Source organism: Streptomyces sp. NBC_00210, from assembly GCF_045160975.1.
GTDB lineage: Bacteria > Actinomycetota > Actinomycetes > Streptomycetales > Streptomycetaceae > Streptomyces.
In genome coordinates this window covers 112,385-338,233 of the sequence record NZ_CP108120.1, presented here as the reverse complement: position 1 = coordinate 338,233, position 225,849 = coordinate 112,385, and the positions used below count along the sequence as shown (strand labels likewise).

Sequence of the window (225,849 nt, the reverse complement as noted above, 5' to 3'; positions counted from 1 at the left end):
CAAGCGCGTCTGTCCGGGAGCGTCGTCTCGGAGGTGTGCTTGCTGACCGACCTCGCCCGACTGGGCGCTCCCCAAGCCGTCAGAGGTCGGCTCGACGAGCTGGCCAGCGTCTGCGACGGGGCGTTCACAACCGTTCGGGCATCCTTGGCGGCTGCCCTGGCCGACGGCGCCCCCGAGCCGCTGATGGCCGCCGCGACCGCTTTGGAAGCCGTCGGCGCCCATATGCTGGCCGCGGAGGCGGCGAGCACCGCCGCTGTTGCCTGGCGGCGCCTTCAGCAACCACGACGTGCTGCATCCGCGACAGCGGCCGCCGCGGCTCTTGCCACTGCCTGTGAGAACGCGTCCACTCCCATTCTCGCGACAATCGACGACGGCATAGCCCCCCTCACCGGACGTGAATGGGAGATCGCGCTGATGGCCGGCACGGGGGCCAGCAGCCGCGCCATTGCCGAGCAGCTGGGTGTCTCGGTACGCACTGTCGACAATCACCTCCACCGGATCTACACCAAACTCGGAATCACCACCCGCAGTGAACTCGGCCGTGTCCTTCGACAACTGCCATAAGCGTCGCCGCCGTCCGGGCGGCGGCGCGGTGCTCCTTCGCATGGGGATCAGATCCGTCATGGCCGGGTTCCGGTCAGCCAGAGATTTTCCAGGCGAATGCCAGACCATCGAGGGCGCTCAGCATCCCGACCGGGACGCCCAGTTCGGTTACATCAACGACCAGGCCAAGGACCACATGGGCGCCGGGGATCCGGTCATCAGTGTGGACACCAAGAAGAAGAAACTGAGTAGTCGATACTCTGCCGGTCCGCAGGCGGGACGGGGAAACTCGGGGGTCCAGGCAAACGGCGCGTGGCCGCAGGTCCAACAGTGTGCCCGTCCCGGTGGCCGGGCCATCGCCGTGACCTGCAGCCTTCCGCGGACGGCGATGGTCACGCACGCGGCTTTCGGAATCCGGTTCACCGCTGACAGGCCGTGCCTGCGCTTCCGTTCCGCGGACTCTTCGTGATTCGTCGGGGGCGCAGCACCGGGCCGGCCGTCACGGACGGACCGGCCACCCCACCGCCCTCGACGGCACAGACAAGGATTCATCCACCGATGCACTTCTTCAGCAGTTTCCGGCGCTCGTCGGCGCACATCGCCGTCGCGGCGGGCGTCGCGGCGAGCACGCTCGTGTCTCTTCCCGCTCCGGCCGCCGCGGCGGGATCGGCGCCCCCTCCGCGCGTGTCGGTCTTCGCCGTCGTGGCGGGCAACGAGCCCGCGGGCGTGTACACCGACCTGTCCCTGCTGGCCTTCCACAGCAGCGTCTCCCTCGACCTGCCGGCGCATGTGCGCCACGACGCCACGGGGCGGTACGCCGTCTACTTCTCCGGCCCCGACCTCGGCACCGTGCCGACCGCCGGCCTTCATGTGCGGGCTATGACCGATGGCAACTGCATGCCCTTCGACGGCATCACCCCGAGCCGTCATCCGGGTCTGCAGATCGACGTGGCCTGCTTCGACAGCGCAGGGCGTCCCGCCGACCGCCGCTTCACCATCGCCTACAACGCCCGCGGCGCGGCACACGGAGCGCTGGTGACCGCCGCGACCGCGCCGGGTGCCATGTCCTCCGACTGGCGGGTCGCCGAACCGCAGGACACGGGCGGTGCCGCGCGTGTCGCCTACACCCACCCCTCGCCGGGCCTGTACACCTTCGACCTGCCCTATTTGCCGGGCACGGCGCCCGAGTCGTTCGCCACTACCGCCCTTGCCCCCATCGCCGAGGCCGGTACCGGCCGCATCCCGAACGTGGTGTGCGGAACGACGGGGCGGGCGCTGATCCCCGGGGACGCGGGGCCCGTCCGGCAGATCTCGGTGACCTGCCGGGACGCGGTCACGGGGCAGATGGCTCCGGGCGGCACCCGAATCCATGTCGGATACACCCGTGGCGTCAACCTGACGGGAGCGTCCGGGGTCAGCGAGGCGTATTTCACCGCGCCCTGGATCTCCACCAACTCCCGTGTGGTGCTGCCCGACAGCGCCGTCCACGACCCGGGCCCGGTCACGACCGGGGCCGTTGCCGTACAGCGCCATGCCGTCGGCCAGTACACCGTCGACATCGCCAATCAGGAAGGCACCATCGGCTACGCGAGCATCGTCGCCACGGCCAACGGCTCCACCGCCCTCTGCCGTGCGTCGGTGCCCGACCCGGACCGGCCGGGCCATCTCTCCGTCGTCTGCCGGAGCGATGCGGGTCAGATGGACACCGGCTTCCACCTGCACTTCGTCTCCAGGAAGCTGCGCCTGCGGTTGAGCCCCCTCGCGGGGCTGTAGGCCACGAGCTTGGGTCTTGTCGGTTGTTGCAACACCCCAGTTCAAGGGGTGCGATGGAGTTCGAGATCCGCGACAACCGAGAAGCAGCCCAGGGGCGAAGAAGCTGCGCGCTGAGCGGGAGGAATACTTCCAGCTCCCCTCCCGCTCCACGGGCAGCCGCCGCTCTTCGGAATGTTCGTGGGAGTGAGGTGGGACCGGTGGCGGAACCCGAAGAGATCGGCCGAGCCGAAGACCTGGTGGAACGAGTGGCGGCGATCGACATCGCCAAGGTGTCGCGCATTGGTTCCGGAGAGCACTGTGCCCGGGGGTTGAGTGCGACGGGCAGTGGTCAGTCCTGGGCCAGCCACAGGTCGGGGCCGAAGATTTCGTAGTGGATGGCGGAGGCCGGCACGCCTCGCTCGAGGAGTTGGGTGCGCACTTCCCGCATGTACGGCAGCGGCCCGCAGAGGTAGGCGCGGACGCCGTCGGGAAGTTCGATGCCGGACAGGTCCACCAAACCGGTGCGGTCGGCGGGCCAGTCGCCCTCCGGCTGCTCGTACCAGGTGTGCGCGGAGCCGTCGGCGAGCTTGGTGATGAGCCGCTCCTGATCGGCGCGCAGGGCGTGGTCGGCGGTTGAGCGGTCGGCGTGGACGGCGATGACCGGAGCGTGGTGCCCGCGGTTTACGAGGTCCTCCAGCATGGCGACCATCGGCGTGCAGCCGATGCCGGCCGAGGCGAGCAGCAGCGGCGCGGTCGTGTCATCGAGGACGACGTCACCGTAGGCAGCGGACACGGCGATCAGGTCGCCTTCGTGGACGTGGTCGTGGAGATGGTTGGAGACTTCGCCGAGCGGGGCGGGGCCGCCGTGCAGCCGCTTGACCGTGATGGAGCGTTCTGGGCAGCCAGGGCCGTTCGTCAGGCTGTACTGGCGGATCTGGCGTGCCCCGTCAGGCAGTTCGATCTGGACCGAGACGTACTGGCCGGCCTTGAAGGCTGATGCGGGGCGGCCGTCGGCGGGCCGCAACCGGAAGGTGGCCACGTCCGCGGTCTCCTGGTCCCGGGCGACCACCTCCCATTGCCGCCAGGTCGCTCCGACCAGCACGCCCTGCTCCGCGTACAGGCGACGCTCGATCTCGATCAGGGAGTTGGCCATCAACCAGTAGACCTCGTCCCAGGCTGCGGCGACCTCCTCGGTGACGGCGTCGCCGAGGACCTCCGCGACGGCGGCGAGCAGGTGAGTGTGCACGATGCGGTACTGCGCGGGGCTGACGCCGAGTGAGGCGTGCTTGTGAGCGATCCGGTTGAGGATGGCATCCGGGCGGCTGTCCGGCTGCTCCACCAGGACGGTGGCGAAGGCGGCGATGGCACCGGCCAGAGCCTGCCGCTGGGCACCGGCAGCCTGGTTGGCGCGGTTGAACAGATCGTGCAGGAGCTCGGGGTGTGCGGCGAAAAGCTTCCGGTAGAACAGCTCGGTGAGGGTGCCAAGGGCTCCGCCGACCGCGGGCAGGGTGGCGCGGACTCTCTCGGCGGACTTCTGCGACAGCATGTACGCTCCAAACTGGTATATGAAATTCGCATTTACGGGCGCGTGAAAACCCCGCCTCTGCAGGGCGGGGCAAGGTGGACGTGGAAGCGGAAATCCTATCCGGGCAGGCCGGAGCCGCGCCCGATGAGCCCCACCAGCACGGGGCCGGTGGGCGACTCGACCAGGTCCGCAAGGGTCAGCGGATCAAGTGAGGCATAGAACGCCTCTTGGGCCTGACGCAAGGCCATCCGCAGCCGACAGGCTTGCCGCAGCGGACAGGGCGCATCGCCCTCGCACTCGACGACCTCGCCGACCCCCTCGAACTCCCGGACCAGGTGCCCGACCGAGACGGTACGCCCGTACGGGGTGAGCGTCAGCCCTCCTCCGCGCCCCCGCCGCGTCTCGACCACGCCGAGGTGCTGCAACTGGGCGACCACCTTTGCGAGGTGGGTGTAGGGCACCCGCATCTCCTCGGCGATCTGCCGTGCGGTGCCCAGCTCCGCCCCGGAGACCGCCAGCCGCATGACCGTGCGAAGCGCCAGGTCCGTTGCCTTCGTCAGCCGCATGACGTCAACGCTAGATAATGCGAATCCCAAATGCAACTTTGAGTGGCGTGTCCGTCGCCACACCGTGGCGGGGTGATGCACGGGCATGCAGGGCGGCGCGGCGATCACGACGCCTGGCCGCGCAGCGGCCAACCCGGTGCGCGTCGTCGGCCAACAGCCCGGCCGGGAAGTCGAACGGGACCAGCGCGGTGCAAGAATGGATCGCCTGCTGCGGATACGTACGCGCCTGCCGTGATCGAGGAGTTGGACTGATCTCCCGGTGCGGACGGGCCATCCGATGCTCGCAGGGTCGCGCTGCAGAGTCCTGTGCCCCGCGTTCATCTCACGGCGAGCTGAGCAGAGCAGTGGCGTTCTTCAATCGTGCGTTGAGGTTGTCACGGACTTCTTGCAGTTCGGCGGTGTTCTGCTTGATCATCTTCTCTTCCTCGTGGGCTTGCAGCGCGGCCGCCTGGCGCAGAAAGTCCGTTGCCACGAGGCACTTCGCGTCAGCCACGGCCGTCCTGATCTCGGTGGTCGAGGGGGCGGTGTTGGGGTTCCAGCGGGGTTCCTCCCGGGCGCTCTCGGGGTCAGGGGAGTCGAAGCCCGAACGCTTCATGCAGGAGGACCACTTGGCGGCCAGGTCCCGGTAGGGCAGCCCACGTCGTGTCTGGTAGGCGGCGTCGGCAGCCAGTTCGCTCAGCCTGAGCGAAGCGATCGTCTCGCTGCCCCCCCGCTGCATGTCCGCGACCACGCCCGATGCCGGATTGAGCTGGTGCGTGCCGTGCTCCAGGAGTTGAACGGCCTCGCCGAGACAGCCGTACGGAAGCACCGCCTTGTCTCGGTAGGCCGTGATCGGCGCTGCCCCGTCAGTGCCGCGCGGTTTCATGCCCTTCCAGCCCTCGACGACCGCCCGTTCCTCCGCCGACAGCTTGTTGAGTTGCAGCGCCAGGGCCAGGTCACCGTCGTCGTCCTGCTGCTCCGGCGCAGGGTGGAAACCGTATCTGACTGCGTCTTGCTCATCTATGACACCGAACTGGAAATACGGGTCCTCGAAGCGAAGCCCCGCACGCTTCGGCACTGCCCAGTGCAGGCCGTACCTGCTCGTGCACTTGCCGATCAGCGTGTGCTGTGCAGTTGCCAGTTGCAGGCGTTGTTGTTCTGAAGGCCGGTAGCGGTCCAGCGGGAGAGGGACCACGTGCTTGCCGCGGGTTGTGTCGTGGGACGGGCGAGAAGAGGCCGGGCTGGTGTCGGTGCATCCCGTGGTCACGCTGATGAGAGCCACCACCATGCTGAGCAGCAGTGCGCTGCGAGGGACAGCCCGCCGGGCACCCGCACCGGGCGATCGCGGGGCATCACGGTGGCTGTCCTGGGCAGACTGTCCGGTCCTCGTCACCGCCGTAACGCGACTGGGGGAAGCCTTCATGGCGAAGTGCTGAATGGCCATCAAATGGGATCTCGCTGTGGTCGGGGCGCAGAGTGCCGGGGGATTTTCCGAACGGCGCCCACCGCTGGGTCCTGCGTGCCGTGTGCGCTTTCGCGCCGACACGCCGGACCCACCGGCCGGCGGAGCTACCAAGACCCGGGTTCACCCACACCGGATGCTGAAGACATTCAGATGCCCCCAGTCGTAGACCTTGACCCACATGCTGCTCTTGCCCCGCCGGTCGAGCGTGTTTCCACTGCCCCAACCGCTCCACATGGTGACGCAGCCCTTGTAGGCCCGGACCGAGTCGGTGTCGTAGTAGTAATAGTGGTTACGGGACTTGTCGCCCGGAGGTAGCTCCACATCGGCGCGGTAAGACCCCCAGCTACCCGGATTGTCGACGCACGGCAGCTTGTCGCCGTAGTAGGTGTCGCTGTGCCAGACGCCCCAGCACCAGTTGTTGGCGATCCGCACGTCCATGCCGGACGAGTTGTCGATCTCGCCGCCGCATCCAGGTGTCGTACAGGTGCCCGCAGAGGCGGTGCCCGGTACGCCCACGACGACCGACGCCCCGACGACCGCCGCGACCGCGAGCTTTGCCAGGCGCGTTCGAAGATTCCTCATTCTTGTCCGACCCCCTACGAATTGGCTCCTTCCCTCTCCGGAAAGGGGCCCGAATCACTGTTACCGCTGCCTTGCGTGTGGCGATTGGTCGTCGTCCCGAGTAGGAAGTGCAGTCGATGGCCCACATGCAGGGACAGCTGTCGGCGTTCCCGCACCGGGAGGTGATCCTGGCCGACCCACACCCTGACAGCCGCTCTCGGCCCGTAACAGCATTGCGGCGTTTCCTGGGACGCTGGGACGTCGATGCTGCATCCACCTGCGCGGATGCGTGTCCCTGGGACGCCACCAGGGGCCGCCAGTAGCATGCCCACGACACCATCGGGGGACCTTGGAGGACGGATGGCCCGGAGGTCGGATGCAGCGACGCTGGGGGAGCTCCTCACGCGGCTCAAGGACGAGAGCGGCCAGAGCTACGCGTCGATCGGCCGACGATGTCATCTCGGCAAGTCAACGGTGCACCGCTTCTGTTCCGGCCTTTCCGTCCCATCGGATTTCGGAACAGTCGAGCGAATAGCGAAGGGCTGCGGCGCAACCCGCGAGGATGTGGCCAGGCTCTATCGGCTGTGGGAGGGAGCCACGTCCGCAGCCCATGCCGCTGACGCGGGCACCATCCGTCAGGGTCGATCCGAGAGCGTCGTCCCACCACGCAACCAGCCGGATGCCGTCGGATCTCCCGAGGAGAACCCTCCGGTGGGGCACGTCGCCGGCACGCCCCCACAATCCACTGAGGCGGCCGATTCACTGCTCGGCACAGGCCGACGGCGTGTCGGGAGGATGCGGGAAACGCTGAAACTGCTGGCCACGATCAGCTGCATCGTCGCGGTCCTGACACTCGGCCTGTCCGGAGCCGGCGCGCCGCGCCAGGCTGCCAAGCCGAGTCCCGCGCGCATCGCCGGTCCAGCCTGGACACTTCCCGAGGCTCCGGTGCCGCGCACCTTGTTCGGAGTCACGCTCAACAGCGCCACCGGCACCATGCCCGCCTTCCGAATCGGGGCAGTCAGGCTCTGGGACAGTGAGACCCGCTGGTCGCAGATCCAGCCTCAACGCGGCGAGTTCGATTGGTCGACGCTTGACCGGGAGGTCGCCGGAGCCGAGCGAGCCGGTCTGCCCGTGCTCTTCGTGCTTGGTGGCACGCCACGATGGGCCAGTCCTGACGGTCCCCGGTCGCCCTATCCCGACGGTACACGCGCGGCGCCGCCCGACAGCCTTGCCGATTGGGACGACTTCGTCCGTGCCGTCGCCCAGCGCTACCGCGGGCGGATCGCGGACTACGAGCTGTGGGTCCTTGGGAACGACCGCAGATTCTTCGCCGGCAGTGTCGAGATCCTCGTCGAGATGACCAAGAGGGCGAGCCGGATCGTGCGCGCCGCGGATCCGAGAGCCACGATCGTCTGTCCGGGCATGGGGCAACTCTGGGCGCCGAAAGGACGCGAATTCCTGCAACGCTTCGCCGTGCTCGGCGGATATGACGCATGTGACGTGGCGGGCATCAAACTGCATCAGCGCTCCGCGGTCGACCCGCCCGAGTCGATGCTCGAACTGGTCACCGAGGTAGACCGGCTGCTGCACAGGGCAGGCGTCCAGCCGAGACTGTGGAACACGGGCACGACCTACTCAATCGCTCTGGAGAGTCCGCTCGACGAGGCCAGAGCCCGGGCATACGCTGTGCGGTTCTTCCTGGTGGGTCTTTACGCCCGCCATCTCAACCTGGAACGAATGTACTTCTACAGCTGGGGAGGCACCCGGATCCCCATCGTGCTTCAGGCCGAGGGTGGACCACCCACATCGGCAGCACTCGCCGTCGAGCAACTGCAGCGCTGGCTGGCGCACGCGCGCAGTTACTCCTGCGGCCACGGACTCGCGATCGGTCAGCCTGCCAACGTCTGGGAATGTGCCTTCGTCATCGAGGGGCAAGCCAGTCGGCACCACGCCGTCATCCGCTGGACCGACTCCGGTACGGCCCAAACCGCTGCGGGGCCCCAAATGCGGCAGGTGCAACGGCTTGACGGCTCGTCGGTGGATTTGGAACCCGGGGACACGGTGGCAGTGTCCGAGGAGCCTGTCCTCCTTGCGGAGGAGCGCCCTTGAGCGAGGCGGTGCTCAATCATCGGATTGAGGCGCTCGTCGCGCGGAGTGAGACTGGCGATCCCAGCCTTCGGCCTCCGTGCTGGGCGGTGTTGTCGCCGCCTACGGTCTGGAAGACCGGTACGCCGTTGGCTTCGTTCAGCTTTACGGTTTCGGCAAGCACCTACGCATCGGCCTGCTGTGCCTGGCGGCGGCCGCGGCGATGCTGGTTCCGAGCGGGGCAGTTTACGTCGGCTTCGGCGGAACCTCGCTTGCCGGGCTGTCGGGGGAGTCGCTTCAACGGGCGGCGGGGGAGGCGGGTCTCACAGCGCGGAGTCCGGTCAGGTCCCTGCGTGACGCGCAGGCCGTGCTCAATGCCAGGACTTCTCGTAGGCGTTGGTCGGCGGCGTGTTTGTTCCGCCAGATGATGTAGCGGCGGATCATGCGGCCCTGTTCCATGTGGCTGCTGTGGTCGGTGCCGTCGAGTGCGAAGTAGCGCAGGGCGGTGAACTGGGCCTCGATCCGGTTGAGCCAGGAGCTGTTGGTCGAGGTGTAGGCGATCAGGACGTGCAGGCCGCACGATCATGTTTTGCCAGGAGGAGTGGGAAACGTATTGGGAACCCTTCTGGGTTATGCCCTCTTGCCCAGGTCGAGAGAAGTAGCATGATTTGTCAAGGACTCACTGCCAAGGGACGGGGAAAGTCGAGCGGCCGGCGCCCAGTTGGTGGTGCCATCCAGCTTTTCTGTGGTCGAGATCTTGTTCGGCTTATCCGATCGGGGGGTCGACGGCAACAGATTCAGGCCGGTCGTGCTTTTGCCGAGCGGAATGGCGCCGGATGCAGGGGAAGCGCAAGGGGGAGCATGTATAAATCTCAGGTACCGATCGTTGAATTCTTTGAGCAGATGCTTCCTGGGTCTCGTGCGGTCGGCTACAAACTTGTGTTGACTATGCTCGCTCGTGAGGCCGACTCGCCATCCCTGTACGAAGACGTAGGTCGCTATTGGGCGTCGCTGCACGACGCGACCGGACCGGACATCCTCTTCGTGTTCGCCGGGGCGAACGCGGCGACGCGGCTTGGCGCGCACGGCATACCGGATCGGCTTGAGCCGGTGATGTATCTGGCGGAGGACGCAGCCGTGGGCTGGGGTGCTCGCGGTAGACCCACAATCTACTGGAGTGGGTCCTCGTATCGACGGGATATGACATGGGGGCCCGGGCGGAAGGGGCAATCTGAGATCGAGTCGTCCAGGCGACTGCTGCATAGAGGTACTCCACGCCTATACGGACAGGACTTCGCGGAAGACCACACGAGCGAGATTGGCGCTCTCCGCCGGTATCTCGGACTGCGGGAGTCGCAGATACCGTGCCTCGTTTTCACGGTACTTGGGCCATCGGCAGGGCTTGAGGAACGCATTATCGTCCCTCTCTCCGTTATCCGGTCGACCGTCTATCAGTACGTCAAAGAGCTGTCCGAGTTCTTGGAGGATGCGCTTGAAACCATCGATAAAGCCCGTGAGCCGCTCAAACGTTTCAAGCTGATTCGGCAAGTAAGACAGTCTGTGCGTGAAGAAGCTGGTCAACTGGAATCCGAAGAGTCCCGGGAGGCTGTACTTCGAATCCTTGAACTTACCGATGGCGCGGGGCGATCAACAGCCACACGAACCGAGTGTTACCAGCAGCTCAGGATCGTCCGGGACTCTTCAGGTGGCGGGGCTGGGATTTGTTGGCCACCTGCTCGTCTGATCAGCCGGCTACAGAAGGCAATCGATCTCTCGTTCCATGAGAGCGTCATGTCGTTGTCCTGTGACAGCCATGGGATGAACCTGGAGAACCAAGTCTGGTCTCGACTCGTCGCCGATCTGCGACAGTTCAACGCCTCTCGCCCGGCCGACGTCGATCATGGTCACTGGGACTTCTTTGTTGCGTATTCTTCCGCTGACCGGCACATCGCCGAAAGGATCCATTCAGAGCTGTCGAAGATCGGCCGCACCTTTTTGGACACGCGATGCGTGCGGCCTGGGGATCGATGGGCAGGGCTGATCCATACCGCCCAAGGGGACTCTCGAAGTACCGTCCTGGTGATTACGGCGAACACTCCCAGCTCCTGGTTCTTTGAGTCAGAATATCTTCGTGCAATCCAGCTTGCGCGAACCAAGGGTCACATTGTCGTGCCCGTGCTGTACGGTAAGGGTGCCTTATTGCCCTATGGGCTCGAACAAGTGCAATCCGCTGCCATCAGGGACTGGCGGGAGTTGGCCACTCTTCCCGAAATGGTGCAACATATTGTTGCGGCTCCGTGAGGGCTGTTGGGGGCTGGTCCTCCCGTGGCGGGGCTGACTGACGGGAGAACGGGCGCCTGCGTTTGTCGACTTCAGCTGCTGTCCGTCGTCGCGCGGTTCGCCGACTGGAGTCATCCCATCAACCTGAACAAGGACTTCCAGCCGGCCGTCCGGTGCAGGTGCGGCAGTGCGGAGCCCAGTTGGCGCGCAGTCACTGCGAGGGTGAGCCGATCCCCGAAGTTGACGACGCGTGGCCTGGGTGCGGCGGGCCTCCGGGTTGTGATGGCGTTTCTTGAAACCGGCTCTGTCCGCAGTTCCGTGAATCGCCAGGTCAGCGGCGGGAACGGGGGATCGTTTCGGCAGTGTGTTTCCTGCCGTGGCGAGCAAGACGGTTGAGGATGTGCTGTTTCCCGGAATCGGTGTGCGAGTGGAGCGTGTCAGCGACTCCTGCGGCGCCCTGGTGGTGGAGGCGGTGTCCACCGGTCGGCCGGGCCGGTGCCCGGACTGCCGGAAGCAGGCGAGACGCGTGCAGAGCACCTACCAACGAACCTTGGATGAAAGACCGTTGGGCTCACGTCGCGTCGTGGTACGGCTGCGGGTGCGCCGGTACTTCTGCGACCGGAAGAGGTGTTCCCGGAAGACGTTCGTGGAGCAGGTGCCGGGCCTGACCGAGCGGCACCGCCGGTCGAGCACCGGACTGACGGGGTGGCTACGGTCGATCGCGGTGGAGCTGGGCGGCCGTCCGGCGGCACGCCTGTGCCGGAGCCTGCGGCTGGCCGCGGGCCGGACACGGCTGCTCAGGCTGCTGACGGCGCCGCCGGTTCAAAGCCGCGCCCCGCGGGTGCTGGGGGTCGACGAGTTCGCCTTCCGCAAGGGCTGCACCTACGGCACCGTCCTGGTCGACGTCGAGGCCGGCCGGGTCGTGGACGTGCTGCCCAACCGCACCTCGGAGACGTTCGCGGTCTGGTTCAAGGACCATCCCGGCGCGGAGATCATCTGCCGTGACCGGGCCACCGCCTACACGAAGGCGGTCAAGGAAGCCGCCCCCAACGCCCTCGAAGTCGCAGACCGCTGGCACCTGCTGCAGAACCTGTCCGCCGCAGTGGAGAAGACCTGCCACCAGCACCGCAACTGCCTGCGCAAACACGCAGGGCAGGAGACGGAGCCGACCGTGCCGGAACCGGTCCCGATGGAACTGCCGGTGCCGGAACTGCCCCGCACCCAGATCATCGAGCGCACACGGCACCGCTTCGAGGACGTCCACCGCCTGGTGGAGAAGGGCTGGACGATCAGTGCCATCGGCCGCCGTCTGAACCTCGACCGCAAGACCGTACGCCGCTTCCGCGACACCGACCTCGACGAGCTGCTGGCCTCTGCCAGCGACCGCCGCCCCAACGGCGTGCTGGAGCCGTTCAAGGCATACCTCAACGCCCGCTTCACCGAGACCCAGGGCCAGGTCAGCGGCACCCGCCTGTTCCTGGAGATCCACGAGCGCGGTTACCGAGACAGTCGCCAGGTTGTCCGCAAGCACCTCGCCGCCCTGCGGGCAGGCACCGCCGAGCCGGTCCGGGCCGACATCCCCAGTCCGCGCAAGATCACTTCATGGATCATGCGGCCCCGTGACACCCTCACAGAGAGCCAGGACAAGCGACTTCTGGAGGTCCGGCTCGCCTGCCCGGACATTACCCGGGCCTGCGACCTCGCCCGCGCGTTCGCCGATCTCGTCCGTCACCGGCGCGGATTCCTGCTTCTGGAGTGGATCCGCCAAGCCGAGCGGGGTGCCCCGAAGCCGATGCAGGGCTTCGCCGGCTCCCTCCGCCAGGACCTCGACGCCGTCACCGCCGGCCTCACCCTCCCTTGGAGTTCCGGAGTTGTCGAAGGGCACGTGAACCGGGTGAAGACGCTCAAGCGAGCCGTGTATGGCCGGGCCTCGTTCGAACTCCTCCGCACTCGCATCCTCACTCAGCCGTCGATGCCCCTTCAGTGGGCCTCTGATGGTGAGGAAGGTTGAGTTGTTCATGCAGGAGAGCCGCAACTTGGAGGTCATTGGTGACCATCACCTGAGCCAACCTGCCCGCTACTGCGATCACGTGGCTCCATGCTGGAGCATCTAGATAGACCTCGTCCGGGGCACCGCGACCTACCTCCTCCTGCACGGTCGAGTAGACCTCGCCCAGCTTTTTCATGAGTGCGACTTCCTCCTCGGTCCGCAGGCTCTTGCCCAGCCACGGCGCGGGATCGTCTGCGTTGCAGAAGTCGTCGAACAGAACGGTGACCACGTAGTCCAGGTCCTCGAACTCCTCCGGCCGCAGCCAGACATCGCGCTGCCACGAGGGACTCGCAAGGGCGAGAACCGCTGGCACAACATGAAGTCGGAAGACCGGGAACTCAATGCCGTGATCCGTCACGTCGTGAGCCTACTGACAGGGTGAGGGACAGCACCCACTTGCCAGTGCGCCTGTTCACGAAAAACGCGGTCAGAGCCATTTTCGGTGCTCTGATCGCAGTTCCGTGAATGATCTTTATGGAGGGGTCTGGAGCCGTACAAGATCGACGATGCCTGTCGACGTGGCGCCTTGATCACTGCCACGATGTCCCGATGTCCTCCCCCGTTCTTCCAGAACTGTGGTTGCGCGGCGTCGCAGCCAACCCGGGTGCGCCGTCCGAGGTTCTGCTGCGTCTACTGACCGCGCAGGCACGCGCCGTCTGGACGATCCTCTGCGAGGATCGCCACCTTCCCGCAGACGTTGTCGAGGCAGTGGTCACGCACCCTGAGCGGGAAGTCCGCCGCGGCTTCGCCCGCAACCGACGCGCGGCTCCCGAGCAGCGTGGCCGACTGGTCAACGACTCTGACGCTCTCGTCCGTGCGGACCTTGCCTCAGGCCCTCGCGCCCGCCTGGGCATGGCCGAGGCGCTGCCCGACGACGTCCTGGAAACCCTTCTGACCGCGCAGGACGACAACAGCCAGGGCCAGGTGCTCACCGCAGACGAGATCAGGCAGGAACTGGAATTCTCCGGGCAGATCTCGCGGTCGTTCCGCCGCAGGATGCTCGATCACCCGAACCCCGAACTGCGTGCCCAGGCCGCGGGCTTGTGGCTGTGGCTCACCCCCAGGCAGCGCGATGCGCTCCTGGCCGACCCGGCTCCCGCGGTGCGCGAGGCCGCGCGCGGTCACAGCCGGATTCTGGACTCGGCGGCGATGGAAGCGGACCTGCCGGAGCGTGACTGCCACCACCGGGGCCTCCTGCTCGTCAACTATGCAGTTTCCCGCACCGTGGCTGAGCGGTGCCTCGCGGACCGGCGCGACCTGTGGGCGCTGGCCCATAACCCCCACACGCCCAGCGATGTCGTCACCCGCCTCGCGCGCGACCCCGATCCCCACGTGCGTGAACGAGTCGCCGCCAGAGCTGATCTGGATCCGGCGCTGCTGGCAGAACTGGCCCAGGACCCGGACGACACCGTGCGGACCCGAGCCCTGCTGCAACCACTCCCGCGTGCCTGGCCGGAGTGTGGTGCCATCGATCGGATCATCGGCCACTCAGCCGAGAGCATCGGCCCTGTCGGCGAGATGCTCATCGAGCCGGAGACGAGCTGGTACGAATCGTGCGCCGCATCCACGCATCCCCTGCTGCGCCAAGTTGCCGCGACCTGCCCCCGGCTGCCCGAGGAGCTGGTGCACCGCCTGGCTGACGACCACGACGCCGACGTACGCCACCTGCTGGCCTACAACCACCCGCTCGCGCCGCCCAAGATCATCCTCGACGCCTTCATCGCCACGCCACGCCAACGCCCCTACCTGCTCACGCTTCCCCGCCTGCCCCGCACCGGGCTGCACCACCTCCTCGACCACGACGACCCCGACATCCGTGCCCTGGCCGCCGCCGACACCAGCCTGGCCCAGCCGCCCGTCCACCTGCTTGCCGACCCCGAGCCGCGCGTTCGTCGAGCCGCGGCTGCCAACCCACTCCTTCCCCTCGACCTGATCTCATCGCTCCTCGACGCTCCGGAGCATGCCGAAGGAGCCGCAGCCAACCCGAACCTGCCCGCTGAACGCCTACACGAGCTGCTCGACCTCAGCGGGCTGCTCCCAGCGGCAACACAGTGAGTCTGAGGCTCCCTCGAGATCATTCACGGAATTCCGGTCAGAGCCTTGAAACCGACCATCCGTACTCCTCGCGTCACTTGATCCGGCTCTCAAGCGAGTGGGGAAGTTCGGCGGCGGCGAGTAGGGGTGCCGGCAGGAACGCTGTCACCAGCGGCAAACGACGGTGGCTGCCCGGGAATTGGAGCGGGAGATCGAGGAGGGCGTGAACGTGATGGAGGCGTCCTACGGCGTCGGCGCCGTCATCGCCTGCGGCCAGGGCGGCGAGGTCGCTTCCAACCGCCGCGACGAGTAGGGAGTTGCTTGCCTGTTCGGGTTGTTGATGCATACGAAAGCGTGCGGTGGGGCGATGGCTGCGCCTGCGCCGGCAGCGACGCGCATGTGGTGCTGTCGGTTGTGTTCGTTTTCGAGGGGGCCCCGAGCTCAGCGGCGCAGGGCGGTCTCCCGCTGCATGTGCGACAGTTTCTCGGGATTGCGCACGGCGTAGAGCCCGGTGATGAGGCCGTCGTCGATGCGCACCGCCACGACGGTGTCGATCGCGCCGTTGAGCTGGAGAATCAGCGCCGGGTAGGCATTGACCTGTGCTGGCCGCAGCGACCCTGGGGAGATCCTGCCCAGCCCGGCGGCCAGCAGGCGGGCCACCTTGTCGGCCCCCACGATGGGCCGCAGGACGGCCTGCTTGATTCCGCCACCGTCGCCCAGGAAGACGACATCCGGCGCGAGGATGTCGAGCAGGCTCTGCAGATCGCCCGTTTCGGCCGCCCGTTGGAACGCATCGAGCGCGTCCCGGGTCTCGGTCGGGGAAACGATCCCGCGCGGCCGGCGCGCCGCGACGTGTGCCCGTGCCCGGTGCGCGATCTGGCGGACCGCGGCCGGGCTCTTGTCGACGGCTTCGGCGATCTCGTCGTACCCGAGGTCGAACACCTCGCGCAGCACGAACACCGCCCGCTCGGTCGGCGTGAGCGTCTCCATCACCAGGAGCATCGCCATCGAGACGCTGTCGGCCAGCTCGACGTCCTCGGCCACGTCCGGGGCGGTGAGCAGCGGCTCGGGAAGCCAGGGGCCGACGTAGGACTCCCTGCGGCGGCCGAGCGTACGCAGCCGGCTCAGCGCCTGGCGCGTGGTGATCCGGACCAGGTACGCACGCTGATCCCGCACCGTGCCGAGATCGACACCAGCCCACCGCAGCCAGGTCTCCTGCAGGACGTCCTCCGCGTCGGCGGCCGAGCCGAGCATCTCGTAGGCGACGGTGAACAGCAGGTTGCGATGGGCGACGAACGCCTCGGTGGCGGGGTCCGCGCGTCCGCTGCCGGCGAGCTGCCCGGCCGTGTCCTGTGTGCGCTCGCTGTGCTCTCTCTTCACCGGCTGCTCCTGCCTGTTCGCTCTCGACGTTGCCACGCGCACAAGACGCCGGACCCCGCAGCTTTGTGACACCCGCGAGCGGTGGCGCACGTCACACGACCGCCTCGTCACAAGGAGCGGGTCGCAGGCATCTCGTGTTCGTCCAGTGCAACACCACGAGTGGGGACGAAGTCATGGACGCCCGATTCAACCTGTTCGACAACGAGATCGCCGCCAAATTCGCCAAGCGGTTCGCAGGCGCCAGCCTGGTGATCCACCAGTCGCCGCTGCCGAAGTCCACGCAGGAGCTGGTGTCGCTGCGCGCCAGCCAGATCAACGGCTGCGGTTGGTGCATCGACATGCACACCAAGGAGGCCGCAGCCGCCGGTGAAACCGCGGTCCGGCTCAACCTGGTCGCCGCCTGGCGCGAGTCCACCGTGTTCACCGAGGCCGAGCGGGCCGCGCTGGCGCTCGCCGAAGAGGGCACCCGGCTCGCCGACGCCCACCACGGCGTGTCCGACGAGACCTGGGCCCAGGTACGCAAGCACTACGACGACGACCAGATCGCCGCGCTGGTCTCCTTGGTCGCCCTGATCAACGCGGCCAACCGGCTCGCCGTGATCGTGCACCAGCAGTGAGGTTCCTACGAGCCCGCCATGTTCGCCGCCACGTTCAACTGATCGGCAGACGAATCCGGCCCGGCCCAGGATCATTCGATCCGGGCCGGGCCCGCGCATGTCCGGGCGCCGCTACGGCGACTCTGAACACATGGCTGAAACCGGCCGACCTGGCTGGCCAAGCAATAAGCCGCGTCAGGGCTTCCAGACCATCCCATGGCGCCTTTAGGCCTTACCTCGTACGGGGTCCGCACGCACTCCCGGATCCGCCCCTGCAGGACGAGATATTCTTGCCAGTCGGCAGGTTCGGTCCTACCCCGCGAGACGGGACTTGGGGTGCCGCCGGCTTCCCCCGCCAGAGCTAGTGGGAACCCTCCAAGCCCGGCTAGACATCGTTGTGCCGGTCAAGATCACCGTGTTCATCCGCACGGCCGCAGACTTGCAAGACGGGGTGGCCGAGGCGGCCGCCGCGTCCTTGTCCGTGACGACACCTGGGACACCACACCGTGAGCGAACGCGTGATTGCGCCCAAGAGCCGGGGCTTCCTGTTCCTCGACTCCCATCCTGGCGGCTGCCGACAGCTGGTGGACGAGATGTGGCAGGCCGTTCCCGCCCCGGTCACCGCCGGGGGCGAAGGGCCGGTGGCTCTGGTCATCGGCTCGTCCGCCGGGTATGGCCTGGCCGCTACGATCGCGGGCCTGGCCCGTGTCGGTATCCGTGGCATCGGCGTGTGCTTCGAGAAGGCGCCCGCGCGGCGCACCGGCACGGCCGGCTGGTATCGCACCGCCGCCACCGCCCGGCTCGCCCAACAGCACGGGCGGGACATGGTCTTCCTCAATGGCGATGCGTTCAGCGACACGGTGAAGGAGCAGGTTGCCGACCTCCTCGCCGAGCGGTTTGGGGGGCGACTCGACTTCCTGATCTACTCGGTGGCCGCGCCTCGCCGCACGGACCCGGACACCGGCAACGTATATGCCTCGGTCCTCAAGCCGATCGGCTCGCCGTACACCACCAAGACCCTCGTCTTCGACGAGTACGGTGCCCCGGAGGTGAAGGAGGTCACCAGCGCGCCGGCCGAGGGCGACGACATCGAGCAGACCGTGGCGGTGATGGGCGGTACCGACTGGGAACGGTGGATCACGTTCCTGGACGACCGGTCCCTGCTGGCCGACGGCTTCGCCACCGCCGCCCTGTCCTACATCGGCTCGCCGCTCACCGCGGCGATCTACCGGCAGGGCACCATCGGAGCCGCAAAGTCCCACCTGGAAGCCACCGCACGCACGTTGGACGAGCGCCTCGGCAAGACCCTGGGCGGCCGGGCCGTGACGTCGGTCAACGCAGCTGCCGTCACCCAGTCCTCCACCGCCATCCCCGGCATCGCCCTGTACGTCGGGTTGCTGCGCGGCGTCCTCGGCGACGCGATGGTGGCCCCGATCGGTCAACTGGTGGAGCTGTGGGACCAGCTGACCGGCGCCCGCCCCCTCGACCTTGACGACGAGGGCCGGGTCCGCCTCGACACCTGGGAACTCGACCCCGCCGTGCAGAACGCCGTCGCCGAACGCTGGAGCACCGCCACCAGCGACAGCATCACCGAACTCGCCGACCTCGACTGGTTCAGCGACGAAGTCCGCCGCCTCTACGGCTTCTCTGTCCCCGGCGTCGACTACACCGCCGCCGTCGAAACCGACATCCCCTGGCCCGCTCTCACCGTCTGACCCGCGCCACGACGCCCCCGATCGCGTCGTAAGACGAGGTCGCGGCGCCGGCCCTAGTCACCTGGCCCGTTGATGCGTAGGCAATAGCTGGCGAGGTCTGTTGAGGATCTGATTGGCGGGTCTTGTGCCCGTGTCCGCGCCCGCCCCGGCCGCGCCCTTCCCGCCGCTCGGCGGCCCGCCGCCGGGCCCCGGCACCGGCGCTGAGCCGCTTCGCGTCAGCGTAGTCCGTGCGTGACGCAGCCCGTCCGTGACGCCGGACTCGGCGGACATGCGGACGCTCTTCCCGGGTGACGAAACCGCTGAGCCGGGTGGTGGTGCGGGGGCAAGCACACCCGCACCACCCGGCGTGACTGCCCGGCCGACCGTCCTGAGCGGCGCGCCGGCCCGATCCGCGGGCCCGATCCGTCGGCCGTTCAGGATCCCCCATCGGCGGCCGACGGCTGGGTGTCAGTGGCTTTCGTTCATGTGGGCAAGTGCCTGCTGCGCGGAGTCGGGCGCGAAGGCGCTGTCGAGCCCTTCGGCTGCTCCTCGAGCCGCCTCGACCGAGCGCGGCAGCATGATCTCTTCGTACGTGCGGACGGCGCCGTCGACGGTCGGTGTGCCGTTGATCGCGTGGGCGAGGTCGGCGGCGTCGAGCATGGCGAGATTGGCGCCCATGCCGGAGAACGGGGACATGAGGTGGGCGGCGTCGCCGAGGATGGTGACGCCCGGTGCGTGGGACCAGGTGTGGGGGACGGGGAGGGCGTACAGGGGCCGGTTGATGTATCCGGTGTCGGTGGCGGTGATCAGTCCGAGCAACTGCTCGTTCCAGCCGGTGAAGCGTTCCAGGAGGTGGGCGCGCATCGTATCGGTGTCGGCCAGGTCGACCCCCGCCCGCCGGTGCCAGTCCTCGTGGGTCCGCATGCCGATGTAGATGCGGATGTGCTGGTCGCTGTTGCGCTGGGCGATCAGGCCGTGGTTGTCGTCCAGGGCCATCATGGTGCCGTCGCCTGTCAGGGCGGCCAGGGCCGGGTGGCGGGTGCCGGCGTCGTTGAGGCCGGCCTCGACGAACGTGACACCCGTGTAGCCGGGTTGGGCCGCGGACAGGAGGCGCCGCACGCGGGACCAGGCGCCGTCGGCGCCGATGACGAGGCCGGTCTCGGCGGTCGCGCCGTGGGCGAAGTGCAGGCGGTGGGCGCCGTCGCCCAGCGGTTCGGCGTGCGTGAGTCGGTGTCCCCAGTGCACGGTGCCCGGGGCGAGGGAGTCCAGGAGCAGATCGCGCAACTGGCCCCGGTCTATCTCGGGGTTGCCCTCGCCCTCGGCGGCCTCCGAGGGAAGCGCGTCGAAGCGGACGGCGGCGTCACGGCCCAGCAGACGCATCTGCTGTCCTTCGGGGCGGGAGTGCTTGGCGAATTCGTCCATGAGACCGGCGGCGCGCAGGGCGACCTGGCCGGAGCCGGGCTGCATGTCGAGGGTCCCGCCCTGATTGCGGGAGGTGCGGTCGGCATCGAGGTCGTACACGGTCACGGTGGCCCCGTGGCGCTGGAGGATGCGGGCACAGGTCAGGCCGCCCGGGCCGGCGCCGATGATGGCGATGCGGGGTGTGGTGGGCGCGGTCATGAGGCGCTCCGTTCTTGGAGGAGTAGGCGGGCGGAGTCAGGAGGACAGGGGGTCAGCCGGCTGCCGGGGCCGTATCCGGCTCGGGGCGGTGGGCCGACTCGTCGGCAGCATCGCGAGCAGGACGCCGGCCGTGGTTGCAGGGGACGAGCAGAGACGGGACTCCGGCGGGCAGATCAGGACAGCGCCTCACCGGTGACAGCATCAAAAAAAGCACACTCAATAAAAAAGTGCAACGAGGCAATCTTTTGTATCGGACAACCTAGTGGAGCACCCGCGAGCGCACGAAGGCCACTCGGTTGCGCGCGCACCACGACTCCGACTGAACCGACGGCGGCTCGGCGCCTGCGGCGCGACTGGCTCCGGGTGTGGAACGGCGACTACGCATCCGCCGAACGCGCCTTCTCCACCTGGACCTGAGCGGGCAGGGCGTCCAACTCCTTGCCCAACTCGGCGTGCGCAACGGGGGATGAGCAACGTCAGGTGCCTCGATCGGCAGCCTCGCTCAGGACGTGGCGGCTGACGGGGTGATCAGCTTCGGGGCCGCTGTGGTCGCCCTTGGCGGCGGGCCGCAGCGGCCCGTTGCGCTTCGTCCCTTGTACGGTGCGAAGGATGGGGGCCCCGGCCGTGCGCGCCGGTGTGCGGTGCGGGACGAGGTATGACGGTTCGGGCGTCGGGCCCCGGTCAGCCGGCCCCGGAGGCGCTCGTCCCAGCCGTGGCTCGATGCGAGAAGGCGTTCCTGGCGTGCAACGGCCAAGGCCCACCAGGCCGCGGTGCGTAGGACCGCGGCCTGCTGTTCACGGTGCGCAAGCGGCTCTCGCACGCGGCCAGGACGGATGACGATAGATTTGCCTACCATGGACGTGAGTACGGATTTCGGGATGATCGCTGTCCCGCCAGGGCAGTTGACACTGTCGGACCGGCGGACGCAGCGCAGCTGGTCGGTCGAGCTCGCGCCCTACCGGCTCGCGGCGTCCCCGGTCACCCAGGCGCTGTACGCAGAGATCACCGGCCTGCGGCCGAGCACCGCCGACGGGGACCGGTTGCCCGTCGAAGGCGTTTCCTGGTGGGACGCGGTCCGGTTCTGCAACGTCCTGTCCCAACGCGACGGGTTCACTCCCGCCTACCACGTCCATGCCGACGGCGAAGGCATCGAGTGGGACGCATCCGCCGACGGATACCGGCTGCCGACCGAAGCCGAGTGGGAGCACGCCTGCCGTGCCGGTACGACCGGACCGCATTACGGACCGCTCGACGAGATCGCTTGGTACCGGGGCAACTCGCACGAGCGAATCCACGAGGTGGGTGGCAAGCGGCCCAATGCGTGGGGCTTTTACGACATGCTCGGCAACGTCTGGGACTGGTGCTGGGACATCTACGACGCCGAGGTCTACGGCATCTACCGGGTGCTCCGTGGCGGTGGCTGGTTCGACGAGCACTGGAGCTGCCGGGCGTCCGCGCGGCGCCGCAGTCACCCGACCTTCCAGGTCGACGACGTGGGGTTCCGCATCGCACGTTCCCTCGTGAGCTGACCCGCGTCGTGTGCGGTGACCGCTCTGTGTAGTTCCGCGAGGATCCGGTCTGCCCCTGGGGGCGGTCCCGGTCAAGCCTCCTTGCGCCTGAGCCGCATTCGTCTCACCGCATCTCCTTCTCGGCATACGCGCGGATGCTCCGGGCCGGGTGACCGGTCATCCGCTCGACGGTGTCGGTGGTGCGGTCTTCCGCTCCGCACGCGATGTCGCGGTCCATTCCGGCGAGCAGTGCGGCGAACTCCTCGGGGATGACGGCGGCCAGGCGGTCGCGCAGTTGCTCGTACGTGAGCTTCTGATGGGTCACTTTCCTGCCCGTGACGTGAGTGATGACGTCGGCGACGTCGTCGTAGCTCAGCGCCTGGGGCCCGGTGATCACCAGATCGGTGTTGGGTGCGCGCTCGCCGGTGAGAGCCTGAGCGGCGACCGCCGCGATGTCGTCGGCGTCGACGAACCCTACGCGGCCTTCCTCGGCTGCAGTCATGATGACGCTGGGGCAGATCCCGGGCAGCACTGACAGCGACTTCACTGCCCACGCACTGCTGGCCGCCACCCGCGCCGACCTTGTCGAACACCTCGTCATCGACTGCCACATGACCGAACGTCGGATTCGGGCCCGCCTTGCGACCTTCGTAGGCAGAATCGTGAACCACCCGTAGACACTTCTGTCAGTGTGAGCCGGCCGCAGCTCCTACCGTCCCGCGTCCCGGCCCCGATCGCCGGCCTCACCTTGGGCGGCAGGCAGGACTGGGCGGAAGCACGGACGGCCACCGTCATGACGGCGACCAGCGGCTGACGTCACAACAGACAATCGCTGCGTCAAGGCGGTGGGCTGTCAGGGCGAGTGTCCAGTACGTGTCAGGGCGGGGCGGTGTGTCAGTGGGAGCGGATACGGTTCGGGTCAAATCTGATGAGCTGCGGGACGGCGGCCCGGGTGGTGAATCCGCCGCGGCGGATGACTGGGATTCGGATCCCGGGCTTCTGGTCTCGGCCGAACCGGGGCAAGTGTTCAGGGTGTTGGATCGGGCGGGTGACTCGCGAGCTCGGTTCGCCGCGGCGGTGTACAGGGCTTCTGCTGGCATGCATCGGACAATGGGGGCAGCCCAGCGCCGGCAGCTGTTGGCGTTGGACGCGGCCCGGCTGGGGGACGGCGATCTGGCCGCGTGGTGACGACTGCGGATGTGCCTGGGGAGCCGCACTCCGAGTGGGTCGTGGACTGGGCGAGCGGCTCGCTGGTGGACCATCGGCTGCTGCGTTCCCTCACCGGCCATGGCGGCCCGGTGATGGCGGTGGCGACGGTCGACGGCAGGCGCTAGTCGTCCGAGCCGGTAACCGACGGCGGTACCTCGACGACGAAGAACAGGAAGGTGGTTTTGGTCGAGAGGTCATGGAAGTCGTCGGGGAACAGCTCACGGGCGGCCGGGTCGGGCTGTGGCTCGCTGATGACGGCAAGGCGGAAACCGGCAGTGGTGAAGGCATCGGTCATCGCGTGCAATGGCTTGCGCCAGAACCTCATCGGGACGGACTGCCCGTTGAACGTCCAGTCGAAGGTATAGCTGGTGGTCGCAAAGTAGTCGGGCCGAGGATCCTGGATCGTGTAGGCCACGAAAGGGTGGTCCACCGACGCGATCAGCCGGCCGCCGGGCCTGAGCACTCGCCGCAACTCGGCCAGCGTCGGCCCCCAGTCCTCCAGGTAGTGCAGCACCAGCGACGCGACCACGTCGTCGAACGCACCGTCGGCGAACGGCAGGCGGTCGCTCAGGTCGACCACGTGCAGGGCTACGTCGTCACCGAGCCGCTGCCTGGCCAACGCCAGCATCCCGGCGCTGGCGTCGATGCCGGTGACGACTGCACCGCGGTCGCGTAGTGCAGCGGACAGGGGGCCCGAGCCGCAGCCGGCGTCCAGGATCCTACGGCCGGCGACGTCTCCGGCGAGGGCCAACATCGCGGGCCGCTCGTAGTGCGCGTTCACGAGGTTGTTCTCGTTCTCCGCCGAGTACGCCTCGGCGAAACTGTCGTAGTCATTCACCTGGTCCCAATCTGCAGACTGGGCAAAGCACTCGGGCACGTCGGCTACGCGTTCCATCGTCGCAGCCTAGTAGTCACATGATCCGCCGGACAGGCCCTAAGCTAGGCGGATGACTTTGGAATGGGAACAGGTAATTGTTCACTCGGTAGATCCGGTGGCCTTGGGGCAGTGGTGGGCCGAGGCTCTTGGTTGGGTTGTGGTCCACTCCTCTGATGAGGAGTTCGAGATCCGCCCGGAGCCGGATCGCCTGCCGGGGTTGGATTTCGTCCGGCTTGATGAGAGCAAGAAGGTTAAGAGCCGACTGCATCTCGACTTCAGGCCTGATGACCGGGACGCCGAGGTGGCTCGTCTGGTGGCTCATGGCGCGCAGCGTGTTGACATTGGCCAGGGTGATCAATCGTGGGTTGTATTGGCAGATCCCGAAGGCAACGAGTTCTGTGTCCTTGGCCAGCGGCGTCAGTAAGGCTCACGCCTGGGTGGGGTCGATGGTGAAGCATTCGGGGTGGGCGGCGCGGAGGTAGTGGATCGCGGTGTGCGACGTGATGCCGTACAAGCGCATCAGTCGGACCGGGTCAGCGGTCTCTCGTGCCTCGTCGAGGAATCGGTTGTCGGCTCGACGATGCCGCCGCCGTTGGGAGGCATCGTCGAGCGCGCGTTCCTCGGGCGGGCGGGTGCCCCGATGGGCCGGGGGTCGCTCAGCGGGGAACAGCCGGCGGGGCAGCCGGTCAGTCCCGGATCTGCACCCAGAACTCATCCTGGCCGTACAGGATGCGATCGCTGAAGTAGTACCAGGTCAGCAGTGCTCCTGCCGCCCTGTTCTCGCTGTAGGGGACGGCGCGTACGGAGAAGGCCCAGTCCCAGCTCGCCGCACCTTCCGCGGTGGATGCGAAGGGATACTCGTCGCAGTCGTGCGTTTTGGTGTTGAACGGGGGCAGGCCGCGCCAGCCCTCGTAAGGGGCCTTACGCTCGCACGCGGTTTTCTTGATGTCTTCGTTGGCCTTTGATTCCACACCGTTGTCCGGTACACGGCGCAGACCTCGGTCATCTCGGGTACCGGTGAACTTCCCCGGGATGACCTTGGGGTCGAACTCGATGGGGTAAGTCTTCGTCGGCTCGTTCTGCGCAGTTCGTATGTGACGGGCCACGCCACGGACTCGGGCGTCGCTGATCCGGTAGGTCAGGCGCGGCACAACGTCGTAGTTCACGCAGGCCTTCGGGTACCGAACACCGAAGCTCTGGAAGTAGTTTGCCGAGTCGCAGCGGATCGTACGTTCTGCTGTCGTGCCGTCCGGGCCGTGGTAGCCGTTGCCGCCCCCCTTCCAGCGCAGGTGCCACTGGTGGAAGAGGACCTTGTCCTTCGCGGTGCTGGCTTCCTCGTGCGAGTAGGTGTCCCAGTACTTCCACTCTTTGTGGACATCCCAGTCTTCCCAGGTGTGCTCAGCTGCACCGCGGACGGTCTGGCAGTACTTGGCGTCCTGGATGCACTCGGCGATGACGGAGAAGTTCAGGTAGGGAGCCGTGGCGTAACGGTCCACCAGGTTCCAGTCGTCGTACGCCACCGACCCCTGCCGGGCCTGGAAGTAGGTCCGGGCGGTGCGGGTCTTGCCGTGCCCCACGGTGACCATGTTGTAGGCCAGGCTGACGCTGCCCTTGTACACGTCCCGGTTGTTGACCTTCAGGTAGTACTTGAAGCCGATCCGGTACTTCTGGCACCACATCCAGCGATCGTAGGTTTCCCCCCATACGGTGTTCGACGTCTGCTTCGCCAGACACTGCTTTGTTTTCTTGGACGGCGGCTTCTGCCCCAGCTGGCTCGGCGGTGCCAGAGCCTCTGCCTTGGCGCCCTCCTGTGTCAAGTCCACCTTTGAAGTGTCGGCGTAGGCATGGTCGCTACGCTCCCTGGCCTCCTGGACGAGCTGTTGAGGACCACTCGCGCCCTTGCCCTGCGGAACGGATCGCAGGTTCTCCACATTTTCCACCGCGCCCATGACGGGTTCGATCCGCCAAGTCCCATCTTCGCGGGCGGAGGTGACGGTTGCCTGCGATCGCGTGGTTGGAGGGCCGGTCTCGTCCGCCAGTACGCCAGGAGCTGTCATCCCGGTCAGCAGGGGAAGTAACCCTGCTAAGACGGCACCCGTCCACCATCGTCGTCTCACTGCACTCTTCATCGTCTGTCCCCTTTGCCGTCGTTTGAGCTAGGAGCCAGTTGGCTGTGCCGACGAAACCTCGTCAAGGCCTGGGCTCTGTCCGGGACGGCGGCCCTCTGTCCGGCCCGCTCACCGCCTGTCCGGAGCTTGTCCCGGACAGGCGGCAGCCAAGGGCAGAACGGACATGAGGCCAGCAGCGGCGACGGTCACGCAGGCGGGCACAGCCTCGCCTTGGAGGGGACCGGAGGGGGCCGCCAGCCTTGGCGGTGGGCCCCGCCGCCAGTTGGCCTCCCTTGAGCGGGCACATCGCGAACTGCTGGGCCGTCGCACGGCCGATCCCGGTGCCTCCCCCGGTGATGAGCACTGCCCGGCCGCGAAGGGTGTTCGTCTCTTCCATGGTCGGGAGGCTAAGCCTCGACCCTGGCGTCAAGGTCAAGCTCAAGGACCGTAATGGCTTTCATCGCGGGTGAGGTGAGGGCTGCGAACGCCCAAGCGCAGCCGGCTTCACCGAACTCGGCGGGTCGGCCACGTGTCACCAGACCCGGCAAACGTATGTGGTCACCACACTAGTCGGGGGTGTAGTTCAGCGCGCCGCAGTTCCAGCAGTCCATTCATCAGGGACTTCGACCAGGTCGCAACAGTCACACTGGTGAGGTTCTTGATGGTATCCAGCGCCTGGCGGGGCGAGGACACTGTCACGGCGCTGCTCGCCGCGGCCGCGCGCCGGCACGGAGGTGCGTGACGCGGCGGCAGCACCAAGGCGGATCAGCGGGCAGGGTCGAGAAGGACCTTGCGGACACCGTCGGCGCGACTGTCGAACAGCTTGTACGCCGCAGGGCCTTCGGAGAGGGCGAAGCGGTGGGAGACCACGACCTCCGGCGTGATCCGTCCGGCATGGGTGAGGGCGATCAGGGCAGGGAGTTCGTAGTGGACCGAGCACATCCCGATGGCGAACTCCAGCTCCTTGACCTGGGCCAGTCCCATGTGGATGGGAAACGCCTTGTTCTGGCTGACCCCAATGACGCTGACCCGTCCAGCCTGCCGGACTGCTTTGAGGGCGAGCTGGATGGTGGCGTCCGAGCCCACAGCCTCCACTACAGCGTCCGGCCCGCGGCCCGCGGTCATCTCCCGTACGGCCGCCCGGGTGTCCTCGCCCTCGACCGGCTCGACGCCCAGGGTGGCGGCGAAGGCCCGGCGCTCCGCGACCAGGTCCGCGCCCAGCACCCGGGCGGCACCCATGGCGAAGGCGGATTGTGCGGCCATGAGGCCGACCGGCCCCAGGCCGATGACCAGGACCGTTTCGCCGGGCTGGATGCGGGCGCGGCGGCAGCCGTACCAGGCCGTGGGGGCGTTGTCCGTGAGGACGACGGCGGCCTCGTCGGAGATGCCTTCGGGCAGGTGGACCAGGTTGACCTCCGCATGGGGCACCGCCAGAGCCTGGGCCTGACTGCCCTGAAGCTGCGGGCTCACTCCATAGCAGAGGTCCGTCGAGGACCGGGCGCGCTCGCACCTGGCGGTGAGCCCGGTCGCGCAGGCTCTGCACAGGGTGCAGCCGGCCGAGGCAGGAACCAGGACCCGGTCGCCTGGCTTGAAGCGGGTGACCTGGTTGCCGGTGTCCACGACCACGCCGACGCACTCGTGTCCCGGGGTGTAGCCCAGCTCCGGGCTGAAGGGGTTGCCGCCGTAGATGTGCAGGTCGCTGCCGCAGATACCGGCCGTGGTGATCTGGACGACCGCGTCGGTGGGGCTGGTTACGGCCGGGTCGGGAACGTCTCCGTAGCGAATGTCGTGGCGGCCGTGGAACGTCAGTGCCTTCACTGGATTCCTCCATCCAAGCGCAGGGTGGCACCGGTGGCGTCGATCCGGTCGAGTGGCCGCTGGAAGTCGGGGTCGGTCTCGAAGGCCAAAGACATGGATGGGCTCCCACGCGCATCAAGGTGCTTGAATTAACATTTAATGCGACCGTATCACTCTGGCGTGATGGCGCTACGATGGGCATCCGTGACAGCACATGAGACGCCCGAACCGGCAACGCCGCCCGGGAGCCGGAAGCCCCGCGACACCCGCGGCACACTCATCCGCGCCGCCGAGCAGCTGTTCGCGGCGAAGGGCGTCGACGGCGTCTCGCTCAGCGAGATCAAACGGGCCGCCGGCCAGCGCAACGCAATGGCCTTGCAGTACCACTTCGGTGACCGGGCGGGTCTGCTGCGGGCCGTACTCGACAAACACACCCCTTCGGTGGACGCCCGCCGGGAGGTGCTGCTGCAGCAGTACGAGGACAGCGGCACCGTCGATCTTCGGTCCCTCGCCGCCGCCCTGGTACTGCCGGCCGCCGCGAAACTCGCCGATCCCGGCGGCGGCCGCGAGTTCCTGCAGATCGTGGCCGAACTGCTCAACCGGCCCGAGCCCCTGGTAGAGCTCGTCGTGCCGAACGAGGGGTCAAGCATCTACGCCTGGCGGCGCCTGGTGGAGCCTCTGCTGCGTCCCGAGTCGACCACGATGCTCCACACCCGCTTCACCGCCCTGCGCTTCTGCCACGCCGAACTCGCCGCCCGTGCCGCCGCCCACCCTCGCAGGGACGACCGGCTGTTCACGAGTCGACTGGTCGACCTGGTCACCGCATTGCTGGCCGCACCCGTGTCCGAGCAGACCGCACGACTGCTGCAAGAGCGAAACCTGAAGGACCGGACCGGTCAGCAGACCTCGGCTTGAGGACGGGCTCGGTCAGGACCTGCGTCCCAGGTCAGTCGCCGCCTACTGCCAAAGAATCCCCGGCTCAGGTCACTAGCAGCAGGACGCGTTCGCCGAAATCCGGGCAGGCTACCGGCCGCTGACGGGCGCCTTACGGGCGCCAGTCAGCCTCCAGGTCATGGGAGTCGGTCTTGGTGAGCTTGGTCAGTCCGGTCCCGTCGGCCCGTACCAGGTAGAGGTGTTCGGGGTCCGCGTCGTCGGCACCGCCTCTGGTAAAGACCAGGCGGCTGCCGTCCGGGGACCACGAGGGGTACTTGTCGTTGAGGCGGGCCGCGGTGATGCGGTGCAGTCCGGTGCCGTCGGGGCGGATGAGGTAAAGGTGGGCGAAGCCCGAGGAGTCCACGCGGCTGAAGGCGATCCGGTTGCTGTGCGACCAGTCGGGCGTCCAGTCGTGGGAGCTGGACCCGGTGACCGCCGTCTGGGCCAGGGTGGACAGCCGGATCCGCATCACCCGGCTGTGTCCGCCAGCGTCCGCGCGGTTGAACGCCAGGTACTTGCCGTCCGGGGACCACGTCGGATGGAGGTCGTCCGCCGCGGTGTGGGTGAGCCGGGTGGCGGGGGTGCCGTCGATGTCGGCCACATAGATCTCGCGCTGGGTGCCGACCGGCTTGGCGTAGGCGATCCGCTTGCCGTCCGGGGACCATGCCGGGTCGGAGGCGTCCTTGGTGCCGGGGACGGCCTTCAGGTCGCCGCCTTTGGTCTTCATCGTCCAGATGCCGTCGATGGCGCCAGCGGATCCATAGCGGACGAAGGCCACCCGCTTGCCGTCCGGGGACCAGCTGGGCATCACGTCGCTGACGGTGGAGGTGTGGGTGAGTTTGACGGGCTTGCCGCCACTGGGGGAGATCGCGTAGAGGTCTTCGACGGGTGCTGCCGCGGTGTATCGGGCGAAGACGATCGGGTGGTCTCCCGCCGCCCCCGCGTCTCCTGCGGCGCCCAGGGTCATTGGTACGGCCAAGGCGAGCGCCATGGCGGTCACCGCCGCCGGGTGGCTCCGCGTTGTGCCGTTTCCGCCGGTCCTGCCGATTCTCCGAGCCCCTCCGGCGGTTCTGCCGTTGCCAGTGCGGTGTTGTTGACGCGTCAAGGTGTCCACCCCGATCCCCCTGCAGCCCGCTGCGGGCTGCTCCGGCCGGTAAACATCCCACCCGGCGGGGCCTGGGGGAAGCGGCGGCACCTGGCGGTACCAGCCCTGTGACAGGTTCCGTACATCGCTGTCGCATGACCAGGCGCGGTTCGGTGAACTCGCCTTCGAGCGTGTACTCCAGCAGCCCTTGGTCAGCTGCTGCAGCAGTCCGCCCTCGCTGGTCAGCTGCAGGCCCTCGGCCTGGGCCCGTGTAACCAGCTCGTCGATCAGTCGGTCGTCCACTGACTGCGACGACATCGGATCAACTGCCTTCGCAGTCTTCGGCTTGGTCACGTCATCACTGGTCATCGATGCATCCGCCATGATCGCGGGAGTTACACCGAACGACTTGCAGTCCAGCCGAGTTCAAATCACCACTTACCGGGACTCTCGCAGAAAGCCCCGGCGTTCACGCCGGGGATGAATGCATCTCAGGACTGCTCTGACCTGCACCTAGAGCGGGCGATTTTGCTGTTCGATAGCGGCTGTGGCTGGCGCGGTAGCCGTGCCGTGGTGCACGACCTGGTGCGCCCGCCGTCAGGAACCCGTAGCGGTCCGGTGAATCGGGGCTGGCCCGGATGCCGGGCGGTGGACAGGTGGTTTCAGGCGGTCAACCGATGAAAGCCGGTGCCAAGGCCGCGCTCGCCAGCTGTATTGGTGCCCCGCTGCCATCGGCGGGCACGGTCCATAGGTCCGTCTCGAATTTCCCGGGCCTGGCATAGACGAGGGTTGTGTCGGCGGCCCACACCGCCTGGTCGTCGATGTTGCTGTGTTCGGCCGTTGCGGTCTCGGTCATGGTCCGCAGGTCCAGCACGTACAGCCGCCAGGGTGAGTCGGCCGGGAGGCCGGGCACCCGCTTCTTGTAGGCGATCCGGGTGCCGTCCGGAGAGAGCGAGGGGCATTCCACATTCCTGTGCACAGTAGTCAGCGTGTCCGACGCGATGTCGCCTGCCGCCAGATAGGTCTGCCCGCGGGTGGACACCGTGGCGTAGAAGTGGTCATCGTCGGCGAAGGTCACGCCCCAGACGTTCACATCGAGGGATCGGTACCCATGACCGTCCACCTCCAGGTCGTACTCCTCCAGGGTGTCCTGCAGCTTCCACGTGCGGGTGTCCAGGATGGATGTGCGCGTGGAGAAGGCGGTGCCGCCGTAGGAGTCCCCCTTGACGAAGACCGTCCATGCGACGAGGTGCCCTGACGGCGAGACCCGGGCCCGGCTGGGGATCCCTGCCAGTGGGTAGCTGCGCCGTTCGCTCAGCCGCTCGTCGAGGACCACCGCTCGGTAGCTGTTCCGCAGTGGCCCTTGCACGCTTTGCAGGCAGATCCCGATGCCGCCCGCGGCGAAGAAGCGCAGGCACTTCACCCCTGACGTGGCGCGCTGTGCGTCGGGCCGTTCGGCAGGCACCGAGGCGAGTTCGTCGCGGTGTGGGCCGTAGGCCGTATTGCGGAAGATCATGCGCCGTCCCGCGCCCGCAGGCGCGGCCAGCGACACCCGGCCGTCCGCGACTGCCGGTCCGCCCGGCTGCGGACGACCGCGGCGGTCGGCCCGTTCGGCGGCATGGTGCACGGCGAAGGCGGCGATCGAACCCAGCACGAGAACGGCGGTGAGCAAAGTGAGAAAGCGGCTCTTGCGGGTCATCAGGCACTGCCTTTCCGATGGGGCCGAACCGGCCATTCGCAGGGTTGGCTCACCCAGGGGCGTCGGGTGCGCGAGAAGCCAGGGCGGCTCGGAAACGGCGTCACGAAGCGCTCTCCGTCGTCACCCGGCTGCCGGTGAGGCGCAGTACGACCATCGCGGCCGCCGTGCACACAGCGAGCGCACCCGTGGCGATGGCAAGTGCGATGCCGGTGCCCCAGGCGGACCAGAGGGCACCGAAAACGAGTGAGCCGGTGAAGCGGGCCAGTGCCTGGCCCGTACCGACCAGGGCGAGTCCCGTGCCGCGCTGGGCCGGAGGGAGGGTGTCGGCCGCGGCCGCGGCCAGCACCCCGTCCGTGGCGGCATAAAACGCCCCGTGCAACACGAGCACCGGCAGGACCCCAGTCCAACCGTCTGAGAGCGGCACCAGCAGCAATCCGTACCCGACGAGCAGCAGGAGATGGCCAATGGGAAAGAGCCGACGTCGGCCGATCCGGTCGGCGGCCGCGCCCAGCGGCACGGCGAGCACCAGAAATGCTGCGGCAGTGCCCAGCGGCAGCAGGGGCAGGAGATGCCCGGGAAGACCGAGTCGGCGCTGGATCAGCAAGTACAGGAAGGAGTCACTGACTGTGGTCAGCCCCAGCAGTACCGCGCAGCCGGTCAGGCGCCGCAGTCCACGCAAGCGCAGCAGCCCCAACGCGGCCCGCCATCCGCGCTCTTGCCCCGACGGCCGGGCAGTACCGGGCTCTGTCCCCCGGTGCCCGGGGACGAAGAGCAGCAGGATCAGCACACCCAGTGCGGCAATGCACCCGCTCACCGCGAACACCGCGTCGTAGCCGTCAACCGCCAGGCGCAGCAGGGCGAAGGCGATCAGGGGTCCGAGCAGCGCCCCGGTGGTGTCCATGGCCCTGTGCACACCGAAGGCCCTGCCCCGCTGCGCGGGCTCGGTGGCCAGCGAGATCATGGCGTCCCGGGGGGCGGTGCGCAGCCCTTTACCGGTGCGGTCCACCGCCAGCACGGCACCGATGAGCGGCCCGGTATGGACGAGCAGGAGCAGTGGCTTGCACAAGGCGGACAGCCCGTATCCCGCGGCGGCTACGGCCTTGTGGCGGTTTCCGCCCCGGTCGCCGAGGTGTCCGCCGAGCAGCCGTACCAGCGCGCCGGCCCCGTTGTAGATCCCGTCCAGGAAGCCGAAGCCGAGCGGGGACAGGCCGAGCCCGGTCACCAGATACAGCGGCATGATGGCGGTGACCATCTCCGACGACACATCGGTGACCAGGCTGACGGCCCCGAGCGCCAGCACGGTGCCGGGCACGGCAGACCGCCGTCCAACGCCGGTGCCGGTGGGCGGTGGAGGAGAACTCCGACTGTCAGAGAGGTACAACGGCATCACTTTCTGGCGCGGGCCGTCCGTTGGTCAATCAGCGTGATGTGCGGGAACCGCTGTGTCGAGCCCCTGGAGTCAGAGACTGCCGCGGTTCCGACCAGCTGGGCCGGAGCGAAGACGATGGCATCACCTCTCCTGCAGCACGCCCGGAAAGCCTCATGGGTGGAGTAGGCGTGTGCAATGGAAGGCCCGGACGCAGGGTGCCTCTCTGCGACGCCGTTGAATGGAACGGAAATTGAACGGGAGAGAAAATGGATGGAACGGAACGCGTGGAGCGAGCCGGCGGATTCGGAGGAAGGATCCCATCCTGAGCCTCGCAGCGTCCGACGAACGGGCGTTGTCCGACCAAGCGGGGACAGGCAACTCATGCCGCGAGCCCCGGGACCGGTCCCTGGTGGTGGCGGTATGACAGCCCCGCTCCGGCGCCAGTCTGCTGCGACGAACGCCTCCGAGGCGATGACCTTGACGTCGGCGGAGCGGCGGCGTTCGGTGGGCCTGCGGCCACAGGAGCGATCCTGGCGACACCCATCGCCCGACGAGAACGGCGCCCGCACAGCCGCCCTTTCGGGCAGAACGATCAGCAGCCGTGCACCGTGTGGGGTGCGCGCGGTTGCCATCGCACCAGATCAACTCGGTAAAGACACGCCTAACATTTGGTTGCGCTATACGAATTCGAGCGCACCCATTGAAACAGCCTGAGCCGGGGAATAGAGTACGGCCGACCGATACCCAGGTTGGCAGTTGCGTTGCGGCGGAAACCGCCACATTCGCGTAATCTGCCTCGACGCCGCCAGCACGCCATCCCCGAACTGGCTACCCCTGCACTGGTGATAGACGCGCGACGTGCCCGCAATCGAGGGCAGGCCGCGCCCCCCAAGGCCCCTGGTGAGCCAACCACCCTGGGGCCACATCCCCCCATTTGTCATGCACGCGGCCCCCACGAGGAGTGGAGACATGGCTGGCTCCCGTAGACGCAGACCGTTCAGGCTTCTGTGTTGGTTGATCACGCCGATGGCGTTGCTCGTAGCGTTCGTTGCTGTCCCTTCAGCTTCGGCCGCTACGGACACGATCACCCTTGACAAGACGACATACATGCAAGGGAACACGATCAACGTCACGTACACCACCACAGCCAACAACAACAACTGGGTGGGCATCTACAAGGCGGGTGACACACCCGGATCGGACACCGCGATCAAGTGGGCCTATGCCAACAGTTCCTCGGGGACGCTGACCTTCGCCGCCAGCGGTGCCCCGGGCACGACCGAGGGGGACAGCAACCAGGCAGCAGGCACCACCCTGATTCCGGGGGAGTATGTGGCCTACCTCCTGTGGAACAACGGCTACTCCCAACTGGCGAACCGCCACTTCTGGGTAGGGCCTACGCTGAGCCTGGACAAGTCCAGCTACGCGGCCGGGGAAACCATCACAGCCAAGTACAGCGTGCCGGACCAGTGGGGACCCAAGAACAACTGGATCGGCATCTACAAGGAGAACGACACGCCCGGATCAGGTAGTTCCGTCGCATGGAAATATGCGACCGGCGCCTCGGGGACGGTGACCCTCTCTACGAGCGGCCTGGCGTCCGGGGGCTATGTGGCCTACTACCTGTACAACGACGGATACAACACCGACCTGGCCACCGACCCCAAGCTCGGCGATCTGTACAGCGTACCGGTGCACTTCTATGTCGGTTCGCCTCCCTCAACGGCGGGCACGGTTCCGGCGCTGGACCACGTCTTCATGGTCATGATGGAGAACAAGGCACCCAGCGACATCTTCGGCACGAGCAACAACAAGCCCAACTGCGCCTCTCCCAGCACGGCGCCCGCGCCCTACCTGTCCCAGCTCGCCTGCGGCAACATCACGCTCACGAACTCGCACGGCCTCATGCACCCGAGCGACCCCAACTACGTCGCACTGGCCGCCGCCCAAGTGGGCATCCAGGGCAACAACTTCTCCTACGTGCACAGCGTCGGAGGCACCAACACGAAGCACCTCGGCTCGATCACCGAGGATGCGGGCAAGACATGGAAGGGCTACATCGAGGGCACGAGCAGCAGCTGCGACCTTACGGCCAACGGCCCGTATGACCCCGATGACCTGCCGTTCCTCTACTTCAAGGGCGTGGGGAACGACACCACGTACTGCCAGAACCATCTGAAGCCGATCTCGCAGTTCTGGACCGACCTCCGGAGCACGTCGACCACGCCCAATTACGTGTGGTTCGTACCCAACAGCAACAACACCATGCACAACAACTGCAGCCCCAACATCCAGACATGCGTGAGCGCCGGTGACAACTGGATGAAGAACAACCTGCCGACGCTCCTGAACTCCCCCGCGTTCAAGACACAGAAGTCGCTGCTGATCATCACTTGGGACGAGGACAGGTACTGGACATCCGCCAACCCCATTCCCACGATCATCGTCGGCTCCCCGAACCTGCTGAAGGCGGCCGGATCGACGTCGAACACCTACTACAACCACTACAACGTGACCCGGACGATCGAGGAGGCACTCGGCCTGACCCGCATGACCTCCAACGACACGAACGCCATCCCGATCTACGACATCTGGGCCTCGTAACCGGGCGGCGTCTCACCACGTCCTGGTGAAACTCCCCACCCGCGGCACCGACATCGACACCATGCTCGATGCCGGTGCCGTGGGCATGTCCGCCCAACGGCCCTGAGTGCACTTGTCGAGGAGCCGGTCCATCTGTGCCGAGTGCAAACGCGGCATCGAGTCGGCGAGCTGGGCCATTCCTCGGCGGGAGTGCCCGGCGCCCGGGGATGATCGGCGTCCGTGCGGTGGTCATGGACCTACGTGCTGTCGCGGGTCGCTGAAGTTGGCCGCGCCGAAATCCCGTGGAGTCGTGCTGGGCTGTTGCCGTAGCGTTCGCTCCGCCCGCACTCGTCCTGACCGGAGACACCGCACCATGAACATACTTCTGTCAGGGATAGTCGGTTCCACCGCCTACGGACTGGCCGGGCCGGGATCCGACGTTGACCGGCTCGGTCTGTTCGCTGTGGACACGGCCGCACTCCACGGCCTGCACCGCCCGGCCGAGTCCCACGTCACCACGGCACCGGACCGGACGCTGCATGAGGCAGCGAAGTGGTGCCACCTCGCCCTGCGCGGCAATCCCACTGTCACGGAACTCGTCTGGCTTCCCGAGCACCTCTACGAGGTTCGCACTCCTCTGGGTGACGAACTCATTGAGCTGCGAAGTTCCCTGCTGTCCGCCAAGCGCGTCCGCGACGCCTACCTCGGCTATGCCACCCAGCAGTTCAAGCGGCTGTACGACCGGGGCGACGGATCCATTTCGGCGGACACCCGCAAGCGGACGGCAAAGCATGCTCGGCACCTCATGCGCCTGTGCCACCAGGGTTTCGAGCTGTACGCCACCGGCCGGCTGAACGTCCGCGTCGAGGACCCTGAGGCCTACCACGCCTTCGGCGAGCAGGTCGCGGCTGACACGATGGCGGCGCTTCCCCTCCTGCAGCGCTTCGAGGAGCGGTTCGACGGGACCAAGAGCGTCCTGCCGGACCAGCCGAACGAGGCTCCCGTGGAGGCGTGGCTGCACCGTGTCCGCACCGCGCACTTCGCACCCTGAGCGGCGGGGCCGCGCTGCGGACGGGACCTTGGTCTACCCGCTGAACCGGCTGGAGCGGCTCGGAGTGGCAGCTCACTGCCCGGCCGCCGAGTGGCGGTTGGGGCATGTGCAGCTTGAGCCGCTGTCGGCCGCGGGCGGCGGCCGGTCTCCGGGCCGGGAGAGCACCGTCCCTCGCCACACCGAACACGATCCCTCAGGCGGCGACCTGAAGCCGTTCGTCGACCTCATCGACCAGGTGTCTGTCGGTGTAGCGCGTGCGGCGTATCGGCGTGAGTGCTGTATGTCTCTGAGCGGTCGGGATTCGCGCGGCTCTGCGCTTCTCACAGGTCGGACGCGGTGGCACTGGATCAATCGGGTATCACGCATGAAAGGTGGCTCGGTAGTCCGCGGGGGAGGTGCCGACGTACCGGTGGAAGGCGGCACGGAAGGCCGCGGGGCTGCCCAGGCCGGTGAGGCGGGCGACCTGTTCGACAGGGGTCGTGGTCGTCTCCAGGAGTTCGCGGGCCCAGTCGATGCGGGCAGCGGTCAGCCAGGCCATCGGCGAGGTGTCCGTCTCCTGCTGGAAGCGCCGGATGAACGTCCGGCGGGACAGGTGCGCACGGTGGGCCAGTTCGTCCAGGCTCTGACGGCGAGCGAGGTTGTCGAGCATCCAGGTGCGGATCGGTGCGAGATCCTCACCGCGGGCGGCCGGCCGGAAGCGCTCAACGAACTGCGCTTGGCCGCCGGAGCGCTGGGGCGGGGCGACGAGGGCCCGTGCACGGGCATTGGCGGCCGCGGCGCCGTGGTCCCGCCGGATGATATGCAGGCACAGATCGACGCCCGCGGTCACTCCCGCGGAGGTGAGGACGTCGCCGTCGTCGACGTAGAGCTGGTTGGGCCGGACGTCGATGCGGGGGTAGAGACGTTGCAGTGCGGCGGTTTCCCGCCAGTGGGTCGTTGCGGGGCGCCCGTCCAGCAGGCCGGCGGCCGCCAGCGCGAAGGCACCCGTGCAGATGGACACCATGCGGGCCGCGCGTGCGTGTGCCGAGCGGATCGCCGACAGCGTCGCGGCCGGAAGTGGACTCTCCGGGTTCTCGTAGCCGGGGACCACGATGGTGTCGGCGTCCCGCAGCGCCTCCAGCCCAAAGGCAGTGCCGACGGTGAACCCGCCGCTGCGGACCGGCCCCGCTGACTGATCAGCGCAGACGGTGACCTGGTAGTGCGGGTCCATCCCGAAAGCCTGCACCGGTATGCCGAGGTCGATCGGGAGGACGCCCGGAAGCGCCAGCACCGCTACGCGGTGCCCATCAACGATGGACATGGCACAATCCTAGCGATGCATGGCCCGCGTGCCACTGTCGGGTGGAAGAGGCGATTCGTAGCCTGCGGTCATGGACTTCTCGCTCGACTTGCCGACCGGCCCTTTGGCCGAGGCCATCCTCTCCACCGTGCGCACCTCCGAGACCCCGTCGGTGGCCAACCACAGCATGCGAAGCTTCTTCTTCGCCCAGCTCTTCGCCGCCCACGAAGGATGCCTGCAGGACGCTGCCTACGACCGTGACCTGCTGTTCGCTGCAACCGTCCTGCACGACCTGGGCACCGGCGACCTCGCCGAGGGCGAAGCCCGCTTCGAGGTGGAAGGTGCGGACCTGGCGGCGGACGTACTGCGACGCCACCAGGTCCCCGAGACAGACATCGACCGCGTGTGGGAGGCCATCGCCCTGCACACCTCTCCCGGCATCGCCGAGCGCCGCGGCCTGCTGAGCAACCTCACCCGCGAGGGCGTGGGCATCGACTTCGGACGCAACGCGGAAATCGTCACCCTCTGGGAGAAGCAGATCCACGCCGCCTATCCCCGACTGGCCATGGTCCGCTCCCTCGTCGACGCGATCGTGGAACGAGCCGCCCGGTCGGACGCCGCGGCGCCCCGCTACTCGATCGGCGGGGAGATGCTCCGTGAACGCCGCGCCGATGGCGTGACCAGCATGGAACGCGCCGCCGCCTCATCCCCCTGGGGGGAGTAGCCGCCTTGGTCCTCGGGGAGGACACAGGCCGTACTCAGAACCTGTGCCACCTCTCCTTTATGCAGGTCACAGGGTGACGAAGCCTCGCCCGGGCGGTGTGGAACCTCCGGGGCGAGCGCTTCAGTGCATCCCGCGGAGCTGGCGGCCGGGCGCCGAACCGACGCGGGCACGTCTGCTGGAGTTCCGGAACACTTTCCACGACTGGTCGGGGCGGACGCGGGCTGCATGTTCCTGACCAGGGCTGTCCGTCCGGCTGGGAGATCTGGAAGTCGACGTTCCAGGAGCGGCTTTCGGTGTTCCACTCGATGACGTTGAACGACATCGGCGCGCCGCCCGCGCCGCGCGAGGTGCCGCAGCCGACGGTGGTGATCCGGCGGTACTGCCGGCGCGCCTGCTCGGTGGCGACGTCGTCGATGACGAGGCGCGGCACGTGCCGGTGACCGTGCAGGACGAGGCCGATGTCCCGTCCTGCGCACCATGTCAGGAAGGACTGCGCGTCCGTCATCTCGAGCAGCCGTTTCCGGACCGGCCACGTCCGAGGACCGGTCCCGGGGTCTCGTTCGGCGCGGGATACGGATACGGGTGGTGGTGGACCACCGCGATCCGCAGCTGGCCCCGGAGCTGGGCGTCGAGGTTCTCGGTATCGAACTTCGTGTCCACCTTGAGCAGTTGGTCCTGGCACACGCCGTTCCGGGCCATGTTTCCGGTGCTCGCGGAGTCGAAGCAGAAGAAGGCCGTGCGGGTCTCCGCGTCGTGCACCAGGCCGCGGCTCCAGTCGAGTTCGACCAGTTGGCGCCGACGGCTGCCCAGCCGCCAGAAGCTGTTGCCTAAGATCCCGCACGCGACTACGAACGGCCCTCCAGCACTCCGAGACCCTGATCACCTGGGCGGCCATCACCCTTATGACCCGCCGCATCACCCGCGGAGCCAAGAGCCTCGACCGCCTCCCCGTCACCCCACCCAGGACCCTTCAGACCGCCTGAGACCTGTCACCGAACGTCACCCACACCGGAGGCCAACACGAGCTGAGCTTGGTTCTCCTTCAGTTCGATGACCCAAGCTCGGCGCTCAACGTTTTCAGCAACCTGGTCGCGCTATCGGGGGGGCAGGACACAGAACTCATTGCCGTCGGGATCGGCCATCACCACCCAGCTGACCTCGCCCTGGATGATGTCGATTCGAGTCGCCCCCAGGGAGACGAGACGGTCGACCTCCGATTGCTGATCACCGTCGACAGGTGGAACGAGGTCGAAATGCAGCCGGTTCTTCCCTGCCTTCGGCATCAGCGGCGGACCGCCCCACGTGATCTTCGAACCGCCATGCGGCGAGCGGATCGCAGTCTCCTGGTCCTGGTCCCAGACCAACGGCCAGCCCAGTGCCTCGCTCCAGAAGTACCCGACCTCCTGCGAACCGTCGCACGCAAGCGCTCCGATGAATCCGCAGTCGGCAAGGAAGTTGTTGCCCGGCTCGATGATGCAGAACTCATTGCCCTCAGGGTCGGCGAGCACCACATGACCCTCCTCCGGGCGTTGACCGATGTCGATGTGCCGGGCGCCGAGTCCCAGCGACGTCGCCACCGTCTTCTGCTGGTCCTCGAGGGACGTGCTCGTCAGATCGAAGTGCATCAGGTTCTGGCCCGCCTTCTGCTCCCGGGTCGGGAGAAACCGGATCCGGAACCCGGTGTCATCGCTCGGCAGGAGGGCGATGCCGTCGTGGGAGTCGTCAGCCATCTCCCAGCCCAGGACGCCGGCCCAGAAGCGCGCGAGACGGAGCGGGTCGTTCGCGTCGAAGCACAGCGCGTGGAGGTGAGAAGTCATCCCTCGGCATCTCCGATCTGCTGACCCGCTGCCCAACCCTTCGATCGGGTAGGGCAGTCCACCAGCAAGAAGGCTTTCATCCGGTCGTGGCTGGAGCTTGCCCATACGGCGCCACCCGGTCAACTCATTAACGACCCGCGCTCAGCCACCGTCATCACAACAACCCTCCTCGTCCACCAAGTCACAAGCTCTTGAGGAGGTCGTCGAGCGGGGTCGGTACCTGTTCGGGGTCGAGGGCCTCGACGAGGAGGCGGCCGTAGCGGATCTTGCGGCCTTTCTTCGTGCCGAGGAAGCGCCGCAACTGCTGCTGCCGGGGGCGACCCTGGTGTGCGGGCTGGCGCTGGAAGGTCTGCCAGGCACGGAAGTCGCCCTCGGCACCGACGACCTCCTCGACCCTTGCCGTGCCCAGCGCGCGGATGAGCTCGTCCTCCAGGTCCGACGCGCACACGAAGATGTCCCGGTGCTGCGCCCGTGCCCGCTTCAGGCCGCGCTCGTAGAAGCGATGCTCGCCCTCGTCGCACAGTCCTGCCAGGCGCAGGCCTAGGCCGGGCTGCCCGAGGAGGCCGGCGTAGCGGCCAACGTTCATCGCCCCGCCCATCGGCACCACGCACACCCCCTCGGCGGCCAGGTCCCGGCCACGCCGGGCGGCCCGTCTCTCAACGGCCGCGAGGTCACTCAGCCCTTCCAGCAGCACCGCAGTGCGCACCCCCAGCCGCAAAGCCAGATCACTCGCCGGCCCGCCGGGACCGCCGGCCGCCCAGCCACTGACCTCGTCCCGGAACGCCCGCATCTCCGCCATGGGGCGAGTCTGCACCTCCGCCGACGCCACGGCACGGCAATTTTCGACGGCCCCGCTCGACATGACCGGCCCCCTCGTCACCTGGGCAGCCATCACCCTGAAAATCCGCACTCGAGGAAGCACTCCAAGCAATCTGGGTCACGGGGCCCGGGGCAGCTGAGCCCGGACTTGCCCTTTCCAGCGGCGAGCCTATGACCCGAGCGCAGGCCGAGGCCCTGGCCATCGACCTCACCCGCAAGTCCACAACGGCCGAAGGCGTCTTCTGCACCTACCAGCCGGTCGTGAACGGCGATGCATGCCCCTGGAACCTCGACTGCCGCAACTGCGACAAGTTCGTCCTCTCCGGCGCCGACCTTGTCTCCTGGCACCGCAAGCGCGAGCAGTGGCGCATGTTTTGCCGAACGCGCCACCGAACCTGTCACCAGGGACTTCCTCCACGACTACTTCGAGCCCACCGCCCGCGCGATCGACGACCTGGAGAAGGCACTTCAGGCGGTCGGGCTCCTCGAGGAGTTCTTACACTCGACCTTCGCCGGCCACAGGACTACTTCGGCCGCGTCTGGGCCACCGCCTTCGGCGCCAGTGAACTCGCCTGCCACGAGGCCGAGTTCGACAGGCCTGGCCAGGCGACCTGTCGGCTGATTTGCCTAAGGAAGTCCTGGATGGATTCTGCGGCGACCTCGAAATAGTCGAACCATGAGGCCGTGGTCGACCTCCAGACTCGTCCGCTGCCTGCCACTGCGAACAGATGGCCACCACCATCACTGGCAAACACGATGGCCGGAGGCTCGTCGTCTATCTGGACAGATCCGTACTCGCGGAAGTGCTCGGCAACGGTCGAGGCAGGGTGGACGAAGTATCCGTGCTCGACATCAGGCATGGAGACTTCGGAAATCACCCAGTAAAGGGTGGTCAGGTCGGAGGGGATCGGCGTCAGGTCCACGAGTGCGTCCGTCGCCTCATGGCTCTCGTCCGTGGCGAGGAGCACGGTGTTCTCGCCAGGCGGGAAACCATGCGTCTTCAAGAACGACGACATCAAAGCCCCGAGCTCTGCAGAAGTCTGCTCGCACCAGCCTCGCACCCACTCTGAGTCGAGCCGCTCACCAGGCACGTTCATCCTCCTCGGCATACCCCCAGCTCGGCCTCCGCGAGCCTCCAAGAACATATCGAAGGACACGTCACGGGCATGTCCGCGAGGCATCGACACAGCTCATAGCCCATCCGGTCAGCTCGACGATCGGTAAAATTCGAAGACAGCCATGGCGCCTGCGCGCGCACGATCTTCCACAGCGGGCTGCTCCTGGTCCGTGGCACCATCCAGCGCCGCGGCGGCCGCAACACGGTCACCGGCTCCATCGTCTGGGGCCTCGATGCCCTCGCTGCCGCCCTCCGCGACCACGGCCCCGAAGCCGTACACCGCCTCCGCGGCCCCGACGTCACCCCCACACCAGCAACGCCAGCAGCCAGGGGCGATGCGCCGCGGCGCACCATCGCGCAGGAGACCGGAGTTTCGCTTCACCCCTGGGCCGACCTGCAGCCGGCCGGGCAGCGCTACGCCGACCTCAAAGCCCTCGGCTACACCAGTCCAGGAAGCGCGGGGTGAGCGTCATGAACGATGTTGGTAAGTCCGGCTATTGGAAGTTGCGGAACGCCTTCTCGCCGCGTGCGTCAGTGACTGCGCCGGGCGTACATGATGACGACCATCCCGGCGAGGCAGACCAGGGCGCCCGTCACATCGAAGCGGGCAGCTCCGGAGCGGTAGTGAAGTCGGTTGTCGATGGGTTTGGGAGGCGCCCCGATCGACGGACGGGTGATGTTGATGAGTTTGGGAGGCACCAGCTCTCCTGCCGGGGCAGCATCGGGTTGCTCATGGTGAAAGGTGATGGTCATGCCGCAGATGTGCCGGCACGCGCGTCACGCAGATCGAGGCAGCCCCAGCACAGGCATGACGCTCCGGGGGGGGGCGCTCTGCCCTACTGGTCAGGGACCGGCCTGCCGGCACCGGCATCAGGCTGGGTCAGCGCGATCGAAGCGAGGAAGGCATCGAGCATGGCGATCTGTACATCCTCGGGGAACCGGCCGGGGTCGAAGAGGGCTTGGACGACGAGTCCGTGGGTGAACGCGACAGCGGTGGCGGCGAGTTGCTCCGGGTCGGCGGTTGCGGGGAGCTCGCCCAGGCTGCAGGCGGCTTCGAAATGCGGGCGGATCGCTGAGCGCAGCCGGGTATAGCGGTCGGCCTGGTCCGTGGCCAGCCCGTCGTCGGCGAGGGCCAGGTCCCAGGAGCTGACCCAGATGCGGTTGCGGGCGGTGTCGTCCGCAGTCAGCGGCAGGATGTCCAGCAGCATGGCTCGCACGGTGGCAAGGCCCTCGGTGGGACGTTCGCGGCGGGGACGTTCCGCGGTGCGCTTCTCCAGCAGGTCCAGGGCATGCGCGATCAAGGCCCGCTTGGTCGGGAAGTAGTGCATGAGCATCCCGGTCGAGACGCTCATCGCGGCGGCGACGGCACGCAGGGTCAGCCCGCTGAACCCCTTGTCGGCGAGAACTTGCCAGACCGCTTGGGACACGTCCTTGCGGCGGGCTTCACGATCTCCAGGTGCGGGCGGCATGCTGCTACCTTACGTGCCGAACGCTCGTTACGTACCCGAGGATTGAGGTATCCGTGTTCGCACTGCCGGTCGGTGACAACGCTCAGCTCCGCCCCCTGGAGCCCTGGCACGCACAGGAGTTCCTCGCTCATATCGACCGCGCCCGCCCCAACGTGGACCCTTGGATACCCTGGGCGACGCTCAGCACCGACCTCGCCTCCGCCACGGCCGTCCTCCAGCACTACGCCGACAACCAGGCCAAGGACACCGCCCGGATCTATGGGATCTGGCTGGACGGCACGCTCGTCGGCGGCGTCATGTTCACGAAGTTCGACGCCACCTCCGGAGTGTGCGAAATCGGCTGCTGGCTGGAGGCGGCCGGGGAAGGCCGAGGGCTGGTGACCCGGGCATGCCGGGCGTTGATCGACTGGGCTTTCAAGGAACGCGGGATGAGCAGGGTCGAATGGTGGGCCACGGCTGGCAACACCCGCAGTATCAAAGCCGCGCGCCGGCTCGGGATGACCCGCGATGGTGTGCTGCGGCAGCGCTCTGCGTACCGGGGCGTGCGGCACGACAGCGAGATCTGGTCGGCCCTCTCCGAAGAGTGGCCACCCGTGGGAGGAGTACCGCTGTCCGACGTCAAGGCCGAACTCGACCAGCTGATGCGCGCTTTCCTCGGTGCGTTCACCAACACCGGCGGCAGCCGGCCGAACGTCAACGTTGTCCGTGAGGTGTTCATCCCACAAGGAATGATTATCAGCAACGTCGGGGACGAGCCCGTGATCTACGACCTCGACGCGTTCGTCGAGCCCCGGGAGAAGATCCTCACCGATGGGACGCTGACGGAATTCTCCGAATGGGAAGTCGCCGAGCGGACCGAAATATTCGAGTCGATCGCGCACCGGTTCAGCGAATACCGCAAGTCCGGTTTCCTCGACGGCGAGCGGTTCGAAGGCTCCGGCCGCAAGACCACCCAGTTCGTCCGGACGCCTGCCGGCTGGAGGATGAGCTCGATGGCCTGGGAGGACGTGTAGGAGGCTCCCCAACCCAGCAATGGTATGCGCAGCGAACGGCCGAAGGTACGCGGAAGCTGAGCGACAGTAGGACGATTCGCGCCATAGAGCGACGTTCCGATCGTCGGCACACGGGAGGGGCCGCCCGCGCGCACTACGGGAGGATCGCCAAGCCAGATCGGCGCGCTCGGCCTGGTGCTGAACGCGCTGGTGCTGTTCAACACCCGGTACATGGACACCGCCGTCACCCGGCTCCGCGCCGACGGCTTCGACGTCCGCGACGAGGACATCGCCCGCCTCTCGCCGTTCGTCCGCCACCACATCAACATGCTCGGCCGGTACTCCTTCCGGCTCCCGACCTGCCCGGCGGCACGTCGACATGGGCTGCCTGCCGGACGCGCAGGACACCCGCGGCTAGGACGTGCGGCCGGGTGACAGCGGCCGCGTGCATGCCGAGGACGAACAGGACGGTGTAAACGTCGACGACCAGAAAGACGGCGTGGATGACGGGCCAGTCGGCGAGCAGGTACGACAGGGCGACCGTCTCGGCCACGCACACGAACGTGAAGCCGTACATCATGGCGGCCTGGTCGCGGGCATGGGGGAAGACTGCGTCGGCCTCGCCGACACCGTGCGGACGGCGTGCGGCCCACCGGACCAGGCTCGCCATGATCCGCGCCTCGTGCGCCACGTACCGCGCCACGCGCTCGGGTACGAGCTGCGCGAGCGCCTGGCGCCAGGACAGTCCGAGCCGCCGTAGCCGCAGCCAGACGTACGCCTCGGCGCCGAGGAGTACCAGCAGGAGCAGCTTGCCACCGAGCAGAACGGTGTCGGGCACCGGAACCCCGCTGATCAGGCAGACGGCCAGCACGAGCTGGGCGGGCACCGCGATGGCGCGCAGCTTCCGCAGGGCCGGCCCGCGCGCGGGGGCTTCGGGCGGGGGCAGGGGCGCCCGGATCTCCGACGTCCTCATGATTGTTCTTCCTGTCGTTGCTTCACGAGTTCGATTGCACCGCGCACTGCTGCCGATTGGGCCGGTGCCAGGTCTGCGAAGATGACGTCTGTCAAAGCGCCGCCGGCCTTGTCGGAGAAATGCACGACTAGGTCGTCGGGCAGCAGGTCCGCCAGCGCGGCGGCGGCACGGGCCACCCGGGGGCCGTCCGGCTCCTTACCGGCAAGGGCGTCCAGGAGGCCGTACACCTCGCCCGCGTGCTCCTCCATCCCCTGCAGCGTCTCCATCAGCCGGACCCGCTCCGCCTCGGGGACCACGGTGTCAAGGAGGGCCAGGACCTCCCGGTCCGTCATGGCCATTGGGGAGTCCGGCATCTCGCTGAGGCCCGCCAGCAGCCTGGTGAGCTGCGGCGACAGTGGCCCTTCGGCGGCCAGCCGCCCACCCCGCGCCTCGGCCAGCAGCGCGGCGAGCCGCTGGCGTCTCTCCCGGATGACCGCTTCCTGCCGTCCGAGGTCTTCGTCCAGCTCCTGTAGGACTTCCACCAGCTCGCGGCCCTCGTCGTCCGCGAGGACGTCGCGCACCTCGTCGAGGCCGAGGCCGAGCTCGGTCAGGCGCCGGATTCGGGCGAGCAGGACGGCGTCCCGGATGCCGTACTCGCGGTAGCCGTTGCTCCGCCGTACGGGTTCGGGCAGCAGCCCGAGATGGTGGTAGTGCCGCACGGCCCGAGGGGTGACCCCGATGAGGGCGGCGAGCTCGCGGCGCCATCCCGGAAAGGACACCGAGATGACCACCACCGCCGAGAAGAACATGGCCCTGCTGCGCGCGGCATACCAGTCGCTGGAGAGCGGTGACCTCGACGCGTGCGTAGAGCTGTTGACGGATGACTTCATCGCCAACGTCCCCGGCCTGCCCGACCCGCTGCACGGCCGGGAGGTCTGGCGGCAGGGCGCGCAGGCCATGCTGGAGGCCTTCCCAGACCTGAAGATCGATGTTCAGGACATGTTCGGCACGGGCGACAGGGTGACGGTGCTGGTCCACTTCCACGGCACTCACCAGGGCGAGTTCCAGCAGTTCGCGGCAACGGGCCGGCAGGTCGCCTACCGGAGCATCGAGGTCTACCGAATCGAGGGGGACCAGATCGCCGAGGAGTGGGTCGCCCCGGACATGCTCAGTCTCATGCAGCAGATCGCGCCCGCCCCCGCCGGCCACTAACCCAGGCCCGATCTACCCACTGCGCGCCAGGGAACTGGCACATGGGCCGACTGCAGCTGTTGCTCTGGCTCTTCCGCGGCCTGACCTGACCGACCGCCCATAGAACCGCGAGACGCCCCCTCGGCAGCTGCACGACGGTGGGCACCGCTTCCCCTTTGCCGCAGATAACAGGTCCGCTTCACGTACGGCCCGGAGAGGGTCACCGGAGGTGACGGAACAAGCTGCCGCAGATATTGGGGTGTTATCCGTGGAAGAACTTCACGCCGACTCGGCGCCGAAGGAGCGCTGCCCGCCGACCAGGGGCGACGGAGGCTCAGCGCCGGTTTTCGTTCCGGTGTTCCTCAGGCCCCGGGATCTCGTGGCCGACGTCGGCGAGGAAGCCGGCGGTGCCGATGCCGCGGACGCCCGGAGTGAGCCACTTCTCCCTGTCGGAGGTGGGCTGGTCGGCGGGCTGCGCGGTCTTGGCCATGGCGGGCAGCTCTGCGGCCAGGTCCATCAGGGCAGTGTTGCGTGCTGCTGCGATCGACGCGCGCGGACTCCAGGTCCGGGACGTCGAGTTCGCGGACGAATCTCGTTCGCCCGGCGCACCGTGGCCGCGGGCCGGGAGAGAGCGCACAGTCCCCAGTTCCCCATTCGTACCGCGATCACACGGTCGCTGAGCGTATTCTTCGGGCGGGGACGAGGCGCAACGGGGGGCCGTGCAATGCGGTATGGGCGGCGCGGCATGGACGGGATTTGGACGATTCGCGGAGCCTGGGTTGCGGCCGTGCTCGTCACGGGCCTCGTCTTCGTCGTCGCGGGTGCGAACGGCGATCTCTACGAGACCTCGGGTCTGACCTCCGTACTCGGCCTCGCCGTGTCCGTGGCCGGACTGGCCGTCTCACGGATGCGCGAGCGCGCCACGGGCGACGGCCGGTCCGTGTCGGACGAACGGCTCGACCGCCTGGCCCGGCAACTGGCCGACGCCGTCGGGGAGCAGTGGACCGAGGAGTGGCGGCTGCGCAGGCTTCAGGACCCCGAGCCGATGCCCGTTCGGTGGACCGGGGCCGAGGCTTGGCTGGCCGACCATCAGGAGAACATCGGCGGTCCGGCGGACCTGAGCGACCGGCTGGAGAACGTCACCGCCGTCGTCGACCGGGTGCCGTCACGGCGGCTGGTGGTTCTCGGCGGGCCGGGCGGCGGCAAGACCGTGCTCGCGGTGCGCTACGCCCTGGACGCGCTGGAGCGGTGGCAGCCCGGCGCGCCCGTTCCCGTGGTCTTCCCGCTCGCCGCCTGGCAGCCGGACCGCGAGCCCCTCAGCGCCTGGATGGCGGCCCATATCGCGCAGACGTACCCGGGTGCCACCTGGGGCGGCGAGCTGCTGGCCGCCGAGCGCATCCTGCCGGTCCTCGACGGTCTCGACGAACTCGCCGCACCCCTGCGGGCCCACGCCGTGCGTCGGCTGAACGCGGAGCTGGACCCCGGCAGTCCGGTGTTGCTGACCTGCCGTACGCAGGTGTACGGGGAGGTGGTGGAGGCGGGGGACGTCTTCACCTCCGCTGCCGTGGTCGAGCTCCAGCCGCTGTCGTTCAATGAGGCGAGCCGCTATCTGGTGCGTACCGCCCGCCCGTTGAGGGGAAGCGACGGACAGCGCTCGACGTGCTGGGACCCCGTCCTTACGCGGCTGCGCGCACACCCCGGGGACCCGTCCGGCGCCGCCCTGCGGCAGGTCCTCGGCACACCGCTGATGGTGGCCATGGCCCGCACGGTGTACGGCGACACCCGCGCCGACCCCATCGAGCTGCTCGACGGCGGGCGCTTCTGCGGCCCGGAGGCGCTGGAGCAGCACCTCCTCGACGCGTTCGTACCCGCGGCCTTCGGGGACGCCCCCGACGCCGACCGAGCCGGGCACTGGCTCCGCTTTCTGGCCCGGCACCTGGAGCGGCGGCGGACCCGCGACCTGGCATGGTGGGAACTGCGGCTGGCACTGCCGTGGTTGCTCAGGCGCCTTGGGCCGGTGCTGCTCCTGGGATGCGTGGCGATGGCGGTCGCCGTCGGCCTGGGGGAGCCCACGACACCCCTCGCCTTCGTTGCCGGGGTCTGTACGGGACACGTGATCCTGTCGCGCGGCCGCACATGGGCGGATCCCGGCCGGGCGGCGCGTTCCGGACAGCCGGCCGGACGGTGGCGGATACCGCGCGAGCTGGTGTTGTCGGTCGCGGTCGCCGCACCCCTGGGGGTCGCTGTCGGGTCCGCCGGCAGTCTCGGATTCGCCTGGGGGGACTTCAACCCGATCCATTTCAACGCGGGCGGACGGCTGGGCCCGGTCGCCGCGGCGATGGCCGCTGGTCTTGCCACGGCGACGATGCTCGCTGTTCTCGGTCTTGCCGGAGACGTCCGCCCGTCCACCATGCCGCTTCTCGGGCGGCGCCAAAGGTTCCGGTCTCCCGTCCTGGGCGTGCTGAGCGTGGCAGCCGTTCTGCTGGCGGCCTTCGTCGCCTTCGTGCTCGGGAGCGAATTCGTCTCCGAGCCCGTGTCCTTGGCGATCGGCGCGCTGGCCGGGCTTGTCGTCGCGCTCGCCGTGTGGCCGGGCGTCACCGGCCGGGCGGCGGCACCGGTGATCAGGCGGGAGCGACGACGTCGTCTCGGCCCGGCCCTGCTGCGGCCGCTGTCCGCCGGTCTGCTCGGCGGTCTGAGTCTGGGGGCCGCGTTCGGCCTGGCCCATGCCTCGACGCTGGGTGCACGGGCTTCCATGAACGCCGACTTCCCGTCCGGCGCCGTCGTGCACCGGACGGCGGACGGCGGCGCGTACGCCCTCGCGACGGGTGGCTGGCACTACGGCCGGCACCCGGACGGGACGCGGTTCGTCCGTACTCCCGGACCGGTGCTCGGAGTCGTCAGCACGTGGGGTGGCACGAGTTACGCGAGGTTTGGAGCGGACGAGGTCCGGGACTGCGCGCACGAGCCGGAATGCACGACTTTCTACGGCCCCGTGGAGCTGCACCTCTCCCGGGGCAGCTACACGAACGTGCGCGCGGCGTGGCCCAACGGAGTCTTCGCCGACGACACCGGGTTGCAGAACGAACTGCCACCACGCGTCGAGGACTGGCTGTACGCCGTCCCTCCCCGTCGCCTTTTCGAAGCCGCGCTGACCTTCGGACTGGCATTCGGCCTCAGCATCGGCGTGATCACCGGTGTCGCGGCCGGGGTGCACCGGTGGCTGGCCACTCCGGTCGACATCGCACGGGCGTCCAGCCCACTGGCGGGCCTGCGCAGCGACAGGGCGACGGCGGTCACGCGGGGCATCGTCGTGATGGCGTTCGGGACCACGCTCGGCGTCTTCCTGCTCAGGTCGCTGCCGATGAGTCAGAACAGCATGGGGCTGCCCATGGTCGTCTGGTTGCCGGTCGGCCTGCTGGCCATCGCCCTGAGCGCCTGGGGCTGGCTGCTCGTCGTCCGCCTGTGGCTGTGCGGGACGGGCAGGCTGCCGTGGCGGCTCATGGCGTTCCTCGGCGAAGCTCATCGGCGGGGCGTCCTGCGCCAGGCGGGGGCCGTCTACCAGTTCCGCCACGCCCGGCTCCAGGAACAGCTTGCCGCCGCCGACCGGACGTGACATGACCGGGGGCCGGGGGAGGGTGACCCTCCCCAGCCCGCGGCCGTTTTGTGGGGGTTGGCAGCGTTCAGTGCCTCAGCAGGAGAGCTTCCCGCCGGTCGGCACGCCCAGGATCGCCGCGAACTGCGTGTACTTGTCCACCCGGCTCTGGACATGCGCCGGGTTCTTGCCGTCGCACTCCAGCGAGCCGTTGATCGAACGGATCGTCTGGCGGAGCCGGCCTGGTTCACCATCGCGTTGTGGCCTGTCATCGTGCCCGGCCCGTTCTGGGTGTTCCAGTACCCCGAGGCATGGTTCATCAGGCGCGTGCCGAGCCGGCGGAGTCCGGACGGTGAAACCTGCCCCACGGCGTTGGCCGGCGGGGCCGTACGGTAGGGGAGCCGATGCAGTAGTCCCGCTGCGATTCAGCGGGCTAGTTGTCGTCCTACGCGGCCCCCGCCCTGGTCCTCCTCGTGGCGTGGTCTCTCGCTCTTGAGCCAACGCAGACCTCGGGTCCCTCCGGGAGGGTCGGCCGCTCCAACTCCCCGGGCTGGCTGTTACTGGTCCCGCTTGGCGAACCACTCGGCCAGGTAGTCGGTGCAGCCGTGATACCACTCCTCGGGCGACGAGTAGAAGCCTGTGGGCGCCTTTCCTCCCGCCATGATCCGCTGCACGATGCCCCGGCAGTTCTTGAGCAGGGTGTCTTGGACGGTCTCTGATCCGAAGCCCGGAATCTGAAGCGTGATCTGGTTGTCGGCCAGCACGGTTTTCGTGATCGAGTAACCGTGGTCGTAGACGCTCGGTGAGCCCCTCCCGTCCGACGCTCCCGGCTGACCGCTCGTGCCTCCGTTCCACAGCGCCCAGCCCGAGCTGAGGAGGGTCAGGAAGAGGACACCCCAGAGGAGTCCCTGGAGCACGGAGGGAAGACGGCAGAACCGCCGATACAAACGAGAGGCAACATGCACCCGCTCAAGGCTACTGGGCCGCCCTGAGCTGTCCATGGCGGACCGGCCCGGCTCGCGGCTACCGAGCGGAACGGTCGGCACTACCGTCCGGAACCGCACAACCCGATCCCAGGGGCCTATCACCGTACCGCGCACCGCCGTTGATAAGGCCGCGCGTCCTACGGTGGGCTGCATGAGCACCGAAGTGGCCATATCCGAGGCAACGACCGACGCCCAACGGGCGCAGGTACAGGCGCTGTTCGAGGGGGCGTTCCACGACATCGCCCCGAACGCCATCCCGAAGGTGGAGCACGACCGCCTGTACGCTCCGCTGGTGCTGCGCTGTCCGCGCGATGGGGGACCGGCTGAAGGAGCGGGGCGTACGGATCTGGTTGGGCAACGCTCCCCGAGACCTGGAGACCACGCGGCTCCGCGAGTTCTACACCCGGCGCGGCTTCACCGTTCTCCCGGACGGCCAGCCGCTGCCCGACCCGCTGGGCAGGTCGTGGGTGCTCCCGACCGCCGAACAGCCCGCGTTCTTCTTCTACAAGCAGATCAAGAAGGGCTGAGACTGTGGACTGGCTCTCGCCCGTTTCCGGACTCGTCGGCGCCCTGGTCGGTGCGGCGGCCACCTACGTCGGCGCGCACCAGGCGCAGGCCAGGGCGCTGGCGGAGGCCCGCCAGGCACGACTGGAGGCCAAGCAGGACACCGCCGTGGCCACGCTGGCGGACACCTTCGGCAAGCTCCAGCGGCACATCCGCGACGTGCCCGGCGCGCGGGAGCGCGGGCTGGACGCCGAGGCGTCCGCCGAGTTCACCGCCGCCCGGCAGACGTGGGACCAGAAGCTGGAAGACCTCACCGGCCCTGCGCGTATCGCTGTCGGCGTCATCCGCGACGAGGCGGTACGCGCCCGGCTGCGCGAGACGTTGGACGTGCTGGACGCCTGGCAGTCCGGGTTGGAGTACGCCTACCGGGGCGGCGCGCGCTCCCGGGCCTGGGTGCTGCGCGGCGTGCTTTTCCCACGCGGTGGAGTGCGTCGGGGCGTGGCAGCGGGAGGAGCTGCTACCGGAGCCGAACTACGCCTACAGAGAAGCCGTGGAGTCCCTGGCGTTGAAGCGAGAGGAGGCAGAGCTCACCGCCCAGGCCGAGGCCGAGTACCGCCGGGAGCAGCGCGCCCAAGCCCAGGGCGGGGACTCGTAGCCGGGTGATGTCCACGCCGGCGGAGCGCAGTTGGCGCCTGGGTCGAAGGTGTACATTCACCTCTCCGATGCACGCCGTCCGCCCCCGGGTGCCACACGGAGCAGGGAGGCGGGGACGCCACAGAGGAGACGGCATGGAGCGCACCACCCACGTCAGCAGCGACGGACGCCGCCGCGTCGATGCCATCGGCCCGTCCGTGATCCCCGGCTGGGAACTCGTTTACGACCACCCGGAAGACCATGCCCAGGTTATCCGCAGAGAAGAGAGCACCTACGCCCTGGCCTGCACGCTGCACCGGCACGCCAAGGCGCTGTCCACGCAGAACGAGGAACGCTCGTGGCGCGAGAGCGCCGGATGGTGCCCCGGATGCGTGGCCGGACTTCCCCCGGTCGCAGACGAAATGCCCTGACCTGCCGGACCGGAAGGGAAGGCGCAGCATGCGAGACTGGCTGTTCATCCTGGACCCCACAGACACGACCATGGACGGGGACCTCCCCAGCAAGGATCGGGTGTTGGAGCTTGCCAAGGCCGCTCCTCGCAGGGAGTGGTGGCTCGCACGACGACGCCACATGGCGCCTGGGGATCGCATCTGGATCTACTTCGCAGCTCCGCTGAGGGAAGTGGCCGCCGTTACGGAGGTCGAGGGCGAGCCCTACGAGGTGACCGGCGACGCTCAGCACCCGTGGAGGTTCCGGGCCGCGCTCAATTTGGACGCTACGCGGGCTCTCTACCGTTCCCCGGTTCCGCTTGCTGCCCTGGCCAACCAGCACCCGCAAGGGGTCCCCCTGGTGCGTGACAGCGACCTCGCGCTGTTCCTGAGGCACGCGGAGCTGTAACCGCGCCGCCGCTCGACGGTCCAGCGTCGGGGCAGGACCTTCAATCCTTTGACGGCGGGGTCGCGTTGGACGACGTGGACGTCGATGCCGAGGCGGGCGCCGTGGTTGATGGCCGTGGTGCGGTGTCCGTGTCGGTCCAGGCCTTGGTGATGCGCGGGTGGGCGGCGGCGAGGACTGTACTGAGTGCGACGGTGGCGTCGAGGAGGGCACGGGAGCGAGCCGCGATGCTCACATCTCGGGCCGACAGCGCGGCTCCGATGTCTTCCGACCGGTGCCCGCGCCGCAGGCCCGGCATCAATGCCCGGAGCTGGTCGATGCGGTACCCGGCGCTGCGTAACTGGTGCACAATCCGGGCGTCCCGAGTTTGGGCCGGTGAGTATCGTCGCGATTCTCGCGGGGAAACCCGGTCAGGAACCGCAAGCCCCTCGGCGTCCCAGTGCCGCAACGTCGATGGGCGCACTCCGAGCGCGGCGGCAAGTTCGGAGACGCTCATTGAATCCGATTGGCGTACGTCTTCGACCAGCTCGGCAGAGATCGCCGCGGCAGCCTCCTTGGCGAGTTCGAGGTCCGTACGCTCCCGGTCGAGTTGGGCGTGTGCCGCGTCGAGGAGTGCAAGTACTTCCGAGGTCGGGCACTCATGCACGGCACGAACGATCCGCTTGGCCTCAACCGGACCCGTGCCGACTGCGAGGGCTCGGTAGGCAAGGGCGGACTGAAGGTGAATCTCCCCGTAGATCCGGTAGCGCGCAGCTGAGCGGGTCGCTGGCGGCAGGACACCGTCGCGTTCGAGATTGCGCACCTGTTGAACGGAGTACCCGGCACGTCGCGCGACATCGACTGTGCGCATGGCCGACGACTTGAGAGTTGACACCCAACGCTCCTCTGTCTTCCGGCTCAAAGTCTCCATAAGCACCTTAATGAAACGCTTGAGCACATGACCATAGAAGAGATCATCTACTTCGTAGAGGGCCTGGATGGAGCCCTGGCCATCAGGCCGGGACCCGATGACGGCTCACCAGAGATCAGTTGGGGGGATACGTTCTTCTTCTACTCTCCTGAGGGCGTCATGCCGAAAGCGACTCAACCGTTCGCGACGATCGTGACGAAGAACCAGCCGGGCGACGAGAGGTCGCGCCTGGACCGCCGGAATACGTTCCGCGTCAATATGGCCGCTGGGAAGGAATCGTTCATCAACTGGACCGGCCACGCGCCGCGCGAACCCGCCATCGACGACGACCCCAGCGTCACCGATGCTGTGATTGCACACCCCGTCTACGGCTCCGTTGGCTGGCTCGCGGTGGTGAATCCGGGCCAGCGGACCGGTGCGGCAGTCCGCGAGCTGCTCCGCAATGCTCATCACCTCGCGCGTTCGCGCATTGAGCGACGAACGGGCTCAACGACGGGCTGATAAGGAACGTCGCCGGCTGAGGCAGAGCCTGGACTACCGGGACGAATCCGCCGTCCTGCCAGCAGGCCTCGATCGTCGCCTTCTCCAAGCCCTTAGCGATTTCCAGGAGTTGGGGGCCGTCTTCCTGGAGGTGGTGTTGGTGGAGGAGATGCGTCGTGCGCTACCTGAGGGCAGAGCCGCTCTGCCCGCGGTCGGTGCGGCTCGGCCCGCCGAGGGGTTGATGCCCTTCGTGGCCCGCCTGAGGCGGTGGCCCGGGATGTCGCGCCAAATCGAGTAGCCGACACCGCCATCGAGGAGGGCCGGGACCCGTCCTCGATGAGCGGCATCCTGGCCGACACCGCCTACCGTCTGCTGCCGGCCTGACGGCCCGGCCTCACTTCAGGTGCCGGTCGTAGAACCGGCCCCCGTCCTCCACCTCGAACCACGGGGTGCCGACGTGCCCGCCCAGATTGGCGTGCAGCGTCTTTTCCTTGGTGCCGAAGGCGTCGAACAGGTCCAGGGCCCGTTGCCGGGGGTTCCCTTCGTCGTCCCACTGCAGCAGGAACAGCAGCGGAATGGTGACCTGACGGGCCTCCTCGCGCTGGGCGCGGGGCACGTAACCCCCGGCGAAGAAGCCGGCGGCCGCGATGCGCGGCTCGACCACCGCCAGCCGAATGCCGACGGCGGTCCACCCCGAGTACCCGACCGGGCCGCCGATCTCGGGCAGCGCAAGGAGGGCGTCCAGGGTGGTCCGCCATTCCGGGACCGCCTTTTCGACCAGCGGGCCGATGAAGGACTCGAAGATCTCGTCGACCGGCTCGCCGGCCTGCATCGCCCGGCGGAGGTCGGCGCGGGCCTGCTCGTCGGCGGCGGAACGGGGCCGGGCACCGCACCCGGGGGCGTCGATGGCGGCCACCGCGTAGCCGTACGCCGCGGATTGCCGGGCCCGGGCCACCAGCCGGGATTCCCCCTTGGGCAGGCCGTTGTTGTGGGCCATCAGGATCAGCGGAGCCGGTGCGGATCCAGGCGTCCACAGGGTGCCGGGGATCTCGCCGAGGGTGAATTCGCGTTCGAGGACGCCGTCGTCGAGGCGCTGTTCAGAAGTGAATTGCATGGTCGTGCCTTTCGGGAGGGCTCTAGAACGGCGCTCCCGGACGACCTATCGCCCGACCGTGACCCCGGAGGTGAGCACCCATGTCGATACTGCGTTCACGGGTACCACCTCCTCGTTCTCTCGCACGGCCTCCGGAAAAGTAGCAGTGGTCGCCGTGGTCCGCCAACGGGTTTTTGCGGAGGCTCCGCGGCCGGACGCCACGGAGCCACTGAGGTTTTTCAACGAAATGATCTCGTGAGGTGCCTTGGCCCATCCCGCGAGCCGCGATGAGTCCTGCGGTCCGGCGGTCGTACTGTCGAACCCGTTACCGAGGAGGACTTCTGATGCGCAGCGTGACCTATTCGATGGGCGTCTCACTTGACGGCTACATCGTCGGGCCGGACGGCGACTTCGACTGGACGGCGCCCGACGAGGAGGTCTTTCGCTTCTGGATCGACGAGATTCGACAGGTCGGCGTCCACCTGTTGGGACGACGGCTGTACGAGACGATGCTGTACTGGGAGACCGCCGACCAGGATCCAACGCTCGACGACTCAGATCGCGAGTGGACCGCGCTCTGGAAGCCGCTGCCCAAGGTGGTGTTCTCCACCACGCTGTCGGCGGTGCAGGGCAATGCCCGCCTGGCCTCCGGCGGCCTGGCGGAGGAGATCGAGCGGTTGCGAGCCGAGCCGGGGGAGGGCGACATCGCGATCGGCGGCGCGACTCTCGCCGCCGAGGCGGCCGCGTTGGGTCTGATCGACGAGTACCGGGCCATGGTCTACCCGGTGCTGGTTGGCGGTGGCATTCCGTTCTTTCCCCATCGCGAGCGCCGGGTGGATCTCGAACTCGTCGAGACCCGCACGTTCAGCTCGGGAGTCGTCTACCTCCGCTACCGCGTGGCGCGTTAGGGCGTGTATCGAAAGTGCCTGGTGAGGATGGCGGAGAGCCCATTTGTGATCCAGAATGATCGGATGGTCATGCTTGAGACTCCCCGTTTGATCCTGCGTCGCTGGCGCGAGGAAGACGTTGCACCCATGGCTGCCGTCAATGCCGACCCCGAGGTCATGCGGTGGATCCGTGACGGCAGCGTCCGTGACGAACAGCAGACTCGCGGCGGGGTCCAGGCGTGGGAGAGCGAGTGGGAGTCACAGGGCTTCGGCCTGTTCGCCGTGGAGATCCGGTCCACTGGCGAGCTGGCCGGGTTCACCGGCCTTTCGGTGCCCGACTTCTTGCCGGAGGTACTGCCGGCGGTTGAGGTCGGCTGGCGGCTGGGACGTTCCCACTGGGGGCAGGGCTTGGCCACCGAGGCCGCTGCGGCCGCTGCGGCCGCTGTACGGTTCGGGTTCGAAGAGCGAGGGCTGGAACGGATCGTCAGCATCACTCAAGTGGGCAACGACGCCTCCGAACGGATCATGACCAAACTGGGGATGCATCCGGTCCGTGAGACCGTCAATCCCACCTGCGGCCGGCGGCTACGGGTGTTCGAGTTGTCGTCGGATCAGTACGTCACAACCACTCGTTGATGGCGGCAACGAGGACGGTAGCCTCGTAGGTAACCGCGAGTTTGTCGTACCTGGTGGCCACGGCTCGATGTCTCTTGAGGCGATTGATGCCGCAGGCCCCGGCCGCGTGCTGGTGGGCACGCACAACCGTGGAATCGACCGACACCAGCCACTCGATGTCGCCCGCCGCGTCCGCGGCCGCCTGCGTGGCCTGCAGCAGCCGGTCGAAGGTGCCGTCCTTGGCACATCTGCGGAAGCGGGTGTGCAGCGTGGCCCAGGACCCGTACCGCTCGGGCACGTCGGCTATGCCGTTCCGGTCCGGAACTTCCACACGATCCCGTTGAGGACCTCCGGTCGTCCAGCCGCTTCCTGCCCCGCTCCGAACGAGGTAGCAGCGGACGGACGAACTCCCGCTCCACATCAGACAGTTCATGGCGACGTATCACTCGTCCATGATCCACCGCCGAAGATCATTTGACGACAGGCCCTAGCGGCGATCTTGACGTCCCAGATACGGGTCATGCTCCGGAGCAGGTCCGGGTCGATCATCCCGACGTCATCGACATGATCACGGCGGGCGTAGACCTCCCAGCCAGGACCGGAGTTGCCCAGCACATGAGCGACCAGGTCGGCATCCGCCGGGTCCGTGATCACCTCGTCGCAGGCATGGCAGACGTGAGCGCTCACGACGCACCGCCCCGGCGGTGGCACGGGCACCGGCAGCAGGCCACGAGGAAGATGCCGTTCGAGTGCGGAAGCGGCACATCCTCGGTCTGGCGGCACTCGCGGTGCACATCCGCGTAGGTCGGCTGCCGGGCAAGGGCGCACTCCGCCGACAGCGTCCGGTCGTCGGTCGCGGTTGGCGCGCTCACGGCAGCTCTCCCCGGCTCCTGGCGTTGACCAGGGCCACACACGCCGACAGCTTCTCCGCCGCCGTAGCGGGCCGCAGTGGGCCGGACGCGTCCCACTCCCGTCCGCCGCCGGGCGGACGGAGCTGCCAGCACGGACCCACACGGCCCATGACCTGGCCCACCTTGCGCGTCGCTTCATCGAACACGAGATCGTGGATCTCGGGCGTATACGCGTCCATGCGCACCCCCGCCGGATGACGTCAGCGAGCCGGATAGCGACGTCTGTTCGCACCCGGCCTGATCAGGTTCAGTGAGGGCGACGCCCTGTCCGCCCTCAGCGACGGCAGCACGATCTTCGCTGCCATCAGTGCTTCCCGTAGAGCCTCCACGGCCGCTGTGACATCCGTGGTGTCCGGTTCTTGCTGCGCTGTGACCATGAACTCAGCGTGATCGCAGGCCAGTTGAGAGGGCCAGCACCAATACATCGACTTCGCCCCCCAAGGAGGTTCACCGCGTGCCGAACATCATTCGGCCGGGACGAGTTCGACTGGTTGTTCAACCAGTTCGAGCACACCGCCTGGCGTGTGGAGACCCGCCGCCGGTACGCGACCGACGAGGTCACCGACACCTACGCCCAGTTCACCCGGGGCGAGCCCGTGGACTGGGCGGGCAAGGACGCCGAATGGTGCGCCGAGCGCCGCGAACAGGCCGCCCTGGGCAAGCGGTTCGAGCGCCTCCGCATCGTCGACAACCCGTCCACCCACGGTCAGCTGTACCTGCTCGACAACGCCCGGCGGAACAGTGCCGTCGGCGACGACATCCGGCAGTTCTGGCGCGTGGACACCGACAGGCGGCGTGATCGTCGAGACGTGGCACTCGGAACTGTGGTTCGAGGACGAGCCCAGCGTGAACACCTACCTCCGTACCTGGCGTACGCTGCGGAGTCCGCCGTGTACGGCGCCGATGCGCACCGGATCATCAGTGCCGCGCGCCAGGCCCTCAATGTCGCCTGACGCACACCAGCCCGTCTGATCACCCGCAGTCGGCCAGCACCTCCAACCCCACCATCACCACCTTCGCGGATCGGCCCCCGGGATGACCCGGAGCCTCCACAATCCCGGGCGTGGCTGATCTCGACTGGATCAAGCTCATGCCCGGATGGTTCGCCGCCGCAGTGGCCGCCTGGACGCTGACCGCGCTTGGCCCGCACCCTGGCCTCTGGCCGGGGTCTCGTAAGGCGCGCTCGTTCAGCCGGGCAGCGCCGATGCCGGGCCCGGCCAAGGGCCGCCACCGTCGTAGGCGGCCAGCGCGGCCTGACGGCTCTCCAGCAGCTCGCGCAGGTCTTCGGGGATCAGGTGCTCGTGCGCCAGCTTCACGCTTGCCTTGCCCTCCACGTCCGCCCACGCCTGCCGGGCCCGTTTGTTGGCAATGCGCCTGGCATCGCTCCGCAGGAAGCCGGCCCCGGCCGCGAACCCGGCAGAGGTCAGGGCGAGCAGTGCCGCGGGGACGCGTGCGTCCGCCGTGGCCAGTCCGGCGGTGCCCGCCACGCCGGCGAGCAGAGCCGCGGGGAAACCCAGCACGATGTGGGCCCTGTTCCAGAATTCGGCCCTTCGATGGGCCAGTGCTTTCTGTTGCGCGGCTTCGTCGTGCAACCGCTCGATCTCGGCGCGCAGGCGACGCGAGGGCTCGTCCGGGGCGAGTCGCGTGGAACCGTCGGCAGGAGTGGCCATGTCTGAAATTCCAACACGGTTGAGCCTGGGGGGACTTGGTTAGGTAGTGACAGGCTTGCCAGGCGCGAATGGTGGGCTCTCGCCAGAACCGTCCGCCCCCGAACGCGGTCACCTCAGCCCTGCCGCAGCGCGAACCACAGCTCCATCCGTACGTCCGCGTCGTCCAGACCCTGGTCGAGGAGCGCCTGGCATCGGGCGATGCGCTCCCCGCTCTGTCCCCTGCCGCCCCTCGTCTCGCGGATTCGCGCGACGAGCATGCTGCTCTGGTAACCCGAAGCCAACCCGGCACTGACCGGTACACCTGACACCACCGGTAAGGCATCGGTATGGTGCTGATATGGCGAAGAAGAAGGTCACCATCACGATCGACGAGGACAAGGTCAAGGCGATCGAGAGCATCCTGGCCGCCAGCAGCCCGGAGGCCGCTCCGACTTCCTCGGTGTCCGGGTGGATCGAGGATGCGGTTGCCGCCAAGCTCGAGCGGGCCGAGCGTGCAGAGCGCGCCGTCCAGTGGCTGGTCGACCGGGCCAAAACTGAGCACCCCGGCGAGTGGGAGCAGGCTTTGGAAGACGTACGGGCTGCGGACGCACGGCACGGCTTCACCAGCGTCGAGCAGGGGCAGAGCGCCGCGTGAGCACTGGCTACGTCCTCGACCACACCGCTGTCAGCGCTCTCGCTCAGGGCAACATCTACATGGCGGCGCGTGTCTTCCGGTCGGTTCAAGAGATCCAGCCGCTGTACGTGCCGGCGGTCGCCTTCGCTCACGGGCTCACGGGCAGCGCCTTGGGTGAGCTCGCTCAGATGCTGCAGGACGCCCTTGCGGCCCCCTGCTTCGTCTTCCGGCCTCTGGACGAGGCATCCTGCTGGGCCGTCGCGCAGATCGCCCAGGAACGGGCGGCCGACCTTCCCACCGCCCATGTCGCACATCTGGCGCTCGGCTCGGGCCTGCCCGTTCTGACCCGGCAGGCCGCGGCCTACAAGAAGATCGACTCGAGGATCATCGTCGAGGTCATCAGCTAGGGCGGTGCGGGCGGCGCTGCTCCGTCATCGCCCCGCACAGCTCAGCTGTGCTCCCGGCGCTTGAACCTCGGCCGCAGCTTCAGGATGCGTGGGCCTTGCGCCGGCCCCGGTCGCCGCGGAGGGCCTTGATGAGCTTCTCGCGGTTCATCGAGGACCGGCCGGCGATACCTGCGTCCGTGGCGCGCTGGTAGAGCTCCGCCTTGGTCAGGGAATCGAATGACGAAGCCTTTGTCTGCTTCTTCGCCTGCGCGGTCTGGCCGGCCCTGCGCTTGTGGGCGGCGTCCTTGATCCGCGCTGGGGGAGCGCCGGTGATGCGGACTTCTCCTCGCCGCGGTCCTTGGGCTCTTGGCCCGGTCGGCGCTGGAGGGCAACGCGTCCATCAGGTCGACCGCATTCGTGGCCTTCGCCGGCGGTTCTGCCGTTTCGACCGCCTCACCGGTCCGCTTGGCCTCGATGAGCTTGGCGACCTGTTGCTGGAAGGTGTCGTGGAACTCCTCCGGCTTCCATTCCATGCTGAGCGCGTCGATGAGCTGTTGCGCTGAGCCCGCGCGGCTCGGCGATCACCGTGAGGCAGCGGTCGCAGGGTGGCAAGAGGGAGGTGGTTGCAATTTCACGGTACAGTGAAAGCTGTTTCAGTGGATGCTGAAACTTCACCGGCAGGCGATCACGCAAGTCCGGAACGGGCAAAAGGGGGACGGCGGGAGATGGCGGCACGGGTGGGAAGGGGGCCGCGCGGGGAACGTGGCGCGCAGGCGGACCGCATCCTGGCGGCGGCACGCACGTCCTTCGCTGAGCGGGGCTACGCCGGGACCTCATTGCGGTCGGTGGCGCATGCCGCCGATGTGGATCCCACCCTGGTGAACTACTACTTCTCCAACAAGATGGGACTGCTGAAGGCGGCGCTGGAGCCGCCGGTTGCCTTCGGAGAGGGCATTGCCGAGGCCGCCGAGGTGCCGTTGGAGGAGCGCGGGCGGGCCTTCGTAGAGGCGGCGCTGCGCATGTGGGATGACCCGGCCACCTCGGAGATCCTGCGCTCGATCATCCTCGCCGCAAGTCACGAGCCCTTCGCCATGGAGCGCCTCCGCTCTGTCTTCTCCGCTCTTGTCCTGCAGGTCGTGTCGGCGAGCCTTCCCGACGACGACGCCAAGTTGCGCGCAGACCTCGTCGCCACGCAGATGGTGGGCCTTGCGATGACGCGTTATGTCTGGGCGATCGACCGCATCGCCCACATGCCTTCGGAGCAGGTCATCCGCCTGATCGCGCCGACTGTGCAGTACTACCTCACCGGCACCCTGGGCGACGACATCTCGGAGAACGCCTGACCGCGAGCGACTGCGCGGGGCGGACGTCGCCCACCACTGCAGTCCGCCGCCCGGGCTCGCGACCTGGTCGTCAATCCTCTCGCCGCCCTCGGCCTCGTGCACTTGGCCGGCGTCGCCGAGTTGCTGGTGGCCGAGCCGGTCACCAACGCCATGAAGTAGGCCGACGGCCGTACCCTGCCCATCACCGTTCGCCCGCCGAGCGCGGTGCCCTGGTCGCCGTCACCGACGGTTCGCCCAGCCTGCCCACCCTGATCCGCGCCGGGGGCGAGGGCGGGTGCGGTCTGGCCCTGGTCGGCGCCCTCGCCCGCCGCTGGGGTGCCGTCCTGCTCCCGCGCGGCAAACGCGTCTGGTTCGAGCTGTAGGCCCACTGCGGCGAACGCGCACCGCGGGACGAGATCGGCAGGGCTGCCCGCCCGCACCGCCACGCTGGATGTGCGCCCCCAGGCGTCGAGCTCTCAGCGAACGCCTGGCCGGGAGTGACTGCCAGGCGGGCGCCCCACCCAGCCCCATTTTCACGGCGTGTGGAAATTTCTCTTGCCCGCAGCGAGCCGGCAAGCGTACGGTGAGCACGTTAATTTCCGTACACGTGGAAATGAGTGTGTCATGGCTCGGGTCAAGGCAGCTGGGTTGGAACCCGGTCAGCGTCAGCTGAACGGACCGCAGACCACCGGTCGTCAGTACCGCAACCTGTCCCTGGCCCTCCACGGGACGACCCGCGAGGACAATGTGCCCGTCCCGGTCCGCGACGGTACCCAGCTCCTGGCCGACATTCACCGACCCGACGCGGACGGCAGGTTCCCCGCGCTCATCGCGGCGGCCCCCTATCCCCGTCAGCTCCAGGACCTGGGTGCCCCCGCGGCCGTCATCGAGGCCGGCACCAGCGACTTCTGGGTGCCGCGCGGCTACGCCCATGTCATCGCCAACCTCCGCGGCACGGTCGGCTCAGGCGGGACCTACACCTTCTTCGACGAGCAGGAGCGCAAGGACCTGTTCGACCTGGTCGAGTGGGTCGCCGGGCAGCCTTGGTGCGACGGGAACGTAGGCATGATCGGCATCAGCTACTACGCCATGAGCCAGCTGGAGGCCGCCACCCAGCGCCCGCCACACCTCAAGGCTCTCTTCCCCTTCAATGTCACGGTCCGGGTCCGGGAAGCCGCCTACCACAACGGCCTGTTGAGCGAGTCCTTCATCACTCCCTGGATTCATGCGCTGGGCGTCCTGTCCGCCCACGGCGACCGCCTCTACCGCAAGGGCCTGTCCCGTCTCCTGCGCCGGTTCCTCGCCATCCCTGCCATCCACCGGCGGTTCAGCCACACCGACGGCGTCCAGGCGACCCGCGGCCTGCGGCTGGTCAGCCGCTTCCGCCACGACCCCCACCCATGGAATGCCCTGCTGGACGCGGTGGCCACCGAGCACCCCACTCGGGATGCCTGGTGGGACGAGCGTGACCTGACCGAACTGCTCGCCGGTGTCGACATCCCCGTCTACCTCGGCGGCGAGTGGTCCAACGTCCCACTCCACCTGACCGGCCTGTTCGATGCCTGGGACGCCCTCGCCGACAACCCGCAGGTGCGCATGACCATGCTTGGGGAGTACAGCCTGCCCTGGCCATGGGAGAGCATGCACATCGAGGCCCTCGCCTGGTTCGACCACTGGCTCAAGGGCCGGGACACCGGCATCCTCGAAGGCCCTGCCGTCCGCTACTGGCTGCCCGGGGCAGAACAGTGGCGAACCACCGACTCCTGGCCCCCGCCGGCCACCCACATCGCCCTGGCCCTCAACGCCGACGGCTCCCTCACGGCCGACGAGCAGCCGGGGGAGCGCAGTTACGCCACCGACGGCGCGAACACCATGCCCGCGCAGCTGAGTTGGACCAGCGACCCCCTTCCCGACGACCTCGACATGGTCGGCCATCCCGAGCTCCGGCTCACCGCCACCAGCAGTGGGGCAGACACGGCATGGATCCTGCTCCTGCAAGACGTCGGCCCGGACGGCAAGGCCGCCGACATCACCCAGGGCTGGCTGCGCGCCGGCATGCGCCACGTCGACGAGGCGGCGAGTGAGACGGGCAGGCCCGTCCTCCCGACGAAGACGCGGGTTCCCATCCCTGCGGGGGAGCCGGTCGACTACCGCATCCCGTTGGTCGCCAACGCCCGCCGCTTCCACCGCGGGCACCGCATCCGGCTGATCCTCACCAGCGACGACACCCGCGAGGACTTCCAGCCCATGCTGCTGTTCAGCCACGCCCCCGTCGGCATCGCGGCCGTCAACACGGTGCACTCCAGCTCACATCTGCTCCTTCCGATTTTGGACGGCGAATAAGCAAGTTGCCCTGCGGCCGCGACGCCCCATGGGTCCGTTCGTCTCGATCACCCTCCTGGTGAACCCTCGCACCCTCCTGGTGAACCCTCGGCCGGAACCGGCGTACCCCCCACCACGTACCTCTTCGCCCGCAAAGACCCCGCCCAGGCAAGCCCGTCCCCACCCCCGAAGGAACGCCATGATGACCGCCACATCCACCCGCCGGGCCACCCCGAGCCTCCGCCGCCACGCATGCGCGGTCGGCGGCGCCGTCCTGGCCACAGCCCTGCTGTGGACCGCAGCCCGCAGCCTCGGCGTCGAACTTCGCGTCGATGCCCGCAACGGACGACCGCCCCAGGTCGTCGGCCTGCTCCTCGTCGCCGGCAGCACGCTCGTCGTCTCCCTGCTCGCCTCAGCGACGCGAAAGTGGCTGGACCGGTTGACCGACCGGGCCCCGACCGTCTGGACCCGAGTGGCCGGCACCGTGTTGCTGGTGTCGCTCGCGCCCCTGACATACGTCCAGGCATCCGGCGGTGCCAAGGCCACGCTCGCGTTGATGCACCTGGCCGTCGCCGCCGTGCTCGTTCCGCTCCTGGCCCGCGGAAACGGCGATCGGCCCGGAACGTAGCAGCACGCCAGAAACAACCAATCGATCCGTTGAAAGTTCGGAACGTGATCCGGCCGCCGGCCCGGAACGTCGAAGGAGCCACGCACGTGCCCAGCCCCCACCCCAACCTCGCCACGATCCTGTTGGACTCCGCGGCGCGCCACCCCGACCGCCCCGCCGTCCGGCTCGACGGTGCCACCCTGAGGTACGCCGAACTCGACGAAGCGAGTGCCCGAGCCGCGTCCCTCCTGCGCAGCGCCGGGGTGCACGCGGGCGACCGGGTCGGCCTGATGCTGCCGAACCTGCCCGCGTTCGCCGTCCTGTACTACGGAATCCTGCGCGCCGGGGCCGTCGTGGTGCCGCTGAATCCGTTGCTGAAGGCGCGCGAGGTGGAGTACCACCTGCGCGACTCCGAGGCCTCGCTTCTGTTCGCACCGCACGAGGCCGACGGTGCGCTCCGGGGCGCCGAGTCCGCCGGAACGCCGCACATCGCGGTGCCGGCGGACGGGTTCGGTGGGCTCCTGGCGAGCCAGGACCCGGAGTGGGACGTGGCCTCCCGAAAGCCGTCCGACACGGCAGTGATCCTCTACACCTCCGGTACGACGGGCCGGCCCAAGGGTGCCGAGCTCACCCACGACAACCTGGCGCGCAATACCGAGGTCACCCGCACCACGCTGTTGCACCTCACCGAGACCGACGTGGTCTTCGGCGGTCTGCCGCTCTTCCACGCCTTCGGGCAGGTCGTCGGACTCAACTGCGCCGTCGCCGCCGGAGCCTGTCTGACCCTGCTGCCCCGCTTCGACGCCGCCAAGGCCCTGAAGATCATCGAGCGGGACGGGGTCACCGCGTTCATCGGCGTGCCCACCATGTACGGCGCCCTGCTTGCCGCGGCAGGTCAGGCGGACACCGCCTCACTGCGGGTGTGCGTCTCCGGCGGAGCCGCCCTGCCGGTGGAGATCCTGCACGCCTTCGAGGCGGCCTTCGGCTGCACCGTCCTCGAGGGCTACGGACTGTCCGAGACCTCCCCGGTCGCCTGCTTCAACCATCCCGGCCGCCCCCGCCGTCCAGGCACCATCGGCACCCCGATTCTCGGTGTCGAGATCCGGGTGCTCGCCCCGGAGGGCAGGGAGGTGGACGACGGCACCGCCGGAGAGATCGCCGTCCGCGGGCACAACGTCATGAAGGGTTACTGGCGCAGGCCCGAGGCCACCGCCGAGGCCATCCCGGACGGCTGGCTGCGCACCGGCGACATCGGCATCCGCGACCCCGACGGCTGCTTGAGGATCGTGGACCGCAAGAAAGACCTCATCATCCGCGGCGGTCTCAACGTCTACCCGCGGGAGATCGAGGAGGTCCTCTACGAGCACCCGGCCGTGGCCGAGGCCGCCGTCCTTGGCGTACCCCACCCGACCCACGGGGAAGAAGTCGCCGCCGTGGTCACTCTCAAACCCGGCAGCGACGCGGGAGCGGACGCACTCCGCGAGTTCGTCAAGTCCCGCGTCGCCAACTACAAGTACCCCCGCTTGGTCCGGATCGTCGACGCCCTGCCCAAAAGCGCCACCGGCAAGATCCTCAAGCGCGAGATCACGCTTTCGCCAAACTGACGGGACAACAAGCCCGGCTCTGTGCAGGCCCTCCATGCTCGTCATCGCGCTGGCGGCCGCCCCTACCTCGCGTAGGGCACCTCACCGGAGCGCTCCGGCTGCCGTCAGGCTTCAAGATCTTCCGATGGGCCCTTTGGAGACTGCCTCGGCGATACCTGCACGGCCAGCCCGAGCTGGCCGGCGCCGCCTGACACGCCCCGCACGACGGGGCCCATACCTTTGGAGGCCCCGTCATGGGCTCCGTCCTGCTTGCCCTCATCCCTGCACTCATCCTCACGGTCGGCTTCTGGGGCCCGGCGCTGATCGCCCGGACCCGCTGGGGCGGTACCGACCCGAACGTGTACCCGGGCAGCCCCCAGCACGCGGCGGCAATGGCGGCCGCGCACGACCATGCCCTGCGCCACACGGAAGCCCTCCACCACGCCGGGGGCGAGACATGAATCGACGCACTACCGCCGTCCTCATGACGGCTGTAGCGGTCGCCGTTGCGGCCACCCCACCGGTACCGAACCCTGGATCGCCTGTTCCACAGTCGAGCCGTGCGTTGTCCCGGAACTCCGGGTAGTCGCCCACGAGATGGCGAGAGGCGTCCATGTCGAGCACCGAACTGGGCGCTTACCGCTCGGTTTCGCCAAGGCCGGGCAGCTCCGCCGCGCCGTGTCTTGCCCGCCGACGAGGGGTAGCTGGGCGGCGCCCGCGGCTGCGCAACCCCCGGTGTGGCGCCGTCAGGTGCAGTTGCAGGTCCGGCGGTTGGCGGCGAACGCGTCGAGCGTGGCGACCTGGGCGAGTCGTTGCGCGGGCGGCTGGCTCGGTCGGGGACCGCGCCACGTTTGATACATTGATGTATCGGATACACTCGCGTATCGAACGGGGGATGGGGCGTGACCATGGACGCCGAGGGGACGGCCGCGCGGCGGCGCCGGGGTGCGGGCGCGGCCCCGGACGGCACGACCGGGCGCGTGACCAAGCGCCGCGTCCGGACGCGGGCGAACCTGCTGGACGCCGCGTTCGAGGTGTTCGCGGCCAAGGGGTTCCGCGGGGTGTCGATCGAAGAGGTGTGTGAGGCCGCCGGGTACAGCAGGGGCGCCTTCTACTCGAACTTCGACAGCCTGGAGGGGCTGTTCTTCGCCCTCTACCAGCAGCGCGCCGACCTGATCGCCGATCAGGTCGCCGAGGCGCTGTCCGTCGACGTCGGCCTCGACGTGTCCGCCGCGGTGGACCGCGTGACCGAGGCGCTGCCTCTGGACCGCGACTGGCTGCTGGTCAAGACCGATTTCCTGAGCCACGCGGCCAGGGACCCGATCGTGGCGCAGACGCTCTCGCAGCACCGGGCGCGCCTTCGGCAGACCATCGCGGACCAGCTGGCCCGGCCGGCTGCGGAAGGGGTCCTGCCGCCGGTCCTGGGTGACGCGGACGGGGCCGCGAGAGCGGTGATGACGGCGTACGAAGGCGTCACGGCGCAACTGCTCCTCGACGAGGACCTGGAAGGCACCCGCCTGTGGCTCAGGCGGTTGCTGACCGGGCTGCTCACGGTGGGCAGCGCGCACACTGCGAGAACCGCACACGACGACGCGGCGGGGTGAGCGAACGCCCTCTGTGCGAGACACCGCACCGCTTGCGGCGGACGGTCCCGAGGTGATGCCGGCCGCCGGATCGACCGAACGCGCCGCCCCGTTCGCGCATGCGTGTTCCGCCCGATCACCCGGCACCGGCACGAGCGCCGGACACCGAACGACCGAGCACCAGAACACCGAACCGCTAAGGACACCACACGATGACCTCCGGACCTCCCGCCGCCGCTTCCGAAACGCCGCAAGCCACCAAGCCTCACGGATTCATGGCCGAGCTGCGCGATGCCGTCAGCATGCGCGGAGTGCTGCTCGTCGTGGGCGTGCTCGCCCTCCAACTGGGGTTCGTCCTCTCCTACATCGGTGCCTTCCACGCACCGACTCCCCACCGAATACCGGTCGCGGTCGTCGCGCCCGCCCAGGCGGCCGACCGGGTCGTGGACCAGCTCAACTCCATGAAGGGCGACACCGTCGAGGCCCACACGGTCAGCAGCGAAGGGCAGGCCCGCGCCCAGATCCTCGACCGCACCGTCGACGCGGCCGTCATCGTCAACCCCAAGGGCACCACCGACACCCTGCTCGTCGCCTCCGCGGGCGGCCCCGCGGTCTCCTCCACCGCCGCGCAGATCGCCCAGAGCGTCGAACAGGCCCAGAAGCGGCATATATCGGTGAGTGACATCCGGCCGCCGTACGCCAGTGACGGCCGGGGCATGTCGTCCTTCTACCTGGTGCTGGGCTGGATCGTCGGCGGCTACCTGGCCGCCGCCATCCTCGGCATGGCCGGCGGCGCCCGCCCGGCGAACCTGCACCGCACCCTCATCCGCCTGGGCACACTCGCCGTGTACGCCGTCCTCTCCGGCCTGGGCGGCGCGATCATCGCCGATACGGTACTGGGCGCGCTGACCGGTCACTTCGCCGCGCTGTGGGCGCTCGGTTCGCTCATCGTGTTCGCCGCGGCCGCGACCACCGTCGCCTTCCAGGTGCTGTGGGGCATCGTCGGCATCGGCGTGACCATCGTCCTGTTCGTCGTCCTCGGCAACCCCAGCGCGGGCGGTGCCTACCCCGCCGCGCTTCTGCCGCCGTTCTGGCGGGCGATCGGCGAGTGGCTGCCGCCGGGGGCCGGCACTACGGCGGTGCGCAACACGATCTACTTCTCCGGCCACGCCCGCAGCCAGTCGCTGTCGGTCTTGGGGTTGTACGCCGCCCTCGGCGCACTGCTCGCCGTCATCGCGTCCGCGCTCCACATCCGGCGCACCCGGCAGACCGACGTCACGGTTTGACACAGCATCACCGGGCGCCCTGACGGACCGTCGGCGCGACGGCGATAGAGGTGAGGCGGCCCACGGACGAGGGCGGGGCCCGCACGCGTACTGTGCGGGGCCCCGCCCGCTGCCGTGCGCGGATCCGCCGGAGCCTGCGAGGTCCAGGACGTGGTGGCCGAGCACTCGTTGCCGGCGATCCGCTCATAACCTGAGCCGTGGACCAGGGCGTCTACGACGTGGCGATCGCTGAGCTTGGAGAACTTCATGATCGCTAGAGGCCGTGCCTTCGGGGCGATCCTTGAAGCCGTACCTGGCCGACACCCTGAGAATGAGAGTCTGTGGGCACAGGAGGATGGCCAGCGCTGCTGACCATGGCCGGATCCCGGTCGTCTTCTGCTTCTGCAACACGCGTTACTGGTTCTCAGGGAAGTGGCACGCCACCAGGTGTCCCTTCCTGAGCTCTCGCAGCGGCGGCTCCTCCATCCGGCAGATCTCCTGCGCCTTCCAGCAGCGGGTGTGGAAGCGGCACGCGGGCGGTGGGTTCACCGGCGAGGGCACATCGCCGGTGAGGAGGATCCGCTCTCGCTTCGTGCGGCGCTCGGCGTCCGGGACGGGAACTGCGGACATCAGCGCCACCGTGTACGGGTGCATGGGCCCGCTGTACAGCGACTCCTTACCGCCGATCTCCACCACCTTCCCTAGGTACATCACCGCCACCCGCGTGGAGACGTGCCGGATCACCGACAGGTCGTGCGCGATGATCACGTACGTGAGGCCGAGTTCTTCCTGCAGGTCGTCGAGGAGATTGACCACCTGAGCCTGGATGGAGACGTCCAGTGCCGAGACCGGCTCGTCCGCGACGATCATCTTCGGCCGGAGCGCCAGCGCCCTGGCCACGCCGATGCGTTGCCGCTGGCCGCCGGAGAACTCGTGCGGGTAGCGGTTGTAGTGCTCGGGGCTGAGCCCGCACCGTTCCAGCAGGTCCTGGACGGCGCTTTTCACGCCGTGCTCGGTCTCCACCTTCTGTAGCCGGAAGGGCGCGCTGACGATCGTTCCGACGGTGTGGCGGGGGTTGAGGGAGGAGTACGGGTCCTGGAAGATCATCTGGATGTCTTTGCGCAAGGGCCGCATCGCGCCCGGGGACAGGTGCGTGATGTCGCGCCCCTCGAACTCGATCTTCCCGGCGGTGGGCTCGAGTAGCCGGATGATCAGCCGTCCGGTCGTGGTCTTGCCGCAGCCCGACTCGCCGACCACGCCCAGCGTCTCCCCGGGCAGCACGCTGAAGTCGATGCCGTCCACCGCCCGCACCGCGCCGATCTGACGGCGCAGCAGGCCCTGGGTGATGGGGAAGTGCTTCACCAGCCCCTCAACTTTCAGCAGGGGCTGCTGATCGGTGGTCTGGGTGGGTCCCATGGGTCCACCTCCTTCGTCGGGCCTCACAGCATTGATCCGCCCTCACAGCCGGGGCGCCACGTCCTCGGCGAAGATCCGGCGCCGGTCCTCGGGCGGCAGATGGCAGGCAACGAGATGGCCGGTGCCCGACGCGTCGGTCAGCTCCGGGACCTCCGTGCGGGACTTGTCACCATTGCGGTCGGCAAAGGGGCAGCGCGGGTGGAACGCGCATCCCCGCGGCAGCCTGATCAGGCTCGGCGGGTTCCCGGCGATCGGGATCAGCCGCGCCTGCATTTCGCGGTCCATGCGCGGCATGGAGCCCAGCAGGCCCCAGGTGTAGGGATGCTCGGGCGCCGTGAACAGCTGTTTGACCTCGCCCTTCTCCACGCACTTGCCGGCGTACATCACCAGGATGTCGTCGGCCAACTCGGCCACTACCCCCAGGTCGTGAGTGATGATGATCACTGCGGAACCGAACTCCTGCTGGAGCTCGCGGATGAGGTCCAGGATCTGCGCCTGGACGGTGACGTCGAGCGCTGTTGTCGGCTCGTCCGCGATCAGCAGCGAGGGGTCGTTGACCAGGGCCATGGCGATCATGGCGCGTTGGCGCATACCGCCGGAGAACTGGTGCGGATAGTCGTCGACGCGGGTGGCGGGCTGCGGGATACCCACCCGTTCGAGCATCTCCACCGCCCGTAGGCGGGCCTCCTTGCGGCTCGCTTTCGGGTGGTGCACCCGGAAGGCCTCGGTGATCTGGGCGCCGATTGTGTAGAAGGGGTGCATCGCGGTCAGCGGGTCCTGGAAGATCATCGCCATCTTGCGGCCCCGCAGGTGCTGCACGCGTTCGGGAGGGGCCGAGATGAGTTCTTCGCCGTCCAGCCAGATCTCGCCGGAGATCTTGGCTTTGAGCGTGCGGTGCAGGCCCATGATGCCCAGCGAGGTCACCGATTTGCCGGACCCGGACTCGCCGACGATCCCCAGCGTCCGGCCGCGCTGCAGCTCGAAGGAGATGCCGTCCACGGCCCTGACCAGGCCGTCGTCGGTGTCGAAGTGAATGCGCAGGTCGCGTACTTGGAGAAAGCCGGTACCGGGCGGCGCGCCGCGGCCCGCCTCCACACCGCCGATGGGCGCCCCCATCGGCGGCTGTGCGAGAGGTTTGCGGCTCATGAGTACCTCACCCGGGGGTCGACGGCGACGTAGAGCACATCCACCACGAGGTTGGCCACGACGATGAAGAAGGCGGCCAGCGTGGTCACGGCCATGATCTTCGGCAGGTCGTTGTCGGTGATCGCCTGCACCGCGTACTGCCCGACTCCAGGTAGCGAGAAGGCGGTCTCGGTCAGTACGGCGCCGCCGAGCAGCAGACCGATGTCCAGGCCGAAGATCGTGATGATCGGGGTGAGCGCGGAGCGCAGACCGTGCCGGACGACCACCGTCCGTTCGCTCAGGCCCTTGGCCCGTGCGGTGCGGATGTAGTCCTCGCTCATCGTCTCCAACATGCCTGCCCGGGTGAGCCGGGCGTACAGCGCCGAGTACAAGAAGGCGAGGGTGACCCAGGGCAGAACCAGATTCTTCGCCCACATCAGCGGGTCCGAGGCGAAGGGCACGTAGTGCAGGTTGGGGAAGATCGGCCACTTGTAGCTGAACAGTGCGAGCGAAACCAGCGCGGTGAAGAAGATCGGCAGCGAGACGCCTGCGAGCGCGATGCCCATGGAGAGCCGGTCGAAGATCGAGCCGCGCTTGAGCGCCGACAGCACGCCGATCGACACACCGCTGACCAGCCAGATGATCGCCGCCCCCACGGCCAGCGACAGCGTCACGGGGATGCGTTCGGTGATCTGCGGCCAGACCGGCAGGTGGCTCTTGAACGAGTAACCGAAGCACGGCACCTGGCAGTAGGAGGCGTCCGGCCCGAAATGGAACGTGCGGCCGGCGAAGATCCCGTGCACGAACTGCCAGTACTGCGTGTACAGCGGTTGGTCGAAGCCCAGGTTCTTCTGGACGGCGGCCAGCGCCTCAGGACTGGGGTCGCGGCCGACGTACTGAGCCGCCAGCTGGGTGCTGGTCTCGCCGGCCAGTCGGGGCACCAGGAAGAAGATCGCGAAGGTGATGGCCGTCACGACGAACAGCAGGATCACTGCCGCCGCCACGCGCCGGATGATGTACGCACCCACTGTCGGGCGGCGCGGCCCCTGCCGGCCGGACCTCGGCCCGGTCGGCGGGCGCCTCGCCCTTCACCTCCTCAGCTCCTGAAGTTCCGGTACGGTCCGCGTCTCCGTCTCGGACTACTTGACGCCGACGTTCAGGTAGTCGTACATGCCGTAGGCCTCGGTGACGAACACGTTGGTCGCGTGGTCCGGGCGGTACAGCGGGTCCTTGCGGTACAGCAGAGGCACCAGAGGTGCCTGCTCCATCGCGGCCTTGTCGATGTCACCCCACGCCTTGGTGCGGGCCGTGCTGTCGGTGTTGCCGATGGCGTCGTCGAGCATCTTGTTGATGGTGGGATCGTTCAGCTCGGACAGGTTGCTGTTGCCCGAGGCCTTGATGGCGGTGCCGTCGATGATCTGCTGGAGGAAGCCGTAGCCGGTCGGCCAGTCGGCGGCCCACGCCATCATCATCAGCCCGAGACCGTGCGAGTGGACGAACGCCGGAGCGCCGGCGTTGTCGGTGAAGTACTTGCCCGACGGGTACTGCTGGATGCCGACGCTGATCCCGACCTTCTTCAGCGAGGCCTGGACGGCCTGGGCGATCGCGATCTCGTTGGGCCGGTCGGCCCGGGCGGAGAGGTTGGTGGAGAAGCCGCCCGGGTGGCCGCACTGGCTGAGTTCATTCTTGGCCGCGGCGAGGCCCTCCGGTGAGTTCGCTCCTTTGTAGCCAGGGGTCTTGTACAGGTCGTACTTGACGTGGCCGGAGACCGTGGGCGGCAGGATCGTCGTGGCGATGTCACCGTGGATGTCGCCGCCGGTCGCGGTCTGCGCGGAGACCTTGTCGACCGCGTACTCCACCGCCTTGCGGCAGTGCACGTTGTCGAACGGCTTCACGGCGGTGGAGATCGCCACATAGGCGAGTGCGCCGCTTTGCGCGTCGTCGATGTGTCCCTTCTGGGTCGGGTTGCTCAGGGCGGCGGCCTGGCTTTGCGCCGCGATGCCGGCGCCCGCGATGTCCAGCGTCGCGTTACCGGCGATCAGGTTCTGGTCGACCGTGGTCTGGGCGATGTTGAACTGGACGGTGATCTTGTCCGGGAGCTGCTTGCGGATCGGGTCGGAGGACGCGCTCCAGTGCGGGTTCCTCACCAGCGTTGCGCCCTTGCCGTCCTGATAGCTCTGGAACATGTACGAGCCGGACGAGATCACGTTCTTCACGTAGTCCGAGCCGGTGTCCTTGGCCTGGGGGACAGGCGCCGTCTGCGGATTGCTGACCAGGTAGTCGAAGTCTGCGAACGGCTGGCTGAGATGGAAGACGATGGTGGTGGCGTCGGGTGTCTCGATGGACTTCAGGTCGCCGGTCTTGTCCTTGTACGGCCCCTGGTACTTGGGGGTGTTGTCCACCAGATACGCGTTGAAGTACGTGGGCCCGTTGGACATCACCTCAGGGGCGTAGTTGCTGCGCTCGATGGCGTACTTGACGTCCTTGGTCGTGATCGGTGTGCCGTCGGAGAACTTCAGTCCCGGACGGATGTGGTACGTCCAGGTCTTGCCGTTGTCACTGGGCTTGCCGAGCTCTGCCGCGAGGTCCGGCACAAGCTTCAGGCCGGCCTTTCCGGGTGCCGGGTGGAAGGTGGTCAGCGCCCGCGCGTAGATGCGGGAGAAGTCCCACATGAAGGCGTAGTAGGTGTTGCCGGGATCCATCGAGTCCGGTGTGCTCGAGAGCTGGTACACCACTGTCCCGCCTTTGTGGTCGGAGGGATTGACCACGCCGGTGATGCCGGCGTTGTAGGCGGGGGCTTTCCCTGTGGTTCCGCCGCCATTGCCACTGCCGCACCCCGACACGACCAGCGCCGCGACTGCGGCTCCCGCAAGAACGACTGTGGTCTTTGATGTCCTCATGACGAGCTCCCCTCGCCTGAGCCGGGAATCGGTACGCGCATCACTTGCTCCGCGGGTCCAGGGCGTCCCGGAGTCCGTCGCCGAGCAGGTTGAATGCCAGGACAGTGATGAAGATCGCCAGACCCGGGATCAGCATGAACCACGGATCCGCCTGGTAGAGGCTGATGGCCTGGTTGAGCATGCCGCCCCAGGACGCCTGCGGCGGCTGGATGCCGACGCCGAGGAAGCTCAGACCGGCCTCGAAGAGGATGTTCGTCGGGATCAGCAGCGTCGAGTAGACGATGATCGGTGCGACGAGATTCGGCAGCAGTTGCTTGAACAGGATGTGGGGCCCCCGGGCGCCGAGGGTGCGTGCTGCGTCGACGAACTCGCGCTCGCGCAGCGAAAGCGTCTGGCCGCGAATGATGCGGCCCATGTAGGGCCAGCTGAAGAAACCGATCACGAAGATCAGCACGCTGATATGGAGCGTCAGCCCGTGCAGTCCGAAGGCGCCGCCCTGCAGCGAGGCGGACAGCGCGATGGCGAAAAGCAGCAGCGGGAAGGCCAGGAAGATGTCCATCAGGCGGCTGATCACGGTGTCGACCCAGCCCCCGTAGTAGCCGGCGGCCACGCCCAGCACTGTGCCGAGGGTCACCGACAACACCGTCGCGCCGAACGCGACCGCCAGCGACACCCAAGCACCTTCGATGATCCGCGCGAGCAGGTCGCGGCCGAACTGCGGCTCGACGCCGAGTGGATGGTCCCAGCTGATCCCGCCCCAGGCCCCCGTGGGCCGGAGCAGCACCGGGTCGATCAGATTCTGGTGGAAGGCGTTCGGATCAAGCTTGAAGACGGATTCGATGACCTTGGCGAAGACTGCCAGCACCATCAGGCAGAGAACGACGATGCCGCCCGCGACCGCGACCTTGTCACGCTTGAACCGCATCCAGGCGATCTGTCCGAGCGACCGGCCCTCGATCCCCTCGCCCATTCCGAACAGCACGGACTCGGGCTGGGCCTCGGCGGCGGAGCCTGTTACCTCTATGGGGGCCGTCATGGGCTGTGCACCCCCTGTCCGGTGGTGACCGGTTCCAGGTGTGGCCAGGACGGACGACGGCCCGGCGGGCGATGATTATCCATCCAGCACCAGTCCGATGGGTCGCCAGACCAGGGCGGATCAGAACGACTCATTATAGGTCCAATAGGGAGATAAAGACCGCAATAGAGTACGGGGAGAGGACAGGTGGGCATCTTCTGGTGAAGCTGGTGAAGCGGACGGCTGGACGAGGTGAAGGCCAGGGCGCGCGCAGTAGGTATCGACCTGGGAACGACGAACTCGGTGGTCTGCGTGCTGGAGGGCGGCGAGCCGACGGTCATCACCAACACCGAGGGCGCCCGTACCACCCCGCCCGTGGTCGGCTTCGCGAAGAGCGGCGACGTACTGGTGGGCGAGGTTGCCAAGCGGCAGGCGGTCACCAACATCGATCGCACCGACGATCGGTCAAGCGCCGCATGGGCGAGGCGGCGTGGCGTTTCCCCGCCAGCGCCGACATCGAAGGCAAGTGCTACGCGGCGCAGGAGATCTCCGCCCACGTCCTCCAGAAGTCCTCGGTCCGCCACGGCTGCAGCCCGAACGCCCGCCAGATCCGCAGCACGTTCGTGGGTGCATCGCCCAGCCGTGGCTCCACGACCACGACAGCGCACGGACCGTGGGCGGTCCGGAGTCCTACCCCGGCTACTACACCCTGCACACCATGCAGTCCGGGAAGATCACCGGCATGCTGTCGGTCAACTCCTCCACCGGACAGGTCCGGTATCACACCTGGCACGGCACCTACATCGCCACCAGCCAGCGGTGACCCACAGCCGGAGCTCCAGTGGGCAGGCGGGCCAAGCCGTTTGCACATGCCGAGGCGACAGGTGGCGTGGGGCGCCGCGCCTCAACTGCTGGAGCTGCAGTGAGCCATCGTCTCCGGCATCACACGGCAGAACCTCCGCACTGCGCCCGGCTCGCCCGGCTCAAACGGATGCAGCACCGGCCCGGCCTCATCGACGGCTACATCGCCAAGACCGGACTGGACTTCGCACCCCCGTAACCACCGCCACTGAAGATCTCTAGTCAGACGCTACGTGGAGGTCTGCCCATCGGGTGATTCTGTGGAGGTGATGGGATAGGCCGTGCCGCATGGAGAGGGCGGCGATGATGCCGGTCCCGCGGCCGTGCTCCTCATATTCCGCAGGGTGCGGGCTGTTGGGTGATGGGCGCGGCCGGGTTAGGGGCCCAGCGTCTGTGACCTCGATGCGGAGGCCGCGACTGCCGCCGACCACGGGCATCGACAGCCGCAGCACTGCTGGGGGCAGTGCGTGGGCGATCGCGTTGGTGATCAGTTCGGAGATCACCAGGAGGGCGTCGTCGGCTGTCTCGGTGGGCAGGGCCCAGTGGGCCAGGACCGTGCGTGCGCGGCGGCGCACGGCGGAGACGGCCTCGGGGATGTGCGGCAGCGGGCAGATGTGCTCGGTCCGCGGGGGCGGGTCCACGTCGGTGTCGGACGTGGGCATGGCCGGGGTGGTCATCCTCGGCCACCTCCACTCGTCTCGGATCATCATGGCGGAATCGGCGGCTCGTTCGGTGCGGGCCGGCGCCGGGTTATTCGGCGGTGGCGAGGATGTCGGTCAGTGCCGTGACGGCCTGTTCTGCGTCGGGGCCTTCGGCGCGGACGGTCACGGTGCTGCCGGCGGTGGCGCCTAGCCCCATCACGGCGAGGACGCCGGTCGGGTTGACGGTCCGGCCACTGTGCTCCAGCTGTATGGCACTGGTGAATCGGGCTGCGGCGCGGGCGAGTTGGCCTGCGGGACGGGCGTGCAGGTTGGCGGGCAGGATGACGGAGGTTTCGTGACTCGCCGTGGTCGTGGTGGTGGCGTCAGAGCTTGGGGACATTGCGGGCCTCCTTGGCGGCCTTGGAAACGGTCTCCAGGTCGGCGCCGGATGCGGCGGTGACCACGGCTGCGACAGCCCCCTCGACGAAGGGCGCGTCGACGATCAGCACGTCGGAGCGGGGATGGTCTTCCAGGACGGTGCGGGCGGTGAGGACCGAACTGCCGAGGTCGGGAAGTACGACGACGCCGCCTCCGCGATCGGCATCCCGGATCGCGGCGAGAACGAGGTCATAGCTGGTGCCGATCCGGCCTTCGACGGTCCCCCCGGCCGTGGCGACGGGGACATCATCGGAGCCGATCTGCTCCACCAGCAGGCGAAGGCCTGCGGCGAGCTCGGCGCTGTGGGACACGAGTACGATGCCGACAGATGCGTTCATGAACAGTTACTTTAAATCTCGGAACGCTGTTCATCAATACTGAATACGGAGAAGTTTTCGATGGTGCAGGCGGTACAGCGGGCGGTGCAGATCCTGTGGGAGCTCGCGTCCACCGGGCCCCGGCTGGGCGTGACCGAGCTGGCCGACCGCCTGGGCGTGGCCAAGCCGACCGTGCATGGGCTGCTGCGCACACTGGAGGCCGAGGGGCTGGTGGTACAGGACCGGCGCAGCTCGAAGTACCAGCTCGGCCCGGACCTGGTGCAGCTGGGCAACGCCTACCTGGACACCCAGGAGCTGCGGACCCGCTCGCTGACCTGGGCGGACCAGCTCGCGAACCGGACGAACGAGGCGGTCTGGGTGGCCGTACTCACAGGTGACCACGTCCTGGTGGTGCACCATGCCTTCCGGCCGGAGGGCGCGGTGCAGATCCTCGAGGTGGGAGCCGGCATCCCATGGAGTACCTGCGCGCTGGGCAAGGCCATCGTGGCCTTCGCTCCGGCTGACGAGCGGGAGCGGCTGCTCGCGAGTGAGCCGGCGGTGCTCACTGGTGCCAGCATCACCGACCCGGAGGAGCTCGCAAGCCAGCTGAAGGAGGTCCTCAGGGCGGGCTACGCGATCGAGGACCAGGAGTCCGCCATCGGTGACGCGGGCGTTGCGGCCCCCGTCTTCGACCGCTCCGGCGAGGTGGTCGGTGCTCTCGGCATCGTCGGCCCCGTCGAGCGACTGCTTGCCGAATCGGCACTTCAGGAGCTTGCGGTCGCGGTCCGGGAGACCGCTCGTAACCTCTCCCGCGACCTGGGCGCCCCCAGAGGGGCGGCCGCACGCATCGCCGGCCCCTGACCTGCCCGCCCCGCACCCACCAGCCTCGCGGGCGCCTGACCTGCACACTCCGCATCCACCTGCAGCTCGGCGGCGGCGTCCACGCTCCCGCCACCTGCCCCTCCGCCCAGGCCCCTCGGCACGTCGCCGTGGGGCCTTCTTCGTGTCCGCGGTGCCCGATAGCCGCCGGACCTCTTGACAGGCGTGAAACGCGGGCTTAACTTCCGGAACAACGTTCATCCATAGTGAACGACTTCCGGATTCCGCTGGTTATCCGGTTTCCCCTGAGCCGGCCGCCAGGTTGCCCGACCCTGACCACCTGGCGGCCACCTCCCTTCATAGCCCGCTTCGCGCGGAGGAGGTGAGACGCCCAACGCGCCGCTCGGCGCTGGGCGCCATCATGGAAGAGAACACTTACCCTCAGAAACTTCTCGCCGAGATGCTGGGCACCGCGGTGCTGGTGTTCATCGGCGTCGGTTCGGTCCCCGCCACGCTCATCGTCGGCGGTGATGCCCCGTTCACCATGGCGCAGCTGGGAATGATCTCGCTCGCGTTCGCCACGGCAGTCATCGCCATGGTCTACGCGATCGGCCATATCTCCGGCTGTCAGATCAATCCGGCCATCACCCTGGCGCTGGCCGCCACGAAGAAGATGCCCTGGCGGGACGTCCCTGGCTACATCGCGGCGCAGGTGGCCGGGGCGGTGCTGGGCGCGCTTGCGATCGTCGGGGTGCTGGGGAAGAAGGCGGTCGACGTCGGCCTCGGTATTGCCGCCTACGGCACGGGTGTCGGCGCCGGTCAGGCCTTCTTCGCCGAAGCCATCGGCACGTTCATCCTCGCCTTCGTCGTCTTCGGGGCCATCGACCGGCGCGCGGCCGGCGGCTTCGCCGGTCTGGCCATCGGCCTCGGCGTGTTCGCGATCATCATTCCGGTGGCGCCCGCCACCGCCGCGTCCATCAACCCGGCCAGGACGCTCGGCCCGATGATCACCGGCGAGCTGTTCGACGGCACGGTCCACTGGGACCAGCTGCCTGTCTACCTGGCCGCCGAGGTGATCGGCGCGGTTGCCGCCGGCGTCCTTTACACCGCTCTCAATGCTCACCGCAAGGCAGCCGCCGCAACCGGGGCCGAGAACCGGGTCGTTGAGCCCGCCACCGAAGGAGTCCTGTCGTGAAGAAGCTCATCAACGCCCCCGAGGCGGTGCTGGATGAGGCCCTGGGCGGGATCGCCGCCGCCCACGGGGATCTGAAGGTCGACGCGGAGAACAAGGTGATCGCCCGGGCAGGCGGCACCAGGCCGGGCAAGGTGGCCCTCATCTCCGGCGGTGGTTCCGGGCACGAGCCGCTGCACGGCGGTTTCGTGGGCCTGGGCATGCTGGACGCGGCCTGTCCGGGGGAGGTGTTCACCTCGCCCGTACCCGGTCAGATGCTTGCCGCGGCCCAGGCCGTCGACGGCGGTGCGGGCGTGCTGTTCATCGTGAAGAACTACACCGGCGACGTCCTCAACTTCCAGATGGCCGCCGAACTGGCCAGTGAGGAAGGCATCACGGTCGAGACCGTCCTGGTCGACGACGACGTCGCGGTCCAGGACTCCACCTGGACCGCCGGGCGCCGGGGCACCGGAGCCACCGTCTTCGTCGAGAAGATCGCCGGGGCTCTCGCCGAACAGGGCGCCGGCCTCGCCGCGGTGGCGGAGATGGGCAAGCGGGTCAACGCCGCCTCCCGGTCCTTCGCCGTCGCGCTGACCGCCTGCACCACCCCCGCTTCGGGCAAGCCCGGCTTCGACCTGCCCGAGGACGAGATCGAGGTCGGCGTCGGCATCCACGGCGAACCCGGACGCAGCAGGGAAAAGCTCCGGTCGGCCAAGGAGATCGTGGCCACCGCCCTGGACGCCATCCTCGCCGATCAGCCGCTGGCCGCCGGGGACGAGACCATCGTCATGGTCAACGGCCTGGGCGGCACGCCGCTCATCGAGTTGTATGTGGCCTTCAACGAGGTCGCGGCCGCCCTGACTGACAAGGGCATCGTCATCGCCCGCAACCTCGTCGGCAACTACATCACCAGCCTGGACATGGCTGGTGCTTCCATCACCGTGTGCAAGGCCGACGCCGACATGCTGTCCCTGTGGGACGCACCCGTGAACACCCCCGCCCTGCGCTGGGGCGCCTGAACCGAGCCGGGGGCGGGGCCGCGCGATACGCGAGGGCCGGGCGGGCGCCTTCCCGCGCCAGCTCACCCGGCCCCCGCATCCGCCCCCGCCCCCGGCTCACCCAACCGTGAACCCGCCCCCCACCGACCATGAACGGAGACTCCGTGGACACCGACCTCGCCCGCACCTGGGTGCAGGCCATCGCCGCCGCCGTGGACCAGCACAAGGACCACCTCACCCAGCTCGACTCGGCCATCGGCGACGCCGACCACGGCACCAACATGAAGCGCGGCTTCCTCGCCGTCACCACGGCCCTGGCCGACTACGAGCCGGACACCGTCGCGGCCGTGCTGGTCAAAACGGGCAGCACCCTCATCTCCCGCGTCGGGGGAGCCTCCGGCCCCCTGTACGGCGGTGCCTTCCGCGCCATGGGCAAGGCCCTTGAAACACCCACCGCCGACACACAGCAGTTCGCCACCGCACTCGCCGCCGGCCTGGAAAGCATCCAAAAGCTCGGCGCGGCCGCACCCGGCGACAAAACGATGATCGACGCCTACGCCCCCGCGCTGGCCGCCTTCCAGCAACACGCCGACGCCGGAGCCGACTTCGCCGCCGCGGCCCTGGCCGCCGCCGACGCTGCCGAAGAGGGCAGGCGCGCGACCACCCCCATGCAGGCACGCAAGGGCCGCGCCTCCTACCTCGGCGCCCGCAGCATCGGGCATCAGGACCCGGGAGCCACCTCCACGGCCCTGATCTTCCGCGCCCTCGCCGAGACGGTGGAGGCCCGATGACCCGCCGCGCATACACCGGTCAGGCTGCCTCAGACGGTGTCGCCCTGGGGTTCTTCCATCGCACCGACCGCCCGCTTACCCGCACCGCGCTTCCCCACCGCACCAGTGGCGACGCTGCGGGCCAGATCACCGAAGCCTTCGACGCCGTCGCCGCCCGCCTGCTCGACCTGTCCAACTCGCTGCGTGAACGGGGCAAGGACGAAGAGGCCGACATCATGGAGGTCAACGGCTATATCGCGCAGGACCACGATCTGCGCGAACAGGCGATCAAGCGAGCGCACCAAGGGCAGCCGGCAGCCATCGCCGTCCGGCAGGCCATCGACACCTACGCCCGGACCATCGCCGCACTGGACGACCCCACCCTCGCCGAACGCGCCGCCGACGTACGGCAAGTCGGCCGCCGCGTCCTGGCCCACCTGCACGGCGACGCCGGCCCCGCACCCGACCGGCCCCTCGTCCTGATCGCCCACGAGATAGGCGCAGCGGACCTGCTGGAACCCGGCCAGACAGTGACCGGCGCCGTCTCCGTCGCCGGCGGCCCCAACTCCCACGCCGCGATCGTCGCCCGCTCACAGGGCATCCCCCTCCTACTGGCCGTCGACCCCGCCCTGCTCGACCTGCCGGACGGGCAGGAAATCCTCCTCGACACCGACCAGGCCACCGCCGTCGCCCACCCCGACGACGACGAACGCGCGAGAGCGCTGCACGCGATGGACGCCGCCCGCACCCGCCGCCTTGCCCTCGCCGAAGAGCGCCACCTGCCCGCCCAGACACTGGACCACCACCGTGTGGTGCTGCGGGCCAACGTGGCGACCCCGGCCGAGGCCCGAGGGGCTCTGGCCGCCAACGCCGACGGCGTCGGCCTGCTCCGCACCGAGCTGCCCTTCCTCAACCACCCTGCCTGGCCGACCCGCAACCAGCACGCGGCCACCCTCGTCCCGGTGCTGCGCGCACTCGCCGGACAGACCGTCACCGCCCGCACCCTCGATTTCGCCGACGACAAACTCCCGCCGTTCCTCGCCAAAGTCCGCCAGGGCCAGCGGCTGGGCCGCGGCCTGCCCCTCATGCTCGCCCAACCCGATGCTTTCGCCGATCAGTTCCGCAGTCTGCTCAGCGCCGGAGCCGACACCGACCTGCGCATCATGATCCCCATGGTCGCCGGCATCGACGAACTGCGCGCCTGCCGACGCCTTCTCCAGGTCGCAGCCGACGAAGCCAGTGTCCCGGCCCCGCCTCTGGGCATCATGGTGGAACTCCCCGAAGCCGTCGCCGCAGCCGACGACCTCGCCCGCGAAGCCGCCTTCCTCTCCATCGGCAGCAACGACCTCACCTGCCAGATCCTGGGCCTGGACCGGCGCGACCCCACCGCCACCCCCGCCATGGCGGCACACCCCGCCGTCCTGGGCGCCATCGCCCAAGTCGTCACCGCCGCCCACCGCCACCACCGCCACGTCTCCGTCTGCGGCGACGCCGCCGCACACCCCCTCGTCACCCCCCTCCTCATCGGCCTCGGCTGCGACACCCTCTCCGTCGCACCAGCCGCCCTCGACGAAGTACGCGCCCGCATCCGCCGCCTGCGCCACGACACCTGCGCCTCCCTGGCGGCCATCGCCCTCACCCGCGAAACCCCCGAAGAGGTCTGGCGACTCGTCGAGCAGTGCTGCCTGCCGTCGCTGCCCTGACCCCAGCCGTGCACATGGCGCAATCCGTCGAGCCTGGGCAGGTCCGACCGGACCGGCCGTCAAAGAACCTGTGTGACACCCAAGGTGACGCCACGACAAATCCTGCTCATCAACACCATTCATGGATTTCTGCTGATGTTCTCATCCACGAGAAGGGCCTGAACCGTGAAGAAGCTCATCAACTCGCCCGATGACGTGCTTGCCGATGCTCTCATCGGCGTGGCCGCCGCGCACCCCTCACTGACGGTCAACACGTCAGACCGCTACATCATCCGCGCGGGCGGGCCGACCGCTGGGAAGGTCGGCCTGGTATCAGGTGGCGGGTCCGGACACGAGCCGCTGCACGGCGGGTTCGTCGGGTACGGGATGCTGGATGCGGCCTGTCCCGGTGAGGTGTTCACATCTCCCGTGCCGGACCAGATCCTCGCCGCCACGCGGGCCGTTGACGGCGGTGCGGGGGTGCTGCACATCGTGAAGAACTACACCGGCGACGTGCTGAACTTCCAGATGGCCGCCGACTTGGCCGCCGACGACGGCGTGCGTGTGGAGGGCGTCGTGGTCAATGACGATGTCGCCGTGGAGAACAGTACGTGGACGGCCGGCCGACGGGGTACCGGGGCGACCGTGTTCTTGGAGAAGATCGTCGGTGCGGCTGCCGAGCTTGGCGCGGACCTGGCCTCGGCCGCGGCTTGGGGCCGGGAGGTCAACGACCGGTCCCGTTCGTTCGGGGTGGCGCTTACGTCGTGCACGGTGCCCGCGTCGGGCAAACCCGGTTTCGAGCTGGGCGAGGACGAGATCGAGCTGGGCGTCGGCATCCACGGCGAGCCCGGTCGCGCCCGCGGCAGGCTCGTCTCCGCCAAGGAGATCGTCGGTGTCGCGTTGGACGCCATCCACGCCGACATGCCGCTCTCGGGCGAAGTGCTCGTGATGGTCAACGGCCTGGGTGGCACCCCGCTTCTTGAGCTGTACGTGGTGTATGCCGCGGTTGCCGAGTGGCTCGCCGGCCACGGCGTATGGATCGCTCGCAACCTGGTCGGCAACTACATCACCAGCCTGGAGATGGCCGGTTGCACGATCACGGTGTGCCGACTCACGCCGCAGCTCACCTATCTGTGGGATGCCCCCGTCGAGACCCCCGCGCTCCGCTGGGGACGCTGAGCGGCCTCGGACACCGCGACGGACACCATGAGGGAGAAGGATGACCATGGACGCGAGCATGTTCCGGGCCTGGATCCATGAGGCGGCCCGATTGGTGGTCGAAAACGCCGATCATCTGACCCGCCTCGACTCCGCTATCGGCGACGCCGACCACGGCATCAACATGCGCCGCGGCCTGCAGGCGGCGGTGGCGATGCTGGACGAAACCAACCCGTCCACCCCCGGTGCGGTGCTCGCCACCGTCGGCCGGGCACTCATCAGCAAGACCGGCGGCGCCTCGGGACCGCTGTACGGCACCGGGTTCCGGCAGGCCGCAAGGACCCTGGGCGAGGATCCCGACGTGTCCGCGGCACAACTTGGGGCGGCGTTGGCGGCTGCCCTCACCGGTATCCAGCGGATCGGCGCGGCGCTCGAGGGCGACAAAACGATGATCGACGCCCTCAGTCCGGCCGTGAGCGCCTACCAGGCCGTCATCGACACTGGCGGCGACCTGACCAACGCCACCCGCGTGGCATCCGACGCCGCCGTGCGGGGCCTGAAGCAGACCGTCGGCATGCAGGCCCGGAAAGGCCGCGCGAGTTATCTCGGCGCCCGCACCATCGGTCACGAGGACCCCGGCGCGGCGTCGACCGTGCTCATTCTGTCTGCTCTCGCGACCGTCAGCTCGGCGGGCGAGCGGAGGAGCGAGCGGCCAGGCCCAGGGGCGGCGTCATGAGGGCGGTATCCAACCGGTGGGCCGACGCCGAAGGGGTTTTTGGCACGGCCCTCGCGGCGTTATGACGGGTTGAGCGACCGCGACCGGCTTTCGTCCCCGGTCCTCGACCGCCTGCCCCTCGTTCCTACACGGCGATGAGGACGAGCCGCAGCGACTCGGGATCGGTCGTGGTCCTGTCGGTCAGGCGCTGGCGGGCGCGGACAGCAACCTCTCTTGCATGTCCGGATGGCCCACGGCGCCGAGAGCGACCTCGCCGCCGGACCGGCCGAACTCGCCGGCGATGCCAGGCCCCACCCACCGACGGGCACAGACGACGTCGGATGGCGAAAAGCCCGGAGACGACGCGTAGTTCGCTGCCCCAGGCACCTGCCAGGGGACGCACGAGGCCATGGCCTCATTCAGCGACGTCACGACAAGCGCACTCGCGCGATGACAGCAGCGTCCGCAATGCGCGCCGCGCCCCTCAATCGCGCACGTTCAATGGCGGGGAGAAGGTGCGAAGGCAAGTGCAAACACAACCCGCGGTGCATCGCCACCGCACGGAACCGGTGCAGATACCTCAGGCGAGAGGCAACGGTTCCGACAACGGCACTACCGAGCCCGGCAATTCCGATCCGGGCCCCGCGCGTACAGGTGAAGGGCGTCGCCCGTACCGGGGCAGCAACCAGAAGCCGTTCGCCCCGAGTAACTGGAGTGTGCGCACCCAGCTGCTGGCTGTGGTGCTCATCCCGATCATCACCGCGCTCGTACTCGGCGGTCTGCGGATCGGCTCGGCCGTGCAGAACGCCCAGGACATCGACAACGTCCGTCAGCTCGTCCGTCTCGTCGACAAGGGCACGGGGCTGTTGGAGGAGCTTGAGGACGAACGCGATCTCACCGCGCTCTACATTGCGGCCGGGCGTACGGGCGACACGAGCCGGCTGGACACTCAGCGCCCCCAGGTCGACGCGGCGCTCGCCCGGGTCCGTGCCGAGGCCGTCCATGTCCCCCGCGGGACGAACCCCGTCCTGGCCACTCGGCTCGCGGTGCTCGACGCCTTGGGCGGGCCGGTGGCGTCACTGCGCGACACGGTAGACCACTCGAAAATGCGCTTGCTGTCCGTGGTCAACGCATACACCGCGTTGATCGCTGAGCTCACGGACGCCCTTGACCTTCTCACGCCGGACATTGCCCACCAGACCCTTGCCGTGAGGGCCGGTGCGCTCGAGACGTTCACACGGGCCACGGAGGCAGCCTCCCGGCAACGCGCGCTGCTCGGCGGGGTGCTGGCCCAGGGACACTTCGATTCGAACGAAGCCCAGGGCATGACCCTCGCCGGCCGGCAGCAACAGGCGTTGATCCGCGAGTTCCGGGCCGGTGCGCCGCTGGCGCAGCGTCAGTTCTACGAGCGCACCGTCACCGGAAGGGATGTCGACAGGGCTGAGGTGCTCCAGAAACAGGTACTCGCCCGGCAGGGCACCAGCCGCCTCCGCCTCGACGCCGGTGAGTCGTTCGACACCATGACGAGCAAGCTCGAGCTGATGCGTCTGGTCGAGAAGCGGCTCGTCGGATCGGTCGAAGACGAGAGCTCGCGCGAGCAGCATCAGGCCGAGCGCTCAGTGCTCATCGTCTCGCTCGTCGTGCTGTTGATCCTCCTGCTCACGTTCGGTGTGACGCACGTCGTCATGCGGTCGATTGTTGGCCCGCTGCACACCCTGCGCGCCTCCGCGCTCGATATCACGGAACGCCGCCTGCCCGAGGTGGTCCAGCTGTTGCGGGGCTCCAGCGATGCGCAACTGGAGGCCATCAAGGTCGAGCCCACGGGCATCAACTCGGCCGACGAGATCGGCCGTGTCGCCCACGCTTTCGACGACGTCCATCGCGACTCCGTACGGCTGGCGTTCGAGCAAGCGCAGCTGCGAGGCCGCATCAACGCGATGTTCGTCAACCTCTCGCAGCGCAGCCAGACCCTGGTGGAGCGGCAGCTGGAGCTGATCGACCATCTGGAGAACGGCGAGCAGGATCCCGACCTGCTCGCCAGCCTCTTCAAGCTCGACCACCTGGCCACCCGCATGCGCCGCAATGGGGAGAATCTACTCGTCCTCGCGGGCGAGAAGGCGGGCCGCCGCTGGAGCGCACCAGTCCGGCTCGTGGACGTCCTCCGGGCCGCCACCAGTGAGATCGAGCAGTACCAGCGTGTGCAGCTACGCGGACTGGTAACCGCGGACGTCGACGGCCGGGCAGTGAACGACATCGTTCACCTCATCGCGGAGCTGCTGGAGAACGCGGCCGCGTTCTCCTCGCCGGACACCGAGGTGCTCGTCACGAGTCAGCTGCAGTCCGGCGGCGGTGCGAAAGTCGAAATCCAGGACAGCGGCATCGGCATGACCGCCCAGGACCTTGAGGAGGCCAACGAGAGGCTACTGAACCCGCCAGTAGTCGACGTGTCGGTGGCGCGGCGCATGGGTGTGTTCGTCGTCGGCCAGCTCTCCGGCCGCCACGGCATACGCGTCCAGCTCCGCAGGTCATCCCCCCGCGGCATCACAGCAGTGGTCATGCTGCCTCAGAAGTTGGTCCGGGAACACGGAGATCACATGGATCCTCCCGGACTGTCAGCCAGGTACAACCCGGAAGGACGCCTTACCGGCTGGCGCAACTACGACACGCCCGAGCAACTCGACGAGAGCGCGCTGGCCAAACGCGCGTACCGGTCGCGCCGTCACGGCGCGCGCTCGGCCGGCAAGGAGCATCGGTCAACGCCGTCTTCGGCGAACCGATCGTCCGCGGGGGCGTGACCGTCATCCCGGTGGCCGAGGCCGGCTTCGGCTTCGGCGGCGGAGCGGGCCGCGAGACCGGTCCCGCCAAGACCGGCGAGGTCGGTGGAGGCGGCGTCGAGCGCGCCGCCCAGTGCGCCGCCGGTGTCCGGCGCGTTTGCAGCAGCGGGGAGAGCAGTGCATTGGCGAGGCAGGATGTTCGACTCCGGCCGTCCAGTACGTCCCGCACTCCGGGCAACTGGACGTCCGGCCGGCCTGCACCGCCTCGGTTCTCGCCCGCGTCCGCCGCCTCCGCCGCCAGTGCCACGAGCGGCACATAGACGAGCAGAACACCGCCGTCGCCTTCGCCGACGACATCAGCGGACCGCCGCACCTATGGCAGAGCCGCGGCCCCAAATCGCGGTCGTCTGCGGCCACGAACAGCCGCAGCCGGGGGACACCGTCTCTGCACATGCAGGAACCATACGATCAGCGGCAACTCGTACCCAGCCACCGCTTCCGGCTCATCCTCCAATCCAGCACAAGCGACAAGCGTCTGTGCCCGCGCCGCCGACCACGACCTGGACCGCGTGGTCATGCAGCCGTGCATGCGGCCACCAGGGGCAGTCCGGGTCCGGCGCGCAGAGGGGATCTTCGAGGGCGCGCCCCCTTCAGTGCCCCACGTCGTGGTCGCCGGCTTCGACGAGTCCGCTCTCGTACGCGAAGATCACGATCTGGATGCGATCGCGCAGACCGAGCTTGGTGAGGATGCTCGACACGTGCGATTTGACGGTGGCGGCGCCGATGAAGTGCTCCTTGGCGATCTCGGAGTTGCTGGCCCCCCGAGCGACGGTGACCAGTATCTCGCGCTCCCGGTCGGTGAGTCGCTCCAGGCGGCCGGCAACTGCCGTGTTGACGGTGCGGTGCTCGGCGAACCGGTCGATGAGGCGCCGAGTGATCGATGGCGCGAGCAGCGCCCCGCCTTCGGCCACGGTGCGCACAGCGGTGGCGAGTTGTTCCGGAGGGGTGTCCTTGAGCACGAAGGCGCTTGCGCCGGCGCGCAGTGCCTCGTAGACGTACTCGTCCGGGTCGAACGTGGTCAGGATCAACACCCGGACGACCCAGTCCGCCTCCTCCAGAATCCGGGAGGTCGCCTCGAGGCCGTCCATCTCGGGCATGCGGATGTCCATGAGGATCACGTCCGGACGATGCCGGCGCGCTGCCTCGATCGCCTCGCGCCCGGTCCCGGCCTCGGCCACGACCTCGATGTCGTCGTGGATCCGCAGAATCATCGCGAAGCCTCTGCGGACCAGCGCCTGGTCGTCGACGACGACGACACGGATGCTCACGCGGGCTCCTCCCCGGTGGGCAGATGGGCAGCCACCCGGAATCCACCATCGGGACCCGCCCCCGCTTCGAGGCTGCCGCCCAGCAGGAGTGCTCTCTCGCGCATGCCGACGATCCCGTGGCCTGCCGCTTTTCCGCGGGATGCGCCCGGCATGGACTGGACGGCGGCACCGCGGCCGTTGTCGAGCACCTCGACGGTGATGCCGCCCTTGTCGCCGCGCAGGTGCACCTCGGTGTGCGTGCGCGGTCCGCTGTGCTTGATCACGTTGGTCAGCGCCTCTTGGACGATGCGGTACGCCGACAGTTCCACGCGGGCCGGAAGGGGAGCCCGGATGCCGTCGGTGATGGAGACGTCCAGACCGGCCTCCCGGACCTGTTCCACGAGCCGGGGAAGATCGGCCAGGCCGGGTTGGGGCCCCAGCCCGTCGCGCTCCGCCTCCGGCCGCAGCACTCCCAGCAGATGTCGCAACTCGTCCAGCGCCTGGCGCCCGGCTTCTTCCACCGCTGCCATCGCTTCCACGGCAGCCTGAGGATCGTCGGCGGCCACCATCCGGGCCGCACCCGCCTGCACCGTCATCATGCTCACCCTGTGGGCGACCACGTCGTGCAGTTCACGAGCGATGTGGGTGCGCTCCTCGGCGACGATCCGCCGTGCCTCGGCGGCCTGCTCCTGGCGGAGCTGCGCGGCACGCTCGGCGCGCAGCCGCAAACGTCGACCGACGTACCAGGCCCCGAACATGACCAGGGCTCCGAAGCCGATCTCCCCCCAGGGGACGGGGTCGAGGCGGCCGTCGACGATCACCACGACGACGGCCACCACGACGCCGACGCGGCCCCGCCAGCCGTCTGCGGCGTACCGCCCGGTGCTGTACAGCGCGATGATCGCGAACCCGCCCAGGTCGGAGTAGCCGCTTCCCAGCGTCAGGGCCCACGCGACCATGGCGACACCCAGGACCGCGATGGGGCGGCGCCGGCGCCAGTAGAGGGCCGCGGCGGCCACCGCGAACAGCAGCAGGGCAGGGAGTGGGACGTCGGTGATCGAGCGGACGGCGACCGCATCGCCCGGTCCGTCCTCCAGGAACACCGTGGCCAAGAGCACGGCGATCGCGAGGACGGCGTCCGCGACCCGTGGCCAGCGGACGAACGGGCCGCGGAACCTGCCCGGCGCGCTGCGGCCCAGCGTCTCGGAAGGCAGCGCCGTGCGGTTCATCATCGCTCCCGGAATGGCGTCGGTGCCCTGGCGTAGTCATCAGCTGCACCAGGCGAGCCATCGTAATTCCAGGTCGGAAGCACAGTCACCCACCTGCAGGCGGACACGGGCCTCCGCCGCCAGGGGGAGGCGCCGCCTGGTTCGCCCCGCCCCGCGCCGGAGCGTCGAACCCCTCCGGCGGCGGGGGACAGCACCGGTGCCGGCACCGACGATGGGACCGCTCACCACTCCTGCCCTCAATGCGCTGCAGACGCACGGGTGGCAGCCATCTCACTGGAGCAGGCAACCATGAACCGATTCACCCGTCGCATCGGCGCAGCGAGCGCCCGCCGACCATGGGTCACGATCACCGCATGGGCGGTAGCCCTCCTCTTTGTGCTGCCCCTGGCCGGCACGGTCGGAGGCTCCTTCGTCGACGACCTCGTCGCTCCCGGCAGTCAGAGTGAAAGGGCGATGGAACTGCTCAAGAGGCGCTTCCCCGAAGCGTCCGGTGGCAGTGCCATGGCCGTGTTCGCCGCGCCCGAGGGGGAGCGACTCGAGCGCCACCAGCCAGCCATCGCCGCAGCCGTTGCCCGGATCGCCGACGTCGAGCACGTCGCCACCGTGACCGATCCCTTCACTGCCGGCACCGTGTCGTCCGACGGGCGTATCGGTTTCGCCGAGATGACTTTCGACGTGCCCGCGATGGACGTGGATCCCGAGCAACTCGAGGCCTTGGCCGACGCGATAGAACCTGCACGCGGGGACGGCGTTGCCGCCGAGCTGGGCGGTGATGCCATCTTCATCAACGCCGAGACGGAGACGACGGGTACGGAGGCAGGCGGCCTGCTGGCTGCGCTGGTCGTGCTGGTCGTCGCATTCGGCACCATCGTGGCCGCACTGATCCCGATCGCCCTCGCTCTGGTGGCCGTCGCCGCAGGTCTGAGCGGCATTGTGCTGCTGGCCAACACGATGGACGTCTCCACCGCGGCGCCGACGATCGGTGCCATGATCGGGCTGGGTGTGGGTATCGACTACGCCTTGTTCATCGTGGCCCGCTACCGCGAGAACCGTGCCGCCGGGCAGGACAACCCCAACGCGCTGGCGAACGCCATGGGATCGTCGGGCGCAGCCGTCCTGTTCGCCGGCGGCACCGTCGTCGTCGCGATGGCCGCACTCGCGCTCACCGGTGTGGGCTTCCTGGCCTCGATCGGCCTGAGCACCTCGCTGGTTGTGCTCTTCGCGGTGGGGACCGCTCTTACGCTGCTGCCGGCGCTGCTCTCGCTCCTGGGCGAGCGCATCGACACCGGACGCCTCGTGGGCCGCAGGCGTCGTGTGAAGCGGGCCGGCCGTGTGAAGCGGGCTGAGGACACGGCGTGGTGGCGCTTTGCCCACCGCGTGTCGGGGCGGCCATGGCCGTACCTGATCGTTGCCACGGTGGCGCTCCTGGCGCTGGCCGCTCCAGCGCTGCGCATGGAGACGGGCTTCCCCGACGCGGGCAACGACTCGACCACCACCACCCACCGTCGCGCCTACGACCTGCTGGCGGAGGGCTTCGGCCCGGGCTTCAACGCCCCGCTGCTGATCGTCGCCGATCTGCGCAGCCCCGGTGTGGACGCCCGGGCGATCCCCGCGCTGTCCCGGCGCATCGCTGCCGACCCCGGCATCGCCATGGTCGGCGAGCCACGGACGTCGCCCGCCGGCGACATCGTCGTCCTGCCCACGCTGCCCACCACCGCCCCCGCCGACGCCGAAACCTCCGAGACCCTCCAGCGCGTCCGCGACCTCGTCCCCGACAACGTCGCTGTGTCCGGCCTGACCGCCATGACCGAGGACCTCACCCAGCAGCTCTCCGACACCCTGCCGGTCTTCATCAGCGCAATCCTGGCGGCGTCCTTCCTGCTGCTGATGCTGGTGTTCCGCTCCATCGCAGTGCCGCTGAAGGCCGCCATGGTGAACCTGCTGTCAATCGGCGGGGCCTATGGCGTCGTGGTCGCTGTCTTCCAGTGGGGCTGGCTCAAGGACCTGTTCGGCCTGGAGAACACATTCCCGATCGTCTCGCCCTTGCCGACGATCTTCTTCGCGGTCCTCTTCGGCCTGTCCATGGACTACGAGGTGTTCCTGCTCTCGCGTGTCCGTGAGGAGTACGACGCCACGGGCGACACCGTCGAGTCGGTGGCGCGCGGCATGGCGGCCACAGGCCGTGTGATCACCTCAGCCGCACTGATCATGACGGTCGTGTTCTTGGGCTTCGTCGCCAATCCCTCACCGCTCACCAAGATGATGGGCTTGGGCCTGGCAACCGCGATCATGCTCGACGCGACGATCGTACGGATGGTGATCGTGCCTGCCGCCATGGCACTGATGGGGCAGGCGAATTGGTGGCTGCCCCATTGGCTCGGTGGTCGGCCGCCTCGCATCCGTGTGGAGAGCGCTGACGCCCCACATGAACCCGCCCCGGTGCTCACCAACACGCCCGGGAGCAGCTGATGCGACAGTCCCGTGCCGCCGCTGGTCATCGAGGAGGTGCCCCGAGCCCGGCGCTCCCGCTGCTCCGCTCGACCGGGATCCACAGCTGGGAGTCGGTCTCCGCGCCGATCTCCACCGGCTGCGTCCGCAGAAGCTCCGGACCTGGCCGGCTCGCGTACGGGTTCGAGGGGAACCACTGCGTGAACACGTCCCGCCACAGCTCCTGGAGGGCGCTCGGATAGGGCCCGTGGTTGTCGAAGACCGCCCAGGTCCCGGCCGGCACGTCGAGGGCGTCGAGCTCCTCGGCGGCTGCCTCGGGGCCGGTCGCCACGCCGATCCAGTAGTCCGCCTCGGCGCCCTCCTCCCGCCTATCGGTCAGGTACACCGCCGCCGACAGGATCCCCTCCGGCTCCTGGCCGGCCAGCTCCTTCATCCGTACGATCGCCTGCTCGTCCAGGCTTTCCACGCACGCCGCGGCGGCCGCGTTGACCCCCTCGTGCACGAGCGGGACCCGAGCCTTCCTGCCGACGACCCGGAACGACTCCTTCTCCACGATCCGGTACCGCATGGTCGTACTCCCTTCAACGACGACACGGAAGGACATGCGCGGCTGCGCCGTGAGCACCGCACCCGTGCGCCGGGCCTCGCCCGGCCCGATGCCGTGCACCGACCGGAATGCCCGGGCGAACGCCTCGCCCGAGCCGTACCCGTACCGCACCGCGACATCGAGCAACGTCAGCTCCCCGGCCAGCACCTCGGCCGCGGCGAGCGTCATCCGCCGGCGCCGCACGTAGACCGGGAGCGGCATCCCGGCGAGGGCGGAGAACAACCGCCGGAAGTGGTACTCCGACACCGCGGCGATCCGGGCCACCTCAGCCATGTCGACCTCCCGGTCGAGGCAGGCCTCCAGGTGGTTCAGCGCCTGATTCAGCCGCTCCAGCACGCGTATCCGTCCTTACTTCTTGTGTCTCCCCTGTAGCAACACACCCGGCCGCAGCCGCAGGAGCCGCAGTGGCCGGCACCCGAGCCCAAGCCGGAGTCGTTTGCCGCGCGTGGCGCCCCGGCTGTCATCGGCGCTGCGGTCTCGGGCGCCGGCCGGGCTGTCGTGACGCACAAGCTCGACGAGTGGTCCCCGGGCGTTCCCTGTGGGAACAACTACCGATACGGCCGGTCGACCGACGGGCCGACCGCGCGGCCGTCAGGCCGCCTTGCTGGAGTTGGAGAAAATTTGATCCTGCCCCGCCCGACAAAACCAGTGCGGGAATTGTTGGGCAGGAAGCCCCTGCGTTACCTGAGGCTTTCGCCCATGACTGATATTAAGGGACTATGCGAGCCGCGGTTCGCCGCAGTCCGTGCCGCCCTTGCAGCTTCGCTCGGCAAGGACGACGTGGGCGCCTCGGTCGCTGTCTACCTCGACGGCGAGCCGGTGGTCGACGTCTGGGGCGGGTACGCCGATGCGGACCGCTCTGTCAGCTGGGAGCGCGACACCCTCACCGGCGTGAACTCGACGACCAAGAACATGACCGCCCTGTGCGCGCTCATCCTGGCCGACCGAGGCCAGCTCGATCTGTCCGCGCCGGTCGCCGCCTACTGGCCCGAGTTCGCCGCGGCCGGCAAGGAGAACGTGCTGGTACGGCACGTGCTGTCCCATACCGCGGGGCTGCCGGACCTGTCCGGGCTGACGGCGGTCGCGGACCTCTACGACTGGCAGAGCGTGACGGCAGGGCTGGCCGCGCAGGCCCCCGAATGGGAACCCGGAACGGCCGCCGGCTATCACGCGCTCACCTTCGGGTTCCTGGTCGGTGAGATCGTCCGCCGCATCACCGGCCGCAGCCTCGGCGAGTTCTTCGCCGAGGAGGTGGCCCAGCCGCTGGGCGCGGACTTCCACATCGGGCTCTCCGCCGAGCACGACAGGCGCGTCGCACCGCTCATCCCGCCGCCGTCACTGACCGACGAGTACGCCTCCAGCGCACCGCCCGGACCGGACGGCACACGCCGGGAGTACACCGGTGCCGCGGTCCGGGTCAGGGATGCCAACTCCGTGGCGTGGCGCCGTGCGCAGATCCCTGCGGTGAACGGCTTCGGCAACGCTCGGTCTGTCGCCCTCGTCCAGTCGGTACTGGCGAACCAGGGTTCGGCCGGCGGGGTGCGACTGTTGTCCCCCCAGGGCTGTGAGCCCGCGTGGCAGGAGGTGTTCCGCGGCGAGGACCGCGTCCTGCACTCGCCGATGTCCTGGACCGTGGGCTTCGGCAAGTTCGGCAGCACCTTCGGCTGGGGCGGCTGGGGCGGCTCGCTGGTCGCGAGCGACCCCGACTCTCGCATGACGGTGGCCTACGTCATGAACCAGATGATGGACCGAGACCAGCAGGAGGACGACCGCGGCATGGAGATGATCATGGCTGCCCACAGCGGACTGCAGTGACAACCCAATGGGAGGGGGCAGTCCATGCAGGCACGGACTGCCCCCTCCCGCTCTCAGTTCCGCAGGTGAGCGGAACCACTGCAAGTCGTGCTCCTGGACGGCCGCCGGCTCCGCCCCATCGGCACCCTCTGGCCCATGAATGGCCAGCCCCCGTCGGCCGCCGGCTCCGGCCGACCGCTCAGCGTCTATGCATCGTCGTCCTCAACTTCCTGCTGAGGGTCGCGTAGAGGGCGCTGACCCGGTGTTGGGGGCTGGTGAAGGCGTAGGAGCCGGGAAGTTGATGTGGTCGTACTGGAGCGGGGAGAGCCCTGCGAGGAGGCGCTGCTCGGCTCCCTCATTCTGGGAGCCGGCTACTTCGCGCTCCTCCTCATCAGCAAGGGCTTCGGGTTCGGCGATGTGAAACTCGCCCTCGTCCTGGGCGCGGTCCTGGGCCGGTACGGCTGGGCCATCGTCCTGATCGGGACCTTCGCCAGGTACTTGCTGGCGCGCTGTACGGCATCGCCCTCATCCTCGCGGGCCGGGCTGGCCGGAAGACCAGGATCCCGTTCGGCCCGTTCCTGCTCGCCGGGACGTTCGTCGGTGTGCTCCTGGGCTCCTACGCTCATTGAATCCCGGCCGCCGGAGAGGAGTTCGACCAGTTGCATACCGACTACTTCGCCGTCTGGAACCGATCACGCGCGTACAGGGCCGCCGTTCTCGCCCTGCTGCGGGGCCGGCGTGTAGCCCCCTCGGCGAACGAAGTCGAGCCATCTCGCGGCGACTTCACCCCGGAGCCCGAGCGCGCCGAGGACGGGTATGGCACCGTGGATTCAGGTCTGGCCCGTCACTCCCCATTACCTTCTTGGTTGCCCCGCAATGGGGCGCCCGGCCTCCGGAGTTGGCATGACTTTCTCCCTCTGTCGAACGCATGGCCTGGGGGGTGGTGCCACCGGCTCCGGGGGCATCGAAAGACCGCTGATTGGGGGCATGACCACCGGCTTCTTCGCAGGTCGGGAGGCTCTTCGTAATGTGGATGTGGCGATCGGTGCCGTGGGACGGCCGGGCGGGAACGATCAGAGGACGCACGTGATCGATGTCAGCGAGATCGGTGCCTTCCTTGGCTTGGACGTCGGCAAGGGCGAACACCACGCCACCACCGTCACCGGCCGGGAAGAAGGCGTTCGACAAGCGGTTACCCAGCAGCGAACCCAAGCTTCGCGAGGTCTTCGGCAAGCTGCAGGCCAAGCACGGGACTGTGCTGGTGATCGTGGACCAGCCGGCCCCCATCGGAGCCCTGCCGCTCGCGGTAGCCCGGGACATGGGCTGCCCGGTCGCCTATCTGCCGGGCCTGACGATGCGGCGGATCGCCGACCTCTATCCAGGCGAGGCCAAGACCGATGCCCGCGACGCGTTCGTCATCGCGGACGCGGCCCCGGTCATGCCGCACACGCTTCGCACGGTCGAGCTCGAAGACGAGACCATCGCCGAGCTGGAGATGATCGTCGGGTTCGACGACGACCTGGCTGACGAGGCCACCCGGATCAGCAACCGGTTGCGGGGGCTGGTGACACAGATCCATCCCCACCTGGAGCGAGTCCTCGGCCCGCGCGTCCAGCACCCGGCCGTGCTCACGCTGTTGGAGCGGTTCGGCTTGCCGGCCCAGATCCGCAAGGCCGGGCGCCGCAGACTGATCACACTGTTACGGCCGAAGGCACCGCGGATGGCCGAGCGACTGGTCGAAGACATCTTCACCGCACTCGACGAACAGACCGTGGTCGTTCCCGGCACGGACGCGGCAGCGTTGATCGTCCCGAGCCTGGCCGGTTCGCTGACCGCCGTCCTTGACCAGCGCACACTACTGGCCGGACGGATCGAGGAACTGCTGGAGGCCCACCCTCTTTCCAAGGTCCTGACCTCGATGCCGGGGATCGGCGTCAGGACCGGAGCCAGGATCCTCATCGACGTCGGCGACGGAAGCAGTTTCCCGACCGCCGCCCACCTCGCCGCCAATGCGGGTCTCGCCCCGGCGATGCGGAGTTCGGGTTCGTCGATCCGAGGTGAACAACCATCCCGGCGAGGAAACAAGCAGCTCAACGGGACTTCTTCCTTTCCGCGTTCGCGGCCCTGGCCGACCCGGCCTCCAGGTCCTACTACGACAAGAAGATCAGCCGGGGCAAGCACCACACCCAAGCCCTCCTATGCCTCGCCCGACGCAGAGCCGACGTGCTCCTCGCGATGCTCCGCGACGGCACCTTCTACGAACCCCAACCCGCCCCATCACCTTGACCAAACCCATAGGGGCACCCCCCGCGCACAGCCGGGTGAACCTATCCGGTCACAGCACTGGCGGGCTCGTCGCGCCAGCCGCTTACGGGGTAGTCCACGTAGCCGTCGGCCGCGCCGGTGTAGTACGTGTCGGGGTCGCCGGCTGCCAGGTCGCGGCTCATGGCAAACCGGGTGACAAGGTCGGGGTTGGCGATGAAGTGCGTGGCGAAGGACACGGCGTCGGCGATCCCTGCCTCGATGACGGCGTTCCCGGACTCGACGCCGAAGCCGCGGTTCGCGATCAGGGGGCCGTCGAACCGCTGCCGGTAGCGCCGAAACGCGCCGAAGTCGGGGCACTCTCCCGGTGCGGCGGGGGCTGGTCCGAGGAGGTGCAGGTACGCCACGGGGTGGTCGTTCAGCTCGGCTGCGAGTTCGTCGTAGTCGGCGAGCGTCGACGCGTCGGCGGTGAAACGGTCGCCGGTGGTCCAGTAAGGCGACAGGCGGACACCTACGCGCCGTCCGTCCCACGGGGCGGCGACCGCGTCGATGATCTCGAGCAGCAGGCGCCGCCGGCCGGCGCTGTCGCCGCCGTAGGAGTCGGAGCGATGGTTCAGCCGCGGGTTGAGGAACTGCGGGATCAGGAACGCGCCGACGGCATGGACCTCGACCCCGTCGAACCCGGCGCGCCGGGCGTTGTGGGCGGCGGCATGGTAGTCCGCGATCGTGCTCTGGATGTCCGCGCCTGTCATCTCCCGGGGGGTGACGGTCTCCTTGAACCCGCTCGGGGTGAAGGACATCTCGTGCGGGTTGATCGCCGACGGGCCGGCAGGCAGCTCTCCCCCGAGGTGATCGGGGTGCGAGGCGGCACCGGTGTGCCACAGCTGCAGCACGATGCGGCCGCCGAGGGCGTGCACGACGTCGGTAACCCGCCTCCACGCGGCGACCTGCTCCTCGCTGTAGATGCCGGGGACGCACGTGAAGCCGATCGCCCGCTCGCTGACCCAGGTCCCCTCGGTGATGATCAGCCCGGCGCTCGCCCGCTGGCCGTAGTAGGCGGCGTGCATCGGCGTCGGCACCAGCTGGTCGTTGGCCGCGCGGGCCCGTGTGGTCGGGGCCATGACCACACGGTTGGGCAGCGAGAGGTCTCCGAGGTCCGCTCGCCGCAGGAGCGGCTGGTCGAGGGCATTCGGCTGGGTCGTGCGGGGCTGGCTCATCGTGTGATTCCCGTCCTTCGACACGGCCGATGGACGCTGCTCGGTCACCTCGGCCTGATGGGGTACGTCAATAAGTCGACGGAGCACGATGAGCGAAGGTGACCGATGCACGAGCAGGACCAGCTTGCCGAACGATTCGAGACTCATCGCGCACACCTGCGAGCGGTCGCCTACCGCATGCTCGGCTCACTGAACGAGGCGGACGACGCCGTCCAGGAATCCTGGCTGCGGCTCAGCCGCGCCGACGTCACCGGCGTCGCGAACCTGGCCGCATGGCTGCAGACGGTCGTTTCCCGTGTGTGCCTCGACATACTGCGTTCCCGTGCGTCACGACGGGAGGATCCGGTCGGACAGCAGGTGCCCGACCGGATCCGGGACGCCGACGACGAGGGTGACCCCGAACACGAAGCGCTGCTCATCGACTCGGTGGGCCGCGCACTGCTCGTGGTGCTGGACACGCTGGTTCCCGCCGAGCGGATCGCCTTCGTGCTCCACGACATGTTCGCCGTGCCGTTCGACCAGATCGCGCCCATCGTGGAACGCTCACCGGTCACCACGAAGAAGCTCGCCAGCCGCGCACGCCGCAAGGTACGAGGCACCCCCGCGGCTCCCCGCACCGAGCTTGCCCGGCACCGGCACGTCGTCGATGCTTTCCTCGCCGCCGCGCGCAGCGGCGACCTCAACGCGCTGCTCGCCGTGCTGGCCCCCGACGTCCTGCGCCGGGCCGACCCTGCCGTCCTGCCATCGGGCGCGCCGACAGAGGTCCGCGGCGCGCGGGCGGTGGCGGAGGAGACCGTCGTCCTCGGGCGGAGGTCACGCTTCGCGGCACCGGCGCTCGTGAACGGAGTCGTGGGAATCGTCGTGGCCCCGCGCGGGCGGCTGCTCCTCGTCCTCACCCTCACGATCGAGGGCGAAAAGATCACCGAGTACGAAGTGATCGCCGCCCCCGCGCGCCTTCGGCAGCTCGACCTGGCCGTCCTCGACGAGTGAAGCGACACCCGCCGGAGGCTCATCGGCGCGGTGTTCTCCGGCGGCTGGGTCTACTTCAACGGTGCGGACGGGGCCGCCCCGTCGGGCCTGGTGCCTTCAGGCGGACAGCGTCTGCAGACCGGCCTGAGCTTGCCTTCGGCGATCGCTCCGTCTGTTCCGTCCCGCCGGATGTTTCCGGCGGGACGGATGGGCACCGTTGCGGACGAGAGGTCAAGTGTCCGTTAGCAGCCGTTGAGGACCGTGGACAGGGCGCTCTTCTCGGCGGAGTCGCCGGAGAGTCCGTAGTAGTTACTTCACCTGGACCCAGGCGCGGGCGTAGGTGCAGCGGTAGGTGGTGCGGGAGGGCCACCAGGTGGCGGGGTCCTGGTCGCCCTTTGAACCGTTCCGGGTTTGGTATGCCCCGGTTCTGATGGAGTCGGGTTGCTGGACAATCGACAATCCAGCGGCCTTCGGAGGCCGTGATGCCCCGCAGCTATCCGCCCGAATTCCGCCGCAGGGTTCTCGATCTCGTCGCATCGACGCAGGTCACAGCAGAGGCGCCGATGTTCCGCTTCGACGTTTAGGGTCCGGCGCTATCGACGCAGCGATCTGCGCAGGTCAGTCGGGTCGACCCATGTTGGGGCCGACCCCGTCGCTGTACCCGATGGGCACCACCGGCCGGAGAACGGACCCCCGGGCGCTGCACCGATGTGCCGACGGCTGCCGGTGCGTCCTGCCGGTCAGGCACGCACTACACCAGTGCTGGCTGTGCAGCTGAGGATGTATGCACCGTCCCCGGAGTGCTAATCCGCCACGGGTTGGTGTGACAGGCCCGCCGAATAGGCGAGGATCGCCGCCTGGACCCGGTTGCTCAGGCGGAGCATCCGCAGGATTCGGCTCACCTGCGCCTTGACCTGAGATTCCGTTAGGCCTCGGCATGCGCCGATCTCGGCATTGGACAAGCCCTGGGCGATCAGGGCGAGGATCGTGCGCTGTTCCTCCGGGAGGGCGCGCAAGCGGTCCTGCGCGCTGGAGGCCGGTGAGGCCTCGGGAGGGGTGAACCGCTGGATCAGCGAGCGGGTCATCGACGGGGAGATGATGGCATCGCCGCCCACGACCGCCTTGACGGCGTTCAGCAAGTCGTGCGGCGAGACGTCCTTGACCAGGAAGCCGTCGGCGCCGCCTTTGAGGGCCGCGAAGAGGTACTCATCCTGGGCATAGGACGTGAGCATGATCACGCGCGGCGGCTGCGGAAGGAGCACCATTTCGCGAGCCGCGGCGAGTCCGTCCATGACGGGCATGCGGATATCTACGAGGGCGAGGTCCGGGTGATGCCTGAGAGCAGTGTCGACGGCCTGTGAGCCGTCGGTGGCCTCGGCGACCACGGTGATCTCGTCATCCGATTCGAGCACGAGGCGGATGCCCTGTCGTACCAGTGCCTCGTCGTCCGCCAGCAGCACCCGGATCATCGAGCTCCCCAGGGGGACAGGGCTCCGGGAACTCCTCCGCAGCCCGCGGCATGCCAGCCGCGCCGGCATCGGCGGCGGCTTCGGCCGGTATGCGGGCGACGAGAGTGAACCCGCCTTGCGGCGTCGCGGACGCTCGCACGGTTCCCCCCAACAGGGACACTCTCTCGCGTATCCCGATGAGGCCGTGGCCACCGCCCAGTGTCGACCCGGCCGCCGACTCGGGCGGCCGACCGTTGCGGACACAGACGTCCAGGCTCTGGGCGGACACCGCGACCGACACGCGGACCTCGGCTCCGGGCGCGTGCCGGACCGCGTTCGCGATCCCCTCCTGGATCACACGGTAGGCGGCCCGCTGCGCCGCCGCGCTGGCTCTCTGGGGCTCTCCGCTGACTTGCCACGTAGCTAGTACGCCCGCGCGGCGTACTTCGTTCACCAAAGCCTGAACGTCCCTCTGCCATGATTCGGTGCTGAGCACCTGCGAACCCGCTGATGCCTCTGCCCGCCCGTCCACATCCTCGTACCTCAACACGTCGAGCAGGTCGCGGAGTTCACCCATCGCACGTCGCCCCAGATCGCCGAGAAGACGGGCGCTTCGGTGCGCCGGGGAATCCGTGGCCTCACTGATTTCCAGAGCTCCTGACTGGATGACGATGAGCCCCACATAGTGGGCGACCACGTCATGGATGTCCCGGGCGATCCGTGCGCGCTCCTCCAGCCGGGCGTTCCGCGTGGCCAGGTCCTGCTCCCGCTGGAGTTGTTCCGCCCTGCGATGCAGGCTGCGAATGAGGGCCCGGTGCGTGCGAACCGTGGTGGCCGCCAGGGTCGGAGCGACGAGCATCGGGAGCAGGTAGCCCACCGCGGCCTCCTGAACGAACAAGGGCACGGGAGGTCGTTCACCGGTGATCAGCAGGAAGTCCAGGACGGGCACCGCGCCCCCGGCAAGGCCGACCGCCACCGCCCAGCGGTTCCGCCCCCGCACCACCAGGGTGTAGACCGCGACGGGAAAGGTGATTCCGGAACCTCCCAGCCATAGATCGGCGATGGAGGCCGCGGCAAGGACCAACGGCAGCCGACGTCGGGTCAGGAGGGAGAGAGCGGCGAGGATCTCCGCGGCGGTGATCGCCACGAGGAGGGCACCGGAGGGTGTCCCGTTGTCGGGCGCGGAGGGCGCCATACGCCAGAGCGGCTGGAACACCAGTGCTTGCAGAAGGCTGTAGGCGAGCGCGGCCACAGCGAGCGCGGTATCGATCACGATGGCCCGACTGATCGTCCGTCGCTTCTGGTTTCGGTGCGGCCGGTGCTTGGATCGCCTCGCCGGCGGTTTCTCTCCCACCAGCAGCGGTTCGTCCTGCGCCGCGAACGCCCGCATCCTCTTGATGCCGACTGCCATACCCGTCCCGTCCTCCCTGCCGACTTCCCGTCGCGCCGGGGCCCGAGGGCTGGGCCCATCCCGGTTCGCGGCCCGCTCGCCTCTCCCGGCAGTGGCGTGCGGCGACGAGTAAGTCCCCGGGCCTCCGGTGCCGGGCAGGTCGGGGCGGGGCTACCGTCGATTCGCTTGATGGTAGCCCCGCCCCCTTGCGCGACAGGATCCACAGCCGCACTCGCTCGGCTACTTCACGTTCACCGCGTCCCATGCCTCGGCGACGGTCTGGACCTCTGTGCTGTCCTGGCCGAACAGGTCGGTGGCCGCCTGCAAAGTGCCCTCCCTGGCATCCAGGAAGCCGGTGTTCGAGGTGAAGTACGTCGTCACGGCCCGGAACCAGATCTGCTCGGCTGCCTCGTTGCCGATTCCCTTCACCTGGGAGTTGTCACACGTCGGGCTGTTGCCGAACTCGGACTCACCGCTGCCGTTGACCAGCAGGAAGAAGAAGTGGTTCGACACTCCGCCACCGTCGTGCGGGTCAAGCTGGCCGACACCGGGGGAGAAGCAGTCGGGCGACCTTCCGTCCCTGGAAGGGCGGTCCATGAAGCGCTGCAACCGCTTCTGCTGGGCGTCGCCCTCCAGGTCCTCGCCGAGGAGGAAGTCCGGCGGGTCGTTCGGACTGTTGGTGAAAAACTCGGCCATCGCCCCGAATATGTCACTCGTGGACTCGTTGAGCGCCGATGGCTCACCCTGTTCGGACAAGGCGTTGTTCGACAGGGTCACCAGGTGGCCCATCTCGTGGGCGACGACGTCGAGTTCGGTCAGCGGTTTGACGTTCTGGCCGTCCCCGTCCCCGAAGACCGCTGTGAAGCTCTGCGGGTCGGCGAAGGCGTTGACGACACCGTCCCCGTAGTGCGTGTAGAGGGTGGGGCCTCGCCCGTCACCGCCGAACCCGTTGCGACCGAATTTCTCCTGGAAGTAGTCCCATGCCTGGGAAGCTCCGAAGTGCACGTCCGCTGCGACGGTGGAGCGGTCGGAGGCATTTCCGGTCCCGAAGGTGTTGTCGTCGCTGACGACGGGCTTGGCCCCAGGCACTCCGAGTGGGTTGCCATTGTCGCCGCCGCCCTGTCCCTGGCCGGTGCCGTCGTCTTGGCCGTCGCCGCCGCCCGTTGACGGGATCTCCTCAGGCTGCCTGTCCTGCTGGTCCGCTCCGTAGCAGACTGGCACTCCCTTCAGGCAGTACCGCTCGGTATCCCCTCGCAGCGTCGGCAAGGGCCCCGCACCGAAGACGGTCCCGCCCCCTTCGGCGCTGTCTTCGCCGGGTCCGTTCCGGTCCTGGCCGTTACCCGGACCGTCGCCACCGCCCGCGGGATCCTGCGGACCACCAGGGCCGGCCGGGCCGCCACCCCCACCTGGCCCGCCACCCCCACCTGGCCCGCCGCTCGCATCGCTGCGGCAGTTCGGGTCCGGGTCCTGCGGCGCGCACTGGTTGTCGGCGTCCAGGGTGGTCATCCCGCCCCGCGTGGCGTCCGTGAGTTCGAACCCACCCTGCCGGCCGCGATTCGTCTCGAGCTTCACCTGCCCGCTGTAGAGGGTGTTGCCCGACCCCTGCTCTTGCATATACCGATCCCGGGTGCCCAGGACCTTCCCGTTCTCCGCGTCGACGTAGGTGTGCACCTCGGCGGGGGTGCTGTCGGCGCGGACTCCGCGGATCACGTTCTCGTAGGCAAGCCGGGGTTGCTGCTTCCCTGCCCACACGACGAGCCGGGATCCCGCCCGCGCCTGCCGGGTCGAGTCCTTGCCCGAGCGGGCCACCCCCTTCGTGGCCTTCCCGCCCTGCGCTGGTTCCCGCAAGGGGCTGTGCTTGAACGCGCTCGTCCACGCCTTCTCGACGGAGAGCGCGGGCTGGATGTCGAAGTCGGGCGCCGAAGCGAGCGTCTGGCTGATGCCCTTGAGCCCGCCGTCCCCGGCCATGTGCAGAACGAGGTCGCCGCCGATTACCGGCAAGCCCTTGTAGTACCGGTCCATCCGTATATGCCGGTCTCCGTCTTTTTCCTGCTGGATGGCCCGGGTCCTGAATGTCTGGCCCCGTGCGTAGTGCGACGTGGCCGGATCGCTCTTGAGCGCCTCGTAGGCCAGTGCGCGGATGTCCGTCGCCCTCGGATCCGGCGGGTTGGCGGATGCGTTGAACGCTATGACGGTGACGCAGGAGCCCACCAGCCCTATGGACGCTATGAGAGAGGTGGGCCGCTTGTAGAGGGGAGGCCGTCGTCGTCTTGTCATGTGAAGTCCCAGGGTCGATAGGTGGGTTGGTCGAGATGAACGCGACCTGCTGCCGCGCCGAAGGAGGTTCCGGCGTGGCCCCGCAGCGGGAGACCATGGGTGTGGCGTTCAACCACCCTGCCGATAGCCGCCCGCGCCGGGTGATGGGAATTCAAGGACCGACGAACGTCACGGGGATCAGCCTCAAGGAGGAATCATGAGACAGCTGTAGCGTCTTGAGGCGCGGAGGAACTGGAACCAGAAGCCCGGCTGAGCGGACAGGCCCATGCGGACGACAGCGCCCCCAAGGGCTCCGGCCTGGAATCGACCAACGCGGGCAGAGCGAGGCGGTCAACGACTTCGTCGTCGCCGGTTCAGTGAGCCTTCTCCAACCTGCTGACGGGTCAGGCTGGTTGGGAGCCGGTCGCGTCTAACAGCGAAGTTCCTGGTAGATGGGTTCACGACCAAGATCAACCGTCTCGTCCAGGAGCGTCGTATGCCTGTCTACCCTTCGGCGATCGATCTCCAACGCGCACCTGTGCCACCTGGCGGCCGTCTGGCCGCGCACGGGCCGCGAGATCGGATCCCACTGGCGGCGCCTGACCGCCGGACGGAAGGTCCTACTGGTCTTGGCCCGCCTGCGCTGGGGCGACACCTACTCCCGGCTCGCCGCCGGTTCGGGATCGGGATCGCCACCGCCCACCGCTACATACGAGAGGCGATCGAGGTCCTGGCCGCACTCGCGCACAGCCTCGCTGACGCTGTGCGGCCTGCGGCCCGCCTGGCCTCCGTGATCCTGGACGGGACCCTGATGTCCGATCGACCGGATCGCCTTCGACACCCCTCACTGCGCCGGGAAAACACAAGCGCCACGGCATGAACGTCCAGGTCCTGACCGATCCGTTCGGGCAACCTGCTGTGGGCCTCGCCCGCGCTGCCCGGGGCGAGGTGCGTTCAGGCGGCCAGCCGGTGCGTGACCGGAACTGGGGGAGCGGTGTAGTGGCTCGGTCGGGCGGGGTTCCGTCGTTGCATTCGTTGCAACAGCCCTGGGTGCGCAGAGGTACTGGCGCAGAGCACTTGTTCCGTTGCTGTCGTATTTCTGTGGCCACGGTCACGGCGATGGGTCGCTGAACTGCTGTGTGAAAGAAGCGAATTGGGGCCCTGAGACCTTGGGGCATAGGTTGACGGCATGGTGGAGGGGGCGAACTCCGCGGCGCAGACCATGCCGCAGGAGCAGCAGAAGAGGGGGCGGCATGCCGCCCAGCGGAAGAAGGACAAGGGCGGGCTGGCTCGTTCGTCCTTGCTGATGGCTGTTGGCACGGTGGTGTCCCGGGCGACGGGACTGATCCGCCAGGTGCTGCAGGCCGCAGCGCTAGGCACGGGCTTGCTGTCGCCAACGCCGCCGACCAGGAGCTGCCGCAGGCCGGCGCGGGCTACTCGGCCTACACCTACGCGCAGACCATCTGGATGCTGCCGCAGTCGATCGTGACGGTGTCCCTGGTGACGGCGTTGCTGCCGCGTATGAGCCGGGCCGTCGCTGAGGCGCGCATCCCGGATCTGCGCGCGGACCTGTCCCGGGTGCTGCGGATCAGCGGCGTGGTCATCGTGCCGGCCGCCTTCCTCTTCCTCGCCTTGGGGCCGCAGATCTCGTCGCTGCTGTTCGCCCACGGAGCGGCGGACGCCGACTCGGTCCGCCCGTTGGGCTACATGCTGCAGGCGTTCGGGCTTGGGCTCATCCCGTTCTCCGCCCAGTACCTACTGTTGCGCGGCTTCTACGCGTTCGAGGACACCCGCACTCCGTTCTTCATGGCAGCCTGGATCGCGGGCGTGAACATTGCCCTGGCCACCGCCTGTCATTTGCTGCTGCCCGCCCGGTGGGCGGTAGTCGGCATGGCCGGCGCCTACACCCTCTCCTACGTGGCCGGCCTCGCGCTCACCGCGATCCTGCTGCGCAGGCGGCTCGGGGGCCGTATCGACGACGGCGGCCTGCGTCGCACCTACGTGAAACTGTTCTGCGCCGCGGGCCCGGCTGCAGGGCTGGGCTGGGTCGTAGCGCGTGCGTGCGCGGACCTGGGAAGTGGAACGTGGGCTACGGCCGTCGCACTGGCTGCCGGGGCGCTCGCGACAGCCCTGGGGTACCTCCTTCTTGCCCGGCTGATCAAGGTCAACGAGTTGCGTCGCCTGCCCGGGATGCGTTGAGTCCAGGCAGGCGATGCAAGGAGGCGTGCTTCATGGGCGGTCCTTCCTGCGGCTGGCTATGTAGTCCGTCCAGTTGCGCTTGACGAAGTTCGCCCAGTCCGTCGCGTTGTCGATGCTGGTCCCGGTGAGGGCGGCAAGGATTGAGGCAGAAACGTCGGCCGCCAGCGCGAGACGGGCGGTGTTGCGGCCTGCAAGGCCGCCCAGTCCAAGTCGCCTGAGCTTCAGGTAGATGTACTGCGACTGGATTGGGCGGGCCGGGTTCAGACCGGCGAACAGCCATGGGGTGGTGCTTGCAGCCCGGTTGACCTCCCAGGCGGCCTCGGCGTGCTCAAGGTGCTTCAGGACCAGTTGAGCCAGCCGGGGAGGCAGTTGCAGGAGGGTTCCATCGAGCTTCAGCTGAACCGTTGCTTCTTGAACGGCGACGTCGTTGGTGGTCAGTTCGAGGATGCGCGTTATCTGCAATCCCATGAGAAGGACGAGGCTGCCGATGACGCGGACGTCGAGGGGGAGCGTGTTGTCGTTGATGCAGCGCCGAAGCTGCTGAACGCGGTCATCGTCCTCCAGGAAGGACTCCATCAGCGAGCACTTCGAGGCTTTCGCCCAGCTGCGCGACGCCGGGCTCGTCCGTCACCTCGGCATCTCCGGCGCCCGCCCGAAGCACCTGGCCCAGGCTCAGGAGATCGCACCGGTGGTCTGCGTCCAGAACCGCTACAGCCTCGACGCGCCGGGCGGGGACGAGATGCTCCGGGCATGCGCGGCGCACGGCATCGCGTTCGTGCCCTTCTTCTCCATCGCCGGTAAGGGACGCGAGTCCGGAGCCGTCCGGGCCGAGCACGACCAGGTCCGTGCCGTGGCCCGCGCGCACGGCGTCTCACCCGCGCAGGTCCGCCTGGCCTGGATCCTGCAGCAAGGTTCCCATGTGCTGGCCATCCCCGGGACGGGCAACCCAGATCACCTCGTTGACAATGTGGCAGCGGGTGCACTCCGACTGACGGAGGAAGAACTCCAGCTCCTCAATTCGATCGGACACTCCGCATCCTGATGCCGACCACATCAACTGTGCTTGAGCAAGTTCCGGAAACCGCACGTGATCGGTGAGAGAGGCTCTAGGCCGCTTCTTCCGGATCAGCAAGCCCTCGGGAGGCAGGGCTATTGCCCGGCCGCCGGGGCGCGGGGGAAGACAGGTGTCCTTGCACCGCCAAATCGCCCGCCCGTTCGGGCAGGCGTTAATGCACGCAAAGCTCGACGCGCTCCTGGCCCGCATCGCCGACCGCGAGCCGCACCTCCGACTCGCGGCCTGACGACCAGAATTTCCGGCCGCGTGTACTAGGATCCGCCGCTAGTATCACTCGATCGATAGGAGGCCCGATGATTGGCGTGCTCGTGACTTTCGCGCAGACCGACAAGTTCGATCGTTCAACTATCGCAAAGATTGCCGGCGAACTCCGAGGACCGTTCGAAGGCATGGCCGGCCTTCGCTTCAAGAGCTTCATGCTCGACGAAGACGGCGTTCAGGCAAGGAACTTCTACGTGTGGGATGACGAGGAGAAAGGCCGCGCCTTCTTCACAGAGGAGCTCGTCGACAAGGTGACGGGGGTTTATGGCGTCCCGCCCAAAATCGAATATCTCGATATCGTGGGGTTCGTCGACAACTCTGGCACCTGATTCTCGAGGTGGCTGTCGCACAAACCTTTGCTGTCCAGGCCGTTTTGGGCCATCGGGGCATGCCACAGAACATCCTCACATGCGATCGAGACCAAGCGCTGCTGCACCCCTGCAGCCCCCTGACCTGCGCGACTGGCTGCCCGAGGACCACCTCGCCTGGTTCGTGATCGAGGCGATCGAGCAGCTCCACCTCGAGCCCTCGGCCGCCCGGCCCCTGCGTTTAAAGCGCCCGGCGCGCCGATTCTGCGGAAAGGCCCGAAGCCGATTCCCCCGGATCATCTCGCTGACCAGATGAAGATGCCCGCGATGTGGAGGCCGGCTTTGAAGACGGTGGCGGTCTTCTCGTAGCGGGTGGCCAGGCCGCGTCAGGTCTTCAGGCGGTTGGTTGGGTAGGCCGCGCGACGAGGTGCCTGCCATGTGCAGGCCCTTTCCGCGCGGCCCCCCTCCGAACCCGCCGTACGAGTTTCCCCGTAACGGGCTCTCCAGTGACCTATTTCGTGACGCTGCTGGTTGGCTTTCCTGAGTGGATCGTGTCATGGCAGCCGGTGCAGACAACCAGAGTCTTGCGTCGCTTCTTCACCATGACCTGACGCCATTCAGCCGGTGGCTTTCCCTTATAGAGGTCGGCGAGTTTCCGGATGTGGTGCACTTGCACGTCTTCCGACGTCCCGCATAGCTCGCACTTCCCCTTCAAGAGCCGGGTAATCAGCTCTTTTCTGGGGTGGGGGTTGGCCACTTGACGGTCCGCGAGGACCGCTGCCTTCTGTCGCGTCAGTGAGACTCCGCCGAATCGTGCGACCAATGGCTTCCTACCTGCGCTGCGGGGGACGCTGGCTTCGAAGCATGTGCGGGGCCCATATGGTGTCTCGATCTTGGCCTTGTAGCGGGCCGCCATCTTGGACACCGTGGAGCGATGCTTCGCTGCCAGTGTCTTGAGCAACGAGGTTTCCATGGCCCAACGCAGTCGATGCAATCGGCATACGTTGCCGGCCAGAAGGTAGTACTGGACGATGCCCCGGTATTCGGCCCCGTAGACGTTGACGATGGTGTAGTCGTCGTCGTTGAGGAGTAGGGGCCGGTGCGCGGGTTTTCCGCGGCTAAGGTATGGGACTGCCTTCTCTCGGATCACCTTTGCTGGCACACGTAAAGCAATCGAACCGTTAGCCGTCCTCCGGCCTCGGGTTGCCTGCCTGTCGTTGTGTTGCACGGTGATCTCGTATCCGAGGAACGATGCCGCGCCTTACGGGCATGGGTGATCAGTGTCTTCTCTGGCGATAATTCCAACTTGAGTTCTTCACGAAGGAATACCGCGAGACGCCGTTTGATCTCCTCGGCCTCGGATCTCGGCCCGATGAACCCAAGAAGGGTGTCATCGGCGTATCGCAGATAGCGCAGTCTCCGGAAGCCCGGATCGTTCGGATCCACGCTGGGGATACTGCGCTGCTGCTTGCGAAGTGGCCGGACCTCGGCCCGGTCTCCGCGCCTGCGGGCGCGTGCGATCGCGTTGACCACCTCCAGGTAGGCAGGGTTGCGCGCCCTGCTTCGCCCTCGGGTGTAGTGCGGAATCAAAACCTTCTCGACAAAGCTGTCCAGTCGGTGCAGGTAGATATTGGACAGCAGCGGAGAGAGCACTCCGCCTTGAGGTGCCCCGCTGAGCGTGGCTCCCCAGGTCCAGTCATCCATGTACCCGGCCTCAAGCATGTTGCGCACCAGCCGAAGAAACCGGCCATCGTGAATTCGTTCTGCCAACGTCTCGATGACGACTTGATGGTCGATCGAACCAAAGCAGTCAGAGATATCGCCTTCGATGAACCAGGTCGTACCCGTCCAGGTATTGCCCACCTCCGTCAAGGCGGTGTGACAGCCCCGTTTGGGTCGGAACCCGTGGGAGCGGTCGGAGAACTGCGGCTCGAAGTACGCCTCCAGAAGGAGACGCATCACCTCGCCGACGAGCTCCGACCAGGTTGGCAGTCCAAGCGGCCGGGTCTTCCCATTCTTCTTGGGAATGTTGACTCGCTTGACTGGGCTGAACCGGTAGCGCTCGTGACGCATCGCATCGATGATGCGACCGATCTTGCCCAGCGACATGCCGTCCACGGTTTCTTGCAGGGCGTAGTGCTCGTAGGCCGCGGCTACGGTTGCCAGCGAAGGAGTCGCCGTACGGCCCACTGGGCGCCTCCGAACATGCCCTTCGCTTCCGGGCGGGGGACAGGTGTCGGTACACGATTACCTGATCCTGCGGGACTTTTGGGATTGGAGGTACGCCTCAGCTCCACAACCCGCATGCCCGGCGACCGCCGTCCCCGACGTGCCGCCCGTAACGATGGGTTGGACGGGCTGTTACTTCGACTCCGAGCCCGACCGGTCTCCGCTCTTGGGTTCATCCGAGGAAAGGAGGGGCGTCAGTCAGTGCTTCCCGCTGTGCCTCTCGGGGTCAAGACGCTTCATCCAGGCTCGGAAACACCACGTTCCAGGCCCTGGTCAGCACCGCGAGGGCGTGACTGTCCACCAGGTGCGGCGCGCCAAACGCCATCGCTGCATCGAGTAGCGCACCACCGGCCGTCCGCCACGGATCCAACACCGCCTCGTCGCCGTCCTCGTCGACGGCGAACGACTCCGCGCGACCACGGAGCCGAGCGCTCTTCCTGAGCATGTGCCAGACCACGGCGAACCCATGTCCGATTGGTGATCCCGAGGTTCCGGCCCCGGGGATCAGCAGGGTCGACGCGTGGTCCTGATTCCGGTTGTGCGCGGCTTTCGGCAGCTCAGCGAGCCACCGGTCCCATGCCTTGCTGTACTCCCGATCGGCTGCGGGATGACGCGCGGAAGCGAGTTTCCGCGCGCCTTCCTCGTCCAGGGCGATCACGGCCTCGATGACGCGGATCACTGCGTCACCCTGCGGGCCGAAGAGAACCGACGGGGATATCTCCTCCAGCAGGTCGACAGCGATGGCGCGGGTGTAGCCGGCGTCAGACCGCAGGTTATCGGCGGCTCGTGCCATCGCGGCACGCTCCTCATCCGTTGCCGGAGACACCACGTGCGCGCGGAAAAGCCGCCCCGGCCATCGGGCAACCAGCACTCGCTCCGGCGTGTGATCGACGACGATCCACGGCGGCTTGAACAACGGCAGCGTCACCCGCTCCCCAACCGCTGCCGCCTTCAGATAGACAGGAGATTCATCCGTGACGAAGACGAAGCCTGCCACCGCACGCGCATCCGCCAGCTCCTTCACCGCCCCCGTCACCCCTGCGTTCCTCAGTCCACAATCTTCGGTGACACGAACGTACTGGTCATCACGCTCCGGTGCCAATGATCAATGCGCTTGCTGGATACGGGGCAGACCCACGCCACCAACACGCCCTCCACGACGCCGATATGCGTACACCGTCTGAGAAATCCAGCCCGAGTGGTGAGCGCGGCGGCCACCGACCCGACGACCGGCCTGGTCCGCTCCGCGCGGGAAGCCGTGCCGGCCCACCTGTGGGACAAGCAGATCGGGCTCCTGATGCGCGACTACCTCTACGACTCGGTCATGGCCGCCCGCGTCCTCGGCCAGGGCTACGCCTACCTGCTCACCGCGATGCAGCACCGGGGCGAGTCGCTGGGGCTCGCCCTCAGCACGCGACGGCGAGCGCGATGACGTTGTTGACCGCGCCGTCGAGTTCGCAGCCGACTACGTCAGTGTTGGTGTAGGGGCGGAAGTACGTGGTCAGACAGGCTTCTTGCCGTGTTCTGACGGTCGCGGGAGGCGATCACAGATGCGGCGGGAGGGCGAACGGCGATTTCCCGGGCGAGGTTCGGCCCGGAGGCACCGCAACACGCGTTTCCGGCACAGCGGTCGCCTCCGTGATGACCTCGCTCATCGAGCGGCCCCGATCTCGGGGTCGCCGTCGCGGTGGCCACCGACCCCACGAAGCTGCGACCATCGTCCTGCGGTCACTTGAATGTTACGACGCTGCGGAGTCTCTGCCATGCGCATATTCGTGATGGGCTCGTTGCCCGATCATGTCCCCGGAGTCAATCAACCGATCCTGTCGGAGCATGCACCTCTGTTTGAAGCAGGCAGACAGTTGGGCTGGGCTCTCGCCGCCGACGATTGCAGAGCCGTCATAGGAAGTTCATCCCGCCGAACAATTGACCCCTATATTTTCGAGGGGTATGCGGAGTATTGCCGAGATCATCCTGATTCCCAGCGACACATCGAGATCCAATTCCCGGTCGACAGATCCAATCCTGGGTATGAGCCGGAGTTCTCGAACGCCCCAGAAAATCTGCATATTATCAAGGTGGAAAACTATGCAGATGCAAGCAGTCCCCATCGTTGGATTGTCTCGCATTTCGCCGCTTTGCGCTCGGCTGACGTTCTTCTTTTACTCGGCGGAGGTGTCAGCACACGCATCCTCGGGAGCTACGCCGCATCGAATCACATTCCGACGCTCGCTATCAGGGAGTACGGGGGATCATCGGCAGAAGTCTTCCTCCTCGCACAGCACACCTACCACGAGGCAGTCCCCCGACTGGGAAGGACGCCAACAAGGGATGCTGCGCAGAGGGTTGTTTCCTTCGCCACCAAACTAGCGGCGAGGAGCACCCGCAGCGTCCACTCGTACTTCCTTAGCTACTCCTGGGGTGACTGCGCCAGTGCAGACCACGTGGAGGTGCTCCTTAGAAGGCTCGGACGGGTGGTATTCAGAGACGAAGAGCAAGTCAAGATCGGGCACCGGCTACCCAGCCAGTTGGAGGCCTCGATACAGGAAGCGAATACCTTCGTCGCCCTCTGGAGCAGGAAATACAACGCAAGTGACTGGTGCCCTTCTGAACTCGAATTCGCGCTGGAATTGAAGAAGTCAGGGGTGCCGTTAAGGGTTGTACTCATCCAACTGGACGAAGCCAGACCGCCACTGCATACAACCACATTGCTCCGTGCCGGAGGGAGTTCACGTGAACTTCTCGACCTCTGTATTCGGAGATTGATCGAACAAGAGTAGGCGGTATTCATTCAGGGCCTCGGCGAGGTGAAACTATGTTCGCTTTGGTGACGGTCTGTCTGATGCAGGCATGTAGTGCGGCGTGAAGATGCCCGGGACGCCACCGTCGGAGCCTGCTCGGGCTACCGTGGGCCGTCATGGATGATCTTCACGCCCTGCCCTCTGCCGCGCTCACTGTGGCGGCCGGTCAGGCGGCCTGCGCCGCACTGGATATGTGCAGTTCCCCAGTCTCGGGGTCACGGGTGTGGGCCCGGCGACCAAGCCGGCGTCATAGCCCACACCGGCGGCGACATGAACGCATTCGGCAGCCCCCACCGACTCGCCGGAGTTGCTGGCCTGGCGCCCGTCCCCGAGGTCTCCGGACAGATCAGCGGCAACGTGCACCGGCCCCGGCGCTACTACCGCCGCCTGATGCCGGACTTCTACATGCCCGCCCAGGCCGCCGCACGGTGCGGCCCCACCTCGAATGCGTTCTACGCCCGGAAAACGAGCCGAGGAGAAGTGCCACAAGCATGCCCTCATTGCCCTCGCACTCCGCCGCCTGAACGCCCTGTGGGCACTCCTGCGCGACTGTCGGCCCCCTTCGAGAGCAGCCTGATATTCCGCGCTGCCAGCCCTGCTCGAGTCGCCTACAGCCAGTCACGAGCCATAAGCACATTGGGAATCAGTGGGTAGTTCTACTCAATTGTGCTTCGGAGTGGACTCTTTGGGCGTGGCTTGGCAGTGGGCGTGTTTACGGTGGGGCCATGGACGGTGATCTGAATGTGGATGGCCCAGGCTCCGGGGCGGACGCCCGTTTCCGGAACATCGTTTGGCCCGCGTCCTTCCCTAATGCGCCCCGGGCCCGTGTCCCTGCGCACGCGCTGGCCGCGCTGGTGGTCTTCGCTGCGGTGTGAGCGGCGCTCCTTGGCTTCTACTGGGCTGATGACCCGGATGTCAGCGGCGGGTACCGCGTGGGCGCCCTGTTGGTGGAGGCGTCCATACTGGGGGCGCCGCTGCCGATGATGTGCGGGGTGCTGGTCGGCGCCATGCGGTCCTGGCACCGGGTGCTGTACTGGGTGCTGGCCGCCGTGGCCTGGACCGCGTCGGCGCTCGCGCCCCCGTTGCAGTTGGCGATGACCTTGTCGACGAGCGACGGTAGCTACTGCACGGGGAATGCGCCCTTGCATCCACTCTCGGGGACTGGGGTGCCCCTCTGCGTTTGGCGGCGCTGGCCGCCGGATCGTTGGCCGGGTGGATCGCGTGGGTACTCTCGCGTCGCCGGGCGCGGCCCGTGGGGCTGTACGCGGTGTGGCTCGGCACAGTCGCCGTCACCGTGGTGCTGGCCTTGGCGGCGCTGCTCCACGCGGCTGAAACCTGCGGCCCGTCCGGAGTGGGTTGAGGGCCGTCGTTCAACCCCGGCGCCCCTGAACACCCCCGCTTGGCATGTCGGCAGCAGACGCAGCCACTGAGCTGCGTGCTCATCACGTGGGCATCCATCACGCTGATGACCCGACGCCTCACTCGCAAACCCGCCCTACAGCCAGCATGGCCGTTGGCCACCCCAACCCCGTCCGGCCGCCGCCTGACCACAACCAACATCCTTCTCACCTTGTCGCGCTGACAGCCGTCCTCAGAAGCTGTTGTCTTTCGGACGTGATCGCTGCGTTTCCGCTGGTCAGGCGTAGGAGCGGTGATTCCGTGGGAGTGGTGGCTTGTTGGGTCGTTGCTCCCCCGGGAGGTCGCGAATGCCGTCGGTCGTTGGGCTACTGGAACAGCACGAGCTTGCCGCTCGCCGTCGGGTCGACGTGCTGCGTGAAGAGGCTGACCGCATCCAGGCCGAACTAGCCGCCGCCGAGCAGGAATGGCAGGAGTGGGCGATCGCCCGCAGGCGGGTCGATACGGTGCTGGCTCCGGACGGCGACACCACCGCCGATACGGAGGTCGCCGAGGCTCGGCGGGAGGCGGATGAGCAGTCGGGGCCCCGGGATGCGGCGAAGCCGAAGTCGCAGGTGCCGGTGTGGCGTGAGGGCCTGGACGGGGCGGTGCTGCCGGTGGACTACCAGCGCATCCTCGCCGCGCTCGCGGACCGGTCCCGGCTCGGTCAAGGGCCGCTGACCTGCCAGGAGATGGCTGCCTTGTTCGGCCTGGAGGCGGTGCCGGCGTGGGTGGAGGCGCTGCGGTGGAAGGCGAAACGCCTGGTGGCCCGCGGCTGGCTGGCCGAGCCTGCGCCGGGCCGGTTCACGCTTGCGAGGAGTGTGGCCGAGCCAGGCGGCGGGTCATGAGCAGGATCACCGACCAGTAGACCATCGCTTCGGCGCTGGTGGTGCGCCGCTCGTAGTCGCGGGCCAGGCGGCGGGTGCGCATCAGGTGGGCGAAGAGGCGCTCGACGATCCACCGCTTGGGCAGCACCACGAAGCCGCGCATGTCGTCGCTGCGCTTGACGATCGCCAGGACCAGCGCGAGAGCGGCCAGGCAGTACTCGACGAGGCTGCCGTGTAGCCGGCATCGGCCCAGACCAGCGTGAGGCGGTGGTGCGCGCCTGCCACCTGCTTCAGCAGCACCTGCGCGGCGGCGCGGTCGCCGGTGTCCGCGCTCGTAACCATCACGCCCAGCAGCAGGCCGAGTGTGTCAACCACGACGTGCCGCTTGCGCCCGTTGATCAGCTTGCCGCCGTCGAAGCCCTGACTGTCCGATCCGACGACGGCGTCCGCCTTGATGGACTGCGAGTCGATCACTCCGGCCGTCGGCTCGGCATCCCGGCCCAGCCGCTCGCGCACCCGCGTCCGTAGCCGGTCGTGGAACTCCCTGACCAGCGCGTGGTCGCGCCAGCGGCGGAAGAACGCATACACCCGGTCCCACGGCGGGAAGTCGGCCGGCATGGCGCGCCTTATGTGGAATCGAGCCGGGCTAGGCGCTGTTTCTCGGATCATGTGCGGAGCCAGATCAGGAGTGCTGCGAGTGTGACGGTGCCGAGGTAGATGTAGGAGCGTTTCTCGTAGCGGGTGGCGACGGCTCGGAAGCCCTTCAACCGGTTGATGGCGCGTTCGACGGTGTTGCGCTTCTTGTAGCGCTCGCTGTCGAAACCGGTGGGCCGGCCGCCTCGGGAACCGCGGTTGCGGCGGTGTTCTGGCTGGTCGAGACGTTCGGGGATGGTGTGCCGGATTCCACGTCGTCGCAGGTAACGACGGTTAATTCGGGACGTGTAGGCCTTGTCCGCCAGGACATGGTCGGGGCGGGTGCGGGGCCGCCCGACTCCGGTGCGAGGCACGGATACCTGCTCCAGCACGCGCTCGAGCTGAGGGCCGTCGCCGTAGTGTCCGGGTGTCAGGACGAGGGCGAGGGGTCGGCATCGTCCCTCCGCGGCGAGGTGGATTTTGGTCGTGAAGCCTCCGCGGGAGCGTCCCAGGCATTCGCCGATCTGACCACCTCCGCCAATCGGGCGGCCAGCTTCCGAAGCACCGGATCGGCCTGGTTCGTCCCCCGGACGGCCCCCTTTGAACAACCGCGGCCGGCCGAGCCTTCCTTGCGCCGGCGGCGTGCTGGTGGGCCCGCACCGCTGTTGAGTCCACCGAGACGTCCCAGTCGATCCGGCCCGCGGCGTCCTCGGCGGCCTGGACCTTCGACAGCAGCATCTCCCACGTTCCATCCGCGGACCAGCGGCGATGCCGCTTATAGACCGTCTCCCACGGCCCGAACCGTTCCGGAAGATCCCGCCACTGAACACCCGTCCGCACCCGGTAGAGGACCCCGTTGATCACCCGACGGTGATCGCTCCACCGGCCCCCACGAGTACCACCACGAGGTAAGCACGAAGCCAGCCGATCCCATTCCGCATTTGTCAGATCCCCACGGCCCATACCCCGAGCCTGACCCCAACCCCCCGCTCACGTCCCGAGATCCGAGAAACAGTGCCTAGTAGTGCGGCCGATTGCAGAGGAAGCAGCCGTCCCAGAGCGGGAGCGCGCTGAGGACGCGGTGGCGCACGCACGAGGCCATCGCGGCCTCGTCCGGGCCGGGGAAGCCGCGTGCGGCGCTGCTGTCGGCGGGCGGGGTGCAAGACTCCACCATGGTCGTGAAGCGGTGCAGGTAGTCATGCACGCGGGGCGGGTGGTAGCCCAGCTCGCTCCAGCGATGTCCGCTCGCCGCGAGTGCTGTGGCACGCAGCACGAAGTCCTTCGCGCGGGCGCGTTGCCGCTCCGTCGCACCCCAGTCGCACTCCGCCAGGTCGAACCCGACGGCACCGCGCCCCATGACGTTCTGGTCCTGCAGGGTCAGCAGCGCCGCGAAGCGGAAGTCCCAGTCCTCGGAGGCGAGATCGGACACGGCCAGCATCAGCACGTCGATGAACACCGCGGTGGCGCCATTGGACAGGTCCAGGTCGTGGCTACCGCCGAGAAGATGTTGCTCACCGACCTATGATGCGATCCCGGCCCTCCACCTGCTTGGAGAAGACGCATGACGGATGCGAGCACCGGCAAAGTGGTCGTGAACAGGGTGATGTCCCTCGACGGGTTCATCGCCGGTCCCGGCCACACGATGGACTGGATCTTCGAGCACATGACGTCGGCGACGTTCCCGGAGGTCATGGCGGCCACGGGCGCCATGCTCATCGGCCGGGGCACGTACGAGGTCGGCAAGCGCATGTCCGACGAGAACACCGACTACGACGGCGGGGCGCAGTTCGTCCTCACCCACCGCCCGCCCGACGAGCCGGACCCCAACGTCACCTTCCTCACCTGCGACATCGAGGAAGCCGTGGCCACGGCACGCCGCGCCGCCGGCGACAAGAACCTGGAGATCCTCGGCGCCGACGTGGCCGCCCAGTGCCTGCAGCGCGGCCTCGTCGACGAGATCCTGGTGTATGTGCTGCCGGTGCTGCTCGGCGACGGCGTCCGCTTCGCGCCGCCGGGCCTCGACCGGATCGACCTGGAACCGTTCAGCAACGTCCAGTCGGGCGGGGTCACCATGCTGCGCTTCCACGTGCGCAAGTAGGCACGGTCGCAACTACTAGCCTGCTGTCATGGCCCCCATCCCGTGGGGCAAGTTCCCCACTCTCGCTGAACATCAACTGGCCCGACGGTGGCTGCAGTTCATGGCGAACATCGGTCGGGCTTCCAACACGATCGACGCGTACGGGCGGGCGGTCGAGGACCACCTGCGGTTCTGTGCAGTTGAAGGCACAGATCCCGTACTGGCCGGTGCGGACACGGTTGCCGCCTGGATCGGGGACATGCTCGACCGTCCCCGCCAGCGATCAGCGAAGGCGCCGCTGCATCCGGAGACGGGACTGGCGAACGCGACCGTCCAGCAACGTGTGGTGGCCGTGCGGTCCTTCTACGAGTACCTGGTGGAAGACGGGCTGCGTGAACGGAATCCCGTACGTCGAGGGCAGTCGAGCCGCCGTGGCCGTCCTCCTCGGCAGGGGCTCGTGCGGCGCCTCGAGCAGGCACCTTCGATCCCCAACGAGGACGTCTGGCAGCGGATCCTCTTTGCGTGCGCCGAGCAGTCACTACGCAACCGGCTCATGGTCACGCTCGCCTATGACGGTGCCTTGCGCCGAGAGGAGTTGGTCCAACTCGATGTCGGGGACTTCGGGCACGCGCACCGCCTGATCCATCTGCGGGCAGAGACGACCAAGTTCCAGCGGGCCAGGGAAGTCGCCTTCGGCGTCACCTCGTCTCAGCTGTTCTTGGCCTACCTCAACGAACGACGCGGCATGTTCGGCCGTATCGACGGACCGCTCTTCCGATCCGCCTCCAACCGCAACTACGGCAAGCCGCTGGGGCCTTCCACCTGGTCAAAGACCGTCGAAGGCATCGCCCGCAGGGCCGGTGCCGCACGGCTGTCCACTCGCACCTTCCGGCATCTGAGGCTGACCGATCTGGCCCGCGCCGACTGAACCATCGACCAGATCGCCCAGTACGCCGGCCACCGAGACTTGGCGACCACCATGCGTTACATCCATCTGTCCGGCCGGGAGCTTGCTGCTCGGCTGCACCGCGCGTCCGCATCGATCCAGCAGGACAGGGAGAACCTGCTGGCAGCACTGGCGGCAGTCCGGTGAGCGCGACCGAACGGCCAGCACCTGCCTCGCTTGCGCAGTACTGCGCCAAAACCGCTGCTCAGAGCCCAGTTCTGACTGCAGAAGAAACGGGCGGCTCTCGGCCGCCTGGCCGGGCTGGATCATCAGGTGATCCACGAGCGAAACCGTGTCGCTCTGGCCCGGCTGATCGATCCGCTGGAGGCGGTCTCGGCTCGGTGGGGCAACGCGCTGACCGACTCGGCCCGCAACATGCTCCTGATGGAAGTCGGCCGACGCTCCCTGGCCTACTGGGCCTGGGACGAGCAGACCTGGACAGCATTTGTCGCCTCCGTCACGGGCGAGATCCGTCACCGGCGCCGGGCCCACCTGGTGGCCTGGGGCTACCTCTTCGGCGGACACCGACGACTCCACCACCGGATCCAGATGCCCAAACTGCGCCCGCTGGCCGACTTCGTCTTCGGCCACGGGGCCGTCGATCCCGCGCTGGAGCAGGTCTGCACGCTGCTGGAACGCTGGGAGACCTCGCCGAAATCGCAGCCGGAGTTGGTCCGTTCCTCCGTGCTCGATGCCCTTCTCAGCGCCGGCAGCCCGCACCTGAAGGACGTGACTCTGGAACTGCTGCAGGACCTGGTCGCCGACCATCCCGCATCCAGTGCACGACGCTGCGGGTTCTTCAAGATGTCCCGGGTCCTGGCGGCCAACGGCTTCATTCCCGAGCCGCTGGTCAACGGGCACCAGCAGCGCGGAACGCGTCCGGAGACCGTGGCCTCGGTCCCGCCGGAGTGGTTGGAGATGGTCCTGCGCTGGCGGAAGAACCGCTCCTACCTGCGCCAACGCGGGATCCGCTGCACGATCCCGGAGAAGAAGGACCAGATCCGCAACCGCAAGAAGCTCGGCTCCCACGGCGGTCGGCCACCGAGCTTCGACAAGACCGACTACCGCGAGCGCCACGCGGTCGAGTGCGGCATCAATCGCCTCAAACGCCACCGTGCTGTGGCCACCAGATATGACTGTGAGGATGTTGGGGTGCCGCTCCGGGCGGTGGCCTGACTCGCGATACGACTGGCCCTGGTGCCTTGAGTTTGATCTGTCGGCCACTGCTCGGGGCGGTACTCGCTGCCGCCGGGCAGGGGACGTGTCCCGATAGGGGCCTTCGCGACAGGCACCGTCACAGTCTTGACCGCCCCCGGCCCGGCGACGGCCACCGGTTCCCGAGGCGATCAGGAGATAGGCGACCTTGACTAGCATCACGCAGTCCACCGCCCCATGTCACGTCGCGGCGGACGCCGAGGACATCCTGCTCGGCGTGGACACGCACAAGGACGTCCACGCCGCAGCCGTCATCACCGTGCTCGGCGCCGCACTGGACGGTCGCAGCTTCCCCGCGACCGCCGATGGCTATCGGCAACTCCTCGACTGGGCAAGGTCATTCGGTGCCTTGCGGCGGGCCGGCGTTGAATGCACCGGCTCATACGGAGCCGCCCTGACCCGTCACCTGCGCGCCGAGGGCATCGTGGTAACCGAGGTCAACCAGCCCGACAAGGCCGCCCGACGCCGCCACGGCAAGACCGACGCCATCGACGCCGAGGCCGCAGCCCGCGCCGTGCTGACCGGACGCGCCACCGCCGCGGCGAAGACCGGCGACGGTCCAGTCGAGATGCTCCGACTGTTCAAGCTGGCGAAGGGGTCCGCGATCAAGTCCAGGACCCAGGCGATCAACCAGCTCAAGAGCGTCCTGGTCTCAGCTGACGCCGCCCTCCGCGAGTCGCTGGCGGGACTGAGCAATCCGCACCTGTTCAAGCAATGCGCAGACCTCGACCCCCAGCACGCGAGAGGGCCGGCCGGGGCCGCCCGCCACACCTTGAGGCTGCTGGCTCGCCGCATTCGGCACCTGACCGAGGAGATCGACGATCTCAACACGCGAATAGCCGAGGCAGTCGAAGTCAGCACGCCGGGCCTGCTGGAAGTCCGTGGCGTCGGCCCGGACAGCGCCGCTGCCCTGCTCATCTCGGCTGGCGACAACCCCGAGCGACTCGTCAGCGAGGCGTCCTTCGCAGCCTTATGCGGCACCAGCCCAGTCGAGGCTTCCTCCGGTAAGACACAGCGCCGCAGGCTGAACCGTGGCGGCGACCGCCAAGCGAACGCCGCCCTCTACCGGCTCGTCCTCAGCCGTCTACGCTGGGACGGCCGCACCCGCGACTACCTGCAACGACGTCTGACCGAGGGCAAGACACGCCGCGAGATCATCCGCTGCCTCAAACGCTACGTCGCACGAGAGATCTACCGACTTCTCGTCCCAGCGAACACTCCGGCTGACCAGACAGGACCTGCCAGCGTCGCTGCTTGACATCCATAGGGGCATCAAGCGGGCCTACATCTTCCACGGCACCGTCACCGTCGCCGCGATCCGGCTGTGGCTCCGAACCTAATGCACCGGCCAGAGCCGAGGAGCCGTCAACTTATGCGGACTCGCCGGCACGTGACGCAGGAAGATAGGGCTCGATCTCATGCCAGCCCGGCGGCCCCCCAAGCTGCCAGTCGAGAGGGTCTTGCGAGGGATGGAGTGAGCGTCGGGCCGCGTTCACGAAGGCGAGCTGGGCGGCGGCCAGGGCCGAGACGATCTCTTGCAGCTCCTCCCGCGTCTTCGGGGAGTGGTCGACCATGAGTCCCAACTGGCCGATGCCGGAGGTCAGCTCGGCTGCCGCAGCCGCGACTTCCCGTGTGGCGACCAGACTGAGCGACACCAGGGCAGCGTTCCACGGTGCCCAGTCGAGGGCGGCAGGACGGTCTTCGAGGTATGCATCGCGCAATTCCATCTCGACCTTGGTGAACTCTTGCAGGAAGGTCGAGTAGGTCTTGGTCTGGTTGTCACGGACCCACTGCTGGCTCTGACTGCGTCTCCCAAGGACACCGCCTGCCACAACGCCCATGATCGTTGCGGCAGCACCGACCGCGGTCGGTATCAGAGCTTCCCAAGCCACCGCCGATGCCTCGCTTCCTGTCACATTCTGAACTTCGAGCCTGTGTATCTGGACCGTGATCCAAATTGCACCGGACGAGCTTCGCATCTTCGTGCGGTCAGCAGTACATGCTTCGGCGGCTAGCTTCGACCGGGCCGACGCGGTCGGAGGTCACGGTCGGATGGCCGAGGACAAGGCGCGGTTCCGTGCCGCACAGCGTACGGAGCAGCGGCTGAGCAAGTCGCACTTCGATGGGATCGGTCAAGGTTCCGCGAGACGGGACAACATGATCCGCCGGACAGGACCTAGCGTAGTCGCGCGTCTGCCGGTCCGCCTCGTAGGGGCGGGGTGGCGAGGGAGCCCAGAGAAGGGAGGCTTCCCGGGCAGGGCGCTCGGCGCACTGCCCGCGAATTACCTGGGGTCGGCTCAGCCGGAGGAGAAGCCGACGGCGCGCAGCTCACCCGGCTGAGGTACGCGCTCGCGATTACTTGGGGTTGATGGCGAAGTGCACCTGGAGCATGACAGCAGACAGCGCTCCATCGGCAGAGTAGTTCGGCGGTGAAGCAGACAGACGCGGCGTTCCGGGCGGGCGTGTGACGTACCGGAATTGGAGGCCTCGGGGCCGCCGGGAACAGGGTCACACGCGGCCCTCGACCAGCCCCGGCAGCACTTTGACCGCGGTGCGCGCCCCCTGGGCCAATTGCCTCCGTGCAGGCGCTCACCTGCCCGTCCACGCTCTCGGTGTACCGGCTCTGACCTGGTGTTTTCCGGGTATCGGCCTAGGCTGGTGAGGTCTGCTGGACATCATCGGAGGGGGACTTCGTGAGTCAGGATGCCATCAGGTATGACGCCAGCCACCTCGAGGTGCTGGAGTGGTGGGAAGCCATTCGGAAGCGGCCAGGGATGTACGTCGGCTCAACCGGCGAACGCGGCCTGCACCAACTGGTGTTCGAGGTCGCCGGCCTGGCCGTGAACGAGGTCCTGGCCGGCCGCGCCAGCTCCGTCGACGTTACCCTCACGCCCGACGGCGGCGTGCGTGTCGCCGACGACGGGCCGGGCGTCCCCGTGGAGGCCGCCGGGGACACCGGCGGTCCCAGCCTCGAAGCCCTGCTGACCCGCCCGCACGCCGGAGCGGGGCTCGGCGGCCGCCACGCCGCGGCCATGAGCCTCTTCGGCATGGGCCCCTGCGTCACCAACGCCCTGTCGAGCCACCTGACGGCCGAGGTGGGGCGCGAAGGGGTGCGCTGGGTCCAGGAGTACAAGCGCGGCGTCGCGCTCACCCCGCCCACCGCCGTAGGGCCGGCGACCGGAAGCGGGACCACCATCACCTACTGGCCCGACACCGACATCTTCGGGACGGCGAAGTGCTCGTTCGCCGTGCTGGCGGAGCGCTTCAGGGAACTGGCCTTCCTGAACCAGGGCCTGAGCATCTCGCTGACCGACGAACGCCCCCCAGGCGGATCGCGGCCGTCCCGGTTCCGCTTCCCCGGCGGGACACGGGACTTCGTCGCCTTCCTCGACGCACGGGCCGGAGCCCCCGTCCACCCGGACGTCATCGCCTTCGAGCGGGAGGACCCGCAGATGGCGGGGACGGTGGAGGTGGCCCTGCGATGGCGCGGCTCCCGCGAGAAGCGAGTCCGGAGCTTCGCCAACAGCGTGCTTACCCCCGACGGCGGCACGCACACTATGGGCTTCCATGACGGGGTGGCAGCCGCAGTCACGTCGTACGCGCGGCAGCGGCGGCTGCTGACAGCCACCGACCCCGACCTCGGCACCGACCAGATCGGCGAGGGCCTGACAGCGGTCGTGTCGGTGAAGCTGGACGGTCCCGAGTTCCTCGGCGCCACGCACGGCACGCTGGGTGGTGCCGCGGTGCGCGCCTGCGTCGCCAGCACCGTCCGAGAGCACCTCGGCGCGTGGCTAGAGGGACACCCTGAGCAGGCCGCGGCCGTCGTCGGCCGGATCGTCCGGGGCACCCGCCAGAACTGAGCGGCAGCAGACGGTTCCCGCCGGTCCCCGCCAGCGGGACCGGCGGAAGCGAGGATCCGTGCCGTGCCTACCGGCGGAATCAGTCAGCGACGGACAGTCTGTGCCACCAGTGACCGCACCCGTCGGAGCAGAAGCGCTCGCGGCGCCGTCCGTCGGCCATCGCGAGCACGGCGATCAGCAGTCGGAATGCCTTGCGGCGTTCGTCGAGAGGGGTGAGGGAGGCGATCCTGCCCAGCTGCATTTCGATCCGGCCGCGTGTGATCAGTACTGCGGGCGTACGTCGGGCGCAGCCCGGCACGACGGATACTCTCCGGACCGTCTTCCGCGACGGCGCGAGCCTGGATGCAGTGCTGGGACAAGTCTCGCAGTGTCTCGCACTGTTCCTCCGGGCTGAGGGCGTCAAACCACTCGCTGCCCTGGGACATCGGGCGCAGACCCTGTGCGAGTTCGTTGAGCATGACGTTTCGCTCGGTCATGACTGCTCTCCGATGGGCAGGCGATGCTTCGCCGCGGATTTGGGGTCAGTGGAACCAGACGACAAGTCGGACGTTCTCCGCTCCGTGGAGTTCGCTGGGTGTTCGCATCACGCTCCAGACAGGTCCCAGTGGGTCTAGGCCCAATGCCGTTGCTTTACGGATCTGCTGGTTGGGGTCTGGTGATCAGGACGGCTCGTGTGCCGGTGCGGGTGGGCTGGGGCCAGCCATGGTGTTGAGGTCGTTTGAGCCGGTAGTTGGACATCTTGCGTTTCACGACGCGGGGCTGGCTGCGTAGCCTCTGTTGGGCAGGAGTCGTTCCAGGAGGTCCTGTTCGAGTATCACCAGGGCTCTGACCAGGAGGTCAGGGGAAAAGCTGCCGGGCGTGACGGTCACGCTGCGGCGGGCGGAGCGCAGGGTTTCGGTGAAGGAGACCCGGTCGGGGTCCAGGCCACGGGTGGCGGCCGTTCTCAGCATGAGCTCGCGCAGGGCGTGGTGGACCAGCAGGTGTGCCCAGATCTGCTGGCGGACGCCGTCGGGTGTTTTGCTGCTGAGGACAACGCGTGCGCCGCGCTGATGAGTCTTGATCTCGGCGAAAACGGACTCGATCTCCCAGCGTTCGCGGTAGAGCGCGGCCAGTTGCCGGGCCGGATACCGTCGGGCGTCCAGCAGGGTGGTGACCAGGCGGTATCCGCCGGCTGCATCCTCGCCGAGCTGGTCCTTGAGCCGGTAGGCCAGGACCCGGACCACGATGGGCTCGTTCCGGGCAGGGTCGCTGCTTGCGCGGATCTGTGACAGCCACGACCCGTCACAGAACTGCCTGGTGACGGGCAGGACGCGGTTGGCGGGCACCCGCCAGAGCAGGTCGGCGCCGGTGGCGGTGAATGCCTGCCACAACGGGACACCGAGGAACTCCCGGTCGGCCAGGACGAGTTGGCCCGGGCCGAGCGACCGCGGCAGACGGGCCACCAGGGTGACTTCCCCGGTGCGGCAGCCGGCCAGTTCCGCGTCCAGCACCGCATGGCTGCCCAGCTCCACCAGGGCAGCCATCCGCACCTGCGGAAACGCACTCCGGCCCGTCCCGCGGCCGCTGCCCGGACGATCGAAGGCAGCCTCGTTGGCCGCGGTGTCCGCGACGTCCCAGCAGGTCCCGTCCACCGCCAGCAGCCGCAGGCCCCGCCAGAACGCCCCGGGCGTCGCCTCGGTGGCCATCGGCTTGGCCGTCGTGGCGAACAGCACCCGCAAGGGCTCCGAGCCCAGCCGCTGCCGGGCCCGGAACAGCGAGGACTTCGCCGGCACATGCCAGGCACCGAGCAGTCCCTGGCTTCGCAGACCCTCCACCAGGTGCCGCATCACTTCCAGATACGGAGCCGGAGAGAACAACGCGAGCCCCAGCACGAAATACACCACCAGCCGGGCGGGAAGCAGTCGCTTGCGTTGTTCCGCGCAGCCGCAAGCGGCCACCACCCGATCCACCAACCCCGGCGGATACACCCAGGTCAACAACCCAAGACCCGATAACTCAGAGACACTCGCAGCCACCCGAACCACCCCCGGGACCCACTGCCAAGCAGCCTACGCCCGCAACCTAAAACAACGGCATTGCGCCTAGTACTCCAGCAGGATTTCGCTGTCTGACCTGCGGGTTTCGCTGGGCGGCTGGAGTGTAGCGGGCTGTGGAGTGGTCAGGGGCGGTCTCACGGAGGCCGCCCCTCGAACGTGCGACAACGCCGCAGGTAATGACAGCGGTTGGGAAAGCTCCCCACGTGATCTTCGAGAGTGCTGCCGAGCAGTGGGACCTTGAACTGGACGACCTCTTCGTGACCATCGGTCATCACTTCGGCCGTGTGGAGCTTCGCCGCCGCATGCGTGACTACGTACGCGGACTGCTCGCCCCGGTGGCCCGAAAGAACAGCTGGCAGCTGGCCGAACAGGCAGGCCATGCCACCCCCGACGGTCTGCAGCACCTGCTCGCCGGCGCAAAGTGGGAGCCCGACGACATCCGCGACGACCTGCAGCAATACGTCGCCGACAAGCTCGGTGAGGACGGCGGGGTCCTCATCATCGACGACACCGGCTTCATCAAGAAGGGCACCACCTCCGCCGGGGTTCAGCGCCAATACTCCGGAACCGCCGGCCGCACCGAGAACTGCCAGATCGGTGTCTTCGCCGCCTACGCCTCCGGCCGCGGGCGCGCCTTGGTGGACCGGGAGTTGTATCTGCCCAAGTCCTGGGCCGAGGACCGTGAACGCTGCCGCGCGGCCAAAGTCCCCGACGACCAGGCGTTTGCCACCAAGGGCGAACTGGCCCGGCGCATGGTGCTGCGGGCCCTCGCCTCACCGCTGCCCATCGCCTGGGTCACTGCGGATTCCGCCTACGGCCAGGAGAGTCGCTTCCGTCGGCTGCTGGAGCAGTCGGGCGTCGGCTATGTGCTGGCCGTGCCCAAGTCCCAGTTCACTGTGGGCTGTCCCCGCATCGAGGGCCTGTTCGCACAGGCCCCGGCCGAGGCGTGGGAGAAGATCTCATGCGGAGACGGCGCGAAGGGACCGCGGGTCTACCACTGGGCGGCGGTGCGGCTGCCGGCCGTCGCCGAGTTCGACTACCAGGGCGAGGTCCCCCATCGGATGCGGTGGGCGCTGGCCCGTCGCAGCATCCGCAAGCCCGACGAAGTCGCCTACTACCTCGCCTACGCCCCTTTGGAGACCACCGCCCGGGAACTGGTGCGGATCGCCGGGTCGCGCTGGGCGATCGAGGAGTGTTTCCAGGCCGCGAAGAACGAGTGCGGCTTGGACCAGTACGAAGTCCGCCGTTACGTGGGCTGGTACCGGCACATCACCCTCGCCATGCTCGCGCACGCCTTCCTGGCAGCCACGGCACACCAGGCCAGGGAAAAGGGGGCGGAACCGGTGAGGCAGCCGGGGCCATCGCGCTCACAGTGGCGGAGGTTCGGCGACTCCTGGCAGCTTGTCGTCCCCGGCCCCCGCACCTGCGCGGACGCCGAGGCCGACGCCACGCGATGAGCTGGTCGAACTGGCGCCGACGACGCCAGGCAGTCGCCCGTCGCTGTCATTACCTGCGGCGTTGTCGCACGTTCGAGGGGCGGCCTCCGTGAGACCGCCCCTGACCACTCCACAGCCCGCTACACTCCAGCCGCCCAGCGAAACCCGCAGGTCAGACAGCGAAATCCTGCTGGAGTACTAGTCTCCGGCGACCATGTCTCGGCTTCGTGTGCCGGAGTTGTCTGTTTCCTGCCAGTCGGTGGAGGCGAGTTCGGCCCAGGTGATCTGCGTTGTGCCCTGTACGTCGGTCGAGCTGCCGTAGGCGGCGTACTCGGTTCTCAGCCCCTCTGACGCGTCGCTTGGAACGCCGCGGCCTTCGGCCAGGGGACGGAAGCTGAAGGTATTGCGGATACCGAAGAGGCAGGCGAGGCCGTCGTACGCGTTGCCGTTGTTGAGCAGGGAGGTCGATGGCGGCGTGCCACACCACGTCCTCGTCGTCAGGGCCCCAGAGACGAGCACCGGGTCGAGACTCGGTCATCCCGCTGACTTCGGCAGACATGCGGGCATCGTGCCTGCACGACTCACGAGTCGTCACCTGCATTTCTCCTGACCCGCTCCACCATGCCAATTTCAACGGCAGCTCACCTCTAGCGTTCGCGCGCGAAGCGATGTCGGGTGCCTGGCGAGACGCCCAGCAGCCTCGCGATCGAGGTGAGCAGCCGGGTCGGGCCGGAGGTCGCGGGCATGCGCGGATGATCTCTTCCGTTGCGGCGGTGCGGCACCCGTCGGATCCTGCCGGGGCGCGGGCTGCGGCCAGGCCCTCGTTGGTGCCGATGACGATCAGCTCGCGGATGAACTCGGCCTGGGCGGCGATGATGTGGAAGACGACCCCCGGCCCGACAGCGGCCCCGGACAGGAGAATCAACCCATGACCGGCACCGACGACACACAGGCCCGGCAGATCGCCGACACCTGGCAGCACATCGACACTTGGCTACGTGACCACGCCCCCGCCACCCACGCCGCACTCAGGCAGGGCGCAACCGAGAACGAAATCGCGGCCGTCCAGGACGCCACCGACGCCCGCATCCCCCACGAACTGAAGACGCTGTGGCGCCTGACTGCGGGCGACAACGGCATCAACGGAGCCGGATTCCTGCTGGGAAACCAGGCCCTGATGACCCTGGACGCCGTCACCGCCTTCCACCGCCAGCAGATGAATGCCCAACGGCACGAAGAAACCCTCAACGCCAACCTCCGGACACCAGGCGACGACCAGACCACAGTATGGAAGACGTCCTGGATTCCGGTGTGCTCCTTCGGCGTCACCGACCGCACCTCCGGCCTCTACCTCGACACCGAGACTGGCTACCTGGGCCATTGGAGCCGGTACAACGAAGACCGGGGCGACGAAGACGAACGCGACACACTGACCACCTACCTGGAAGAAATCGCCGACAGCCTTGAAACGCCCTCCCTGGCCACACGCGACAAGCCGGGACTGATCAACGGAGCCCTCGTATGGGGCAGCATGATCAACCCCGATCAGGAAGACCAGTGGGTCGCCTTCGAAGGATGAAGCACGCGAAAGCGGGACCGGCCGCGGCCGCTCCCTCCATCAGCGCGTCGTCAGGATTGCCTCAGCCGACCTTGCGCCAGGCGCAGGTGGCGTTGGCGTTCGCGCAATGCTCGAACCCCGGGTTGGAGACGAAGAATCCGTCATCGTCCAGCATGCGCCACGAAGGAGCCGGGAAGCTCTTGAAGGCTTGCTGGTTCTGCGTGCTCGCAATAGCCGCACGGCCGCACCGCACCGTGCCCTTGGGCCCGTCCACAGCCTTACGTGTCTCGGCGAGGAGGCCGAAGTTGGCCGAGCCGTCGCCCATCTTGTCGGTGAAGAGCTGGGCACACTGGTCCCCGTTGGTGACCTGGTTGACGCCGCCGGGGAAGCCTCCGCTCTCATGGGTGGAGGCCAGGGCGTACTCGTCGCAGTCCACCGAGCCCACGGAAGCGTCAGAAGGATGCGCGGTCCAGTTGCCCCACACCTTGTTTCGGCTGTTGTCCGAGGTCCACGGCTTGCCGGTGCTGGGGTTGGTGACCGTGGTGTCCGGGCCGAGGTAGTGCAGCAGAGAGTCCCACCTCACCGAGCCGGCGTGGGCGGGCATCTTCTCCTGCATCAGCCAGTAGTACGCACCGGCAGCGGGATAGAGGTTGGTGTCGACGGTGTAGGTCGGCTTGAAGTACGGCAGCACGCAACCGGGCGCGCTGCTCTTGAGGATGTCGTCGCAGCGCCGGGCGAGTTCGCGGACGCGCACGTCACCGCTGGTGCCGAAGTTCGCTGCTGCGGGGTTTCCGGGGTCGTCCGCCCACCTGGTGTTCGACGTCACACAGGACTTGCACGTCGACCCCACGTTCCCTCCCTCGGGCAAGATCCGCATCGATTCCGCCCTCAATACCCGTGGCACTCCCGCCAAGTGCGAGGCCTACGCCGGCCGGGCATCTGACTACAGATTGGTCAGGCCTACCGCCTGATGCGGCTGCGATGTGGCGACTTGAGAAAGGGTGGCGCGCCCACACCGTCCGCCCAGCCAGCCTCGCTGTCAGCGCTCTGTGTCATGATGCGGACGCGTCCCAGGGGAGCGGGCCGCGGTCTACTGATTGCCAGGGGGTTGGGGATGGGCGCGGGTACGGAGCCGGACGGCTCGTCCAGGTCCGACGAGGAGTGGGAGCGGTTTCTGCGCGAGTCGGTGGCGGGTGCCGCCGACTCGCCCAAGGAGCCGTCGGCGCGGGCCCGCGACGTGGCGAAGCGGCTGCGCGCGGAGCCCGGCCGCGGCCTGGAGGGCTGGCGCAGCTACACGCCCGCGCGGCCCAAGCGGCGCACGGGCTGGTACGTAGTCGGACTGCTGGCCTCGCTGGCGCTGCTCGTGGTGGCGCTCGCGCCGGGGCGGATAGTCAACCTGTTCGCCGGCGACGACCCTGACTCCCCGCCGCTGGCGGCCGAGACAGCCCGCCCGACCCAGGCACCCCCGCCGGAGGCGGCCCAACGCCCCACCATGGAGGAGCCGTTCCGCGGTTCGCCGGCGGCGAGCTGGGCGAGCGGAGCGGCGGGGATCACCGTGCCGAAGGCCGGGGCGGTCGGCTGGATGAGCGCGGCCGAGGTCGAGCGGGCCCTCGCCCGCAGCCGGGACTTCCTCGTCGCGTCCGGCCTGGACCGCGGGGTGCTGCAGGGCGAGCGCCCCGAGAAGGCGATTGCACTGATCAACCCGCACCAGAAGGACGTCCAAGGCCTCCTGAAAACCGCTTTCCGAACCCCGAGCGAGAAGAACGACCCCCTCCTCCTCTTCAGCCGCTTCCAGCCCTCCCGCACCCGCCTGGTCGGCGACGTCGTGAAGACCCGGGGCCGGCTCACCTACCGGGAGGGCGAGCGCGGCGCACTCCAGGTGACCGCCGACGTCACCTTCGTCTACCCGGTCACCCGCGCGGACGCGGGCGGCGACGACGAGATCGTGCGCACGATCGTCCGGCGCGAGCTGGTCCTGAGCTGGGACGACCCTGACAAGGTGATCACCGAGCCGGGCACGTTCTCGATCGTCTCGTACAAATACGACATGACCAACGGCGGCTGCGGCACCCCCACGGGCTACTTCACCCCGCCCTTCGGCACGGACCGCCGGGCGGACGAGGCCGGCACGGAGGTCGACCCGTACGACCGCAGCGCGCCGGTCGGGCGGGGCGAGTCCTCTGGGGACGAGTGCAGGAGGGCGACGCGGTCCTAGCTGTACTGCCCAGGCAGGTTGCTTGAGTTCGTGCGACGACGCGGTCTGAATCGGTGAGATGACGAAGGCCTCCGGTTGTGGAGTGGAGCCGTCTAGGAACCGCTCCGCCAACCACGAGGCCTTCGTGTCTCACGCTAACGCTGCTCTGACTCCTCGTGCCCGTCTTCGCCTGGCGCGTCTGATTGTCGATGACTGATGGCCGGTCGCCCGTGCGGCCGAGCGCTATGACGTGTCCTGGCCGACCGCGAAGCGGTGGGCCGACCGTTACGCCGAGGTCAGTGCCCAAGCCATGGGCGACCGGTCCTCACGGCCGCACCGCAGTCCTGCCCGAACAACGCAGCCGCAGGTCCGCAAGATCGTGCACCTGCGCTGGAAGCAGCGTCTGGGCCCGGTCCAGATCGCCGGACGGCTGGGCATGTGTGCCACGACCGTCCACGCGGTCCTGACCCGGTGCCGGATCAACCGGCTCTCGCACATCGACCGCGCCACCGGCGAGCCGGTCCGCCGCTACGAACACGATCACCCCGGCGTGATGCTCCACATCGACGTCAAGAAGCTCGGAAACGTTCCCGACGGCGGCGGCTGGCGCTACGTCGGGCGCGTCCAGGGCCGCAGGAACCGCGCCGCGACACCCGACAGGCCCCGCAACAAATACCGCGGCCCGGGGCTGGGAACCGCGTTCGTCCACACCGTCGTCGACGACCATTCCCGGGTCGCCTACGCCGAGATCTGTGTCGACGAGAAAGCCGCCACCGCAGTCGAGGTCCTCCGGCGCGCGGTCGACTGGTTCGCCGCCCGCGGCGTGAGGGTCGAGCGCGTCCTCACCGACAACGGCTCGGCCCTCCGCTCCCGGCACTGGACACAGGCCTGCACCGAGCTGGGGATCACGCACAAGAAGACCCGCCCCTACCGGCCCCAGACCAATTTCAAGGTCGAACGCTTCCACCGCACCCTGGCCGATGGCTGGGCTCTTGGCCGCTTCCACTCCAGCGAGTCAGCACGCCGCAAAGTCCTCACCGTGTGTGGTCGCCGGGGGCGTATCGGCTCCAGGTTCCTCCAGCCTCGGTGACCAAGCGGGTGGCTGTCTTGTCGTGATAACCAAGCGCCTTCGCGATGACGGGAGCCGGGGCCTGTAGGAGGAGTTGGCGGATCGCGGAGGTCCTGCCGCGCTGTGGCGGGACGCCGATCTTCCGCAGATGGACTTGGAGGCTGACCGGGTTCATCGGCTGTCCGGGCTGGCGGCCGTCCGGCCGCAGCAACGGCAGACCGTCGATCAGGTGCAGCCGAGCAGACGTCTGGGGTGCGGTGGCCCGTGAACCGGGTGAGGGCCGCCGTCGTCGCGCCAGCGACCCGTTCCAGGTGAAGGCGATCGGCACGTTGCGGGGTTCCGTCCTTGACGACGTAGGCCAGGCGGGTCACGTCACGGGCCAGCAGCTCCTGGCTGATCGGGCGGTTCAGAACCTCGATGATCTCTTCGGCTGCATGGTTCGGTTTCTCCTTCTCAGCGCAGTTGCTCGGCCAGTCCGACGATGATGCCCTCCGGGCCGCGGATGTAGCAGAGCAGATAGCTGTCCTCGAACCGGGCGATCTCGCCGACGAGTTCGGCGCCGTGAGGGCGCAGGCGGGCAACGGTGTCCTTGATGTCGTCGACGGCGAACATGACGCGGTGCGTGCCCAGAATGTTGTGCGGCCGGTTGCGCGGCCCGGCGCTGATCACCGAGGGTGAGTGCGGCGCAGGCGGCCGCTCCCATGAAGACGATCAGCCGCAGCGTGCCGTCCCCGCTTTCAATGCTTCCTCGACGATTCGCAGCGTGCGCGCTTGAGCATTGCGCCTCCCCAATTGATTCACGGTGCCGGGTCACCCTTGGCGGGTGGAGTTCCCCGTGCCGCTCGCCCTCGCCGCACCCGTCCGGGCCCCGCCGCGCGGCGCCGGCGCGAGCTGGGGGCCGCGCTGACCCCCGGCGGGCCCGAGCATCCGTGGACGGGAATGCAGATCAGCGCTGGATGGGGCTCTGGGAACAAGCTCCGGTACGTCACCGTCCAGCCGAACCTCGTCACCGAGGTACGCGCTGACACAGCGGCAGCGCATCCTGGTGCAGCGCCCCGGCCTCGTCCTCCGCGCCAGCCTCCCGCAGGTCGAGCGCCAGGTTCGACGAACAGCCGATCGCGTCGTAATGGTCGGCGCCGAGGACACGTACGAACTCGTCGTGGACCTCCCGCTCCAACCGCACCGCCTCGGTCAGATCGCCGTCCGCGACCACGTCCGTAGCGTGGTTCATCGTGCTGGTCAGCGTTTCCGGGTGGTCGGGGCCGAGCACGGACATCGACGCGTCGTGGATGTCGGCGCTGAGCGCCCCGGCCTCTGCGTATCGGCCCAAGCGGCGCACCACGGCGGAGAGGTTGCGGGCGGCCCGCAGGGTCGCCGGATGGCGCTTGCCGGTCGTGTCCCGAAACGCCTGCACTGTCTCCTGGAGCACCTCGAGCGCCTCCGGCAGCAATCCCGTCTCTCGGAGATCGCGGGCGTAGTTGCTGGCCGAGTTGAGGGTGTCGGGGTGTGTGGGCCCGCTGACCGACGTCGGGCCAGCCAGACATCCCGGTCGATGCCCCGGGCCCCCAGCCGGTCACCGACGAGGAACAGCGACACGGCAAGATTGTTGGCGGCCAACAGCACGCGCGGATGGTCGCTCTCGTAGACCCGGCGGCACAGCGCGTGCGTCTCCCGGTCGATGTCCCGGGCCTGCGTGTAGGCGCCCTTGCTGCGCCGGCGCTCAAGATATTTATCCGGATAGGAGGCCGTCGGCAGCACGGCGGCGGCCAGAGAAGCTGGCGGGGTCAGCAACCGCTACCCCGTCAGGAGGCAATACGATGCATCGTGGCCCGACCGAGCTGTCACCGACACGGATCGCCGAGATCAGCGAGGTCATCGACCGCATCACGGGCTGGGCCAAAGACCGCCGAAGCATCGTCGGCCTGCTCCTTGTCAGGTCATGCGTGGATGGTGCCATGCGACCCGACTCCGACATCGACATCGCCCTGCTCACCACGGACGAGCCCCGTTACTCCGACAACGCCTTGGCCGAGGAACTCAGTCTGCGCAAGCTGATCCGAACCCGGGTTGGGGACCGATCATCGAGCGTCGCTACTCCACGGTCTCGGGCCTGGAAATCGAGTTCGGTATCGGCCTCTCCCACGTGGGCCTGATACCGGCCCTGTCGACCCAGGGACACGCCACGTTGGTGCTCTGCGGCGCCCGGGGGGCTGATGACGACGGTGGCATCTGGCGCCAGAGCATGGGCCCGCTCGAAGGCTCAGGTCAGTAGCAGGCCGATCCCGATCAGCAGTGCTGTGAACGCCAGCGTGGTAACCAGGAAGAAGGTGCGCTTGCTTGCGCCGCAGAGGCGTAGGGCGAGGGCCAGCGGGCCGACTGGGGTGATCTTGTTGTTCAAGGCAGTCTCCCTGACGATCTGGATGAATCCGGACGGACGCATTTCGGGGGTTCAGGAGGCTTCTTGTCGCAGGGCGTCCCGCAGCCGCAGCAGCTCGCGACGGCGGGACTGCGCCCGGACCAGGACGAGGCTTGCTGCGGCGACGAGGGCGACACCGGCCAAGGCAGTGGCCAAAACCTCGACTGTGGTAGCGCGTGCCGCGGCCAGTGCCGTCCCGGCCACGCCGGTCACCACGGTGACCACGAGCGAGAGCCAGGCTCCCAGCACCCGGTCCCGGGCGAACAGCGGTCGGCGCCTGCTCAGCACCCACCCGGCGAAGGCGACCCAGGCCAGCCCGATGACGATCAGTCCGGCGAAGGCGGCCTGGGTGCGCGCCGGAAGCGGATGCGGCTCGGTGACCCACAGCACCGCGATCAGTACCGCCGCACACCCTCCCGCCAGTCCCACGGCCACGTGGCGCATCCGGGAGCCCACTGAGACTTCCGCAGCCACCACACGCTCGAGTTCCTCGGGCACATCCCGCTGAGCTGCGGGGTTCTGCTCGCTCATGCCTCGTATCCCCTCTCGGCAAGGACGCTCCGCAACATGCGTCGCGCGCGGTGCAGCCTGCTCTTGACCGTGCCGGGCGGCACGCCGAGCACCTCCGCACAGGCAGACAGAGGCAGATCCTCAAGGTGAAACAGAATCAGCACTTCACGCTCCAGGGGCGGCAGCCCGTTGAGGCCAGCTTCTGTCTGCATCGTGGTCAGCACGCCGCTGAGAGAGTCATCGTCATCGACGACGGCGCCCGCCTCCTCGATGGACGTCTCTGAAGCCTGGTACGCCTGCCGCAGGTGGTCGACGACCGCGCGCCGAGCGATGGTGAACAGCCACGGGGCGAACCGCTCCGGCTGCCGCAGCCGCGGCAGCCCGCGCACCACGGCGACCCACGCCTCCTGGGCAAGATCGTCCGCGAGATGCGGCGAGCCGACCATGCCCCGCACGTAGCGCCACAACGGGGCATGCCAGACACGCACCAGCTCGCGGAACGCTTCCCGCTCCCCGAGTTGGCAGCGCACCACCAGCAGCCCGTCGCGAAACCGGTCCCCGCTCACCGCACCTCCCTGTCTCGCGCCACGTCTCACCGAGACAGTCGACATTCGAGGCTGAAAGGTTCACAGGAGCCTGTTCATCACGCCGAAGCCCCCCAGCGAGTATCACCAAATGAAGCCCTCAACGGCTTCCCAGTGGAGCTGTGTTGGGCCCGGTGGACCGGGTCCCGGTGGGACTGATGTTGATCAGCAGGTTGGGAAGTCAGAGCAAGATCCCAATCATCGTGCCCCAGACGATCGTGCGTGCAGGTCGAGCCGCAGACGACCGCGCCTGCGCGGCCTTGCCCAGCGATCTTTGTCGCACTTCCCAATCTGGCGGCCGGGTCGTCGTGGGCGCCGGGCGGCCAGGCCACTGCAGCCACGGATGGCAGCCAATTAGGTTCTGTCCGGTCGATCTTCCCGGGGTCCGAGGCGGGTCTGGGCCGCCAGGACGGCTTCGGCGTAGCGTCCCGCCCACGCGCCCATCGCACGGATCGGGCCCAGCAGCGCGATGCCCGCCTCGGTGAGGGAGTAGTCGACGCGCGGTGGGGCCTCGGCGTACGCCTGGCGTACGACCAGGCCGTTGTACTCAAGGCGGCGCAGGGCTTCGTTGAGTACCTTGGGGCTGATCCCGCCGATGCGGGTGATCAGCGCGCGCGGCCTCATGGGTCCGCCCTCGCCGAGGATGTACACGATCACGCTGTCCCAGCGGTTCGCCAGTACTTCGAATGCCACCCTCGCCTGGCAGTCCGCGGCGAACTCGTCGCCGCCCAAGTCCTCGCCCAGGTCCTCTTCCTCTACCGCTCCGTCGACCATGCGCTCATCCTGCCCGGCCGATGCACACCATGTGGTGTGCATCGGCGCGCCTAGCGTCCTTTCCGTCGCACCTCGCACATCCCGCACATCCCGCGACACTGACGACAGGAGCAAGCACATGCGCATCGGCATTCTGGGGACAGGGGCGATGGCCACGGCCCTCGGCGCGGCCTGGATACGGGCCGGCCATGACGTTCGGGTGGGCGGTCGGGACACCGAGGCGGCCTCCCGCACCGCCCGGCGGACCGGCGCCTCCGGGCACGGCAGCCTCGCCGAGGCTGCGGCCCACGGGGAGGTGGTACTGACTGCCGTACCGGCAGATGCCGCGCCGCAGTTGGCCAAGGAACTGGCTCACCTGCTGGCCGGGCGAACGTTGATCGACTGCACCGTTCCGATGGCGCCGGGCCCGGACGGCCCGGCCCTGACCACCGGCGGTGGCGCCACCTCCGTCGCCCGGCTCATCGCGGACGCCGCCCCCGGCGCCCATGTGGTGAAGGCATTCGGGGTGTGCCACGAGAGCATCTGGACCCTGGACCGGCCGACCTTCGAAGGGGCGCCACTGGCGGTGCCGTTCTGCACCGACGAACCAGGCGCCGCCACGCGGGTGGCTCGGCTCATCGCCTCCATGGGCTGCACGCCGCTGCCCTGCGGCGGGCTCGGCCGTGCCGCCCTGCTGGAGGCCACTGCCGTCTTCGCCGTCGGTGTCTGGTGGTCGGGCGCCGAGGCCCGCTTCGTGTTTCCGGCCCCGGCTCTGGCCCCGGGGGCCGTGGACGACTAGGAATTGTCCGGGCGATCTCTGAGGCAACGGCGGCCGCTCCTGGGGCCCTTGGCACGGTCAGCCGCCGCGTTCGGTCCTGCATGGCCCTGACACGGGCCGCGGGCGCAGAAGTGAGAGAGCAGCCTGGCCTGTGGTGCCTGGTCATGCAGAGCGTCGCTCAACAGCGTGAATAGCAGGCACGATTCGGAACGGGCACTTGTGCTGGAGCGCTCATTGCGGTGCCAGAGGCCATCGCAATCCGGTCTGCGCGTCGCGTGTCCAGGCGTACTGGCGGTGCGGTTCGACTGTCAGGCCGTAGTCGTACAGCTCCGGGTTGCCCGCATCCAACCATCCGTCCCACGCGTTTTCGAGCTCGTCGGCCAGGCGGCGCGGACCGCCCTGGTAGGTGAGGGTTTTGCCGTCGCCGAGGGCTGAGAGCGCGGCCCAGGAGGTGGTGCCGTCGTGGAGCCAGGCGTTGAGCCCGTCGTCGTCGGCGGCCACGGTGATGCGCACCTCGGGCAGGGCGACGCGCAGTGCGAACCGGAGGTGCCAGTCGTCGCGCAGGGGGGCCAGATCCCGCTCCCACGGGCGTTCGTCGGCGGCGGGGTGGCCGCCGCGGACCTGGCTGAAGTCTTCAAGTCCGCTGTGGGTCCCGCGGGCGGGCATGAATTGGGCGAGGCCCTGGACCCAGCCGGTCGCCGACCGGCCGTCCGTGGCGACGGTGAGTGCCACGTGCCCGAGCCAGCCCCAGGGGGTGATGATTCTTCCGCCCGGGCGGGTCTGGGCCACTCACGCCCATGGCACACGGTCGACGGCGTAGGTCGAGATGACCCGGTCGTACGGCGCGCCCTGGGACCATCCCGCGGTACCGTCGCCGGCTTCGACTTCTACCCGGGCTTCCGCCGTCTCCAGCCGCTTGCGGGCAGCAGCGGCCAGTTCGGGGTCGACTTCCACGCTGGTCACCCGGTGGGGGCCCGCACGATGAGCGAGCAGTGCAGCGTTCCAGCCGGTACCGGTACCCAGCTCCAGCACGCGCTGCCCCGGCTCCAGGAGCAGGGAATCCAGCATGTCCACCACCACCGCCTGACACGAGAGGCTGGAGGAAGCCCGGCCCTCGGTGACCTGGGTGACGGCCGCCGCGTCAGGATCCGCATACACCTCGGCCCCCCACGCTTCAGCGTCCAACTCACGGTCCACTGGCGTGTAGGTGTGGCCGTCCCAGCGCCACAGACGGTCCGGGGCGAACAGATCACGGGGCAGGGCATCAACAGCTTCACGGATCCATGGCGACCGGTTCGGCCAGGCGCCACGCTGATCCATCGCGGCAGTCAGGCGGCGACGCTGCTCACCGAAGGGGGACACGACTCCTACTTCTACTTTTTGTGCTTGCCGTCTGACGACCGCGGAGGCGGCACCTGTCCATCACTGATTCCCGGTGGCGGTTTGCCCTTGGAGGGATCGGCCGGCGGCTTCTCATGCTTGCCCACACTGCCCCCTCAATGTCGTACGCCCAAACATATGGTGACGGACATTCAGGTATCCCGGTAGACAGCATCAAGGCCGTACAGACGGTCCAGCTTCGCTGCTGCCCCCAGGATGTCCCTTCACGGCCGGCGAGCGCTCGGCTGTCACTGCGATCCACTGGGTTGCAGATTTCGGGGGTATCGTCCCGCCGCGCCGCCTTGGCGCCAGCCAACACCCAGAGCAGCGTGACCTGCGGCTCGCCCACTGCGCTGGCAGCCGTCGGCGCGGGCACGCAGGTAGCGGGCGAAGTCGGCGACCTTGCGCGTGGTGACGGTGACCTCGGTGTCCATTTCCGCGCTGGTCGTGGTCCCTGCCCCAGGAGAGTCCAGCCGGCGGCCTCGATGCAGGTGGCGAAGAAGAGGTGGCGGGCGGCTCCCTGCGTTACGCTGCGTTGCAAGGGAAGGACAGTTTGTGCGGGGGCGGGGTGGCTGATCCGATCGATGCCGAGGCGGCAGATGACTCCGGCTCAGTCACCTTGGAACGCTACGAGTACCAGGTCCACGTCGCTGTGCAGTCAGTGCTGCAGATGCTGGCCGGGGGGCCGGTGCGGCATGTGACGTGCGAGCACATTGAGGACATCGTGGTAGCCACGACCGCGCAACAGGGCGGGGCCACGGAGGTGCTCTGGGATTTCCAGCAGATCAAGACAAAGGACGCGCCGGCTCCGTGGACGCTGGCCGCGGTCATCAAGAAGGGTCCTCTTCGAAGCCTGTGGCGCACCCATCTGACGGTCCGGTCCTGCGGGATCTCGTACCAGCTCAGCGCTGGGATCGAAGGAGTCCTGGATCCGCAGGATGCCGTGTTGCTGGCGCTCTCCCGCGGGCAGGGCGGCGGTGACGAGCAGTGCCGGAAGAGGGTCGCTGAGCATCTTGGTGCCGATGAGGAGGAGGTGGCGTCCTTTCTCTCATTGGTGAGGGTGCGTCCTCTGCACCGGCGTGTCGATCTTGAGCAGTACAACTGCCGCTTCCTCGGCAGTCTCAATCCCGACCTCACAGTCAAGGAGGTCAACGCCCTCTATCTCGAACTGCTGCGCCGCACCCGCGATGCCATGCAGGGCCGGCTCGGATTCGAGCACATCGCCCTGGTAATTGAGCCAGAGCCCGGGGCGAGGATTCGCAACAAACGCATCGACGCGGCGCGTATCGACGATATCCGCCGGAGGTTATGCCGTGAGACGGTGACGGGGCGTTCAGCCGGGCTGGACACTTATCTGGAGGCCGCCCGCAGCTCCGCCGGGGACCATCCCTATGCCGGTGTGCTGCCAGGTGCGGTGCCCTCACTGGCGAAGGTGTATCTGCCTCAGCAGATCAGCCGGCGGAGCGTGCGCTCTGACAGCGCCGAACCATCGCAGGCCCGGGCACACGACATGCCTGCAGACCGGCTGCTACAAGCCGGATCGTGCATCGTCGTGAGCGGTCCGGGCGGCGGGAAGTCCAGTCTGCTGCGGTCCCTGCTGGTGCAGGAGGCGGCGCGGATACGGGACGGGCAGGTGAGGCCAGCAGTGCCGGTGCTCGTCTCGGCTGCGGCTCTTGACGGCGCTCCGCTGGCCAAGGCCCTCGCCACCGCGGTGAACAGGGAGTTGGGAGGGCTGGTCGACGCGCTCCCCGTCGCGTTCTTCAGCACTGCACCCGCGCCAGGGGCAAGCTGGCTGATCCTGATCGATGGACTGGATGAGGTCACCGACTCTGCCGTGCGGGTCAGAGTACTGAAGCGCGTTGCGGAGATCAGCGGAGGCAGGCACGCCGGTCTGTACCGGTTCATCATCGCCACCCGTCCCCTGCCCAGCGACGAGCTGAAGGAAGTGGACTTCCCCCTCTTCGATCTGCTGCCCTTCCACGACGACGATCTGCCGACCGTTGCCGCACGGTGGTTTCGCACCATGAGGGTGGACAAACCAGAGTCCGTCGCCCAGCGGTTTCTGGACGCAGTGAAGGAGACGGGGCTGCGCGATCTGGCGCGCATCCCCCTGATGACCGCCATGCTCTGCCAGATCTATGCAACACGTCCCGAGGCGCCGCTGCCCTCCAGCCGCGGCAGCCTCTACGGTGCATTCGTCGACCTGCTCCATAAGAACCGGCATACGCAAGGCGGCCTGCACGCTTCCAAGGCCCTCCACGCGCCCTTGAGGAACTGCGGCTCGCAGGCGGTGCACCACGCTGAGACCGTTCTCGCCCGTCTCGCCGACCTGATCGGCTATCTCGCAGCCGAGCGGTACAGCGGCGGCAACAACATGCCCCCCGTAGACATTCTGCTGTCCCATCCCGACGTGCACTGCCCGCCCGGCGTGCTCGACGACGAGTGGCGTTCCTTCCTGCACACCGCGTTGGCTCGCAGCGGTCTACTCGCCGACGAAGCCGGTGAACTGGTCTTCCTCCACCACACGTTGATGGAGTACCTTGCCGCCCGCCACTACGTGCGCGACCGGAAGACCGGCAGCCAAGCCCTCCAACGCCTCTTCCCTCCGCCCCGACGCTACTGGCCGTTCTTCTACCTCCTCGGCATCCCTCCCCGCCTCTGGTTCCGGCGCTACTGGGAGCCGCCGACAGGACAGGTCTCCTACGCGGGTTTCCTTCTCGACGTCCTGGCGGAAGAAGACCCGGACATACGGTCGGCTGAGCTCGATCGACTGGCAGCCCGAGGGGGCCTGGACGGCTGGACGTTCATCGTCGAGCTGTCGCTGCTGGGTACTACCCTGCCGCACGATGCCTACCGCAAGGCGATCACCGGCCTTCGCGATCTCGCAACCCAGGGCACACCCAGTCGGCTCCTGCGAACAGCCGTTCACGTACTGGGCGCGCTCGACCAATCGCGGTTCGCCGGTCTGCTCATTGACCTGCACATCAATCCGGACAGGATCATGTTCCTTCTGGTGGCATCACCTCGACTCCAGGCGGCCGAACAACTCATACCGCTCGGCGACCCTTCAGCGCCGGACCCCGTCCATGCGCTCGCGCTCGACACCACACTCCATCCCCTCGGACGAGCGGCCGCCATGCTCTGTATGGCAGAAGAGGGCGATCCACGCGCACCGGACCTCGCCTACGCCCTGGCCACCGACGCCGACCTGGGCAAGGGCATCTTCATCGAAACGGCGCGCTTGTTTGCAGCGCAGGCTCTGGGGATGCGCAACGATCCTCGCGCCAATGACCTCTTGCGCACCATCGCTGAGGACACAAGCGCCAGCAGGCGGGCACGCGCCACCGCAGCGCACACACTGTTCGAACTCGACGACCCCGGCGCTGCCGACCTGGCGCACCGCCTCACCCAGGACACCAGCCTGCACCCCATCTGCCGCGTCGCCGTCTCTTCGATACTGGCCGAGCTCGGAGACCTCCGAGCCCCGGATGTCCTTCGTGCCCTGGCCGACAACCCATCCCTCGGCGGACGCACCCGACTGACAGCTGCTCGATCCCTGGCCGAACTCGAAGACCCGCACCTCACGGACATCCTGCGCCGCCTCGCGCGCGACCGAAGGGCCGGATGGCGCTGGCGGCGAATCGCCCGGGCAGGGCTGGTCGAAATCAGCCAGGCCGACAGCGAACAACCGCCGCCTGCAGACAGCTGAACTGGATGGAAACTGCCGGGAGCCGGTGATGGCGCCGACGACAGCTTCGGCGGCGTTGCGCAGTCCGGGTAGCGAGCCGCGGCGATGTCGAGGGAGGCGCCAGCGAAGTCCGTCTTTCAGCGGCCTCCCAGCAGGGCTCAGCGTGCGGTGGCCGCCCGGTCGAGATTTGCTTGGTGAGTCGGCACGTCCGGCTCCACCGAAAGGACACCGTTCCATGGCTGACAGGGCCGCAATCGTTCTAGTACACGGTGGTTTCGTGGACGGATCCGGCTGGCGGCCGGTCTACGACCTGCTCGCCCGCGACGGCTACCGCGTCGCCGTGGTGCAGAACCCGACCCTGTCTCTGCAGGGCGACGCCGCCGCGGCGCGGCTGATCATCGACGCGCAGGACAGCCCGGTCGTGCTGGTCGGTCATTCCTACGGCGGCGCGGTCATCACCGAAGCGGGCACCAGCCCGAACGTGGCGGCCCTGGTGTACATCGCGGCGTTCGTACCGGACGCGGGCGAGTCGGTCAACACGCTCCTCGGCGGCTTCCCCACCGACGTGCCCGGACCACCGATCCTGCCGCCCAAGGACGGCCTCCTCTTCCTCGACCGGGACAAATTCCCCGCAGCGTTCGCCGGTGACCTGGCCGCCGACCTGGCCGCGTTCATGGCCAACTCACAGGTCCCCTGGGGCGTGGACGCCCTCGGCCAGCCGGTCACGGAGGCCGCCTGGCGGACCAAGCGAAGCTGGTACCTGATCACCACCGACGACAAGATGATCCCCCCGCCTGCCCAGCGCACCATGGCCGGACGAGCCGGCGCGACCACCGTCGAGGCCGCGGGCAGCCATTCCATCTACGTGTCACAACCGGCCGCAGTGGCCGACCTCATCAAACAGGCTGCCGCGTCCGCCGCGCCGCAATAGCCGCAGCTGCTCAAGCGAGGGACCGCCAGTGGCAAGAATGCACGTGATCGTCCTCCCGGGCGGTGGGTACGCCGAGCATGCGCCGCACGAGGCGGAACCGATCGTCGATTGGCTCAGCGGGCTCGGTGTGCAGGCGAGTGTCTTCCGCTATCCGCTCAACGCCAGACACCCAGTACCGCTCCATGCCCTCCGTGCCGAGATCCGGCGCCGCCGCGCGAGTGGGGCGGACCGCATCGGTCTGATGGGATTCTCCGCGGGCGGCCACCTGGCCGGCCTTGCGGCGCTCGCACCCGGTAACGAGGCGCAGGAAGCCGTACAGTTCGCGGTTCTCGGATATGCGATCACGTCGATGGAGACCGAGACCTACCGCCCCGCCAGACTGATCCTGCTGGGGGAGGATGCCGGCCCGGCGCTGCGGCACTCGACGTCTCTGGACGCGCTGGTGACGCCTGAGTCACCACCATTCTTCGTGTGGCACACAGCGGAGGACAGCTACGTCCCTCCCGAACACACCTACCGACTTGCTGCCGCGCTTGCAGCCCACAACATCCCCCACGCCGTTCACGTGTTCGCACACGGTCCGCACAGTCTCGGCCTGGCCGAAGGCGCGGGAGACGTGGCGACCTGGACAACCTTGGCCGCGTCATGGATTCGCGAACGCGCCTCACCCTGGCTGAGAAGCTAGCGATCACCCGATCGAGATTCCCGTTTGACGCCCACGCTGATGGCGCTCTTTGAATCTGGTTCTGACCGCGATTCCGTGAAACCGCAGGTCAGCGGTGGGAACGAGGGATCGTTTCACCTGGGTCTCCAGGTCTGTGGTGATCAAGGCGGTCGATGAAGTCCTGTTCCCTGGGGTCAGCGTGCAGGTAAGCGGCATCCAGTCCTCACGCGACGAGCTTGTGGTGGAGGTTGCCTCCACGGGTCGGCCTGGCAGGTGTCCGGACTGCTTGCGTCGGGCTAAACGGGTGCACAGTCTGTATCAACGTCGCCTCGCCGAGCGGCCCGTAGGTTCCCGGCAGGTGGTGGTCAGGCTCACGGTTCGCAGGTTCTTCTGCGACGGGAAATCCTGCCCGCGCAAGACTTTCGCCGAACAGGTCGGTGGACTCACCGAGCGATACTGCAGGTCGAGTGTCGGGCTGAAGTCCTGGTTGAAGGCGATCGCAGAGCAATCGGGCGGCCGCGCGGGCGAGCGTCTGTGCCGCCAGTTACGTCTTGCCGCCGGCCGGACCCGCCTGCTCGGTCTGCTGGAGGCCCCGCTGGTCCCGGAACGGGCCCCCCGGGTGCTGGGCGTCGACGAGTTCGCCTTCCGCAAGGGCCGGACCTACGGCACGATCCTGGTCGACGTCGAGACCGCCCGCGTGGTCGACGTGCTGCCCGACCGCACATCGGAGACCTTCTCTGCCTGGCTGCGCGAACATCCTGGAGCGGAGATCATCTGCCGTGACCGGGCCAGCACCTATTCCCGGGCGGTCAAGGAGGCCGCCCCGCAGGCTACCGAGGTGGCCGATCGCTGGCACCTGCTGCAGAACCTGTCCCGTGCAGTGGAGAAGACGTGCCATCAGCACCGTCCCTGCCTGCGGAAATACGCGGAAGAGGTCGCCGGAGACCCGCCCAGGATGCCGCTGCTTGACGCGCTGCCGCCCACGCTGATCATCGATCGGGTCCGACGACGATACGAGGAGGTCAACCGCCTGGTCGACACCGGATACCCGCTCAGTGAAGTTGCCCGGCGTCTCGGCCTGGACCGCAAGACCGCACGCCGCTACCGCGACACCGACCTCGAAACCTTGATCGCCTCAGCCCGGGACCGGCGCAATTCCCCCCTCGACCGCTTCAAGCCGTTTCTCCAGGCCCAGTACGCCGCGGGCAACACCAACGCGGCCGAGCTCTACCAGCAGATCGTGGACCGCGGATTCCGCGGGGGCTACTCGACTCTCACACGCTACGTGCTTTCACTGCGCAAGAACGTCGCCGTCCCCGCCCCCGCTCACATTCCCAACCCCCGCACGATCACGGGCCTGATCATGCGGGCGAGAGACCAACTCTCCACCCGCGAGACAGCACAGCTCGAACAGGTCAGGCTGGCCTGCCCTGACATCACCAATGCCTGCGATCTGGCCCGCGTGTTCACTGACCTCGTCCGCCACCGCCGGGGCAACATGCTCGGTGAGTGGATCCGGCACGCCGAGAAGAGCGACCTCCCGCCCCTGCGGTCCTTCGCAGGCTCCCTCCGTCAGGACTTCGACGCCGTCACGGCTGGCCTCACGCTCCGCTGGAGTTCGGGCGTCGTAGAAGGCCACGTCTGCCGGGTCAAGCTCCTCAAGAGAAGCATGTATGGACGCGCGTCCTTCACTCTCCTCCGAACACGCATCCTCACATCGCCATGATCACCGTCTTCACGGAATCGCGGTCAGAACCTTGAATCTCCTCAGGTGTCGCTCTTGAGCTGGCCAAACCTGCTCAGTTGATCTCCCCACCCATTGCGTGATCTTCCTCGGCGTGTCTGGATGCGTCGGTCTCGGCTCGGACAGCCTCGGTGCGCGACGGGTTCGGCCTGTTCGAGGGGCCTGGATGCTCAGCTGGGAGGAAGACGTGGATGCTCACGCGTTGCGTCGTCAGGGCTGGTCGATCTCTGCGATCGCCCGGCATCTGGGGCACGACCGCAAGACGGTCCGCGCCTATCTGAACGGCGAGCGGGTCTCGGGATATCGGCGTCAGTCGCCGGACGCGTTCATGCCTTTCTTGGAGTACTGCCGCCAGCGGCTGAGCGACGACCCTCATTTGTGGGCATCGACGCTCTTCGAGGAGGTCGTCGAACTCGGCTATGCGGGCGGCTACTCCACTTTCACTCGGGCTCTGCGGCGGTATCAGGCTCGTCCGCACTGCGAACCGTGCCGGGCCTCGAGTGGCAGAGACGTCGCGATCATCGCGCATCCGCCGGGCGAGGAGATTCAGTTCGACTGGGTGGAACTGCCCGACCCGCCCGAGGAATGGGGTGTCGGTGCTCACGCGCATCTCCTCGTCGGTGCCCTGTCTCATTCCGGACGATGGCGAGCCGTGCTCGCAGAAGCCGAGACCTTCCCGCATCTGGTCCAGGCCCTCGATTCGGTGCTGCGGCGCTTGGGCGGGACCGCTCACAGGTGGCGGTTCGACCGGATGTCCACTGTCTGTCATCCACCGACCGGACGGCTCCTGCCGACCTTCGCCGCTGTCGCGAAGTACTACGGGACCGGCGTTGACATCTGCCCTCCGCGTCGCGGCAACCGCAAGGGTGTGGTGGAGAAGGCCAACCACTCGGCGGCACAACGCTGGTGGCGAACGGTCCCGGACGGCATCAGCATCGAAGCCGGGCAGAACGGCATCGACAAACTGGCCGTGCAGATGGACAGCCGCAAACGCAAGATCGACGGAGCGTCCACAACCGTCGGTGAACTTGCCGAGACCGAGCCCTTGCTCGAGCTACCGACCCGGCCGTTCCCCGCCGAGCTGGAACAGACCCGGACCGTCAGCCCGCAAGGGCTGGTGTCCTTCGCCGGGAACTACTACTCCGTCCCACCCGGGCTGACCGGCGCCCAAGTCACCGTCCGGGTCCGGCTCGGCGAAGACGACCTGCATGTCGTGACTGCCGGACGCGCGATCATCGCCCAGCACCGGCGGGCGCCGGACGGGGCCGGGCAGACCATCCGCGATTCCGGACACGTCATCGCCCTCGAACGCGCGGTGCTGGCCTCGTTCTCCGACAAGGCGCCCTGCCGCACCAAAGTCCGCCGGCCCCCGTCGGCCGCGGTGTCGGCGTACGGCCTCAGCTCCCCAGCCGCGTACAGATGAACGTCCCCAGCTGTCAGGCCACTTCGTTCTCTCGCTCGATGGCCTTGAGTCGGTTCTTGAGTCGGTAGCTGGGGCCGTTGATGGCGATCACTTCGCAGTGGTGCAGGAGGCGGTCGAGGATGGCGGTGGCGAGGACTTCGTCGCCGAAGACCTGGCCCCATTCGCTGAAGGTCTTGTTCGAGGTGAGGATGATCGAGCCCTTCTCGTAGCGCTTGGAGATGACCTGGAAGACCAGGTTCGCTTCCGCTCGTTCGAGGGGCTGGTAGCCGACCTCATCGACCACCAGGACGCTCGGCCGAAGGTAGGAACCGAGCTTGCTGGTCAGCCGGCCCGTCGCTTCGGCGGCTTTGAGGTTGCGGACCATGTCGTCGAGACTGGTGAAGTAGATCGAGTAGCCGGCCCGGCAGGCCGCGACCGCGAGAGCGACGGCGATATGCGTCTTGCCGACCCCGGGCGGACCGAGCAGGGCCGCGTTCGCCTTGGCCTCGACGAAGGACAAGGTGGCCAAGTCCTTGACCTTGCGCGGGTCGAGTTCGGGCTGGAAGGAAAAGTCGTATTCGTCGAGCGTCTTGTGGTGCGGCAGCTTTGAGGTCCGCAGGCAGGTGCGGAAGCGGCGGTCGTCACGGACGGCGAGTTCTTCGGAGAGGACCAGGTCGAGGAAGTCGAGGTAGCCCATCTTCGCCTCGTCCGCGCGCCGGGTGAACTCGTTGATGGTTTCCGCCAGGTGGGGCAGGCCGAGCTTGCCGGCCGTGGTGCGGATGCGGTTGCCGGTCAGCTCGCTCAAGAGGATTCCTTCGTCGGTCGGCTGGTGGTGAAGGGGCGGGTGCCGGTCAGTTCGTCATAGACCGACAGCGGACGGCGGCCGACCTCGATCCGGGTGGCGGCGGCCCGGTTCAGCAGGGCCTGCAACGGGCCGGCTTCTTCACCTCGGGGCTGCGGGCGGGGCCGGGGCGGGATGTCGCCGGTGGTGGTTCGGCGTCCCTTGCCGGTGGGCAGGCCGTCCCAGTGCTGTTCCTCGACAACGCGGACACCGCGGCCGACCACCCGCGCATGCATGGCCAGCAGCGTGTCGCCGTCGGTGCCGGGGACGGTGGAGTGCAGCATGACCTGCGACTTCGTGGCCCGGATCTCCACCAGCTGGCGCGGGCGGACGCGCCGGGCGGGCACCGAGTAGAGGTTGCCGCCGAAGGCGACCAGGCAGTCCTTGCCGACCGGCCGCAGGTGCCGCTCGGCCACCAGATAGGGGGTCGGCGGCAGCGGTTTGAGGGCCGCGTGGTCGCGGGCCGCCCGCTCGCCGATGACCTCCCGGTGTGTCTTGTGGATCTGAGCCCGCCGGAGCGGCACCCACGCGGCGAACGCGGCGTCCATCTCCTCGACGGAGCAGAAAGCCCGGCCGGACAGCACGTGATCTCGGACGATCAGCACCTGGCGTTCGACGCGGCCTTTGCCGGTGGGCCGGTAGGCGGCCAGGACATCGATGTCGAAGTCGTAGTGGCCGGCGAAGCCGACCGCCTCCGGATGCAGCGGGACCGCCTCGCCGGGGGCGACATGCCGGCGGACGACGGTCTTGGTGCGGTCGTAAACGATCGTCATGGGCACCCCGCCGAAGTGGGAAAACGCCCGGCGGTGGCAGTCGAAGAACGACTGCAGGTCTTGGCTGGTGGTGAAGCAGCAGAACGGGTCACGGGAGTACGACAGCGTCATGTGGAAGGAGTAGACCTTGCCGATGCCCATGTGGGCGAGGGTCCTTCCCTCGTCGCCCCAGTCCACCTGGGCCTGGGCGCCCGGGATGACCTCGAAGCGGCGGTGCATGCCCGCCAGTTCCTTCGGCGTGATGCCGAGTTCCTCGGCGATCCTGGGACGGGCATCCTGGACGTAGAGCTTCGTCCGCTGGTAGTTGCCGGTGAACCCGTACTCGCTGGCAAGCCGTTCGTGGATGACCGCCGCTTTCATCAGGACCTCGGCCCGCAGCATCGAGTCGACCAGCGGCGCGAACTCGTCGATTGCCCTCGCCCGTGACCGCCCGTTCGCCGACCGCCTCGGAGGAGTCGCCGGACCAGGTGCAGAGAGGTACTTGCGGACCGTCTTCCTGTCCAGCCCCGTCTCCCTGGCGATCTCCGACAGACTTATCGCCCCGGACTCCAACAGGCCACGGAAACGCCGCAGTTCCAGCCAGCGATGCGGATCCAAGACCACCGTCAACCGCCCTCCGCCATCCCACATCGATCAAGCAGCAGAGTGGCGGGCAACAGGTCTCACCGCATCAACAACTGTCCCTTTTCATCCGTACGCGGGTGGGGACGTTCACGTGTACGCCGACACGCGGCCCTGGCCGAAGCCGAGAAGCTTCGCGGGCTGCCCGAATCGGACGTCGCGAACCGGGTCGTGATCGACCTGTCCCACTACGCCGCCGTCGCCGACCGGCTGCGGCAGGACCCCACCCACGAGGACCAGGAGCGTGAGAGTGAGTGACCCCATGCCGATGAGTGAGGCACGCCGCTACCAGCAACTGCGAGGCCACCTGTCCTATTTGAAACTCAACGACGCCGCCGAAGCTCTGCCCCGCGTGCTGGACCAGGCACGAGCCGAGCGAATGACTCTGACCACGGCCCTGGAGAAACTCCTGGAGATCGAAGTCGAGGCGACCGAAGCCCGCAAACTCTCCTCCCGGCTGCGGTTCGCCTGCCTGCCAGAACCCTGGACTCTCAACGACTTCGACTTCGCCGCACAGCCCGGCGTCGACGAGAAACTCATCCGCGACCTGGCCACCCTGCGGTTCCTCGACAACGCCTCCAACGTACTGCTCGTCGGTCCACCAGGCGTCGGCAAGACGATGCTGGCCGTCGCGCTCGCCCGCTCCGCCGTCGATGCCGGCCACCGCGTCTACTTCACCACCGCGGCCGAACTGGCGGCCAAGTGCCACAAGGCCGCCCTCGAAGGACGCTGGGCAAGCATCATGCGCTTCTTCGCCGGCCCCCGCCTGCTGGTGATCGATGAACTCGGCTACCTCCCACTGCCCGGCGACGGCGCCTCAGCCCTCTTCCAGGTGATCAACCAGCGGTATCTGAAGTCGAGCACGATCCTCACAACCAACGTCGGCATCGCCGACTGGGCCGGTGCCTTCGGCGACGCCACCGTCGCGGCCGCCATGCTCGACCGCCTCCTGCACCGGGCCGCTGTGGTCGGCATCGACGGCCCGTCCTACCGCCTCCGATCGCACCAGGCCCACTCCGACAACCTCCGCAAGGGAGTGACCGGACGTGCTGGCTGAACTCCGTGACTGCCCGATCTGCTGGACCCAGTTCCAGGTCAACCCACAGGCGGCCACCCGCCATACTTACTGTTCACCACGGTGCAAAGCTGAAGCAGCCCGCCGCCGACGACGCGAGCGCGACGACGCCAACGACACCTTTGAGACAGAACCGACCGGGCCGCCATCTCCCGAGCCGACCGCACTGACACCGACCGCAACCCGCAACTGCCCTCACTGCGACAAGCCGGTCACCATCGTCGCCCTGCTTGCCACCCCCGAGGCCGCCCGTCCCACCATCCCCGCGGCAAGCCCCGACGTCATTCCGATGCGCAGAGGCTGAACTCGGGCGCAGGAAACCCGTGGGACATGGTCAGTGGCCATTCACTACCCTCGCCCTGAGAAAGGACGTGGGCATGGCACTGGTGAAGAAGGGGTCGCGGCGCATCACCGTCGACGGCACCACCTACCGATGGAGGCTTCGCGGAAGGCCCACCTACGACCAGGGACTGGTCTGGTCGCCCCTGACCTATGCGGTCGAACACGCCGAGACTCCCGGCACCACTCTGGTGATCACGACCAACCAGCCACACCCAAGCAACTGGTTCGGCACACAGGCCAACCCTGTCCTGCCTTCCGACGTTGCTGACAGCATTCGAACCGCTCGCGCCAACGGATGGACTCCCGAGAGCTCCGGCTCTCCATTCCATCTCGACCAGTCAGAAGGCTTCGTCTCCTCCCACTGACTCGCCCCGCGCAGAAGGACTCACCGACCGCGTGATCGGTGAGTCCTTCTGCTTTCCGCTCCCCACATTCCCCAGTTGGTTCACTCCGTGAACCAACTGGGGCGAAGAGCAGCACTGGGGAAAATTCGAGATCGGCATCACCGCTCAAGATCGGAAAGGCAGCAGCTACTTACTCTCCACTTGGACTTCGGTCTCGGAACGTTCACCCTCCGGGCGCGGTGCTCAAGGCTGCGTCCAGTAGCGTCTTGGCGGCTCGCCGGGCGTCCGTGAACACCTGTGCGTCGTTGGTGGAGGCTGCCAGCGCATTGGCGCCCTCGAAGATCACGGCGAATTGCCTGCCGAGACTCTCCGGGTCGGCTGCTCCGGCCTCTGCGGCGGTGGCCACGAGGCGATCGCGGAAAGCCTGCTTGTGTCGCTGCGCCAGGTCGGCGACTTCCGGGAGTTCTCCGGCGCCCTCGACGACGGCGTTGTGGAAAGGGCATCCGCGGATGAGCGCCGGCGAGTCCCCCTCAAACGGGGCGAAGATCGCCAACATTCGCTGAGCCGGGGTCAAGTCGCCGCGATCCAGCTCTGCTTCGGCGGCGATCGGTTTCTCAGACTCGAACCGGCGAAGATACTCCTCCACCAGCGCGTTTTTGGTCGGGAAGTGCACATAGAAGGTCCGAGGCGAAACGTGGGCAGCCTCGATGAGCGCCGCCACACCGGTGGCGTGGATACCGCGTGTGTAGAAGAGCTCCCCCGCCGCCTGCAGGATGCGCTCACGCGCGCCGCGCCCGCCGCGGGCCGCCCCGGTGGTTGATGTCGTTGCGCCCATACCCATAAGTATAGCGAACGCTTTACATCTGCTGAGGAGGGGGGTAGCGTCGACGCCAGGTAAAGCGATCGCTATACCTAGATGGCGCTCAGTGGCCCACTGCCGGCTCCTGCCCGCCCGAGCATCGATCACGGCTCCCGTGGAGCCGGCTCTGAAGGGACACTCCTATGACACAGTCCTACGCGCAGGCGCCCATCAAGACGGTGCCTGCCGCCAACGGCATCGAGTACGCGTATCGCGAGGTCGGAGAGGGCGGGGTGCCGCTGGTTCTGCTCATGCATTTCCGGGGCAACCTCGACTACTGGGATCCGGCGCTGGTCGACGCCCTGGCCCAGGACCGGCGCGTCATCGCGTTCGACAACACCGGCGTCGGCGGATCCAGCGGCACCACGCCCAGCACGGTCGCGCAGATGGCACTGGACGCCATCGCCTTCATCGACGCCCTGGACCTGGCACAGGCCGACATCCTCGGCTACTCCCTGGGCTCCTTCGTAGCCCAGGAGATCGCCCTGATCCGGCCCGCACTGGTACGGCGTCTCGTGCTCGCCTCGGCAGCGCCCCAGGGCGCGCCCGGCATGCACGGGTGGGCGAAGTGGGTCATCGACTCGGTGGGCGAGCCGGAGGTCGTTCCCGCATTGGTGCTCGACGTCTTCTACACCCACTCGTCGGAGAGCCGGTTGGCCGGCGAGAAGGCCATGGGGCGGATGTTCTCCCGGGCCGAGCTGGATGCGCCCACCACGTGGCAGACGCGCCAGGCACAGTACGACGCGGTCTCCACCTGGGGCATCCCAAGTTTCTCGCTCCTGGAGAGAGTGACCGCGATCCAGGCACCGGTGTTCGTCGCCAACGGCGACAGCGACCCGATGATCCTCCCGCGCTACTCCCACCTGCTGGCCGGGCTCATCCCCGGCTCGGAGATCAAGATCTACCCGGACGCGGCGCACGGCTTCCTCTTCCAGCACCACGAGGAGTTCGCCAGCGACGTCACACAGTTCCTCGACCGCCACTGAACAACACTGACGACCACACCAAATACCTGACCACATGCACTGATTGACGGGAGAAGTCATGTCCACCAACACCAACACCAACGTCGACATCGGCTATGACGTGTTCGTTGCGGACCCGCTGGCGATGAGCGGTCCCGCGCTGCCCAACGGACAGCCCCGCGTCTTCCAGCCCATCGCGGTCACCCTGATCCATGGACGTCAGGACGCCGTGCTCGCCGACCCGCCGCTGACCCGCCAGCAGGCGGAGAAGGTCGGGGACTGGGTCGAGGCGAGCGGGAAGCGGCTGACGCACATCGTCGCCACCCACGGGCACGGCGACCACTGGTTCACCGCCGGGATGCTCGCCGAGCGCTTCGGCGCCCAAGTGGTCACTACTGCAGGCGCCATCGCGCAGATGCACAACAACGTGTATGCCCGGGAGGTGCTGTGGGACGTGATCTGGCCGGGCCAGATCCCCCCGTCCCCCGTCACGGCCGTCACGGTGCCCGGCAACCGCCTCACCCTCGAAGGACACGACGTCAACATCGTCGAAGTGGGGCACGCAGACAGCGACGACAGCGCGGTGCTGCACGTGCCGGACCTCGATCTGGTGGTGGCCGGCGACGTGATCTACAACGGGGTGCACATGTACCTCGCTGAGTCAGCCGACGGCAACCTCGGCCCCTGGCGCAAAGCCATCGACACCGTCGCCGCGCTGCAACCGCGCCGCATCGTGGCGAGTCACCAGAACAAGAACCTCGACGACAACGCGGAGCGGCTCATCGCCGAGACCCGCCGATACCTCGACGACGCCGAGGCCGCCCTGGCCACGCACGACACCCCGGCCGAGTTCTTCCAGGCGATGCTCAAGCGCAACCCGGAACATCTCGGCCCGACCGTTTTGTGGGTCAGCTCCCGCGCCCTCTACCTCGCGCGTGAGGGCGGCGACCCGGTACAGAACCTCGTAGCAGCCTGGCGGCAGTAAGCCAATCCGAAGCCGCCACCAAGGCCCTGCTCGCACTGCTTGGTTGGCGGCCGTGGAGCTCGAATTCAACACGAAGTCACTTCCGAAGCCGATCGCGAGGCGATGCGCTTTGTCTGATGAGCATCCGCCTCGCGCCAGCCTCCGAGAACGTCGGCTCCCTAGCCGGCCGAGTGGTTACTCTCCCCAAGGAGATGAGGCGGCCGCCAACTCCATCCTTGTCACACCGTCGGTCTGACGCTCGCGCAGCAGTTCGCCGCCAATGGAGTAGCGAGGCGCCGCGGCGTCTGACCGAGCAGCTCGTTCCACGATGGCGTCGACCAACGAACGCACCATGTCGAGACGGGTGTAGGCGGCGTGGATCTCCTCCTGCCATGCAGAGGCCAGCTCCGCATTGCGCCCAAAGTCCATCCCCACACCTTCGCGAGTGAGGTAACTCAGCAGCCCTCGGCGCTCAGCAATGCCAGGGGAGGTATGCAGAGCGATGGCCTCCCAGACGCGGTCGATGTCCGCTGCGGGAATGCCATGTTCCTGCAGCAGAGCTGCCGCCAGGTCGGCACCCTCCACCTCGAAGCGGGCTTCGCCCTTCGCGAGATTGCCGGTACCCAGATCGTGCAGGAGGGTTGCGGCGAACAGCAGGTCACGATCGTATGCGGCATCTTCCAGACACCCCTCGCGCTCAGCCAGGAGCTGCGCGAAATAGAAACTCCGCACGCTGTGGTTGAAGACGGAAGTGGTTTCGGAGTCACGCACCGAGGAGACGATGGCCTCGGCCAACGGGCCAGTCGGAAGCTCAAGCGAGAAGTCCATACGTGCAGGCCAGGCGTCCCGAGTCCTTCGCAACATCTGCGCCAAGCTCGGAGTCACCGACCGCTATGCGGCCGTGCAGCGCGGCCGTGAGCTGCGTCTTCTGCCTGTCGGCAGGGCCTGAGATGCCGGACCGGGATGCGGCTGCTACTCCCTGACCGCGTCGTTCGCCGTATGGCGGGTGACGGCGCGCCCCAGGGCATGCCGAGCAGGACCACGAGGGCCAGCCCGAGAGGCAGCGGAGCCGGGCGTACGACGGCAAGCGCCAGGCAGAGGACACCCACGGCGGCGCAGGTGCGGGCAATGGGGCGAGAGAACGCGCGGTCGCCGCTCCATGCCCGCTGGCTCGCCGCCAGGACTACCTTCACGTCGACTCCGTCTGGGTTTCGTGCTGCGGGGTTACCTGGTCTGTAGCTCGGAGAGCGGTGCGGCCAGCCGGTGTTGGCTGTGAAGGTCAGCTTCAGACCGCGGCAGCGGACGCCGTGCGGTCGTGGTGGATGGGGCCTCGAGCCGCCCGAGGGGCAGGGCGGTGCCTCCGCGGCGTAGGACCTGTGCTCCCGAAGCTGCCACGAAGTGACAACGTTTGACATTCGCCGGGTCTGCGACGGACGGAAAGGGTCGGCCACCGGCGATGCCAGCGTGCATGCCGTGATTCCTTCTCATCCGTCCGCAGGATCCCGCAGTGGTGGCGGGCCGGACACGGCGGCACCCTGGAGCGCGCAATGCCCTCACCGACCCTTCAACAAGCGCACCGGGCACCGGGCACGAGGAACACTTACGACGCAGATGACTCAGCGCAGCGCGACGGGCAATCGGGTGGCCACGGTGTTTGCGCGCGCAGAACAGCGTCGAGTGGACCGCCGCCCCGGACGATGTAGAGGGCTCGCCTGACCACCCAGGACCCCGGCCCCGGCCGCGCCCATCCCCGTGGGGCGCGCCGGGTTGGGTGCTTGAGAGGATCACGCCGCCCCGGTCATGCTCTGCTCCGCTCCTTCGTGTCTGGCTTCACTGGTGGCCGGCGTCAAGCTCGGCCCGCGCCTGGTCGAGGTCGACGACTTGGCCGTTGAGCCCGAACTGGTGCAGGTCGCCTCCGGGTGCCTCGATGCGTTCGGCGTCTGCCAGGCCGCCGGCCTTCACCGGGTCGAAGCCGGCCGCGCGGATCAGCCGCTCGGCCGTGACTGCGGCGCTGCTGTCGTCGGTGGCGTAGAAGAGCGCCGCACGGCGCGGCGAGCGGTTCGCGCTTGCCGTGAGCACATCGGCGGCCAGGGTGCCGAACGCCTTCACGTAGTGGGCGTTCGCAGGCAGCAGGGCGGCGATCACCGATCCGGCCGACTGCCCTTCGGGCAGCGACCGCCGGACCTGGCCCGTGTCGTCGAACGCGATCGGGTTCGACGGGTCGATCACGACCTTGCCCTCAAGCAGCGGTCGGACCTGCGGAATCAGCTCCCTCATGGCATCCAGCCAGATGGCGAACACGACGGTGTCCGCACCCGTGATCGCGTCCTGCACGGACGCGGCGCGTGCAAGCGGCCCGAGCTCGTCGGCGAGCTCCTCCGCGCGCGACGCGCCCTTCCCCGCCAGGACGACGCTCTCGCCCCCGGTTACCAAATGCCGGGCGACGGCACTCCCGATGTTGCCGACCCCTACGATTGCGGTGGTCATCCTCAGCCTTCCCTTCCGTTGACGTTGAACCAGTTCTAGCTCCGATGTCTCAGATGTCCTGGACGTCGCCGCGCAGCGGTGCGAATACCTGATACGCCCTCACCCAGTCGACCGGTCCGCGGTGCTTGATGACCATCCGTCCTCGTCGACGATCCGCGCTCGGTCGGCCCGTCAGACGGTGGCGGTGGCGTGCATCTCCCAGATGAGAATTTCGGCCGGCTCGACGGCGGCGACGCCCTGTCCACCGGTGGCGGTGAAGCGGGTTGCGTCGCCCTGGGCGAGGACGCCCACACCTTCGAGGTCCACCGATCCGCGCGCGACGAAGAGGTGCAGGAACGGCGCCTCGGGCAGCGCGACCTGCTGCTCGGGGCGCAACCGCGCCGCGTGCAGGGCGGCGTGCCGGTTGTGGATCCGGATCGCGGTCGCGTCCCGGTGTCGCTCCATGCCCGAGGCCACGGTGAAGAGCGACCCGCCGAGCAGTTCGTCGTCGATCTCCAGCTGTTCGTAGCCGGGCGTGACGCCCGCCTCGTCGGGCGGCACCCACATCTGGACGAAGTGCACGGGGGTGGTGGGGTGTTCGCCGGTGAGCTGGTGGTTGTCGTTCTTCTCCGAGTGCAGGATGCCGGTTCCGGCGCTCATCCGCTGGGCGAGGCCGGGGTAGATCACGCCGGAGTGGCCGCCTGAGTCCTGGTGGACGAGCGAGCCATGGAGCACCCAGGTGACGATCTCCATGTCCCGGTGAGGGTGCGTCTCGAAGCCCGTGCCGGGCTGCACCAGGTCTTCGTTGTTGACCAGCAGCAGGCCGTGGTGCGTGTTGGCCGGATCCGGCCGACCGGTGCCGAGTGAGAACGAGTGCTTGGAGTCGAGCCAGGACAGTCGGCTCGTCTGCCGCTCGCCGGCCCGTCGTACCTCGACCGTGGGTGTCAGCAGTCCGGGCATCGGGTGCCTCCCTCGATTCAGAATGTTCGACATTCAACTTTGAGCGTACGTCGGCACAACATGAGCATTCAAGTTATGACGCCCGTCAAGGAGCCCCAACACTGACCCATGTCATCCGCATGGCGCGGCTGATACGCTCCCAGGGTGACCCCCCAGGACGAGGCGCCCCAGGCGCCGGTAGACGAGCATGCGGACCTGTGGCTCGCCCCCGGCGAGCTGACCTCCTGGCTGTCGGTGGTCCGCCTGATGACCCGCCTGCCGTGGGCAATCGACACGCAGCTGCAGCGCGACGCCGACCTGAGCATGGTCGAGTACATGGCCCTGGCCATGCTGTCCGAGGCCCCCGAGTGGACCCTGCGCATGAGCGTGCTCGCCGAGAACACCAGCACGTCGCTGTCGCGGCTCTCGCACATGGTCAAGCGGCTGGAGAGCCGCGGCTACGTCCGCCGCGAGCCGGACCCGGCGGACGGGCGCTTCACCAACGCCATCCTCCTGCCCGTCGGCATGAGCAAGCTCGAATCGGCCGCTCCGGCGCACGTGGCCTACGTCCGCCACCTGGTCGTGGACAACCTCTCCGGCGAGCGCCTGCGCCGCCTCGGCCAGGATGCCGAGCGCATCCTGCAGCGTATCGACTCGCCCGCGTGCTGACTTGACACGTCAAGCGACCTTATAGCTCCTTCTTGGAACTTCGATGCCATCGCAGGGCTTGCGCTCGGCATTGACTTGAATATTAAAGTGAATCCACAAAGCATCGCCATTGCGAGAGGAGAGTTGAGATGTCGCTCGACAATGAGAAGCTCATCCGCGGCACGTACCAGGTCGCCGAGGAGCAGGATGTCGCCGGCTGGGTCGCGGCGTTCACCGAGGACGGAACCTTCACCGACATGTCGATCCCGTACACCTACCGCGGTGCCGACGAGCTCGGGAAGACGGTCGAGGTCTACGCCAAGGCCTTTCCCGACATGCATCGCGAGCTCGAGCGGTTCTACGTCACCGGCGACGTCGTGATCGCGCAGCTGAGGCTGCAGGGCACCCACCTCGGCCCGCTGGAGCTGCCCGCCGGGACCGTCCCGCCCACAGGCAAGCGCATGGACGCCCCCTGCTGCGACGTGTTCGAGCTGGTCGACGGCAAGATCAAGCGCTTCGACTGCTACCCCTCCGGCACGGTCATCGCCGCCCAGCTCGGCCTCGCCTGAACAACCGACCCAGGCTTCACTTGAGCATTCAAGTTAAGAGGGCTAGACTTCGACTTGAAGGATCAAGTTATCCAGGAGGTCATCATGACCACCGCAACGCCGACGCCGGGGCGATACGCCATCGACGTCCCCCACTCCGAGATCACCTTCACCACCAAGCACATGTTCGGGCTCGGTACCGTGCGCGGCAGCTTCCGGCTGCGCGGCGGCACGGTCTGCCTCACCGAGCCCCTCACCGGCAGCCGGGTGGACGCCGTCGCCGACGCGGCCAGCTTCGACACCGGCAACAAGAACCGGGACCGCCAGGTCCTGTCCAAGGCGCTGCTGGACACCGCCAGCCACCCCGACATCGCGTTCACCTCGACCGGCGCCGAGCTGGACGAGGCCGGCGCCTGGGCCCTGCCGGGGCTGCTGACCGCGCATGGCGTCCGCGCACCTGTCACGTTCACCGTGGCGAGGGCCGAGGTCGACGGCGCCGAGATCGCCGTAGAGGCCACCGCGACCGTCGACCGCTACGCCCACGGTGTCACCAAGCTCAAGGGCATGGCCGGACGGCACCTGCGGCTGACCGCGACCGTCCGCGCCCGCCGCACCGACGGCAGCCCCGCCTAACGGCGCGGCCGCGGAAGGAGTGAACGTCATGAGCACTCTCAAGATCGCCGTGATTCTCGGCAGCACCCGCCCCGGCCGCAACGGCAAGGCAGTCGCCGACTGGATCATCGACCGCGCCGGCGCCCGGACCGCCGCCGAGTACGAACTGGTCGACCTCGCCGACTGGCCGCTGCCCTTCATGGACGAGCCGATGCCGCCGTCCATGGGCCAGTACCAGGGCGAGCACACCAAAGCCTGGACCGCCAAGGTCGCCCAGTTCGACGGCTACGTCTTCGTCACCCCGGAGTACAACCACTCCATCCCCGGCGTGCTGAAGAACGCAATCGACTTCGCCTACGCCGAGTGGAACAACAAGGCCGCCGCCTTCGTCTCCTACGGCACCGTCGGCGGCATCCGCGCCGCCGAGCACCTGCGCACCATCGCCAGCGCGATCCAACTCGCCCATGTCAACCAGCAGCTGGCCTTCTCACTGTTCACCGACTTCGAGAACCTCTCGCTCTTCAAGCCCGCCGAGCACCACGACGCCGCGGTCACCAAGCTCTTCGCCGAGCTCGAGGCCTGGTCCACGGCGATGAAGTCGCTGCGCGACTGAGCGGCTGGAGACACCATGCCCGAGCAGCAGAACCCTCCCCTCGCGTCCGCAGGCACGTACGCACTCGGCTCCTGGCAGGTGCGCCGGATCGGATACGGCGCGATGCAACTGGCCGGCGACAACGTCTTCGGCCCGCCCCGCGACCGCGACGAGGCACTGCGCGTGCTGCGCGCCGCGGTCGCCGGCGGCGTCAACCACATCGACACCGCCCAGTACTACGGCCCCGGCGTCGTCAACGAACTGATCCGCGAGGCGCTGCACCCCTACCCGGATGACCTGGCCATCGTCAGCAAGGTCGCCGCCCGGCGCGACGAGAACGGCGCCGTCCTGCCCTACGACGAACCGCACCAGCTGCGCGAGGGCATCGAGGAGAACCTCGCCACGCTCGGCGTCGACCGCCTGGCCGCGGTGAACCTCCGCATCGTCGACGGAACGACCGCGCCGGGCAAGCGCTTCGACGCCCAGCTGGCGGAGCTCGCCCGGGCCCGCGACCAGGGCCTGATCGACGGCATCGGCCTCAGCAACATCTCGCGGGAACACCTGCTGCGAGCCACCGAGCAGACGCAGATCTCTTGCGTCCAGAACCTGTTCAACCTCGCGGACCAGCGCTCCCTCGACGTACTCCAGGAGTGCACGAGCAGAGGGATCGCGTTCGTCCCCTTCTGCCCCCTCGGATGGCCGCGCGGCATTCAGAACAGGATCCTCACCAGCCCCGTCCTCGCCGACCTCGGCAAGCGGCTGCCGGCCACCCCGGCGCAGCTCGCCCTCGCCTGGCTGCTCGACCTCGCACCCAACATCCTGCTCATCCCGGGCACCCGCACCCGCACGCACCTGGCCGAGAACCTCACCGTCGCGTCGGTGCGGCTCGACGAGACGTCGCGCAATGAGCTGGCCCGGGAGTTCCCGCCCCCGAACCGCCCTGCCTGACCGCCGCCCCCAGCCACGTCACGACCCGGAGAACCACCCATGAGCAACACCGTCGCCGACCTGATGCGCCGCAACCTCCTCGACGTCTTCAACGAACCCGACCCCGAACGCCGCGCAGCGGCCATCGCGGAGACCTACGCCGAGGACGTCGTCTGGCACGAGCCCGACCGCATCGTCCGCGGGCGCGATGCTCTCGCGCACCGCGCCGCGGAGCTGCGGGAGCAGACCCCGGACTGGGTCTTTTACCCGGATGGCCCCGTCTCGGTCAACGACGACCTCGGCCACCTCGACTTCCGGTACGGCCCTTCGGGCCAACCGCCCGTCGTGAGCGGAATGGACATCGCCCACTGCAAGAACGGCGTCATCGTCGAGCTCTACACCCTCGTCACTGAGGTCCCCCAACCATCCTGACCGCCCGGCCGGTTCTGCGCGTCCGCGCGGGAGGAGCCGGCGCGCTCTGCGGCGACCGTCCACCACGTGGGTGCGAACGCTGGGATCGCGATGGCGAGGCACATATGCGAAGGCTCCGTCCGTGACGAGAGATCAGACTGGAGGACTCCGAACAAATCAGCCACCATCCCGGCGGTGCTCTCGGGCGCCATCACGCTCAGCTGATGGGCATCGGGGGCCAGATACGGGGTGAGGTCGAAGAACGCGTAGCAGCCCTGTTCGGCCGTGGCGAGCACCACGAGCTGCCTGGCGAGCTCGGCGTCCGGTGGGAAGGACAGCCGGAGCCGTTCGTCGATCTCCTCGCGCTACTCGGCCAGGGCGCCGAGCGTGCAGGCGACCGGGGTGTCCCGCCACGCGTCCACGTGTCGTCAGACCGCCGACGCCCGACTCGAAGGTCAAGCTTCGATCACCGCCCGAACCGCCCGAACCTGTACAGGGACGGTTGGCCACGTCGCATCCGCGTGCGAGTTCGCCTACCTGGGCCTCCAAGATTCAGCGAACCCGCGCACTTCCGCCTTCGATCTCCTGGAACAGGCGGGTGCCGAGATGCTCAGCTGGCCCTTTGCGGAGCGGCGCGCGGCGCTTGAGTCGCTGTTCCAGGAGCATGAGCTGCAGTCCCCGTGGGCACTCACTTCCTCCACGACCGACCACAAGCAGGCCGAGCTGTGGCTGCAGGAATGGGCGGACGTCGGGGTGGAAGGAGTCGTGGCCAAGGGCGCTGCCCAGCCCTACCTTCTGGGCCGCCCCGGCTGGTCTGTTAATTGCACTGCACCTTCTCTGGCTCGTTGAGCAAGACGGCCCCAAGTCTCAAGGATAGGTATGCAAGATCTCCACCGCGAACCTGCTCGAGGAACGGGCAACCGTGCCGTGTCGGCTCCGTCGTCGAGCTGAAGACGAGGTACCCCGGATACGCCGTCCTCGATGCGAGTGACAGGTCAACCACCAGCGAGCATCACTACGCGCTCATGCCTGCGAGAGGATCTCCGCCCGCAGACGTTCGTACTCGGCACCAGCGGACGGCTCGTCATCGAAGTAGTCGTCCCAGAAGCCTGGGCGCTGCCATTCCTTCGGTGCCAACGTCAGCTGGCCGCTTCCCAACTCTGCGACCCAGCAGTCGGGCATCCGGCTGCTGACAACGGTGAACATTGCCGCATCCCACAAGCCAGGAGTGTCCCGCTCTGCCGTGACGTTGAGGCGCTCAGGGATCCGCAGCAGCACACTGCGCACAGTGGTGATGACTTCGAGGACGGGGTACTCCACGCCGATCCGGATCCCCGGGTGATCATTGACTACCTCACCACTCGTCGGGCTGATGATCTGAACACAACGGACGATCATGTGCGCAGCCTACGCTCGCTCACACATCACCCGCCGCGTCGCCTTGCAAAGTGCAGAGAAGGCGCAAGATCCGCGCCCGGAACAGTGCCGAGGCCATCATCGGAGCCGTTACGAATGACCGACTCAGACCCGCGCCTGGAAGGTAGGACAAGCTCAGTGTTCGGGCGACGACACGCGGCACCAGGCGGTCACGGCGCAGATACGGCGACGCACTTGGCCGCCCGGCCGCTGGCGGCCGGGCGTGCCGGGGCACGTTCAGCAGCTGGCGGACCGACGGGGTCTGATGATGTTCCGGACTCGGCTGCGGATCCCGCCTGGATGAAGTCCATCGCGTATGCGGGATCCGCAGCCGGGGACCTGGCGGGCTCGCTCGCCGGATGGTGCTGATCCGCTGCCGAGGCGTGTGCCGTCTTCGTGGCGTGGTCTCTCAGCGGGCGCTGCCGATGTTGCGGTCGGCGTCGGAGCCCTTGAGCATGAGGGTGGTCTCCTCGATCCGGTTGAAGCGGCCGTCGGGGGCGAGGTCGGCGAAGACGTAGACCTCCATGGTGACGGTGGTGCCGTCGGTCTTGGTGATGTGGCAGGTGTGCCGGTCGGCGTACTTGTCGTTGTCGTACAGCTCTTCGTGGACCTCGACCTTGCCGTCGGCGACGATGCCGCGCAGGTGGTTGATGTGGTCGAGGAACTCGGTGCGGTTGGCCCACTCGCCGTCCGTGCGCTGCCGGTAGTCGGGGGTGAAGTGGCGGTCGGCGGCTTCCTCCAGGGTGATGTCGTGGTTGAAGAGCAGGTCGTTGAGGGCGGCTTCGATACCGGTGCGGTTCATCTGGATTCCCTGGGAGTGTGAGGCGGTCCGGGAGGGCCGGTCGGGTGGGGCTGTGATCGGGGTTTGCCGGTGATGTCCGGCTTCTTCAGCGGGTGGTGGTGAGGGTGTCGTCGAGCCAGTCGTAGATCCGGGCCAGGGACAGGCGCATGGCGCCGGGGTGGCAGTGGGCGCCGGCGCCTTCCTCGGCGGTGAACACCATGAGGGTCTTGGGGCAGGTCAGGTGGTTGTAGAGCTGCTCGGGCTGGCCCTTGAAGAACTCGTCCTCGGCGGCGTCGCAGACGAGGGTGGGGCACTGGATCTGTTCGGCGATGCCGTCTTGGAGGGTGTAGTCGAGGTAGGAGGCGCTGAAGGCCCGGGGGGTGTCCACGCCCATGACGTACATGCCGTGGCTGATCGCCCAGCGGGCGGTGGCGTCCTGGGCCAGGATCTGCTCGAAGCGGGCGTCGAGTTCGGGGGCGGAGTCCGCGCGCAGGAGCCGTTCGGCCTCGTCGCGGTCACCGGGGATGTTGCGGACGGATATCTGGCCGAGGTCGTAGACGCCGTCGACAGCTATCAGTGCGGCCAGGCGGTGTTCGAAGGCCGCCGCCCGGGGGGCGAGCACGCCACCCATGCTGGAACCGAGCAGCGCGATACGGCTGTTGTCGACCTCGGGGAGGGCTTCGGCGAAGTCGACGACGGGGGTGATGACGTTCTCCCAGTCGGGGCGGAAGACCAGCCCCTCGCGGTGGCGCGGTCCGGGCTGTCCGGGGCCGTCGAAGGTCAGCACGGTGTAGCCGCGCTCCACGGCCGCCAGCGCGCCGCTGAAGTGGAGTTCCTCGGCGGTGCCGTCAAAGCCGCTGTGCATGATCAGGGTCGGCCGGGGTGTGCCGGTGGTGTCGGCCCGGTAGAGGTAGCCGGGCAGCGTGGTGTCCTCGTACGGGATGCGGACCGGTTCGATGCGCGGGGTGTAGAGCGCCGCCGCTGCCTGGAAGCAGGCCACGCTGCGGTCGTAGGCGTGGTCGTGGCGCGGGTCGCAGGGGTGACCGTGCAGGAAGAACTCGGCCGACCGGTAGTAGTTCGAGGCCCGCAGGAACCCGTCCCGGGCGCTGACCGTGTGACCGGCGTCCAGAGCCTTCTGAGCCTCGTCGGCCACCCGGTCGGCCGTCGCGAGCCACTCGGTGTGCCAGCAGTCGTAGTCACCCTCGACGATGCGCTCGCTCGTGGAGACGACCTCGCCGAAATCGGCACCGCCGTAGGCGATGTGGCTCATCGAGCGCAGGGTCTCGTACCAGAACTGGGGGTTGTTGGGGAACAGCAGCTGCTTCATCGCACTCTCCTTAAGCACAGATTTGTGCGTACGGCGGAACTGTAGACCCGGCGAGCGCCGCGAAGCAAATATTTGTGCTTACGATGTGGGGGTGACCTCGAAACAGCCGACTCCACGCATCCGTAAGAGCTCCGAGCAGGTCCGCTCGGCCGTCCATCAGGCGGTCATCGACCTGCTGTCCGACCCGGAAGGAGCCGACCTCAGCATCCCCGCGATCGCACAACGCGCCGGCGTCAACCACACCAGCATCTACCGGCGCTGGGGCAGCCGTGAGGCGCTCCTGGCCGACGTGGTCGTCACCCGGCTCGAACGCGACTGGCCGCTGGCGGACACCGGCACCCTGCGCGGCGACCTCATCGCATGGGCGGAAGCGGGGGTTGCGAGCATCCGTAAGCCCGAAGGCCGGCTCCTCGTGCGGGCCGTCGCCCTGTCGATGCCGGGCAGCGCCCAGGCGCAGGGGGAGCGCGCGCAACACTTCGAACGCCGGATCCACGCCATCGAACGCATCCGTGAGCGGGCCGCGGCCCGCGGCGAGAACCCCCCGCCCCTCGAACAGATCCTCGACCAGCTCATCGCACCGCTCTACCTACGAGCGATCTTCGGCATCGAACCACCGGCCACCGGCTACCCGGAACTCCTCGTGGACAGACTGCTCAGCAACGCGGGCGGGTCGGGAACGGCCTGAGCGAGCGCACCTGAACCCCTGACCCAGGCGCTCATGCCAGAGAGTGTCTCGTCGGAGAGCCTCCCTCCAAACATCGCCGCGATGATGACGATGGGGAGGCCCAGCACAATCGAACCGGCAATGCAGCCCAGCCAGACAGCCTCCAAGAGCGCGGTCACGAACAGCGCCACCGGCAGCATGAGGACAGTGACCAGGAGTTTGACGACCATCTCGATGTTCCCCCGAACAGCTCTTTTCCGGCCGTATACCAGGGAAGCAGCGTAGAGCCGGCGAGCGCGGCGGGTCTTGGTCGCGTCAAGCCTTACGCCTTCTGACGCCTGCGCGCCTAGGGCCAATGCCGTTGCTTTACGGATCTGCTGGTTGGGGTCTGGTGATCAGGACGGCTCGTGTGCCGGTGCGGGTGGGCTGGGGCCAGCCATGGTGTTGAGGTCGTTTGAGCCGGTAGTTGGACATCTTGCGTTTCACGACGCGGGGCTGGCTGCGTAGCCTCTGTTGGGCAGGAGTCGTTCCAGGAGGTCCTGTTCGAGTATCACCAGGGCTCTGACCAGGAGGTCAGGGGGAAAAGCTGCCGGGCGTGACGGTCACGCTGCGGCGGGCGGAGCGCAGGGTTTCGGTGAAGGAGACCCGGTCGGGGTCCAGGCCACGGGTGGCGGCCGTTCTCAGCATGAGCTCGCGCAGGGCGTGGTGGACCAGCAGGTGTGCCCAGATCTGCTGGCGGACGCCGTCGGGCGTTTTGCTGCTGAGGACAACGCGTGCGCCGCGCTGATGAGTCTTGATCTCGGCGAAAACGGACTCGATCTCCCAGCGTTCGCGGTAGAGCGCGGCCAGTTGCCGGGCCGGATACCGTCGGGCGTCCAGCAGGGTGGTGACCAGGCGGTATCCGCCGGCTGCATCCTCGCCGAGCTGGTCCTTGAGCCGGTAGGCCAGGACCCGGACCACGATGGGCTCGTTCCGGGCAGGGTCGCTGCTTGCGCGGATCTGTGACAGCCACGACCCGTCACAGAACTGCCTGGTGACGGGCAGGACGCGGTTGGCGGGCACCCGCCAGAGCAGGTCGGCGCCGGTGGCGGTGAATGCCTGCCACAACGGGACACCGAGGAACTCCCGGTCGGCCAGGACGAGTTGGCCCGGGCCGAGCGACCGCGGCAGACGGGCCACCAGGGTGACTTCCCCGGTGCGGCAGCCGGCCAGTTCCGCGTCCAGCACCGCATGGCTGCCCAGCTCCACCAGGGCAGCCATCCGCACCTGCGGAAACGCACTCCGGCCCGTCCCGCGGCCGCTGCCCGGACGATCGAAGGCAGCCTCGTTGGCCGCGGTGTCCGCGACGTCCCAGCAGGTCCCGTCCACCGCCAGCAGCCGCAGGCCCCGCCAGAACGCCCCGGGCGTCGCCTCGGTGGCCATCGGCTTGGCCGTCGTGGCGAACAGCACCCGCAAGGGCTCCGAGCCCAGCCGCTGCCGGGCCCGGAACAGCGAGGACTTCGCCGGCACATGCCAGGCACCGAGCAGTCCCTGGCTTCGCAGACCCTCCACCAGGTGCCGCATCACTTCCAGATACGGAGCCGGAGAGAACAACGCGAGCCCCAGCACGAAATACACCACCAGCCGGGCGGGAAGCAGTCGCTTGCGTTGTTCCGCGCAGCCGCAAGCGGCCACCACCCGATCCACCAACCCCGGCGGATACACCCAGGTCAACAACCCAAGACCCGATAACTCAGAGACACTCGCAGCCACCCGAACCACCCCCGGGACCCACTGCCAAGCAGCCTACGCCCGCAACCTAAAACAACGGCATTGGCCTTAGGGCCTGTTGTGAAAGTAGATCTTGGTTGTGGATGATCACGCGTCATGCGGGTGTGATGCGCGAGCAGTCGTGGGCCCGGAGCAGCGCAAAATGCCTGATCACAGGGGACGAACGAGTGTTATCGTCGCCCGCATGCCTGAACTGATCACACCCACAGGTCGGCTCCAGTCCTCATGGCTCGCGGCGCGTGACGAGTGGTCTCCAGGTGCCCATCAGGACGGGACCGGCTTGCGTCTCGCACCTGAAGCCGGCCTCGACAGCCCCGAGGTTTTCGCGGCGTGGGTTGAGCAACTGCAGCAGCAGTCGGACAGGTCAGTTGCCGTGGGAGATGAGCGCGTCCACGCCACCCACTGGTGGATCGTCGAGGGCGACAGCTATCTGGGAGCCATCGATCTGCGGCACTATCTGAACGCCTTTCTGCTCGATGTCGGCGGGCACATCGGCTATAGCATCCGGCCCTCCGCCCGGAGACGCGGCTTGGCCACGTGGGCCCTCGGGGCGGTTCTATTCGAGGCCCGTGCGTTGGGTCTGGGGCGGGTCCTCGTCACCTGCGACGACGACAATGTCGGATCGGCGCGCAGCATCGAGCGCAACGGTGGCGTCTTGGAGGATGTCCGCACCACCGACGCGGGCATCAAGCGCCGCTACTGGATCACTCTGTAGGCAGTGGTGCAGCCGTGCTGGTTACAGCCACTCGTTGATGGCCGGGACCAGCACGGTCGCTTCGTGGCGGACCGCGAGTTTGATGCCCCTATGGATGTCAAGCAGCGACGCTGGCAGGTCCTGTCTGGTCAGCCGGAGTGTTCGCTGGGACGAGAAGTCGGTAGATCTCTCGTGCGACGTAGCGTTTGAGGCAGCGGATGATCTCGCGGCGTGTCTTGCCCTCGGTCAGACGTCGTTGCAGGTAGTCGCGGGTGCGGCCGTCCCAGCGTAGACGGCTGAGGACGAGCCGGTAGAGGGCGGCGTTCGCTTGGCGGTCGCCGCCACGGTTCAGCCTGCGGCGCTGTGTCTTACCGGAGGAAGCCTCGACTGGGCTGGTGCCGCATAAGGCTGCGAAGGACGCCTCGCTGACGAGTCGCTCGGGGTTGTCGCCAGCCGAGATGAGCAGGGCAGCGGCGCTGTCCGGGCCGACGCCACGGACTTCCAGCAGGCCCGGCGTGCTGACTTCGACTGCCTCGGCTATTCGCGTGTTGAGATCGTCGATCTCCTCGGTCAGGTGCCGAATGCGGCGAGCCAGCAGCCTCAAGGTGTGGCGGGCGGCCCCGGCCGGCCCTCTCGCGTGCTGGGGGTCGAGGTCTGCGCATTGCTTGAACAGGTGCGGATTGCTCAGTCCCGCCAGCGACTCGCGGAGGGCGGCGTCAGCTGAGACCAGGACGCTCTTGAGCTGGTTGATCGCCTGGGTCCTGGACTTGATCGCGGACCCCTTCGCCAGCTTGAACAGTCGGAGCATCTCGACTGGACCGTCGCCGGTCTTCGCCGCGGCGGTGGCGCGTCCGGTCAGCACGGCGCGGGCTGCGGCCTCGGCGTCGATGGCGTCGGTCTTGCCGTGGCGGCGTCGGGCGGCCTTGTCGGGCTGGTTGACCTCGGTTACCACGATGCCCTCGGCGCGCAGGTGACGGGTCAGGGCGGCTCCGTATGAGCCGGTGCATTCAACGCCGGCCCGCCGCAAGGCACCGAATGACCTTGCCCAGTCGAGGAGTTGCCGATAGCCATCGGCGGTCGCGGGGAAGCTGCGACCGTCCAGTGCGGCGCCGAGCACGGTGATGACGGCTGCGGCGTGGACGTCCTTGTGCGTGTCCACGCCGAGCAGGATGTCCTCGGCGTCCGCCGCGACGTGACATGGGGCGGTGGACTGCGTGATGCTAGTCAAGGTCGCCTATCTCCTGATCGCCTCGGGAACCGGTGGCCGTCGCCGGGCCGGGGGCGGTCAAGACTGTGACGGTGCCTGTCGCGAAGGCCCCTATCGGGACACGTCCCCTGCCCGGCGGCAGCGAGTACCGCCCCGAGCAGTGGCCGACAGATCAAACTCAAGGCACCAGGGCCAGTCGTATCGCGAGTCAGGCCACCGCCCGGAGCGGCACCCCAACATCCTCACAGTCATATCTGGTGGCCACGGCCCGGAAGTTCTTGAGCCGGTTGATGGTCCGTTCGACTTCGTTGCGGCGCTTGTACTGCTCCTTGTCGAAGCCAACGGGCCGGCCGCCCTTGCTGCCGCGGCGTTTGCGGTTGCTCTGCTGGTTCTTCGGCTCGGGGATCGTGTGCTTGATCTGGCGTCGTCGCAGGTAGCCGCGGTTGCGGCCGGAGCTGTACGCCTTGTCGCCGCTCAGGTGGTCCGGGCGGGTGCGGGGGCGTCCGCCGCCTGGGCGCGGGACGCGGATACGTTCAAGGACCGGGATCAGCTGAGGGGAGTCGCCCCATTGGCCCGGCGTGACCAACAGGGCCAACGGTCTGCGTCCGCCTTCGGCAGCGAGGTGGATCTTGCAGGACAGGCCGCCCCGGGACCGTCCGAGCCCCTCGTCGGGGCGGTGCTGCCAGGGCGTTGATCTTTTTTGGGACACGCGGCGCCTTCTTGCGGGCCCCGGCGGCGTGCTGGTAAGCACGGCACGAGGTCGAGTCCACGCTCACCATGCTCCAGTCGATCCGGCTTTCGGTATCGGCATCGGATTGGACGGCCCGCAGGATCTGGTCCCGCGTGCCGTCCGCTGACCAGCGTCTGTGTCGCTCGTCGACGGTCTTCCACGACCCGAAACGGGCGGGCAGGTCCCGCCATGGGACACGGGTCCTCTCGCGAAAGACGATGCCGTTGATCACCTTGCGGTGACTGGTCCACCGGCCGCCGCGCTGCCCGGACTTGGGTAGATGCGGTGCAAGCCGGGCCCACTCGTCATTGGTCAGATCACCCCGCCCCACGCCGAGCACAACGAGCCGACGATCAGACAGTCACAAGATCCGCCGGACAGAACCTAAGGACGCACTGCCTCAGGTGCTTCCTCTGGGTTTGCGGGACCGTCTCGACCACATCGTGGTCTCCCTGAGCGTCACGGCCCGCCGCCTTGAGGCCATCCCCGGCCTCGACGCGGCCACCCGTCAGCCCTTCGCTGTCGTGGACGTTGGCGGCGGAGACACCGACGAGAAGGGGCAGTCCGTTCGCGTCCGACAGGATGTGCATCTTGGAACCCGGCTTGCCTCGGTCCACGGGGCTCGGACCTGTGTGTTCGCCCCCTTTTTAGCGCGTACGTGGGCGGAGTCGAGGACGACGCGGGAGACATCGATGAGGCCTGCGTCGTCGAGTTGGTGCAGGACCGCTTCGTGCAGCCGGCCCCAGACGTCGGCCCGCGACCAGATCAGGAACCGGCGGTGGGCCTTCGACTTCGATATGCCGAAGCACGGAGGCAGAGCTCGCCAGGCGCAGCCGCTGACCAGCACGTAGATGATTGCCGCGAACAGCGTCTCATCAGGCGTGGAGCCCGACCGCGACGGCGACGCCTCCTGCCCGCTGCACGAGGCCGCCGCCCTGATCACCGACAACGCCGGGCAGCGCCTGCTCTGGGCTGCCCGCGCTGGCCTTCTCACCGGGCAGGCATGCTGTACGTGCATGGTGCCCTGGTAGTACGTTCGCGACCGGGCGAGACCATTCGAGCCGGGCGAGAACCCGCCTGCCGTCACAACCGCAGCAGGCCATCCCTGATCCGCTCCAGCAGGGCGACGGAGGGCCTGTCGTCGTGCCCGTACAGGTGACTGTGCACGCGGACGTAGGAATCCATCGACAGATCGGCGACCAGCACCCGGGCCACCCCGACCGGCACCGGAAGCAGAGCGGCGATCTCGGCTATCGATCGTGGGTACTGGCACAGTTCCACGATCGCTTGGCGCTCGAAGTCCAAGGGCGCGGTCATCGCCGCGGGCGCCGCCGACACCAGTGTCTCCAGCCGCAGTTGATTGCTCACCGGGCGAGTCCGGCCGCGCGTCACGATGAACGGCCGGACCACTTCCCCGGTCTCGAATGCATCTTCGGCCGGGTTCATCGTGCCGCGGCCAGATCGGCCTGCCAGGACAGCAGCCGGCCGGGCAGGAGGACGGAGGCGGTCACCCCGGCCACCGGCGAGGGCGCCAGCCACACTTGGGCGCCGAGCCCGACGGCCAGCCGGCCGACGACATAGTGGCCGAGCAGCTGGGTTCGTCCCACCAGGAAGCTCTCCTGTCCGGACAAGCGACGGTTCGCCGTGGCGAGCTCCGGTTCGGAGAGCCCACCGCCGTGGTCCACGACGGCGATCAGATAGTCCGCCCCGTGCCCCTGGGCGTAGAGCTCCACATCGGTCTCGGGGGATGAAGCGGCCAGGGCGTTCTCTATCAGCTCCGCTAGGAGGTGCGACACTTCGGACACGGCGCCGCCGTCGAGCAGCGCACGGTCGGTGTGGCGCAGCAGCACCCGCCGGTAGTCGTCCACCTCGCCGAGGGCGGACCGCAGCACATCGCCCATCGGCACCGGATCCGCCCAGCGGCGCGGGCTGCGTTCCCCGGCCAGAACCAGCAGGCTCTCGGCGTTGCGTCGCATCCTGGTGGCCAGGTGGTCCAGCTCGAAGAGGTTGGCGAGAATCCCCGGGTCGTTCTCTGCGCGTTCCAGTGCACTGAGGAAGCCCAGTTGACGGCCCACCAGCTCCTGGTTACGGCGCCCGAGGCTGGCTAGAGACTCTGTACTGTTGCGCTGCACCACAGCCTGATCGACGGCGAGCTGCAGCGCGGTGTCCGCGACCCGGTCCAGCGCGCTGGCCACGTTGGCGATTTCGTCGCCGCGCGCGGCCAGCGCGGAGCCGGCGAAGCCCTCGGCGAGCTCGGCCGGGTCTGCCTGGCTCTGTGCCTCCCGCACCCGCGCCACGGCCTCCGGCAGGGTGAGGTCGGCGAGCCGGTGGGCCTCCTCGGTGAGCGCGTGCAGCGGCCGCAGGATGGATCGAGTCGCCGCCAAGGCCAGCCCCGCCGCCCCGGCGATCGCCAGCAGGGCCAGGACCGCCTCCAGGAGGAGCTGCCGCAGTGCGTCCGAGCGCAACTGCTCTGCGCGAGCGCTGCTGTCGTCGGCGACACGGATCTGCACCTGGTGCAAGCCGTCCACCAACGCGGTGGCGGGCTGCCACCAGTCGGCCGGAGTGACCGGCAGCTTTTTGGCATCGTGCGCAGTCAGTACCTGTTGCTCCATGCGGGCGACCGCGACTGCGGACTGGCTGCGCAGCGCGGCGTTCAGCGCGTGAGTCTGCGCCGCTGTCGCGGTACGTGGGACCTCGGCAAGGGCGTTGCCCTTGGTGCCCAGCAGCGTGATGAAGGTCCGGTAGTCGCGATCGTTGAAGGACCCGGCAGCGAGGATCCCGTTGAGTGTGCCGCGTTCCAGCGCGGCCGCTTCAGCCCCGTCGCCGAGCTTGCGCAATGTGGCGAGGTTGTCCATGAGTTGGCGGTCTACCAGCTCCGTACCGCCGTGAAAGGCCGCGTCGGTGAGCGCGGTGATGGCGTGGGTGTAAAAGGCGAGTGCCTCGGCACGACTGACGCTCCCGCTGTCGGCCTCGCCGCGTACGGTGGCCAGGCTGTCCAACTGGGCCAGAGCGTCACGTGCGGCGCCGACGCCGGGCGAGTTCCCGGCGAGCTGCCGGTCGAGCGCGGTACGCGCCTGGTCCGAGGCCTTGCGCTGGGTATCCACCCGGCTGCGGAGACTTTGGTCACCGCCGAGCAGCCCCGCAGTCAGCCCGCGCTCCCGCTGCAGTTGGTGGACCAACTCCTGGGCACCGAGGACCAGGACGACCTGGTCGCGGGTGCGCCCGGCTTCCCCGTAGCGGGAGGACTGCGTAATGGTTCCCACGGTGGCGACCACCACGAGGGCGCACGTAGGCAGCGCCAACAGCAGTGGCAGTCGGCCGCGGATGGTGCGTGGTAGTGCCCGCGCCATGAAGGCGGACAGGCGTGTTGGCTTGTTGGGCACGGTTTCGGGTGTTCCCCCCTGGCACATGGCCGGACACAGGTGGTCGCGGGAATCGACGCGATATGCGGCCCCACCGAGCCTAGGGAACGGGGATTTCCCCGGTGTTCCGGCCCACTCATACGGCCCGGAACTGCCGTGGGAGACATAGGAAATTGGCCAGTCGACGTCCGGTAGCGTACCCGTAACGTAGAGTGGTGCGCGCTTCAGCGGTCCACTGCGGGGGTGAGGTTGATCCCCGGGGGTGGACACCGGGTTTCACGCGACGAGTGACAGCGTACGTGACGTGATCAATTGCTGTTCGTACTCGGCTGGCGCGAGGTAGCCGGGGGCGGAGTGGCGGCGGCGCCGGGTTGTAGTACGACAGCCACCTGAACAGCTCCAGCCGTGTCTGCGCCTTCGAGGTCCAGCGCCTGCTGCCGAAGGGCCGCGTTTCTCCTTGACCAGCCTCGCTGCCAGCAGCGAATAGACCGCGGACAAGGGGGCGCTGTCCACGATGGCGGCCAGCTCGCGCGTGAGGGGCACGCAGCGGCCAGCGGCCCCTCGGCCGCCCCTGCTGCCTCGGGCGCGAGCCCCGGCCTACACGGGGCTGGTAGAGACCGCCTGAGCACGAGGAGAGACACGCGATGGTGACCGAGCAAAGGCTGGCGGGCAGCTGCTCGACGCGCCCGGACTGTGCCGAGCACCAGCGAGCCGTGCCCGCGCCGCCGGGAGAACGGCAGGCCGGGCAGGCCATCGGGTGCTCCTTCGGTCGGCGCTCGCGAACCCACTGCCGTACCCACTTCCGTGCCCGACCCTGGGCAGCCCTGCATCTTCCCTGGTCGAACCGCCGTTCGGGGCGTCTGCCGATCCGATACAACCCTCTTCTTCCCTCCTGTGTTGTCAGTGGGGGAGGAGATCATCGGGTTTCCGGGAGGGCCGGATGCCCTCCCAGCCCCGGCGGGCCAGCTGCGTCCGACCGGGCCGGGCGCGGAGGACGGGGAGGCGCTCTTGATGGTCGGGAAGAGGGAGACGAACCCGGGCGGGTCGTCGAACCCGTTGCGCGCGGACGTGCTGCGCATGCTGGGCGTGCTGAAGGTCGCGACGGCGGATCAGATCCAGCGCCCGGCGCTGCTACACCTGACCTACTGGCACACCGACAAGCCGACCGAGGCCGCACCCCGCAGCTGTCACTGCCGGGCCCGCCAGATCCTTGTCCGGTCGATCAGGCCGGATCAACGAGCGGCGTCTGACACGGTCAACTGGCAAGGCGGCCGGAAGGCCGGGTGTCCGCTCGCCGCCGCTCTCGGGCGTGCCGGAGACGAGCCGCGCACTGAGGCGGTCCGCGCCGCCGCGCTGCCGCCTTGGCAAGGCTCCGGGGCTGTGAAACGCTCGCTATATGGCATATCTGTCCCGCTGCGTCTGCACATCGATCTCGAACGGGTGAGCCCGGCTGCCTGTCGGGAGTCCCCCAGGATCCAGGCTCCCGTTCGGGAGTAAGGAACAGCCATGAGGACGACTGAGCACGCTCACGACCGCGACGACCACAGTGACCCCACCTTGTACCGCACTCCGGCGGACGCCGTCGCCGCGCCCGCGGAGGAACTCGCCTATGTCGTCGGTTTCGATCCGACCGCACAGCGCGCGGACGCGTTGTTCACCGTCGGCACCGACCCCGAATCGCCCGTATACGGCCGCGTGACCTCCCACGCCGAGCTGCCCGGCCTGGGCAACGAACTGCACCACTTCGGCTGGAATGCCTGCTCGAGCGCGCTGGCGCATGCCGGTCATCACAACGCTGCGCGGCGCTACCTCATCGTCCCGGGACTGCGCTCCTCCCGGCTGCACGTCTTCGACACCGGCCCCGATCCCGCCCGCCCGCGCCTGGTCAAGGTGGTCGAGCCCGAGGAATTGGCCGCCAAGGCCGGATATTCGCGTCCGCACACACTCCACTGTGGCCCCGACGGAGTGTTCCTGTCGTGCCTGGGCGGCGCGGACGGTGCGGACGGGCCTGGCGGCGTCGCGCTGCTGGACCACGAAAGCTTCGAAGTGCTGCGCTCCTGGGAGAGCGACCGCGGACCGCAGTGGTTCGCCTACGACCTCTGGTGGCATCTGCGTCAGAACATCGCCGTGACCAGCGAGTGGGGCACCCCCTCGATGTTCGAGGACGGCCTTGTCCCCGAACTGCTGCTGGGTCGCCAGTACGGCCACTCGCTGCACTTCTGGGAGCTGGACTCCGGCCGGCACCTGCAGCGTGTCGATCTGGGGGATGAGAACCAGATGGTGCTGGAGCTGCGTCCCGCGCACGACCCCGAGGCAACGTGGGGGTTCGCACACGCCGTGGTCAACGTGGAGGACCTGTCGGCGTCGGTGTGGCTGTGGAACCGGGAGGGCGAGGACTTCGCGGTCCACAAGGTGATCACCATTCCTGCCGAGCCCGCGCAAACGGAGGACTTGCCCCCGGCGCTGCAGCCGTTCGGCGCCGTGCCCCCATTGATCACCGACATCGACCTGTCGGTGGACGACCAGTGGCTGTACGTATCCGCATGGGGAACCGGCGATCTGCATCAGTACGACGTGAGCGACCCATTCCATCCGAGGCAGACCGCGTCCGTTCGTCTTGGCGGCATAGTCAGCCAGCAGCCGCATCCCACCGAGCCGGACATTCCGCTTTCCGGCGGAGCGCAGATGGTCGAGCTCAGTCGCGACGGGCGGCGCGTCTACCTGACGAACTCCTTGTACGGCGCCTGGGACGCGCAGTTCTATCCCGAGGGCATCGACCCGTGGATGGTCAAACTCGACGCCGACACCTCGCACGGCGGGCTCTCCGTGGACAGCCGCTTCTTCCCGCACGGCCCGGACTTCCTGGGCTTGCGCGTGCACCAGACGCGCCTGCAAGGCGGCGACGCCTCCTCGGATTCGTACTGCTACAGCCGCTGACCGCTGTGCGCCGCGAGCGTCGGCGCCGGCGCTCGCGGCGGTTACCGCCGCGGTGGCGAGGCCACTGCCTGTCATGCCAGCCCCTGGGCGTTCCGGGCGGCGGACGGCATGCAAAGTCCCCTGGATGCCACGCCGGTTTCGACGTCGGCTGGGCAAACGCTGCGACGGGGCCTCGCCGAAACGGCTCCTCATTCCGACTGGGTGACGCCCCGTATGGTGTGAAAGGCAGCTGGGAGGGACCGCACAGCGCACTGGCGTCGGCGCACCACGTACTGGGGCCTGCTGAAGTTCCTGTTGTTCCGACTCGGCTCGGGGCAGCTATGCACGGAGTGCGCCGAGGATCTGGCGGCACATATCGGCGCAGCGGCGGGTCGCATCCGAGCACATCCGGCAGTGTGCGTGCTCGGCGGCGTGCTTGCTGCACATCTCGTAGCTGCGTTCGCAGGCCAGCAGGCAGGCTTCGAACTGGGCGCTGATCAGGCTGTTGTCAGGGCCGCTGCCCCGGGTCAGCAGGCGGCGCGTCACGCCTACGACGTCGGCGCAGTCGAGGTCCCGGCTGATCGCGGGCGCCATTTGCACGGCGTACTGCTCGCCCAGCATGACCATCGAACAAGCCCCGACCACTTCCTCGCATTCCTGCAAGGTGTCCACGGCGTTGGCAAGGACTTCGCTGCTGAGCCCGGACTTGGCGGTCAGGGTGTCGAACAGCTCGCGGGCCTGAGGCATGATCCCTCCTCATCGAGGTGGTTGTCCTCCCCCTCCACGCTAGCCCGGCTCCGGGTGCCGTGCGCGCTCGGACGACGGGGGATGTTTGGGCAGGTCAGGCTTGGTGTGGGCGGTGCCGATTCGCGCATGGGCAGCGCGGTGGAATAGTGAAGTACGGAGCCGGTTCGCCCGGGTACTGCGCACGCAAGCCCGCCCCCTCGGAGGGAGGGGACATGCTCTCCGTGCTCTACGCAGCAGGCGCGCACACTGACGACGGGACCGGGTGGCAGCTGCCCTCCACCGAAACGCTGGTGGCTGTGGTCCTGGTGGCTGTGGCCACTGTGGTGGGCGCCTGGCTGGCGCGGCGCGGATCCGGCCGGTCGGCGCTTCTGCTGGCCGCCGCGTCAGGGATTTTGCTGATCACTGCGGTCCTCGATCTTCTGCCCGACGCGTGGGAGGAGGCCCATGAGGCCGGCGTGCCGCTGTGGGCGGTGCCGGTCACCGCGCTCGCCTCGTACGGGGTGATGGGTGCCGTGGTCCGTATCGGCTGCCCGTGCGAGCCGGGTCGTGCGGGCGGCATCGGCGCGGCATCAGGGCTCGCTCTGCACCGCTTCCTGGAGGGGGCGACCCTGGCGCTGACCGCCTCGGTCGCCGTGGTGGCGGCGCTCTTCGTGCACGCGGCCAGCGAGGGCCTGGTGCTGGCCGCTCTGCTGGGGGTGCAACCGAGGCGGCGCGTTGCTCCGTGGATCGGGCTGGCCTGTTTGAGCCCGGTCGCCGGAGCCTTCGTGACGAGCGCTTTGCCCATTCCGGACGGCATCATGCCGCTGCTGCTCGCCTTCGTTGGCGGCGTACTCGCGCAGGCGGCGTGGGTGGCGCTCAGACTCGCCCATGAGCAGCGGCCCGCGGACCGGCGAGTCCTCGGGGGCGCGGCTGCGATGGCGATGACTCTCGCGGCCGTCCTCACCGCACTCGTCGTCCTTGTCGGGGCAGTCAACCGCTGAACGCGACCGGTCGCACGAGGGCGATGAAGGTCGTGGGAACTGGAGGGCGCGGCCGTACAACCCTCTGCCATCCGAAGCCACCTGGCGCCACCTCGCCGTCCTCGCCCACTACCTCAACGCCAACAGCCGCGGACGCACCGTCGCCGGGTGCCCCCTGTCCGCCACCGATCTCGTGCTCGACCAACTCTGGCCCATCGCCGGCGAGCTCGGCCCTCGGCACTCGGTGACGAGAGCCGGGATCCTTCGCGGCCGGCGCCTGTCTCGCGCAGGAGGCCGGCGTCGTTGACGAAGTCCGTGAAGAACCCCAACTGCAAGGTGACGGAGGGAGTTTGTGCCGTGGGCCGGGAGCGTCGGCCGGGGCGCAGGTGTACACATGCGGGTGGCACCACCGCGCCCCCACACCTGTCTGCAGGGGTGATGGGTTGCCCGAACCCTTACACCTGCACAGACAAGTGATCTAGAGTCCCCACCCAACACCTTCGCGCACACCAGGGAGCCCTCACATGACCGCGCAGGAGAACACCACCCTCAAGGCCGCGTACGCCGGCAAGGTTGCCGCCGACCTCGCCGAGAACACCGCCGAGCAGGACCGCATCCGTGCGGAGATCGAAACCCTGCAGACCCAACTCGCCACTCTGGAGACCGATCACGCCCTGCTGGAGAGCGTGAGCGCCGCTCTGGGCGACACCACCGGCGCGGTTCCCGCACCCCGCCGCGCCACGAAGAAGACCGCTGCAGTTGCGAAGAAGCCAGCCGCGAAGAAGCCAGCCGCGAAGAAGCCCGCCGACGCAGTAGCGCCGGCGAAGAAGACTGGCGCCAAGAAGGAGACCAAGAAGGCGACGACGGTCGCCGCGAAGAAGACCGCGGCCACCACAGGCGGGGCGAAGGAAGCCAATACGGGTGCGGACAAGGGGCCTGCACTGACCGAACTGATCCACGCCCACCTCAGCAGCCAGAGCGAGCCGCGCACTGCACGCGAGATCGCGAAGGCCCTCGCCGACGCGAACCCCGGCCGGAACGTCAACGACAACCTCGTGCGCACCACCACCGAGCGTCTGGTGGCCCGCAGCCGCGTCGACCGGGTCAAGCAGGGTTCGACCGTCTACTACACGGCCAAGGCTGATGCGGCACCCGCCGTGTCCGGGCCTGCCGAGAAGGCCACCGTGGCAGCCTCCTGACCGCGGCTCGTTCAACTCGCGCACCATCGACAGGGCCCGGAAGTGACGTCACTGCTGGGCCCTTCGGGCTGTCAGCGGCGTTGACTGCCGTGCGGAGTGCCGCGTCGCCGGCCGCGCTTGGCTTGCCCCGGAGCACGGCGCGGAGCCTCGTCTCCGCCGGTGGGGGCGGGCAGGAGAACCCGACCGCCACCGCAGCAGGTGCGGCGGGTGCAGCGGGTGCTGGAACGCGCTGCCCGGCCTGCTCACTGCGCTCTGGTCGCCGCTCCGGTGCCGCTGTGGCCGACAGGGTGGTGGGTGTGGGCAGGCCGACGACACGGGTGTGGGTCATGACTTTCGCGCAGGCGGCGCACACTTCGGCGAGGTGCCACACGCGTGCGACGGCCGGGTCGTGCCGCAGAACGAGCACAGTGCTGCCGGAGCAGTGAACGCGCATGCCTTCGTGTGCGGTGCAACTATGTGCCCAGCACTGGCAGGAGGCCTTCTCCCGCACCCGGGCGGCTTTGGCGTGGGCAGCGGCGTGCAGAGCGGCGAAGCGGCGAAGTCCGGCCACGTCCCGCGACCGCGGTGGCATGGTGCAGCCGCTCGTGGAGCAGGAGACGGTGGCTGTCCGGTCGGCGTGCCCGGTCAGCCGCACCGTCCAGGTACGGCCCGGGGTACGCCCGGTGGGGAGTTCGGTTGGGGTAGTGCTCACACGCGGCCATCCGTTCAGGAGGTCAGGGGGTCGACGAGGGCTGGCGCATGACAGCAGGGCCCTCTTGGCCTTTGGCGACGGCACACTCGGCTTCTGGAGCGCGCTCGCGGAGGTCTTCCCCGCCACCCGTCACCAACGGTGCCGGGGCCTCGAACCGTGCCCGACCGAACCAGGCGTCGCCGGAGAAAGTCACCCCGCTGAACCGAGCACCTTCAGAGAAGGTGAACGAAGTGCTGCGGTGGTCGATGTCGGCGCCGGCAGACAGGGTGGCCAGGTAGGCAGAGCGGTCGGCCTCGTTCAGGTGAGCCAGGCACGCGGTGTGTCCGGGAACGTGGATGCCGGGACAGCCCACCGGATCGGTCGTGGGGTCAGCGCCGTGACCACAGTGCGGCCAGTTCGGCGGGTCGGGACTCGGGTGCGTCATGTCCCAAGGACGTTCCAGTGCAGCCGGGTGGTTGCCGCGTCCGGCCTCATCGCTCGCACTGCAATCTCCGGGGCGCCACTGAAAGAGATCTCGAGCTACTGAAACCCTTTGTGCGGTCCGACAGCGGTGCGGCGTGCGTTCCGCGAGGCTACAGGAAAGCTGTAATTTTCCTGTAGGCAGATGCACGGCCTGGCGGCGGTGACGCCAGTCGAACATGTTTGATTCTTCGCCCAGTGTCCTGTCTCATGCGACCTGCTCCGATCTCACCGAAGTTGATCCGATCCGGGCCTGCGTCTCACTGTCCTTTGACAACGAAGTTAGTCGGTTGCGGTGCCCTGGCCTGGGGCGACTAGTACTCCAGCAGGATTTCGCTGTCTGACCTGCGGGTTTCGCTGGGCGGCTGGAGTGTAGCGGGCTGTGGAGTGGTCAGGGGCGGTCTCACGGAGGCCGCCCCTCGAACGTGCGACAACGCCGCAGGTAATGACAGCGACGGGCGACTGCCTGGCGTCGTCGGCGCCAGTTCGACCAGCTCATCGCGTGGCGTCGGCCTCGGCGTCCGCGCAGGTGCGGGGGCCGGGGACGACAAGCTGCCAGGAGTCGCCGAACCTCCGCCACTGTGAGCGCGATGGCCCCGGCTGCCTCACCGGTTCCGCCCCTTTTCCCTGGCCTGGTGTGCCGTGGCTGCCAGGAAGGCGTGCGCGAGCATGGCGAGGGTGATGTGCCGGTACCAGCCCACGTAACGGCGGACTTCGTACTGGTCCAAGCCGCACTCGTTCTTCGCGGCCTGGAAACACTCCTCGATCGCCCAGCGCGACCCGGCGATCCGCACCAGTTCCCGGGCGGTGGTCTCCAAAGGGGCGTAGGCGAGGTAGTAGGCGACTTCGTCGGGCTTGCGGATGCTGCGACGGGCCAGCGCCCACCGCATCCGATGGGGGACCTCGCCCTGGTAGTCGAACTCGGCGACGGCCGGCAGCCGCACCGCCGCCCAGTGGTAGACCCGCGGTCCCTTCGCGCCGTCTCCGCATGAGATCTTCTCCCACGCCTCGGCCGGGGCCTGTGCGAACAGGCCCTCGATGCGGGGACAGCCCACAGTGAACTGGGACTTGGGCACGGCCAGCACATAGCCGACGCCCGACTGCTCCAGCAGCCGACGGAAGCGACTCTCCTGGCCGTAGGCGGAATCCGCAGTGACCCAGGCGATGGGCAGCGGTGAGGCGAGGGCCCGCAGCACCATGCGCCGGGCCAGTTCGCCCTTGGTGGCAAACGCCTGGTCGTCGGGGACTTTGGCCGCGCGGCAGCGTTCACGGTCCTCGGCCCAGGACTTGGGCAGATACAACTCCCGGTCCACCAAGGCGCGCCCGCGGCCGGAGGCGTAGGCGGCGAAGACACCGATCTGGCAGTTCTCGGTGCGGCCGGCGGTTCCGGAGTATTGGCGCTGAACCCCGGCGGAGGTGGTGCCCTTCTTGATGAAGCCGGTGTCGTCGATGATGAGGACCCCGCCGTCCTCACCGAGCTTGTCGGCGACGTATTGCTGCAGGTCGTCGCGGATGTCGTCGGGCTCCCACTTTGCGCCGGCGAGCAGGTGCTGCAGACCGTCGGGGGTGGCATGGCCTGCCTGTTCGGCCAGCTGCCAGCTGTTCTTTCGGGCCACCGGGGCGAGCAGTCCGCGTACGTAGTCACGCATGCGGCGGCGAAGCTCCACACGGCCGAAGTGATGACCGATGGTCACGAAGAGGTCGTCCAGTTCAAGGTCCCACTGCTCGGCAGCACTCTCGAAGATCACGTGGGGAGCTTTCCCAACCGCTGTCATTACCTGCGGCGTTGTCGCACGTTCGAGGGGCGGCCTCCGTGAGACCGCCCCTGACCACTCCACAGCCCGCTACACTCCAGCCGCCCAGCGAAACCCGCAGGTCAGACAGCGAAATCCTGCTGGAGTACTAGGCACTGTTTCTCGGATCTCGGGACGTGAGCGGGGGGTTGGGGTCAGGCTCGGGGTATGGGCCGTGGGGATCTGACAAATGCGGAATGGGATCGGCTGGCTTCGTGCTTACCTCGTGGTGGTACTCGTGGGGGCCGGTGGAGCGATCACCGTCGGGTGATCAACGGGGTCCTCTACCGGGTGCGGACGGGTGTTCAGTGGCGGGATCTTCCGGAACGGTTCGGGCCGTGGGAGACGGTCTATAAGCGGCATCGCCGCTGGTCCGCGGATGGAACGTGGGAGATGCTGCTGTCGAAGGTCCAGGCCGCCGAGGACGCCGCGGGCCGGATCGACTGGGACGTCTCGGTGGACTCAACAGCGGTGCGGGCCCACCAGCACGCCGCCGGCGCAAGGAAGGCTCGGCCGGCCGCGGTTGTTCAAAAGGGGGCCGTCCGGGGGACGAACCAGGCCGATCCGGTGCTTCGGAAGCTGGCCGCCCGATTGGCGGAGGTGGTCAGATCGGCGAATGCCTGGGACGCTCCCGCGGAGGCTTCACGACCAAAATCCACCTCGCCGCGGAGGGACGATGCCGACCCCTCGCCCTCGTCCTGACACCCGGACACTACGGCGACGGCCCTCAGCTCGAGCGCGTGCTGGAGCAGGTATCCGTGCCTCGCACCGGAGTCGGGCGGCCCCGCACCCGCCCCGACCATGTCCTGGCGGACAAGGCCTACACGTCCCGAATTAACCGTCGTTACCTGCGACGACGTGGAATCCGGCACACCATCCCCGAACGTCTCGACCAGCAAGAACACCGCCGCAACCGCGGTTCCCGAGGCGGCCGGCCCACCGGTTTCGACAGCGAGCGCTACAAGAAGCGCAACACCGTCGAACGCGCCATCAACCGGTTGAAGGGCTTCCGAGCCGTCGCCACCCGCTACGAGAAACGCGCCTACATCTACCTCGGCACCGTCACACTCGCAGCACTCCTGATCTGGCTCCGCACATGATCCGAGAAACAGCGCCTAGTACGGTGTCCTGCCTCGGCGTACCTGGCCAGACCTCACCGAGTCTGTCCACGATGGGGCGGGCTGGCTTGCACTGCGCAGCTGTCGCAGCGCCGGCAAGCGGGCTGGGCCATTTGTCCGCCCGCTCCTATCCCCGTTCTTCCTTGGGCGGCGGGCTTAGCGACTACAGGCGCCGCTCGCCGACAGCAAGTGCTTCCTCGTATACCTCCGGCAGCTGACGGTGCAGCAACCGCCACAGGTGTACAAACTCCTGGACGGCAGCGAGTGGCTTTGTTCACGAGAACCGGGTTCTGGCACAGATCTTGGGGAGCGGTCGCGGAGGGTCACCGCAGTGTTCGATTGCGATACACCGAGCGGGTGTGAGACCGCGTACGCCCGGCATCCGAACGGCAGGTAGTGACGTTCCGTCAGGTGCCTGTAGGTCTCCGTCGTTTGCGGCTGCGGCCGGTGACGGTGCTGGTCATGCAGGCCGAGGTATCGTTCTGGGACTCGCTGCTGTTCGACGGGATCGACGACCTGGTTGTCGAAGCGGTAACGGCCGATTTCGGCACGGTCGACGTGGTGGCAAGAGGCTGGGCGGCCGGGGCCGTCTGTCCGGACTGCGGTGGCTTCTCGAACCGGGTACACGACTCCGCGGTCAAGGCAGCCGTCGACCGCGGCGGCGCCACCGCCGTACACCGGCTTACCGGAACCTGGCCCGTCTTGCGGTGACCTTCGTCTGCCCATGCGACGACGGCCCTGACGCCGGGCGGGAGTCAGGGCCGTCAACCACACGAGTCCGGCGGGGGGTTGCCGGAACAAGTTCACATGTCATCTCACCAACGCCGACGGCCACGGCAAAAGTCACGCTGCCAGACGGGGGTTGCGCTGCCTGTCGCGGCACGCATCGGTGTCCGGATCGACTTCCGGTGTCTTTCACCCAGCACGGCTTGGAGATCATCATGGCGGTGTGCCGGGGCTTCGAGCGGCAAGCACACAGATAAATTTGCGCAAATACACACAGGGCGTCCAAGAGGAGGGGTCGCTAATGGCCTCCCACGGCTCACCCACGCAGCCTGCTGCCGACGGCGATGGACCGAAGGCGCGGCGTCATCTGATTCCCCGCTGGCGCGTATTCACGTGGGTCATCCTCGCCTTCAACGTGATCATGCTGATTTGGGCCATCGCTGGAGCTTCCACAAGCGAGAGCTGCAAAGGCCTGGTCGGCGACGAGCTGACCATCTGCCAAGCCGGTCGGGTCGGGACCGGCATCGGCGTCGGCCTGATCATTCTGCTGTGGGGTCTCGGCGACATCATCTTGGGTGTCGTGTGGCTCATCACCAGGCCGCACAGCCGCTACTGCCCGGTGTGTGGCAACAAGGTGCGCAGAGGTGTCATGCAGTGCCGCGACTGCGGTTTCGACTTTGGCTAGGCCGTGACGCCTCCCAAGCCGGGCCCGGAGCCACCGGGCGCGTAGGCCCAGGCGGCGGAAGGCATTCCTATGAAAGCCACCTCCATCACGGCAGTCCCGTGGCCAGCACGAGCACACCTCGGCGCCGCCTACGCTGCCTGGACAGCAGGGCGCAACTGTCGGCAACCCGCTCACGATCAACACAGGCGAGACCACCCTGTCGGTCACCGTGGAAAGCGTGAAGTGCGGCCGTCTAGAGCCAATGTCCTGGCCAAGTACTACGACTCGATTGGCCAGGCACCGAAGACACCGCCTCCACAGCCGGGGGACCAGTGGTGCGGATTCCAGATCCACGCCCGCAACACCGGACACGTCAAACGATGTGTGGTACGTGTCCAGCAATGCCCTCCTCAACGCGGGACAGGACGCATACAAAGCGGACACCACCAGTGACGGCTTCACCATCGAACAGGCGTACCGAGGAAGTCATCGAGGCGTCGGTCCCGAGAATGGACTCAACCCCAATGAGAGCGGACCCGACTGGGCGGCGTATCAGCGTCCCGTTGGCACTGCTCCCACCGCAGTCACTGTCTCCAGCGGCGACGGGGATCTGTCGTGCTTGGTCACTGACGAGCTCGTGCAGCGAGGGATGTGACGCACGCGTGGGTGCGTGGCGAAGTGGGTCAGGGGTCCGAGGGTGGGGCCGTGCTAAGCGGGTCCGTCTGCGTCCTCAATCCTTCCCACCCTTCCGTCCGCCCTTCTTCTTCGGAGGCTCTTCCTTCTCTTCTTCGTCCTCGTCGTCATCAAACGCGGATGACGACAGACCGGGAGAGGGCGTGGCCGACGGGGCGCCCGAGAGAGGAACCTCACGGGGAGGCGTAGAGGTGGAGGGCACCGTGCTGCCCGGGGAAGGAGAGGAAGGATCGCCGTCGCCGGAAGTCACAGAAGCGCCAATGACGGCTGCCACGGCGAACGCGACCGCTCCGGCGACACCGATCACGGCCTTGGACGGCGTCTTGCTGCCGGTGGGCCGGGAACGCGACGGTCGAAGCCGGTGCGCCGGGGCTGGGGGGACCGGAGGGATGGCCTGGGGCGCCGGCGGCGCCTGGTCCGAGTGTCCATCCAAGGCGGCGAGCCAGCCCGCTGCCTGCTCGGCGGTCGGGCGTTGCGCCGGGTCCTTGGCAAGCAGGAGCAGGAGGTGGTCAGCCAGTGATCGCGGTATCTCGGGGCGCAGCTGGTCGGGTGGGACGGGGGCGGCGTTGACGTGCTGCTGGACGACGGCCGGTGTGTTCTCGCCGAGGAACGGGGGGCGTCCGGTGAGCAGTTCGTACAGCACGCAGCCCAGTGCGTAGACGTCCGAGGCGGGCACGGCGGGGCGTCCCACGGCGCGTTCGGGTGCCAGGTAGGAGCCGCTGCCCAGGATCTTGCCGGTTGCGGTGAGGGTGTGGGAAGCGTCGTCGGCGAAGCGCGCGATCCCGAAGTCGGTGATCTTCACGATGCGGTCGCTGGTGAGCATGATGTTGCCGGGTTTGATGTCGCGGTGGATCACGCCTTGAAGGTGCGCCGCGGACAGGCCTGCCGCCATCTGAGCGCCGATCCCGGCGGCCTCCTGGGGATTCAGGAGCCCGTGCACGGCCAGGTCCTGGGCCAGGCTCCAGCCATCGACCAGCTCCATCACCAGGTACAACCGGCCGTCGTGGCAGCCGGAGTCGTACATGCTGACCACGTGGGGGTGGCTGAGGCGGGCCGCAGTCTGCGCCTCCATCCGGAACCGCTCGGACGCCGCCGCGTCGCCCTCGTCCGCGCGGAGCAGCTTCACCGCCACCGGCCGGCCCAGCGTCTGGTCGGTGGCGCGCCACACCTCGCCCATGGCACCGTGCCCCAGAGGCTCGTCCAGCCGATACCGCTCCGCAACCAGCACACCCACACTCGCTCTCCGACAGCGGCGGCGCCGGCAGGCGCAGCCAACCAATGTGACATGGGAGCTTCCGGCGGCGTAGCGAGCCCCGCGCTCCTGCCACACCACGTGGAAGAGCAAGGGGAAGGCGCGGGGGGACGCCCGGCCTGCCCCTTGCGTGGATGCCCGCACGGGGGGAACGGGCAACACCCGACCTTGTGCAATCGGGTTCCTTTCATAACTGCGCGGGGAGCGTCGGTAACGTCACACCTTCCGTGGGGCAGATGCCGAACGAACGGCCCGCGATTGGGCCCCAACTGGTCAGGGGACCGGTCGCCGGTCAGGAGCCTCGCCGATGAACACGAGCCGTATGACGCTGCTCTCTACCTGGAGGGCCGACAAAAAGCGCCGGGACCTGTAGGCACACCAGGCGGTGCTCGAGCGGCTGATGACCGACGGGAGCCTGCTACCGCTGCGCTTCGGAACAGTGGCACCCAATGATGAGGCAGTACGCCACCTGCTTAAGGCACAGGCAGACACGTACCGTGAGATCATGTCGGCTTTCAGGCGATGTACGGAGTGTGGAACAGAACTGCTCGACGCACGGGTACGTCGCATCTATGAGCAATCCGGTGACTTGCCTGAATGGTGCTTCGTTTGCATGTCGAAGGCGCCCGCACACCGGTCGCTGGTACGCCTCGCCGGACGGGGGGTATATGCCAGAGCGTCCGCCGAGGGACTGGAAGGTAACCCCTGAATGGGAGTTGCCTGTAGAACAGGGAGATGACGTGGTGTCCCCCGACGAGCGGCAGAGTTACCAGGAATGAATGACGATTCCGGCACGGCGTAGAACATTGGATTCGAAGGCTCGACCGGATCACCAGCAGCGAGGATGGCTTTGCCGCTGCGGGCCCTGGGCAGGGCCGAAGGTGCGGGTTCGGGTCGGGCCGGGCGGTGGCTGACAGTATTCCGCTTCCCGCCTACACGCCCGACCTCAACCCGGCCGAAGTCGTGTGGGCGGCTGCGCCAAACCTAGAGTGCAGCCATGGCGGCGACGCGGCGGGCCCCATCGTGGTGGCCGTGGTGCGGGCGGGGGCTGAGTGGTTGACCCTGCGCCCGCCGCCCCTAGGGTGGGGGCCTCGGTGAGGAGCCTGGGGAGTGTGGAACAGCGGAGGACTTGTGGGCAACAGAAGGCGCGCCGCGCGCAGCAGAACGAAGCCTGCCGTGATCGGCGGGGTGGTCGCGGTGGTCGTGGGCGGTGCGGGGTTCGCCGCGTACAGCATGTACAGCGGCGACGCGGCGGGCGAGGACAGCACGGCCGACGGCGCTGCGAAGACACTCAAAGCACGCCCGGTGACGGCCGCGGAGGTCCGGGCCACGGCCGACGGGTTCCTCACCGCCTGGCAGCGGGGCGATGCCGCGAACGCCGCAGCGTTCACAGACCAGGCAGCGGCGGCGCGGGCCGCGCTGTCCGGGTACCGCAAGGACGCGCACATCGACGAGGTGACGCTGACCCGTGGCAAGGCGTCCGGGCCGAAGGTGACGTTCAGGGTCTCGGCTACGGTCTCGTACAAGGGGAAGAGCAAGCCCCTCAGCTACGACTCCGCGCTCACGGTCGTCCGGGCCGAGGACGGCAAGCCGCTGGTCGGCTGGCAGCCGTCGGTGGTGCACCCGGACCTGAAAGAGGACGACACGCTGGTCACGGGCGAGGCCGGGGACCCGCCGATCAAGGCATTGGACCGAAACGGCGCCGAGCTCACCACGGCGAAGTACCCCTCGCTCGGCACCGTCCTGGACGGCCTGCGGGAGAAGTACGGCAGAAAGGCCGGGGGTACGGCGGGGGTCGAGCTGCGAGTGGTCCGCGGGGACAGCGCGAAGAAGAGGGAGAAGGGCGCGCAGGAGAGCGAGGACCAGCCTCCCGGCAAGACGCTGCTGACGCTGTCCAAGGGCATACCCGGAACGCTGCGGACCACGCTCAGCGCGACCGCGCAGGCGGCCGCCGAGCACGAAGTGGGCGAACGCGAGCGAGCGTCCGTCGTCGTCATGAAGCCGTCGACGGGCGAGATCCTCGCGGCGGCCAATTCGAGCCATGGCTTCAACACGGCGCTCCAGGGGTCCCTGGCACCCGGCTCCACGATGAAGATCGTGACCGCGTCGATGCTGCTGGAGAAGGACCTCACCTCGATCGACAAGCAGCATCCGTGCCCCAAGTACGCGTCGTACGGCGGCTGGAAGTTCCAGAACGTGGAGAACTTCGAGATCAAGAACGGTACGTTCCGTTCGAGCTTCGCGGCCTCCTGCAACACCGCCTTCATCACGCAGGCCGACAAGCTCGACGACGACGATCTGACCAAGCAGGCCCAGCAGGTCTTCGGGCTGGGTCTGAACAACTGGTCGACAGGGGTGTCGAGCTTCGACGGCGCGGTGCCGGTGCAGAGCAATGCGCAGATGGCGGCATCGCTCATCGGGCAGGGCGGGGTACGGATGAACCCGCTCAATGTCGCGTCCATCATCTCCACGGCCAAGACCGGCATCTTCCGGCAGCCGTACCTGGTCTCGCCCAACGTCGACGACCGCACGCTCGCGACGGCCCAGCGCAAGCTGGAGGCGTCCGCGCAGACGCAGCTGCACGAACTGCTGAGCTACACCGCGACGTCGGGCTCCGCCGCCGAGGCCATGGCCGGCCTGGGCTCAGACATCGGAGGCAAGACGGGCTCGGCCGAGGTCGACGGCCAGAAGAAACCCAACGGCTGGTTCACCGCATGGCGCGGCGACCTGGCCGCGGCGGCGGTGGTCCAACAGGGCGGGCGCGGAGGCAAGTCGGCGGGGCCGCTGGTGGCAGCGGTGCTCCGGGCGGGCGGCTGACGCCCGCGGCGCCGGCACCGCACTGGCGCCCGTTACGCCGCGCTCTCCATGGCCCCCAGGCGCTGATCGCCCATGCGGGCGACACCCTGGTGGCGGCCCCGAACAGAATGCGTGACGCAGGATGTTGGGGCGGCCGTCAGCCTGCTGCAGGCGCCCTCCGGGCTCCCGCGCGCCCCAGGCCGACTATGACCGTCACTCGCCGACGGCGAGGTGCCGGTGGCGCCCGGGCAGGACCGAGCTCCGGCGGGGCTCAGATCTGTTCGTCGTTGCCGGCGGCCGAGGCGTTCGGAGATGGCCGGCATCAGGCTCTGGCCGTCGGCGGGGCGGTCCAGGCCGAAGACGTAGCCGGGGAAGTCCAGGGCCGCTGGGTATCGCCCCGCAGCGATAGAAGGCCCTCCGCAAGGGGCGCACCTGCGAGGTCAGCCGCGCACGGGGCCGCTTCTCCGCATCCATGGCCCTCGTGCGTTCGCGGTCGGCCCGCAGGCTTTGGCATGTCCTCGATCGCTGGCAGGTATAACGGGTCGGGGCGATGCAATCCGAAGCCGGCAGCTGGAACCGAATCGGGCAGGCATGACCGCCTTACGTTCGACGGCTCGGTGCAGCCCCCGAAGGCCACTGCGATCGAGCGGTGTTCGTTCCGGCACCTGTCTCATCCCAGGACGCACCGTTGCGCGAGTCCGCCTCGGCTGGTGTTACTGCGCGCCTGGGCGCACTCGCCGTCGGGCGGTACGTCCAGGGCATGACTGGACGACGTGCGTATCCGAGTGATCTGTCCGATGCCCGCTGGTAGAGCAGCAGCAGAAAAGGGCCGCAGCAGGCCGGTGCCGAGCGCGTCCAGGGCCAGGGCGACGGGATAGCGGGGGCCTCCGGAGGCACGGACGAGGGCGCGGGGCTGGATCTTGGTGGTGGTTGCCATGGTGTCAACGGTGCGTTCGGCCGCCGGGCTGGGTACGTCGGTTGACGGACACCGTCAACCGACGCCGTCGCCGGTCATCCGGTCAGGGATGCTGAGGGGGTGACGTTGAGGATCGACATCAGCGGCCTGCCGTCCGAGCGACTGCGGTTCGCCGCCTCCCCGCTGGCCGAATTGACCGCGATGCTGCACGTGCTGGCCGAACCCGGGCATCATCCGCAGCTCGCCAGCTGGGCCGGGGATGTCTGGGCCGGGCTGCGGCCGGAGCTGGCCGAGCGGTTGCGGGAGGCGGAGTTCCTCTGGCGTTCCTCACAGGCCGACTTCCTGGTCCCCGCCCGACCTCGGCCGACCCTCGCCGAGGAGCTGGACGACGTGGACCGGATCGACGACGAAACGTATGTGACCGCCGCGCTCGTCACCACGTGCGGCGGCAACCGGGTCCACTTTGCCGCGCCGTCGCCGCTCACTGACGTGACTGCGCGCGAGCGGGCGCTGGAGCTGGCACAGGCCCGCGGCGCGCGGCAAGAGGCCTTCGCGGAACGGCTGCTCGCGGACCCGGCGGCTGTACGGGCGCGGGTGCGCCACACCCTCGAACAGTGTGCCGAGGCCTTCTTCGACGCCGCCTGGGCGGGCGTCGCCGTGCAGCTCGCCAGCGACCTGCGCCTGAAGAACGACCTGCTGAAGCGCCAGGGGATCGGGGCGGCACTCGCATCGGTCTCCGACGCAGTCACCCTGGCACCGGGCGGCGACTGCATCATCGTGGACAAGCTGCAGGACAAGGCGACCGCCGCGCACGGCACCGGGGTCACCTTCATCCCCAGTGTCTTCGGCAGCCCGCACCTGGTGGCGGTCCACGCGTCCGGGTGGCAGCCGGTGGTGCAGTACCCCGTGGCCGAGCCGCGTCCATCAGAGCCGGTATCGCTGGAAACGGTCACACTACGGCTGGAGGCACTCGCACATCCGGTACGGCTGCGGCTGCTGCGTACCCTGGCCCGCGGCCCGCACACCACCGGTGAGCTGGCCCACGCCTGGGAACTTTCACCCCCGGAGGTTTCCCGCCACCTCTCCGTCCTGCGCCGCGCTGGCCTGCTCACGGCCCGGCGGAACGGTCGTTACGTCCGCTACACCCTCAATCTGCCCGATCTGACTGCGCTGGGCGCCGACCTGCTGGCGGCCGTACTGCGTTGAGTAGCTTCGGTCTGCCAGAACGCGGGGGACCGCCGGCTTCGCAGCATCGGCGCCTGCTTGTGGCCCCCCTCCCACACCTGATTCCGGGCGGCGGCCTGAGCTGCTTCTGTCCATTTCCGCGAACAGTGAATGCGTGACAACAGAGTTTGAGTGACGCCACGCCAGCAGGCCCCATCAGCCTTGAGGCTCCTGCGGTTTCACCTCGACCTGGTGCAGGCTCTGGTCCTTCAACTCGGTGCGCGCTTCTGTGCGATGGCCACGGGCGATGTAGTCACGCACAACCGCCTCGATGGCGTCCTGAGGTGAGCCGACCCCGGCCAGGACCATCACTTCCACCACCAGCTCGGCATCGAGACTGATGTTGACCTTGGCCACAGACGTGCCCCTTCGTCGGATCCGCAGATCCGGACTCTAGTAGGACTCCGTTAGGTCTTCCGGTCGGGCCTGTTTGGGAGCATGTTGTGTGTGTGGACGCACACCAAGTGAACCGTGTTCGGGCGAAGTTGGCGCTATTCGTGGCTGACGTATTCGCGTCGGTGCCGCGCAAGGACCAGCGGGCCAAGGGCGACTGCTATCTGCGGGGACTGATGCTGGACGGTCGCCGCAAGTCCATCCAGGCGATGGCCTCGCGGCTGCCGGACGGCAACGAGCAGAACCTGCAGCAGTTCGTGAACCAGTCCACCTGGGATCCGGTGCCGGTGCAACGGCGGATCTGCGAACGAATGCTGCCGCAGATCGCCCCGACGGCCTGGGTGATCGACGATGTGTCGGTGCCCAAGGACGGCCGGATGTCGGTCGCCGTTGCGCCGCAATACTGCGGGGCCCTGGGCAAGCAGGCCAACTGCCAGGTCGCGGTAAGCGTCCACGCGGCAACCGACACCGCCTCCTGCCCGTTGCAATGGCGCCTGTTCCTGCCCAAGGACTGGGCGTCCGACACCGACCGCCGGTCCACGACCCGTATCCCGCCCGATGTCACGCACCGCGAGAAGTGGCGGCTGGCCCTGGACATGCTGGACACCCTTGCCTCCTGGGGCATGACGCCGCCGGTCATCGTCGCCGACGCCGCCTACGGCACCAACGCGCACCTACGGGCCGCCCTGTCCGACCGCGGACTCGCCTACGTGCTGGCCGTCCGCGCGGATGTCACCGCCCAGCCGTTTGATGCGAAACCCGTCGCCCCGGACCGCAACGGTCCCATCGGCTGCTGGCCCCAGCCCCGCTACCGGCAGCCCGCACCGTCGGTGGCAGCCCTGGCCGCCGGCCTCGGACAGGAGGCATTCACCGCTCTCACCTGGCGGAACGGCTCGCGAGGGGAGTTATGCTCCCGCTTTGCCGCCGTGCGTGTGCGCCCCGCAGGCAAAGCAGTCGAGCGCGCTGTCAAGGCCGCCGCCTCGGCCGAACAGGGCTGGTGGGACGGGGTCCTGCCCGACTGCTGGCTGCTGATCGAATGGCCCATCGGCGCCGAGGCGCCGACCGATTACTGGCTGTCCAACCTGCCGGCCGACACACCGATCGCCGACTTGGTCCGTCTGGCCAAGGTCCGCTGGCGCATCGAGCACGACTATCGCGAACTCAAACACGGCCTGGGCCTGGACCACTTCGAGGGGCGTTCCTGGCCGGGCTGGCACCACCACGTCACCCTCGTGACCGCCGCCCATGCCTTCCTCACCGAACAGCGCCTGGCCCCAAAAGCGCCCGGACCGGTCTCACCCTCTACCAAGTCCTCGACGCCCTCCAGGACGTACTGAGGTGCTGGACCGGCATCTGCACCACATGCCACCAAGCCCTGCCCGCCAGGACACACACCGCGCCAAGATCGAGAACGACCTAACGGAGTCCTACTAGCGGTTCAAGGTGAAGTGGCACGAGCGCAGGGTTCGGCGGCACGGAACAGCGTCAGCAGATCCACAGGTCTTGACAATTTCTCCGTCGGAGCTGCCTACTCTGCCAACCGCATCCGCCAGACGCTGGTTTGCCGTCCTCGTCGAAATGGACAACGCCCTGCACGCGAGCCCGGGCCTCGTCACATCGTGGGAAGGCGGCGGGGCCGAACCCGCCGGCCCCCAGCGCACCCTATGCCCGCCTTCTCGACGGGCTGCTTGCCCCATGAGCGCGGCGATTTCGATCGGCCGGCTCGGTTCAGCCTGCGTGGAGCGCGCACCCCGCTCCTGCCGGAGGCGGCGGGCGGTTGGCGTCGAAGACCTGCATGACGATTCCGTATGAGGAGGAGCCGGTGTAGTAGATGTCGACAGAACACCCCTCACGCCTGGAGAGCCCAGTGCGGTACTCCTCGAACACCTCGACCGGCTCCTCTTTTGCCAGCCCTTTGATCAGCGACTCCAGCACGCAGTGCGGGCATCCATCCAGCGCTGTGTAGCGGCGTCGACCCCATCGGCCGTTCAGCTTCACCGCGACCAACAGGTCACCGCTCAGATCGAGCTTCAGGGTCATCCCCGGATGGGTCAGACGGGGATCGTTCAGCCAGCCGTGCAGATGCTGCGCGATCTGCTTCCGGTCGGCCTCGACGCGCGGTATCCGGTCCCACAGTTTGGCCTCGTAGTACGGGGCGAGCGTGGGGCTGTGCAGAGCCCGCTGGATCGACAGGACCAGGAGCCAGTCGACCAGGTACCACTCCATCCGCCAGCCGTGCATGTCGCCGCCGGCGTACAGCAGGACGCCCAGAAGGACGAACACCGAGGGCAGCAGGACCCGCCCCCGCCATTGCTGAGCCACGGCGAAGTAGGTGACCACCGGCATACCGAGCAGGCCCAGCAGTTCCAGTACCAGCATCACGCGCCTCCCCGATCGGCGCCCCCGGGCGCGGCCGACTGCCATGCGGTGAACAGCGGCATCCCACTGCCGTCGAAGGCCACGACGCCGAACGGCCGGTCGAAAGCGATGTGCTGAATCACGGGAGGACGGGCGGAGACACCTCCCCAAGGTGGGTACCCGCCCCCGATCCGGTCCCACGCACCCCGCCTGTTGTCGGCGGCCGGATCTCGTTGAAGCGGTGGGTGGGTCGGCCGTCTCGCGGCGTCCGGTCGGCATCGACTCCCGCCAGCGCTTACCCGGCGAACCTGTGGGGACGCGGCACTAGCCCGGATTTTTGAGGCTCTCCCGGAGTGACGCGATCGGCTCGACACCTGTTGCTCCCTTTTCCTTTGGTCGGGCGGTTGACATCCCCTGGTCCGTGACTCAAGTTCTCCTTCAACTGGTCATAACCAGACGCTACCAGCTGAAGGCTCGGCCGGGCCAGTACCGCTCGGAACGGCTCGGTGCGACCACGACCAGGCCGACTGCGATGAGGGCAACCAGCTGCGGATGCCAGTCACCGTCCTGCAGCAGGACTGGGGTGCCTTCCTCGGCTTCGACGCCCAAACGCTCTGGTCCGCATGGGCACCGGAACTGGCTAGCACGACCGTCAACTGCGGCCACTTCATGGCCGAAGAAGCCCCCGAGCAGATCACCGTGGAGCTCCGCAAACTCCTGGCTCGCAAGGCACGCGTCTCGACAGCTGCTGTGGGCAAGAACACCGCATCGGTCTCCATGACCAGCACCGTCACCGGATACAGCCGACAGCGGCGGAGAAGAACGGAGACCTGATGGAGCGTCACTCCCGCCTGCTGGACGGCAAGGCGTACGCGGTCTCACGTGAACCGGACCCCTCGCAATCGAACACCGAGACAGCTCTCCGCGACCGCTCCCCAAGATCTGTGCCAGAACCGAGAAGTGACAGCGCCAGCTCAGGGGCACTGTTGCTTGCCGGTGTATCCAGCTGTTGAGAGGCGGCCGTTCACATCGCGTGGAAGTCAGGGGAGGGGCCAGGTCGCGATGTCGCTCGCGGGCATCAGGACGCCCGAGGTCGCTGGAGTCCCTGGATGAGGAGGGCGATCAGGCGTCGGGGGTCGTAGCGGGGGTCGTTGTCGCGTCCGATGCAGAGGTTGCCGATACCGCGCATCAGCTCGTAGGGCTGCGTTCCGGGCCTGATGTCGCCGGCGTCGACCGCGGCTTCGAGCAGTTGGGCGCAGACGGGCATCAGGCGGTCGAGGAAGTAGGTGTGCAGCGCGGCGAAGCGGTCGCTGTCGGACTGCAGGGCGTCCGCGAGTCCGTGCTTGGTGACCAGGAAGTCGACGAAGAGGTCGATCCACTGGCGCAGTGCGTCGAGCGGCGAGTCGGCACTGGCCAGCAGGTCCGGGCCTGCTTCGGCGCATGCCTCGATCTGGTGGCGGTAGACGGCGGTGACGAGATCCGCCCGGGTCGGGAAGTGGCGGTAGATCGTGGCCATCCCGACGCCCGCCCGGGCCGCGATCTGGCGGATGGGTGCGTCGACGCCGGAGGTGACGAAGACCTCGGCGGCGGCGGTGAGCACCGTCTGCTGGTTGCGCTGGGCGTCGGCCCGCTTGCTTCGGGACGGCGGCTCCCCGGCGGGGCTCTCGGTGGCCATCACGTTCTCCTTCGACACCGCTTGACAAAACGGAGCGCCGCTCCAGATAGTAAATGGAGCGGTGTTCCGTTTCAGCTTAGCCGAAACGGGGCGCTCCTGACCGCCTTGTCCGGCCGCCGGTCGCAGGAGACCGGCGGACGGCAGGCGCCACCGAAAGGAAACCCACATCGTGAGCACATCCACCACCGCCGACGCCTTGGGCGCACCTGTCCCGGTCCTGTCCTTCAGCCCCGTAGTCCTGTCCGTGCCCGGACGTCCCGTGGACCTCCAGGTACGTGTCTCCGCACCCGCGACCGGGACCAGCCTTCCCGTCATCCTCCTCTCCCACGGCCACGGCCCCTCGAACAACCTCTCCTCGCTGAACGGCTACGCGCCGCTCGCCAACTTCTGGGCGGCACACGGATTCGTCGTCGTCCAGCCCACCCACCTCACCTCCAGGACACTGAGTCACCTGGTCGCCGACGCCCCCGGCGCACCCTTCTTCTGGCGCTCCCGCGCCGAGGACATGACCCACATCCTCGACCGGCTCGACGTGATCGAGAACGCCGTGCCGCAGCTCGCCGGACGGATCGACCACACCAAGGTCGCCATCGCCGGACACTCGCTCGGCGGCTTCACCGCCGCCCTCCTGCTCGGCGCCGGGCTCACCGACCCCGACACCGGGAACGTGGTGCACCTCGTCGAGCCCCGGATCAAGGCGGGCGTACTGCTCGCCGCGCCCGGCAGGGGCGGCGATGTCCTCAACGGGCCCATGGCTGAGCAGTGGCCGATCATCGGGGCCGTCGACTTCTCCACCATGACCGCACCCGCGCTGGTCGTCGCCGGCGACAAGGACGACTCCCGGCACTTCACGGACATGGGGCCGGACTGGCACGCCGACCCCTACACCCTCGCCCTCGGCCCCAAGACCCTGCTCACCCTGTTCGACGCGGAGCACGGACTCGGCGGGATCTCCGGATACGACGCCGCCGAGACCACGGACGAGAACCCCGAGCGAGTCGCCGCCCTCGCTCGGCTCACCGCGGCCTACCTCCGCACCCAGCTCCACCCCGGCGCCTCCAATTGGCAGACCACGTGCGAGGCACTGACGACCGGTCCCGACCCGGTAGGACGAGTCGACGTCAAGTAAGCCGTCCACAGACACGTCCGCCAACGGGCGGTCCCCACCGTCATCGTCCAGCTCGCCGCGTCCGGGTCGCGCAGAGGCCGCAGCCCCTCGCGCGGCACGAACGCGGTGAAGCTGGTTGCGCCCAGCACGTTGAGGTTGCGGTGCTTGAGCGGGGAGAGCCGCTTGAGGATCAGGGCTGCTGCGGGGGCGTCTGGTCCGCGTCCACTGATGGTTGGCTTCCTGAGCGGCCTCAAGTTCGGCCGCGCAGGAGGCACTTACGGCGCTCCAGCGCCCGGGAGATCGAGGCGTGCGACGTCGCGGCGACCCTCCTGCCCGTCCTGGATCTCGGCAAGGGCTTACACCTGACCCGACCCCGGACACTGCTCAAACCGGTGAACAACTGCTGTTGGTACTCGGGTTCTGGCACAGCTTCCGGGCAACGGCCACTCTGAGTGACGGCTAAGCGTCTCGGGGCGGCATCGGAAGTCGCCCGAAAATCGGCCGTCGCTGCGGCGGTTGGGCTGAAAGTCCGGGCCGTGGATGAGGTTGCACTCCGGCTGAAGGAGCTGTTGTTCCCGTCGATCGCGAACATCGCGGTGCTGTCGGTAGACGTGAATATCGAGATAGTGCGCATCGACGCGCAATACACCACGGTCGGCTCCGCCTGTCCGGAGTGCGGGGCCTGGTCGACCCGGGTTCACAGCTCCTACCTGCGGTTTCCCGCTGACGCACCGAGCGCCGGACGAAGAGTCGTGCTTCAGTTGCGAGTTCGGCGGTTCCGGTGTCGGAACACCGTGTGCCTCCGCCGGACCTTCGTGGAGCAGATACCCGGCCTCACCCGCAGGTATGGCCAGCGCACCGAGCGGCTGCGCTCCACCCTGGCCGCAGTCGGTCTTGCCCTGGCCGGCCGGGCTGGCGCCCGGCTGGCTGCCGTCCTTGGCATTTCCGTCAGCCGGAGTACGGTCTTGCGCCTGGTCGACGCGCTGCCTGAGCCGGAGGTGCCCGCACCCCGGGTGGTCGGCGTCGACGAGTACGCCACCCGCAAGGGCCGGCACTACGGGACTGTCCTGGTGGACGTCGAAACCCGCCGCCCGATCGACCTGCTCCCAGACCGGGAAGCGTCGAGCCTGGCCGCATGGCTCGCTCAGCGGCCCGGTGTCGAGGTCGTCTGCCGGGATCGCACGCCGTGCTTCGCTGAAGGCGCCACTGCCGGAGCGCCGCAGGCGGTCCAGGTCGCGGACCGGTGGCACCTCTGGCACAACCTGAGTGAGGCCGCCGAGCGGAGTGTCGCCCAGCACCGCCGCTGCCTGAGTGTCCTGACGGCCGCAGCGCCTCAACCCGCACCCGAGGCCGTCCCCCCCCGGGGGCGGCGGCGCCGCTGCTTCACCATCCGTGGTGCCGCCACCGGCTGCGCAGCCGGTGTGCCCGGGGCCGGTACCTGCACGGCCGGCCCGGTCGCGGAGGTGGTGGGGGTACTCACGAATGGATGCCTCCTGAACGCGCGGGCCAGTCGGGCTAGTTGACGGCCTGGGACTCGACGATGGTGAGCTCCACCGCGGAGTCGCGCACCTCGGTCAGCTGGCCGTTCGCTCCGCCCGCGCTGGCAACCTGCCAGTCGACGCTCCACGTCGCGGTCGCCGTGACCGTGTACGTGCCACCCGGCTCCTGATTCGACGGCCTGGTGTAGCGGTGACCGCAGTCCGGCGAGGCCTTCAGCCCGTACGACGGGTTGTAGACCGTGCCGGGACCCGTGCAGGTGATCTTGGCGCCGTCGCCCATCGTCCAGACGACCTTCGACACGGTCGCCCTCGCGGTGACGGTGATGCCGTCGGCGGAGGCGCTGGCCGTGTTCGGACCCCAGGTCGCGGGCCCCCGGTTGGCGGCCATCCATACCGGCATCCCCACCAAACCCGTGCCGCCCGGCCTCGGATTGATGTTGTTGTCGGGGCCGGTCAGCGCCATCTTGTTTGGAAGGTGCAGCTCGGTTCGATGGCGTCGACTCCGCCGGCGCCGTGTGAAGACGGCGTCCTGCCACCGTCCTGGGTGCCTGCTGAGCCGACTGCGTCGGCTTCGACGCATACGTACATCGCGCACGACTTCGCTCCGGTGCCCGGTCCGCCTCCGGCAGCTGCCTGCCCTGCGGAGGAACCAAAGGCCAGAGCCAATGCCGCAGCCGCTCGTGCCCCGACGGCTCAGCAATTTTGCTCCTGAGGCTCGTCCTTGATGACCCTCCACCCTTCCGGCCAGCGTTCGATGGTGGACACGATGACGTACTTAGTCAAGCGTTCCGTCGGGAGAGCTGCGGGCTTCTTGGTCTTGCTGTGGATGACCTGCCAGCGCGATATGTCCAGGCAGCTGGAGAGGGTGACGTTGGGGATCTTGCGGTTGATGTCGATCTTGGTCACCGTCGGGCTGCCGACGGCCACCTCACCTGTGACGACCAGGCCTCTGCCGTGCATGCTCTTGGCGTCTGCCTCGGCGTTGATCAGGGCAGCGGCAGCAGCGTATGGCTTTAGGTTGGCGCCCTTGCCGGTGCTGTCCACATAGAGCCTTTCCATCTCCTGCCAGTACCGCTTGTAGGTGTCGATGGCGTCAGCCTTCGCCGCCTCGGCGGGGTCCGCCGGCGTCGTTGACCGGCTCGGCGCAGCGCTGCTGGTCGAAGGGCCTTGGAGAACTTTGCCCGCTGAATCGTTGCCGCCCGGGCTGCACGCCGACGCGGCGGCAAGCACGCATGTCAGGGCAATGACGCCAACTGCCTGGTCTCGCCCGCGGATCATGCCCTGCCTTGACTGGCGGACTGCTCCTGACACGGTGCCTCCCCTACTGCGCGATGCCGAGCGGGGCTGCCCATGCAGGCGCCGGCCAGGGGGCAGCCCTGCACGGCCTGGTCGATGCGATCACCGTACGGGTGCACTTGACTTCGCGGTACTGCACCAATGCACCATCTGCCCGCACTGACCTTTCGGGTGTGCACGGTCAACGCGCAATTCAGGGTCAGCGACCTGGCATCGATGCACCAGCCGCCACTCTCACCCCCTCTGGTGTGCACAGAGAACCCGCATTTGAGGAAAGCAACGGTGGACTCTGCGCCGTGCGGACCGCGAGGCTGGGGCGCGGCCAAGTGGCGACGATTCCACGGCCGCTGGCCGTGGTCGCTTCCCCGCAGCGCAGCGGCGGCTTCGATGCTGTCTCTCCTCGGGAGCTGTGGACCGTCGCGTATTCCCCATCAGCAGCGTCAGTTTCACCACCAACCATTCGATCGCCAGCGGCCTGCAGGATGCGGCACTCCAAGCGCTCAGCCGAACCAGCAGGCCACTGCTGCTCACGAGCCGTACCGAGGAATACAGAACAGCGGTGATGGGAACCCGCGTGCTTACCGGGGCGGCCACGGGGGCGAAAGTGGCGAAAGTGTGGTTCTGGGAGTCGGATGCGGGCGCGGCAGTGGGCGCCATCTCGCCCCAGTGCATCAAGTTGGCTTTGCAGCCGCACCTGACGAGGTTGTGCAACCCGCCGTTCGTTTCGGGGCTCGCCGATGCGTACGAGCATTGAGCGCCGTAGACGGCGGGTGGTTCATGCCGGGCTGGGGGAGGTGGCCGAGCAACTCGCCTCCGCGGTCTCCGGGCAATGGCGTCACGAGAGGAAGCTGCGGCAGGTTGGTGACCCGTTCCCGCTCGCCGTGCGCTTCGGGTGCGCCGACCGGAATGTGTTCGATCACTGGGCCACGATCCGCCAAACCTCGCCAGGGACGGACCCGGGTCCCCTCCCACTGGACAGTCAACTCGACCGGATCGTAGAGGTATACGAGTCCATCCCGTCCCGTCGGCTGGTGGTGCTGGGCAAGGCCGGGTCGGGCAAGACGATCCTGACCCTGCGCTTCGTCCTTGACTGGCTGAGCGTTCGGACCCCCGGCGACCGGGTACCGGTGATCTTCAGTCTGGCGTCATGGGATCCGGCCGCCACCTCACTGGACGACTGGATGCGCAGCCAGCTGATGCGTGACTACCCCTTCCTGGCGGCTCCAGCGGGGCACGGAGGGAAACTGGCCGACGTCCTCCTCGACGGGGACAGGATCCTTCCCGTTCTCGACGGTTTCGACGAGATCGCCAGCGGCCTGCAGGATGCGGCACTCCAAGCGCTCAGCCGAACCAGCAGGCCACTGCTGCTCACGAGCCGTACCGAGGAATACAGAACAGCGGTGATGGGAACCCGCGTGCTTACCGGGGCGGCCGTCATTGAACTGGACGACCTCACCGTAGACGACTACGCCGACTACCTGCCCGACGCCAGTCGTCCGCTCACAAGCCGCGGCGAGGCCGGGAGCATGTGGGAACCCGTCCTGGCCCGGCTGCGTGAAGAGCCGCGCGGCCCAGGTGCGGCGAACGTCGCCGAGGTGCTCACCACCCCGCTGATGGTCGGCCTGGCCCGCACCCTCTACAGCGGCGCTTCCGGGCACAACCCCGCAGCGCTTCTGGACGCCACGCAGTTCGCCTCCCCCAGAGCCCTGCGAGACCATCTCCTATCAGCCTTCATCCCCTCCGTCTACGCCCCCGCACAGGCTGGCCGCGGTACCGGCCATCGCCGCAGATGGAAGCCCGAACAGGCCCAGCGCTGGCTCGGCTACCTCGCCACGCACATGCATCAACTCAACACCAACGACCTCGCATGGTGGCAACTGGGCACCAGCATGCGCCGTTCTTCGCGGATGCTCGTGGTCGGGTTCCTGGCTGCACTGGCCTTCGGGGTGACGACCGGGATCGGAAACCTGGCCGTTGACCTGGTCGCGACGTCGCACGGGCTCGGGTTCGCGATCGTGCGGGGGCTCATGGTCGGACTCCTGCACGGACTCGTCGGCGGGCTCGCCTTCGGACTCGCGTACGGACTCGTGTCCAGGCATGGGCCAGCTTGGCCGTCGCGCGTACGCATACACGGCCAGATCAGGGAGAGACGTGCCAAGTTCGTCCCCAGGCTCCTGCTGGGGCTCGGGTTGGGGGTCCCGGCCGCGCTCGTGTTGGAGCTGGTGGACAGGTCTTTGATCGTTTGGCTCGGGCTTGAGGACGGGGCTCGATGGCGGGCTCATGGGCGGGCTCGTGTTCGCGCCCGAGATCGGGCTCGGCGCCGGGCTCGTGTTGGGGCTCACGGCCTGGTTGGAAGCTCCCATCGAGATCAGCTCTGCCGTCAGCGCCTCTGACCTGTTGAAGACGAATCGCAGGAATGCGGTCTTCCAGATACTCGTGTGGCTGCTCGCGCTCGGGCTCCCGGCCGGGATCGCCATGGGGCTCATGGCTGGGCCCATGTCCGGGCTCCTGGCCGGGCTTGAGTTTGGGCTCGGGGGCGCGTTCGGGTGCGGTCTCACTTTGACCGCGTGGGGTCAGTGGGTGGCCATGCCGCGTACGTGGTTGCCGCTGACGGGCCGGTTGCCCTGGGCACTGACCGCTTTCCTTGACGACGCCTGCCAGCGAGGTGTGTTGCGCCAGTCCGGCGCCGTCTACCAATTCCGCCGCGCTGAACTCCGAAACGTTCTTGTAGAGCAACACGAAGCCGGATACTGGCCCGTCGTCACTCCCCAGCCCGGCGTCCCGGATCCGAATGAGGAAGATGTGATGAACAACAGGAAGGCCTTCCTCACGAGGATGCCCCCTGGTCAATTCTGTGCGTTGTAGTCGCACTATTCTTACTCCTCTCGTGGGTGGGCACTCGCGACATACTCGAGAAACTCCAAAATCACGGCAGTCTCGGACCTTCTGATGCGCCTATCGTCGTCACCACAATCGTCTCTCTGGCTACGGCTATCGGCGCCTTGATAGGCGGGACGCTTACAGGAATCTCGAAATACGTGCAGGCTCGAGGGCAAGCTGATGCAGAGCGGACCCGAGCGGATGCAGACATGCTCCGCGCGCAAGCCGATATGATTCGAGCCAAGGCGGGATTGCCTCCGATGGAAACTCCGCCGGACGGAGAAACTCTGCCACGCCAGCTCGACCCCTCAGAGTGAGCTCTGCGGGGGACAGTAGTCAGAAGGCTGGAAATTGCGCGTGATTCAGCTTACTCAACGGCTGACGGCGGGGGTTGAGGTCGCTTTCTCGCTGCTGCGCGTCACGTAGCTCGAGCAGTCGGTGCGCTTCGTCGATCAGTTCCTGTCCCTTGGGTGTGGTTCTGAGCGGCCTTCGCCAGGGGACCAGGAGATGAAGGCCGACTGCTTTCTCGACTTTGTGTAGCTCTCCGTTGAGTGACGTGCGGGGAATCCTGAGAACCAGTCTTTGAACTTGTCGTACGCGGAATCGTTGGCCATGGGTTGCTCGAATCTCGACGCGGTAGGACGCTGCGGGAGGATCGTCGCCGAGGACCGGAAGCTCATCGAGGTCGATACGCAGATCCAGTTCAAAGTCGGCGACCATGCTTTATGCGCGATGGCTGCGTGAAGTCTCCGCCCGCTGATACGAGAGGGCGGTATGCGGCTTTCTGTCCGGTTCGTGAATGAGCGGCGTGAGCAGGGCAGCGCCGACCAGGTTGTCGTGCACGCCCGCGGCCAGCGCCACGACCGCGATGATCAGCTTCACCACGTCCCGGCGTGCCGCGGATGCGCCGCCAGCACCTGGATCACATCGCGGCCCTCGTCGGCGCACAGGCTGAGGATCCCCAACGGCCCCCGGGGGGCTTCGTTCATGGCCTTGCCGATACCGTCCTGCACCATGCGCAGCCGACCACCAGGTGGTGATCGGCGTCGTCATAGGCGGCGAACCACGGTTTCCAGTTGCGGAGCGCGGTTACGATCGCTTCCGTAGGATCGATGGTTATGGTTGATCTCTACCCTCCGACGAGTCCTTACGACAGTGGATTTCTCGACACCGGAGACGGCAACCGCATCTACTACGAACAGCTTGGCAACCCTGAAGGCAAGCCTGCCCTGAACGTCCTCGGCGGCCCAGGGTCGGGCGCGCCGCAGCGGCCGACGAGGGCCTGGGATCCCGAGCGCTACCGCGTCATCCGCTTCGACCAGCGCAACTGCGGTCGTAGCACCCCGCACGGCAGCGACCCGGCGGCGGACATGGGTCTGAACACCGCGCAGCACCTGATCGACGACATGGAGCGGCTGCGCGAGCACCTCGGCATCGAGCGGTGGTTGCTGAACGGCGGCTCCTGGGGCGCGACGCTCATCCTGGCCTATGCGCAACGGCACCCTGAGCGGGTCAGCGAGATGGTCATCCCGGCGGTGACGACGACCCGCCGCTCCGAGATCGACTGGCTCTACCGGGGCGCCGGGCGGTTCTACCCCGAGGCGTGGGACCGGTTCCGCGACGGCGTCCCCGAGGACGAGCGGGACGGTGACCTGCTCGCGGCTTACGCGCAGCTGATGGAGAACGGCCCTGGCGCCACGAACTGACCGCGGCGTTCGACCGCCTGGTGGCACTGCCCCGACCGGCCACCTGACAGACGAGGCCGCCCCTGACCACCCACGACCCGAGGACCCAGGAGCACCCGGCCATCGCGCCGGGCCCTCGGCATGCCCAACGACCGACGGCAGCCCCGCGACATCCGGCACAAGGATCACCCCAGATCAGCCGACGCGAACCGAAACAGGGAGGCTAGGGCGGGGACCTGGAGTTCGGCTACCCGCTGCTGCGGCTGCTCGTCCTCATCGAATGCGGCACCCGGGCTGTGCTAGGTGCCGCCTTCGGCCCGGAGAGCGCGGGAGAGAGCGCATAGGCCGAGCGGCTGCTGGGCCGCCTGACCCACGGCATGCTCGTGCTACTGGACACGGGCTTCGACGGCTGGCCTCTCCTGCTTCAACTCCGCTCCACCGGAGCCGAGTTCCTGTGCCGGTCCGGTGCCCGACGCATCCCGCTGATCATCAAGCGTCTACCGGACGGCTCATACCTGTCGACATTCGGCATGGAGAAGCTGCCAGTACGGATCATCGAGGCGTGGATCACTGTGACGTACCAGGACGGCACCGTACGCCGGGAGCAGTGGCGCCTGGCGACCAGCCTGACGGACCATGCCCGGTACCCCGCCCGTGAGCTGGTTGATCTTTACCACGAGAGGTGGCAGGTCGAGACGACCTATTTCTCGATCAAGGCCACGATGCTCGACGGCCGGGTCCTGCGCTCCACGTGCTGTACGGACATCGACCAGGAGGTGTACGCGCTGCTGACCGTCTACCAGGCGCTGGTGCGGCTCGCCGGCGACGGTCACCAGCCGGCCGCGTCTGGATCCCGACCGGATCAGCTTCACCGTCGCTCTGGAAGCCGCTCGCGACCAAGTCACCAACGCCGCAGGGGTCACCCCGGCGATGTCGCGCTGGCGGGGACGATCGGCCGCGCCATCCTGGACAACCTCCTGCCGACGCGTCGCCGACAGCGGGTCAAGGCCCGCACCCGCAAGAACCCGACCAGCAAGTACAGCAAGAACTCAACCCAGTACCCCAGCTCGGCACAGCGCTACACCCTCGAAGTCGAAATCATAGTGATGGAGCAAGGCTTGAAAGCCAGGTCAAGCGCTAACTCAACAGTGTTGCGGCTGGAGTATTAGGCGCTACCATTCGGCCGGAAAGGATGCATGGATATCGATGTGAGCACCGGCCGAGAACGACCCAGGACTCGGGCACCACATAGAGCATTTCCGAACCATCCGACCATCGCATGGTGCGACATGAGCTTTCACCGGATCGGGCGATGCCTCGCGCGGGGCACACGTCTGCGCCTCGCCGCCGCCCCTCTTGCGGAGGCGCTCACCCGCCACTCGCCACCGCCGAAACGGAAATGGGGAGATATCCCGATGCGTGGCGGAGCAGACCTGCGCACGATCGAGGCTACCGTGGTCATTACAGGCCCCTGCCAAGAAACCTGACGGTCGGCGACAGAAACGAGGGTGAGAATGAAGTACATGATCAGCTGGTTCGAACGGGCGCAAGGTTCACCGGCAGAGTATGAGAATGCCCAAAAGCGGATCCTTGAAGTGTTCGGCCAGTGGAAGGAACCTGAGGGCTTCAACGTCGAATCATTTGTGATCCGGGTGGGTGAATGGGGTGGACACATGCTGGTGGAGTGCGATGATCCACTCAGTGTGCACAAGTTCTGCTCGACCTTCCCCGCCTTCGAGTTTCAGGCGCGACCGGTCATTGCGGTGCAAGATGCTGTCCGAGCCGAGCTCGAGGTAATCGCATGGCGCGACGGACTCGCCTGATTTGACTGCGGACCTCGGGTCGGACGGCCGAGAGCTGCACTCGTAGACGCCGAAGGTCCTTGGCCTGAGCTCGCCGAATCGCGTACAACTCCGCGATTGGAGGCGGGTCAAGGAAAGCCTCGGTCTCGGAAGGCGCACCGTAGAGGACGCCGTTCGAACCCATGCGGGCTGACGCCATTGCCGCGGCCGTCCAGGACGGGCCGCCTGGCGGCGACCGTGTCGAACCCGTGCCAGGCGGCGGCCTGAACAAGCAGCCTCAACGCGAGGTCGACCGGTTTCGTGCCGAACAGCCGTAGGTGACGACGACTTGGGCGACAGCCGCCGACGGCGCCAGCGCCTCTATGGCAGATGTGAACCGTTCGATAATCGACATGAGTTCGGGGAGTCCACCGCGTTGGCGCAGCCGGACGCGAAAGACGACCGCAGCGTTCACAGCTCGCCCTCTCTCGGAGCGAGTCCTGCTGAGCTCGCACCTTCAACCCGAGGGGTTGTTGCGCTCTCGTGGGCTAGTGGCATGCGGGTTCACCGTCCCAGGCGTGCAGGAATCTGCGAACCTGTCGGATTCGGCTGGGGCCGGCGGCCGCCGTCGTCTGCACTCCGTAGAGGGCGAGCGCGCGCAGCCGCACAAGCGGAGCCAGGGCGCGTGCGTCCCTTCCGAAGAACCGCAATGCGCCGGTGTTATGAACAGCTTGCATGTCTCAGGCCCCCTCCTGTCTCACAAACGCCAGGTGAGGCCCATGGAGGATCCACCTCGAACCAAGGCTGGTGTCTCAGGGACAGCCAGAACCGTTGCTCGTTCGTGACCTTCGAGCCCGGCCCACGGATGCCCCCTTTCGGGGCCGAACTGGTCGGGCGTCGCAGAGTCGTCGGCTGCTGCCGTTCTCGTCGACCGAGGTACGGGTTCGTAGCACGTGCTGCGTCGCTAGGGGTGCGGCACATGCCGGATGTTTACACAACAGCGAACCAGCCGACGACCTGAGTGCCCGAATCGGCGTCGCATCAAATGGCCACCGTGGAACGCAGGCTGACGCCTGCGTCTGAGAGGCGAAGTCGGTAGCGAAGGAACAGATGCGAATCCCGTCGCCGGGCGCTGATCAGGTCCATCCATGCCGGTTGCTTTGGCAGCAGTTCGAGTCCGGCGATCAGCCCGGGGCGGGAGGTGTCGGCACGGCCGGCGAGTGCCGGGGATGTCGTGAGGAACAGTTCATCCAGCAAGCCCTCACCGAGCAGGTTGCCGATGAGGTGCGGCCCGCCCTCGGTGAGCACCGTGGTGTGTCCGTGAGTGTGTAGAGCTGCGAGTATGTCGATCATACGGACGGTGGAGCCTTCGCTTGTGGTGAGTACCGTGCACGCTGGCGGCAGGCGTCCGTCGAGTCGGCGGGTGCCGTCCAGGGTGGTGGCCACGAGCGCGCCCGACTGCAGGGCTGGGTGCTCGGTGGGGAGGTCGCCGCTCGCGGTGACCACGACCAGTTGCGGTTGGGTGGCGCGTCGCAGGCTGCGTCGTAGCTCTGCGAAGTCGGGGGCGGCTTGTGGACAGACGTGGTCGGGTGTCCAGCGGTGGCGGGGTGAGGCGCGGAGTGTGCCAGCTCCGATGAGTACGGCGTCGGCGCATGCGCGCAGCAATCCCATGACGAATCGGTCCGCGGGCTTGCGTCCGCTGATCACCGAGCCGGAGGAGGGGTATTCGGGGCCGAGGGCGACCACTCCGTCGATGGAGGCGACGAAGTTCGCGTACACGCACGGCAGCGTGAAGCCCAGATCACCGCCGTATGCCGTGGCGAGCACCGGAGGCAGACCGAAACGGGGCTGCCCGGCCTCCTCGTACAGCAGGTCCAGTCGTTCCGGCAGATTTGTAGGCGGTCCGGAAGTGGGATGTGCGGTGCTGTCCTTAGCCATGTCCGGCCAGGCCCCGCTGGCCGCACAGCGTGAAGAATTCGCCACGCAGTTGGGGATCCTCGTCGTAGGTGCCGCGCCAGTGGGTGGTCCGGGTGCTGGACTCGATCTCCCGTACGCCGCGCATCTGCGTGCACAGATGCACCGCCTCCAAGTGGACCGCGACGCCGTGCGGTTGAAGGATCTGCTGCAACGATTCGGCGAGCTGACGGCCGATGCGCTCCTGCATCGAGAAGCGGCGGGCGAACAGCCGCACCAGCCTGGTGAGTTTGGACAGTCCGAGGATGTGCTCGTGCGCGATGTAGCCGACGTACGCCTTGCCGAAGAAGGGCAGGCTGTGGTGCTCGCAGAGTGAGAAGAACGGGATCGGTCCTTCGACGATCTGGCTGATCCGGCAGTCCGAACCGCCATGGCATTCGGTCTCGAAGGCGGTGACCAGCTTCTCGTCTCCTTCGTACCCACTGGTGGCGTCGAAGAGGGCACGCAGGAAGCGGCGGGGTGTATCTGCCGTGGCCGCCGACCCGGCGGCCAGCCCCAGCGCCTGGAAGATCTCCTTCAGATAGTCCTCGAACCGCTGCCACTCTTCGGAAGTGATCTCCCGCGGAGACACAGCCGCCCACTCCACCTCGTCCGTGATGGGTAGGAGGCCCTCGCCGACCAGCCCGGCGATGGGGGGCGGACCGTTCATCGAAGGTGATTGGTTGTTCACATTCAGCCTCACGATGGGACGAATGCTCTTGCTGTAGTGGGTCGCTTTTCATTATCGACCGATTCCTGCGTGAGTGCCGTACCAACTCATGATGCTCCTGCACGGCGCTCGGGGTTGCCGGTCAGGGCATAGGTCCGCTGCCGGCTGGCCCGTACAGATCCAGTAGGCGTGTGCGGGTGGACTCAAGCCGGTGCCCGACCACTGCAGCGACACAGCGGGTGATCGCCTGTCCCAGCAGCGGATCGTCCTCGCACAGTGCGCGCACCGCCGATGCGTCGAATTCCAGCGCATATACCGGGCTCAGGGCCTCCGCACCGAGCTGCCAGGTGTGCGGCGGGATCAGCCACGACCAGCCGAGCAGTTCACCCTGGCCAATGGTGTCGACGGTGGCCGCCCGGCGGCCAGGGACGTGCACGTCGATCCCCACCATTCCGGTGCGGATAATCCAGAACCGATCGGCCCGGGCGCCCTCCTGGAAGATGCGGGAGCCCAAGGGAAAGGACACATCGGCCGAGAACTCCAACAGCCGGTTGCGGTCTGCGGGCGAGAGCATGCCGAGCAGATTCGTCGTGGTCATAACCTACTCCGGTCCTCAGGTTCAAAGCCTGCGAGCGGCCACCAAAGCCCCAAAGCCCCCACCTGGGTTCTTGAGCCTGGGCGCTTGCAAGTCTCTTGCTGTCCTCAGCCCCGGAGCAGCTCGGCGAGCACCTCGGCTTCGCTGATCTCGGGATGCTTGGTTGCGGTGAGTAGCGTCAAGGGGCCGTCTTGAGCGAGGTCGCGCAGGTGCGCCAGAGCGTCTACGTGTTCGGGATCTTTGAGCTCGGTCCGGTAGCGGCGGCTGAATTCCGCGAAACGTTCGGGGTCGTGGCTGTACCACTTGCGCAGCTCCGTGGACGGTGCGACCTGCTTGCACCACTCGTCGAGGTGAGCCTTCTCCTTGGTCATTCCCCGGGGCCAGATGCGGTCGACCAGCACTCTGGCGCCGTCGGCCTGCGCCGGAGCCTCGTAGACGCGGCGCACGTGCACCGTCCTCCTGCGAGCCATGGAAGGACCTCCTCGTGACCTGGGTACTCCCGCTTTCTCCCGCTTCACACGTAGTAACGAGAGATGAACTCGAGCCGCGCCACTTCGTCCGGTCCCGGATAAGCCACCAGCACCGGCAGGCCGCTTGGATCGCGGCCCTCGACTACGGTCAAGCCCTCACCTTCCCTGGTGTCGACACGGTCGGACCGGGCTCTGAGCACGCGCTCGCACCGATGGAAGTCGTCGGGGCCGTCCGCCGTCCAGATCACGTACTGTGCGCCGACGTCGCCTACCGGGTGGGCGGCTTTCGGTCCCACGGCGCGTAGGTACACCTGGAAGCCGTTCCGGCTCACGAGCAGCGCGGCAGTGGCGGTCCGCACCGTGACCTTCATTTTCAGCAACTCCCCGTAGAAGTCAGCCGATGCGTCGTGGTCGTGGACGAACACCACGACCGAGGCCAGTCGGGGTCCGCGCGCATCCGGTCCGCTACCGACCGGCTCCGAATCCGCCGGAAGCGGCGCACTGCGCGGGCCGGAGGACGCCGCTTCATGTGGGTAGGCCACAAGGACCCTTCCGCCTTCGACTGCGATACGAGTCTTTTTTGCGCGGTTTCCTGGTCTGGTTTCCACGCTACTCGGCTCGCGTCCTGCATGCCGGAACCACGTGGAAGGCCCTGAGCGGCGGCGGCCGGGTTGTCAGACCGGCCAGGTGAGAAACCCTCCCACGATGTGCCGTAGGCGGGGTGCGCGGCGAGGGTGACGGTGGGGGTGCCGGGGCCGTAGTTGAGCATGAGGAAGCCGGGTGGTTCGAGCAGCGCGACGTCGGGGGCGCTGGTGTGGGGTGTGCCCATGCGGGGGGGACGAGGGGCAGCAGGATGCTGACCAGTGCGGTGGACGGAGGTCGGACAGATGGTGATCACCCGGGCCGTACTTCGGCTTCCGGCCGGGCCGCGGCGGCCGTGCCGCGGTCTGCGATGGGCCCCTGGCCACCGGTGGCGGACGGGCCCGCCCCGGTCCAGCCTGGGGGGAGGCAGGGGTCTCGATGAGGACGGCAGGCCCCGTGACTGGCGCGGCGTGGGCCCCGGCCCAAGCGCCGATCGAGCACATATCGCATGCGCAGCCTCGGCCGCACGGCGGAGAGGAGCGGCAGTGCCATGAATCCGTTGTCCGCACTGAGCGAAGCGGGAGTCTCGATCTGGCTCGATGACCTGAGTCGGGAAAGGCTGGTGTCCGGGAGCCTGGCGAAACTGGTCGAGCATGACCATGTGGTGGGCGTGACCACCAATCCGACGATCTTCGCCAAGGCGATCACACACGGTGAAGCGTACGACGGGCAGATCGGCGACCTGGCGGCGCGCGGAGTGGGGGCTGGCGAGGCGCTGCGGGCGCTGACCACGTTCGACGTGCGGTGGGCGTGCGACGTGCTGCGCCCGGTCTACGACGCGACGAACGGCGTCGACGGGCGGGTCTCGATCGAGGTGGACCCCAGGCTCGCGCACGACACGGCGGCGACGATCGCGGAAGCGCGGGCGCTGTGGTGGCTGGTCGATCGGCCCAACCTGTTCATCAAGATTCCGGCCGCCCGGCAGGGCCTGGAGGCGATCGCCGCGTGCCTGGCCGAGGGGATCAGCATCAACGTCACGCTGATCTTCTCCCTGTCGCGGTACGACCAGGTCATGGACGCCTTCCTCCACGGGATGGAAGGAGCCCGCGCCGCGGGCCGGGAGCTGTCCGCGATCGGATCGGTGGCCTCGTTCTTCGTCTCGCGCGTCGATACCGAGGTCGACGCGCGGCTGGACAAGGCCAGCAGCGTGCGGGCGGCCGATCTGCGCGGGCGGGCGGCGATCGCCAATGCACGCCTGGCCTACCAGCACTACGAGCGGGTGTTCTCCTCGTCACGGTGGAAGGCGCTGCGGGGCGCCGGCGCGCGACCGCAGCGACCGCTGTGGGCCTCGACGTCCGCTAAGGACCCTGCGTACCCCGACACGCGCTATGTCGTCGACCTGGTGGCCCCAGGCGTGGTGAACACCATGCCCGAGGCCACCTTGCGCGCGGTCGCGGACCACGGGCAGGTGCCCGCCGACTCGGTGCGTTCCGGCTACAGCGACGCGCAGCGGGTACTCGACGGGCTGCGGGCGGTCGGCGTGGACTACGACGACGTCGTACAGGCCCTTGAGGACGAGGGCGTGGAGAAATTCGACGCCAGCTGGGAGAGGCTCGCCGAACAGCTCTCCGACACTCTCAGCACCGCGCGTCCACCGCAGACCAGGGGCTGATCATGACCGACAACAGCGCGTATGTGATCGTCGGAGCCAGTCTGGCCGGGGCCAAGGCCGCGCAGACGCTGCGCGAGGAGGGCTTCGACGGCCCGCTGATCCTGATCGGGGAGGAGAGCGAGCGGCCCTACGAGCGGCCGCCGCTGTCGAAGGGCTACCTGATGGGCAAGGACGCCCGGGAGCAGATCTACGTCCACCCGCCCCAGTGGTACGCCGAGCACGACATCGACCTGCGCCTGGGGACGGCGGTTACCGCGCTCGACCCGGCCCTGCACGAGGTGACGCTCGCGGACGGCAGCCGCCTTGGGTACGCCGAGCTGTTGCTGGCCACGGGCTCCTCGCCGCGCCGCCTGCCGGTGCCGGGTGCGGACCTGGACGGGGTGCTGTATCTGCGCACGGTCGAGGACAGCGACCGGATCAAGGACGCCTTCTCCTCCGCCTCACGGGTGGCGGTCGTCGGGGCTGGCTGGATCGGCCTGGAGACCGCTGCCGCGGCCCGCGCCGCCGGTGTGGAGGTCACCGTGCTGGAGAGGGCTGAGTTGCCGTTGCTGGGTGTCCTTGGCCGCGAGGTCGCCCAGGTCTTCGCGGACCTGCACCGTGAGCATGGGGTGGACCTGCGTGTCGGCGTGCAGGTCCCCGAACTCACCGGCAGCGCGGGTACCGTCGACGGCGTGCGGCTGTCCGACGGTACCCGCATCGATGCGGACGCGGTCATCGTCGGCATCGGCATCGTCCCCAACACCGGGCTCGCCCAGGCCGCGGGTCTTCAGATCGACAACGGCATTCTCACCGACGAGCGGCTGGGCACCTCCGCACCGGGCGTCTACGCCGCGGGCGATGTCGCCAACGCCTTCCATCCCCTGCTGGACCGGCGCATCCGCGTGGAGCACTGGGCCAACGCGCTGCACCAGCCACAGACCGCTGCCAAGGCGATGCTCGGCCAGGAAGCGGCCTACGACCGGGTGCCGTACTTCTTCACCGACCAGTACGACCTGGGCATGGAGTACACCGGATACGCCGAGCCCGGCGGATACGACCAGGTCGTCTTCCGCGGCGATGTCGGCGCACGCGAGTTCATCGCGTTCTGGCTCGCACGCGGCCGGGTGCTGGCAGGCATGAACGTCAACATCTGGGACGTCACCGAACCGATCCAGGCCCTCGTCCGCTCCGGCCAACAGGTTGACACCCGAAGACTCGCCGACCCGCAGGTGCCCATCGAATCGCTCCTGCAAGGTTTGTAGTGCTGCCACGACGCCTCGACCAGCAACCGCCGGGCGTGGGCGTTGCCGGTCTTGGTGATCGGCCCCTGGAAGCGGTTGGGCCCCGAGGAGTGCTCGCTGGGCACCAACCCGAGGTAAGCACCGATCCTGGCTCCGGTTAACCGGTATCAGTCACCACCTCGACGGCCAGGCCGAACGCGGACAAGGTGTCGATGCCGCGCCAGCAGGCGCCGATGCACCACCGGCGCCCACTCGGGGCGGTCGGCCGCAGCTTGACGCGCTGGTCGAAGCGGTCACGCATCGCCTCCAGCGCCAGGAGCTCCTCCATCCTCTCGTCAAAGGCGAACTGCGTGTCAGCATCGGTGAACCGCTGGCCGGACAGCCACTCGTGGTGCACACAAGTCCAGCCCGTCCCGCCGCGCCAGACCCGCCCTGGCGCAGCAACAGCTTGGAGACCGGTTGCGGGCATGGGCCAGGTGCCGGCGGACATCGTCCCGGCCCCGGACGAGATCGCGGGCGGCCTCCCCGGCCGGCGTCGGCACCCGCACCACGGGCAGCTCGTCCATCCGAAGCAGCTTCGCCAGCCGCTGGGCATCCCGCTTGTCCGTCTTGATCCGGTGCCGTTTCCGCCGGTCAGCAAGGCCACGGCTTCGGCACGACTCATCCCCACTGCACCCATCGGCTGCCCCCTCATATCGGGGTCACCCCAACGAGACGCATGCTCGCGTGGACAAGTCCTATCTGGCGGAGGGGAAAGGGGCGAGTCTCCGGTTGTTGTCGCGCTTCTTCAGGGCCAGGTTCTCGTAGTACAGGTTCGCGGTGACCGCCGCGAGTGCATCGAGTTTGCTCTGAAGTTCGGTCACCGTCGCTTTCGCCTCACGAAGCTGTCTGCGTAATACCGCAATGGACTCGTCGCGGGCAGTCTCGCCCGGGATGCGCAGCACGGGGCAGGCGACCTGGGCGTCCCATTCGGCCAGCACGTTCTGCCCCCGGTGCATGGTGGCGTGGCTGACCTGGGCCTCGCGGGCAAGGTTGATGGCACCGCTGGCCGAGATGTTCGCCCACGCCGGCGGCATGGTCCAGCTGAGCCGTGAGCAGGCTCGCGGCCGGGCCGGCGACTTCGAGATCATCGAGTACATCCTGCGCGGTCAGCCCGGAGGCGTGCCCTGACCTGGGGCCACCACTTCGACGACTGCCTCCTGCACGCTCCCCTCACCGACCAGCACCGCAACAAGATCGCCCACCAGGCCACGCTCATCGAGTCCGCACTCGGGAGCGACCCGGCGGACGTTCCGAGCACGGCCCCCCGCGCGCGCCACCGGCCGCCGCATCCTGCTGATAGCGTCCGGAGGCGCCGCCGACCTGCGCCGAGTCGACCCGGCTCTCCTGCACCCCGCCGACCGCCTGGTTCTCAACGACGTCGACCCCGACGCCCTCCAGTACGCCCTCACAAACCTGCCGCCCGCGACCCGCGCCCAGACCGCCGCGGCCCCCTGGCAACGTCCTGCGCACCGCCGCCCATCTGGCCGCCGACCACGGCCCCTTCGATCTGGTCCTGGCCGGAGGCCTCTTCGACTACCTCGAAGAACGCTCGCCCGAGCCCTGATCCGCACCACCCTGTCCCGCCTTTGCCGCCCCGGAGACACGTTCTACTTCTCCAACATCGCGATCCGAACCCGTACGCCGCCCTGATGACCCACATCGGCCGCTGGAACCTCGTCGAACGCACCCCCGCCGACATCGAGGCCGACGTCCGAGCTGCCGCGCCGCCGGGAACCGTCGCCGGACCGGACATCACCGCCGATGCCACCGGCCTGACGCTTTTTGCGACGGTGCGGTGCGCTGACGAGCCGGGGTGATCCCCGCAGCCGGCATCGTGTTCCTCCCTGACGCGGCATCGGTCGTCAGTCGAGGCCTTCGATGATGCGGAAGTCGCGCTCGACGCCGTCAGCAAGTACGGCCAGCGCCTCCTGGTAGGCCGCACTCGCGCGTGCGGCGACCGCCTGTTCGAAGCTGTCGAACTCGATCAGGACGGTGCGCTCGGCGATTCCGGCGTCGTGTGCGACGACCCGGCTGTCGCGGGAGAGCAGCCGCCCGCCCGCGGCCTTGACGGCTGGACCGGCCAGCTTGTCGTAGGCAGCAAGCCTCTCAGGGTCTGCGATGGTGCGGTAGACGCTGACCCAGTAGCCCTTGGCCACGGTACCTCCTGTGTTCGGAATTGATGATCAGAAGCATGCTCGGATCCATGGCCGGCGCGCTGTGGGTCAGCGAGCCGACGGAGACGGCGTCGAATTCGGACGGCTTCGATCAACCGGCTGGGGCTGCGATCGGATTGGTCTCGGGTGAGCGTCGGCGGGCGAGGACGAGCCAGAGCCGGTCGAGTCGATGACTGGCCTCGCCGGAAGGGCGGCGGCCCGGACTAGAACGAAGAGGAGCCGACAAGTAGGTACGAGTCGCACCAGTACGACGTGATCGGCCATCAACCCATAACCCTTGCCACAGATGCCGCCAGAACTGGCCGGGCTCTCACAGGAGCAGTTGGACCTGCTGCGCACCGGCACCCTCGCCTTGTGAGCGCAGGGGCCTCAGCGCATGACCGTGCGCACGATCGCTGCCTGGCCGCCGACTCGGATCCGGTGTCCCGTGCGGTCGCGGTGGACGGTCGCTGTGATGGTGGACGGGCTGCCGAGGTGGTCACCCATGTCGACAGCGAGGCGGTGTGTGCCGAACCCGGCAGCATGCGCTGCCAGGCAGGCCGTGCTGTTGGCGTTGGCGATGTCCTCGGGGACGCCGATCGACGGGGCGAACATCCGGGCTGCTGCTCGGCCGTGTCGGTCCGGGGGCGAGTAGGCGTAGCAGCCCAGCAGACCGTAGCGGTCACAGGCTGCGCGCAACAGGGTTAAGTTCGGCGTGAGTTCGGCCAGTGCGGCGCGGGATCGGATGGGCAGCAGAAGCCTCGGCCGCCCGTTCGACGCCACGCAGGCGTCGCCGGCGACCGCGTCCTCCGTCAGTCCGAGGCCGCCTGCGACTGCCCTCAGTTCGGGTCCACCGGCGCTACGCAGGCTGACCGGGCCCGGGTCGAACGACGCCGTCAGGCCGTCACCGTTTCGGCTTGCCCGACCGTCGAAGCTGCGGTGGGCCGTACGCAGGACGGCGCGGTAGTCGTGGTCGCCGCCTTCCCGTTCGGCGAGCACGGCGAGGGCGGCGACGGTGCCGTGTCCGCAGGCGGGCAGTTCGCCCTGGGCGGTGAAGAACCGCAGTGTGTACGCGGGCTGACGACGCTCGATTCCGGTCGCGCGGAGGAAGACGGCGTGCGATGTTCCCCACTCCGTGGGAATGCGGCATCGCTCCTCGTCGGTGAACGGCGCATCATCCAGAACGGCGGTCGGGCTGCCACCCGCGCCGTCTCGCTGACACGCGTCGACGACCGCTACCTCGGACATGGCACCGGGCCGGTGGTCAGCAGCATGGTCAGGTCCAGTGCGGGCGCGCTGTGCGTCAACGCTCCGACCGAGATGAGGTCGACGCCCGTCCCGGCGATGGCGAGAACTGTGTCCAGGCGGATGGTGCCCGAGGCCTCCAGCAGGATCCGGGAAGCGTCGGCCCGCCCGGCCCGGAGCTTCACGACCTGCTCGATGTCGGCCACCGGCATGTTGTCGAGCATGATCCAGCGGGCTCCGGCGTCGAGGGCCTCGACGGCCTGTGTGACGGTCTGCACCTCGACATCGCTCTCCACGGTCTGCCCGGTGCGCGCCATCCCGCGCCTGACCGCCTCGATCGCGGCGGTCACCCCGCCCGCCGCGGCGATGTGGTTCTCCTTGAGCAGGACCATCGCCGCGAGATCGAGGCGGTGGTTGTGGCCGCCGCCGGCGGTGACCGCGTACTTGTCCAGGGCGCGCAGGCCCGGCGCCGTCTTGCGCGTGTCCAGGATGTGCGCCCTGGTCCCTGCCACAGCTTGGACGTAGCGGTCGGTCAGCGTCGCGATGCCGCACATGCGCTGCAGGAAGTTCAGCGCCGTACGCTCCCCGGTGATCAGGCTGCGCGCCGAACCGGATAGGTGCACCAGGACCTGGCCGTCGGCCAGTCGGGCGCCGTCGGCGACGGCCGGCTCGACCTTGACCTCGGGGTCGACCTGCGCGAAGACCTCGGCGACCACGGGGAGGCCGGCGGCGATGCCGCTTTGCCGGGTGCGGATCTCGGCCGTGGCCGCCAGGTCCTCGGGAACGCTCCACTCGGTGGTGATGTCCTTCCCTGACGCGTCCTCGGCCAGGGCGGCAACGGCGGCGGCCCGTGCTGCCGCCGAGGGAAACTCGGTCGTGGTCATCTGGTCTCCAGCTCTGAGTGGACGTTGGCTTGGTTGCGGCAACCGCTGACGAGGCAGCACTGAAGTTCCGCTGGGCCGGTTTGCAGGACCTGGTGGATCCTGTACTCGATCTCCCGCGTGCCGGTCACCCGTCCCCCCGCCACGAACAGGTTCCGGGTGAGCCGTCCGTGCGACTCGGCGCCGACGTCGAACTCGGGGCACCATGCGCATGTACTGGTCCTCCCGGCCGGTCTCGCCTCCGTCGACCCGGGCCTTCAGGAACGCCTCTCACTCAGGTCGGCAGGGCAGGTGCCACAACAGCCGCCTCCGATTCGATTTCCGAAGCGGTCACCGATGCTAGCGTGTCGGAATTCGAAGCATCAACCTTGGAGAGCTGGACATCCCGACATGGCAACACCCATACCTGGCAATCCTGTTCGCGGCTCGACCACCGGCCGCCCCCTCATGGCCGCACTCGATCTGTTCGGGCGACGGTGGAGTCTGCGCATCCTGTGGGAGCTTCGCGCGGGCCCGCTTGGATTCCGCCCCTTGCAGAAGCGGTGCGACGACATGTCCTCCAGCGTGATGCGGCAGCGCCTGACCGAACTGCTGGATGCCCAGGTGATTCACCAACTACCGGACAGCCGCTACGAGCTCACCCCGCTGGGACAGGAGGCACGCCACGCCCTGAACCCCCTCGCCCGCTGGGCGGAACGCTGGGCGGCCATTATCGACCCGCAAGGGGCGGACCACGCCGACGACCAGTCCGCCAGCCGCGTCTCACATCCGGACACCGTGGGCGACGGGGCGCCGGAGAGGGGCTCCGCGGACTGACGCCCCGCCTCGGATCGGAGGCGGGGCGGGACCGCCGGGTCACGAGGTTGCCGCGGCTCGGCCGAGCGCCGGGGGTAGGCGCGAAACCTTCGCCAATCCTTCTGCTTCGGATTTCGAAGCGCTAGTGTCCAGCCTGCGACAGTGCTTCGATATTCGAAGCGCACTTGGTCCGACTTCGATCAAGGGGGCGGCATGAGTCAGCAGAACACCGACACGGAACGTTCCACCATCCTGTCCTGGAGGGAACCAGGGCCGCTCTTCGCCTTCAAAGGGGAACTGACGGGCCTGCAGTACTTGCAAGGCCTGGCAGCCGGCGAGATCGTGCCGCCGCCCGTCGCCCAGGTACTCGGCATCACCGTGGAGAGCGCCGACTGCTCGTGGGGCATGACGTCAGCCGCGTTTCAGCAGTCGCCGACCGCAGTCCTCATGGGCGTTGAGATCCAGGCAGCGCGGCACAAGTAGACGCTGAGCGCACGGTCGGCATCGCGAAGTCTGTGAACGAGCGGGGTCATCGACTCTCGCGCTTCGCAGGGATCCGCAGCTCGGAGCAACCGCGTCGCGATCTGCAGAACCGCGCCCGTGGCCAGGGAGTCGGTCGGCGGCGCGGTGTAGGGCTTGGAGGTCTTCTTCTTCCCGGCGGTGTTGAGCAGGGGCTGGGCCTGCGCGGTGCGGGAAGCATGCTCGGCGTCGAGCACGGCGGCTAGGAACGATGTGCCTGCGTACGGGCGGGCTTCGGGCCAGGTCCGGAAGATCATGGCGACCGTCGCGCGCAGATCGGCGAAGTAGTGGGCGACGGGGACCGGCGCCCCCGCGCTCGTCGTGCTCTCGGGGCCTCCCGCAGCGAGCAAGCCCGCAAGGTGTCGTTGCACTTGGACGAGCGCGGCCATAGTGGCCGAATCGAGTTCCCCGGCGGGGGCGCTCTCCCGGGTCAGGTCGGCTCCGCAGGCATGTGCGGGATGCTCGGCCGGTGCCGAACGCGCCTCAGCCGACCGGCATTGCCACGGGTCCAGAGCATCGTCCGACAGGGGCCGCGGTCCGCAGGACCAGCCGCGCGGAGTCACCGGCGAGCGTGGGGTCCTTCAGGGTGTGCGCGGCGAAGTGGTCGAGGAGCTCGTCGCGCGTTTCCTGAAGCCTCTTCAAGGAGAGGTGGTCGTATCGCATCCAGTGACAGCGGCTGAAGGTGCGCCTGCGGATGTCCTCGAGCGCTCGGGCGGTCCGCTGCTTACTCACCTTGTGGGACGTCACTTCCCGCACGTCTGCCGTCCTCCCCGTGATCATTACGGCTGGCCGCGAAACGCTACCAGCGTCCCTTCCACTGGGCGGACCCGCGGGACCGGAGCGACGACGAGGGGCGCCGCACTGACTGACCGGCAGGTCCTGAGACGCACGGCTACCACGGTGGCTGAGGACCTCGGCCGACTACCGCGACTCAGGAAGCAATCTGACGGGCTCTACACGACATCTGTCGTGCGACCTCGGCCCTTGCCACTGACGCCTTCCGCCAACGCAGCGCCGTTACATAGGTGGCCAGGCTCGCCAACGTGCAGGAGACGAGCCCGGCCTGATCCTCGTCCTGTCACAAAGGATCTCACTCAACGTACGACCGGAGGTTCCTCGCTGCGAGTTGATACAGACTCGGCGCACCGAATTCGTCTGGGAAGTGGGCAGCTCTCCGAGCGGCCGACCGGCGTCAGCGCGGACCAGCGCGGCAGTAGCCAGCTCCAGCGCCTTCGAAGACGGCCCCGGTCCAAGAGTCCGGTACGAGGGCTGACTCCAGGTGCACTCGGGTACCGAAGGTGTGGGCGCCGCTTCGCGCAGACGCTGCAGCGTGTTCAGTGCGTGGGCGTCCAAGGCGCCGAGCGAGGCGTGCCATGTCTGGGTGTCTGGGCCATACGTGGCGATGGAGCGTAGGAGCTCGAGTTGCGCTTCCCACTGGGCAGGGGGCGGCAGGGGCGGCGGCGATGGTGACCGCAGAACCCCTGCGTGCTGCGGGGGTTGAGGTGTGGTCAGGTCATGATGCGACCGTAGCTGCCACCCACTGACAGGCTTGGGGGGCTTGGGGAGCAGTGGGTGCCTTGAACGCATGAAAGCCCGGCGCACCGAGATTCTCGGCGGACGGGCCTTCACGTGAGGGTTCCGACGGCGTGCGTGTGCAGCAGAGCCCGCAGGCCGGTCAGTGGGTGTGAGTCCACCACTGGATGAGGGCGAGAGCCGCGGGGCCGGCTGCGGCCGCGAGACCGAGGGTGGCGCGGCGCGAGACCTCCCGCCACAGCAGGGTGGGGCGAGGAACGGGCTTAGGGGTGATGGGTCGTGTGCGGCGGCGCTTGGCCATGACAGGGCTCCCCGTAGACGGAGGGATGTGGGTCGCCGGGCCCGGCGGATGAGTCGACTCTGACTCCGCGCACCCCGAACTGTCGCAAGTCGCGGACGCTGACTAGGGCTGGGTTCTACGCTGCTGGTCACCGCCTTGCCAGCCGGGTGCCCGCCGTGCCCGCTGCGGGCATCGCTGGCCAGCGGGCAGGGCAGCAGGTGAGGGACAGTACGATGGAAGGCGGGCCGGTGGGGGCGCAGATCCAGGAGCTGCACGCGCGGCTGCGGGGGTTACGGGAGCGAGCCGAGACAGCTCGGCGTGAGAAGAACGCTTCGTACAGTCAGAACACCGTGCAGGCACACGTGCAGGCCTCTGGTCGACCCGGTGTGGAGCGCTTCCGCGGCAAGCGAATCAGCGACTGGGCCCCGCAGGATCCGGACGGCTTCAAGGTGCCCCAGGCGGACAGTGTCGACCTGGTGGTGGCGCTGGTCGCCTTGTGGTCGAAGTGGACCGGCGAAGCGGTGGACGAGTGGTGGTGGCGCGAGCAGCTGGAACTTGCCCGCACCGAGCAGGCTCAAGAACGCCCCGGCCAATCCAGTCCGGAGAACGAACCGGACGGCGGACGGTCCCTGGAGACCCTGACGACGGTCGGGGCGGCGGCGTTGGAAGTGCACCAGGCCGTTCTGCCTGCCACAGGGGCGAGCCCAGGCCCGACTCTCCCGACGCTGACGCCCTATCTGCTCCGCGCTCACGACAGTGAACTACGGACGGCACTGGGCCCGCCGCTGGCTGGAGGCCCTTCGGTCCTGGCGGTGCTCACCGGGGACTCCTCCACCGGCAAGACCCGCGCCCTGTACGAGGCGCTCCTTGCGCTCGCCCCCGACCGCCCCCTGCTGCGCCCGCACAGCGCTGAGGACTTGCTCGGCCTCCTGCGGGCCAATCAGGTCACGGCGGGGGTGGTGCTGTGGCTGAACGAGACCCAGCGATTCCTGTACGGCCAAGACAGCGAGCGAACCGCCGCGGAAGTGCTGCGCCTGCTGGAACACCGGCCGGGCGTGGCGGCGGTAGGCACACTGTGGAACGAGCCGTACTGGGCCGACCTCACCCGGCACGGAGTGCCCGGGGATCCGCACAGTCACGCCCGAGCCCTGCTCACTGGCCCGGCCACCCGCCGCATCCCGGTCGACTCCGACCTGTCGAACCAAGACCAGACCCGGTGGCGGGAGCTGGCCCGGCGTCGGGAAGACCGCCGACTGGCAGACGCGCTGGACCCCGGGGCGCCGGACGGCCGGGTCGTACAACATCTCAGCGGCGGGCCGGAACTCCTCGCCGCCTACCTGCACGGCCCCGGCGCCCACTTCCCCCCTGTCGAACACGCACTACTCACCGCCGCCCTCGACGCGCGCCGATTGGGGCACCGGACCCCGCTCCCCGCCGACCTGCTCGCCGACGCCGCCGACGGCGCCCTCACAAAACGCCACCGGACCGGCGACCCGGCCTGGGCGGACCTCGCACTGGGCGCACTGAGCACCGGCAAGCGCCTCGATGGCAGCCGCACCGACATCCGGCACACCCTGACCGCGCTGACCGCCCTGCGCACCCGATCTGGCACCCCGCCCCATTACGAGCCGGCCGACTACCTCGACCAGCACACCCGCCACCGAGGACCAGCTCGGCACCCACTCCCTGTGGAAAGCCCTGCTCGACCACACCACCGACCCCGAAGACCTGCACCAGATCGCCGACGCCGCCTGGCGCCGAGCCCTGTATAGGCAAGCTGTCATCCTCTGGCGGAAGGCCATCCTCGCTGGCCACCCCACTGCCCCGACCGCCCTCTTCGACCGCCTCACAACCGCTGGCCTCGACCCCCACCACCATGCCGACCACTGGATCGCTGCCCACGCCGACCCCACCAGCCCGTACAGCGTCGCGCAGCTGCTGAGGGAGTTCCGGGAGGCGGGGGCTAGCGAAGCCGTGGATGCCCTGGCGCACCGCGCCGCCGCCCACGCCGACCCCACCGATCCAGTCGGCATCACCCATTTACTTGAGGAGTTGCGGAAGGCGGGGGCAGGCGAAGCCGTGGATGCCCTGGCACACCGCGCCGCCGCCCACGCCGACCTCACCCACCCACACAAAGTCGCCCATTTACTTGAGGAGCTGCGGAAGGCGGGGGCAGACGAAGCCATTGCGGTGCTGCTGGACCGTGACCCCGCCGCCCACGCCGACCTCGCCCACCCGTGGAACGTCGCCCAGCTGCTGGAGGAGTTGCGGAAGACGGGCGCAGGCAAAACCATGGATGCTCTGGCACTCCGCGCCGCCGCCCACGCCGACCCCACCGACCTCACCGACCCAGTCGGCGTCGCGCAGCTGCTTGGGGAGTTCCGGGAGTCGGGGGCAGGCGAAGCCGTGGACGCTCTGGCACTCCGCGCCGCCGCCCACGCCGCCCACGCCGACCTCACCGACCCAGCCGGCGTCGCCCAGCTGCTTGGGGAGTTCCGGAAGTCGGGGGAAGGCGAAGCCATTGCGGTGCTGCTGGGCCGCGACCCCGCCGCCCACGCCGACCTCACCGACCCAGCCGGCGTCGCCCAGCTGCTTGGGGAGTTCCGGAAGTCGGGGGAAGGCGAAGCCATTGCGGTGCTGCTGGGCCGCGACCCCGCCGCCCACGCCGACCTCACCGACCCAGCCGGCGTCGCCCAGCTGCTTGGGGAGTTCCGGAAGTCGGGGGAAGGCGAAGCCATTGCGGTGCTGCTGGGCCGCGACCCCGCCGCCCACGCCGACCTCACCCACCCAGGCGTCGTTGCCCAGCTGCTGAGGGAGTTGCTGGAGGCGGGGGCAGGCGAAGCCGTGGACGCTCTGGCACTCCGCGCCGCCGCCCACGCCGACCTCACCGACCCAGCCGGCGTCGCCCAGCTGCTTGGGGAGTTCCGGGAGTCGGGGGCAGGCGATGCCATTGCGGTGCTGCTGCTCCGTGACCCCGCCGCCCACGCCGACCTCGCCCACACGCCCAGCGTTGTCCAGCTGCTGGGGGAGTTGCGGAAGGCGGGGGCTAGCGAAGCCGTGGATGGCCTGGCACACCGCGCTGCCGCCCACGCCGACCTCACCCGCCCGTACAGCGTTGCCCAGTTGCTGGGGGAGTTGCGGAAGGCGGGGGCTAGCGAAGCCGTGGATGGCCTGGCACACCGTGCCGCGGCCCACGCCGACCTCACCCGCCCGTACAGCGTTGTCCAGCTGCTGGGGGAGTTGCGGAAGGCGGGGGCTAGCGAAGCCGTGGATGGCCTGGCACACCGCGCTGCCGCCCACACCGACCCCACCAGCCCGTACAGCGTCGCGCAGCTGCTTGGGGAGTTCCGGGAGTCGGGGGCAGGCGATGCCATTGTGGTGCTGCTGGACCGTGACCCCGCCGCCCACGCCCACCTCACCCCCACGTCCATCGTCGCGCAACTGCTGAGGGAGTTGCGGAAGGCGGGGGCTAGCGAAGCCGTGGATGCCCTGGCACACCGCGCCGCCGCCCAAGCCGACCCCATCGACCCAGCCGGCGTCGAGCTGCTTGAGGAGTTGCGGAAGGCGGGGGCTAGCGAAGCCGTGGATGCTCTGGCACACCGCGCCGCCGCCCACGCCGACCTCACCCGCCCGTACAACGTCGTCCAGCTGCTGAGAGAGTTGCGGAAGGCGGGGGCTAGCGAAGCCGTGGATGGCCTGGCACTCCGCGCCGCCGCCCACGCCGCCCCAGGCGTCGTTGCCCAGTTGCTGGGGGAGTTGCGGAAGGCGGGGGCTAGCGAAGCCGTGGATGCTCTGGCACACCGTGCCGCCGCCCACGCCGCCCACGCCGCCCACGCCGCCCACGCCGACCTCACCGACCCAGCCGGCGTCGCCCAGCTGCTTGGGGAGTTCCGGGAGTCGGGGGCAGGCGATGCCATTGCGGTGCTGCTGGACCGTGACCCCGCCGCCCACGCCCACCTCACCCACCGGTCCAGCGTCGCGCAACTGCTGGAGGAGTTGCGGAAGACGGGCGCAGGCAAATCCATGGACGCCCTGGCACACCGCGCTATGGATGCCGGTGTTGTTACATCAGCCCACGTGATTCCCCACGGGAGGGAGACTGATGGTCAACCCGCAGGGCCATGGACATGGAGCAATCTTTCGCCACACTTTTAGAGGCGCCCGAGCGCAGCGCACAGCGGGGCGCCGCCGTCGAGGGAGGGTGGTGTAGCGGGGGAGGCCCTTGCCATGGCTGCCAGCGCCTTCCTCACCATGACCCGTGCCACGGAACTCGACGCGGGGAAGCAGAAACAGACCAGCCGGCTCGTCCCGC

General features: G+C 68.2%; 212 protein-coding genes and 27 pseudogenes (1 of these 239 running past the window's edge). 124 read left to right on the top strand and 115 right to left on the bottom strand.

Going from position 1 to position 225,849, the window contains the following annotated elements:
• The 3 genes and pseudogenes from OG729_RS01855 to OG729_RS01845 form a co-directional block, all read left to right on the top strand.
• Positions 1-564: the 3' end of a LuxR C-terminal-related transcriptional regulator gene (locus OG729_RS01855; RefSeq protein WP_405803818.1), read on the top strand. It extends 2,109 nt beyond the left edge of the window; only the last 564 of its 2,673 coding nucleotides appear in the window; its start codon lies beyond the left edge, outside the window; its stop codon occupies positions 562-564.
• Between the two features lie 100 nt (positions 565-664).
• A pseudogene (locus OG729_RS01850) lies at positions 665-802 on the top strand (ISAzo13-like element transposase-related protein); the annotation flags it as partial.
• A 299-nt stretch (positions 803-1,101) separates the two neighbouring features.
• Positions 1,102-2,316 (top strand): hypothetical protein, encoded by a 1,215-nt coding sequence (locus OG729_RS01845; RefSeq protein ID WP_405803817.1) that lies wholly within the window; start codon positions 1,102-1,104, stop codon positions 2,314-2,316.
• 328 nt (positions 2,317-2,644) lie between these two features.
• Here the strand turns inward: OG729_RS01845 and OG729_RS01840 are convergent, their stop codons facing one another.
• From OG729_RS01840 to OG729_RS01825, 4 genes are all read right to left on the bottom strand, one after another.
• The gene (locus tag OG729_RS01840) at positions 2,645-3,841 is read right to left on the bottom strand and encodes a globin domain-containing protein (protein WP_405803815.1); all 1,197 of its coding nucleotides are present in this window, start codon (positions 3,839-3,841) and stop codon (positions 2,645-2,647) included.
• A gap of 95 nt (positions 3,842-3,936) precedes the next feature.
• Entirely contained in the window at positions 3,937-4,386 is a 450-nt protein-coding gene (locus OG729_RS01835; protein WP_405803813.1) for an RrF2 family transcriptional regulator, read from the bottom strand.
• A 322-nt stretch (positions 4,387-4,708) separates the two neighbouring features.
• On the bottom strand, positions 4,709-5,653 hold the full coding sequence (locus OG729_RS01830) for a hypothetical protein (RefSeq protein WP_405803812.1): 945 nt from the start codon (positions 5,651-5,653) through the stop codon (positions 4,709-4,711).
• A 297-nt stretch (positions 5,654-5,950) separates the two neighbouring features.
• Positions 5,951-6,412, bottom strand: a complete 462-nt coding sequence (locus tag OG729_RS01825; RefSeq protein WP_405803811.1) for a hypothetical protein — start codon at positions 6,410-6,412, stop codon at positions 5,951-5,953.
• A 243-nt stretch (positions 6,413-6,655) separates the two neighbouring features.
• Between OG729_RS01825 and OG729_RS01820 the strand changes: the two are divergent.
• The 3 genes and pseudogenes from OG729_RS01820 to OG729_RS01810 all read left to right on the top strand — a co-directional run.
• A pseudogene (locus OG729_RS01820) lies at positions 6,656-6,955 on the top strand (helix-turn-helix domain-containing protein); the annotation flags it as partial.
• A gap of 231 nt (positions 6,956-7,186) precedes the next feature.
• Positions 7,187-8,500 carry a beta-galactosidase gene (locus OG729_RS01815; protein ID WP_405811459.1) on the top strand — a complete coding sequence of 438 codons (1,314 nt, stop codon included), beginning with the start codon at positions 7,187-7,189 and terminating at the stop codon, positions 8,498-8,500.
• Positions 8,501-8,576: 76 nt separating this feature from the next.
• Positions 8,577-8,909, top strand: a complete 333-nt coding sequence (locus tag OG729_RS01810) for a hypothetical protein (protein WP_405803810.1) — start codon at positions 8,577-8,579, stop codon at positions 8,907-8,909.
• Here the strand turns inward: OG729_RS01810 and OG729_RS01805 are convergent.
• A pseudogene (locus OG729_RS01805) lies at positions 8,855-9,046 on the bottom strand (transposase); the annotation flags it as partial. The gene OG729_RS01810 and the pseudogene OG729_RS01805 overlap by 55 nt on opposite strands.
• 291 nt (positions 9,047-9,337) lie before the next feature.
• On the opposite strand from OG729_RS01805, the gene OG729_RS01800 reads away from it, so the two are divergent.
• Complete coding sequence (locus OG729_RS01800) at positions 9,338-10,777, top strand: toll/interleukin-1 receptor domain-containing protein (protein WP_405803809.1); 1,440 nt, start codon at positions 9,338-9,340, stop codon at positions 10,775-10,777.
• A gap of 343 nt (positions 10,778-11,120) precedes the next feature.
• Positions 11,121-12,767, top strand: coding sequence for an ISL3 family transposase (locus OG729_RS01795; protein ID WP_405803807.1), 1,647 nt, complete (start codon positions 11,121-11,123; stop codon positions 12,765-12,767).
• Here the strand turns inward: OG729_RS01795 and OG729_RS01790 are convergent.
• A complete protein-coding gene (locus tag OG729_RS01790; RefSeq protein ID WP_405803806.1) occupies positions 12,715-13,164 on the bottom strand; it encodes a hypothetical protein in 450 nt (149 codons plus the stop codon). The two genes, OG729_RS01795 and OG729_RS01790, sit on opposite strands and share 53 nt — an antisense overlap.
• A 191-nt stretch (positions 13,165-13,355) precedes the next feature.
• On the opposite strand from OG729_RS01790, the gene OG729_RS01785 reads away from it, so the two are divergent.
• Positions 13,356-14,861: a hypothetical protein gene (locus tag OG729_RS01785; protein WP_405803804.1), complete on the top strand. Its 1,506-nt coding sequence runs from the start codon at positions 13,356-13,358 to the stop codon at positions 14,859-14,861.
• A gap of 163 nt (positions 14,862-15,024) precedes the next feature.
• Positions 15,025-15,153, top strand: coding sequence for a hypothetical protein (locus OG729_RS01780; protein ID WP_405803802.1), 129 nt, complete (start codon positions 15,025-15,027; stop codon positions 15,151-15,153).
• Positions 15,154-15,281: 128 nt separating this feature from the next.
• On the opposite strand, the gene OG729_RS01775 is transcribed toward OG729_RS01780, so the two are convergent.
• Complete coding sequence (locus tag OG729_RS01775) at positions 15,282-16,220, bottom strand: RNA polymerase sigma-70 factor (protein WP_405803800.1); 939 nt, start codon at positions 16,218-16,220, stop codon at positions 15,282-15,284.
• A gap of 173 nt (positions 16,221-16,393) precedes the next feature.
• On the opposite strand from OG729_RS01775, the gene OG729_RS01770 reads away from it, so the two are divergent.
• Positions 16,394-16,837 (top strand): carboxymuconolactone decarboxylase family protein, encoded by a 444-nt coding sequence (locus tag OG729_RS01770; protein ID WP_405803798.1) that lies wholly within the window; start codon positions 16,394-16,396, stop codon positions 16,835-16,837.
• A 485-nt stretch (positions 16,838-17,322) separates the two neighbouring features.
• The gene (gene fabV / locus OG729_RS01765; protein WP_405803796.1) at positions 17,323-18,531 is read left to right on the top strand and encodes an enoyl-[acyl-carrier-protein] reductase FabV; all 1,209 of its coding nucleotides are present in this window, start codon (positions 17,323-17,325) and stop codon (positions 18,529-18,531) included.
• Positions 18,532-18,978: 447 nt separating this feature from the next.
• Here the strand turns inward: fabV and OG729_RS01760 are convergent, their stop codons facing one another.
• A complete protein-coding gene (locus tag OG729_RS01760; RefSeq protein ID WP_405803794.1) occupies positions 18,979-20,130 on the bottom strand; it encodes an FAD-dependent oxidoreductase in 1,152 nt (383 codons plus the stop codon).
• 854 nt (positions 20,131-20,984) lie between these two features.
• Here OG729_RS01760 and OG729_RS01755 point away from each other — a divergent pair.
• The gene (locus OG729_RS01755) at positions 20,985-21,659 is read left to right on the top strand and encodes a formylglycine-generating enzyme family protein (protein WP_405803792.1); all 675 of its coding nucleotides are present in this window, start codon (positions 20,985-20,987) and stop codon (positions 21,657-21,659) included.
• A 103-nt stretch (positions 21,660-21,762) separates the two neighbouring features.
• Here OG729_RS01755 and OG729_RS01750 read toward each other — a convergent pair.
• Positions 21,763-22,146 (bottom strand): annotated as a pseudogene (locus OG729_RS01750) (ergot alkaloid biosynthesis protein); the annotation flags it as partial.
• Between OG729_RS01750 and OG729_RS01745 the strand changes: the two are divergent.
• Positions 22,139-22,315: a hypothetical protein gene (locus tag OG729_RS01745; protein WP_360869997.1), complete on the top strand. Its 177-nt coding sequence runs from the start codon at positions 22,139-22,141 to the stop codon at positions 22,313-22,315. The pseudogene OG729_RS01750 and the gene OG729_RS01745 overlap by 8 nt on opposite strands.
• A gap of 504 nt (positions 22,316-22,819) precedes the next feature.
• Positions 22,820-22,972: a hypothetical protein gene (locus OG729_RS01740; protein WP_405803791.1), complete on the top strand. Its 153-nt coding sequence runs from the start codon at positions 22,820-22,822 to the stop codon at positions 22,970-22,972.
• Here OG729_RS01740 and OG729_RS01735 read toward each other — a convergent pair.
• A complete protein-coding gene (locus tag OG729_RS01735; protein ID WP_405803790.1) occupies positions 22,969-23,742 on the bottom strand; it encodes a class I SAM-dependent methyltransferase in 774 nt (257 codons plus the stop codon). The two genes, OG729_RS01740 and OG729_RS01735, sit on opposite strands and share 4 nt — an antisense overlap.
• A 52-nt stretch (positions 23,743-23,794) precedes the next feature.
• Here OG729_RS01735 and OG729_RS01730 point away from each other — a divergent pair, with 52 nt between their 5' ends.
• On the top strand, positions 23,795-24,148 hold the full coding sequence (locus tag OG729_RS01730; protein ID WP_405803789.1) for a VOC family protein: 354 nt from the start codon (positions 23,795-23,797) through the stop codon (positions 24,146-24,148).
• A 262-nt stretch (positions 24,149-24,410) separates the two neighbouring features.
• Here OG729_RS01730 and OG729_RS01725 read toward each other — a convergent pair whose 3' ends face one another.
• Both OG729_RS01725 and OG729_RS01720 read right to left on the bottom strand, forming a co-directional pair.
• Positions 24,411-25,853 carry a NucA/NucB deoxyribonuclease domain-containing protein gene (locus tag OG729_RS01725; protein WP_405803787.1) on the bottom strand — a complete coding sequence of 481 codons (1,443 nt, stop codon included), beginning with the start codon at positions 25,851-25,853 and terminating at the stop codon, positions 24,411-24,413.
• 744 nt (positions 25,854-26,597) lie between these two features.
• A complete protein-coding gene (locus tag OG729_RS01720) occupies positions 26,598-27,650 on the bottom strand; it encodes an alcohol dehydrogenase catalytic domain-containing protein (protein ID WP_405803786.1) in 1,053 nt (350 codons plus the stop codon).
• A gap of 183 nt (positions 27,651-27,833) precedes the next feature.
• On the opposite strand from OG729_RS01720, the gene OG729_RS01715 reads away from it, so the two are divergent.
• Positions 27,834-28,544, top strand: a complete 711-nt coding sequence (locus tag OG729_RS01715; RefSeq protein WP_405803785.1) for a TetR/AcrR family transcriptional regulator — start codon at positions 27,834-27,836, stop codon at positions 28,542-28,544.
• 130 nt (positions 28,545-28,674) lie between these two features.
• Here the strand turns inward: OG729_RS01715 and OG729_RS01710 are convergent, their stop codons facing one another.
• The 3 genes from OG729_RS01710 to OG729_RS01700 form a co-directional block, all read right to left on the bottom strand.
• Positions 28,675-30,015: a hypothetical protein gene (locus tag OG729_RS01710; protein ID WP_405803783.1), complete on the bottom strand. Its 1,341-nt coding sequence runs from the start codon at positions 30,013-30,015 to the stop codon at positions 28,675-28,677.
• Positions 30,016-30,316: 301 nt separating this feature from the next.
• On the bottom strand, positions 30,317-31,345 hold the full coding sequence (locus OG729_RS01705) for a TolB family protein (protein ID WP_405803781.1): 1,029 nt from the start codon (positions 31,343-31,345) through the stop codon (positions 30,317-30,319).
• A 100-nt stretch (positions 31,346-31,445) separates the two neighbouring features.
• Positions 31,446-32,726: an MFS transporter gene (locus OG729_RS01700; RefSeq protein WP_405803780.1), complete on the bottom strand. Its 1,281-nt coding sequence runs from the start codon at positions 32,724-32,726 to the stop codon at positions 31,446-31,448.
• A gap of 1,095 nt (positions 32,727-33,821) precedes the next feature.
• Between OG729_RS01700 and OG729_RS01695 the strand changes: the two genes are divergently transcribed.
• On the top strand, positions 33,822-35,318 hold the full coding sequence (locus OG729_RS01695; protein WP_405803779.1) for an alkaline phosphatase family protein: 1,497 nt from the start codon (positions 33,822-33,824) through the stop codon (positions 35,316-35,318).
• A 352-nt stretch (positions 35,319-35,670) separates the two neighbouring features.
• A complete protein-coding gene (locus tag OG729_RS01690; protein WP_405803778.1) occupies positions 35,671-36,348 on the top strand; it encodes a DNA polymerase beta superfamily protein in 678 nt (225 codons plus the stop codon).
• A 358-nt stretch (positions 36,349-36,706) separates the two neighbouring features.
• Here OG729_RS01690 and OG729_RS01685 read toward each other — a convergent pair whose 3' ends face one another.
• The gene (locus tag OG729_RS01685) at positions 36,707-37,648 is read right to left on the bottom strand and encodes a GlxA family transcriptional regulator (RefSeq protein ID WP_405803776.1); all 942 of its coding nucleotides are present in this window, start codon (positions 37,646-37,648) and stop codon (positions 36,707-36,709) included.
• Positions 37,649-37,718: 70 nt separating this feature from the next.
• On the opposite strand from OG729_RS01685, the gene OG729_RS01680 reads away from it, so the two are divergent.
• Complete coding sequence (locus OG729_RS01680) at positions 37,719-38,351, top strand: HD domain-containing protein (protein ID WP_405803775.1); 633 nt, start codon at positions 37,719-37,721, stop codon at positions 38,349-38,351.
• Between the two features lie 305 nt (positions 38,352-38,656).
• Positions 38,657-38,791 carry a hypothetical protein gene (locus tag OG729_RS01675; protein WP_405803773.1) on the top strand — a complete coding sequence of 45 codons (135 nt, stop codon included), beginning with the start codon at positions 38,657-38,659 and terminating at the stop codon, positions 38,789-38,791.
• 61 nt (positions 38,792-38,852) lie between these two features.
• Here OG729_RS01675 and OG729_RS01670 read toward each other — a convergent pair whose 3' ends face one another.
• The 6 genes from OG729_RS01670 to OG729_RS01645 all read right to left on the bottom strand — a co-directional run bounded on the left by OG729_RS01670 (position 38,853) and on the right by OG729_RS01645 (position 43,573).
• Positions 38,853-39,110 carry a hypothetical protein gene (locus tag OG729_RS01670; RefSeq protein WP_405803771.1) on the bottom strand — a complete coding sequence of 86 codons (258 nt, stop codon included), beginning with the start codon at positions 39,108-39,110 and terminating at the stop codon, positions 38,853-38,855.
• Between the two features lie 335 nt (positions 39,111-39,445).
• Complete coding sequence (locus OG729_RS01665) at positions 39,446-40,168, bottom strand: VOC family protein (protein ID WP_405803770.1); 723 nt, start codon at positions 40,166-40,168, stop codon at positions 39,446-39,448.
• 181 nt (positions 40,169-40,349) lie between these two features.
• Positions 40,350-40,967, bottom strand: coding sequence for a TOPRIM nucleotidyl transferase/hydrolase domain-containing protein (locus tag OG729_RS01660; RefSeq protein ID WP_405803769.1), 618 nt, complete (start codon positions 40,965-40,967; stop codon positions 40,350-40,352).
• A gap of 544 nt (positions 40,968-41,511) precedes the next feature.
• On the bottom strand, positions 41,512-42,084 hold the full coding sequence (locus tag OG729_RS01655) for a hypothetical protein (protein ID WP_405803767.1): 573 nt from the start codon (positions 42,082-42,084) through the stop codon (positions 41,512-41,514).
• 551 nt (positions 42,085-42,635) lie between these two features.
• Positions 42,636-42,857: a hypothetical protein gene (locus tag OG729_RS01650; protein WP_405803766.1), complete on the bottom strand. Its 222-nt coding sequence runs from the start codon at positions 42,855-42,857 to the stop codon at positions 42,636-42,638.
• Positions 42,858-42,940: 83 nt separating this feature from the next.
• Positions 42,941-43,573, bottom strand: a complete 633-nt coding sequence (locus OG729_RS01645) for a TetR/AcrR family transcriptional regulator (RefSeq protein WP_405803765.1) — start codon at positions 43,571-43,573, stop codon at positions 42,941-42,943.
• A 53-nt stretch (positions 43,574-43,626) separates the two neighbouring features.
• On the opposite strand from OG729_RS01645, the gene OG729_RS01640 reads away from it, so the two are divergent.
• Complete coding sequence (locus OG729_RS01640; protein ID WP_405803764.1) at positions 43,627-44,586, top strand: GNAT family N-acetyltransferase; 960 nt, start codon at positions 43,627-43,629, stop codon at positions 44,584-44,586.
• A gap of 141 nt (positions 44,587-44,727) precedes the next feature.
• Positions 44,728-45,000 (top strand): annotated as a pseudogene (locus OG729_RS01635) (Tn3 family transposase); the annotation flags it as partial.
• Here the strand turns inward: OG729_RS01635 and OG729_RS01630 are convergent.
• Positions 44,888-45,538, bottom strand: a complete 651-nt coding sequence (locus tag OG729_RS01630) for a hypothetical protein (protein WP_405803763.1) — start codon at positions 45,536-45,538, stop codon at positions 44,888-44,890. The pseudogene OG729_RS01635 and the gene OG729_RS01630 sit on opposite strands and share 113 nt — an antisense overlap.
• Entirely contained in the window at positions 45,535-46,326 is a 792-nt protein-coding gene (locus OG729_RS01625) for a MerR family transcriptional regulator (RefSeq protein WP_405803762.1), read from the bottom strand. Before OG729_RS01625 ends, OG729_RS01630 begins: the two co-directional genes overlap by 4 nt.
• Between OG729_RS01625 and OG729_RS01620 the strand changes: the two genes are divergently transcribed.
• Entirely contained in the window at positions 46,301-46,729 is a 429-nt protein-coding gene (locus OG729_RS01620) for an ester cyclase (RefSeq protein ID WP_405803761.1), read from the top strand. The genes OG729_RS01625 and OG729_RS01620 overlap by 26 nt on opposite strands.
• A gap of 313 nt (positions 46,730-47,042) precedes the next feature.
• Here OG729_RS01620 and OG729_RS01615 read toward each other — a convergent pair whose 3' ends face one another.
• Entirely contained in the window at positions 47,043-47,225 is a 183-nt protein-coding gene (locus OG729_RS01615) for a hypothetical protein (protein WP_360869620.1), read from the bottom strand.
• A 270-nt stretch (positions 47,226-47,495) separates the two neighbouring features.
• On the opposite strand from OG729_RS01615, the gene OG729_RS01610 reads away from it, so the two are divergent.
• The gene (locus OG729_RS01610) at positions 47,496-50,321 is read left to right on the top strand and encodes an NACHT domain-containing protein (RefSeq protein ID WP_405803759.1); all 2,826 of its coding nucleotides are present in this window, start codon (positions 47,496-47,498) and stop codon (positions 50,319-50,321) included.
• A gap of 75 nt (positions 50,322-50,396) precedes the next feature.
• Here the strand turns inward: OG729_RS01610 and OG729_RS01605 are convergent.
• Both OG729_RS01605 and OG729_RS01600 read right to left on the bottom strand, forming a co-directional pair.
• Positions 50,397-50,602, bottom strand: a pseudogene (locus OG729_RS01605) (chitinase); the annotation flags it as partial.
• A 255-nt stretch (positions 50,603-50,857) separates the two neighbouring features.
• Positions 50,858-51,217 (bottom strand): hypothetical protein, encoded by a 360-nt coding sequence (locus OG729_RS01600; RefSeq protein WP_405803757.1) that lies wholly within the window; start codon positions 51,215-51,217, stop codon positions 50,858-50,860.
• Between the two features lie 380 nt (positions 51,218-51,597).
• Between OG729_RS01600 and OG729_RS01595 the strand changes: the two genes are divergently transcribed.
• The 4 genes from OG729_RS01595 to OG729_RS01580 all read left to right on the top strand — a co-directional run bounded on the left by OG729_RS01595 (position 51,598) and on the right by OG729_RS01580 (position 53,281).
• A complete protein-coding gene (locus tag OG729_RS01595) occupies positions 51,598-51,813 on the top strand; it encodes a hypothetical protein (protein ID WP_405803755.1) in 216 nt (71 codons plus the stop codon).
• 4 nt (positions 51,814-51,817) lie between these two features.
• Positions 51,818-52,453 (top strand): hypothetical protein, encoded by a 636-nt coding sequence (locus OG729_RS01590; RefSeq protein ID WP_405803754.1) that lies wholly within the window; start codon positions 51,818-51,820, stop codon positions 52,451-52,453.
• A 125-nt stretch (positions 52,454-52,578) separates the two neighbouring features.
• Positions 52,579-52,854: a hypothetical protein gene (locus tag OG729_RS01585; RefSeq protein ID WP_405803752.1), complete on the top strand. Its 276-nt coding sequence runs from the start codon at positions 52,579-52,581 to the stop codon at positions 52,852-52,854.
• A 28-nt stretch (positions 52,855-52,882) separates the two neighbouring features.
• Positions 52,883-53,281, top strand: coding sequence for a hypothetical protein (locus OG729_RS01580; RefSeq protein WP_405803751.1), 399 nt, complete (start codon positions 52,883-52,885; stop codon positions 53,279-53,281).
• 40 nt (positions 53,282-53,321) lie between these two features.
• On the opposite strand, the gene OG729_RS01575 is transcribed toward OG729_RS01580, so the two are convergent.
• Complete coding sequence (locus OG729_RS01575; protein ID WP_405803749.1) at positions 53,322-54,215, bottom strand: MerR family transcriptional regulator; 894 nt, start codon at positions 54,213-54,215, stop codon at positions 53,322-53,324.
• Between OG729_RS01575 and OG729_RS01570 the strand changes: the two genes are divergently transcribed.
• Positions 54,216-54,689, top strand: a complete 474-nt coding sequence (locus tag OG729_RS01570) for a DUF6194 family protein (protein ID WP_405803747.1) — start codon at positions 54,216-54,218, stop codon at positions 54,687-54,689.
• Between the two features lie 373 nt (positions 54,690-55,062).
• Here the strand turns inward: OG729_RS01570 and OG729_RS01565 are convergent, their stop codons facing one another.
• Positions 55,063-55,782, bottom strand: a complete 720-nt coding sequence (locus OG729_RS01565; RefSeq protein ID WP_405803745.1) for a dienelactone hydrolase family protein — start codon at positions 55,780-55,782, stop codon at positions 55,063-55,065.
• A gap of 323 nt (positions 55,783-56,105) precedes the next feature.
• On the opposite strand from OG729_RS01565, the gene OG729_RS01560 reads away from it, so the two are divergent.
• Together OG729_RS01560 and OG729_RS01555 are read left to right on the top strand one after the other, a co-directional pair.
• Positions 56,106-56,669, top strand: coding sequence for a dihydrofolate reductase family protein (locus OG729_RS01560; RefSeq protein ID WP_405803743.1), 564 nt, complete (start codon positions 56,106-56,108; stop codon positions 56,667-56,669).
• A gap of 69 nt (positions 56,670-56,738) precedes the next feature.
• The gene (locus OG729_RS01555) at positions 56,739-57,284 is read left to right on the top strand and encodes a GNAT family N-acetyltransferase (RefSeq protein WP_405811007.1); all 546 of its coding nucleotides are present in this window, start codon (positions 56,739-56,741) and stop codon (positions 57,282-57,284) included.
• Here the strand turns inward: OG729_RS01555 and OG729_RS01550 are convergent.
• The 4 genes from OG729_RS01550 to OG729_RS01535 form a co-directional block, all read right to left on the bottom strand.
• Positions 57,268-57,594 (bottom strand): hypothetical protein, encoded by a 327-nt coding sequence (locus OG729_RS01550; protein WP_405803742.1) that lies wholly within the window; start codon positions 57,592-57,594, stop codon positions 57,268-57,270. The two genes, OG729_RS01555 and OG729_RS01550, sit on opposite strands and share 17 nt — an antisense overlap.
• A 98-nt stretch (positions 57,595-57,692) precedes the next feature.
• A complete protein-coding gene (locus OG729_RS01545; protein ID WP_405803740.1) occupies positions 57,693-57,950 on the bottom strand; it encodes a hypothetical protein in 258 nt (85 codons plus the stop codon).
• The gene (locus tag OG729_RS01540) at positions 57,947-58,135 is read right to left on the bottom strand and encodes a hypothetical protein (protein ID WP_405803738.1); all 189 of its coding nucleotides are present in this window, start codon (positions 58,133-58,135) and stop codon (positions 57,947-57,949) included. Before OG729_RS01540 ends, OG729_RS01545 begins: the two co-directional genes overlap by 4 nt.
• Positions 58,132-58,353 carry a hypothetical protein gene (locus tag OG729_RS01535; protein WP_360869645.1) on the bottom strand — a complete coding sequence of 74 codons (222 nt, stop codon included), beginning with the start codon at positions 58,351-58,353 and terminating at the stop codon, positions 58,132-58,134. The genes OG729_RS01540 and OG729_RS01535 overlap by 4 nt, the downstream gene beginning before the upstream one ends.
• Positions 58,354-58,610: 257 nt before the next feature.
• Here OG729_RS01535 and OG729_RS01530 point away from each other — a divergent pair.
• Positions 58,611-58,965, top strand: a pseudogene (locus tag OG729_RS01530) (DUF6879 family protein); the annotation flags it as partial.
• Positions 58,966-58,969: 4 nt separating this feature from the next.
• Positions 58,970-59,127, top strand: a pseudogene (locus OG729_RS01525) (transcriptional regulator); the annotation flags it as partial.
• A 234-nt stretch (positions 59,128-59,361) separates the two neighbouring features.
• Here the strand turns inward: OG729_RS01525 and OG729_RS01520 are convergent.
• Entirely contained in the window at positions 59,362-59,844 is a 483-nt protein-coding gene (locus OG729_RS01520) for a hypothetical protein (RefSeq protein ID WP_405803736.1), read from the bottom strand.
• Between the two features lie 113 nt (positions 59,845-59,957).
• Positions 59,958-60,101, bottom strand: coding sequence for a hypothetical protein (locus OG729_RS01515; protein ID WP_405811458.1), 144 nt, complete (start codon positions 60,099-60,101; stop codon positions 59,958-59,960).
• 80 nt (positions 60,102-60,181) lie between these two features.
• Between OG729_RS01515 and OG729_RS01510 the strand changes: the two genes are divergently transcribed.
• The 9 genes from OG729_RS01510 (at position 60,182) to OG729_RS01470 (ending at position 69,546) form a co-directional block, all read left to right on the top strand.
• On the top strand, positions 60,182-60,478 hold the full coding sequence (locus OG729_RS01510; RefSeq protein ID WP_360869649.1) for a hypothetical protein: 297 nt from the start codon (positions 60,182-60,184) through the stop codon (positions 60,476-60,478).
• Positions 60,475-60,864 (top strand): hypothetical protein, encoded by a 390-nt coding sequence (locus OG729_RS01505; RefSeq protein ID WP_360869652.1) that lies wholly within the window; start codon positions 60,475-60,477, stop codon positions 60,862-60,864. The genes OG729_RS01510 and OG729_RS01505 overlap by 4 nt, the downstream gene beginning before the upstream one ends.
• A 704-nt stretch (positions 60,865-61,568) precedes the next feature.
• Positions 61,569-62,186 carry a TetR family transcriptional regulator gene (locus tag OG729_RS01500; protein ID WP_405803734.1) on the top strand — a complete coding sequence of 206 codons (618 nt, stop codon included), beginning with the start codon at positions 61,569-61,571 and terminating at the stop codon, positions 62,184-62,186.
• Positions 62,187-62,789: 603 nt separating this feature from the next.
• On the top strand, positions 62,790-64,508 hold the full coding sequence (locus tag OG729_RS01495) for a CocE/NonD family hydrolase (protein WP_405803733.1): 1,719 nt from the start codon (positions 62,790-62,792) through the stop codon (positions 64,506-64,508).
• Between the two features lie 178 nt (positions 64,509-64,686).
• The gene (locus OG729_RS01490) at positions 64,687-65,115 is read left to right on the top strand and encodes a DUF6069 family protein (RefSeq protein WP_405803732.1); all 429 of its coding nucleotides are present in this window, start codon (positions 64,687-64,689) and stop codon (positions 65,113-65,115) included.
• Between the two features lie 86 nt (positions 65,116-65,201).
• Entirely contained in the window at positions 65,202-66,698 is a 1,497-nt protein-coding gene (locus tag OG729_RS01485) for a long-chain-fatty-acid--CoA ligase (protein ID WP_405803730.1), read from the top strand.
• Between the two features lie 233 nt (positions 66,699-66,931).
• Complete coding sequence (locus tag OG729_RS01480; RefSeq protein WP_405803729.1) at positions 66,932-67,138, top strand: hypothetical protein; 207 nt, start codon at positions 66,932-66,934, stop codon at positions 67,136-67,138.
• Between the two features lie 447 nt (positions 67,139-67,585).
• On the top strand, positions 67,586-68,281 hold the full coding sequence (locus OG729_RS01475; RefSeq protein ID WP_360869971.1) for a TetR/AcrR family transcriptional regulator: 696 nt from the start codon (positions 67,586-67,588) through the stop codon (positions 68,279-68,281).
• Between the two features lie 191 nt (positions 68,282-68,472).
• Complete coding sequence (locus OG729_RS01470) at positions 68,473-69,546, top strand: DUF3533 domain-containing protein (protein WP_405803727.1); 1,074 nt, start codon at positions 68,473-68,475, stop codon at positions 69,544-69,546.
• Between the two features lie 393 nt (positions 69,547-69,939).
• On the opposite strand, the gene OG729_RS01465 is transcribed toward OG729_RS01470, so the two are convergent.
• From OG729_RS01465 to OG729_RS01445, 5 genes are all read right to left on the bottom strand, one after another.
• Positions 69,940-70,941, bottom strand: coding sequence for an ABC transporter ATP-binding protein (locus OG729_RS01465; protein ID WP_405803725.1), 1,002 nt, complete (start codon positions 70,939-70,941; stop codon positions 69,940-69,942).
• A gap of 42 nt (positions 70,942-70,983) precedes the next feature.
• Complete coding sequence (locus tag OG729_RS01460) at positions 70,984-72,087, bottom strand: ABC transporter ATP-binding protein (protein WP_405803723.1); 1,104 nt, start codon at positions 72,085-72,087, stop codon at positions 70,984-70,986.
• Positions 72,084-73,094 (bottom strand): ABC transporter permease, encoded by a 1,011-nt coding sequence (locus tag OG729_RS01455; protein WP_360869676.1) that lies wholly within the window; start codon positions 73,092-73,094, stop codon positions 72,084-72,086. Before OG729_RS01455 ends, OG729_RS01460 begins: the two co-directional genes overlap by 4 nt.
• A gap of 111 nt (positions 73,095-73,205) precedes the next feature.
• Complete coding sequence (locus tag OG729_RS01450; protein WP_405803721.1) at positions 73,206-74,966, bottom strand: ABC transporter substrate-binding protein; 1,761 nt, start codon at positions 74,964-74,966, stop codon at positions 73,206-73,208.
• Positions 74,967-75,006: 40 nt separating this feature from the next.
• The gene (locus tag OG729_RS01445; protein ID WP_405803719.1) at positions 75,007-76,002 is read right to left on the bottom strand and encodes an ABC transporter permease; all 996 of its coding nucleotides are present in this window, start codon (positions 76,000-76,002) and stop codon (positions 75,007-75,009) included.
• A 231-nt stretch (positions 76,003-76,233) separates the two neighbouring features.
• Here OG729_RS01445 and OG729_RS01440 point away from each other — a divergent pair.
• Positions 76,234-76,550 (top strand): annotated as a pseudogene (locus OG729_RS01440) (Hsp70 family protein); the annotation flags it as partial.
• Here OG729_RS01440 and OG729_RS01435 read toward each other — a convergent pair.
• Positions 76,511-76,633 carry a hypothetical protein gene (locus OG729_RS01435; protein ID WP_405811457.1) on the bottom strand — a complete coding sequence of 41 codons (123 nt, stop codon included), beginning with the start codon at positions 76,631-76,633 and terminating at the stop codon, positions 76,511-76,513. The pseudogene OG729_RS01440 and the gene OG729_RS01435 overlap by 40 nt on opposite strands.
• A gap of 21 nt (positions 76,634-76,654) precedes the next feature.
• On the opposite strand from OG729_RS01435, the gene OG729_RS01430 reads away from it, so the two are divergent.
• On the top strand, positions 76,655-76,804 hold the full coding sequence (locus tag OG729_RS01430; protein WP_405811456.1) for a hypothetical protein: 150 nt from the start codon (positions 76,655-76,657) through the stop codon (positions 76,802-76,804).
• Between the two features lie 99 nt (positions 76,805-76,903).
• Entirely contained in the window at positions 76,904-77,041 is a 138-nt protein-coding gene (locus OG729_RS01425) for a hypothetical protein (protein ID WP_405803718.1), read from the top strand.
• Positions 77,042-77,060: 19 nt separating this feature from the next.
• Here the strand turns inward: OG729_RS01425 and OG729_RS01420 are convergent, their stop codons facing one another.
• From OG729_RS01420 to dhaM, 3 genes are all read right to left on the bottom strand, one after another.
• Positions 77,061-77,519, bottom strand: a complete 459-nt coding sequence (locus OG729_RS01420; RefSeq protein WP_360869684.1) for an ATP-binding protein — start codon at positions 77,517-77,519, stop codon at positions 77,061-77,063.
• A gap of 73 nt (positions 77,520-77,592) precedes the next feature.
• A complete protein-coding gene (locus tag OG729_RS01415) occupies positions 77,593-77,883 on the bottom strand; it encodes an HPr family phosphocarrier protein (RefSeq protein WP_360869687.1) in 291 nt (96 codons plus the stop codon).
• Positions 77,867-78,259: a dihydroxyacetone kinase phosphoryl donor subunit DhaM gene (dhaM, locus tag OG729_RS01410; protein WP_360869690.1), complete on the bottom strand. Its 393-nt coding sequence runs from the start codon at positions 78,257-78,259 to the stop codon at positions 77,867-77,869. The genes OG729_RS01415 and dhaM overlap by 17 nt, the downstream gene beginning before the upstream one ends.
• A gap of 60 nt (positions 78,260-78,319) precedes the next feature.
• Here dhaM and OG729_RS01405 point away from each other — a divergent pair, with 60 nt between their 5' ends.
• The 8 genes from OG729_RS01405 to OG729_RS01370 all read left to right on the top strand — a co-directional run bounded on the left by OG729_RS01405 (position 78,320) and on the right by OG729_RS01370 (position 88,346).
• The gene (locus OG729_RS01405) at positions 78,320-79,099 is read left to right on the top strand and encodes an IclR family transcriptional regulator (protein WP_405803715.1); all 780 of its coding nucleotides are present in this window, start codon (positions 78,320-78,322) and stop codon (positions 79,097-79,099) included.
• Positions 79,100-79,478: 379 nt separating this feature from the next.
• The gene (locus OG729_RS01400; RefSeq protein WP_360869696.1) at positions 79,479-80,252 is read left to right on the top strand and encodes an aquaporin; all 774 of its coding nucleotides are present in this window, start codon (positions 79,479-79,481) and stop codon (positions 80,250-80,252) included.
• Positions 80,249-81,247 carry a dihydroxyacetone kinase subunit DhaK gene (gene dhaK / locus OG729_RS01395; protein WP_405803713.1) on the top strand — a complete coding sequence of 333 codons (999 nt, stop codon included), beginning with the start codon at positions 80,249-80,251 and terminating at the stop codon, positions 81,245-81,247. The genes OG729_RS01400 and dhaK (OG729_RS01395) overlap by 4 nt, the downstream gene beginning before the upstream one ends.
• A 128-nt stretch (positions 81,248-81,375) precedes the next feature.
• Complete coding sequence (gene dhaL, locus OG729_RS01390) at positions 81,376-82,017, top strand: dihydroxyacetone kinase subunit DhaL (protein ID WP_405803711.1); 642 nt, start codon at positions 81,376-81,378, stop codon at positions 82,015-82,017.
• On the top strand, positions 82,014-83,699 hold the full coding sequence (locus OG729_RS01385) for a phosphoenolpyruvate--protein phosphotransferase (RefSeq protein ID WP_405803709.1): 1,686 nt from the start codon (positions 82,014-82,016) through the stop codon (positions 83,697-83,699). Before dhaL (OG729_RS01390) ends, OG729_RS01385 begins: the two co-directional genes overlap by 4 nt.
• Positions 83,700-83,864: 165 nt before the next feature.
• Positions 83,865-84,857, top strand: a complete 993-nt coding sequence (gene dhaK, locus OG729_RS01380; protein ID WP_405803707.1) for a dihydroxyacetone kinase subunit DhaK — start codon at positions 83,865-83,867, stop codon at positions 84,855-84,857.
• A 40-nt stretch (positions 84,858-84,897) separates the two neighbouring features.
• Positions 84,898-85,572: a dihydroxyacetone kinase subunit DhaL gene (gene dhaL, locus OG729_RS01375; RefSeq protein WP_405803705.1), complete on the top strand. Its 675-nt coding sequence runs from the start codon at positions 84,898-84,900 to the stop codon at positions 85,570-85,572.
• Between the two features lie 695 nt (positions 85,573-86,267).
• The gene (locus tag OG729_RS01370) at positions 86,268-88,346 is read left to right on the top strand and encodes a nitrate- and nitrite sensing domain-containing protein (protein ID WP_405803703.1); all 2,079 of its coding nucleotides are present in this window, start codon (positions 86,268-86,270) and stop codon (positions 88,344-88,346) included.
• A gap of 629 nt (positions 88,347-88,975) precedes the next feature.
• On the opposite strand, the gene OG729_RS01365 is transcribed toward OG729_RS01370, so the two are convergent.
• Together OG729_RS01365 and OG729_RS01360 are read right to left on the bottom strand one after the other, a co-directional pair.
• Positions 88,976-89,653, bottom strand: a complete 678-nt coding sequence (locus tag OG729_RS01365; RefSeq protein WP_405803701.1) for a response regulator — start codon at positions 89,651-89,653, stop codon at positions 88,976-88,978.
• On the bottom strand, positions 89,650-90,864 hold the full coding sequence (locus tag OG729_RS01360) for a sensor histidine kinase (RefSeq protein ID WP_405803699.1): 1,215 nt from the start codon (positions 90,862-90,864) through the stop codon (positions 89,650-89,652). Before OG729_RS01360 ends, OG729_RS01365 begins: the two co-directional genes overlap by 4 nt.
• Before the next feature lie 285 nt (positions 90,865-91,149).
• On the opposite strand from OG729_RS01360, the gene OG729_RS01355 reads away from it, so the two are divergent.
• Complete coding sequence (locus OG729_RS01355; RefSeq protein ID WP_405803698.1) at positions 91,150-93,330, top strand: MMPL family transporter; 2,181 nt, start codon at positions 91,150-91,152, stop codon at positions 93,328-93,330.
• A 25-nt stretch (positions 93,331-93,355) separates the two neighbouring features.
• Here the strand turns inward: OG729_RS01355 and OG729_RS01350 are convergent, their stop codons facing one another.
• Positions 93,356-94,252, bottom strand: coding sequence for a GyrI-like domain-containing protein (locus OG729_RS01350; protein WP_405803696.1), 897 nt, complete (start codon positions 94,250-94,252; stop codon positions 93,356-93,358).
• A 363-nt stretch (positions 94,253-94,615) separates the two neighbouring features.
• Between OG729_RS01350 and OG729_RS01345 the strand changes: the two genes are divergently transcribed.
• From OG729_RS01345 to OG729_RS01335, 3 genes and pseudogenes are all read left to right on the top strand, one after another.
• Positions 94,616-95,731 (top strand): serine hydrolase domain-containing protein, encoded by a 1,116-nt coding sequence (locus OG729_RS01345; RefSeq protein WP_405803695.1) that lies wholly within the window; start codon positions 94,616-94,618, stop codon positions 95,729-95,731.
• Positions 95,732-96,049: 318 nt separating this feature from the next.
• Positions 96,050-96,339: pseudogene (locus tag OG729_RS01340) on the top strand (prepilin peptidase); the annotation flags it as partial.
• 457 nt (positions 96,340-96,796) lie between these two features.
• A pseudogene (locus OG729_RS01335) lies at positions 96,797-97,996 on the top strand (IS110 family transposase).
• Positions 97,997-98,037: 41 nt separating this feature from the next.
• Here the strand turns inward: OG729_RS01335 and OG729_RS01330 are convergent.
• Positions 98,038-99,336 carry an alkene reductase gene (locus OG729_RS01330; protein WP_405803694.1) on the bottom strand — a complete coding sequence of 433 codons (1,299 nt, stop codon included), beginning with the start codon at positions 99,334-99,336 and terminating at the stop codon, positions 98,038-98,040.
• On the opposite strand from OG729_RS01330, the gene OG729_RS01325 reads away from it, so the two are divergent.
• Positions 99,295-100,179 carry a sigma-70 family RNA polymerase sigma factor gene (locus OG729_RS01325; RefSeq protein WP_405803693.1) on the top strand — a complete coding sequence of 295 codons (885 nt, stop codon included), beginning with the start codon at positions 99,295-99,297 and terminating at the stop codon, positions 100,177-100,179. The two genes, OG729_RS01330 and OG729_RS01325, sit on opposite strands and share 42 nt — an antisense overlap.
• A 782-nt stretch (positions 100,180-100,961) precedes the next feature.
• Here the strand turns inward: OG729_RS01325 and OG729_RS01320 are convergent.
• From OG729_RS01320 to OG729_RS01310, 3 genes are all read right to left on the bottom strand, one after another.
• Complete coding sequence (locus OG729_RS01320; RefSeq protein WP_360869740.1) at positions 100,962-101,627, bottom strand: response regulator transcription factor; 666 nt, start codon at positions 101,625-101,627, stop codon at positions 100,962-100,964.
• Complete coding sequence (locus OG729_RS01315) at positions 101,554-103,017, bottom strand: sensor histidine kinase (protein WP_405803691.1); 1,464 nt, start codon at positions 103,015-103,017, stop codon at positions 101,554-101,556. Before OG729_RS01315 ends, OG729_RS01320 begins: the two co-directional genes overlap by 74 nt.
• 219 nt (positions 103,018-103,236) lie before the next feature.
• On the bottom strand, positions 103,237-105,273 hold the full coding sequence (locus OG729_RS01310; protein ID WP_405803690.1) for a M4 family metallopeptidase: 2,037 nt from the start codon (positions 105,271-105,273) through the stop codon (positions 103,237-103,239).
• A 475-nt stretch (positions 105,274-105,748) separates the two neighbouring features.
• On the opposite strand from OG729_RS01310, the pseudogene OG729_RS01305 reads away from it, so the two are divergent.
• Positions 105,749-106,198, top strand: a pseudogene (locus OG729_RS01305) (transposase family protein); the annotation flags it as partial.
• 446 nt (positions 106,199-106,644) lie between these two features.
• Positions 106,645-107,451, top strand: a pseudogene (gene murJ, locus OG729_RS01300) (murein biosynthesis integral membrane protein MurJ); the annotation flags it as partial.
• Between the two features lie 30 nt (positions 107,452-107,481).
• Here the strand turns inward: murJ and OG729_RS01295 are convergent.
• Complete coding sequence (locus tag OG729_RS01295) at positions 107,482-108,027, bottom strand: hypothetical protein (protein ID WP_405803688.1); 546 nt, start codon at positions 108,025-108,027, stop codon at positions 107,482-107,484.
• On the opposite strand from OG729_RS01295, the pseudogene OG729_RS01290 reads away from it, so the two are divergent.
• Positions 108,017-108,493, top strand: a pseudogene (locus tag OG729_RS01290) (aldo/keto reductase); the annotation flags it as partial. The gene OG729_RS01295 and the pseudogene OG729_RS01290 sit on opposite strands and share 11 nt — an antisense overlap.
• Positions 108,494-108,819: 326 nt before the next feature.
• Complete coding sequence (locus OG729_RS01285) at positions 108,820-109,116, top strand: hypothetical protein (RefSeq protein WP_405803686.1); 297 nt, start codon at positions 108,820-108,822, stop codon at positions 109,114-109,116.
• A gap of 490 nt (positions 109,117-109,606) precedes the next feature.
• Here the strand turns inward: OG729_RS01285 and OG729_RS01280 are convergent.
• Both OG729_RS01280 and OG729_RS01275 read right to left on the bottom strand, forming a co-directional pair.
• Positions 109,607-111,222 (bottom strand): annotated as a pseudogene (locus OG729_RS01280) (reverse transcriptase domain-containing protein); the annotation flags it as partial.
• A gap of 328 nt (positions 111,223-111,550) precedes the next feature.
• Positions 111,551-112,348 (bottom strand): hypothetical protein, encoded by a 798-nt coding sequence (locus tag OG729_RS01275; RefSeq protein ID WP_405803684.1) that lies wholly within the window; start codon positions 112,346-112,348, stop codon positions 111,551-111,553.
• A 177-nt stretch (positions 112,349-112,525) separates the two neighbouring features.
• Between OG729_RS01275 and OG729_RS01270 the strand changes: the two genes are divergently transcribed.
• Positions 112,526-112,756 carry a hypothetical protein gene (locus OG729_RS01270; protein WP_405811454.1) on the top strand — a complete coding sequence of 77 codons (231 nt, stop codon included), beginning with the start codon at positions 112,526-112,528 and terminating at the stop codon, positions 112,754-112,756.
• Here OG729_RS01270 and OG729_RS01265 read toward each other — a convergent pair.
• Positions 112,740-112,985 (bottom strand): annotated as a pseudogene (locus OG729_RS01265) (glycerol-3-phosphate dehydrogenase); the annotation flags it as partial. The gene OG729_RS01270 and the pseudogene OG729_RS01265 sit on opposite strands and share 17 nt — an antisense overlap.
• 102 nt (positions 112,986-113,087) lie before the next feature.
• Between OG729_RS01265 and OG729_RS01260 the strand changes: the two are divergent.
• From OG729_RS01260 to OG729_RS01250, 3 genes and pseudogenes are all read left to right on the top strand, one after another.
• A complete protein-coding gene (locus OG729_RS01260) occupies positions 113,088-114,104 on the top strand; it encodes a toll/interleukin-1 receptor domain-containing protein (RefSeq protein WP_405803683.1) in 1,017 nt (338 codons plus the stop codon).
• Between the two features lie 261 nt (positions 114,105-114,365).
• Positions 114,366-114,702: pseudogene (locus tag OG729_RS01255) on the top strand (transposase); the annotation flags it as partial.
• A gap of 1,129 nt (positions 114,703-115,831) precedes the next feature.
• Positions 115,832-116,368: a hypothetical protein gene (locus tag OG729_RS01250; protein WP_405803681.1), complete on the top strand. Its 537-nt coding sequence runs from the start codon at positions 115,832-115,834 to the stop codon at positions 116,366-116,368.
• On the opposite strand, the gene OG729_RS01245 is transcribed toward OG729_RS01250, so the two are convergent.
• The 4 genes and pseudogenes from OG729_RS01245 to OG729_RS01230 all read right to left on the bottom strand — a co-directional run bounded on the left by OG729_RS01245 (position 116,325) and on the right by OG729_RS01230 (position 118,436).
• Positions 116,325-116,510, bottom strand: coding sequence for a transposase (locus OG729_RS01245; RefSeq protein WP_405803680.1), 186 nt, complete (start codon positions 116,508-116,510; stop codon positions 116,325-116,327). The two genes, OG729_RS01250 and OG729_RS01245, sit on opposite strands and share 44 nt — an antisense overlap.
• A complete protein-coding gene (locus tag OG729_RS01240; protein WP_405803679.1) occupies positions 116,450-116,965 on the bottom strand; it encodes a transposase in 516 nt (171 codons plus the stop codon). Before OG729_RS01240 ends, OG729_RS01245 begins: the two co-directional genes overlap by 61 nt.
• Before the next feature lie 47 nt (positions 116,966-117,012).
• Positions 117,013-117,943, bottom strand: a pseudogene (locus OG729_RS01235) (IS5 family transposase).
• A gap of 55 nt (positions 117,944-117,998) precedes the next feature.
• A complete protein-coding gene (locus tag OG729_RS01230) occupies positions 117,999-118,436 on the bottom strand; it encodes a hypothetical protein (protein WP_405803677.1) in 438 nt (145 codons plus the stop codon).
• A gap of 105 nt (positions 118,437-118,541) precedes the next feature.
• On the opposite strand from OG729_RS01230, the gene OG729_RS01225 reads away from it, so the two are divergent.
• The 4 genes from OG729_RS01225 (at position 118,542) to OG729_RS01210 (ending at position 122,476) form a co-directional block, all read left to right on the top strand.
• The gene (locus tag OG729_RS01225; RefSeq protein ID WP_093903461.1) at positions 118,542-119,078 is read left to right on the top strand and encodes a dihydrofolate reductase family protein; all 537 of its coding nucleotides are present in this window, start codon (positions 118,542-118,544) and stop codon (positions 119,076-119,078) included.
• A gap of 28 nt (positions 119,079-119,106) precedes the next feature.
• Positions 119,107-119,985 carry a tyrosine-type recombinase/integrase gene (locus tag OG729_RS01220; RefSeq protein ID WP_405803675.1) on the top strand — a complete coding sequence of 293 codons (879 nt, stop codon included), beginning with the start codon at positions 119,107-119,109 and terminating at the stop codon, positions 119,983-119,985.
• A gap of 291 nt (positions 119,986-120,276) precedes the next feature.
• Entirely contained in the window at positions 120,277-121,179 is a 903-nt protein-coding gene (locus OG729_RS01215) for a hypothetical protein (RefSeq protein ID WP_405803673.1), read from the top strand.
• Between the two features lie 187 nt (positions 121,180-121,366).
• Entirely contained in the window at positions 121,367-122,476 is a 1,110-nt protein-coding gene (locus OG729_RS01210; protein WP_405803420.1) for an IS110 family transposase, read from the top strand.
• A gap of 112 nt (positions 122,477-122,588) precedes the next feature.
• On the opposite strand, the gene OG729_RS01205 is transcribed toward OG729_RS01210, so the two are convergent.
• Positions 122,589-123,050: a hypothetical protein gene (locus OG729_RS01205; RefSeq protein ID WP_405803672.1), complete on the bottom strand. Its 462-nt coding sequence runs from the start codon at positions 123,048-123,050 to the stop codon at positions 122,589-122,591.
• Positions 123,051-123,911: 861 nt separating this feature from the next.
• Between OG729_RS01205 and OG729_RS01200 the strand changes: the two genes are divergently transcribed.
• Positions 123,912-125,078 (top strand): DNA gyrase subunit B, encoded by a 1,167-nt coding sequence (locus tag OG729_RS01200; protein WP_405803670.1) that lies wholly within the window; start codon positions 123,912-123,914, stop codon positions 125,076-125,078.
• 79 nt (positions 125,079-125,157) lie between these two features.
• Here OG729_RS01200 and OG729_RS01195 read toward each other — a convergent pair.
• Both OG729_RS01195 and OG729_RS01190 read right to left on the bottom strand, forming a co-directional pair.
• Positions 125,158-125,503: pseudogene (locus OG729_RS01195) on the bottom strand (DUF5958 family protein).
• Positions 125,504-125,824: 321 nt separating this feature from the next.
• Positions 125,825-127,093, bottom strand: coding sequence for an IS4 family transposase (locus OG729_RS01190; protein WP_405803668.1), 1,269 nt, complete (start codon positions 127,091-127,093; stop codon positions 125,825-125,827).
• A 197-nt stretch (positions 127,094-127,290) separates the two neighbouring features.
• On the opposite strand from OG729_RS01190, the gene OG729_RS01185 reads away from it, so the two are divergent.
• Positions 127,291-128,571: an IS701 family transposase gene (locus OG729_RS01185; RefSeq protein ID WP_405803484.1), complete on the top strand. Its 1,281-nt coding sequence runs from the start codon at positions 127,291-127,293 to the stop codon at positions 128,569-128,571.
• A gap of 177 nt (positions 128,572-128,748) precedes the next feature.
• Here the strand turns inward: OG729_RS01185 and OG729_RS01180 are convergent, their stop codons facing one another.
• Positions 128,749-129,069 (bottom strand): hypothetical protein, encoded by a 321-nt coding sequence (locus OG729_RS01180; protein WP_405803667.1) that lies wholly within the window; start codon positions 129,067-129,069, stop codon positions 128,749-128,751.
• 409 nt (positions 129,070-129,478) lie between these two features.
• Between OG729_RS01180 and OG729_RS01175 the strand changes: the two genes are divergently transcribed.
• Positions 129,479-130,129 (top strand): SMI1/KNR4 family protein, encoded by a 651-nt coding sequence (locus tag OG729_RS01175; RefSeq protein WP_405803665.1) that lies wholly within the window; start codon positions 129,479-129,481, stop codon positions 130,127-130,129.
• Positions 130,130-130,190: 61 nt separating this feature from the next.
• Here OG729_RS01175 and OG729_RS01170 read toward each other — a convergent pair whose 3' ends face one another.
• Positions 130,191-130,934: a hypothetical protein gene (locus OG729_RS01170; protein ID WP_405803663.1), complete on the bottom strand. Its 744-nt coding sequence runs from the start codon at positions 130,932-130,934 to the stop codon at positions 130,191-130,193.
• 288 nt (positions 130,935-131,222) lie between these two features.
• Here OG729_RS01170 and OG729_RS01165 point away from each other — a divergent pair, with 288 nt between their 5' ends.
• Both OG729_RS01165 and OG729_RS01160 read left to right on the top strand, forming a co-directional pair.
• Positions 131,223-132,323, top strand: coding sequence for a hypothetical protein (locus tag OG729_RS01165; RefSeq protein ID WP_405803662.1), 1,101 nt, complete (start codon positions 131,223-131,225; stop codon positions 132,321-132,323).
• A 124-nt stretch (positions 132,324-132,447) separates the two neighbouring features.
• A pseudogene (locus OG729_RS01160) lies at positions 132,448-133,338 on the top strand (IS481 family transposase); the annotation flags it as partial.
• A 486-nt stretch (positions 133,339-133,824) separates the two neighbouring features.
• On the opposite strand, the pseudogene OG729_RS01155 reads toward OG729_RS01160, so the two are convergent.
• From OG729_RS01155 to OG729_RS01145, 3 genes and pseudogenes are all read right to left on the bottom strand, one after another.
• Positions 133,825-134,049 (bottom strand): annotated as a pseudogene (locus OG729_RS01155) (VOC family protein); the annotation flags it as partial.
• 328 nt (positions 134,050-134,377) lie between these two features.
• The gene (locus tag OG729_RS01150) at positions 134,378-134,911 is read right to left on the bottom strand and encodes a tetratricopeptide repeat protein (RefSeq protein ID WP_405811006.1); all 534 of its coding nucleotides are present in this window, start codon (positions 134,909-134,911) and stop codon (positions 134,378-134,380) included.
• Positions 134,884-135,129, bottom strand: a pseudogene (locus tag OG729_RS01145) (tetratricopeptide repeat protein); the annotation flags it as partial. The gene OG729_RS01150 and the pseudogene OG729_RS01145, both read right to left, overlap by 28 nt.
• A 59-nt stretch (positions 135,130-135,188) precedes the next feature.
• Between OG729_RS01145 and OG729_RS01140 the strand changes: the two are divergent.
• Positions 135,189-135,524 (top strand): nucleotidyltransferase domain-containing protein, encoded by a 336-nt coding sequence (locus OG729_RS01140; RefSeq protein ID WP_405803660.1) that lies wholly within the window; start codon positions 135,189-135,191, stop codon positions 135,522-135,524.
• Between the two features lie 107 nt (positions 135,525-135,631).
• Here OG729_RS01140 and OG729_RS01135 read toward each other — a convergent pair whose 3' ends face one another.
• The 4 genes from OG729_RS01135 to OG729_RS01120 form a co-directional block, all read right to left on the bottom strand.
• Positions 135,632-135,769 carry a hypothetical protein gene (locus OG729_RS01135; RefSeq protein WP_405803659.1) on the bottom strand — a complete coding sequence of 46 codons (138 nt, stop codon included), beginning with the start codon at positions 135,767-135,769 and terminating at the stop codon, positions 135,632-135,634.
• A 51-nt stretch (positions 135,770-135,820) separates the two neighbouring features.
• Positions 135,821-136,318, bottom strand: coding sequence for a transmembrane transport protein (locus OG729_RS01130; RefSeq protein WP_405803658.1), 498 nt, complete (start codon positions 136,316-136,318; stop codon positions 135,821-135,823).
• Positions 136,315-136,863: an RNA polymerase sigma factor gene (locus OG729_RS01125; protein ID WP_405803657.1), complete on the bottom strand. Its 549-nt coding sequence runs from the start codon at positions 136,861-136,863 to the stop codon at positions 136,315-136,317. Before OG729_RS01125 ends, OG729_RS01130 begins: the two co-directional genes overlap by 4 nt.
• A gap of 372 nt (positions 136,864-137,235) precedes the next feature.
• Entirely contained in the window at positions 137,236-137,655 is a 420-nt protein-coding gene (locus OG729_RS01120; RefSeq protein ID WP_405803656.1) for a winged helix-turn-helix transcriptional regulator, read from the bottom strand.
• Here OG729_RS01120 and OG729_RS01115 point away from each other — a divergent pair.
• Entirely contained in the window at positions 137,654-138,433 is a 780-nt protein-coding gene (locus tag OG729_RS01115; protein ID WP_405803654.1) for an NADPH-dependent F420 reductase, read from the top strand. The two genes, OG729_RS01120 and OG729_RS01115, sit on opposite strands and share 2 nt — an antisense overlap.
• A 210-nt stretch (positions 138,434-138,643) precedes the next feature.
• Here OG729_RS01115 and OG729_RS01110 read toward each other — a convergent pair whose 3' ends face one another.
• Together OG729_RS01110 and OG729_RS01105 are read right to left on the bottom strand one after the other, a co-directional pair.
• Positions 138,644-139,201, bottom strand: a complete 558-nt coding sequence (locus OG729_RS01110) for a hypothetical protein (protein WP_405803652.1) — start codon at positions 139,199-139,201, stop codon at positions 138,644-138,646.
• A complete protein-coding gene (locus OG729_RS01105; RefSeq protein WP_405803651.1) occupies positions 139,202-139,774 on the bottom strand; it encodes a protein-L-isoaspartate O-methyltransferase family protein in 573 nt (190 codons plus the stop codon).
• Between the two features lie 586 nt (positions 139,775-140,360).
• On the opposite strand from OG729_RS01105, the gene OG729_RS01100 reads away from it, so the two are divergent.
• The 5 genes from OG729_RS01100 to istA (OG729_RS01080) all read left to right on the top strand — a co-directional run bounded on the left by OG729_RS01100 (position 140,361) and on the right by istA (OG729_RS01080) (position 148,242).
• On the top strand, positions 140,361-143,501 hold the full coding sequence (locus tag OG729_RS01100; RefSeq protein ID WP_405803649.1) for a dsDNA nuclease domain-containing protein: 3,141 nt from the start codon (positions 140,361-140,363) through the stop codon (positions 143,499-143,501).
• Positions 143,502-143,715: 214 nt separating this feature from the next.
• Positions 143,716-144,411, top strand: a complete 696-nt coding sequence (locus OG729_RS01095; protein WP_405803648.1) for an alpha/beta fold hydrolase — start codon at positions 143,716-143,718, stop codon at positions 144,409-144,411.
• A 37-nt stretch (positions 144,412-144,448) separates the two neighbouring features.
• Positions 144,449-145,096, top strand: a complete 648-nt coding sequence (locus tag OG729_RS01090) for an alpha/beta hydrolase (protein ID WP_405811004.1) — start codon at positions 144,449-144,451, stop codon at positions 145,094-145,096.
• A 136-nt stretch (positions 145,097-145,232) separates the two neighbouring features.
• A complete protein-coding gene (locus OG729_RS01085) occupies positions 145,233-146,801 on the top strand; it encodes an ISL3 family transposase (protein WP_405803646.1) in 1,569 nt (522 codons plus the stop codon).
• Between the two features lie 184 nt (positions 146,802-146,985).
• Positions 146,986-148,242, top strand: a complete 1,257-nt coding sequence (gene istA / locus OG729_RS01080) for an IS21 family transposase (RefSeq protein ID WP_405803645.1) — start codon at positions 146,986-146,988, stop codon at positions 148,240-148,242.
• A gap of 13 nt (positions 148,243-148,255) precedes the next feature.
• On the opposite strand, the gene istB (OG729_RS01075) is transcribed toward istA (OG729_RS01080), so the two are convergent.
• The 3 genes from istB (OG729_RS01075) to OG729_RS01065 form a co-directional block, all read right to left on the bottom strand.
• Positions 148,256-149,026, bottom strand: a complete 771-nt coding sequence (istB, locus tag OG729_RS01075; protein WP_405803643.1) for an IS21-like element helper ATPase IstB — start codon at positions 149,024-149,026, stop codon at positions 148,256-148,258.
• Positions 149,023-150,438 (bottom strand): IS21 family transposase, encoded by a 1,416-nt coding sequence (istA, locus tag OG729_RS01070; RefSeq protein WP_405811003.1) that lies wholly within the window; start codon positions 150,436-150,438, stop codon positions 149,023-149,025. The genes istB (OG729_RS01075) and istA (OG729_RS01070) overlap by 4 nt, the downstream gene beginning before the upstream one ends.
• Before the next feature lie 108 nt (positions 150,439-150,546).
• Positions 150,547-150,720 (bottom strand): hypothetical protein, encoded by a 174-nt coding sequence (locus OG729_RS01065; protein WP_405803641.1) that lies wholly within the window; start codon positions 150,718-150,720, stop codon positions 150,547-150,549.
• Between the two features lie 4 nt (positions 150,721-150,724).
• On the opposite strand from OG729_RS01065, the gene istB (OG729_RS01060) reads away from it, so the two are divergent.
• From istB (OG729_RS01060) to OG729_RS01050, 3 genes are all read left to right on the top strand, one after another.
• A complete protein-coding gene (gene istB / locus OG729_RS01060) occupies positions 150,725-151,513 on the top strand; it encodes an IS21-like element helper ATPase IstB (RefSeq protein WP_391282602.1) in 789 nt (262 codons plus the stop codon).
• On the top strand, positions 151,503-151,835 hold the full coding sequence (locus OG729_RS01055) for a hypothetical protein (protein ID WP_405803639.1): 333 nt from the start codon (positions 151,503-151,505) through the stop codon (positions 151,833-151,835). Before istB (OG729_RS01060) ends, OG729_RS01055 begins: the two co-directional genes overlap by 11 nt.
• Positions 151,836-151,908: 73 nt before the next feature.
• Positions 151,909-152,238 (top strand): hypothetical protein, encoded by a 330-nt coding sequence (locus OG729_RS01050; RefSeq protein ID WP_405803638.1) that lies wholly within the window; start codon positions 151,909-151,911, stop codon positions 152,236-152,238.
• A 202-nt stretch (positions 152,239-152,440) separates the two neighbouring features.
• On the opposite strand, the gene OG729_RS01045 is transcribed toward OG729_RS01050, so the two are convergent.
• Positions 152,441-153,052: a TetR/AcrR family transcriptional regulator gene (locus OG729_RS01045; protein ID WP_405803636.1), complete on the bottom strand. Its 612-nt coding sequence runs from the start codon at positions 153,050-153,052 to the stop codon at positions 152,441-152,443.
• Between the two features lie 167 nt (positions 153,053-153,219).
• Between OG729_RS01045 and OG729_RS01040 the strand changes: the two genes are divergently transcribed.
• Entirely contained in the window at positions 153,220-154,062 is an 843-nt protein-coding gene (locus OG729_RS01040) for an alpha/beta fold hydrolase (RefSeq protein ID WP_405803634.1), read from the top strand.
• 58 nt (positions 154,063-154,120) lie between these two features.
• Positions 154,121-155,026: an MBL fold metallo-hydrolase gene (locus tag OG729_RS01035; RefSeq protein WP_405803633.1), complete on the top strand. Its 906-nt coding sequence runs from the start codon at positions 154,121-154,123 to the stop codon at positions 155,024-155,026.
• Between the two features lie 174 nt (positions 155,027-155,200).
• Here the strand turns inward: OG729_RS01035 and OG729_RS01030 are convergent, their stop codons facing one another.
• From OG729_RS01030 to OG729_RS01020, 3 genes are all read right to left on the bottom strand, one after another.
• Positions 155,201-155,833, bottom strand: coding sequence for an HD domain-containing protein (locus OG729_RS01030; RefSeq protein WP_405803632.1), 633 nt, complete (start codon positions 155,831-155,833; stop codon positions 155,201-155,203).
• A 1,002-nt stretch (positions 155,834-156,835) separates the two neighbouring features.
• Entirely contained in the window at positions 156,836-157,492 is a 657-nt protein-coding gene (locus OG729_RS01025; RefSeq protein WP_405803631.1) for an NADPH-dependent F420 reductase, read from the bottom strand.
• A gap of 171 nt (positions 157,493-157,663) precedes the next feature.
• Complete coding sequence (locus tag OG729_RS01020) at positions 157,664-158,431, bottom strand: pirin family protein (protein WP_405803629.1); 768 nt, start codon at positions 158,429-158,431, stop codon at positions 157,664-157,666.
• A gap of 144 nt (positions 158,432-158,575) precedes the next feature.
• Here OG729_RS01020 and OG729_RS01015 point away from each other — a divergent pair, with 144 nt between their 5' ends.
• The 7 genes from OG729_RS01015 to OG729_RS00985 all read left to right on the top strand — a co-directional run bounded on the left by OG729_RS01015 (position 158,576) and on the right by OG729_RS00985 (position 162,997).
• Positions 158,576-159,079 (top strand): MarR family winged helix-turn-helix transcriptional regulator, encoded by a 504-nt coding sequence (locus OG729_RS01015; RefSeq protein WP_405803627.1) that lies wholly within the window; start codon positions 158,576-158,578, stop codon positions 159,077-159,079.
• A 128-nt stretch (positions 159,080-159,207) separates the two neighbouring features.
• A complete protein-coding gene (locus tag OG729_RS01010) occupies positions 159,208-159,627 on the top strand; it encodes a nuclear transport factor 2 family protein (RefSeq protein ID WP_405803626.1) in 420 nt (139 codons plus the stop codon).
• 84 nt (positions 159,628-159,711) lie between these two features.
• Entirely contained in the window at positions 159,712-160,239 is a 528-nt protein-coding gene (locus tag OG729_RS01005; protein ID WP_405803624.1) for a YceI family protein, read from the top strand.
• Positions 160,240-160,267: 28 nt separating this feature from the next.
• Positions 160,268-160,831, top strand: a complete 564-nt coding sequence (locus OG729_RS01000; RefSeq protein ID WP_405803623.1) for an NADPH-dependent FMN reductase — start codon at positions 160,268-160,270, stop codon at positions 160,829-160,831.
• 15 nt (positions 160,832-160,846) lie between these two features.
• On the top strand, positions 160,847-161,758 hold the full coding sequence (locus OG729_RS00995) for an oxidoreductase (RefSeq protein WP_405803622.1): 912 nt from the start codon (positions 160,847-160,849) through the stop codon (positions 161,756-161,758).
• Between the two features lie 39 nt (positions 161,759-161,797).
• The gene (locus tag OG729_RS00990) at positions 161,798-162,169 is read left to right on the top strand and encodes a nuclear transport factor 2 family protein (protein ID WP_405803620.1); all 372 of its coding nucleotides are present in this window, start codon (positions 161,798-161,800) and stop codon (positions 162,167-162,169) included.
• A gap of 264 nt (positions 162,170-162,433) precedes the next feature.
• Positions 162,434-162,997 carry a hypothetical protein gene (locus OG729_RS00985; RefSeq protein WP_405803619.1) on the top strand — a complete coding sequence of 188 codons (564 nt, stop codon included), beginning with the start codon at positions 162,434-162,436 and terminating at the stop codon, positions 162,995-162,997.
• 174 nt (positions 162,998-163,171) lie between these two features.
• On the opposite strand, the gene OG729_RS00980 is transcribed toward OG729_RS00985, so the two are convergent.
• The 3 genes from OG729_RS00980 to OG729_RS00970 all read right to left on the bottom strand — a co-directional run bounded on the left by OG729_RS00980 (position 163,172) and on the right by OG729_RS00970 (position 165,672).
• Positions 163,172-163,546, bottom strand: a complete 375-nt coding sequence (locus OG729_RS00980) for a hypothetical protein (RefSeq protein ID WP_360869784.1) — start codon at positions 163,544-163,546, stop codon at positions 163,172-163,174.
• 427 nt (positions 163,547-163,973) lie between these two features.
• Positions 163,974-164,366, bottom strand: coding sequence for a nuclear transport factor 2 family protein (locus OG729_RS00975; RefSeq protein ID WP_360869780.1), 393 nt, complete (start codon positions 164,364-164,366; stop codon positions 163,974-163,976).
• 85 nt (positions 164,367-164,451) lie between these two features.
• Positions 164,452-165,672, bottom strand: coding sequence for an alpha/beta hydrolase family protein (locus tag OG729_RS00970; RefSeq protein WP_405803618.1), 1,221 nt, complete (start codon positions 165,670-165,672; stop codon positions 164,452-164,454).
• Positions 165,673-165,763: 91 nt separating this feature from the next.
• On the opposite strand from OG729_RS00970, the gene OG729_RS00965 reads away from it, so the two are divergent.
• Positions 165,764-166,357, top strand: a complete 594-nt coding sequence (locus tag OG729_RS00965) for a TetR/AcrR family transcriptional regulator (protein ID WP_405803617.1) — start codon at positions 165,764-165,766, stop codon at positions 166,355-166,357.
• A gap of 552 nt (positions 166,358-166,909) precedes the next feature.
• Here the strand turns inward: OG729_RS00965 and OG729_RS00960 are convergent.
• The gene (locus tag OG729_RS00960) at positions 166,910-168,088 is read right to left on the bottom strand and encodes an IS4 family transposase (protein ID WP_405803615.1); all 1,179 of its coding nucleotides are present in this window, start codon (positions 168,086-168,088) and stop codon (positions 166,910-166,912) included.
• 202 nt (positions 168,089-168,290) lie between these two features.
• On the opposite strand from OG729_RS00960, the gene OG729_RS00955 reads away from it, so the two are divergent.
• On the top strand, positions 168,291-168,821 hold the full coding sequence (locus OG729_RS00955) for a GNAT family N-acetyltransferase (protein WP_405803613.1): 531 nt from the start codon (positions 168,291-168,293) through the stop codon (positions 168,819-168,821).
• 97 nt (positions 168,822-168,918) lie between these two features.
• Here OG729_RS00955 and OG729_RS00950 read toward each other — a convergent pair whose 3' ends face one another.
• The 3 genes and pseudogenes from OG729_RS00950 to OG729_RS00940 form a co-directional block, all read right to left on the bottom strand.
• Positions 168,919-170,028, bottom strand: a complete 1,110-nt coding sequence (locus tag OG729_RS00950; RefSeq protein WP_405803420.1) for an IS110 family transposase — start codon at positions 170,026-170,028, stop codon at positions 168,919-168,921.
• Between the two features lie 226 nt (positions 170,029-170,254).
• Positions 170,255-171,068 (bottom strand): annotated as a pseudogene (locus OG729_RS00945) (IS5 family transposase); the annotation flags it as partial.
• A gap of 178 nt (positions 171,069-171,246) precedes the next feature.
• A pseudogene (locus OG729_RS00940) lies at positions 171,247-171,620 on the bottom strand (transposase); the annotation flags it as partial.
• Here OG729_RS00940 and OG729_RS00935 point away from each other — a divergent pair.
• Positions 171,589-171,768, top strand: a complete 180-nt coding sequence (locus tag OG729_RS00935) for a hypothetical protein (protein WP_405811453.1) — start codon at positions 171,589-171,591, stop codon at positions 171,766-171,768. The pseudogene OG729_RS00940 and the gene OG729_RS00935 sit on opposite strands and share 32 nt — an antisense overlap.
• 52 nt (positions 171,769-171,820) lie before the next feature.
• Here the strand turns inward: OG729_RS00935 and OG729_RS00930 are convergent, their stop codons facing one another.
• Both OG729_RS00930 and OG729_RS00925 read right to left on the bottom strand, forming a co-directional pair.
• Positions 171,821-172,183, bottom strand: a complete 363-nt coding sequence (locus OG729_RS00930; protein WP_405803612.1) for a DUF742 domain-containing protein — start codon at positions 172,181-172,183, stop codon at positions 171,821-171,823.
• Positions 172,180-174,120, bottom strand: coding sequence for a nitrate- and nitrite sensing domain-containing protein (locus OG729_RS00925; RefSeq protein WP_405803610.1), 1,941 nt, complete (start codon positions 174,118-174,120; stop codon positions 172,180-172,182). The genes OG729_RS00930 and OG729_RS00925 overlap by 4 nt, the downstream gene beginning before the upstream one ends.
• Before the next feature lie 882 nt (positions 174,121-175,002).
• On the opposite strand from OG729_RS00925, the gene OG729_RS00920 reads away from it, so the two are divergent.
• Complete coding sequence (locus OG729_RS00920; RefSeq protein ID WP_405803609.1) at positions 175,003-175,596, top strand: hypothetical protein; 594 nt, start codon at positions 175,003-175,005, stop codon at positions 175,594-175,596.
• 9 nt (positions 175,597-175,605) lie between these two features.
• Positions 175,606-177,036: a selenium-binding protein SBP56-related protein gene (locus OG729_RS00915; protein WP_405803607.1), complete on the top strand. Its 1,431-nt coding sequence runs from the start codon at positions 175,606-175,608 to the stop codon at positions 177,034-177,036.
• A gap of 318 nt (positions 177,037-177,354) precedes the next feature.
• Here the strand turns inward: OG729_RS00915 and OG729_RS00910 are convergent, their stop codons facing one another.
• Positions 177,355-177,762 (bottom strand): hypothetical protein, encoded by a 408-nt coding sequence (locus OG729_RS00910; protein WP_405803605.1) that lies wholly within the window; start codon positions 177,760-177,762, stop codon positions 177,355-177,357.
• Positions 177,763-177,974: 212 nt separating this feature from the next.
• Here OG729_RS00910 and OG729_RS00905 point away from each other — a divergent pair, with 212 nt between their 5' ends.
• Positions 177,975-178,742: a hypothetical protein gene (locus OG729_RS00905; protein WP_405803603.1), complete on the top strand. Its 768-nt coding sequence runs from the start codon at positions 177,975-177,977 to the stop codon at positions 178,740-178,742.
• 503 nt (positions 178,743-179,245) lie between these two features.
• A complete protein-coding gene (locus OG729_RS00900; RefSeq protein WP_405803602.1) occupies positions 179,246-179,920 on the top strand; it encodes a hypothetical protein in 675 nt (224 codons plus the stop codon).
• Positions 179,921-181,675: 1,755 nt separating this feature from the next.
• On the opposite strand, the gene OG729_RS00895 is transcribed toward OG729_RS00900, so the two are convergent.
• The gene (locus OG729_RS00895; RefSeq protein ID WP_405811002.1) at positions 181,676-182,815 is read right to left on the bottom strand and encodes an IS701 family transposase; all 1,140 of its coding nucleotides are present in this window, start codon (positions 182,813-182,815) and stop codon (positions 181,676-181,678) included.
• Between the two features lie 216 nt (positions 182,816-183,031).
• On the opposite strand from OG729_RS00895, the gene OG729_RS00890 reads away from it, so the two are divergent.
• From OG729_RS00890 to OG729_RS00880, 3 genes are all read left to right on the top strand, one after another.
• Positions 183,032-183,963, top strand: a protein-coding gene (locus tag OG729_RS00890) for an IS5 family transposase (RefSeq protein WP_405803601.1) whose coding sequence is annotated in 2 segments (ribosomal slippage) — positions 183,032-183,379 and positions 183,382-183,963 — 930 coding nt in all. Because the reading frame shifts where the segments join, the coding sequence is not laid out codon by codon here.
• A gap of 429 nt (positions 183,964-184,392) precedes the next feature.
• Entirely contained in the window at positions 184,393-184,692 is a 300-nt protein-coding gene (locus tag OG729_RS00885) for a hypothetical protein (RefSeq protein WP_405803600.1), read from the top strand.
• Between the two features lie 316 nt (positions 184,693-185,008).
• Positions 185,009-185,392, top strand: a complete 384-nt coding sequence (locus OG729_RS00880) for a hypothetical protein (RefSeq protein WP_405803599.1) — start codon at positions 185,009-185,011, stop codon at positions 185,390-185,392.
• A 709-nt stretch (positions 185,393-186,101) separates the two neighbouring features.
• Here OG729_RS00880 and OG729_RS00875 read toward each other — a convergent pair.
• Positions 186,102-187,298, bottom strand: a complete 1,197-nt coding sequence (locus tag OG729_RS00875; protein ID WP_405803598.1) for a serine/threonine-protein kinase — start codon at positions 187,296-187,298, stop codon at positions 186,102-186,104.
• Between the two features lie 418 nt (positions 187,299-187,716).
• On the opposite strand from OG729_RS00875, the gene OG729_RS00870 reads away from it, so the two are divergent.
• On the top strand, positions 187,717-188,025 hold the full coding sequence (locus tag OG729_RS00870; protein WP_405811001.1) for a GvpL/GvpF family gas vesicle protein: 309 nt from the start codon (positions 187,717-187,719) through the stop codon (positions 188,023-188,025).
• A gap of 422 nt (positions 188,026-188,447) precedes the next feature.
• On the top strand, positions 188,448-190,133 hold the full coding sequence (locus tag OG729_RS00865; protein ID WP_405803596.1) for a penicillin-binding transpeptidase domain-containing protein: 1,686 nt from the start codon (positions 188,448-188,450) through the stop codon (positions 190,131-190,133).
• 649 nt (positions 190,134-190,782) lie between these two features.
• Here OG729_RS00865 and OG729_RS00860 read toward each other — a convergent pair.
• Entirely contained in the window at positions 190,783-191,049 is a 267-nt protein-coding gene (locus OG729_RS00860; RefSeq protein WP_405811451.1) for a hypothetical protein, read from the bottom strand.
• Between the two features lie 99 nt (positions 191,050-191,148).
• Here OG729_RS00860 and OG729_RS00855 point away from each other — a divergent pair, with 99 nt between their 5' ends.
• Entirely contained in the window at positions 191,149-192,234 is a 1,086-nt protein-coding gene (locus tag OG729_RS00855; protein ID WP_405803595.1) for a DUF5937 family protein, read from the top strand.
• Between the two features lie 174 nt (positions 192,235-192,408).
• On the opposite strand, the gene OG729_RS00850 is transcribed toward OG729_RS00855, so the two are convergent.
• Positions 192,409-192,609 (bottom strand): type II toxin-antitoxin system VapB family antitoxin, encoded by a 201-nt coding sequence (locus OG729_RS00850; protein WP_405803594.1) that lies wholly within the window; start codon positions 192,607-192,609, stop codon positions 192,409-192,411.
• A gap of 92 nt (positions 192,610-192,701) precedes the next feature.
• Between OG729_RS00850 and OG729_RS00845 the strand changes: the two genes are divergently transcribed.
• Positions 192,702-193,982 (top strand): IS701 family transposase, encoded by a 1,281-nt coding sequence (locus OG729_RS00845; protein WP_405803592.1) that lies wholly within the window; start codon positions 192,702-192,704, stop codon positions 193,980-193,982.
• Between the two features lie 391 nt (positions 193,983-194,373).
• On the opposite strand, the gene OG729_RS00840 is transcribed toward OG729_RS00845, so the two are convergent.
• Both OG729_RS00840 and OG729_RS00835 read right to left on the bottom strand, forming a co-directional pair.
• Complete coding sequence (locus OG729_RS00840) at positions 194,374-195,024, bottom strand: hypothetical protein (RefSeq protein WP_405803590.1); 651 nt, start codon at positions 195,022-195,024, stop codon at positions 194,374-194,376.
• Positions 195,024-195,146, bottom strand: coding sequence for a hypothetical protein (locus OG729_RS00835; protein ID WP_405803588.1), 123 nt, complete (start codon positions 195,144-195,146; stop codon positions 195,024-195,026). The genes OG729_RS00840 and OG729_RS00835 overlap by 1 nt, the downstream gene beginning before the upstream one ends.
• Before the next feature lie 367 nt (positions 195,147-195,513).
• Between OG729_RS00835 and OG729_RS00830 the strand changes: the two are divergent.
• A pseudogene (locus OG729_RS00830) lies at positions 195,514-195,729 on the top strand (alpha/beta hydrolase); the annotation flags it as partial.
• Between the two features lie 352 nt (positions 195,730-196,081).
• Here OG729_RS00830 and OG729_RS00825 read toward each other — a convergent pair.
• Complete coding sequence (locus tag OG729_RS00825) at positions 196,082-196,678, bottom strand: TetR/AcrR family transcriptional regulator (RefSeq protein WP_405803587.1); 597 nt, start codon at positions 196,676-196,678, stop codon at positions 196,082-196,084.
• Positions 196,679-196,847: 169 nt separating this feature from the next.
• Here OG729_RS00825 and OG729_RS00820 point away from each other — a divergent pair, with 169 nt between their 5' ends.
• Both OG729_RS00820 and OG729_RS00815 read left to right on the top strand, forming a co-directional pair.
• Complete coding sequence (locus OG729_RS00820; protein ID WP_405803586.1) at positions 196,848-197,807, top strand: alpha/beta hydrolase family protein; 960 nt, start codon at positions 196,848-196,850, stop codon at positions 197,805-197,807.
• A gap of 515 nt (positions 197,808-198,322) precedes the next feature.
• The gene (locus tag OG729_RS00815) at positions 198,323-199,309 is read left to right on the top strand and encodes an ISL3 family transposase (RefSeq protein WP_405803584.1); all 987 of its coding nucleotides are present in this window, start codon (positions 198,323-198,325) and stop codon (positions 199,307-199,309) included.
• Here OG729_RS00815 and OG729_RS00810 read toward each other — a convergent pair.
• Both OG729_RS00810 and OG729_RS00805 read right to left on the bottom strand, forming a co-directional pair.
• A complete protein-coding gene (locus OG729_RS00810; RefSeq protein WP_405803583.1) occupies positions 199,302-199,748 on the bottom strand; it encodes an ATP/GTP-binding protein in 447 nt (148 codons plus the stop codon). The two genes, OG729_RS00815 and OG729_RS00810, sit on opposite strands and share 8 nt — an antisense overlap.
• A 230-nt stretch (positions 199,749-199,978) precedes the next feature.
• Positions 199,979-200,515 (bottom strand): hypothetical protein, encoded by a 537-nt coding sequence (locus OG729_RS00805; protein ID WP_405803582.1) that lies wholly within the window; start codon positions 200,513-200,515, stop codon positions 199,979-199,981.
• 475 nt (positions 200,516-200,990) lie between these two features.
• Here OG729_RS00805 and OG729_RS00800 point away from each other — a divergent pair, with 475 nt between their 5' ends.
• Together OG729_RS00800 and OG729_RS00795 are read left to right on the top strand one after the other, a co-directional pair.
• Positions 200,991-201,335 (top strand): hypothetical protein, encoded by a 345-nt coding sequence (locus OG729_RS00800; RefSeq protein WP_405803580.1) that lies wholly within the window; start codon positions 200,991-200,993, stop codon positions 201,333-201,335.
• Positions 201,319-202,974, top strand: a complete 1,656-nt coding sequence (locus tag OG729_RS00795; protein WP_405803578.1) for an NACHT domain-containing protein — start codon at positions 201,319-201,321, stop codon at positions 202,972-202,974. Before OG729_RS00800 ends, OG729_RS00795 begins: the two co-directional genes overlap by 17 nt.
• 823 nt (positions 202,975-203,797) lie before the next feature.
• Here the strand turns inward: OG729_RS00795 and OG729_RS00790 are convergent.
• Positions 203,798-204,181, bottom strand: a complete 384-nt coding sequence (locus OG729_RS00790; protein WP_405803577.1) for a hypothetical protein — start codon at positions 204,179-204,181, stop codon at positions 203,798-203,800.
• A 3-nt stretch (positions 204,182-204,184) separates the two neighbouring features.
• Entirely contained in the window at positions 204,185-204,343 is a 159-nt protein-coding gene (locus OG729_RS00785) for a hypothetical protein (protein WP_405803575.1), read from the bottom strand.
• 236 nt (positions 204,344-204,579) lie between these two features.
• Between OG729_RS00785 and OG729_RS00780 the strand changes: the two are divergent.
• From OG729_RS00780 to OG729_RS00770, 3 genes and pseudogenes are all read left to right on the top strand, one after another.
• Positions 204,580-205,146 (top strand): annotated as a pseudogene (locus OG729_RS00780) (alpha/beta fold hydrolase); the annotation flags it as partial.
• Positions 205,147-205,499: 353 nt separating this feature from the next.
• Positions 205,500-206,315, top strand: a complete 816-nt coding sequence (locus tag OG729_RS00775; RefSeq protein WP_405810999.1) for a transposase — start codon at positions 205,500-205,502, stop codon at positions 206,313-206,315.
• A gap of 354 nt (positions 206,316-206,669) precedes the next feature.
• A complete protein-coding gene (locus tag OG729_RS00770; protein ID WP_217621945.1) occupies positions 206,670-206,969 on the top strand; it encodes a DUF3303 domain-containing protein in 300 nt (99 codons plus the stop codon).
• A 999-nt stretch (positions 206,970-207,968) separates the two neighbouring features.
• Here the strand turns inward: OG729_RS00770 and OG729_RS00765 are convergent.
• From OG729_RS00765 to OG729_RS00745, 5 genes are all read right to left on the bottom strand, one after another.
• Positions 207,969-208,865 carry a RibD family protein gene (locus OG729_RS00765; protein WP_405803574.1) on the bottom strand — a complete coding sequence of 299 codons (897 nt, stop codon included), beginning with the start codon at positions 208,863-208,865 and terminating at the stop codon, positions 207,969-207,971.
• The gene (gene folE / locus OG729_RS00760) at positions 208,858-209,550 is read right to left on the bottom strand and encodes a GTP cyclohydrolase I (protein ID WP_360884811.1); all 693 of its coding nucleotides are present in this window, start codon (positions 209,548-209,550) and stop codon (positions 208,858-208,860) included. Before folE ends, OG729_RS00765 begins: the two co-directional genes overlap by 8 nt.
• A 142-nt stretch (positions 209,551-209,692) precedes the next feature.
• Positions 209,693-210,148 carry a cyclic nucleotide-binding domain-containing protein gene (locus tag OG729_RS00755; RefSeq protein ID WP_360884814.1) on the bottom strand — a complete coding sequence of 152 codons (456 nt, stop codon included), beginning with the start codon at positions 210,146-210,148 and terminating at the stop codon, positions 209,693-209,695.
• A gap of 104 nt (positions 210,149-210,252) precedes the next feature.
• Complete coding sequence (locus tag OG729_RS00750; protein ID WP_360884817.1) at positions 210,253-210,615, bottom strand: DUF488 family protein; 363 nt, start codon at positions 210,613-210,615, stop codon at positions 210,253-210,255.
• A gap of 44 nt (positions 210,616-210,659) precedes the next feature.
• Positions 210,660-211,157: a VOC family protein gene (locus OG729_RS00745; protein ID WP_405803572.1), complete on the bottom strand. Its 498-nt coding sequence runs from the start codon at positions 211,155-211,157 to the stop codon at positions 210,660-210,662.
• A gap of 548 nt (positions 211,158-211,705) precedes the next feature.
• On the opposite strand from OG729_RS00745, the gene tal reads away from it, so the two are divergent.
• Entirely contained in the window at positions 211,706-212,869 is a 1,164-nt protein-coding gene (tal, locus tag OG729_RS00740; RefSeq protein WP_405803571.1) for a transaldolase, read from the top strand.
• A 2-nt stretch (positions 212,870-212,871) separates the two neighbouring features.
• On the top strand, positions 212,872-214,110 hold the full coding sequence (locus OG729_RS00735; protein WP_360884824.1) for an FAD-dependent oxidoreductase: 1,239 nt from the start codon (positions 212,872-212,874) through the stop codon (positions 214,108-214,110).
• Positions 214,111-214,166: 56 nt separating this feature from the next.
• Here the strand turns inward: OG729_RS00735 and OG729_RS00730 are convergent.
• The 3 genes and pseudogenes from OG729_RS00730 to OG729_RS00720 form a co-directional block, all read right to left on the bottom strand.
• Positions 214,167-214,214, bottom strand: a pseudogene (locus tag OG729_RS00730) (hypothetical protein); the annotation flags it as partial.
• Between the two features lie 32 nt (positions 214,215-214,246).
• A complete protein-coding gene (locus OG729_RS00725; protein ID WP_405803569.1) occupies positions 214,247-214,486 on the bottom strand; it encodes a hypothetical protein in 240 nt (79 codons plus the stop codon).
• A 340-nt stretch (positions 214,487-214,826) separates the two neighbouring features.
• Positions 214,827-215,219 (bottom strand): hypothetical protein, encoded by a 393-nt coding sequence (locus OG729_RS00720; RefSeq protein WP_405803567.1) that lies wholly within the window; start codon positions 215,217-215,219, stop codon positions 214,827-214,829.
• Between the two features lie 561 nt (positions 215,220-215,780).
• On the opposite strand from OG729_RS00720, the gene OG729_RS00715 reads away from it, so the two are divergent.
• The gene (locus OG729_RS00715; RefSeq protein WP_360884835.1) at positions 215,781-215,948 is read left to right on the top strand and encodes a hypothetical protein; all 168 of its coding nucleotides are present in this window, start codon (positions 215,781-215,783) and stop codon (positions 215,946-215,948) included.
• Between the two features lie 45 nt (positions 215,949-215,993).
• On the opposite strand, the gene OG729_RS00710 is transcribed toward OG729_RS00715, so the two are convergent.
• The 3 genes from OG729_RS00710 to nadC form a co-directional block, all read right to left on the bottom strand.
• Positions 215,994-216,287 carry a DUF1330 domain-containing protein gene (locus OG729_RS00710; RefSeq protein ID WP_405803565.1) on the bottom strand — a complete coding sequence of 98 codons (294 nt, stop codon included), beginning with the start codon at positions 216,285-216,287 and terminating at the stop codon, positions 215,994-215,996.
• Between the two features lie 387 nt (positions 216,288-216,674).
• Positions 216,675-217,532, bottom strand: coding sequence for a PhzF family phenazine biosynthesis protein (locus tag OG729_RS00705; RefSeq protein ID WP_405803564.1), 858 nt, complete (start codon positions 217,530-217,532; stop codon positions 216,675-216,677).
• Positions 217,520-218,413, bottom strand: coding sequence for a carboxylating nicotinate-nucleotide diphosphorylase (gene nadC, locus OG729_RS00700; RefSeq protein WP_405803562.1), 894 nt, complete (start codon positions 218,411-218,413; stop codon positions 217,520-217,522). Before nadC ends, OG729_RS00705 begins: the two co-directional genes overlap by 13 nt.
• 387 nt (positions 218,414-218,800) lie before the next feature.
• On the opposite strand from nadC, the gene OG729_RS00695 reads away from it, so the two are divergent.
• Both OG729_RS00695 and OG729_RS00690 read left to right on the top strand, forming a co-directional pair.
• On the top strand, positions 218,801-219,226 hold the full coding sequence (locus tag OG729_RS00695) for a winged helix-turn-helix transcriptional regulator (protein WP_405803560.1): 426 nt from the start codon (positions 218,801-218,803) through the stop codon (positions 219,224-219,226).
• Positions 219,227-219,418: 192 nt separating this feature from the next.
• A complete protein-coding gene (locus OG729_RS00690; protein WP_405803558.1) occupies positions 219,419-219,688 on the top strand; it encodes a hypothetical protein in 270 nt (89 codons plus the stop codon).
• Here the strand turns inward: OG729_RS00690 and OG729_RS00685 are convergent.
• From OG729_RS00685 to OG729_RS00675, 3 genes are all read right to left on the bottom strand, one after another.
• Positions 219,628-220,074, bottom strand: a complete 447-nt coding sequence (locus tag OG729_RS00685; protein WP_240436516.1) for a hypothetical protein — start codon at positions 220,072-220,074, stop codon at positions 219,628-219,630. The two genes, OG729_RS00690 and OG729_RS00685, sit on opposite strands and share 61 nt — an antisense overlap.
• A gap of 133 nt (positions 220,075-220,207) precedes the next feature.
• Complete coding sequence (locus OG729_RS00680; RefSeq protein WP_405803557.1) at positions 220,208-220,456, bottom strand: hypothetical protein; 249 nt, start codon at positions 220,454-220,456, stop codon at positions 220,208-220,210.
• Positions 220,457-221,399: 943 nt separating this feature from the next.
• Complete coding sequence (locus OG729_RS00675) at positions 221,400-221,558, bottom strand: hypothetical protein (RefSeq protein WP_405803555.1); 159 nt, start codon at positions 221,556-221,558, stop codon at positions 221,400-221,402.
• Positions 221,559-221,770: 212 nt separating this feature from the next.
• On the opposite strand from OG729_RS00675, the gene OG729_RS00670 reads away from it, so the two are divergent.
• Together OG729_RS00670 and OG729_RS00665 are read left to right on the top strand one after the other, a co-directional pair.
• Complete coding sequence (locus OG729_RS00670; RefSeq protein ID WP_405803554.1) at positions 221,771-223,309, top strand: hypothetical protein; 1,539 nt, start codon at positions 221,771-221,773, stop codon at positions 223,307-223,309.
• A gap of 202 nt (positions 223,310-223,511) precedes the next feature.
• Positions 223,512-225,692: a hypothetical protein gene (locus tag OG729_RS00665; protein ID WP_405803553.1), complete on the top strand. Its 2,181-nt coding sequence runs from the start codon at positions 223,512-223,514 to the stop codon at positions 225,690-225,692.
• Positions 225,693-225,849: the final 157 nt, after the last annotated feature.

Bases quoted from the DNA above. Each gene is read 5' to 3' on its own strand.
- OG729_RS01845 (WP_405803817.1), top strand. From the start codon at position 1,102: ATGCACTTCTTCAGCAGTTTCCGGCGCTCGTCGGCGCACATCGCCGTC.
- OG729_RS01840 (WP_405803815.1), bottom strand. From the start codon at position 3,841: ATGCTGTCGCAGAAGTCCGCCGAGAGAGTCCGCGCCACCCTGCCCGCG.
- OG729_RS01835 (WP_405803813.1), bottom strand. From the start codon at position 4,386: ATGCGGCTGACGAAGGCAACGGACCTGGCGCTTCGCACGGTCATGCGG.
- OG729_RS01830 (WP_405803812.1), bottom strand. From the start codon at position 5,653: ATGGTGGTGGCTCTCATCAGCGTGACCACGGGATGCACCGACACCAGC.
- OG729_RS01825 (WP_405803811.1), bottom strand. From the start codon at position 6,412: ATGAGGAATCTTCGAACGCGCCTGGCAAAGCTCGCGGTCGCGGCGGTC.
- OG729_RS01815 (WP_405811459.1), top strand. From the start codon at position 7,187: ATGCGGGAAACGCTGAAACTGCTGGCCACGATCAGCTGCATCGTCGCG.
- OG729_RS01800 (WP_405803809.1), top strand. From the start codon at position 9,338: ATGTATAAATCTCAGGTACCGATCGTTGAATTCTTTGAGCAGATGCTT.
- OG729_RS01785 (WP_405803804.1), top strand. From the start codon at position 13,356: ATGTCCTCCCCCGTTCTTCCAGAACTGTGGTTGCGCGGCGTCGCAGCC.
- OG729_RS01770 (WP_405803798.1), top strand. From the start codon at position 16,394: ATGGACGCCCGATTCAACCTGTTCGACAACGAGATCGCCGCCAAATTC.
- OG729_RS01760 (WP_405803794.1), bottom strand. From the start codon at position 20,130: ATGACCGCGCCCACCACACCCCGCATCGCCATCATCGGCGCCGGCCCG.
- OG729_RS01755 (WP_405803792.1), top strand. From the start codon at position 20,985: ATGGACGTGAGTACGGATTTCGGGATGATCGCTGTCCCGCCAGGGCAG.
- OG729_RS01745 (WP_360869997.1), top strand. From the start codon at position 22,139: ATGATGACGCTGGGGCAGATCCCGGGCAGCACTGACAGCGACTTCACT.
- OG729_RS01735 (WP_405803790.1), bottom strand. From the start codon at position 23,742: ATGGAACGCGTAGCCGACGTGCCCGAGTGCTTTGCCCAGTCTGCAGAT.
- OG729_RS01730 (WP_405803789.1), top strand. From the start codon at position 23,795: ATGACTTTGGAATGGGAACAGGTAATTGTTCACTCGGTAGATCCGGTG.
- OG729_RS01725 (WP_405803787.1), bottom strand. From the start codon at position 25,853: ATGAAGAGTGCAGTGAGACGACGATGGTGGACGGGTGCCGTCTTAGCA.
- OG729_RS01710 (WP_405803783.1), bottom strand. From the start codon at position 30,015: ATGACCAGTGATGACGTGACCAAGCCGAAGACTGCGAAGGCAGTTGAT.
- OG729_RS01705 (WP_405803781.1), bottom strand. From the start codon at position 31,345: ATGACCCGCAAGAGCCGCTTTCTCACTTTGCTCACCGCCGTTCTCGTG.
- OG729_RS01695 (WP_405803779.1), top strand. From the start codon at position 33,822: ATGCAAGGGAACACGATCAACGTCACGTACACCACCACAGCCAACAAC.
- OG729_RS01690 (WP_405803778.1), top strand. From the start codon at position 35,671: ATGAACATACTTCTGTCAGGGATAGTCGGTTCCACCGCCTACGGACTG.
- OG729_RS01685 (WP_405803776.1), bottom strand. From the start codon at position 37,648: ATGTCCATCGTTGATGGGCACCGCGTAGCGGTGCTGGCGCTTCCGGGC.
- OG729_RS01680 (WP_405803775.1), top strand. From the start codon at position 37,719: ATGGACTTCTCGCTCGACTTGCCGACCGGCCCTTTGGCCGAGGCCATC.
- OG729_RS01675 (WP_405803773.1), top strand. From the start codon at position 38,657: ATGACGTTGAACGACATCGGCGCGCCGCCCGCGCCGCGCGAGGTGCCG.
- OG729_RS01665 (WP_405803770.1), bottom strand. From the start codon at position 40,168: ATGACTTCTCACCTCCACGCGCTGTGCTTCGACGCGAACGACCCGCTC.
- OG729_RS01660 (WP_405803769.1), bottom strand. From the start codon at position 40,967: ATGGCGGAGATGCGGGCGTTCCGGGACGAGGTCAGTGGCTGGGCGGCC.
- OG729_RS01655 (WP_405803767.1), bottom strand. From the start codon at position 42,084: ATGAACGTGCCTGGTGAGCGGCTCGACTCAGAGTGGGTGCGAGGCTGG.
- OG729_RS01650 (WP_405803766.1), bottom strand. From the start codon at position 42,857: ATGACCATCACCTTTCACCATGAGCAACCCGATGCTGCCCCGGCAGGA.
- OG729_RS01645 (WP_405803765.1), bottom strand. From the start codon at position 43,573: ATGCCGCCCGCACCTGGAGATCGTGAAGCCCGCCGCAAGGACGTGTCC.
- OG729_RS01630 (WP_405803763.1), bottom strand. From the start codon at position 45,538: ATGAGGACGTCGGAGATCCGGGCGCCCCTGCCCCCGCCCGAAGCCCCC.
- OG729_RS01620 (WP_405803761.1), top strand. From the start codon at position 46,301: ATGACCACCACCGCCGAGAAGAACATGGCCCTGCTGCGCGCGGCATAC.
- OG729_RS01625 (WP_405803762.1), bottom strand. From the start codon at position 46,326: ATGTTCTTCTCGGCGGTGGTGGTCATCTCGGTGTCCTTTCCGGGATGG.
- OG729_RS01615 (WP_360869620.1), bottom strand. From the start codon at position 47,225: ATGGACCTGGCCGCAGAGCTGCCCGCCATGGCCAAGACCGCGCAGCCC.
- OG729_RS01595 (WP_405803755.1), top strand. From the start codon at position 51,598: ATGGGGGACCGGCTGAAGGAGCGGGGCGTACGGATCTGGTTGGGCAAC.
- OG729_RS01585 (WP_405803752.1), top strand. From the start codon at position 52,579: ATGGAGCGCACCACCCACGTCAGCAGCGACGGACGCCGCCGCGTCGAT.
- OG729_RS01580 (WP_405803751.1), top strand. From the start codon at position 52,883: ATGCGAGACTGGCTGTTCATCCTGGACCCCACAGACACGACCATGGAC.
- OG729_RS01570 (WP_405803747.1), top strand. From the start codon at position 54,216: ATGACCATAGAAGAGATCATCTACTTCGTAGAGGGCCTGGATGGAGCC.
- OG729_RS01565 (WP_405803745.1), bottom strand. From the start codon at position 55,782: ATGCAATTCACTTCTGAACAGCGCCTCGACGACGGCGTCCTCGAACGC.
- OG729_RS01560 (WP_405803743.1), top strand. From the start codon at position 56,106: ATGCGCAGCGTGACCTATTCGATGGGCGTCTCACTTGACGGCTACATC.
- OG729_RS01555 (WP_405811007.1), top strand. From the start codon at position 56,739: ATGCTTGAGACTCCCCGTTTGATCCTGCGTCGCTGGCGCGAGGAAGAC.
- OG729_RS01535 (WP_360869645.1), bottom strand. From the start codon at position 58,353: ATGGACGCGTATACGCCCGAGATCCACGATCTCGTGTTCGATGAAGCG.
- OG729_RS01520 (WP_405803736.1), bottom strand. From the start codon at position 59,844: ATGGCCACTCCTGCCGACGGTTCCACGCGACTCGCCCCGGACGAGCCC.
- OG729_RS01515 (WP_405811458.1), bottom strand. From the start codon at position 60,101: ATGCTCGTCGCGCGAATCCGCGAGACGAGGGGCGGCAGGGGACAGAGC.
- OG729_RS01510 (WP_360869649.1), top strand. From the start codon at position 60,182: ATGGCGAAGAAGAAGGTCACCATCACGATCGACGAGGACAAGGTCAAG.
- OG729_RS01500 (WP_405803734.1), top strand. From the start codon at position 61,569: ATGGCGGCACGGGTGGGAAGGGGGCCGCGCGGGGAACGTGGCGCGCAG.
- OG729_RS01495 (WP_405803733.1), top strand. From the start codon at position 62,790: ATGGCTCGGGTCAAGGCAGCTGGGTTGGAACCCGGTCAGCGTCAGCTG.
- OG729_RS01490 (WP_405803732.1), top strand. From the start codon at position 64,687: ATGATGACCGCCACATCCACCCGCCGGGCCACCCCGAGCCTCCGCCGC.
- OG729_RS01480 (WP_405803729.1), top strand. From the start codon at position 66,932: ATGGGCTCCGTCCTGCTTGCCCTCATCCCTGCACTCATCCTCACGGTC.
- OG729_RS01475 (WP_360869971.1), top strand. From the start codon at position 67,586: ATGGACGCCGAGGGGACGGCCGCGCGGCGGCGCCGGGGTGCGGGCGCG.
- OG729_RS01470 (WP_405803727.1), top strand. From the start codon at position 68,473: ATGACCTCCGGACCTCCCGCCGCCGCTTCCGAAACGCCGCAAGCCACC.
- OG729_RS01465 (WP_405803725.1), bottom strand. From the start codon at position 70,941: ATGGGACCCACCCAGACCACCGATCAGCAGCCCCTGCTGAAAGTTGAG.
- OG729_RS01460 (WP_405803723.1), bottom strand. From the start codon at position 72,087: ATGAGCCGCAAACCTCTCGCACAGCCGCCGATGGGGGCGCCCATCGGC.
- OG729_RS01450 (WP_405803721.1), bottom strand. From the start codon at position 74,966: ATGAGGACATCAAAGACCACAGTCGTTCTTGCGGGAGCCGCAGTCGCG.
- OG729_RS01445 (WP_405803719.1), bottom strand. From the start codon at position 76,002: ATGACGGCCCCCATAGAGGTAACAGGCTCCGCCGCCGAGGCCCAGCCC.
- OG729_RS01420 (WP_360869684.1), bottom strand. From the start codon at position 77,519: ATGACCACCCCGGCCATGCCCACGTCCGACACCGACGTGGACCCGCCC.
- OG729_RS01415 (WP_360869687.1), bottom strand. From the start codon at position 77,883: ATGTCCCCAAGCTCTGACGCCACCACCACGACCACGGCGAGTCACGAA.
- dhaM (WP_360869690.1), bottom strand. From the start codon at position 78,259: ATGAACGCATCTGTCGGCATCGTACTCGTGTCCCACAGCGCCGAGCTC.
- OG729_RS01405 (WP_405803715.1), top strand. From the start codon at position 78,320: ATGGTGCAGGCGGTACAGCGGGCGGTGCAGATCCTGTGGGAGCTCGCG.
- OG729_RS01400 (WP_360869696.1), top strand. From the start codon at position 79,479: ATGGAAGAGAACACTTACCCTCAGAAACTTCTCGCCGAGATGCTGGGC.
- dhaL (WP_405803711.1), top strand. From the start codon at position 81,376: ATGAACGGAGACTCCGTGGACACCGACCTCGCCCGCACCTGGGTGCAG.
- OG729_RS01385 (WP_405803709.1), top strand. From the start codon at position 82,014: ATGACCCGCCGCGCATACACCGGTCAGGCTGCCTCAGACGGTGTCGCC.
- dhaL (WP_405803705.1), top strand. From the start codon at position 84,898: ATGACCATGGACGCGAGCATGTTCCGGGCCTGGATCCATGAGGCGGCC.
- OG729_RS01360 (WP_405803699.1), bottom strand. From the start codon at position 90,864: ATGATGAACCGCACGGCGCTGCCTTCCGAGACGCTGGGCCGCAGCGCG.
- OG729_RS01355 (WP_405803698.1), top strand. From the start codon at position 91,150: ATGAACCGATTCACCCGTCGCATCGGCGCAGCGAGCGCCCGCCGACCA.
- OG729_RS01345 (WP_405803695.1), top strand. From the start codon at position 94,616: ATGACTGATATTAAGGGACTATGCGAGCCGCGGTTCGCCGCAGTCCGT.
- OG729_RS01325 (WP_405803693.1), top strand. From the start codon at position 99,295: ATGCACGAGCAGGACCAGCTTGCCGAACGATTCGAGACTCATCGCGCA.
- OG729_RS01330 (WP_405803694.1), bottom strand. From the start codon at position 99,336: ATGAGTCTCGAATCGTTCGGCAAGCTGGTCCTGCTCGTGCATCGGTCA.
- OG729_RS01320 (WP_360869740.1), bottom strand. From the start codon at position 101,627: ATGATCCGGGTGCTGCTGGCGGACGACGAGGCACTGGTACGACAGGGC.
- OG729_RS01315 (WP_405803691.1), bottom strand. From the start codon at position 103,017: ATGGCAGTCGGCATCAAGAGGATGCGGGCGTTCGCGGCGCAGGACGAA.
- OG729_RS01310 (WP_405803690.1), bottom strand. From the start codon at position 105,273: ATGACAAGACGACGACGGCCTCCCCTCTACAAGCGGCCCACCTCTCTC.
- OG729_RS01295 (WP_405803688.1), bottom strand. From the start codon at position 108,027: ATGGAGTCCTTCCTGGAGGACGATGACCGCGTTCAGCAGCTTCGGCGC.
- OG729_RS01285 (WP_405803686.1), top strand. From the start codon at position 108,820: ATGATTGGCGTGCTCGTGACTTTCGCGCAGACCGACAAGTTCGATCGT.
- OG729_RS01260 (WP_405803683.1), top strand. From the start codon at position 113,088: ATGCGCATATTCGTGATGGGCTCGTTGCCCGATCATGTCCCCGGAGTC.
- OG729_RS01250 (WP_405803681.1), top strand. From the start codon at position 115,832: ATGCCGTCGGTCGTTGGGCTACTGGAACAGCACGAGCTTGCCGCTCGC.
- OG729_RS01245 (WP_405803680.1), bottom strand. From the start codon at position 116,510: ATGCGCGGCTTCGTGGTGCTGCCCAAGCGGTGGATCGTCGAGCGCCTC.
- OG729_RS01240 (WP_405803679.1), bottom strand. From the start codon at position 116,965: ATGCCGGCCGACTTCCCGCCGTGGGACCGGGTGTATGCGTTCTTCCGC.
- OG729_RS01225 (WP_093903461.1), top strand. From the start codon at position 118,542: ATGACGGATGCGAGCACCGGCAAAGTGGTCGTGAACAGGGTGATGTCC.
- OG729_RS01220 (WP_405803675.1), top strand. From the start codon at position 119,107: ATGGCCCCCATCCCGTGGGGCAAGTTCCCCACTCTCGCTGAACATCAA.
- OG729_RS01185 (WP_405803484.1), top strand. From the start codon at position 127,291: ATGACAGCGGTTGGGAAAGCTCCCCACGTGATCTTCGAGAGTGCTGCC.
- OG729_RS01175 (WP_405803665.1), top strand. From the start codon at position 129,479: ATGACCGGCACCGACGACACACAGGCCCGGCAGATCGCCGACACCTGG.
- OG729_RS01165 (WP_405803662.1), top strand. From the start codon at position 131,223: ATGGGCGCGGGTACGGAGCCGGACGGCTCGTCCAGGTCCGACGAGGAG.
- OG729_RS01140 (WP_405803660.1), top strand. From the start codon at position 135,189: ATGCATCGTGGCCCGACCGAGCTGTCACCGACACGGATCGCCGAGATC.
- OG729_RS01130 (WP_405803658.1), bottom strand. From the start codon at position 136,318: ATGAGCGAGCAGAACCCCGCAGCTCAGCGGGATGTGCCCGAGGAACTC.
- OG729_RS01115 (WP_405803654.1), top strand. From the start codon at position 137,654: ATGCGCTCATCCTGCCCGGCCGATGCACACCATGTGGTGTGCATCGGC.
- OG729_RS01120 (WP_405803656.1), bottom strand. From the start codon at position 137,655: ATGGTCGACGGAGCGGTAGAGGAAGAGGACCTGGGCGAGGACTTGGGC.
- OG729_RS01095 (WP_405803648.1), top strand. From the start codon at position 143,716: ATGGCTGACAGGGCCGCAATCGTTCTAGTACACGGTGGTTTCGTGGAC.
- OG729_RS01090 (WP_405811004.1), top strand. From the start codon at position 144,449: ATGCACGTGATCGTCCTCCCGGGCGGTGGGTACGCCGAGCATGCGCCG.
- istA (WP_405803645.1), top strand. From the start codon at position 146,986: ATGCTCAGCTGGGAGGAAGACGTGGATGCTCACGCGTTGCGTCGTCAG.
- OG729_RS01065 (WP_405803641.1), bottom strand. From the start codon at position 150,720: ATGGGGTCACTCACTCTCACGCTCCTGGTCCTCGTGGGTGGGGTCCTG.
- istB (WP_391282602.1), top strand. From the start codon at position 150,725: ATGAGTGAGGCACGCCGCTACCAGCAACTGCGAGGCCACCTGTCCTAT.
- OG729_RS01050 (WP_405803638.1), top strand. From the start codon at position 151,909: ATGGCACTGGTGAAGAAGGGGTCGCGGCGCATCACCGTCGACGGCACC.
- OG729_RS01045 (WP_405803636.1), bottom strand. From the start codon at position 153,052: ATGGGCGCAACGACATCAACCACCGGGGCGGCCCGCGGCGGGCGCGGC.
- OG729_RS01040 (WP_405803634.1), top strand. From the start codon at position 153,220: ATGACACAGTCCTACGCGCAGGCGCCCATCAAGACGGTGCCTGCCGCC.
- OG729_RS01035 (WP_405803633.1), top strand. From the start codon at position 154,121: ATGTCCACCAACACCAACACCAACGTCGACATCGGCTATGACGTGTTC.
- OG729_RS01030 (WP_405803632.1), bottom strand. From the start codon at position 155,833: ATGGACTTCTCGCTTGAGCTTCCGACTGGCCCGTTGGCCGAGGCCATC.
- OG729_RS01025 (WP_405803631.1), bottom strand. From the start codon at position 157,492: ATGACCACCGCAATCGTAGGGGTCGGCAACATCGGGAGTGCCGTCGCC.
- OG729_RS01020 (WP_405803629.1), bottom strand. From the start codon at position 158,431: ATGCCCGGACTGCTGACACCCACGGTCGAGGTACGACGGGCCGGCGAG.
- OG729_RS01010 (WP_405803626.1), top strand. From the start codon at position 159,208: ATGTCGCTCGACAATGAGAAGCTCATCCGCGGCACGTACCAGGTCGCC.
- OG729_RS01005 (WP_405803624.1), top strand. From the start codon at position 159,712: ATGACCACCGCAACGCCGACGCCGGGGCGATACGCCATCGACGTCCCC.
- OG729_RS01000 (WP_405803623.1), top strand. From the start codon at position 160,268: ATGAGCACTCTCAAGATCGCCGTGATTCTCGGCAGCACCCGCCCCGGC.
- OG729_RS00995 (WP_405803622.1), top strand. From the start codon at position 160,847: ATGCCCGAGCAGCAGAACCCTCCCCTCGCGTCCGCAGGCACGTACGCA.
- OG729_RS00990 (WP_405803620.1), top strand. From the start codon at position 161,798: ATGAGCAACACCGTCGCCGACCTGATGCGCCGCAACCTCCTCGACGTC.
- OG729_RS00980 (WP_360869784.1), bottom strand. From the start codon at position 163,546: ATGATCGTCCGTTGTGTTCAGATCATCAGCCCGACGAGTGGTGAGGTA.
- OG729_RS00975 (WP_360869780.1), bottom strand. From the start codon at position 164,366: ATGAACCGCACCGGTATCGAAGCCGCCCTCAACGACCTGCTCTTCAAC.
- OG729_RS00970 (WP_405803618.1), bottom strand. From the start codon at position 165,672: ATGAAGCAGCTGCTGTTCCCCAACAACCCCCAGTTCTGGTACGAGACC.
- OG729_RS00955 (WP_405803613.1), top strand. From the start codon at position 168,291: ATGCCTGAACTGATCACACCCACAGGTCGGCTCCAGTCCTCATGGCTC.
- OG729_RS00935 (WP_405811453.1), top strand. From the start codon at position 171,589: ATGATTGCCGCGAACAGCGTCTCATCAGGCGTGGAGCCCGACCGCGAC.
- OG729_RS00930 (WP_405803612.1), bottom strand. From the start codon at position 172,183: ATGAACCCGGCCGAAGATGCATTCGAGACCGGGGAAGTGGTCCGGCCG.
- OG729_RS00915 (WP_405803607.1), top strand. From the start codon at position 175,606: ATGAGGACGACTGAGCACGCTCACGACCGCGACGACCACAGTGACCCC.
- OG729_RS00910 (WP_405803605.1), bottom strand. From the start codon at position 177,762: ATGCCTCAGGCCCGCGAGCTGTTCGACACCCTGACCGCCAAGTCCGGG.
- OG729_RS00905 (WP_405803603.1), top strand. From the start codon at position 177,975: ATGCTCTCCGTGCTCTACGCAGCAGGCGCGCACACTGACGACGGGACC.
- OG729_RS00900 (WP_405803602.1), top strand. From the start codon at position 179,246: ATGACCGCGCAGGAGAACACCACCCTCAAGGCCGCGTACGCCGGCAAG.
- OG729_RS00880 (WP_405803599.1), top strand. From the start codon at position 185,009: ATGGCCTCCCACGGCTCACCCACGCAGCCTGCTGCCGACGGCGATGGA.
- OG729_RS00870 (WP_405811001.1), top strand. From the start codon at position 187,717: ATGACCGACGGGAGCCTGCTACCGCTGCGCTTCGGAACAGTGGCACCC.
- OG729_RS00860 (WP_405811451.1), bottom strand. From the start codon at position 191,049: ATGGCAACCACCACCAAGATCCAGCCCCGCGCCCTCGTCCGTGCCTCC.
- OG729_RS00840 (WP_405803590.1), bottom strand. From the start codon at position 195,024: ATGCTGGTACTGGAACTGCTGGGCCTGCTCGGTATGCCGGTGGTCACC.
- OG729_RS00825 (WP_405803587.1), bottom strand. From the start codon at position 196,678: ATGGCCACCGAGAGCCCCGCCGGGGAGCCGCCGTCCCGAAGCAAGCGG.
- OG729_RS00810 (WP_405803583.1), bottom strand. From the start codon at position 199,748: ATGGCGCTGACCGGCCCCGACAACAACATCAATCCGAGGCCGGGCGGC.
- OG729_RS00795 (WP_405803578.1), top strand. From the start codon at position 201,319: ATGCGTACGAGCATTGAGCGCCGTAGACGGCGGGTGGTTCATGCCGGG.
- OG729_RS00790 (WP_405803577.1), bottom strand. From the start codon at position 204,181: ATGGTCGCCGACTTTGAACTGGATCTGCGTATCGACCTCGATGAGCTT.
- OG729_RS00770 (WP_217621945.1), top strand. From the start codon at position 206,670: ATGATCAGCTGGTTCGAACGGGCGCAAGGTTCACCGGCAGAGTATGAG.
- OG729_RS00765 (WP_405803574.1), bottom strand. From the start codon at position 208,865: ATGGCTAAGGACAGCACCGCACATCCCACTTCCGGACCGCCTACAAAT.
- folE (WP_360884811.1), bottom strand. From the start codon at position 209,550: ATGAACGGTCCGCCCCCCATCGCCGGGCTGGTCGGCGAGGGCCTCCTA.
- OG729_RS00755 (WP_360884814.1), bottom strand. From the start codon at position 210,148: ATGACCACGACGAATCTGCTCGGCATGCTCTCGCCCGCAGACCGCAAC.
- OG729_RS00750 (WP_360884817.1), bottom strand. From the start codon at position 210,615: ATGGCTCGCAGGAGGACGGTGCACGTGCGCCGCGTCTACGAGGCTCCG.
- tal (WP_405803571.1), top strand. From the start codon at position 211,706: ATGCGCAGCCTCGGCCGCACGGCGGAGAGGAGCGGCAGTGCCATGAAT.
- OG729_RS00735 (WP_360884824.1), top strand. From the start codon at position 212,872: ATGACCGACAACAGCGCGTATGTGATCGTCGGAGCCAGTCTGGCCGGG.
- OG729_RS00720 (WP_405803567.1), bottom strand. From the start codon at position 215,219: ATGATCTCGAAGTCGCCGGCCCGGCCGCGAGCCTGCTCACGGCTCAGC.
- OG729_RS00715 (WP_360884835.1), top strand. From the start codon at position 215,781: ATGACCCACATCGGCCGCTGGAACCTCGTCGAACGCACCCCCGCCGAC.
- OG729_RS00705 (WP_405803564.1), bottom strand. From the start codon at position 217,532: ATGTCCGAGGTAGCGGTCGTCGACGCGTGTCAGCGAGACGGCGCGGGT.
- nadC (WP_405803562.1), bottom strand. From the start codon at position 218,413: ATGACCACGACCGAGTTTCCCTCGGCGGCAGCACGGGCCGCCGCCGTT.
- OG729_RS00695 (WP_405803560.1), top strand. From the start codon at position 218,801: ATGGCAACACCCATACCTGGCAATCCTGTTCGCGGCTCGACCACCGGC.
- OG729_RS00690 (WP_405803558.1), top strand. From the start codon at position 219,419: ATGAGTCAGCAGAACACCGACACGGAACGTTCCACCATCCTGTCCTGG.
- OG729_RS00675 (WP_405803555.1), bottom strand. From the start codon at position 221,558: ATGGCCAAGCGCCGCCGCACACGACCCATCACCCCTAAGCCCGTTCCT.
- OG729_RS00670 (WP_405803554.1), top strand. From the start codon at position 221,771: ATGGAAGGCGGGCCGGTGGGGGCGCAGATCCAGGAGCTGCACGCGCGG.